Source organism: Bacillus cereus group sp. BcHK124 (genome assembly GCF_027712065.1).
GTDB lineage: Bacteria > Bacillota > Bacilli > Bacillales > Bacillaceae_G > Bacillus_A > Bacillus_A pacificus.
Genome location: NZ_JAQFPJ010000001.1, coordinates 517,181 through 747,866, shown reverse-complemented (window position 1 = coordinate 747,866; position 230,686 = coordinate 517,181). Strand labels below are relative to the sequence as shown.

Below are 230,686 nucleotides of genomic sequence, written 5' to 3'. Positions count from 1 at the left end.
CTCTTTAAAAGGTTCAAAAATTGGCGCTGCAACAGGAAGTTTTCCGTTCGGGAGTACATCAAGTGTTTTCCCGTTCTCTAATAACGGTTGTAATTTCCCATCTTTGTTTATATAACCAATCGTTAAATATTCTTCAATATGAACGTCAATTTTATTTGGAAAACGCTTCTTTACATTTACTGCTTTAATTTCTTTTCGTTTCGTTAAGTTTTCTTCTGCTTTATGTGCTGTCACTCGGAAATAACTTGTATCATATGTCACACCTGATTCCTTCATCACTTGTTCATCTGTCATATAATGATTTCCAAACACGCTTATCTTTTTTATATTGCTAAGCGGAGACCGAAAATAAATTAAAAAGAGCACTAATAAAAATAAAATTGATATGTATAGAATCAACCGATGATTAACATTTTTCTTGTTTTTTTTCTGTTGATTTTTTAACTTTGGTACACGATCCTGTAGTTTAATCACTTTACTATTTTTCATGTACGATCCCCCTACGTAACATAAAGAACGGCATGTTCCTCATGCCGTTCTTATCTTCTTATTATAACATAAATGATAATGAGCGGAACGAATAACCGTTATCTTCCAATGATTTCTACTTCTGTATGCATTTCTACGCTAAATTTATCCTTGATTGTTTGTTTTACTAATGCTATTAAAGATAATACATCTTGCGCGCTAGCTCCACCAGTGTTAATAATGAAGTTCCCATGCATTTCAGAAATTTGAGCTCCACCTATTTGATAACCACGAAGTCCCGCCTTCTCTATTAAATCTCCTGCAAAGTATGGAATTGGATTCCGAAACACACTTCCTGCACAAGGGTGATTCCATGGCTGTGTTTCACGGCGGTAATCTTTATTCTTTTGCATGACACTTACAATTCCCTCACGCTCTCCTATCTGTAATTGAAACTCAGCTTCCAAAACAATACCAGGGCGTTTCGTTTGCAATACAGATGTACGATAGGAAAACTCCATTTCTTCATGCGTTAACCAGTCAATTGTTCCATCTTCAAACAAAATAAGAGCTTTTGATAATATGTTTGATATATCCGATTTATGTGCTCCTGCATTCATATACACTGCACCACCAACACTTCCTGGAATACCACTTGCGAACTCCAGACCCGCTAACCCTTGACGACTAAGTAAAGTTGATAATTTAATCAGGGGATACCCACCACCAACTCTTACCCTATGTTTTTCGACTTCTAAGTGGTCTAATCCTTCTCCTAAACGAATAACGACACCTTCTATACCCAGATCAGATACAAGAAGGTTCGAACCGCGACCAATTACAGTCCACTTTGTTTTATATTTCTTTACTAACTGCAACGTTTTTTCAATACCGGCAACATGCTTTGGCACAATTAAAATATCAGCTGGTCCACCTATTTTCATAGTTGTATAACGTGCTAACGGTTCATCCACTAACACACGACCAACATTTGCTTCTATAAGCTCATTTACTAATTGCTCCATAAACCAATCTCCCCCATACTAAGCATCCTTATTACAGTAGTATGCAGGGCGTTCACCTAACGTTATTTTTTTACAAGCTTATTCATTACTTCATACAACTTATTTGCTGCATCTGGAATACCTAATTGCCCAGCAGCAAGCTTCATATTTTGTAATGTTTGTGCATCTAATAAAATCTCGTCAATATCACGAATAAGTGTTTCAGCTGTTAAATCTTTTTCAAGCAACATTTTTGCTGCTCCTTTATCGACAACAGAACGTGCATTTTTTTCCTGATGGTTATTTGTTACATAAGGACTCGGAATTAACACACTTGGCTTACCTAACGCTGTTAATTCTGCAAGTGTTGTTGCTCCAGCCCTTGAGACAACCAGGTCTACACCGGTAAGTACTTCTGGCATATTATGAATGAAAGGTTTAATAATAACATTATTCGGATTCCCTTTTTGCTTCACTGCATCCATCACTTTGTCGTAATGAACTTCACCTGTTACATATAATATTTCGTAACTTTTATTTCCAAACTGTTCAATTGCCTCTACGAAAGCATCGTTAATTGGTCTAGCCCCACGGCTGCCACCAAAAATAAGCACGGATTTTTTAGGAAGAGATAAACCTACTGAACGTTTTCCCTTCATTCCATTTTGATCCATTACTTCTGACGCTCTTGGGTTTCCTGTCATGACCACTTTTGACTGCGGAAAATGTTCTGCAGCCGCTTCAAAACAAACTGCAACTTTATCAACATAGCGGCTTAAAAATTTATTCGTTACACCAGGTACACTATTTTGTTCATGTACAATAGTTGGAATACCTAATTTTGCCGCAGCATATACAACAGGTCCACATACATATCCACCTGTTCCAATTACAATATCTGGATTAAAACGACGAATATATCGTTTACTATCTTGTACACCTTTTAGGAAACGCATCACCGTTTTCACGTTATCTAACGATATTTTACGCTTAAATCCACTTATAACAATAGATTGAAACGGTATACCTGCTTTGGGCACGATTGTGCTCTCTAATCCATTCTCCGTACCAATATATAAAAACCTTGCTTCCGGATTTAATTTTTTTATTTCTCTTATTAAAGCAAGAGCCGGATAAATATGACCTCCAGTGCCCCCACCACTTACTAATACACGCACTACTAACTCCTCCGCTTCTCTTTTTCTTATTACAGTATTTATTTCTATATACATATTGTTTCTTCGTACACATACGAAAAACCCTGTCTTATAAAACAGGGTTTAGTAGCGAGAATGGCGACTTATATTTAATAATACACCTACTGCCATTAACATTAATGTCAAACTTGATCCACCATAACTTAAAAACGGCAAAGTAATACCCGTAACAGGCATCAATCCTGTTACAACACCAACATTAATCATTACTTGAATCGCAATCATCGCCACAATACCTACTGCTAAAAACGTACCATATAAATCTGGCGCTCCTAAAGCTATACGAATCCCACGCCATAATAATAGACTAAATAATAATAACACAAATGAACCACCAATAAAACCTAATTCCTCGGATAAGATTGCAAATATAAAGTCTGTTTGCGGTTCAGGTAAATAAAGAAACTTTTGTCTACTTTGTCCAAGTCCAAGCCCGAATAATCCACCTGGTCCAATTGCGAGTAACGATTGAATAATTTGAAATCCACTTCCAAGCGGATCTGACCACGGGTCTAAATATGATGTAATACGTTTCATCCGATACGGTGCTGATGCAATTAGCCCTACAAATCCTGCTACACCAAGCAAACCAAACATTGCAAAGTGAAAGACCCTTGCTCCTGAGATAAATATCATAATGATACATGTCCCAACCATTACCGTTCCTGTGCCAAGGTCCGGCTGTAACATAATCATTCCGAAAGCAAGAAATACAAAACCTAGAGCTGGTAGTAAACCACGTTTAAAAGAGGTAATTAATTTTTGTCGTTCCGCTAAAAATTTCGCTAAGAAAATAATCATCGCAAACTTCATAAATTCGGACGGTTGAATGGAAAATGCCCCGATTCCAATCCAACTTCGCGCTCCTCCTCGAACAAGACCTACTCCAGGAATAAGAACGAGAATAAGAAGAATGAAGCAAACTAGCAAAATTACTTTTGAATACGTACGCCACACCCAATAATCAATTTTCATAATAAAAAACATAGCCACTACACCAAGACCTGCGAATAGCAATTGCCTTTTTGCAAAAAAGAATGAGTCCCCCATTTTATAAGAGGCCCAAACCGCACTCGCACTATAAACCATAATCATTCCGATTGTTAACAACGCAAGTGTAACGATGATGAGAATAAAATCAGGCGTTTTCTTCATTACCCATAAACACCACCTCTTTAGGCAGAAACTTTTGCCCTATGTAACAAAACATCAGTAGGTGTTAGCCTACTGATGTTTTGATTTACTTTATATAAGTTTATGCACAGCTTGTATAAAAATGTCTCCTCTTTCTTCAAATGTTTTAAATTGATCCCAGCTTGCACATGCTGGAGAAAGAAGAATTACATCGCCATCTGTAGAATGAGCATATGCTTTCACTACAGCTTCATCTAAAGTATCGACACTTTCAATTGTATCTAATCCCGCTTTTTCTGCAGCTCTTACTAATTTTGGAGCTGTTTGTCCAAATGTTACAATCGCTTTAACATTTTTGAAATACGGAATTAAATCATCGAATTCATTTCCACGATCCAGCCCACCTGCTAATAACACAGTCGGTTGTGTAAACGCAGATAAAGCTTTCTCTGTCGCTAACATATTCGTTGCTTTTGAGTCATTATAAAACTTACGGTTGTTTATAGTTGTTACATATTCTAAACGATGTTTTACACCTGTAAAACGTTTTAAAACTGCCGTAATCGCTTCATTAGAAACACCCAATAATTTTGCGATACTCATCGCTGCTAAAATATTTTCTAAATTATGTTGACCAGGTAAAACGATATCACCTACTTCAACAACTTTTTCACCTTTAAAATAAAGAGCATTATCTTTTATGCACGCACCATCTTCAATTTCTTTCGTTGTTGAGAACAGTACTTTTTGACCTTTACTATAAGCAGATAAAGCCATCACATCTGCATCATCTGCATTTATTACACTATAATCATTTTCTGTTTGGTTTTTAAAAATATTTGCTTTTGCTAAGCCATATTCTTTTTTCGTCCCATGATAATCTAAATGGGCCTCAAATAAATTTAAAAACGCAGCAATTTTAGGTTGGAACAATTCTACTCCCATCAATTGGAACGATGAAAGCTCTGTAACTACAACTTCATTTTCTTTTGCATCCTGTGCTACTTCACACGCAACAGTTCCAATGTTCCCTGCAATTACGGGATGCTTTTGTCCTTCTTTTAGCATTTCAAATGTAAGCATTGTCGTCGTCGTTTTACCGTTAGACCCCGTAATCCCAACAAATGGTGCTTCTGAAATACGATATGCTAATTCAACTTCCGTAACAATTGGAATTTGCTTTTCTTTCGCAGCAACTAATATTGGATTAGAATACGGGATTCCTGGATTTTTTACTACAAGAGAAATATTTCTCTCTAATAATTCTAAAGGATGACCACCGCATACAACATCCATTCCTTTTGCTTGTAATTCTGCAGCAAGTACATTCTCTGCTAAAGGCTTTCCGTCATTTACAATAACATTTGCCCCTAACTTTTGTAACAATGTAGCTGCTGCATAACCACTTTTTGCAATGCCTAATACAAGAATATTCTTATTTTGAAATTCAGTTACAGTTTTCAATTACATCCACACCCCGATATAAATTCCTAACACAGCTAATAAAAATCCTACAGACCAAAACGTCACAACAACACGCCATTCTGACCAACCACATAATTCATAATGATGGTGTAATGGACTCATTTTAAAGACACGTTTTCCTGTTGTTTTAAACGAAATAACCTGAATAATAACCGATAAAGTTTCCATTACGAATACTCCGCCAATGATTACAAGTAGCAATTCTTGTTTTAATAAAATTGCTACAGCTGCAATGGCTCCACCTAAAGCTAATGAACCTGTATCTCCCATAAACACTTTTGCTGGATTCGCATTGAATACTAAAAATCCAAGTACAGCTCCTACAACTGCCATACAGAATATCGCTACTCCAAATTGCTCTTGTGCCACAGCAATAATACTAAATGCTCCAAATGCAATAGCAGCTGTTCCTGATAATAAACCATCTAAACCGTCAGTTAAGTTAACTGCATTCGATCCACCAATAAGCATAAATAGTACAAGTACAAAATACGCCCAACCTAATTCAAACTTAACATCCGTTCCCGGAATCATGATGTATGTGTGGAACGCTTGCCCTTTTCCAATTAAAAAGAACGCAATAGCAATAACAAGCTGACCTACTAATTTTTGTTTTGATGTTAAACCAAGATTTCTCTTCTTAACTACCTTTATGTAGTCATCTAAAAATCCAATCAATCCGTAACCAAATGTCACTAATAGTAATAACGATACCTCTGCACCTAAATGATTAAACTTAATCGCCATAATAAGTGAAGTTACCATCATAGATACGTATATGACGATACCACCCATTGTCGGTGTCCCTGATTTTTTTTGATGTGATTTTGGTCCCTCATCACGAATACTCTGTCCGAACTTTAATTTTCTTAAAAATGGAATAAACAATGGCGAAAGGGCAACAGAAATTAAGAATGCTACCCCAGCCGTTACTAATAAACCTTGCTCAAGCACATGTAGTCCTCCTCTCACGTTGTTACTCTTCGTTGTTTAAACGCTCTGTAATTGCTTCTTTAGCGATTTCACGATCGTCAAAATGATGAACATCTTTACCAATAATTTGATATGTTTCATGACCCTTACCAGCAATAATGATGATATCTTCAGCTTTTGCGTTAGCAATTGCATGGTATATCGCTTCTTTTCTATCAATAATTACTTCATAATTATTTCCATTTGCACCATGTACCATATCATCTAAAATAGCTCCTGGCTCTTCACTTCTTGGATTATCTGAAGTGTAAATAGCGTGAGTTGCATATCGTGTTGCAACACTTGCCATGATTGGTCTCTTCGTTCTATCTCTATCACCGCCACAACCGACGATGCAATATACGTCACCTTTTGCAAACTGTTTTGCTGTTTTCAATACATTTTCTAAGCTATCTGGTGTATGTGCATAATCAACAATAACTGTATAATTTTGTCCACCATCAACCACTTCAAAACGTCCTGGAACTCCAGCTAGTTCCTTTATTACATCAATGATTGTTTCTAAACTTACACCAGAAACAAGTCCTGCCGCTGTCGCAGCTAGTACGTTATATACATTAAATTTCCCAATTAATTTCATCGTAACATTTACACTCTCATACGGTGTTACAAGCGTAAATGTAGTTCCACCACTTGTCATAACGATATCTTTGGCCATAACATCACTTGTTGTATCAATTCCATACGTTACAACAGTTGCTGCAGTACTTCTCATATATTCCGCTGTTACAGCATCATCGTTATTCAATACCGCGTATTTTTCACGATTATGATTATAACTATTGCCAAGTTGCGCAAATAGCAACCCTTTTGCATGTTTATATTCTTCCATCGTTTTATGATAGTCTAAATGATCTTGTGTTAAATTTGTAAACACTGCTACATCGTAATCACATCCGTGTACACGGCCAAGATCTAAAGCATGTGACGAAACTTCCATTACTGTGCTATCCACACCGTGTTCAACCATTTTTGCAAACGTCTGTTGAAGTGTTAGTGCATCTGGTGTTGTATTTTTCACCTCAAATGTTTCATCACCGATTTTCATATTAATCGTTCCAATTAGCCCCGTTTTATGACCATGTGCGCGCATAATCTCATCCATAATATGCGATGTTGTTGTCTTTCCATTTGTACCTGTAATACCGATTAAATGTAACTTGTGTGTTGGTTGACCATAAAAATAATCAGCTAAAACCGCTAACGAACGAAAAGTATTTTTCACAAGTACAACTGGAACGTCAACATCAATTGGTCTTTCCGCAACAATAGCAGCCGCTCCTTGTGCCGCTGCTTGCTTAGCAAAATCATGGCTATCAACCGTATATCCTTTCATACATACAAATAAGCTTCCTTCTTTCACTTTACGTGAATCAGCTTCTATAGATGTGATTTCTGGATTTTCTTTTGGAACAACTGGAAAATCATGCAAACATGATACAAGTGTATGCAACTTCATTTCACTAAACCCTCTCTACATTGTGTATTTATCTCTTTTATTAATAAGCAACACGTTACCTCCTAATTATGTAAAATAGGAGGTAAGTGCTACTCTGTCTAATAAATAGACCTATTTATAACCGAGACTCTTGCGGTCTCAAATTAAGTAACTCTTCTATAAAGAACTCACTTCCACCAATTGTACCATAAAACGTACTAGGTTACCTTTAATTCCCGAAGTAAATTCTAATTTTTGAGCCTTCTTTCACTTTAGCTCCTGCTTCTGGGGACTGTTTAATGACTTTCTCTCCATCTCCGCTTATATCAAGCTTCAAATCAACGAGTTGCGTCTGTAAGTCTTTCTTTTTCATACCAATTAAATTCGGAACTTCCACAGTTGGTGTATCGCCCCATTTATATTCTCTCTCAACTTGTTCTTTTCTCGGTTTCACTCCCATAACAGGAAGTGCATCCCGCAGAATATTCCCAACAATTGGAGCTGCTACTACTCCACCAAATTGCGTGACACCTTTCGGATTATCAACAGCAACATATACAACAATTTCCGGATCATCTGCTGGAGCAAAACCGATAAAAGATACAATATAATTATTCTCTAAATATTTACCATCTTTCACTTTTTGAGCCGTACCTGTTTTTCCACCTACACGATACCCATCAATGAAAGCACCTTTACCAGATCCCTTTGCTACAACATTCTCTAATGCATACCGAACTTTTTCTGAAGTTTCCTTGGAAATAACTTTTCTTTTTGCTACAGGTGTCTTTTTACTTACAACTTGATTGTTTTTCGGATCAATAAATTCTTTAGCTATATACGGTTGATACAATGTCCCACCATTTACAGCCGCTGCTACTGCCGCTACTTGTTGGATTGGCGTAACAGAAACACCTTGACCGAATGAAGTTGTTGCTTGCTCAACTGGACCGACTTTGTCTAAATTAAATAAAATCCCACTACCTTCACCTTGCAGGTCAATTCCGGTTTTTTGTCCAAAGCCAAAATTACGAATGTATTTAAATAATCGGTCTTTACCAAGGCGATCACCCAGTTCAATAAATCCTGGGTTACAAGAGTTTTGAACTACTTCTAAAAACGTTTGGCTACCATGGCCTCCTGCTTTCCAGCATTTCAATCTAGCTCCACCAACTTCAGCTGCTCCATCATCATAAAACGTATCTTTCTCTAAGTCTACTAAATTTTCATTCAAAGCTGCGGCTAACGTAATAATCTTAAATGTTGAACCAGGCTCATACGTACTCCATACTGGTAAATTTCTATTGTACACTTCTGGAGAAACACTTTGAAAATCTGCTGGATCAAAGCTCGGCCGACTCGACATACCTAAAATTTCACCATTTTTCGGATTCATCGCAATCGCAATCATACCATCTGGATTATATGTCGACTCTGCAATATTCATTTCTCTTTCCATAATTCTATTAATACGTGCATCAATTGTTAAGCCTAAATTCAAACCAGCTTCTGGTTTTTTGAAATCATCGCCAACATTAGGCATCCTTTGCCCTTTTGCATCTGCAAAAAAGCGCACATGACCTTCATCACCATTTAGTTCTTTATCATAATATTTTTCTAGTCCCATAAGACCTTGGTTATCACTACCTGCAAACCCTAATACGTGTGATAAAAAGTTACCAAATGGATAGTACCGGATAGAGTCCTCTGCGATATAAACACCTTTCAAACTTAATCCTCTTACCTCTTTCGCTTTATCATGTGATATTTTCCTTCCGCCTTTATCTAACCTTACAATTGATTCTTTTTTTGTAATTCTCTTATAAATCTCATCTTTTTCCACACCTAATACTGCAGCTAACTTCTCTGCAGTCTCTGCTGGTTTTTCAATTTGCCTCGGTACAACAAAGACAGTTGGAGCACTTTTATTCGTAGCAAGTTCCACACCATTTCGGTCTAAAATCTTCCCACGTTCAGGTTCAAAAGTAATATTACGACTCCATGAATCTTTCGCACGATCCGTTAACATATTCCCAAGAAAAAATTGCACATATCCAAGACGAATATCGATGATAGTGAAAATAAGTATACCTGATATGAGTATAAAAATAAGTCGTTTTCTAACTGTTACATTTGATACACGCATATTGGAACAAGCCTCCCTTACGCCTAGCTTGTTCCAATATATGCTTGTACTTATTTAATTAGAACTTCTTCTCTTTTACCATTACGGCTTTTCTGCTTCTTGTTGTGGTTCAAGTGGCGGTACAAGTGTTACACCTAACTCTGTACCAGGTTGCAACAATGTTCCTTCTGGTACACTTTGTTCGGTTACATATCCGGTACCAGTAGGTTTTAGGTTAAGCTTTAATGTTTTTGCTAAATTCATAACATCACGAAGTGCCCAGCCTTGTATATTCGGCATTGTAGGTTGATCTCCCACTAAGAACACTCGATCACCCTTCAATGTTTGTTCGGTTGCTTTCGGTACTTGTTGCTGCACTTTCCCTTCACCTAATACGATTGGACGAAGTTTTGCTTTATCAATGGCTTTTTTCGCTTCTTCCATCGTTTTTCCCGTTACATCTGGAACAGCAGTTTGCTGCTCTTTCACATATTTCTTCGGATCTTTCACTTCATTAGGCTTAATCTTTAAATACTCTAAACTATTCTTCGTTACATATTTAAAAATATCAGCTAAAGGTTGTGCACCACTCTCATCATCTTTCAATTTTGGCTGTTTAACAGCTACATACACAACAAGTTGCGGATCATCCATAGGTGCCATACCTAAGAACGAGAATATATAATTCTCTCTTCCCGTCATATAGCCTCCTTTTCCATCCGGAATTTGCGCTGTTCCTGTTTTACCACCAACTGAATAGCCATCAACTTTATAAGCAGTTCCTGTTCCTTTCGGCGATGTAACAACGCGTTCTAATAACTGTCTTACTTGCGCTGCTGTCTCTTTTGTCACCGGTTTGCCCACTTCTTCTGGCTTATGTTCTAATTTTACTTCCCCTGTTATCGGATCTACAATTTTATCAATTGTATAAGGTTTCATCATTTTTCCATCGTTCGCAATAGCAGTTGCAGCTTGTACAAGCTGAATTGGTGTTACAGTGGAGCCTTGTCCAAAAGCTGTCGTTACTTGCTGTATTTGCTGATCGAATAAAATGGTATTTGAACCTTCACCAGGTAAATCAATATTCGTTTTTTCATCTAATCCGAAAGCATGGATATACTTTCTGAAACGGTCTGGACCAAGTTTTTGATCACCTAAAATAGCAAACGCTACGTTGGAAGAGCGCTCTACCCCTTCATCAAATGTGATAGATCCCCATCCAGCGCCGCCATTATGATCTTTTATTTTGCGGTTCCCGACTTGATATGTACCAGACTGGTAATAATCTTGTCCCTTATACACACCTTCATTAATAGCTGCTGCTAGCGTGAAAATTTTCATGGTTGATCCAGGTTCAAATGCATTTGCAATTGCGTCATTGAAGAAATATTGAATTTGACGATCATTCGGATCATAACTAGGTTTACTAGACATCGCTAATATTTTCCCTGTTTTTGGATCTGCAACAATCCCTATTAAACTTTCTGGGTCATAATGTTTACTTGCAGATTTCATCGCATCTTCTAAATAACTTTGAACACGTTGATCTATCGTTAAATACGTGTTATCTCCGTTTTTAGGTGCCTTTACATTCACTGTTCCACCGTCAAGAGACACACCTTTACGGTCACCTGTATAAGCTACTTTTCCGTTAGAAGCACTTAAATACTTATCTAAACTTTTTTCTAAACCAAATTGTCCCACCGAAGTTCCCTCTTCATTCGGTTTAGCATGACCTATAACGTAAGATGCAAAATCACCGTTCGGATACACTCTTGCATTTTCAGTAATAAAAGATATACCTGGCAATTTCAATGCTTCAATTTGTTCCTTCTGTTCTTTCGTCAAATCTTTACCTAGCGTTCCAAATTCGACTTGACTTTTATCTTTTTTATTTAATGTAGCTAAAATCTTCTCTTCATCTTTTCCGAGTACGCCCGCAATTTTCTTTGCAGTATCCTCTTTATTCTCAACCGGCTTTGCACCTTTTAATTCGGCTACAAGCTTATAAGAGTTTGCATCTTGCGCTAACACATGACCGTTTTGATCATAAATCGTCCCGCGATTTGCTTCGAGAACTCCTGTTTTACTATGTTTTTGCTTAGCAAGTTTATCCAAATCCTGATTATGCACTGTTCCTGTCGCTTGTATGTAAAAAAATCGGGCTAATAACAGCAAAAAGAGCAGGAGGAATAAAATCATAAAATACCCTGCTCCCTTATTGGTATGAAATTTAGTCATATCTCTCTTCATTTTCCCTTCACACCTATTGCCTTATTTGAGGCCTTTCACATTATTCGCATTAATTTCTAGCCCGTGTTTTTTTGCAACTTCAGCGATTCGTTCATAACGACTTAACTTCTCTACTTCAGCCTGTAATTCTTGATTTTCTTTTTGCTGCTGTACAATTTTTTGTTCTATTGTCGCAGCTTCTACATTAACTTGATAAAGGCCTGCTTTATTTCCAATAAACGCTACACAGGCATACAATAAAAAGCCAATAAACGCTACATACAACAGTTTTTCGATTCTTGTAATCTTCGCTTTAGCTTTTGGCTGAACCATCTGCTGTGGGGGCGTTTGAATCTGAACCTCTTCTTGCGCTTGTTGCTTGTACTTTACAGCTAAGTTACTCATACCTCTCTCCCCTTTTTATCGTTTTTCAGCGATTCTCAATTTCGCAGAACGCGCTCGATTATTTTCTTCTAACTCTATATCAGAAGGTAAAATCGGTTTTCTTGTAATAAGCTTTAATTTCGGCTTAAACTCATCAGGAATAATTGGTAATCCTGGTGGCAATTGTGGCGTTGTACTATTTCGCTTAAACGTCGTTTTACAAATACGGTCTTCTAAAGAATGGAATGTTATAACACTAACTCTTCCGCCTGGCTTGACCATCTCAATTGCAGATTCCAACGCTTCTTCAAATACTTTCAATTCATCATTTACCGCAATACGGATCGCTTGGAACACTCGCTTCGCAGGATGTCCTCCCGTTCTACGAGCAGGAGCTGGAATACCCTCTTTAATTAGTTCTACTAATTCCCCTGTCGTTTCAATAGCTTTATTCTCACGATACGCTTCAATTTTTCTTGCTATTTGTTTTGAAAATTTCTCTTCGCCATACTGGAAGAAAATTCTTACAAGTTGTTCATATGACCAACTATTTACAACATCATAGGCTGTTAATGGGGCATCTTGATCCATTCGCATATCTAACGGTGCATCATGATGGTAACTAAAGCCACGCTCTGGTGTATCTAATTGCGGGGATGAAACACCTAAATCAAATAAAATACCGTCTACTTCTGTTATACCTAATTCCTGTAATTTTTCAGATAGGTAACGGAAATTACTCTTTACTGTTATGAACTGCTCACCGTATGAAGAGAATTTTTCTTTCGCATTTTGAATTGCTATCTCATCTTGATCAAACGCGATTAATCTTCCGCCTTCAGTTAATTGGGATAATAAATAAGAACTATGTCCTCCTCCCCCCAGTGTACAATCTACATATGTACCACCTGGCTTTATATCTAAGCCATCTACTGTTTCCTTCAAAAGCACTGTTACGTGATTAAACATTGTTGCACCTACTCTTTTTCCAATTAATTATGTTGAATGTATCTCCTCCTCTAAACGTATATCTCACGACTAGAGAACGAAATACTATGAAAGAACGACTCATTTAACTTGCCTACAAAGGCAGCATACTATACAAATCGCTATTTTCTTTTATTATATACTAAATTTTATCATCTTTTGCGGGAATTTAAATAAAAAACTGTCGAAAAAGATAATAATACGTTTACATTTTGTGCTATTTTGTCATATATTTAAGTATCCTGCATAATTACGATATTAGCTTTTTAAAAATTAATAATTCAGAAAAAATTCACTTCACAGTAAATTCAACGGGATAAAAATAAAATCCTGCTCCTAAGAGCAAGATTCTATAGTTTTATAACGTGATGTTTTCCATTCCAAGAAAACGGGTTTTCCATTACACGATCAACGAAATCCAAACCGAACTGATTTAAATAGTAACATACGTTCCACACACGCTCTTGTGGCGCTCCCAATGGACGGATTGCAAATTGTATACGACGGAATTTATTTAGTTCCACTTCATGTTTTTTCTCAACATTTCTTTTCAACATTCTTTCCAACAGTTCAATTTGTTCATTAATTTTGAACTCATTTTTCCCTGCAAACGAACTTAATCCAGGATCTATTTTCTTCACAAACTGCTGTAATGACTTATGAATATCAATTATTTCTTTTTTCGCCTCTACAAATCGTTCATCTATCGGTTCCTCTATTTGATTAGATAACCAGTTTTCACGCAACTTATCTACGTTATTTAAAAACGGGTCACTCTCTTGCAATTGCAAATCGTGTAAATCTGTCGCTATATCCCTCTCAATATAAGTGATTGTAATACGAGGAACGACAGGCGGCATCCGGAAACCGATAGTATGGAAGACTTGTTGTAATTCACTCCAGTAAGCTAATTCCCCTGGACCTCCAATAAACGCCAATGTAGGAAATACATACTCTTGCATAAGAGGGCGCGTTACAACATTATTACTAAAGCGCTCTGGGCTTCTTTCCATCTCTTCAATCAATTCCTCATATGAAAAGGAATACGCCCCATCCTTCCCAACAAACTTCCCTTGATTATCTTCAAGCAACACTCGCTCATTATCAATTTCCATGAATATATGTACTGCATTAGACTTTGTTTCAATAATTGGCTTATACCCTAATTCTTTAATTACTTCCTGTTGGTTATGAAGCCCCTCTTGCACTTCTTTATACTTACTTATAATTTGTTTAAAAAACGGCACTTCTAATTTTCTTAATTCAGGATGATGCGAATCGACAAGAATTAAACCAGAATTTATGAACATTTTCATAATAAGGTGACCAAAGAAATCTACATACGTATTCGATTCCCCTAAAGAATCATCAATAAATTGCAGTACATCCTTTGTAAAATTCGTTTCAGGGTATGTTTTAAAAATTTCTTCAATCCACTTTCTACAGTCTTCCAAAGAAAGCTCAGACTCTGAAGCACTCGCCTTTTTCGGATTACGATCATGAAAAATGGTCTTTTTTATTTTTTTATTCTTCGTTACAAAAGTATGATTAATTTCATCCATATCATGGTCTTCACCAGCAATCCAGAAAACAGGAACAACTTTAACGCCTAAACTTTCTTCCTTTTCCTTCGCAAGCTGTAAAACTGAAATAATTTTATGAATCGTATAAAGTGGTCCAGTTAATAACCCAGCTTGTTGTCCAGCTATAACAACATATGTATCTTCATCTCCAAGCGCTTTTACATTTTGAATTGTAGCTTCTCCCGCTTGTAATTTTGTATTATATTCTAATAAATGCGCTACTAAATCTTGGCGGAAAAACTCCCTCTCACGCAAATCTTGTACACGCTGTTTAAAAGCATCTTCTGTTAACATATAATCAAAACACGACTGTATCTCTTTTTTACCGTTCATATAGTCCGCTACAACACCTTGTTGCGGAACAGAGATTTCTTTTATCTCCATATAATTCTTCCTTTCGTATCCTGTTCTCTCACCAATCCACATTGTAGTCAATGTTTCACGTAAAAGCAAAGAATTACACTTATACTTTTACTTCTAACCCTTTTATTGCATCGAACAAAAATTGAAGTGTCGGAACGGATCGTTGCTGTTTCTTCGCTTCTTCTAATACATATCCAACAATCGCACCAATCTCTGTTTGTCTATTCGCCCTTACATCTGCCAACATAGATGATGTATTATGAGACGTTCTTTCACATACATGACGTACCATTTCCCATACCATTTCTTTTTCTTCTTTAACGAGAAAAACGACCTCCTGGAATACTTGCTCCATCATCTGATTAAAAAACGGGTTCGTAATCAATTCTCCGTTCTTGACCTGTAATAATGCCGTCAATGGATTGATACATACATTCACTACTAATTTTTTGTGCATAACACCCTTCCAATCATCTTCTATTCGAATTGGAAAATGTGGAAAAGGAAAGCAATTAAATATTTTTTCAAAATGTATAGACCGACCGCGCACGATTCCAAACTTCGTTACACCTATCCCTGTATGATAAACGGTATGTCTTTCTTCTTTTTTTGCACCATGCTCTACAATTCCAACTGCAATATTTTCATTCTCTATTTTCTGCATAGCATGAAGGTGTGACATTCCGTTTTGCAAAAAGACTACTGAGGATTTCCCTCGCACAAAAGGTAGTATGTCAGTTATATGATATTGCTTAACAGCAATAAATATATAATCTAGCTGCTGGTCTAGCATACTTTCTATTGGTAATACTGGCGGGAATACCGTTTCACGTTTCCCCTCCCTAATACAAGTTACACCCGTTATATTTAATTCGTCAGCCTGCTTAGCTGTCCTTGTAAACAACGTAACATCTTGATTACTTTTTTGTAAATAAAATGTATACAATAGACCAATAGCTCCTGGTCCCACAACTCCGATTTTCATTTTCACGTAAGGAACTCATCTGAACACGATACACAAGTCCCTTTTTCCCCTCCCCTTTTATTCCTCAAACACTCGATTCGATTCGTGTGGAATCATAATTAACTAAAGATGAACAAATGCCACCTCTTCTTCCAATATGTATAGACTACTTATTACTATGCTTCTACTCTTAGTTTAGCAAATCCTCAAAAAATAATAAAAGAAATACACTATCATCTTCATAAAAATAAAAAAATGAGTTATAATATTATTATAAATATTTTCACTTTTCTGCATTCAATGAGACAAAAAGGATGTGATGTTATGGGATTCCCAAAAGTTGAGCGCTTGCTCATCAATTATAAAACATTAGACGAGTTTAAAAAATTTAAAGGCTGCGGAGCTCAAGAACTATCCATGTTAGAAGAATTACAAGCAAACATTATTGAAAACAATAGTGAATCTCCATTTTACGGTATTTATTATGGTGGATCACTCATTGCACGTATGAGTCTATACATGAAAAGGAACGGCGGGGAACCATTCGAAATTACAGGTACTTACCTAGAACTTTATAAACTTGAAGTATTACCAACTTTCCAAAAACAAGGATTCGGAGAAATGCTTGTAAATTATGCGAAGGGACTACAGTTCCCAATTAAAACGATCGCACGTATCCATTCAGCTGGTTTTTGGGATAAATTAAATTTCCAACCTGTGTCAGTACCTGATGGTGATTTTTACGTTTGGCACCCAGAAACAAATTTGAATACGGTTACAAACGAAGAGTCTGCATAAGAAATAAAAAAACAGCTACATAGCAGCTGTTTTTTTATTTCTTTAACTTCTCTAATTTCCCATTCGAACGAGCGCTATTTCTTTCCGCTACCATTACACTTCTTTTTTGATCGATATAATCAAGCAATGTTCTATATTCTTCCTCATATACTGATAATCGCTCCAACAGGCTCTCTTTCTCTGTTTGTAACGATTCAATTTGCTGTTGCAACACCACTAAAGAGTTTTCATCTTTATAATTTTGCAAGAAATCAATAACATCATTCAATGTAATTGACGTAGGTTCTAATACCTTCGTCTCTTTCACTTCATAATTTTCCACTTTACGCAGTTGCTTCGCTTCTTCAATACGTTCTTTGTATTGCTTTCTAACGTAAGAATTCCATCTAAAGCCACATGCTGCTGGTGTACGAGATAAATGTCTTCCCACTTCTTTAAAGGCAGATAATTGCGTTCCACCTTCTCGAATATGCCGGAGTACTACTTCTGCCAGAAGCAAATCTTCATCATCAGTCCAAGCATCTTGTCTTGTTGTCGCCATCTCTCTAGTCCTCCCTATGCATTTTTTATTAAACATATGCAGTTACTAGAAAAGATAGAATACAACAAATGAAGAATAAGACAAAAAAATAAACGTAGAAGATATCTTCTACGTTTATTTTCCCGCAATTACTTGCTGATTACTTCTTTACCTTTGTAAGTACCGCATGCTTTACATACACGGTGAGCTAATTTCGCTTCACCACAGCTTGGGCACTCTACCATACCAGGTACTGATAATTTGAAATGCGTACGACGCTTTCTTTTTACTGTTTTAGAAGTTCTTCTAAAAGGTACAGCCATTCTTCCCACCTCCTTAAAAGAAATAGTTATTTTCATATGAAGGCCTGAACCAGTCTTCCGATTATTTGTCAAAAAACTTTGCAAGTCCTGCCAATCTTGGATCAACAGGCTTTTCTTTGTCTTCTTCCGAAATCACTTGCCAGTCTTGACCTTGCGTCGGTGCTCCACCAGAAACATCATCACTGAAAATTTGCATTGGAATCTCCAAAAGTATATTTTCCTTGATTACGGGCAGTAAGTCAAGTACTTCTCCTTCTAAACAATGAATTTCAGCTTCAGTTTCAAATTCTTCTTGTGAAGTTTGGAACACCTCAGTTGTTTTAATGTCAAATGGTAATGTCACATCTACTAAAGAGCGAGAACATGGTAAAACCATGCTTCCAGTTATATGTAGATGGAACGTAAACTTACCGGAGCCAAAATCAACTCTTCCTGTTACGTGAACAGGATTAATTTCACGAATATCTTTCTCGACCTCTTTTAGCTCACTTACATCTACCATCTCATCCAATGTCAATCCTTTATTTCTCAATTTATTCAATTGATGGATGGACCATTTCATATCATATCACCTCAAGGCAACAAACAAAATTATAGCTAGCCATTTTATATTTGTCAATGTTTTTTCTTTACACTATAATGAAGTCATCATAGTAAATAATATATAGAGTATCACGTTTTTCAAAAAGATGCTACATCGAAAGGAGAGATTACCATAAAAGCCAGTGGTATTGTTGTTGAATATAACCCTTTTCATAACGGTCATGCTTATCATGTGCAACAAACAAAAAAGTTAACACACTCTGATATTACAATCGCTGTTATGAGTGGCCCTTTTTTACAACGTGGTGAGCCAGCACTCGTATCCAAATGGTATCGTACCAAAATGGCCTTAGCATGCGGTGTAGACCTCGTTGTAGAGCTTCCTTATGCCTTTTCAACGCAAAAGGCCGAAACCTTTGCAAATGGCGCTATTTCTATTTTAAACGCCCTACACGTTTCTGAAATTTGTTTCGGCAGTGAAGATGGACAAATCGAAAATTTTTATAACACCATCTCTGTGCAGAAAAATGAAGAAGAGACTTTTAATCGTCTTGTAAAGCAATTTATGAACGCAGGTAATAGTTACGCAAAAGCTACATCTGAAGCTTTCCTACACATTTTATCTTCTGAAAAAAATATAGACATGTCACAACCAAATAACATTTTAGGCTTCCAATACATAAAAGCAATTCTAATGCAAAATAGTTCTATGCAAGCACAAACGATAAAAAGGTTCGCATCTCATTATCATGATGAAACATTTAACGACCAACATATTGCAAGCGCAACAAGTATTCGCAAACAACTTTTTAGTGAAAATAGTTCCTTTACAGAAATTGAGCCTTTCATCCCAAAAGCGACTGCTTCTCTTTTAGCAAGTTATAAACAAAACTACGGGACATTACATAATTGGGAACAATACTTTTCATTTTTTAAATACAAACTTATGACAATGTCTCCAGAAGACTTACGACATATATATGAAATTGAGGAAGGGTTAGAGCATCGTATTTTATCAAAAATACAAACCAGTTCCTCCTTCCATTCATTCATGGAAGCGTTAAAAACGAAACGTTATACGTGGACTAGATTACAAAGAGCTTGTACACATATTTTAACAAATACAACAAAAGAAGAAATACATTGCGCAAATATAGAACAACATGCACCATACATTCGTCTATTAGGCATGTCACAAAAAGGACAAACGTACCTTTCAAAAAACAAGAAAAAAATAGAGCTTCCAATCCTTACCCATACAAAAACATTTGACCATCCTACTTTACACATAGATCGAAAAGCCAATTCTGTATATTTCTCCATCATACAAGAACCATTACGAACACAACTACTAAAACAAGATGCAACACATCACCCAATTCGTTACGATGAAACAACTGCAAAATTCCTATAAAAAAATCTCTCTTTTCAGAGAGATTTTTTTATTTCTTGCCCATTTTTTCCAAATACATTAATGCATCATCCAACGTATCAACTGGCACAACTTTCATTTTCGTTTTAATATCTTTCGCAGCCTCAAGTGCATCTTTATAATTCGATTTCTCCGCACCTTTTTCATTTGGTGCAAAGAACACTTCAGCACCAGCATCACTTGCAGCGACTACTTTTTGCTGAATACCGCCAATCGGGCCAATTTCTCCCTTTTCATTAATCGTACCTGTTCCAGCTATTTCATGCCCTCTTGTTAAATCCTCGTCCACCAGCTGATTATATATTTCTAATGTAAACATTAGACCTGCCGATGGTCCTCCTATTTCATGAGAGTCAATTTTCACTTTCGGATCTACCACTAATTCTCTTTCCGTAACGATAGAAACACCTATACCAACACGTCCATTTCCATTCGGAATAGTCTTTACATTTAAATTTTCTTTTAACTGTTTCCCATCCCTCTTGTACTCAATATTTACTGTATCTCCTTCTTTTTTCCCTGTCATATATTCAATAAATTGTTCTGTCTTTTCAAATGTTTTTCCGTCGACGGCAATGATAACATCTCCAAGTTTAAGCTTTCCTTCTGAAGGCATCCCTTTCGCTACACCAGCAACCAACACACCTTTATTTTCAAAAGAAACAGTACGATTTGCACGTTTATAAGCATTATAAATCGCTGCATTTTGCGAATCTTTCATTGCATAATTTTGGCGAAATTGATATTCTTCATCACTTTCACCTTTTTGCAATATTTCTTCCGCTTTTGAAATATGTGTATATTTATTAAACTGTGCCGCTATTAAATTCACTACATTTGCCGGTCCCATTGAAACCGTAACAAGCATAAAATCACCAGATTCTTTTGTTCCTCCCTCAACTTGAACGTAAGGCTCTAATTTTGCAGCCATTCCTGGTTTCGTCACATAATACGGCAGGCGTACGTAAACAAGTAACATTGCCAATATAACCCCTATTAAAATTGCATATATAAACCGAAAACGCTTAAACATTATGTTTCTCCTTCCACTGCTCAATTAATAAATGAATATTTGCAACATGCTTTTCCGCTTCTACCTCTCCAACTCGAATAATGTCTTCAATGTTTGTAAAAGCCCGGGAACTAAATTGTTCTACAGCTGGGCGCATCATTAAATCAGATGCAATTTGCCGATTTATCACAAGCTCATGTTGCATAATTTCAATACTCTGCATAATTACATCATAAATAGACGTAACCTCTCCATTTACTTTAATCGGGGATACATCAACAGCAATGACAATATCGGCACCTAACTCTTTCACAACCGATACTGGGATGCGATCAATCACTCCGCCATCTACCAATAATCGTCCATCTATTTTCTCTGGCACAAACACTCCAGGTACAGAAATACTCGCTCTCACCGCCTCTGCAACTGGACCACTTGTAAAAACAACTTTTTCCCCCTTTAAGATATCAGTAGCCACAACAGCCGTCGGGATATCTAATTCTTCTAAATTTTTATTATATGTAAACATTTTAATCATATCTTTGACACGTTTTCCAGAAATAAATCCCATTTTCGGAACCGTAAAATCTAAATAATATTTCCTCTTAAAAACATTTGCCAGTTTATACAGTCTTTCAACGTTTGAACTAGCGGCATAAAATGTACCTACTAAAGCCCCCATACTACTTCCTGCAATCATATGAATCGGTATATCATTTTCCCTTAAAACCTTTATAACACCAATATGAGCAAAACCTTTTGCGCCCCCAGATCCAAGAGCTAAGCCAATTTTCGGTTCTTTCACTTTTCTCACCCTTTAATTTTTTTCGTTCCTTTTTCATACTTATGGTCTAAATTCACTACGTATCCACGTATACTGAAATGAACGTTTTTTGGGACAAAGGGGGATTTACTTACATGTATGAAAAATGGAAAACGGCTTTCCTTACCATATCAACACTTTTTTTAACCTTTTCTCTTGTACTCCACCCCCAAGCTGCTTTACAAGCTTCCATTCGAGGGTTAAATATATGGTGGGAAGTTGTATTCCCTTCACTTTTACCGTTTTTCATCATTGCCGAACTTCTCATTAGTATTGGTGTTGTAAAATTTATAGGCGTTATATTAGAACCACTTATGCGACCACTTTTCCGCGTTCCAGGAATAGGCGGATTTGTTTGGGCAATGGGAATGGCTTCAGGCTTTCCCGCTGGCGCCAAATTAAGCGCTAGACTGCGCAAAAGCAATCAGCTAACACAAATTGAAGCAGAGCGCCTCGTATCTTTTACAAACTCATCCAATCCACTTTTTATTTTTGGCGCTGTTTCTATCGGTTTTTTCAATAATCCGAAATTAGGAATCGTATTAGCTGCTGCACATTATTTAAGTAATTTTGCTGTCGGGTTACTGATGCGTTTTTACGGCAATAACAACAGTTCCACGCATGATAAACATGTTACTAAAAAACACCCTTTTCAAAACCCTTTTTCAATTCTACACGAGACACGTATGCAAGAAAAAAGACCAATAGGAAAATTACTTGGGGACGCTATCGTTTCTTCTATTCAAACGCTACTTATGATTGGTGGATTTATTATTTTATTCTCTGTTTTAAATAAAATGATTACTGTATTTCATATTACAGCAGCCCTTTCTTTTATTATGCAACATATTTTATCATTCTTCCAACTAACTACTGAATTTAGTATCCCAATATTATCTGGCATGTTTGAAATGACACTTGGAAGCCAAATGATTAGTCAAATAACTGAAACACCCCTCCTGCAGCAAGCTATGGTAACAAGCTTTATTTTAGCATTTAGCGGCCTTTCTATTCAGGCACAAGTCGCTAGCATATTAGCTGAAACAGACATTAGATTTAAGCCCTATTTTTTCGCACGAATTATCCAAAGTATTCTTGCCCCTATTTTTACTTTTATATTTTGGAAACCATTTTATGAAAAAGTAAGCTCTTTTTCACCTATGCAAAAAGATATCCCTGTCTTTTTATCGAATCATTCTTCTATTCTGCATGAAATTTGGACATCTTTTATACACTACGGACCGATATTTACATTATTTTGTTTATATGTATATGTCATCTTATTATTTTTTCGGAGCAACAAAGAAAAACCCCGTTCACTTTAACGGGGTTTGAAACTTTTCTTTTAAAGCACGTTCTACAACAGGAGGTACAAGATCTACTACACTTCCTCCATATCTCGCAACTTCTTTCACAATGCTCGAGCTTAAAAATGAGTATTGATTGTTTGTCATAATAAAAAAGGTTTCAATGTTTTCATCTAATTTTCGATTCATAGAAGTGATTTGCATCTCATATTCAAAATCAGAAACTGCTCGTAATCCACGTAAAATCGCGTTCGCATTACGCATTTTTGCATACTCAACTAGTAGTCCACTATGTGAATCTACTTTGACATTAGGAATATCCTTTGTTGCTTCTCGAATTAAATCTAAACGCTCTTCCACTGAAAAGAACGGTTTTTTTGACGAGTTGTTTAAAACTACTACGTATACCTCGTCAAATACTTTTGCTCCCCTTTTAATAATATCCAGATGCCCAAGGGTAATTGGATCAAAACTTCCCGAAGAAATAGCTATACTTGTCATTCCGTCCCCTCACCTTCATACTTATAAATCGATATCGCTGTAATGCCATAATTTTCAGCTCGCACCTTTACAAGTCTTCCTATAGACTCAGGTAAAACTACATCATTACCATGCTCCGCCATAATTAAACCATCGTTATGTAGCAATCCATGTTGATCCATTACACTAATTAAAGATACAATTTTTTGATCTTTATATGGAGGATCAATTAATATAAGATCAAATGACATTTCACGTTTTATAAGTGCTTTTATCGCACGTTCTGCATCATTCCGATATACTTCAGCTTGTTCCTGTATTCTACAACTTTCTAAATTTTGATGGATTACCTTTATCGCTTTATTGTCTCGATCAACAAAAATCGCTTTATCAATCCCTCTACTTATAGCTTCGATTCCAAGACCACCGCTACCACCAAATAAATCAAGAGCGACACCCCCATCAAAATAAGGGCCTATCATATTAAAAATGGATTCTTTTACTTTATCAGTCGTTGGACGTGTTGTATTACCTGGCACCGCTTTAAGTGGGTGTCCTTTACATTTTCCTGAAACTACTCTCATCTGTTGTCACTACCTTTATTTCAATCTATCGAGCAATTATAGAAAGCCCTTCTCCATTCGGTAACCGCTACCAAACTTTACGATTCCATTCATCTTCCAACGAAGACTAGAAGAACTTAGCTTAAAATAACCGCTCTGCATTTTTATGTATTCATCTCACCATTCGCTAACACGAACTATTCGTTTCACTTTATCTTTTTTATCCTATCATAAAATAAAAAAAAGAAAAATAAAAAGCCCAACATAAAATTTAATTTCATCATGTATATCTTCATTTAGATTGGACATAAATAACTATAACAACATCACCTTCGATGTTGTTGCCAACCGCGGAGAAGACTTACGTTTCCCCATAAGTTCTTCCTCCGGTTTCTCCTCTCCCTTTGCCTTCTTACTAGTACATGCTAGTATAAGAAGGGCCCTGCTTTGCAGGGTTTTTTTTCTTTGTCTACTTTTCATTTAAAAAGTGAGATGGTACAGTAAAAGAAAGAGGAGGAAAAGATATGATTCAACGCTTTATAGAACTCGGAGAGGGCTACTCTGATTTATATGAATTACTTGAAATTGCCAAAGCAAATCAAGAACGTATAACACATATGTTACAATTTGAAACAATTAAAAATGAAAAAAAAGTGTGCTCACTTGTTGTAATATTAAAACCAACTACTACTGGTGATTTCCAACCATTATACATATGTCGTGAAGGCATTCCTGTACTTGAAAATAAAAAAAGTAAACGCGTCATTTTATTTGAAGAAACGGCAGAACAACTTGGAAAAAAAGTGACTACCTTTACGGTAAAACCATCCACAACTTTCCCAGAAAAAGAACTGTTTTTCAATCATTTAATTGGTATTTTACGAATGAATAATTTTATTCCTCCAATGAAATAATGTGTTATTTCAAATAAAAAATCCCCTGTTAAAATTAGCAGGGGATTTTTTCTATTAGCTATAATCGTATTCTTTTGCCCGATCAGGACGTGAATTTTCAAATTCCGTTTTTAAATACGGGCGGTACGACTGTTCTATCTTTTTCACAAAAGGAAGTTTGTTCAACTTTTGCATCATATGCTCAATTTGTTCCATATCACAATATACTACTGCATATTTTAAACGTTTTGATATGTAATGTATGTTACCATATTTTCTTAAAATCTTGGCATGTTTCAATGAATGTAAATAAACAATCATACTTTGTCGTTGCCCGAACATAATCTTCTCCATCTTCTCCTTTTAAAAACATATATTTTATATTTTATGAAAACCAATCAGAAATTTATGACATTACAGGACAAACTCTGTATACGTTTTCTTCTATCTTCTAAAAAACGGGGTGATTTACCCCGTTTTTTTACAACCGCAACCTCCGCCGGTACCACAACCGCCACCACAGCCACCAGCATCAAAAAATGGATTTCCTGTTGGAACTTTGATGGAAGAGGACACCTCAGAACCGATTGCTACACTCACTTCATCTAACAACTTTTGTAAAGCCGTTTCTACTCGTTTAAAAGCTGCAATCTTATCATGTAAATCTACAGAACGCTTCAATTCCCTCATTTTCGTCGAAACGAAAGTATAGTCAGGATGATATTTACCGAAACGTTGCACTTCCTCATATCGTTCTTTCATCGCTGTAAATTGCTGAATTAACGTCTGAACTTCCATATCTTCATGCAAGTCTTTATAACATTTACGGTAATCTTCTGCTATATCTGAACAGATGATCGCTTTTGCAAGCTGCTCTGCCTTATCTAATATTAATACGCTTTCTAGCGTCGCTACAATCATGAGAGACACCTCCGAGTATTTATCATACCACATTTAGAATAGAACTACTAATTGAAGTGTCTCACTAAACAGAAAGATATCATTCTAACTATTTTTTAATAATTTCAGTACGCATTTATACATTAATATGTTCCGCAATGTTGTATTTAACAACATCCCACTTCCCACTATTTTCATTCACATAACTAATACATGCGTTTTTTAACGGTGTCTTAAACGAAATATCTTCCGGAGCAATTGCATGTAAAATTGCTTTTATCGCATGAGAATGGGCTACAATAATAATACGTTTGCCAGAATGAGTTTCTGCAACGTCTTTTACCGCAACAAAACAACGAGCTACAATTTCTTCATCTTGCTCCATACCTTCTACTTTACCTTCTGCAATTAATTCCCTAACAGTCGCAACTGGCTTCCCAGAAGCTTCACCAAAATTACGTTCAACAAATCGCTCATCTAATAAAATTGATTGTAATCCAGTTGCCTCTGCAATTTCCTTAGCTGTTTCTTGCGCTCTAATTAATGGGCTACTTATAATTATATCCCATGCCTCCGCTTGCAAAGCAGCTGCACTTTGACTCGCTTGCTTCTTCCCCACTTCATTAAGCGGAATATCTTCACGTCCCTGAATAATCTCTTGAAAATTCCAATCAGTTTGTCCATGTCGTACTAAACAAATTTCCGTCATGCTCATGCTGCAACTCCTTTTTAAATAATCCGCTTCTATTGTATCAAAAGTTCTGCATGACGGACATAGTTTTCCCTTCCAATTATGTTGCATTTTGCTGCTTCATATACTGAAACATATCAATCATAATGGAAGCAACTGCCAATTGATTTTGAAATTTCTCAACTTTATCTGGTATCGTTTTTTTGAAATGTTGCATAGCTGCTAACTCAAATGCCTCTTTTTCTTCAGGGTTTCGCGTTAGTTTTCTATACCAGTACGGTTGCTCCCTAATATAGCGAGATAAATCCTCATCAGCCTTTATAAACTCCATAATTTCTGCTCTCATCCGCTTTCCTCCTAATCCTTCTGAAAGAAAAATGGATTATTTTCGGAAGCACTCTCTTCTTGCTGCGTGCGTTTCCCTTGAAATTGTTGAAAAACTTGTTGCACACTACCAATCGCACTCGTCACATTCGCTAAATGATGTTGCATTTGTTCCACGTCTAACTTTTTAAAGAAAGAAAGCATTTGTCCCATCACATCAGCAGTTTTTTCCTCTTCAGTTCGAGTATCCTTTTCTTTTCCTTTTTCTTTTTTCTTTTCTTTTACCGAAGAAAAAGCAGGCGCTCCATCCGGTCTAAAAGTTGCCCATATTGGATCTTCTTCACCAAGTAAGTACCATTCCTCATAAAACTGTTGCCAAGTTTTATGACCACTTCGAACTTCATGAACCATTTTAGGGTGATGGTTTACAAACTCTTTAAACTGTTGAACCGATGGATGTAACGGTCCTTTTGTTGTCGGCATAATCCTCACCTCTTCATGTATATCTACTATATAATAAGAAAAAAAAGGCGCATGGTTCGCCTATTTTTAGACGATTCATGCACCTTTTTATCCTACTATTTGCATAGGGGAAGATTCCCATCCACAATTTACAGTTTCATTTTATTTCCGAATAAAATTTTGTGTATAAAACTTATCGTATACGCCAACACCTAATCCTGTAAATTGTTCATTCAATAAATTCTTTCGATGTCCCTCACTATTTAACCAACCTTGCAATGCCGCAACCCCATCACTATGTTGCGCCGCTATGTTCTCACCGGCAAGCTGAAATCCTACTTTCCCGCGCTGTAAACGATCTCCTAACGTACCTAATGTAGGTGAATCGTGTGAAAAGTAATTATTATCCTTCATATCTTTACTATGACCGATTGCCACCTCTGCCGTTTGTTGGTCCCACGCTAATAACGGTAAATTATGACGACTTCGAATAATATTTGTTAAATCAAAAATTTGTTGCATATTCCCATTCTCTATTTGTTTCATTTTATCTGGAGTTAATGGTTGTTCTGCTAATAATTCACCCGAATAAACGAGCTGATACGGTCTTTGACGCAATAACGTTTCGTCATCCATATAACGAACACCGACAAGCTCATGCGTAAAATGATCAAAATATAATTGTGCCCAACCATCTTCTACTGGTACTAATGGTTGTTCCATCACTTCAGTATCAGATAACTCAAATTGATAACTATTCTTTCCTCTTTTTAACGAAATCTCATGAGAAAGTGGATTCTTTTTATACACATCTTCATACTTTTCATTTATATAATAAGGTGGCACCTTAACTTGCTCACCAGCGACATACGCCGTTACAATTTTGCGTTCAGCAACCCCAAATTGAACATACTGAGATAAATCTTGATTGTATACCCACCATTCATATCCGTAAGCAGATGGTTCTATTCGAGAAGGTTCGCCCCATTTTGCTAATAAATTTTCAGAGTCCCCACCAATCATATTTAAAACCGTATCGGAAGAGTCTTCATTCACTTGTTTTTTCTTTTTCACAATTTTATTTTCTTGCTTTGATTGAGATGGGGTTAATATATATTGTGAAACGAGTAATTTCCCGTATAAATCAACAGCTAAAATTAAAATTGTAATCATTACGATACGCAATAATTTCTTCAATCGATATACCTCCTGCACAAAACATAAAATTGAGATATACACAAATCCTTTTCTTTCCTTTTTTTGTGTGTACCGTACTCTTTTCACTATATCATATTTTTGCAAAAAAAGTCTGGATTATCCCTTTTCTCTCAATATGAATTGCACTTTCTTATTATTCATACTATTATAAAAATAATGATGTAACATAAAAAAAGGAGGTATTTTATGCAATTTACAAATACAAAATTTAATGGAGCCGTCGTTGATTTAACACTATTAACAGAGATTATGGAAAAGAACCATTTTGTACTTGCTGGACAGTGGGATTATGAACGAGTTACATACGATTATAAATTCGAAATATTAAACGATGTTTATTATTTACGTGTACAAGGTTTAGCTGTTGAAGGTGACATTGGTAGTAGACACGCTGAAATAAAGCTACTTCCTCCCTTATTAGGTAAACACTATTATCCTCACGGCGTTGAATATGGTGATGGTGAAATTTTCCCAACGAATGTACTTCAAAAAAGCGAACAACTCCTACAAAATGTCGAAAAAGAGTTAAAAGAATTCCAAATCATTGAGTAAAATAAAAGTGAGTGCATCATATTGATGCACTCACTTTTATTTCGTTTGTAAATACGGCGGCAATTGTTGTAACTGCTCTTTATCCTTTTCACGCTCTCGACGCGCCCATCGAAAGAAAACATAACCAATAATCGTACCGTACACTATTTCCTGGACAATTTTCATAATGATGCCGCCTGTTTGTTGGTCTTGTAAAACAGGCATCCAGTGTAAAAATTCTGGTCCAGTTATATTTAAATCAGATAAAGTTCCCGCTGGTACACATAATTCCATCGCCTTCATCCAAGCAGCTGGATCCGTATACGTTGCAAACAACGGTGCCGTCGCAAAAATAATTAACGCGCAAGCTGGCGTTAATAATATACCATTAGCAAACATATAACCAAGTTTCTTTATATCACTTAACGTTTGATATTCTGGTAATGGATTTAGCATCGGCCACCACATCATGATTGCCGTAAAGAATAATATAGCGAGACAAATAGGATGAGCAATTTGACTTTGTTTTACTGTATCAAAAACAACTGGTAAATGATAAAAAGAAAACAGGCCATTAAATACAAACAATGCGATAAGTGGCTTAGTAAATATCTTCAATATAATTTGAACGAACTTAAAAGAAGTAATATAACGATATAACCAAACTGGTATACCAAGCAACAATAACGGCGGAACGGCAATATACATAACTGCCATTTCAAACATATGTGCACTAAATATAATATGACCAATTAAATCAATAGGCCCTCCCTTTACAAAATACAAAAGAACAATCCCGGTCGTAAAATAAAAAACTTGCTTCTTACTTACCTTTGTCGCATGTTCAAATCGCATTCTATATGGCCCAATAATTAAAAAATACCCAATGAGGATCGAAAGCATAAATAATAAAAAGATTGGACTCCATAGCGCTTGAAAACCAAATATCCACAAGTTACTCATTGTCACACCTACCTTCTTCAGGTTATCTTTTCACATAATATGAAGAGGGAGCTGTGGCAACACAAGCTCCCTCTTCACTTTTCAAATCCACACGATTGTCATAAAAGCTAAAATTGTAATTAACCCGATTAGCAGACCAGAATAAAGAAAGAAACTCGCTGCTTCATGTCCTTTATGACTCATATGCATAAAATAGTACAATTGAAAAATTACTTGTACCACCGCTAATAGTAAAATAAATGGTACTGAGAAAATCGGACTGAAAGTTTTCGGATATGCTACTGCTACAAATGCAACTAATGTTAAAAATATCATTAATGCAAATGTAATAACTTGATGCTTCATTTCCTCCGCACTTTTCCTCTTCCGGTAAACGAAATCAACTTTAGGATTATTCGTTTGCTTTATCGCCATTGTTTATCCCACCATTCCCATTAAATATACTACAGTGAAAATAAACACCCAAACTACGTCAATAAAATGCCAATAAATTGATGCAACATAAAACTTCGGTGCATTGTATAAATTTAGACCTCTCTTCGCATTTCTAAAGATTAATGTTAAAATCCAACACAATCCAAACAATACGTGGAGTCCATGTGTACCAACAAGAGCATAAAACGCAGAACCAAATGCACTACTTCTCATAGTATGCTTAAATTCATGTGTATAATGGTAAAACTCATAGATCTCAAACCCTAAAAACCCTAATCCTAGCAGCACTGTTACCAGTAGCCAAAGTTGCATTTTCTTAAAATTAAAGTTTTTCATATGATACATCGCATATACGCTCGTTAAGCTACTCGTTAATAAAAGCATCGTCATAATGAAAACGAGTGGCATTTGGAACATCTCTTGAGATGTTGGTCCGCCATTTGTAGAATTCTTTAACGCTAAATATGTGCCAAATAAGGAAGCGAACAATACTGTTTCGCCTCCAAGAAATAACCAAAAACCGACAAACTTATTTTTCCCCTCAAGGGTTGCTTTTTCAGGCTCTGCTGGAAATGTTTCATTCGTTAATTTTTCATCTACATGCATTACGCCTTGCCCCCCTTATCTTCTAAATCTTCTTTATGAATATGATATCCATGATCATCAATTACTGAACGTAGGAACATTGTACCAAACGTAATAATTAAACCGATAATTGCTACTAATAACCAAAACTTATCTTTTCCACCCTGCATATACATTGCACCGAATGCCGCTATAAACAATCCTAAAGAAATGATAAATGGTGAAAATGATGGATTTGGCATATGAATATCACCCACTGGTTCCGCCGCTGTCATCTCTTTATTCCCTTCACGTTTTTCAATCCAAAACGGATCTAACCCGCGAACAAATGGTAATTGTTTAAAGTTATATTCTGGTGTAGGTGCTGGCATTGTCCATTCTAATGTACGTCCATCCCACGGATCACGACCAGCCTTTTCTTTTGATACTGTTGTTTTAATTACATTGAATAGAAGAACAATCGTTCCAAGAGCCATAAATACCGCTCCAATAGAACTAATCATATTGCCCATTTCCAACCCTTGACCTTCAAGATATGTGTAGTAACGACGTGGCATACCAATTAAGCCAAGGAAATGCTGAATGAAGAACGTTAAATGGAAACCGATAAAGAATAACCAAAATGTTATCTTTCCTAACGTTTCATTCAATACTTTATTAAACATCAGTGGCCAATAATAATGGGCTCCTGCAAGTAAACCAAATACAACACCACCGACAATTACATAATGAAAGTGAGCTACTACGAAATAGTTATCATGAAATTGATAATCAGCTGGTGCAGATGCTAGCATAACACCTGTAACTCCTCCCATTACGAATGATGGAATGAAGGCTACTGCCCACATCATCGGTGTCGTAAAACGAATACTTCCGCCCCACATTGTAAAGAGCCAGTTGAATATTTTAATACCGGTCGGAACCGCAATCGCCATTGTTGCAACTGAGAAAATAGCATTTGCAACTGGACCAAGCCCAACAGTAAACATATGATGCGCCCATACCATAAACCCTAAAAATCCAATTAATACTGTCGCAAACACCATCGACGAATAACCAAATAATCGTTTTTTCGAAAACGTCGCGAAGATTTCTGAGAATATTCCGAAAGCTGGGAGTATAAGAATGTATACTTCTGGATGACCGAAAATCCAGAATAAGTGCTCCCATATAATTGTATTCCCGCCCAGTGCTGGATTAAAGAAACTTGTTCCAAATAAGCGGTCTAACATTAAAAGTCCTAATCCTACAGTTAACGGCGGAAAAGCAAATAATATTAATGAAGATGTTACAAATGTCGTCCATGTAAACATCGGCATACGCATATACGTCATCCCTGGCGCACGCATATTAATAATGGTTACAAGGAAGTTAATACCTCCAATTAATGTACCTATACCGGAGATTTGCAAGCCAAGCACATAAAAATCAACACCATGGCCTTTAGAGGCTAAAGCTAAAGATGCATAAGATGTCCATCCTGCATCAGGTGCTCCACCTAAAAACCAACTTAAATTTAAAAATACTCCACCAAAGAAAAATAACCAAAATCCGAGTGAATTTAAAAACGGGAACGCTACATCACGTGCACCAATTTGAAGTGGTACAGCGGCGTTCATAAATGCAAACACGAGTGGCATAGCTGCGAGGAAAATCATTGTTGTACCGTGCATAGTTAATACTTGATTATAAGCATCCCCAACAAGAAAAGCGTTGTTAGGAATCGCTAATTGAAGGCGAATAAATAGAGCTTCTATTCCGCCTATTATAAAAAACAATCCACCTGCAATTAAATAGAGAATGGCAATCTTTTTATGGTCTACTGTCGTTAAATAATCCCATATGACAGCACCCATCCCCTGTTTTTTTGCTACAGAACTCACGTTTTCAACCTCCCCTTCGCGAATAATCCCTCTTTACTTTTCAACTTTTAACGTTTGTAAATATGCATTTAATGCATCAATTTGATCGTCTGTTAAGTTGCCATATTTACCAGTCATTTTATTTCCTGGTTTCATATTTTCAGGATCTTTCAGCCATTTTTTTAAGTTTTCTTCATTGTTTTCAGCAATGCCGGCAACTGTATCGCGATCCGCAAAGTTTGCTAAGTTTGGTGCGATACGAGCGGAAGGTGGTCTACTATCATTAGATCCAACTGCGTGACAACCAATACAGCTTTTATTAAATATTTCTTGGCCTTCTTGCGCCTTTGTTGAAGCTACTTCTTTCTTCCCATCAATTTTCTTCATATCAGCAAGCCACTTTTTGTACTCGCTTTCATCTAAAGCTTTCACTTTGAATTGCATTAAAGAATGTGATGGGCCGCAAAATTCTGTACAAAAACCATTATAAGTGCCCGATTTATCTGCCTTTAACCACATTTTGTTTACATTATCTGTATTTGTATCCATTTTCCCAGCTAAAGATGGAACCCAAAACGAATGTTTAATATCGGCACCCTTCAAATTCAAATACACTTTCTTACCTGTGGGGATGACTAAATCTTGAGAAGTTACTATCTTTTCTGATTTATAAGAAAATTCCCACCAATAAAGATTCGCTGTTACATCAACAACGATAGTATCTTTATCAATATTCTTTTTCTCCATCGCACTTACATCAGCAAGTTTGAATGTATATGTAACCGTCGGAACAGCTAAGATTAGCAAAAGAATAATCGGAATAACTGTCCATATAATTTCTAGTTTGTGATTCCCTTCAACTTGCTCCGGAATATAATCTTCCTGACCTTTCTTTTGTCGGAAACGCACAATTACATATAAGAAAATAATAGTAACTACTAGTACTACTCCTACCATGATTGCACTTGCTAGTAAGAGCAGATCGTATTGCATTTTTGCTACCTCTCCTTGCGGAATTAAAGTAGATTGAAAGGCTTTACCGCATCCCCCTAACAGTAAAGCCAGCAGTGAAACGAACGAAAGCAGTCGCCACTGTTTCTTCATACAAACAACCCCCACTTTCCTTGTGAATTAGATTGTACTTTATAGTTAAGTAAAGTAAATCTCAACGTAAAGAAATCCAATTATGTCGTTGTCTTAGAAGAATGTAACTACAATCATTGATACAAATAAGATTGTTAAATAATTTAGGGAATAAACAAACATTTGCACGGACCATTTGATGTCATCTTTCTTACGGAAGCCATAAAAACCTAAAACGATCCATCCGATGTTAAGCAGTGTTGCAATTACCATAAATGTTATCCCTAGTCCACTCATATAAAATGGTAGTGGTAATAAACATACTGTCCAAATCATAATTTGGCGTTTCGTAATTTCAAATCCATGAACTACAGGAAGCATTGGAATTCCTGCGTTTCGATATTCATCAACACGTTTCATTGCTAATGCAAGGAAATGTGGGATTTGCCAAATAAACATAATTAAAAATAACATCCAAGCAATTGGATGGCCTAAAGATGGATCGATTGCTGCCCATCCAATTAAAGGTGGAACTGCACCAGATATACTACCTACAACAGTATTTAGTGTATACTTTCTCTTTGTCCATAAACTATATAGAACAACATATGTGAAAGCACCAATAAATCCCATTAAGACTGCCATTGGTGTTGTTAATAATAAAAATACAAAACCAAGAAGTAATATAACTAGTCCAAATGTAAGTGCAAATCCTGGTTTATACTTTCCAGTAACCGTTGGACGGGTCTTTGTTCTTTCCATTAATGGATCGATGTCTCGATCAATGTAGTTGTTTAAACAACATACCCCTGCCATAACTAATCCAGAACCAACGATTGTAAAGAATAACTTATCCAGATTGTCCATTACACTTAATCCATTAAAGTGTAATGCCAACCAAAATCCTGTAAATACAGTAAGTGTATTTGAGTTTACAATCCCCATTTTAACGAGCGCTTTTAAATCTTGTAACCGAGTTGTTTCCGGTACGCTTGTAACAGCAGACTCATCATGCAGCTCACTTGTTGCATGGTTCATCACTTTAACCCCCTCTTAAAACTTTCATCTTTCTTTTTGCGCCTATTTCAAATTGAAATATTTCGCTTCTATATAGCAATATTATTACAGTAGAAACATTGTTAACCCATTCTACTACTAATCTACGCCCATACTCCAATATATTAAATCATATTTCCCGAACATTTTGTGAAGAAAACATGAACTTTTTGTGTCGAACATAAAAAACTTAATTGTTACTTATCCATATCATAACATGATGTTACCTTCTATAATAAACTTTTTTGTCATATTTAACACGTATTCTCCCCATTTCTTTTCAAAATAGCCTATTTTTCACCTAAAAATTTCCTTATAAACCTTATTTCCACACCCGTTTTCTCTTCCCTGTCTTCCCCCTCCATTTCTTTGCTATTTTATTATTTTTTATATATCATAGGAACTAGCGCGTTTTATTCTATACATAATGGAATGAAAATATTTCGCAATAACTTCATAGCAGAAAGATGGTGAAAGAGATTGCAACGCTTTATTAAATGGTTAGCAGTCATTACGAGTCTTGATTTATTAATAGTTTTATTAGGAGGCGCCTTAGTTACAAAAACAGGCTCTGGCCAAGGATGCGGTAAATCATGGCCACTTTGTAACGGTGAATTTGTTCCATCTAATTTATCAATGGAAACTATTATTGAACTAAGTCATCGCCTTACATCAGGATCAGCAGGAATTCTTGTCACTCTCCTTTGTATTTTGTCCTGGAAATATTATAAACATGTGCGCGAAACAAAAACGTTAGCAATTTTATCCTTCGTATTTTTAGTTGCACAAGCATTAATGGGAGCCGCAGCGGTTGTTTGGGGGCAAATGCCAGCTGTACTTGCTATCCATTTCGGTATTTCCTTAATTTCATTTGCTTCTGTCATTTTATTAACGTGTCTTATCTTTGAAATCGACCAAAAATTTGATGCACGTTCACTTATTATGGACAAAAAAATGAAATTTCATATTTATGGTGTAACAATTTACAGTTATATTGTCGTCTACACAGGGGCTTTAGTACGTCACGAACGAGCTAGCTTAGCCTGTCCAGACTTTCCTTTATGTAGCAAAAATAGACCTATGCCAACTCAATTACATGAATGGGTTCAAATGGGACATAGGGTTGCAGCGATGTTAATTTTCGCTTGGATACTATACGCGATGATTCTCGCTATCCGCCATTACAAACAGCAGCCTGTCGTATACTGGGGATGGATCATCTCATTTATCCTTGTTACACTTCAAGCTATCGTAGGAATTTTAGTCGTATTTACAAATGCTAGTTTATCAATGGCATTATTACATTCACTATTCATTTCTTGCTTGTTTGCTGTACTATGCTATTTAGTTATGTTAGGTACAAGAAGTAAAGTGAATGCAAAAGAAGCTGCATCAACTTCTAAACAAACAAAATAAATGAAAATACCTTGCCCGAATTGGCAAGGTATTTTTTCGTAATAAAAAAGAGCTGTGTTTCCACAACCCTTTTTTATTTTAGTGATCTAATTCAATGAGTAAGTCACCCGTTTGAATTGCATCTCCATCGTTAACATATACTTTTTTCACTTTACCATTAAACGGCGCTTGAACTGTCGTTTCCATTTTCATCGCTTCTGTAATTGCCATAGAATCGCCTTTTTTCACTTCATCGCCTTCTTTTACAACTACTTTAATAACCGTTCCTGGCATTGTTGCGCTAATGTGGTTTGGATTTTCACGGTTTCCTTTCACACGTTGTGCAACTGTCGCTTTCACACTTTCGTCTTTCACAACAATCTCACGTGGTTGACCGTTAAACTCCAAGTAAAGAACACGATTTCCATCTGGCTGAGGCTCTCCAATTGATACTAGTTTAACCATCAATGTTTTACCTTGTTCAATTTCCACATCGATTTCTTCACCAAGTCTCATACCATAGAAGAATGTCGGTGTATCAAGCACAGATACATTTCCATAAATCTCAGCAACTTTTTCGTAATCCATAAATACTTTTGGATATAATGCATATGCAACTACATCAAACATCGTCACTTCGCGTCCAAGTTTATGGAATAGCTCTTCTTTTAACGCGTCGAAATCTACTGGTTCTAATAATTCACCTGGTCTTACTGTTAATGGTTCTTTCCCTTTTAAAATAATTTCTTGTAACTTTTTCGGGAAACCACCATATGGTTGTCCTAAATCTCCAGAGAACATTTCAACAACAGATCCTGGGAAGTCCATAGAATGTCCACGCTCTAAAACATCTTGTTCTGTTAAGTGATTTTGAACCATGAATAATGCCATATCACCGACAACTTTAGATGATGGCGTTACTTTAACAATATCACCAAACATGTCATTCACACGGCGGTACATTACTTTCACTTCATCGAAACGATCGCCTAAGCCAACCGCTTTCGCTTGTTGTTGTAAATTACTATACTGTCCGCCTGGCATTTCGTGCATATATACCTCTGTATGAGGAGCATTCATACCACTTTCAAACGGTGCGTAGTATTTACGTACATCTTCCCAGTAATGAGATAATTTTTCTAATGAATCTATATTAACATCTGGCTGTCTTTCGTTTCCACCTAACGCATAGTATAGCGTGTTCGCACTTGGTTGTGACGTTTGACCAGCCATAGAACTTACTGCTACATCGACAATGTCAACACCTGCTTCAATTGCTTTCGTATACGTTAATATACCATTTCCACTCGTATCGTGTGTGTGCAGGTGAATCGGAATCGATACCGTCTCTTTTAATGCTGAAACTAAATCATATGCTGCATTTGGTTTTAGTAAGCCCGCCATATCTTTAATACCTAAAATGTGAGCTCCTGATGCTTCTAATTCTTTTGCTAAATTTTTATAGTAATTTAAATCATATTTACTACGTAACGGATCATGAATATCCCCTGTGTAACACATAGTTGCTTCTGCAATTTTACCAGTATCTCGTACAGCATCAATCGCAACTCTCATACCTTCTACCCAGTTTAAGCTATCAAAAATACGGAACACATCAATTCCAGCTTGAGCAGAACACTCCACAAACTTTTGAATTAAATTATCCGGATAGTTTTTGTAACCAACCGCGTTTGAAGAACGAAGTAACATTTGGAATAAAACATTTGGCATTTTTTCACGAAGATCTAGTAATCGTTCCCACGGATCTTCTTTTAAGAAACGATATGCAACATCAAACGTCGCACCGCCCCACATTTCTGCTGAGAATAAGTTCGGTAACATTCTCGCTGTCGGCTCTGCAATTTGGTGTAAATCTTTTGTACGAATACGCGTTGCAAGTAATGACTGATGCGCATCACGGAATGTTGTATCCGTTAAAAGTACACGTTTTTGATCTTGTACCCATTTTACTAATCCGTCTGCTCCACGCTCATCCAAAATTTGTTTCGTTCCATTTTGGATTGGCTCTGAGTGTAATACATTCGGTATACGAGCATCTGGGAAAATTGGTTTCTCTTTTTTCCCTACTCCTGGGAAGCCATTTACTGTTACTGTCCCGATGTAATTTAACATTTTCGTTCCTCGGTCTTTACGTTTCGAGAACAAGAATAGTTCAGGTGACGCATCAATAAATGAAGTGTCATATTCCCCTGATAAGAAGTTTTTATGTTTTACTACATTCTCTAGGAATGGAATATTCGTTTTAATACCACGAATACGGAATTCTTTTAAGTTACGTTCCATTTTTGCAGCAGCTTGTTCAAAAGTAAGCGCCCATGTTGTAACTTTTACAAGTAAAGAATCATAGTACGGTGTAATAACAGCACCTTGGAAACTATTACCTGTATCAAGACGAACTCCAAAGCCACCACCTGATCGATATGCCATAATTTTTCCTGTATCCGGCATGAAATTATTTAGTGGATCCTCAGTCGTTACTCGAGATTGTATTGCAAATCCATGTACAACAACTTCCTCTTGCTTTGGAACACCCACCAATTTGCTATGTAATGCATGTCCATCAGCTATTAAAATTTGTGATTGAACGATATCGACTCCTGTAATCATTTCTGTAATTGTATGTTCTACTTGAACACGCGGATTTACTTCAATGAAATAGAAATTATCATCTTTTACAAGAAATTCAACTGTTCCTGCGTTTAAATAATTTACATTTTTCGTTAATTTCACAGCAGCATCACAAATACGCTGACGCAAATCATCTGAAAGCGACACACTAGGTGCAATTTCTACTACTTTTTGATGACGACGTTGTACAGAACAGTCTCGCTCGTATAAATGAACAACATTGCCCTCTTCATCTGCTAAAATTTGAACTTCTATATGTTTAGGTTTTTCAACGAATTTTTCTACGTATACTTCATCATTACCAAAGGCTGCTTTCGCTTCTGACTTTGCTCGATTATACGATTCTCTTAATTCTTCACTAGTACGTACAATACGCATACCACGACCGCCACCGCCAAGGGAAGCTTTAATAATAATCGGGTAATCATACTTTTCAGCAAATTCTTCGACTTCTTCTAATGAATCTACTGGCCCATCACTACCAGGAATAACTGGAATTTGTGCTAGCTGCGCTTGTGTTCTTGCTTTTACTTTATCTCCAAACATATCTAAATGCTTACTTTTTGGACCGATAAAGATAATCCCTTCTTCTTCACAACGTTTTGCGAATTGAATATTTTCTGACAAGAAACCATATCCAGGGTGGATTGCATCTACATGATTACTTTTCGCAATCTCAATAATGCCCTCAATATCTAGATAAGCATCAATTGGCTTTTTTCCTTCCCCAACTAAATAGGATTCATCGGCTTTATAACGATGATAAGAACCACTATCCTCTTTAGAATAGATTGCAACTGTTTTTAATCCCAGTTCCGAACAAGCTCGAAACACACGAATTGCAATCTCTCCACGGTTAGCTACCAATACTTTTTGAATACGTTGCAGCTTTGTCATGATTTTCCCCCTCTACTTTCCTACCACTCTAGAGATAAAATATATACACACCATAAAGAGCGTGAAGTTCTTCACTTTCTACATTATATTATACTTAGAAAGCTTCACTTTATTTTTATCCATCATACCTTATTTTTTAACAAATGATAAGTTTTCTGAGCAATTTGTCTCACAAAAATAGTATAGCATACCTCTTCCTTATGTAACAACTTAATTGTATATCACATTAAAATAAATGTGATATACCCTTTAATGTTAAAGCTAATTATTACATCACATTTGACTTTTCTTAAAAATAAAAAACACATCGCGCTCTAAAGCACAATGTGTTTTTTATTTTACAACAACAAGACGTGGTCCATCTTGTTCTCTTTCTTTCATTTCCTCATTTTGCTGTTTCTCTTGTCGTTTCACATGACTAGCAATATTTAATAATATACCCATCGAGATCAGATTAGCCAACAAGGAACTACCGCCATAACTAATAAACGGTAAAGGTACTCCTGTAAGCGGTATTAATCCTGACATACCACCAACATTAACAAAAGTTTGTATGCCAATTAAACTTGCAATTCCGATTGCAATTAAACTTCCAAATGGATCTTTACATTTTTGTGCTACTCTAAACGAACGAATAATAATAAGTAATAAACAGATTAAAATGATAGCTACACCTATAAAACCTAGTTCTTCAGATATAATTGCCATAATGAAATCCGTTTGCGGCTCTGGTAAGTAGCCATACTTTTGTATACTATTCCCTAATCCTCTACCATTTAACCCACCTGAGGCAATTCCAATAAACGAATTAACTAATTGGAATCCATCATTTTGAGGATCGTTAAATGGATCAAGAAAAACTGAAAATCGAGCTTTTTGGTAAGCTTTCAATTTATAACTCCCAATAAAATACAATGCTGGAATCCATATGATAGAAGTTAAAAAGAATCTTTTTATCCACAAGTTAACATTAACTCCTGAGCAGAAGAACATAATTAACACTGTTCCACCTATTAATAGGTCAGTCCCTAAGTCCTTTTGTAATAAAATTAATACCATCGATCCACCGACAACAGCTATAGGGGGGATAATCCCTTGTAAAAAAGGAGTTTGCCTCTCTTGTTTCTTAGCAAAAAAACTTGCTAGCGTAATAATAACAGCTATTTTAGCAAACTCGGCAGGTTGTATACCTAGTATCCATCCTTTTGCACCATTGATTTCCTTACCGAAAAGATAGGCTGCTGCTAGTAAGACAAGACTCCCTAGCCCCATCGCAGCTAGAACCATTCCTTTCCTCCAAAATTTGTAAGGAATTATAACGACAATCACTAGTATTACCGTCCCAATAGCAAGGGCCAATAATTGTTTTTTAAAAAAGTAATCTGCTGGCCAGTTATATCTTGACGAAATCGCAACAATGGAACTAGAACTATATACCATTATAACTCCCAACACACATAAGATAACAAGAGGAAGTAATAATGAATAATCCATTGATTTCCATACTCTTTTCATTTCATTTCCTCTCTCTGTTTCAATTTAATTATTGTTGTATTCCATATGTACATTGATTCTTCCTGCTTTATTATACAAATAAAAAGCTCAAACTTTTTCAGTTTGAGCCCCCTTATTTGAACCCGTTATTGTTGTTTGTTTGTAAATGCTTCATGAAGTGCAGATAACTCACGTTCAAGCTCTCCTAACATTGCTTTCCCTTGTTCTTCTGAAATAAGACCAAGGCGAACTGCAAAATCGACTTCGCGGGATAGTCCAAACATTTGTGTGTCTAACACTTCTTCATATAATGGACATTGCGGCATTGTAAGATGGTCCATTTGCACCTTAATAAGTCTTAAAATCTTCTCCGCATCCGCTTGTAGAAGGGCTAGTGCCTTTTCCTGATGATTTGATACTGTCTCAGACGCCAAATTGATTCCCTCCGTTTCCGTCCTACTCTCTCCTATCTATTAATATTAGCGATAGTTTTAATAAATTGCAATAGAAACATTTTTTGTGACAATAGTGTCTAATACTATTATACTGAAAAGTGGGAGTATAACACAAATGGGGGAACAACAATGAGCGAAATTTTATTTATTAATGGAAAAGTTCGTTTTCCAATCACTATCGATCCAACCGTTTGGATCTTTGATGATCGAAAAGTAGATTTGACAACTTACTTTGATGAAACGAGAGAAAACACTTCAGAACTAGAAGCTTATTTAAAAAACACTTCGGAACATTGGGATCGCGAAATCCGTGATGGTGCTGCTTTCCCGCCGATACAACAAAGTGTAAAGAAATTTAAAAAAGAACAGCTAATTACTGGAACGTTCGGTATACCATTTCAACCTTTTCTTGCTAACGCCGAAATTTCAGATGACGCTACGCAAGTCGAGATCGAAACAGTAGATGATACAATAACGCTTCCATTAGAAACTGTCAAACATGCTATTCTTGGTTTTTCAAAAGAAGGAAAACCATTAAAAGAAGATGGACCTGTTCATTTATATTACAATGATGGATCTAATAGACAAAATCCAATCCGTAACATCCGCAAATTTACAATTATTTAAAGAAAAGGAGTGAGCTTCAGCTCACTCCTTTTTATAATAAATCTGCTGCTAGTTGAGCTAAATTAGATCGCTCCCCTTTTACAAATTTCACATGACCACTAATACGTTGCTCTTTAAATTTCTCTACAACATATGTTAAACCGTTATTATACTCATCCAAATACGGATGATCAATTTGCTGAGGATCTCCCATTAATACGATTTTACTTTTTTCTCCTACCCTCGTTAGTATCGTTTTCACTTCATGCTTCGTTAAATTTTGTGCTTCGTCAATTATAATGAATTGATCTGGAATACTTCTCCCGCGTATATACGTAAGAGCTTCTACTTCTATCGAACCCATTCCAGCTAAAATAGCATCTAACTCTCCTGGTTTTTTCGTATTAAATAAATACTCTAGATTATCAAAAATCGGTTGCATCCACGGTCTTAACTTTTCTTCTTTTTCTCCCGGTAAATAACCGATATCTTTCCCAACTGGAACAATTGGCCGTGCAACGAGTAGTTTTTTGTATAACCCTAAATCTTCCGTTTGCATGAGCCCCGAAGCTAAAGCTAGTAATGTCTTTCCTGTACCAGCTTTCCCTGTTAGCGTGACTAGCGGAATATCTTCACGAAGCAACAATTCTAATCCCATAATTTGCTGCACATTTCGTGGTCGTATTCCCCATACTTGTTCATTATGAAAAATAAGTTTCTTTACCTTCTTACCTAAATGATCCACAATACCTAGTGCTGAACTAGATCCACCTAACGCATCTTTCATTACTACAAACTGATTTGGATAAAAAGGATGATTTGCAATTTCGGATAAAGGCAATTCGCCTTTTTCATAAAAATAATCCAATTGTTCTTTTGATATATATCCTTCTAAAAATCCTGAATATATATTTTCCACTTCAATAACCCGATCACTTAAATAATCTTCCGCCTTTAAACCTATTGCATCTGCTTTTACCCTTACGAGCACGTCTTTACTTACTAAAATAACAGACTTCCCGTCCTCTTTTTCTTGTTCTTCTAAAGATAGATTTTTTGCTACAGCTAAAATTCGATTATCATTTGTTTTTTCTACAAAAATATCTTGTAGTTGGACAAACGAACGATGATTTAATTCAATACGAAATGTACCGCCGTTTTCTAGCGGAATACTTTCATGCAGTTTTCCTATTTCACGAAATTTGTCTATTAACTTAGATACATAACGAGCGTTTCGTCCTACTTCATCCATATAACGTTTTTTCGAATCAACCTCTTCTAATACAACTGCTGGAATCACTACTTCATTGGTTTCAAATGAAAAAATAGATAAAGGATCCTGCAAAAGTACATTCGTATCTAACACATAAATTTTATCCAACCTGTTACCCCCTGACTCCACTTTTAAATTTGTAGAACAAGGGTTTCATCCATAAAATATGGACGAACCATTGTTATAATTATATGTACCGTATAAACGAGGTAGAATCGAAATTTATAGCCATTAAACCTTTTATTTATTTTTTATTCATTTCTATTCAATATATTACTTTTAATTATAATTATTAACATAAAATCACAATAAGTAATTACAAAAGTTAATAACTGACTTTCTTATTTATCACATTTATAATTCTTTCATTCCTGCTAACACCTGGTTATCGAGCTTTTTAGCTGCACGAAGATCATACGTTTTTTCATATGTTGGTTCAATTGCAAGTTTTGCACCATAAAACATAACATCACGTACTTCTTGTACATTTACTTCTATTACAGTCAATTTTAAAGGAATGCCTTCCATTCTATCAGTCAAAATTTCACCTGCACCACTTATGGAAAATACGGATTCATTCGCCATTATAGTCAATACCACTCCAGTACTATGTCTTATATTTTCCACAATACGTGAACGTTGATCTACTGCAAATCGAATACTAGTTTTACTCACTGCATACACCCAAGAAATAGCACTTACGTTAGGAACTTGTTTTTCAAAATCTGTTGTTGCTACCATAACAATACACTCTTTACGTAACGTTTGTACTAAATCATCCGTTAATGTGGGCTCTACTACATTCGCCATATTTCCACCTCCAAATATACTTCATATATCCTTATCATAACCTATTTTTTGAATTGCGAAAATATTATTTTTTCCCGCTATTATTCAAAAACATTACACTTCCATGATATACTTATACTGATAGAATTCGTATTGAGGTGACGAAATGAGAGTCAAATGTATGATTTGTGATAAAAAAGATATGTTAGATGATGAAAATCCTATGGCAAAAAAACTGCGTAATCGCCCTATTCATACATATATGTGCATGGAATGTTCGGAACGAATTGCTGAACGTACGATGGAACGTCATGCAAGTGGTAATTTTCGATTATATCGTGATAAAAAAGTCGAAGACGATTGGTAAAATATAAATAAGTCCTTTATCAATATGATAAAGGACTTATTTATATTTTTCAGGTTCGCGATTCATTTGATCCAAAAAACAATCAATAGCTTCTAATGGAAACCTTGCAGATTTTCTTTCTCCATTTATTTCATATGTAACTACATACATTTCCTCGTTCTTCTTAACTTCCACATTTCTCAATTTATGTTCTTCATATATCATATTTTGAAATAACAAATACGTTTCTTTTGCAGCACTATCATCCGGACGTGCTTCGGCAACTGTTTTAATTGTTAACCAATTATATAACGCATCTTGTACGGAACGCATAAAGCTTCCCCCCTCATCCTGCTTTTTGTTGTCTTGCTTGACGTAATCTCAACCTATAAATCCCAAGTACAATTGCTGCTACAACAAGCCCCTCTCCAACAGGTAAAAAAACTGCAAAGAAAGTTAACACTGTACACCCAATCGCTAACGATATATATATCACTATATTTTTTATTATAGATAGCTTTCTTGCAAAACCTAAATTATACACAAGTGCACTTAATATAATAATGACGCCATACAGTAACCACATCCCTAGTTCTGGATTTTCATCAACTTTACATAACTTCGCAAAAAACGACATTCTTTCTAACACTATTTATCCCCCTTCCTCATAAATCAAACCATTTTTCTTTATGTACTTAATACAAGAGTAACCTGTGAAAAAAATACTGTCCACAAAAAGAGTAAATATTCTAAAAAAATAAACATAAAAAAAAACAGCTACCTTAATTAAAGGTAGCTGTTTTACTATTTTACGCTTCTACAGATTTCTTTTTCTTAGCAGCTCTTTCACGTTCGCTCTTATCAAGAATCTTTTTACGTAAACGAATGGATTCTGGAGTTACTTCACAGAACTCGTCATCGTTTAAGTACTCTAATGATTCTTCTAAAGTCATTAAGCGTGGTTTTTTCATTGTTGAAGTTTGATCTTTCGTCGCAGAACGAATGTTAGTTTGTTGTTTCATTTTCACAACGTTAACTGTTAAGTCATTCTCACGAGTGTGTTCTCCGACAATCATACCAGCATATACTTCTGTACCTGGTTCAACGAAGATTACACCACGATCTTCAACTTGCATAATACCGTATTGTGATGCTTTTCCTGTTTCAAGTGAAACTAGAACACCTTGACGACGTCCACCAACTTGTCCAGCGTGTACTGGTTGGTAGCAATCGAATGTATGGTTTAAAATACCATAACCACGAGTTAATGTTAAGAATTCTGTTGTGTAACCAATTAAACCACGTGCTGGAACCATGAAAGTAAGGCGAACTTGACCGTTTCCGTTATTCACCATATCTAACATTTCACCTTTACGTGCACCCATAGATTCCATAATAGAACCAGTGTATTCTTCAGGTACATCGATTTGTACACGCTCTACAGGCTCACATCTTACGCCATCAACTTCTTTAATAATTACTTCTGGCTTAGATACTTGTAGTTCATAACCTTCACGACGCATGTTTTCAATTAAGATAGATAAATGTAGTTCCCCACGTCCAGATACAATCCATGCATCAGGAGACTCTGTATTATCTACACGTAAACTTACATCTGTTTCTAATTGTGAACGAAGACGCTCTTCAATTTTACGAGATGTAATGTATTTACCTTCACGACCTGCAAATGGACTGTTATTTACAAGGAACGTCATTTGTAGTGTTGGCTCATCAATACGTAATAATGGTAACGCATCTTGATGTTCAACTGGACATACTGTTTCACCAACGTTAATGTCTTCCATACCAGAAACAGCTACTAAGTCTCCAGCTTTTGCTTCTTCAATTTCTTGACGTTTTAATCCCATGTAACCAAATAATTTTGTTACGCGGAATTGTTTTACGCTTCCGTCTACTTTCATTAAAGCAACTTGTTGTCCAACCTTCATTGTACCGCGGAATACGCGTCCAACTCCAATACGTCCAACATAGTCGTTGTAATCAAGAAGTGCTACTTGGAATTGAAGTGGCTCTTCGCTGTTATCAATTGGTGCAGGAATATGTTCAATAATTGTATCAAATAATGATTTCATATTCTCTTCTTGATTTGCTGGGTTTGAATCTAAGCTTGCTGTTCCGTTCATTGCTGATGCAAATACAACTGGGAACTCTAATTGATCTTCGTTTGCACCAAGTTCGATGAATAAGTCGATTACTTCATCAACTACTTCATCAGGGCGAGCGAAGTCACGGTCAATTTTATTTACAACTACGATTGGAGTTAAGTTTTGCTCAAGAGCTTTCTTTAAAACAAATCGTGTTTGTGGCATACAACCTTCATATGCATCAACAACAAGTAAAACACCATCAACCATTTTCATAATACGTTCTACTTCTCCACCGAAGTCAGCGTGACCTGGTGTATCTAAAATGTTAATTCTTTTATCTTCATAGTGAATCGCAGTATTTTTCGCTAAAATTGTAATACCGCGCTCTCTTTCTAGATCATTTGAATCCATTGCGCGCTCTTCAACGTGTTCGTTCGCACGGAAAGTCCCCGCTTGACGTAATAACTGGTCAACAAGTGTTGTTTTACCATGGTCAACGTGGGCAATAATTGCTATATTACGTAAATCTTGTCGTTTTTTCAACATGTCCAACTCCTAATGTCTTTTTAATCCTTCTCTATTATAAGAGCGAAGGGGATACAATAGCAATTAAAATAAAATCAAGAATGAAAATATAGTTGTATTCTTACTTTTGTGAAAGTAAAATGAGATTGGAGGGTGAAGAAATGGAACACATTCAATATCGCTTTTTATTAACTGCAATTATCGGTGTTATTTTCTTAATCGGTATCGGCATTATGATTGCTGAAAATAGTCCAATCGGTATTATTATTTGCATTATCGGCACATTTGTTACAGTTGGATACGGTTTTGTAACAAAAAGAAAAATGCGTAAATCGCAATAACGTCAAAAAGTAAGAAGCCTGTATACAGCCTCTTACTTTTTTTGTTACTTGGATATAAACGATAACACTTCTTCATACACCCCTGGCTTCGCAACTAATACGCTACTCTTCTCTACGATAGAAAGTGGCGCTCCGGAGAATGTTGTTACCTTGCCTCCAACTTCCTCTACAATTATCTGTCCCCCACCAAAGTCCCATGGTGATAATCTAGGCGTTACATATGCATCGATTCTTCCAGTTGCAACGTATACCATCTCTAATGCTGCACAGCCATATGATCTCGTGCCTCTTGCTTTCTTAACAAGTGCCATCATACTTTCCATATTAAGCAATGGATTGTCGGTAAGCCATATCGCATTTAAAGCTACAATACCTTGCTCTACAGTACCTTTTTGTAATAAAGGTATTGGTACTTCATTACAAAATGCTCCAGCCCCTTTTAACGCATGATATAATTCATCATGAACTGGATCATAAATAAGTCCAATCTTTCCGATACCGTTCTCATAAATTCCAATTGAAATTGCAAAATTTCTTTTTTGGTGAACAAAGTTCATCGTGCCGTCAATTGGATCAATTAACCAAACAACCCCGTCAGAAGAAGTTACCTCGTCTCCATAGCCCTCTTCACCTAAAATATGATGATGTGGGAATGTTTCTTTAATTTTCCCAATTAAAAACTGCTCTATTTCTCGGTCCATATTTGTTACTAAATCAGCTGCATTTGATTTTGTTTCTATAATAAGTGCTTTTTTCATTGATGCCATTAAACGCTCTCCCGCATCCCGAATCCACTGTTTGGCGTGTGCATCGATGTCTTTCCATACTTCTTGCATGTTTAAACACTCCGATCTATACTGTTCACAGAAAAAACGAACCCTTTATAAGGTTCGCACCAACTAATTTTTTATACATATACTATTATTACGCTTCTAAACGAATCATTTCAAGTCTTAACACTTCTAACTTTTGTACACACTCTTCTTTTTTCTGTTTATCATTTTCCATCATCGCATCATATAAAGTCGCTAATTCATAATCTAGCTCCAAACGTAGCACCGGTATTCTCTTTTCAGCATCTGTTCTCTTTAACGCATTAATCACCTGTCTCATATTATTTGCCTCCTCCCAATATTCGTCTGCCCTCGGACTAGAATTGATTCAATTTTCTGATTTTTTGTTTTATACTATACTATGTTGGATAAATCATCTATGCAACAAAATTATATTTTTTTATTTAAATTTTTTTGTGCTGTTTTTTTTATGAATAGTACAAGCTATGCTAAAATAAAAGCAAAATAGGAGTTGGAGGAACAATCATGACACTACAAACATTCAAATCAACTGATTTTGAGGTCTTTACAGTTGATGGTCTCGAAGAACGAATGAGTGCAATTAAAACGAACATTCATCCTAAGCTAGAAGCTTTAGGGGAACAGTTTGCAGCGTATTTATCCAAACAAACTGATGAGAACTTTTTTTATCATGTAGCAAAACACGCACGTCGCAAAGTCAATCCACCAAACGATACTTGGGTTGCTTTTTCAACAAATAAACGCGGATATAAAATGCTACCACATTTCCAAATTGGATTATGGGGTACTCATGCCTTCATATACTTTGGTTTAATCTATGAGTGTCCACAAAAAGTGGAGACGGCTCACGCCTTCTTAGAACATATAAATGATTTAAAAACAAATATTCCAAATGACTTCGTTTGGTCCATTGACCATACTAAACCAAGTGTAAAATTACATAAAACACTTGAAACAAATGATTTACAAAAGATGATTGAACGTCTAGCTACTGTGAAAAAAGCAGAATTATTAGTTGGTATTCATATATCACCAGAGGAGTTTTCAGCAATGACCAACGAACAATTCCTTGCTAAGATTGAATCTACGATGCAATCACTCCTTCCTTTATATGCACTTTGTAATCGATAGTAGAAAACGGACAATTTATATTGTCCGTTTTTAGTTGTTATCACATTATATCACTTCAGTTTTTATTTTTCAAAATATTTTTTACATTTTCACAAGCTTTTCTTCTTCAATTTCTTTAGCCTTCTGAATCGCACGGTATATAGAATATCCACTTACTTCTTGAAACTCTTTATCAATTTTCTTTTCTTCTGCTTTCGATGGAACAATCTCTTTAAAACGACGATATAAACCCATTAATTCTTCTCTTACAATTCCTTTTTCATATGCTTTCTCAATCGCTTCATAAAACTTCACAATTGTAACCATTTCCTCATTTGACCAATCATAATCTAACGGATATTGATATTCCATTTCGCACCTCATTTATCATTTCTTCTTATTTCAATACGCTATCTTAAAGTGATTTTTTCTACTTCACTATAGCCACTTTGCATTATACACTATTTATTCATTTTAATGGAATTGCCTTCCACTAGAAGTTAGTAGGAAGCTACTATTTAACATACTCACCGTAAAAATATTTTTTGCTATACATCTATAATTATTGGTGATATAATGCTTTTGTTTTATAGAAAATAAAGTGAAGCTCCCATCTCAAAAAAGCTTTTGTGAATGGCAGAAAAACAAGTCTCATTCTAAAAAAGAACGTAACTTTTTTAGAACAAGATTATATAAAACAAACTCTAATAAATATTAAAAAAAGAAGGGGTGTATAGATTGTCCCAATACGAAACACCATTGTTTACCGCTTTAGTTGAGCACAGTAAGCGAAATCCAATTCAATTCCATATTCCAGGGCATAAAAAAGGACAGGGCATGGATCCTGAATTTCGCGAATTTATTGGGCATAATGCATTAGCAATTGATTTAATTAATATTGCGCCGCTCGATGATTTACATCATCCAAAAGGTATGATTAAAGAAGCACAGGATTTAGCAGCCGCTGCATTTGGTGCGGATCATACTTTCTTTTCTATTCAAGGTACAAGTGGCGCAATTATGACAATGGTGATGAGCGTTTGCGGTCCTGGTGACAAAATACTAGTACCACGAAACGTGCATAAATCAGTAATGTCAGCTATTATTTTCTCAGGTGCAAAACCTATTTTCATGCATCCTGAAATTGATCCAAAACTTGGTATTTCACATGGAATCACAATTCAATCTGTCAAAAAGGCACTTGAAGAGCACTCAGATGCGAAAGGCCTACTTGTTATTAACCCAACATACTTTGGCTTTGCTGCGGACTTAGAACAGATTGTACAATTAGCACATTCTTACGATATCCCTGTACTCGTTGATGAGGCTCATGGTGTTCATATTCATTTTCACGATGAACTGCCGATGTCAGCGATGCAAGCCGGTGCAGATATGGCAGCAACAAGTGTTCACAAATTAGGTGGATCTTTAACGCAAAGTTCTATTCTTAATGTAAAAGAAGGCCTTGTGAACGTAAAACATGTTCAATCTATTATTAGCATGCTTACGACTACATCAACGTCTTACATCTTGTTAGCCTCCCTAGATGTTGCTAGAAAACGTCTTGCTACAGAAGGAACGGCACTCATAGAACAAACAATACAATTAGCGGAACAAGTTCGTGATGCTATAAATGATATCGAACATCTTTACTGTCCAGGGAAAGAAATGCTAGGTACGGATGCTACTTTTAACTATGATCCTACAAAGATAATTGTATCTGTAAAAGATTTAGGTATTACAGGCCATCAGGCTGAAGTATGGCTTAGAGAGCAATATAACATTGAAGTAGAGCTCTCAGATTTATACAACATACTATGTCTTGTCACTTTTGGGGATACAGAAAGTGAGACAAATACACTTATTGCAGCATTACAAGATTTATCAGCAACATTTAAAAATAAAGCTGATAAAGGTGTTCAAGTGCAAGTAGAAATTCCAGAAATACCTGTTTTAGCACTTTCTCCTCGAGATGCTTTTTATTCGGAAACAGAAGTCATCCCATTTGAAAATGCAGCAGGTCGTATTATAGCTGATTTCGTTATGGTTTATCCGCCAGGGATTCCAATCTTTACTCCGGGGGAAATTATTACACAAGATAACTTAGAGTATATTCGTAAAAACTTAGAAGCAGGTTTACCTGTACAAGGTCCTGAAGATATGACATTACAAACATTACGCGTGATTAAAGAGTACAAGCCTATCAGTTGATAGGCTTTTCTTTCACCCTTTTGGCCTTTTCTCATACGATATTATGTAATGTAACTTATAGGTGGGGATACTATTATGATTGTAATAGGCCGTTCTATTGTACATCCTTATATCACAAATGAATATGAGCCATTTGCAAATGAGAAACAACAAATTTTATCTATAATGGCAGGAAATCAAGAAATCTATTCCTTCCGAACATCTGGTGAACTCAGCTTTGATCTAAATTTGCGTGTTCATATTATTACTTCTGCATTAGAACTTTTTCAAAGTGGTTTTCAGTTTCGCACATTTCAACAATCTTTTTGTAACCCTCAGTATTGGAAAAGAACATCTCTTGGAGGATTCGAGCTCCTTCCAAACATACCCCCTTCCATTGCCATACAAGATATTTTCAAAAACGGAAAACTATATGGAACTGAATGTGCCACCGCTATGATCATTATTTTTTACAAAGCTTTACTAGCATTATATGAGGAAGAAACCTTCAACCGTCTCTTTGCAAACCTTTTACTTTATACGTGGGACTACGATCAAGATTTAAAGCTCATAACAAAGACGGGTGGCGATCTTGTCCCAGGTGATCTCGTTTACTTTAAAAATCCACAAGTGAACCCAGCTACAATCGAGTGGCAAGGAGAAAATACAATCTATCTAGGAAATTTCTTTTTTTATGGGCATGGCGTAGGTGTAAAAACAAAAGAAGAAATTATATACGCGTTAAATGAGCGACGAGTCCCTTACGCTTTTATTTCCGCTTTCTTAACCGATACTATTACCCGTATCGATAGCCGTCTTATGAGCTACCACGCTTCTCCTAACACACCACAGACATCCATAGGATTTATTCCGATTAGAGATGATGCAATTGTTGCAACAGTTGGCAACACAACTACAGTTTATTAAAAAAAGCACCTACATATGTAGGCGCTTTTTTTATTTAAGCTTTTGAATGTTCTTTATGGTCACAGTCGCAATGAGATCCACATTTCCCGTATAGTACTGTTGATTTTTCATCTTCAAAATGTCCGATTGTTCCTTCACATACTTGGCATACGATTGTTCCCATTTTTCTTTTCCCCCTGAGTTTTAATAGTAATCTATTTATTTATCATTAAGCTTTCGCATTATCTCTACTAGCACAGTCACAATTTGTTCCGCATTTTCCGTAAAGCACTGTCGTTTTTTCATCTTCAAAATGTCCGATTGTTCCTTCACATACTTGGCATACGATTGTTCCCATTTTTCATTTCCCCCTAAGTTTATGGTCCTAAAAACTTTCAGCTGTCCATTTCCTATCAATTATTGGGCTTTTGTATGCTCTGTGTGATCACATCCGCAAGATCCACATTTCCCGTAAAGTACCGTTACTTTCTCATCCTCGAAGTGTGCAATTGTACCTTCACAATCTTGACATACGATTGTTCCCATTTTTCATTTCCCCCTAAGTTTATAATCCCAAAAACTTTTTTGTAACCGCTTAACTTTCTGTCTTTATTTTAATATGTTATACTTTTTACGTCAATAGGTTTTTAGTATAACACATTAAATATTTTTACTTTAAATTAGTATGCGATATTCAAACAAAAAAACAGCCGTATTTATACGTACGACTGTTTTACATTATTTATTCTTCGTATTCCGCATGCAAAGATGTAGATGGAACTAAAAATGAGAAAAACTGAGCTAACTCAGCTGCTTCCTCTTCTGAACCTAATTTGAACACTTCCTGCAAATGTTGAACATTCTCTACATCATCTCGTCCAAGTAAAGTAGACCTTCCTGTTTGCATGCAAACAATAAGTGGCTTTCCAAAAAACATATTTGTATAAATAACGCCAAAATCATAACGAGTATCATGTGTCATAAACCCCAAAAATCGTACCTTCACACTTTCATGCTCATCATACAATTTTTCAAACATCGGTTTCCACCTTTCTACATCACCTTTCATTAGTATATTAAACAAAAAAAAGGAATACTCCTTTTAATTGTCAAAAAATTCAGTAGGATGTAGAATGAGAGTATTCTACTAAGTTAGGGGGAACTTATATGCAACATGCCTTTATTACGCTTGTACCTAAATCCAATCAACAATCTGTTTCAATAGATGATATAAAACAACTTTTTCATTATTATAAAACAGTTACTTCCAAAACTGGTGTTCAAATTAATTACGCTTATACAAATACCGCTTTTCCGTATGAAATTTTAGATACATCAGCAACAACATTCAAACTACAATCTACGCACGATCGATATGACTCCATTTATGTTGGTGTCGGTATAGAAAAGGAACAAACTTATATTCAAGTTTCTTTACCACCTAATGCAACATTTGGTGATAAAGGAAAAGCAAATGAATTTTGCCGTTTTCTAGCGAAGAAATTAGAAGGAGAGTTGAAATTATTTAATGGAAGAACAATGTATTTCTATAAACGTTAATTTAAAAAATAGAAAATATAATTAAGAAAAGTATGCAATTTGAACACGTAAGGAATAATGCCTGCTTTCTAATTTGCAATACAAAATATGCGATCACATATGCTAAATAAAGAAATACAAAAAATAGAATGACTTTATAATGCAACTTATCACCATTTGACAATGATAATACAACAGAAAAACCACTCCATAATAAAAAATGATAAAATATAACATGTAATATTTTCATGGAACCTTCTCCTTTGACATGCTCTATTTTATTAATATATGGTATTAAGTTTGAATCAATTACATATTACACGAAAGCATATATACGGCTTTTGGATTTATATATGTTTTAACAATTCAATTAAATTATTATATATTCATTCGACAAGTACGTATAAAGACCTTGCAAGCCACTTTTATTATAAAATAAAAAATAGCCCATCTCTTTAAATAAGAGATGGGCTATTTTCATTACTTAAATTATTTTACAATGTGAATTGGCATTCCAAGAGCAACTTCAGCTGCTTCCATTGTGATTTCACCTAATGTTGGGTGAGCGTGGATTGTTTGAGCGATATCTTCTGCTGTCATTCCAGCTTCGATAGCTAAACCAATCTCAGAAATAATATCAGAAGCGCCTGCACCTGCAACTTGAGCACCTACAAGAAGACCATCTTCTTTACGTGTTACAAGTTGTAAGAAACCGTCAGTGCTGTTTAATGATAATGCACGACCGTTAGCAGCGAATGGGAACTTAGATACAGTTACAGTCATTCCAGCTTCTTCAGCTTGTTTCTTAGTGTAACCAACAGATGCTAATTCTGGATCAGTGAAGCATACTGCAGGAATTCCGATGTAATCGATAGCTGACGCATGGCCACTAATTGCTTCTACAGCTACTTTACCTTCGTAAGAAGCTTTGTGAGCTAATGGTGGTCCAGGAACGATATCACCGATTGCATAGATGTTTGGTACATTTGTACGACATTGCTCATCGATTTCGATGATGCCGCGGTCAGTCATTTTAACTCCAACTTGCTCAAGACCGATTTCTTGAGTGTTTGGACGACGACCTACAGTTACTAATACGTAATCTGCTTCTACAGTTTGGATTTCACCTTTAACTTCGAAGCTAACTTTTACGCCAGTTTCTGTTTCTTCAACGCCTTTAGCCATAGCTTTTGTATGGATTGTTACGTTACCTTTTTTCTGTAGAGCACGTTTAACAACAGAGCTCATAGCTTTTTCGAAACCAGCTAAGATTTCGTCGCCAGCTTCTACTACAGTAACTTCTGTACCGAAGTTAGCATATGCAGTACCTAATTCCATACCGATGTAACCGCCGCCGATTACAACAAGTTTTTTAGGAATTTCAGGTAAGCTTAAAGCACCTGTAGAGTTGATAACACGTTTAGAGTATTTGAATCCTGGAATTTCGATTGGTGTAGAACCAGTTGCAAGAACAGCATTTTTAAACGTATAAGTTTGAGCTGCATCTTCAGTCATTACGCGTAATGTGTTAGCATCTACGAAGTAAGCTTCACCGCGAATGATTTCAACTTTGTTACCTTTAAGAAGGCCTTCAACACCGCCAGTTAATTTCTTAACTACGCCGTTTTTCCATTCTTGAACTTTTGTAAAGTCAACTTTTACATTCTCTGCAGTGATACCCATGTCATCAGAATGCATTGCATTCTCATAACGATGACCTGCATTGATTAACGCTTTTGAAGGAATACATCCAACGTTTAAGCATACGCCACCAAGGTTAGCTTTTTCAATGATTGCTACCTTTTGACCTAATTGTGCTGCACGAATTGCCGCAACGTATCCACCAGGACCTGCACCAACAACGACTGTATCTAATTCAATTGGGAAATCTCCTACTACCATTGTTATTACGCCTCCATTACTAATAATTGTGGGTCATTCAATAGACGTTTAATTTGGTTTAATGCTTTTTGAGCAGTTGCACCGTCAATTAAACGATGGTCAAAGCTTAGAGATAATGCTAATACTGGAGCTGCAACGATCTCACCGTTTTTCACAACTGGTTTCTCAGCGATACGGCCGATACCAAGGATTGCTACTTCTGGGTGGTTGATAACTGGAGTGAACCATTGTCCACCTGCAGAACCAATGTTTGTAATTGTGCAAGAAGCGCCTTTCATTTCAGCAGGAGCTAAACGACCTTCACGTGCTTTACCAGCAAGATCATTGATCTCGTTAGAAATTGTGAAGATAGACTTGCGATCTGTATCTTTAACAACTGGTACTAATAGACCTTTGTCTGTATCAGCTGCGATACCGATGTTGAAGTAATGTTTATGAACTACTTCTTGAGAAGCATCATCTAAAGAAGTGTTTAACATTGGATATTCACGTAATGCAGATGTTAAAGCTTTAACAACGTATGGAAGGTAAGTTAATTTAATACCTTTGTCAGCTGCAACAGCTTTGAACTTCTTACGGTGAGCAACAAGTTCAGTTACATCTACTTCATCCATTAATGTTACGTGAGGAGCTGTATGTTTAGAGTTAACCATTGCTTTCGCAATTGCTTTACGGATACCACTCATTTTCTCACGAGTTTCTGGATATTCACCAGCTGGGATTGGTTGTGCTTTTGGTGCTTCTTCTTTCGCTGCTGCTGGAGTAGCTTCTACTGCTGCTGGAGCCTCAGTTGCTGCTACCGCTTGTCCACCATTTGCAAATGCATCGATGTCAGCTTTTACGATACGACCGTTCTTACCAGAACCAGCTACTTTATGAATGTCTACGCCGTTTTCACGAGCATATTTACGAACAGATGGCATAGCGATTACGCGCTCATTTACTACTTCTGCAGTTGCTGCTGGAGTAGCTTCAGCTTTAGGAGCTTCTTCTTTTGCTTCTTCAGCTTTAGGAGCTTCGTCATGATCGTCGCCTTTAAATTTAAGGTTTTCGTATCCAGGAGCATCAAATTTAATTAATGTATCTCCAACTACTGCAACCGTACCTTCTTCTACAAGTACTTCAAGTACTTTACCTTTAACAGGAGAAGGAATTTCTACTACTGCTTTATCATTTTGTACTTCAAGAAGTACGTCGTCTTCGTTTACTTCGTCGCCTGGTTTAATAAACCATTTTACGATTTCACCTTCGTGGATACCTTCACCGATATCTGGTAGTTTAAATTCAAATGCCACGGAATTCAGCCCCCTGATTCATTTCTTTATTATGGAATATGGCAAAAGAAATCAGCATGTGCTGATTTCTTTTGCACATGAATAAGTAAAAATTAGAAGTTCATTACTTTGTTAACAGCTTCAACAATATCTTTGTGGTTTGGTAACCATACGCTCTCAGCTTGAGAGAATGGGAATACTGTATCAGCAGCTGCAACACGTACAACTGGAGCTTCTAAGTTTAAGATTGCACGGTCGTTAATTTCCGCTACAACGTTAGCTGCAATACCAGCTTGTTTTTGAGCTTCTTGAACTACAACTACGCGGCCTGTTTTTTCAACAGAAGCGATGATTGTTTCGATATCTAATGGTTGAACTGTACGTAAGTCAACAACTTCTAAAGAGATACCTTCTTTTTCAAGTTCTTCAGCAGCTTTTAATGCAGCGTGAACCATAGCACCGTAAGCGATAACAGATACATCTGTACCTTCACGTTTGATGTCAGCTTTGCCTAAATCAATTGTGTATTCGCCTTCTGGTACATCTTGACGGAATGAACGGTATAATTTCATATGCTCTAAGTAGATAACTGGATCGTTGTCACGAATCGCAGAGATTAAAAGACCTTTTGCATCGTATGGAGTAGATGGAATAACAACTTTTAGACCAGGTTGTTGAGCCACTAAACCTTCTAAGCTATCAGCATGTAGTTCAGGAGTATGAACACCACCACCGAATGGAGAACGAACTGTTACTGGAGCAGTCCAACGTCCACCAGAACGGTAACGCATACGAGCTAATTGACCAGAAATTGAATCCATTACTTCATAAACGAAACCGAAGAATTGGATTTCTGGAACTGGACGGAATCCTTCAAGTGCAAGTCCAACTGCAAGTCCACCAATACCAGACTCTGCAAGTGGAGTATCCATTACACGGTCTTCACCGAATTCAGCTTGTAAACCTTCAGTAGCACGGAATACACCGCCGTTTACACCAACGTCTTCACCAAACACAAGTACGTTAGGGTCATTTTTCATTTCAACGCGTAAAGCATCAGTGATTGCTTGAATCATTGTCATTTGAGCCATGGCTTACTTCGACTCCTTTTCTTTGTAAATTTCATATTGTTCAGCTAAGTTGTAAGGCATTTTTTCGTACATGATTTCCATTAAATCAGTAACTTTTTGTTTTGGAGCTTGGTCAGCCTTAGCAATTGCTTGTTTGATATCTTCTTTTGCTTCTTCGATTACTTTCTCTTCAACTTCTTGAGACCATAGGCCTTTGTTTTCTAAGAATGCACGGAAGCGTACGATTGGATCTTTTTGTTCCCATTCGTTCTCGATATCTTTTGTACGGTAACGAGTTGGGTCATCACCAGCCATTGTATGTGGACCGTAACGGAATGTTAAAGTCTCGATTAAAGTAGGACCTTCGCCATTTACTGCACGCTCACGAGCGAAAGCAGTTGCTGCGTATACAGCTAATGGATCCATACCGTCTACTTGAATTCCGTAAATACCTGCTGCTACTGCTTTTTGTGCTACAGTTTTAGCTGCAGATTGCTTTTCTACTGGAGTAGAGATTGCATAACGGTTGTTTTGTACAACGAAGATTGCTGGAGCTTTGAATGCGCCCGCAAAGTTCATACCTTCGTAGAAGTCACCTTGTGAAGCACCACCGTCACCAGTGTAAGTAATTGCAACAGATTTTTTACCACGTAATTTCATACCTAACGCAACACCAGCAGTTTGGATGATTTGCGCACCGATGATGATTTGTGGAGCAAGTGCATTTACGTTCTCAGGCATTTGGTTACCCATGAAATGTCCACGAGAGAATAAGAATGCTTGGTATAATGGTAAACCGTGCCATACTAATTGTGGCACATCACGATATCCTGGTAAGATGAAATCTTCTGCTTCAAGTGCGAAATGACTTGCTAATTGAGAAGCCTCTTGTCCAGCTGTTGGTGCGTAGAAACCTAAACGTCCTTGACGGTTTAAAGAAATAGAACGTTGATCTAGTACGCGAGTATACACCATACGGCGCATTAATTCTTTTAATTGATCATCAGATAATTCAGGCATAGCTGCTTCATTCACAACTTCGCCTTTTTCATTTAAAATTTGTAATGTTTCAAATTGAGCTGCGATAGCTTTCATTTGCTCATCAACATTAAATAGGGTCTTTTTTGTTTTAGTACCCATTCCGTTCACCTCTTCCTCTCTTGAACCATATTCTGAAACGCTTTCACTATCTATTAGCTAGATGGAAACCGCAACAATGTAAACCAACAAATTTATTTGTCGGTTGAGAATAATTTTGTGTACCTAACAATCTGTACTAATGTTTTTTCAGAAACATATTAATACAATCTTGATCACGTTTTTTAGTTTACAACTATTCTAATTACGATGTCAATTACTTTGAATACGTTTTTTTATAAATAATCTGCAGGTTTCTCCTACACAAACGTGTTTTTATTTTTCACATCTGTATTAGTAAGCATTAACCTACTGTTATATTATTCCCTTTTTAACTTGTTTTTTCTCTTAGAATAATATGTAAACGATTTAATTCCCTTTAGTTTTTCTCTCTTCTTAGCAAAAATATACAAACTCTTCTTCCTTTTATAGGTAATTACCCATACATTTCTACTCTTCCCTCCATACATTATAGTAACCGCAGTATTAGCGGGAAATGATAAAGGAGGTCATCTCATGTACGGATATTCATATTGCTATCCAACTTGTTCATATCCTTCCTACGGTTATGGCGGTTCTTGTGGTGGGTCTGGACGCGGCTTCGCCTTAATCGTTGTGTTGTTTATTCTTTTAATTATCGTTGGTGCTGCTTGCATTCGCTAATGTAAAATGAAACAACTATGGAAAGAAAGAGACGGCTCTGCCGTCTCTTTCTTTTTATTCCTACATAACCGATCTATCTTCCCCTTACTTGCCGATGACTTTTTCCATCTCCTTTGGTAGACTAAAAGGGAAAGGAGAGATTACATATGCTTACAATGAAAGATGTAATTCGCGAAGGAGATCCTATTTTGCGAAACGTTGCAGAAGAGGTAGTACTACCAGCGAGCGAAGAAGATACAAATACTCTTAAAGAAATGATTGAATTTGTAATAAATAGCCAAGATCCTGAAATGGCTGAAAAATATAGTTTACGCCCTGGAATCGGATTAGCGGCTCCGCAAATCGGTATTTCAAAAAGAATGATTGCGGTTCATGTAACAGATACGGACGGTACGTTATATAGTCATGCATTATTCAATCCAAAAATCATTAGCCATTCTGTTGAACGTACATATTTACAAAGTGGTGAAGGCTGTCTATCAGTAGACCGTGAAGTACCTGGTTATGTCCCTCGTTATACAAGAATTACAGTGAAAGCAACTTCTATTAACGGCGAAGAAGTAAAATTACGTTTAAAAGGGTTACCAGCAATTGTATTTCAACATGAAATTGACCATTTAAATGGTGTTATGTTCTATGACCACATTAATAAAGAAAATCCATTTGCCGCTCCTGACGATTCAAAACCTCTGGAGCGATAGTAAAAAAGGCGGAATACACTCTTCCGCCTTTTTACTATATGAAATAGATTCCATATTCACTTATAGCAATCCAGCCCATTTTAAACCGTGATATATACCGTCTTCACTAACATCCTTTGTCACATGATTCGCAAGTTTTTTCAAGTCTTCATGACCATTCCCCATCACAATACCTGTCCCAACTGCTTCAATCATTTCTAAATCATTTAAGCCATCCCCAAATGCATACACTTGTTCACGGTTAAATCCTAATTTTTCAATAAATTTCTCAATCCCTTTTGCCTTAGAACCACCATTTGGAATAATATCCATTGAATACGCATGCCAGCGAATAAAATGAAAGTCTGGGTATTGATTTATAAACTTTTCTTCTTCATTTACTTCACAGAAAAGAAGTGTTTGATAAATATTACGCTTCTCATAAAAATCAGGTTCATATGCCGGATGCTCAAAATGTAAACTGCCAAACCCTTCTTTCACATAATCATGATATTCCACTGATGCTCTCATTTCTTGATGATCAAGATATACAAGCGGATATCCTTCTTGTTTTGCAAACTGAGTAAACTTATGTAGAGCAGCTGGATGTAATGGGTTATTAAATACTACCTCATCTTCAAATACAACGTACTGTCCATTAAAGCTAACATAATTGTGGATATTCAGTTCCTTACGAATATCTTCAAACATAAATGGTGCACGTCCTGTCGCAATTGCTACATGCACGCCTTTTTCTTGTAACTGTCTTACTGCATCTCGTGTAGATTGCGGAATCTTCTTATCATGATCTAATAATGTTCCATCAATATCAAAAAAGACAATTTTATCATTCATTTGTCAAAATCCTTTCTGTTACTCTATATTCCTATTTTGATTATCGCTTTTCAAATGCTAAAAAAAAGTATAACATATTAAACATCTGTGAAGAAAGCGTTCACTTTCTGACCTTATTTATAAAACCTGCATATATATATTAGTAAAAAATGTGGATACTTGTTCGTATGAATTTTCTTTTCTATTCTTTCTCATACTATATCTATAACTAACGGCTACTAATCGTTACTATAGAATAACTTTCTCTGTATGAGAAAAGACAAGATTCAACATTCACTTTTGTCCTCTTTCTTATATCAGAGACGGCGTTTTCACTAGTAATATGCATGTTTAAAATAAGGAAAGGAAGGAGTAATCATGCTGAAGAAGCTGAAGAAAAAGCTGAAGCGTTATTTAAAAGATCTAGTCCGTAAAAAGACGATCGCTTAAATTGTGCCCATTTCGGGCTTTTTCTTCATTCTCATTCGAAAAAACATGAAAATCGTGACTGTTTGCTTTATAATAAGTAACAGATAATGCAAAACATAGACAAGGAGAGGTTTTCCAAATGATTTTTAAAGTATTTTATCAAGAAAAAATGACTGAGGTTCCAGTACGTGAAAATACAAAAGTTTTATATTTAGAGGCTACGTCTGAAAAGGATGTTCGTACAAAATTAAATAAGTTCGCATATAATATCGAATTCGTTCAGTCTGTGACTGGCAATCATCTTGAATATGAAAAAGAAAACGCTGATTTAACATTAGCGGAAATCGTATAGTCATATGAAATTTCTAAAGAATGATCAAGCAGCCGTTTTTGCTTTAGGTGGTCTTGGTGAAATCGGTAAAAATACATATGCTGTTCAATTTCAAGATGAAATTATTATAATTGACGCTGGAATTAAGTTTCCAGAAGACGAACTCCTCGGAATCGATTATGTAATACCAGATTACACTTATTTTGTGCGAAACGAAGATAAAATTAAAGGGTTATTCATTACACATGGTCACGAAGATCATATCGGTGGAATTCCTTACTTATTACGTCAAGTGAACATTCCGATTTATGGCGGAAAATTAGCAATTGCACTAATCAAAAACAAATTAGAAGAGCACGGATTACTTCGTAAAGCAAAGCTTTATGAAATTCAAGAAGATGATGTTATTAAATTTAAAAAGACATCTGTTTCCTTCTTCCGTACAACTCACAGTATCCCAGATTCATACGGAGTTGTTGTGAAAACACCTCAAGGACAAGTGGTTCATACTGGAGATTTCAAATTTGACTTCACACCGGTTGGTGAACCAGCGGACTTAACAAAAATGGCTGAAATCGGAAAAGACGGTGTACTTTGTCTCTTATCTGACAGTACAAACAGTGAAGTTCCAAACTTTACAATGTCTGAGCGCCGTGTTGGTGATAGTATTCAAGATATTTTCCGCAAAGTAGAAGGTCGTATTATCTTCGCAACCTTTGCATCAAATATCCATCGCTTGCAACAAGTCGTTGAAGCGGCTGTTGAAAACAATCGTAAAGTGGCTGTATTTGGCCGAAGTATGGAGGCAGCGATTGAAATCGGACAAAACCTCGGTTATATTCGCTGTCCGAAAGATACATTCATAGATGCATCTCAATTAAATCGTCTACCGGCTAATAAAGTTGTTATTTTATGTACAGGTAGTCAAGGGGAGCCAATGGCAGCACTTTCACGTATTGCTAATGGTACCCATCGTCAAATTCAAATTATTCCTGGCGACACAGTTGTGTTCTCTTCTTCACCAATCCCTGGTAATACAGTTAGTGTAAGCCGTACAATTAATATGTTGTACCGTGCTGGTGCTGATGTAATCCACGGAAAACTGTCAAACATTCATACGAGTGGACACGGTGGACAAGAAGAACAAAAACTAATGCTTCGTCTAATTAAACCGAAGTATTTCATGCCAATTCATGGTGAATATCGTATGCAACGTATGCATATGAAATTAGCAAATGATTGTGGTATTCCAGAAGAAAACTGTTTCATTATGGATAATGGTGATGTTCTTGCCTTACGTTCAGATGAAGCAAGTGTAGCTGGTAAAATACCATCTGGATCTGTTTATATTGACGGAAATGGTATTGGAGATATCGGTAATATCGTATTACGCGATCGTCGTATCCTTTCTGAAGAAGGACTTGTTATTGTCGTCGTAAGCATTGATATGAAAGAATTTAAAGTTGCAGCAGGGCCTGATATTATCTCACGTGGTTTCGTTTATATGCGCGAAAGTAGTGATTTAATTAATGATGCTCAAACATTAATTACAACTCATTTAGAAAAAGTAATGGAACGTAAAACAACGCAATGGTCTGAAATTAAAAATGAAATTACAGATACATTAGCACCATTCCTATATGAGAAAACGAAACGTCGCCCAATGATTTTACCAATCATTATGGAGATATAAGAAAAAAGGACAATACCTTTATGGTATTGTCCTTTTCTCTTATCTTAAAAAGTGCTTGAAACGATCTACTTCATCGTCATGACCAATTACAATTAATATATCTCCCGCTTGAATATTTTCCGTAGCTCGAGGGGATACAATAACTTCTTTACCACGTTTAATCGCTACAATATTCAATCCAAACTTCGCACGAATATCTAATTCGATTAAAGAATGACCATCAATTTTTTTATTTGCAATAATCTCTACAATGCTATGCTCATCTGAAAGCTCAAGATAGTCTAGCACATTACTTGATGCAATATTATTAGCAATCCTTTTTCCCATATCACGCTCTGGGTGCACAATGTGATCTGCTCCTATTTTACTTAATACTTTTTCATGGTAATCATTTTGAGCTTTTACAGTAATATTTTTTACACCTAACTCTTTCAGAATTAATGTTGTTAAAATACTTGAATTTAAATTGTCTCCAATCGCAACGACTACATGATCAAAATTACGAATACCAAGACTTTTTAATACCATCTCATCTGTTGAATCTGCAATTACAGCATGTGAAGCTATATTTGCAAACTCATTAATTTTATCCTCATCTGAGTCAATTGCCATTACTTCCATACCTAATTGAGCAAGTTCCCGACAAATACTTCCACCAAAACGCCCAAGCCCAATGACAGCAAATTCTTTCTCTTTTTCACCCACAGAAATTCCTCCAATAACATCGAATACTATGTATTTTTATTGTAACATACTTTAGATTTGCTACAAAAACCTGTATATCATTCTTTATTTTTGTTTTTGCATATAAAAATACTGTTGTAAATAAAATGCGATACTGAAAATTAACATACCAAATACAAATATGTTTCCAAATGAACTAAACGTTTCAAAAACGAATAATAACGTTTCTTGTCCGAAGAAAGCAAATAATAGTTGTGTGAATGCGAATAGCAATGCCAATATATAATGGTGTTGATGGAATAAATAGTGCGTTGCACCTAAAAAAGCGATAAACGAAAGAATGAAAATCCACCAATTTTCTAAAAACAGTTGCCAATTCGTAAATTGATACCCATTTACTAATATCGCAATAATTGCTATAACCGCCATCGTTGGCACACTCCATAACAATGCACGCCCTCTAAAGAAATGCGTACCTTTTACATCTCCCTTTTCATTTGCAATGTATGTTAGCACGACAGTACTTATATACAACACAGAGAGAATTGTTAAAACAATTATGAGCCAAAAATGCAACTGATAATATTCATGTTCTATATTCGTCACGATAGCAGCTAGCATACACGGTATTAGCATTCCCGTCCAACCATCTACTTTTCTCTCATTCCAAAATACCGTATTACCAATACGAATTCCTAATAGCATAAAAATAATGATACCTAGTACAAATAATGTAGTCTTATTTCCTACTAAGCTCGTTGAAAAAGCAATTAATCCAATAAATAAAAAAAGAACAAACCCATTCATAATTTCTAGTACAGGTGATAAATACCTTTTCACCCAGTTGTATGTCTCTTCATATTCATGATTATTCGCTAAACGGTAGGCATAAAAACTTATCCCAAAATAAACCGCCGCAATAATAACATATGTATATAAAACAAAACATAAAATCGCACTGCTAATCTGCACGTAATTCCCCACCCTTTTTTCTACGTTTCACCTTGATTTTACACACTCTCCACACGAATTGTAAACATATATAAGCTAGTTAACTAATCATCTTCTCAATAAGTGATAATGAATAATGAGCAGCGGCTCAAAACCACTGCTCATTATTTTATCCATTTGTATGCCGATGTGTATCCAAAACAGATATAAAAGATGTTTTCACCTTGGAACTAACGAATACCCACTTTAAATTGTTACAAAGTTGGCGAGCAAATTTACTTTCTAGTTCCCTTCCACTTTACATATTGATCTAAAAATACGATAGCTTTCTCAATAGCCTCTTCATCTGGCTTTAATTTTGCATGATGTAAACCATATTCTGAATTTACTCCAAGCCAAAACATAAATCCAGGAATCTCTTGAAGCATATAACCAAAATCTTCACCTGTCATTGCCTCAGTGCATGTAATTACTTTCATATCAGTTTGTTCACTTACAAATTGCATAAACTCTCTCGTTAATGCTTCATGGTTGTATACTTGGTGATACATCGCTCCGTAGTCAATAACCGCTTCACATTGGAAGGAAGCTTCTATACCTGCAACAATTGCCTCAATCCTACTTTTAACACGACTCATTGATTCCACTGATAACGTTCGAATCGTTCCTTCTAATCGAGACTTTTCTGCTATGATATTTTGAACTGTACCGCCTGTTATTTTTCCGATTGTAATTACTGCACTATCAAGTGGGTTTACATTACGACTAATAACAGACTGAAGCTGTGTAACAAGGTGACTAGCTGCGACAATCATATCATTTGCAGTATGAGGATAAGCTGCATGTCCACCTTTCCCCTTTAAATCAACATATAACTCTGATGTATTTGCAAATAATAGCCCCTCTTTTGTAGCAATTGTTCCTACAGGGTATTCAGGTGCAATATGAAGGCCGAGAATAATATTCGGCTTCCATTCTTTTAACTCTTCACTCTCTAACATAGGAAGAGCCCCTCCAGGCCCTTCTTCAGCTGGTTGGAATAGAAATACAAGGTCATCATCTATTCTTTCTGTTACAGCTGCTGTTAGGAGGCCTAAACCGATTGTCGTATGTAAGTCATGTCCACATGCATGCATCATTCCTTCATGAACAGAAGCGAACTCATATCCAGTTTCCTCTGTAATTGGTAAACCGTCTATATCTGCGCGATAACCTATAACTTTTTCTGGATTTCTTCCCTTTACTTTAACAATGACACCTGTTCTCCATACTTTCACTTCCACATGTTCATTCGAAAGCGTTCCTATGTAATCTAAAATATACTGTTGTGTTTTCCACTCTTTAAATCCAATTTCCGGTATTTTGTGTAAGTCTCTACGAATTTGAACGAATTTGCTTACTACCATTTTTGCACCTCTATCTATAAAAAGCGTAAGAGCCTGTTTATGCTCTTACGCTTTTTTGTTTTTATTTCTCTGGGTTTAATTGACGAAGCTCTTGTTTAATTTCAGTTTTTGCTTTTGTCTTCTCATCAATCTCTTTAATTACACGTGCTGGAGTACCTGCTACAACTGTATATGGAGGTACATCTTCTGTTACAACAGCTCCTGCTGCTACAACTGCACCTTTACCTACTGTAACTCCCTCTAACACAACTACGTTAGCACCAATAACAACATCGTCTTCAACGATAACTGGTTTTGCTGAAGGTGGCTCAATAACACCTGCAAGTACTGCGCCTGCACCTACGTGACAGTTCTTACCAACAGTTGCACGTCCACCAAGTACCGCGTTCATGTCGATCATAGACCCTTCACCAATTACAGCACCGATATTAATTGTTGCATTCATCATAATAACAGCGTTGTCGCCGATTTCAACGTGGTCACGAATAATCGCACCTGGCTCAATACGAGCTTTAATACCTTTTAAATCAAGCATTGGAATTGCAGAATTACGACGGTCATTTTCAACAACGTAATCAACAATGTACTTGCTATTTTCATCTAGAATTGTCTTAATTTCAGACCATTCTCCAAATAATACACCAGACTTTTTATTTACAAATGCTTGTACCGTTTCAGGGAATGTTACTTCTTTTAAATCCCCTTTTATGTATACCTTTACAGGAGTTTTCTTTTCACTTTTTTGAATAAACGAAATAATTTCGTTAGCGTCCATCATTTTCATTCTTGTTGCCTCCTAAATCCATTTATAATGTTACTCTACCAAACGATAGGGCGAGTAGCAAGATAATAATCCTATTTTTCCATTTGAATTTCTTCTATAATTTCTAAAAATGCTTGTACTTGCTTCAATTGTCTAGCTGATTCACTCGTCAATAACCATGTTTCTCTCGTTAATTGGACAGGTGTTTTATACATATTTTCCTGTACTTCTTTTAAAACAGTAGAAGGTAAAAGAGCATAACCTATACCATTTAAAACGAGTTGTTTGCAAGTCTCAATTTGATCAACGACAATTGTTCTCTTAGGTGGATTAGAAAATAAACCATACCACCAATTTTGTATTTGTCCATAATAAGTCGAATCACTTTTAAATTGAATAAATGGTCTATTTGTTTCTTTTAACATCGAAATATCTTTTATTTCTTTATCCACTAAATAAAGTTCATCTTCAAATAATTGTTGCTTCTGGCCTTTATATTCTTGTGTTCCTCTCAATATAGCAACATGAACGTCTCCTTCATAAAATTGCTTTTGCACTTCACTACTCCAGCCAGTAAACAGCGATATTTTTACAGAAGGATATTTATGTACAAACTTCTTCAAAACAGGAGGAAGCCAATATTGACCAATAACTGATGCGACAGCTATTTTTAACGTCCCATGAGTTTCTGTTCTAAAAACAGCTAGCTCACTTTTAATATCCTCTTCCCTTTGTAGCATTTCTTTTGCGTAATTTGCGACTTTTTCCCCTTCAGGTGTAATTGTCAATCCTTTTTGCGAGCGAATAAAAAACTTCATTCCCCATTGTTTCTCCATAGATTGTAATCGTTGACTAAGCGCAGGTTGTGAAACAAATAAACGTTCCGCCGCTTTTCTCATATTTGATTCCTGTGCTAACACAACCATCATTTGAAAATCATCAATTTGCAACTTTCTCCCTCTTTCCTTAGCTTCCATACACCTTATCTCAATAAGCTTTTCATCCTTAATTTAACTACATACGCTTATATTTTTTATCTTTTTAAATATAATACATACACAACTGATATGCACGAAAAAAAAGTGACTTCTTCGGTTCTATGAAGTCACTTTTCTCACATTATCGATTATGTTGCCTTACTTTTTTATTCAACAATTTTAAAATCGCTCGACGTGTTAAAATCCCCTCAAAATACCCATCTTCATTGACAGCGCAAATAAATGGATGATCAATAGTCATTTCTAATGCTTTTGCAAATGAATCTTCTAACTTAAGAACCGGAATATCTTTCTTCATTACTTGCTCTACTTTCATTTCGTCAAGTCTTTCAAACTCAATGCGTTCTAGCCCTAACATACCGTCTAAAATCATAGCAGTACTAATTAACCCATGCAATTTGTACATCGGGTCCAAAACAGGTATCGCCGAATATCCAGATTTCACAAGTACGAGTAAAGCATGCTCTAAACCATTCCCTATTTGGACGTGTGCTACTTTTTCTGATGAAATCATTAAATCTTTTACAAAAATTTGTTGAAACTCGTCTTTTGGAATACTAATCATATTACATCCCCCATTTTCCCTTTTTCCTGCTTATAATTACCGGCTCTATTCACATTTTATGACAGCGTTTTCACATTATTATTTTGTCCTTACATTCTTTCAGTAAAAAACAAAATTACACAGCTATTTTAGCATATAACACAAAAAAAAGACTACCATTCCGGTAGCGCTTAATACCCTTTATTTTTTAATCTGTAAAATAACCTTGTGATTTTTTTATATTGCATCACGTCTGTCTTTTTTAAACCATTCTCGATATCTGTAAGTTCCACAGCTAAAATTTCACTCGCATAATTTTGCTGAAATAAAATATCTAGTAACAAACTTTCCTCTTCTTCCGTTAAAACAAATTCCCTTTTCATATACCCCTCTCCTTATACTCGCATCGTTACCATTATTATATAAAATTTTCAGCCTATTTAATAGATGTAATATTCAGTTTTTAGTGAAAGAAATATATAAATTGTTTTTATTTCGTATATCGATTTGCATAACTAAACGCCGCATAAGCATCTGGCTTAATTTTTGCAGTTAATCCCATCGCTTGAATTTTCGCTGTCATATCTAGAATAAATTCTTTTGTTAAACCATCATTTCCGATATCTAAGTGAATCTCCATTATAAAACCAGCACCATCTTGAGCATATGGATGCAATAAATCCCATATTGTTTGTATATGATTTGGAGTAAATAGGCATGCAATTTCTTGACTAAACTGTGTCTCTAAATATATTTTCTCACGTAAAGTTTCTGGCTTATCTTTTACTGATTGATGGTGTAAACACCCCCAGGCTCCTTTTCCAACGCGATGAATATGAATTGCCGTAATAAACCTCGTATCCTTTTGATGTGCTTGTGAGTCTGTCCCAATGGATAAACGATATAAATTTCGCGGATCCTTTTCAATGAAATTACAAATACGGGTAAAGACCATACCAAAATTTAAATGTCTCTCTGAAACATTATAAAATTTATGTTCACCGGCCACATAGTCACGTCCTTTCAATTAGACAGACTTTTCGTATTCTCATTGTATGGGACAAAAACCAAAATTATAACTCCCTACCCTTTATTCGTTTCAATATTCCGAATTACATATTGGCAAACTTGGCACGTATAAATTACGTTTTGATTCGATTGAGCCGTTAGTACATGAATAATCTCAGCAGAATTGTGACAATTAGGACAAATCACAACTGGTAAACGTTCCATATAACACACCTCCTCACTATTTTCATCCCGCTATTTACTATCCGTCCTCAATTGGTGATGGATAATAAGCTGTATAGGACGAAGAAACCCTACTAATTACACTTTCACTTTATTACCATTGTAGGAAAAATGAAAAATCCTTATACATATATACTAAAAGTAATAGAACTAAAAAAGGTGTTGCCCTATGGCAACACCTTTTTTATATGTATCAAGAAATGATATCGTAAATCTCAATTGCAACCATGTCGATATTATCGAATTGATACACTTGAGGTTTTTCACCTTGTTGATACACTTCTAACTCATACATTTCACTTTTATCGAAAAATTTCACGCTACATTTGCGCTCACCGTTCACTTCAAAATAGCGTTGTGCTACTTCACCGCTTTCAGCTTGTTCTTGTAGACTAACAAGTCGAGTTAAAATTCCTTGGAGTAGAGACATGAAATCTCTCCTTTCTCTGATCTTCCTACCAATAGGTTTTACAGCTATACTCATTCTATCCGTCATAACAGAAAAAATGTTCCACACTCTAGGATAAAGGTTATTGGCCAGAAACTCAACTAAAAATTTGTCGAAATACGAAGGAAAAAACAGAAAGAACATCTTTTCCCTTCTTTATTGCGATTTTTATACTGGAAGAATATAATAAAAAACAGTAAAAAGGAGGAATTGCAATGAAAAAAATTGAGGTTTACACACAACCTGATTGTCCGCCATGTGTTATTGTGAAAGAATTTTTAAAGCATAATAACGTTGTATACGAAGAATTTGACGTAAAAAAAGACGCCGCTGCTCGCAATCGTCTTTTATATGACTATGATTCTTATTCAACTCCGACGGTTGTAATTGATGGAGAAGTTGTTGCTGGTTTTCAAATTGAAAAATTACAACAACTTCTTAATATAGAATAGGAATAGGTAAAGACCTATTCCTATTTTTATCCCGCTATATTTTGGAAGTATGCATCTGATTGTGGCAAGTTCATATTAAACAGGATATGCCCTGATTAAAGTTTCACTTTATAATTGTTGTAACCTTTTTATTTCAGTTAAAAGTTCTTGGCTTTCATGATATCCGGCCAATTTCCATTTCCCTTGATCTCTTTGCAATGTTACAATTTGATATTGTCCACTTTTCGCCCGCTCATAAACATATAAAATTTTATGCTCTTCATCATATGACATTTTCGTTTCTGAATTAAAAGAAAATGGCGCTTCTTTTGCTGGAAGTAAATATTCACCACTTTGTTTATCACTTCTACTATTTTCATCTGTAAATACTTGAAGGAAATTCTCTGTAAAATATGGTGATAACGTTTCTATCATCTTATTCATCGGCAAACGCTTCCCACGAATTGAAAATTGGCTTTCATAGCCTTTTTGTATCGTTACAAACACTTCTTTCCGATCGACTTTCACTTCCTCTTTTCCTAAAACAGTTGTAACACTATAACCAACTAGAAAGGCAACACATACAAATAGAACTAACCATATTCCATATTTCCTCATTTTTTCACCTTCCTTTTTAGAAAACTTGTCTTTGTAGTATTCATTGTAACAATGATTATGCAAAGAAAGGGCTGGTTTCGTTCGTAAAATCTTTACAACGATAGACAGCATTTTCGGCACCATTTTCACTATTACCAATTTATGATAAAAACAAACAAAAAATGCACGAATCTCTTCGTGCATTAAAATAAAACATCTTCTTCATATAAATATTCATACGATAAATCTATAAATAAAAAGTTTTCATCATCAATCGGGAAAGAAAATGTTCGTACCATCTCACCGGTTTCAATATCAGCATATAAATCTGAAAGTCTTGCCTTATTCTCAAAACGCATTTTCATAATATTCTCTAGAAAATACGGGCGCCAACTCCAGTTCTTCATGTAATACTCAGGCATCACAATCCATTCCCCATCTTTTTTCATAACGTTTCCTGATTGTTGGAAACCATCTTCGTTACAAATAAATATACGAAAACTACATTGTGATACACTTTGGCTAAATTGTAATAACCAATCATTTATATCTTCATTCTTTTTCTGTTTGGCTAAAACATCGCCAATTCGATCACGTAACATTTCTGTTAAATTATAAATCTTTTGTAGTTTTTTCTTCTCATGTTGAATAAATTGATGACACTCATTACCAAGTCGTTCTTTCAAAACGTTCGTTTCAATAAAATCAGGTAAGCATTCTTTCAAATAATTCCCTTGATAGTACCTACCACCGTTTTTCCATGCATATTGTAATTGATAAAAAGCATCTATTTCTTCATATAACAATGTCGCACCAATTCTTCTAGCAAGTAATGATAAAGAATATAAAATATCTTGATAAGATTGTAAAAGTGCAGTTTGCCTTAAATTTGTTAAATCTACTTTTAAAATATCAGGTGCTAACACGCTAATACGTTCTAAATTACTTGTACCTGTTCCGACTTTATTAATCGAAATTTGAATACCATATGTACGATAATACATAAGCAAATGATTAAATTGCTCTATATCTTCTTTACATTCATGTTCTGTAATTTCTAAAACAATGTTTTTCAAATTTAAACCTTGTTTTTCATACATCAATAAAAGTTGAAGCAAACTTTCATCATCATCGTTCATCAATACGTTAGCATTCCGATGTATAAATAATAATAGTTTTTGATCACTTTCTAAATAACGATTTAAAGCTTTTTCTACTATAATGTTATCCGCTTCTAGTTGAAACTCACTTGGAATAGAGTCATCATGAAAGAAAGAAGCTAAACTTTGTATGCCCTCTTCTGTTTGAATACGCCCTACTACTTCATATCCAATTACAGTATGTTCATCAGCACTAAAAATTGCTTGATAATAAGGAAGGACTTTATCCAAGTTACTCATTACATCTAATGCATCTATCAACGTGCTTCCCTCCCTTTACTTTTCAAAAATTATAACATGATATTTACGGAAAAATAATAAAAAATCCCTTCAGTTTTCCTGAAGGGATTAGAGGGGTAAAATGCTAAGGGGAATTAGCAATTCTACTATGAAGAAAAAAGAGGTCTTAAATATAACGTATATATGACCTCTTGTAAACACTTTTCTTTCATATGTCACAATTCCGTCACATTTTCCTTATCCCTTTTAAAATGGATATTGATGTAAATGTTGTCCTCCATCCATTGTCATACAAGTTCCATTTATGTACGCAGCTTCATCTGAACATAAATAATAAGCTAGACCTGCAATTTCTTCTGGCGTACCCAGTCTTCCAAGCGGAACACTTTGTATCGTACGCTTAGCCATTTCTTCTGAAATCCATAATTTATCAGCACCGCCCGTACGTTCAATTGGTCCTGGCGCAATAGCGTTAACTCGGATTCCATATTTACGTCCCCACTCAACAGCGAGTGTCTTCGTCATTGCTAATACTCCAGCCTTCGCTGCAGCCGAATGAATAACTCCCGGACCTGCATCCCACGCATATGTTGCTACCATGTTAATGATATTTCCTTTTATACCTTTTTCAATCCAATATTTTCCGACAGCCTGGCTACAGTAAAATGTACCGTTTAACACAATATTAATAACCGAATTCCAGCCGTTCACAGATAAATCTTCTGCTGGACAAATAAAGTTTCCAGCTGCATTATTGATTAAAATATCAATTCGTCCAAACTTCTCATCAATCTGTTCAATCATTTTCTGAATATCATCCGTATTTCTTACATCCATTTGTACCGGTAATATTTGTCCTGGAAATTGTTCAATTTCCAATTTTGTTTCCTCTAGTTTTTCCTTTGTACGTCCTGTAATAACAACTCGTGCCCCTTCTTTTGCAAAGCGAGTCGCCATTCCTTTTCCCATTCCGCTCGATCCACCTGTTACAATAACTACTTTTTCTTTCATATATATCCCCCTCCAAAAAATGAATACACATTCATTTTATCATTTTATTTAATAGAAATCTTTATATTTTTAAACTTTTCTGATATTTTAACGTAAAGAGATTTCTTTTTATTCACTTTTTCGTTATCTATACTACTTTTACATGATTTAAAATATATTTAAAAAAACGAAAGGAGATTTGAGTAACCTGTAAATGTAACGAACACATGTAATATAAGACAAATAGGTATACTCATATTTTTATGAAGAAAATTACAAGAAGAGATTTTTTAAAAACTGGAATGCGTACTTGCCTATATTCATTTATAACGACTAGTATCGGATACTATTACGCTAAATATATTGAGCCTCATCTGCTCTCTTTTACAGAACATACATTGAAATCACAACTCATACCAAAAAGCTTTCACGGTATGAAGATTCTTCAATTTAGTGATTTACATCTCGGATACTATTTCTCTCTCCAACATTTATCTCAAATCGTTTCTAAAATTAATGCTGTAAAACCCGACATTGTTCTCTTTACTGGTGATCTCATTGATAATTATCAAACATATACTGACACTCCTTTCGTTGCATCTATTTTAAAAAATATACAAGCACCCTTCGGTAAATTTTCTATTTATGGTAACCATGATCACGGCGGATATGGAACGGAATACTACGAACACATCATGCGTGAATCTGGATTTGAACTGTTACTAAACAGTGAAAAGAGAATCCGTCTACTGGATAATAGTGAAATTTCAATTTTCGGTCTTGATGATATACTATTAGGCAAACCAAAAATAAAGGAGACGCTACAGCGCGCTCGGAAAAACATTTATAACATTGTTCTTGTTCACGAACCAGATATTGCACCGCAAATTGCTACATATCCGGTTAACTTACAACTTTCTGGTCATAGCCATGGCGGACAAGTACAAATCCCTTTTTTAGGGGCTATTATTACCCCAGCACTTGCTAAAAACTATGTAGAAGGTTTCTATACGATCCAAGATTTAGCTCTCTATGTCAATCGCGGCCTTGGCAGAACACGTGTCCCATTCCGATTTATGGCAAAACCTGAGATAACAATTTTTACACTCCAACATTCGTAATCATTCGCCTATTTTCTTACATATCCTTTCTTGTACGCGCTCATCCATGTTTCATTTACCATATGATAAAAGTGAGTCCAATAAAGGAGGTTTGTTCATGTATCCATATTATCAACCAATCCCAGTCCGTTCAGCACCTATTGGTCCAGTAGGCGACTCACGCTTCTTTCCGTTTTTTGGCGTCCCATTTCTAGCTGGTATTGCTGGTGGACTGCTTGGCGGAGCATTAGCTTTCGGTCCTAGACCGTATTACCCACCATATCCACCACCTTTCCCACCGCCGACACCTTATCCTTGTTATGGCGGACCTTGTCAACAACCATTCTATTATTAATGTACCGCAACAATTCTACTAATGTTATTTCCTTTCTTAACCGATTCATAATCCATTAACATGCTTATAATAAAAAGTATTCTCTCTACGCATCCTTTATAATAAGTAGAGAACAAAGTAAAAAACCTCTTAAAAAAGAGGTTTTTTACTTTGTTCTCATTATTCAGCATCTGTGTTTTGATACGCCATCTTAAATAACTTCACTTGGCTATCAATCTCTTCTGCCCCATTATTAATAACATAATAATATTCACCGTCTTTATTTTGTTCACGTGTTTTCACATTATCAGCTAAAGTAAGCTGTAAAATCGCCTTAATTCGTGCCTTCATTTCAATATCTAATATCGGGAAAGATATTTCTACACGTTTCTCCATATTTCTTGTCATCCAGTCAGCTGAAGATAAATATATTTTCTCTTCTCCATTATGATGGAAATAATAAATACGGCTATGTTCTAAATATCTCCCGACAACACTAACTACCCGAATATTTTCACTTACATTTGGAATACCAGGTCGTAGGCAGCATGTTCCTCGAACGATGAGCTCTACCTTTACTCCAGCTTGTGATGCTTCATACATTTTTTTAATAAGTGGTTTATCAGTTAATGAATTCATTTTAGCAATGATATATCCATTTCCATATTGCCTATGATAACGAATTTCTTCATCTATTAAATCGATAAATTGCTCTCTTATATCAAATGGTGCAACCGATAAATGATGAAAATGCGGCTTTGTTGTATAACCACTCAAATAATTAAAGAAATTTGTTGCATCGACCCCAAAGTCTTTTCGTGATGTAATATAGCCAAAATCAGTATATAGCTTTGCGGTTGCATCATTGTAATTTCCGGTTCCAAGATGTACGAACCTTTCAATTTTTCCGTTTTTTCTTCTTACAACTAGCGTAATTTTACTATGTGTTTTCAAATGACTTACACCGTAAATCACATGACAACCCGCCTGTTCTAATTCTTTAGCCCAATGCACATTATTTTCTTCATCAAACCTTGCCTTTAACTCAACTAATACCGTCACTTGTTTCCCTTTTTCAGCCGCTACCTTTAGCGCCTGAATAATTGGAGAATCACCACTTACTCGATATAATGTTTGTTTGATCGCAAGTACATTCGGGTCGTCTGCTGCATCACGAACAAAATCAACTACTGGCTGAAACGATTCAAACGGATGATGTAATAAAATATCATGCTCAATTGCTTTTTCAAATACATCTTCCGCATCCCCTAAATCTTGAGGTCGTTGCGGAATAAGAGCCGGATATACTAAATGTTCATATAAAGGCGCTAGTTTTTTATATAAAGAAAATAGACATGTTAAATCTAACGGTCCATCCATTATATACACATCTTCATCTTTTACTTCCAACACTTCATATAATAACGCTAATACTCTTTCATCAATGTGTTCTTTGCCAACTTCTAAACGTACAGCAGCTCCCCACTTACGCTTTTTTAATTCTTTTTCAATTACTTTTAATAAATCTCTCGCACCTTCTTCATGAATCGTTAAATCCGCATTGCGTGTAATACGGAAACGAGTAACAGATGATACTTTATATCCAGTGAATAATTTATGAGTAAAACCACTAATTACATCTTCTAATAAAATAAATTTATGCTTTTGCCCTTCACTCGGTAAAAATATGAAACGTTCAAGTAATGAAGGAACTTGTACAATTCCTAACTTCGTGCGGTTTTCTTCCTCCACTTGTTTCTCATCATATAAAAGAGTAGCTAAATTCAAACTTTTATTTAATAACATAGGAAATGGACGATACGCATCGATAGCTACAGGTGTTAAGACTGGGAAAATTTGCTCATCAAAATACTCTTCTATAAATTCTCTTTGTTCTTTCGTCAAATCATGGAATGTTAAACGCTCAATCCCCTCTAACTCCAACGCTGGCAACACATAATTTTTAAACGTATCATATTGTACAGTCATTAATTCATGGGCCTTTATCGCAATTTTATTTAATTGCTTTTTTGGTGTTAAGCCAGCCTTATTTTCTGGTTGGTTAAACCCAGCGCTCACTTGATCCTTCAATCCTGCTACACGTACCATAAAGAATTCATCTAAATTGGAGCTAAAAATGCTAATAAACTTTAATCTTTCTAAAAGCGGATTCATCTCATCCTGTGCTTCTTGTAGTACACGTTCATTAAATGCTAACCAACTTAGTTCTCTATTGTTGTAATAAGCTGTATCATTTAAATTGACTATATTCCCCTTCAACATTTCCATCCTCTTCACACTTCCCTTGAAACTTTTTTACTATAATTTAGTTACTTTCATTTTAACAAATTACAATATTCCAAAGTGTTAATTTTTTGTAAAGACATCCGTACAACTTAGTGTTTTGATTCGAAGAATAAGTTAATATTCGTTTTCAATACTCTTTCCAGCTGCTTTTTTTGCTTTTCAGCTTGCACTTTTTCCGCTAATGCCGATTGCTCACATACAATTTTAAATGTTAATCCTTCTTTACTTTCTGTTATAGATATCGATTCAACAAGCGATCTTTGTCTTATATTTAGAGCTGCTGAAAATTGTAAAACAGCCCCTAATAGGCGAATTTTTTTTTGTTCGTTTTTATCAAACCATCCTTCAAACGGAGACAGATGTTGTTTGAATAACATTTTTGATTTATAAGACGCAATCAGCGCTAATCTAACTCGCTCTTTATGCATCATACCATCAATTGTTTTATTTGCTAATAAATAAAACGTATGTAAGCGGCTCGCTTCTTCGTCTATATATTTGCCTATATTAAATACTTTCGCTGCTTGATGGAACACTTCCCAGTCTTTTACTGACATAGAAATCAGCCCTGTTTCTTCAAGCTGTTGACAAATTAATCTTCCATGTTTAATAAGCTGCATTACAAATTCCATGTCCATTTCATATCCATGTGATAATAAATACAAACTTTCTTCGACCACGTTCGGATAATATGAAATCCCCAAATCTTTTGTCAACTCTTCATAGAAAACACCTTCTCTTAATCCTTTTCTACTTAATACAAATGCTGGTGCCTCTATAACATTAACAAGCGTATGAAATACTTCGACTGCGGGAACAATTGTATCCGCTCGATCTTTTGCCAATCCTTCCAATTTTTGAAGTTCTATGAACGACAAGCCTTCCAATTCTTCTTTCACATTTTTAATATCTTCTTCTTTCATCTTGTATAAATGTACTCCTGCTATAGGATAACAAATTAAATTTTGATGAATTTTCACTAAGTTCCTCGCACTACCACCAATTGCAATAAGGGGTAATTTCTTATCAATTAACCATGGTAATGTTCGAAATTGATATTCTAGGTACGTTTGAAGCTTGTCCAACTCTTCTTCAGTAGGTATATCCTCTTTAATAAATTGTTGCTTTAAAGAAAGTGCCCCAAAAGGAAAGCTATGATACTCTAAAATCTCTCTATTTCGAAAGTATGTAACTTCCGTACTTCCTCCACCAATATCTACTGTAATCCCTTCCGAGAACGAAGTTGAATTCATAACCGCTAAATAGCCGTAACGTGCTTCTTCATATTCTGATAATACTCTAAGAGTAAAGTCTGTTTGTCCTTCAACAAGTTTTTTAATTTCCTCTTGATTCTCAGCCTGCCTAATTGTTGCTGTTGCAACACAAAGTACATGGCGCAACTGATGGAATCGTGTACTTTCTTGAAATTGAAATAATGTTTGTAACAATACCTCTATTCCTTCTTCAATCAACACACCATCGACTAAGTAATTCCTTAACCTTGCAACCACTTTCGTATTTTCAATCTCTTTATAAAAACCCCCGTTTTGCTTTTCATAAATAACTAAACGCATTGTATTAGATCCAATATCTATAATGGCATATTGCTGTTTTAATATTTCTTTCAAACTTCTCACTCTTTCATTATCAAATTTCTAAAACACATTCTATTACTATTATACAAAATAGTTGTTTTTTGTAACAATATTGCTTTAATATTGAAAATATATACAATCACTTTTTGCATATAATAAAAATCACTTTTACTTATGGTATAATAATGAAAAATTGAAAGGAGATTTAATATGAAACCTTCACAACCACAATCTCAATTACAAAACCAACATTCTATTAATCGACTAGCTCAATCTATTTTCGTTGTGAATCGTCATGCTAAAGCTGCAACTAATCCGAAGTATTTATACTGGTTAAAAAAGACAGCTTTAGAACGCTTAATTACTGAAAAAAAAGCTATTAAAGAAGGATTACATTTCTCTAGAAATCCACGTTTTAGCCAACAACAATCTGATGTTCTTATACGTTTAGGTGATTACTTTTTCCATATTCCTCCTACAAAAGAAGATTTTCGAATCCTACCACATCTCGGTCATCTTGAATCCTCCTATCGAAATCCGAAAACAACCTTATCTTTAACAGTAGCAAAAAAAACACTTCAAGATTATATTGGTCCTGAAGCGCTAAAACAAGAAAAAAAATTAAGTGAACCTGTCCCATGGTATAGTCGTACCTATACAAAAAAATAAAACAGTTTGGCCAATTGTAGGCCAAACTGTTTTATTTTTTCTCTTCTTTAATTTTAATATTTGCTTGTTTATAAAAAGCTATTTTTTCTGTATTATAAGATTTCGTAAATTCATTAAACTTGTCTTTTTCTGATTCAATATCTTTATAAGACTGATTTACTACTTTTACTTTTTCACTAATATCTTTTAATTTTGTACCTTTATCTTGTAGCATTGTATATAATTCTTTTTCTTGTTTTAACGATTTATTATAGCTGTCATACATTTTGTTAAATGAATCATGTCGTTTCTCATATGTGCTTTTCACTTTATCTGCTTGATCTTTCAATTTCTTATCTTCAATTTTCTTCACATATTTATCTACCGATTTCACTTCTTCTTGTGCCTTATTTAAAGATTCTTTTTCTTTTTTAAGCACTTTTTCTCGTTCATCTGTATTTTTCACTGCTTGGTTTAGTTTTTCCTTAACAGTTTGATTATTATCTTTTCCTTCTTGAACAATCTGGTTATATAATTCTTGTCCCTCTTTCTCTAAAGTTTCAAGTTTTTTTGCATCTTCAAACATTGTTTTTTCTTGCTTTGCAGCATTTTCAAATGCAACATATAATTCCTCTTCTGGTTTCGGCCCAAAACACCCCGCTAGTAAAGTCATTGATAATGCAGTTACAATTGCTAATTTACTATATTTCAACATCTTTTTCCTCCTACTTATATACGATCATCGTGTAAAAAGCTATGAAATTATATAACCTTCTATAAACTCCACACTCGCACCTTTTTCACGAAAATCATTCATATTGTTTATAATGCTTGTACAAATTGTATTACTTGAAATTACATTTTCCATTTTTGAACTAAATAGCAGTTTCATATCCATCTTTTACTTGGCACTTTTTAAAACCTATTCATACTATGTATTACATAAAAGTACAACGGAATTCATCACAACCATACTAATTTGAAGAACAACAGTAATCATTCACCTGATAAAAGATGTTCGTTGTTCTCTCACGTCTATCATTCCCTTTCCCGCTTTCTATCAAATAATCTCTTTGTTCATTTTACACAGTATAAATGCTATCTTGCAACTATTCCCTAAAAAGGAAAAGTGTAGAGTATGCTTTCCTCTACACTTTTAAAGTGAAACACATTGTGCAAAATGCATTGACACATCCATCATAATTATATGCCTATTTCATATATTTTTAAAGACTTTTATTACAAAAAAAGTCCTTTTTGTAATAAAAGTCAAAAAAATGTTACAATCAAAACTTCTTCATATCATATTTCTTTACATCAAAGTTTTACTTATTTTTTTACGAATTTCTATGCTGGTACAATTGATTTTGTGCCTTTCTTAACAATTCTTCAAACGTTTTTCCTTCTATTGGATAACTAGCAGCCCCAAATAATAGAGTCATACTTAACAAGCCATTTTCTATTTCACTTTCAATATTTTTCATTAATCGGTTTGTTATTGTCGATTTTTCATGTCCGTTATCGATCGCCACAATAACATACTTATTTTCATCCCACTTCGTAACGACATCGCCTTTACGAATTGTCTTTACAATCGTACTCTCCAACTTTTGTACTAACACCTCCAATTTTTTTTCTTGCACTGTTTCTTTTAGTCCTTTCCATTCTTTCACAGAAAGAATGTACACTGTAATATTATGAGAATCTCGTTCTGATAAAGCAGCTACTTTCTCAAAAAAATCAACTACAAAATCATTACTTGCCATTCCTCCTACTTCCGTATCCATACGCCCACTCGCTCTATTATCATACCAATGTCCAAAATAATAGCTGAGTATCATTTGCAATATATAAATAATAAAGACGGTATAAAATGATCGCGAATCCAGTTTTGTAATTACATCCTGAAGCGCAATCCATTCTGTAACTGCCACTGTATTCCCAAGTAATAATCCACTAATTTTCCCTTTATGTTTCATACTTCGCCTCCCTTCTATACCAATATATGTTTCTATAACAATTATGTTTTTCTACAAAATAAAAAATGTACATATTGAGTGTACATTTCCGCTTAAGCTTGTCTACCATTTCTATTCTATTTCATATATACCATACATCATTTTAGAAATATGGTGACCTACATGCTACAAAAGAAAAATCTATCAGATATTATACGTTTACTATCGTGGTTTCTGTTGTCGCTAAAATTACTATTTAATTCTTTCGGAGTAAACTTCATTACATATAATCAAATTGACGCTATTGTAAATATGGATCGAACAAAAAAGGGACTAAAAAAGGAACCTTTCATACAGGTTCCTTTTTATCATTGCCGTACAACAACTTCATTTGTTTGCAGCGGACCATATGATACTCCGTTATATTGAAATGTATATGTAGCCTGAAATAGTGTGTTTTTGAGTTCTTTATCTTTATTTGCTTTTATTTTACAAATTAATTCTACCTTCTCATTTGGTAATAAATTATCGATTCTCCACCTTACAAGCTGGAACAGAAACTCGCTCATTCCCTTATCAGCCTTTAATGAATTTGGAATATATGCAAAATAATCTCGAATCATATGACTTACTACAACTCGTGAAATCATTTTCATTCCTTTATTTTCAACTTCAATTCGAATAATAAGTATGTCGTTTACATCACAGGTCAGTTCATATGAAAATTTTTCTTTATACATACTACGGATTTGTAATGTAACTGCTACGTTAGGACATTCGTTTTCCTTTTTTGAGCCATCAATCCATAATACCGGTTGTAGCGGTATTGAACGCCTTCCTTGATCCGGAATTCGTTTCCATATTTTCATAATAATATTCACCCCATTTCAGATGCATCATATCCATACGACCTTATTCTGCCTCTCTACACAATATTAATAAAGCTCGTTACAAACGATATATAGTTATTACTCTTCCTTTTATCCTATTCGACAAAGTCAAGAAAAAACCATTTTTCATCTGTTAACAGCAGGTATTCTTACTGAAATATTTTTTTACAATTTCCTTCATTGACTTTTTACCACTACTAAGTATTACTCACTCTTTTGCTGTCCATACAACAGAATATTTTGACGGAAGAAAAAGTTTGCCTTTTAGTCAAATTTGACTATAATATTCTTTATGGCTTTGTCAGTGCACTTGTGTAAATTGATTTTAAAAAATATATTTATAATTTTTATGCGCTGCACTCAAAACTTAATATAGTTTACTTATTATTAAAGGAGGGTTATCTTTGGAATCTCAATTATCAAAAAAAGACTCCAGCAAGACAAAATTTGTTGTTGCGGGTTTACTACTTGGTATTTTAATGGCTGCAATGGATAATACAATCGTTGCAACAGCAATGGCAACAATCGTTGGAGACCTAGGAGGATTTGACAAGTTCGTTTGGGTCACGTCTGCATATATGGTAGCAACAATGGCAGGGATGCCTATCTTCGGAAAACTTTCTGATATGTATGGACGGAAACGCTTTTATATTGGTGGCCTTATTCTTTTCTTGTTCGGTTCTGCACTTTGTGGAACAGCATCTAGTATTGAGCAATTAAGTATTTATAGAGCAATTCAAGGAATTGGTGGCGGCGCTCTTATGCCTATCGCCTTCACTATTATGTACGACATATTCCCACCAGAAAAGCGCGGAAAAATGACAGGGCTATTCGGTGCTGTTTTCGGAACATCTAGTGTATTCGGCCCTTTATTAGGTGCTTATATTACAGACTATATAAGTTGGCACTGGGTCTTCTATATTAATATTCCATTAGGACTTATTTCCTTCTTCTTCATTACGAAATATTATAGTGAATCTCTAGAATTTAGAAAACAAAAAATTGATTGGGCTGGCGCTATTACACTTGTTATTAGTATCGTTTGCTTAATGTTCGCATTAGAACTTGGTGGTAAAGAATACGCATGGAATTCCACTGTGATTATCGGCTTATTTACAACAGTTGTTATTATGCTTATTATTTTCTTCTTCGTAGAACGAAAAGCAACCGAGCCTATCATTTCTTTCCATCTATTTAAAAAACCTTTATTCGCAGCTAGCCAAGGTGTTGCCTTTTTCTATGGTGCCGCTTTTATCATCTGTACAGTTTATATCCCAATCTTCGTTCAAGGTGTTCTCGGTGGTTCAGCCTCAAATGCTGGGTTAATTTTAACACCTATGATGATTGGCTCTGTAATTGGAAGTCAAACGGGTGGACAGTTAGCTTCTCGAACAAGTTATCGTAACATTATGATGGCATCTGGAGTTTTCTTCGTTCTTGGCATTTATTTACTAAGCACTTTAACAATGGATACACCTCGCCTACTCGTAACACTATTTATGGTTCTCGCTGGACTTGGTGTTGGTTTCTCATTCTCAGTTTTAAGTATGTCTTCGATTCACAAATTAGAAATGAGAGACCGTGGTTCTGCTACATCAACAAACTCATTTTTCCGTTCACTCGGTATGACTCTTGGTGTAACAATTTTCGGTACAATTCAAAATCATATTTTTACAGATAAACTAAACACTCTCTTCCCACCTGAACTAGCAAAATTAGCTCCAAAGGGTGGAGACACAAGTTTCTTATTATCACCAGGTGCTACCGATAAAATACCAGCTGAAATATTAACTGGTATTAAAGAAGCTCTAGCTACATCTATTGCCAGTACATTCTTCTGGGCACTGATCCCGGCTGTACTAAGTATTATTTGCATTTTACTTATGGGAAATGAGCGTCTTTTTACAGGACCAAAAACGAAACAAAAACAAAAGCAAGTAAGCTAATATAACGGCATATCCCTTTATGAAAACGGATATGCCGTTTATAATATGTATAAAGTTTATATATATAGGGGTTGAGACAGCATGAGCATGAAATTAGTCATTCTCGGCTTGCTACTCGAAGGGGATAAACATCCATATGAAGTGCAGCACATAATGAAAGAACGACAAATGGACTGTTATATTAAATATGCAAAAGGATCACTTTACTATGCCTTTGAGCAATTAGAAAAACAAGGGGCAATTCGTGTTACAACTATTGTTCGAGATACAAATAGACCAGATAAAACAATTTTTCATATAACAAACGAAGGTAAACGTTTATTTCACACATTACTATTAAAACAATTCGAGGCAAAAAATCAAATATATAAACCAATTTATTCGGCACTCTCTTTCGCTCATTTTGGTGATGATCAAGAGTTAATTCCTATTTTAGAAAAAAAGAAAAATGATACCGTTCAATATTTACATAACATGCAAACTATTTATGACTGTAGCAAAGGAAAAATCCCACGCGCACAACTATATATTTTGCAAAGCGTTATTGAACATATTACAGTTGAATTGCAATGGTTAAACACCCTTCTTGCAGATGCTGTTGCCGGGCGACTTTCAGAAATTGATATAGATGCGGATTAAACTTTCAAAATAGAAACTGTAAAATGACAATATAGTTATTTTATTTCAAATTCTAAAACAAATATAACTCCATTCTAATTTAGGATGGGGTTATGCTTGTTTAATTTTCTATATAAGATAAACCAATTATTTAATAACATAACTGGCATCTTATGTATGTATAGGTACCCATTTCTTTATAAATTTAATCGCACTTTATTTCAATTCTCCTCATGTTTCTCCACTCTAAAAAATCAGAAAAATACAAATAATTAAAATACAAAACTTTAGAATTTTCTTATTTCAAAACAGTAGACAAAATTCCAAAAATTGTGTTAGAATTTGTTTCAATATCATATCGCTTGTTAAATTCCTTTCAAAAGGAAAATGGGTACACGAACAGTTTGTTTCGTGTTTAAAAGGGAAGCTTGGTGAAACTCCAACACGGTCCCGCCACTGTAAATGCTGAGATTTCTTTTTAATGCCACTGTGAAAACGGGAAGGCGAAAGAAATCATATGAAGCATAAGTCAGGAGACCTGCCTGTTTTAACAACACTGATAGATTCACGGATGATGATGAGGTGTTAAAACAAAAAGGAAGGCTTATTTTCTATGCCTTTATGCTTTTTGTTATAGGTATTTCCTAGTAAACGGAAATGCTTACTTTCAATTGGGGAGGAATTTGAAATGGCAATTCAAACAAGTAACTTAGGTTATCCACGTATCGGACTACAACGAGAGTGGAAAAAAACATTGGAAGCTTTTTGGTCTAATAAAATTGATGAAGAACAATTTTTAACAACAATGAAAGAAATTCGTCTTCAACACGTTAAAGCACAGCAAGAAAAAGGGATTGAACTTATTCCAATTGGCGACTTTACATATTACGATCACGTTTTGGATACTGCTTATATGCTAGGATTTATCCCATCACGTTTTTCTGAGTTTACATCTTACCTTGATGTATATTTCGCAATGGCGCGTGGCTCTAAAGATCACGTAGCTTCCGAAATGACAAAATGGTTTAACACAAACTATCATTATATCGTTCCAGAATATGAAGAGGGATTACAAATCTCTTTAAAAGATAATCGTCCACTTCGCTTATACGAAGAGGCAAAACAAGAATTAGGAATAGATGGAAAACCTGTTATTTTAGGACCATATACTTTCTTGAAATTAGCTAAAGGCTATACACAAGAACAATTTGCTACTATTTTAAAACAGTTAGTTGCACCCTACGTACAACTGCTTTCAGAACTACATGCAGCTGGTGCACAAATCATTCAAGTTGATGAACCGATTTTCGCTTCTTTAACGAAAGAAGAAGTTCAACAAGCAAAAGAAATTTATGAAGCTATTCGTAAAGAAGTTCCAAATGCGAATCTTCTTTTACAAACATATTTTGATAGTGTAGAAGAAAACTATGAAGAAATTATTACATTCCCAGTATCAAGTATTGGATTAGATTTCGTTCATGGTAAAGAAGGTAATCTACATGCTATTTCAAAATATGGATTCCCAGCTGATAAAACTTTAGCTGTTGGTTGTATAGATGGCCGTAACATTTGGAGAGCCGATCTTGATGAAGTTCTTACGTTATTTACAACGTTACAAAAACAAGTCCAAACGAAAGATTTCATCGTTCAGCCTTCTTGTAGCTTATTGCATACGCCAATCGATAAAACAGAAGAAACTCACTTATCGACTGAGCTATTTGATGCGTTGGCATTTGCAAATCAAAAATTAGAAGAGTTAGTTCTTATTCATTCCGCTCTAACTCAAGGTACAGAAAGCATTCATAATGAGCTGGAAACATATCGAAATGTACATCATACAATTCGTTCATCTGCTGCACGTAACCGAGAAGATGTCAAAGCAGCACGAACAGCATTAAAAGAAGAAGATTTTTCACGTCCTCTTCCATTTGAAAAACGATATGAATTACAACAAGTTGCCCTGAAGTTACCGTTGTTACCAACAACAACTATCGGTAGCTTCCCGCAAACAACTGAAGTTCGCCAAACGCGAAAAGAATGGCGTAACGGTGCTATTTCAAATGAACAATATGAACAATTTATTGAAAAAGAGACAGAAAAATGGATTCGTTACCAAGAAGAAATTGGTCTTGATGTTCTTGTACATGGTGAATTTGAAAGAACTGACATGGTCGAATATTTTGGTGAACGCCTTGCTGGTTTCTCATTCACTAAAAACGGTTGGGTGCAATCATACGGTTCCCGCTGCGTAAAACCACCTGTTATTTATGGTGATGTAGCCTTTATTAACGGAATGACTATTAAGGAAACTGTGTATGCACAAAGCTTAACAGAGAAAGTTGTAAAAGGAATGTTAACTGGACCTGTTACGATTTTAAATTGGTCCTTCGTTCGAAATGACATTCCAAGAAAAGAAGTTTCATATCAAATTGCATTAGCTCTTCGTCATGAAATTGAACTACTTGAATCTTCCGGAATTCGAGTAATTCAAGTCGATGAGCCAGCACTTCGTGAAGGAATGCCACTAAAAGAAAAAGATTGGGACGCTTATATTACATGGGCAGTACAATCCTTCCTTTTAGCAACTTCATCTGTAGCAAATGAAACACAAATTCATACTCATATGTGTTACAGTAACTTCGAAGATATCGTTGATGCGATTCGCGCATTAGATGCAGATGTGATTTCTATCGAAACATCAAGAAGTCACGGTGAATTTATTGATACATTAAAACATACAACATATGAAAAAGGCATCGGTCTAGGTGTATATGATATTCATAGCCCACGTGTACCAAGTAAAGATGAAATGTATAAAATCGTAGAACAATCTTTAAAAGTATGCGATCCTAAATATTTCTGGATTAATCCTGATTGTGGTTTGAAAACGAGAAGAACAGAAGAAGTTATTCCAGCTTTAGAGCACATGGTGCAAGCGGCAAAAGACGCTCGTTCCTTGCTAAAAACAAACGCATAATAAAAATGAGGTATCCTTTTTGAGGATACCCCATTTTTTATTCTTTACTTTCAAAAAAGAATTCATATTGTATTTTATATAATTCATCATCCGTTGGTTCTTCAAGAGGTGTTGCTTGTAATACAACCGTATACTCACCATTTGGAATAGGAATTTGAAATTTATTTGAAAGAATACTTGCTACAACGATACATTCATTTTCAACTGTAAAAGGAACTGTAACCGTTCTAATTACTTCTTCTTTCTCAATATGTTTCCCTAGGGTCACTTTTACTTCACAAGTATAATCAGAAAGTGCTTCAAAAATAACAGTTCCATCTGCCTTCGCATAACCTCTTTCAAAATCTTCATCCGTCCAGTCAACGTAAGGTTGATCACCGTCATAGTTCATCAACATTAATTGCGAATACGAAATTGTTAACTCCATCGTTCCCTTCTCCTTCATTATGAAATATGCAACTACTACTTTACGTCAAATTTCACACGCGTACCATCTGGGTATTTATCTAACTTATTTCCTACCCAAGAGCCTGCTCCGCGGTTATCGGCTGGACTTATATATTCAATATGCGCTCCTTTTCCGCCTTCTTTACACATCGCCATTGGCCATTCATCACGATCATACCCTTTTTTTGATGGGTATGGAGCTAACGATAATTTTCTTCTATCCGCAGCACCACCACGGTCGATTGTACAAACTTCTGAATGTCCTTCTTTTATAGCATCCGTAATATGTTTCCCTGTCTCTGGATATCGATCTTTCGGAAATTCTAGAACTTGATCATACGCATTTGTTTTTTTAATACTTGTTTCCTCTGGAACAAGCACTTCATACATCGCTACTACAATAGAAAGAATTGCAATAATTGAAATGATAATACCTTTTAATTGTTTCATGTATACCTCCGTGATTCTACCTGTTTCTTTTCCTCAGTTATCACGCATTAACGAGCAGTAAGACCCCCACCTCAAAATTCAGCGAAAGCAAAGAAGTTAGGTGGGGGATTAACTGTCCGTAAAAGCCCGATTGGTGAGGGCTGATAATCAGTGGTGGATGAACAAAACCCCCACTGATTAAAGTTTCACTTTATTATAACAAACTTATCCTGTATATGTTTTCAGACATTATTTTAGCTCTTCTTCGCCATTCCGCCAAAAACTCTCATTTTTTTTCATCTTTTCACTAATGCTGTAGAAAACTAATAGCCTTCCGACATTCTTTTTCAAAGGAAGTCCTCATAAAAGATTGAAATGATATATACGATACTTTTTGGGGAGGAAATATCATGGAAGCTACCTATAAAACGAAAGATGTGACGAATAAAACAGGCATCCCAAAACATATAGTCCGCAAATATAGTCAACTGTTAGAGGAACATGGTTATATAATTTCCAAAACAGCTGATGCTCGTATTTATAAACTTGATGATTTAAAACTATTGAAATCTATACATGAAAGAGCTGCTACATTGCAGGAAGATATTTCAGAAACGATACCAATTATTTTAAAAGAAAAAGAGGCCCCACCTGTACCAGTTATACAAGATACGCAAGAAATACAACCGAAAGAAAAAGAAGATGGGCGTAACTTCGAGGAGTTCATGTTAAAACTTGAAATGCTCGCTCAACTAAATGAAGCCATTATTCATCAAAATTCTACCCTTATTACCCAAAATCGTTTAAAAGATGAAAAGCTAGATGAGTTGATGCAACAAGTTTATGTAAAAGAAGGATCTCAAGAAAAAATGCTACAAGAGTTAGTGGATCATGCCGCTCAAACAGATGCTCTGCAAAAAGAAAAGATGGACTTATTAATGAATCATATGTATAAACGAGAATCTAAACAAGAAGAAAAAATGAATAAACTCGTAAATCAAATTTATAATAAAGATAGCAACCGTGATGCACAACTTATGCAAGTAATTCGCGAAATTCAAGAAACAAAAAGATTAGTCGCCGCCTCAAAAGAACAAAGCTTTTTCCAATCATTTAGAAGTTTATTTAGCCGAACAAAACAAGAAAAAACAACTGAATAGCATAATATATTTTTTCTAATATAAAATAAAAAGTTACCTTCTATCGGTAACTTTTATTCCTTATTTCTTACAGCTGGCAATATAATAATTGCTTCAGTCCCTTTCCCACTTTCGCTTTTATATTCCAGCGTACCATTATGCGCTTGTAAAATACTAAATGTTACCATTAGTCCTAATCCTGTCCCTTTTTCTTTTAAAGAATAATACGGTTGTCCGAGCCTTGCTAATTGTTCTTTCGTCATCCCAACACCACTGTCTTTAACTCTTATTACAATCGTTTCATCTTTTTGCATAGCCGTTACTTTTAAATATCCTTTATTTCCTTGAATTGCTTCAATACCATTTTTAACAACATTCATAATAGCTTGCTTCAATTTCGTTTTATCACCGATCGTATAAAGACTTTCAGAAATCTCAACTTGCAAATATACACCTTGCATCGCTGCAAATGATGACATAAGAGTTGTCATTTCTATTAATTGAGCGGATAAGCAAATATGTTCTTTTTTCTCAATTTGTGGTCTTGCTAAATTTAAATAATCTGAAATAATTTGTTCTGCCCGGTCCAATTCAGCTAATACGAGACGCATATAATCCTTATTCTTCACATCTTCCGTACTTTCTAGCAATTGAATAAAACCACGAACAACAGTGAGTGGATTTCGAACCTCATGTGCAACACTTGCTGCTAATTCACTTACAATATTAAGTTTCTCTGACTTTTGCATCTCTGTACGTAGTATTGCATTTTCATTTAAATATTCTGTTAAGTACACCTGAAATACCATTGTCATAACCATAATAAGCGAAGCAAATATATATCCGCTATATAAGTGCGAAACATATGGTGTAAATCCCGTTTCTAACAGAACGTTAATCATACCAATCACTAAAGAAACAAGTACGTACAATGATGAAATCATAAATGCTAAAATTAGCTTCTTATCCCTTGAAAATAGAGACCATTTCTTTGATAAAAATAATGGAACTATCAATAGAAATATTACTTCTATGACTGGAAGAAGGTTTATGCCCTTTAGCACCCATTCATAGACAACAAAAATAACGGCCGGGATTAAACCAACAATCCCACCATATAAAAAACCACTAACAATTGGGATTGGGTGAAAGTTATACCCGCAAACGTCCCCAAAACAAATAGAGTATGTCATAGAGAGAACGAGTGTAATGCTAGATAAAAACATAATAAAGTAGCGGTTCGGCTTCGGAGGCATTTCTTGATAACGATTTAAACGAATCGCTTCGTATAAAAATAGTGGCAAAATAATGATGGCAATTTGGATCATTAAATCACGGATAAGCTCCATAGCCTCTCATCCCCTATATGTATTTTGATATGATTATATCATTTTACAGGTTTGTTTGTTTTAAAATTTTGATTTTTCTTAACATATTTGTTAATTCTTTGTTAACAACACATAATAATTGTTACAGATTTTCGAAATGAATGTAAACCCTGTACCAAATTTCTGCCCGGCAGTATACAATGAATACGGATTACAAAGAAAATAAAAAATACTTCATAAGACGGACAACTATAGCAAAATACAGCATATAATCCATACTATCTATGTTTACAAATAAGTGATCATTATTTTAGTAGGAGGAAGATAAATATGGCGGGTACTACGCTTGTTTTAAAAGAAGAAAATTTGGTCGTTCTAGAAAACGTTGAAAAATCAGTGTATGAAGAGTTACAGCATAAAACAGGAGAAGAAAATTGCACATGCGCTGTGAATGAATCAGTTGTTCACCTTGGCAAAGTATCCTCTGTACTTTGGAATGAAGATGAAATAGATTGGGAATACGGATATTAAAAAGTCGCTTACAGCGGCTTTTTTTCTATTATCCCTCTCTTTCTACATACCATATACGCAAGCGAAATGATAGAAAATATGTTAAAATGAACTTAATTTTCAAACGGAAGAAAGGGAGATACAATGGAACAATTCATTAACCCTAGAGTAAAGGACATCCAAATTTCTGGAATCCGTCAATTCTCTAACATGATTCAAAACTATGATAATCTTATCTCTTTAACAATTGGACAACCTGATTTTCCTACACCTTCTCTCGTAAAAGAAGCGGCAAAACGGGCTATTACAGAAAATTATACAAGCTATACACATAACGCTGGTTTACTAGAATTACGCAAGGCAGCTTGTAACTTTGTAAAAGATAACTACGATTTACATTATTTACCTGAAAACGAAACCATCGTTACAATCGGTGCTAGTGAAGCAATTGATGTTGCATTTCGAACGATTTTAGAGCCAGGAACAGAAGTCATCTTACCTGCCCCTATTTATCCAGGGTACGAGCCGATTATTCGATTATGCGGTGCAACCCCTGTATTTATAGATGTTCGTGAAACTGGCTTCCGTTTAACAGCCGATGCACTAAAAAATGCCATTACAGAAAAAACAAGATGCGTCGTACTGCCGTATCCTTCTAATCCAACTGGTGTAACTTTATCAAAAGAAGAACTACAGGATATTGTAGATGTTTTAAAAGATAAAAATATTTTCGTCCTTTCTGATGAAATTTATAGCGAACTTGTATATGAACAAACACATACATCGATCGCTCATTTCCCAGAAATGCGCGAAAAGACTATCGTCATTAACGGTTTATCAAAATCACATTCTATGACTGGCTGGCGTATCGGTCTATTATTCGCACCAAACTATTTAGCTGGGCATATATTAAAAGTTCATCAATACAACGTAACGTGCGCTACTTCAATCGCTCAATATGCTGCAATTGAAGCATTAACAGCTGCTAAAGATGCACCAAAAATGATGCGTCATCAATACAAAAAACGCCGTGATTACGTATATAATAGACTCACTCAAATGGGCTTAACAGTTGAAAAACCAACAGGTGCATTTTACTTATTCCCATATGTTGGTCATTTAACATCTTCATCATTTGATTTTGCACTTGATCTTGTGAAAGAAGCTGGACTTGCCGTCGTTCCCGGAACAGCATTCTCTGAATATGGGGAAGGCTACCTTCGCTTGTCCTATGCGTATAGTATTGAAACTTTAAAAGAAGGCTGTGACCGTTTAGAAGCCTTTCTACAAAAAAAAGCTAAGAGTTAAACTCTTAGCTTTTTTTTGCATAATGATCGCAAGTTTGACGCTTCAATAATTTATGCGGAATAATGATACACTTTGCAGTAGACTCCGCATTCTCAACTTTATCAACTAAAGCTTTTGCTGCCTCATATCCTAGCTGGTATATATTCACATCAACTGTCGAAAGTGGCGGACTCGCAATTTCTGATAATAAAGCATTATTAAAGCTTACAATTGAAACATCCTTCGGTACAACGAATCCTTTTTTAGAAAGTGCACTTAGCACACCAAGTCCAATCAAGTCATCCGTTGCCATAATTGCTGTCGGTGGTTGCTTTAGCGCCATTAATTCCTCCACAGCTTGTTGACCACTCTCTCTTGAGAAATCAAAATGTAAAATATACTCTTTTGGTAATACAATATCTGCTAATTTTAAAGCATCACTCATACCAGCCAAACGATCTCTCGTTACAAGTAAATCTGATCCACCGCCGATGAACGCGATTTGTTTATGACCTAATGAAATCAAATATTCTGCTACTTCTCTTGCAGCTGTATAATTGTCATTATCTACATATGTAATTTCTTCTTTACGATCATATGGTTTCCCGATTAATACGAACGGGAAATTTTGTTTATGTAAATATTGAATAATCCGATCATTCTCTCTTGAATATAAAAGAATAATACCACCAATTTGGCGCCCCTGCACCATCTTTACAACACCATTAAAAATTTCATCTTCCGTTTCACCTGTCGACATATAAAGTGCATACCCTTCCACATGTGCAAACGAACTAATCCCTCTTATAACTTCTGGGAAAAACGGATTTTGAAAAGCTTTACTTGCAGAACTTGGCATAACAAGGCCAAGTGTTTTTGTTGTTTGGTTAGCTAGGTTTCTTGCGTTTAAATTAGGATGATACCCTAGTTCACTCATTACTTTCCGAACACGACGCTTTGTTTTTTCACTTATACTTGGATTATCAGCAATTACACGAGAAACGGTAGATGGTGCTACATTCGCTTTCTTCGCCACATCTTTAATTGTAACTGTCATAAAAATCCCCCTCCTTTCACTTCTCTGCCATTTTATATATTTTCATCTTGCACCCGTTGCAAGTAATAGGGGAAGTCATAAACTTTCATTGATTCTATCTTGTAAAACCTATCATATTCTCCCTCTTCATGTATTGTAAGGGATAGAGCTCTTTTTTCCTATACTATAATATACTATTTATTTCACTTCTTTTCATATGGGATGTCAAATCTCTTTTCATCTCCCTATAAAATGTTTTATAGGAAGATGAAAAGAAAAATGGGACATAATGTCCCATTTTTCATCCTTTCGTACCTCCAGCAGTTAAACCAGAGATAAAGTATTTTTGTAGTGATAGGAATAAAATTGAAATTGGGATTGCAATCAATACGGAACCCGCTGCGAACGTTGTAAATTCATTCCCAAATTTCTTCGCCACCATTTCATATAATCCAACTGCTAACGTATAATTTTCTGGTGTGCGCAAAATAATACTCGCTAAAATAAAATCTGTAAATGGGCCGATGAAAGTAAATAACGCTACAACCGCTACGATTGGCTTTGCAAGTGGCATAATGATTTGCCAAAAAATACGGAAATGTCCTGCTCCATCCATACGAGCTGACTCATCCAATTCTTTCGGGATCGTATCAAAATACCCTTTCATAAGCCATGTATTCATTGGAATTGCCCCGCCTACATAAATTAAAATTAACGCAAGGTGCGTATCAATTAATCCTGTTAACTGTGCTAATACGTATAAAGCGATTAACGCTGCAAAGTTTGGAATCATTTGCAAAATTAAAAATGTTAACAAACCATTTTTTCTTCCAACAAAACGGTATCTCGAAAATGCATAAGCAGTAAAACTAATTGCTAACACTGAAAAAATCATCGTTAAAACACTTACTTTTAATGTGTTTTTATACCATAGTAAATAATTACTATTCTCTAAATCTAATAACTTACGATAATGATCTAGCGTTGCATTTTGCGGAATAATACTTGATCCAGATAAACTATCACCCGGATTAAACGATGAGCCAATAATCCATAATAATGGATAGAAAATGATGGCACACATTACGAAAATAACGAGATAACTTAATGAGAGACGTAACATCTTTTGTCTTTTAATATTCATTTACATCATATCCTCTTCTTGGAATGATTTTGTTCTCTTAAATTGCCATAACGCAACTGTAATAACGATTAACGATAAGATCATTGTAAGAGCTGCTGCTTTTCCGTACTGCGCGGAAGTCATCGTTAACTTATAAATCCATGAAATTAAAATATCTGTTCCACCTGCGTCTTGTCCAGCTACAGCAGGACCTCCGCCGTTAAATAGATAGATGATACTAAAGTTATTAAAGTTAAACGTATATTGCGTAATTAATATTGGTGCTGTTGCATATAGAACAAGTGGCAATGTAATTTTACGAAACTGTTGCCAAGCTGTAGCTCCATCTACTGTAGCCGCTTCGTATAATTCTCCTGGAATCGATTGCAGTATACCTGTTGTCATTGCAAAGACGAACGGGAATCCAAGCCACGTTTGAATCATAATTAAAGCAATCTTCGCCCAAAATGGATCTGTCATCCAAGCAATCTTTTCAATTCCGAATAAAGCTAATACTTGATTGTTAATTGCTCCAAATGTTTCATTAAACATACCAGAGAAAACAAGAATAGATACGAATGCTGGGACCGCCCACGGTAAAATGAAGATTGTTCGAATAATCGCCTTCCCTTTAATACCAGGCTGATTTACGATAATCGCTAAGAAAATACCAAGCGCAACTTGTAATGTCGTTGCAACGAATGTCCAGATGACAGTCCAAGAAAATACACTTAAAAACGTTTCTCTCCACATCGGTAATGTAAAGATATCAATAAAGTTTTTAAACCCTACCCAATCTACTAATTTAGCTGGAGGAGAATGATATAAATCATAGTTCGTAAATCCAATTAAAATTACGAAAATGATTGGAAATACAACGACAAAGATAAGTAATAAAAACCCTGGTGAAACCATTAAATACGGAAAACCTTGGTCTAGTAAATTACGGTATTGCTCTTTTACAGAGTTTAACGGTGTTCCTATATCCCGTTTCTTTCCGTTTTGGTATGCATCATATAAATTAAATGCATATATTCCGAGTCCAAACACGATGACAATGAGTGCCAAGATTCCTTCTACTAATAGAAAGACAGAATGGTCACGTGGAACTTCTGTACCAAGCGTTACAATTCCCCATAATCCCATATTTAATAAATCCGCAAAGGCTACAATAAATGAACCTGTTAATACTAGAAAAATAAGACCTTTTACAAATTGTTTATTATACATTTGGCCCACGCCTGGAATGATTGATAACATGGTTGCCATTTTCCTATGTTTTGAACCGTTTAAGCCGTTTGCTGGTTCCATAGATGTTTGCATGTTCCTTCCCCCTTTTTTCTTGGGAGAGAATTCGTGCCCCTCATATTAGAGACACGAATTTCACCTTATTTTTTCTTACTATGATTTGCCTCAATATTACCTTTAATTTGCTTCACTGCATTATCAAGTGCTGCCTTTGGTGCCTCTTTATCCGTAACAACTAATTGAAGCGCATCTCCAGCTGGTTTCCACACTTCTTGCATTTCTGGAATGTTTGGCATTGGAATTCCATTTTCAGATTGTGTTGCAACTGCTTTTGCAGCTTCGTTATCTTTAATAATTGGATCTTCCATTACTGCTTTTACTGGAGGAATTTCTTTCGTCTTCTCAAATCGAATTTTTGCGTTTTCTTCATTCGTTACCCATTCAGTGAACTTTGTAGCTAAATCATTTTGTTTAGAGAAACTTGTTACATGCCATCCTTTAACCCCAACAAACGTTTTCATTGGTTGACCATTTGGTAATTTCGGCATTGGAGCAACGCCATAATCAATTCCGTTCTTTTCCATTGCTTGGAACGCCCAAGGTCCGTTCATGATAGATGCTGCTTTTCCTTCATTAAATAGCCCATCAGCAGCAGGTCCACCAGATTCACCGATAATACCTTTCGGGAATAACTTTTCTTTGTACCATTTTTGAAGATACTCAGCACCTTGTACTGCTCCGCTATTATTTAATCCAACATCACTTGCATTTGGCTTTCCATCTTTTTCACCAAACACATAACCACCCATACCTGCCATGAATGCATTAGCAAAGTAGAAGTTATCTCCTAATGCTAAAAATCCGTACTTGCCATCTTTCGTAAATTCTTTTGAGAAGTTAAACAGCTCGTCCATCGTTTCTGGTGCTTTTGGCATTAGTTTTTTATTGTAAATAAAGACTGGTGTCTCAATTGCTTTTGGTAAACCATATAATTTTCCGTTATATGTCTGTGCTTCTATTGATGAATCAGTAAATTTACTCTTTACAGCATCATCAGCTTTCACTTCAGAAAGTAAACCTTCTGTTACTGCATTTCCGATTTGATCATGTGGCAATGTTACAACATCTGGTCCCGTCCCCGCTGGTCCATCAAGGCGTAACTTCTTCACTTGATCTGTCATTTGCATTTCAACAACTTTTACTTTTACTTTATATTTTTCCTCAAAGCTTTTCACTGCTGGTTCTAAACCAACACCTTTTTTCTCATCTTCCCAAACGAGAAGATCGTAATCTTTCTTCGCTTTACTTTCTTCTTTTTTCCCTGAATCTTTCGGTCCACATGCAGATAACATACCAATTGATAATGCTGAAACCGTTAATAATGATAATGCTTTCTTCATCCCAAAAACCTCCCTGAATTGTATATGTACCTTACTGATTGAAAACGTTTGCATTTAATATTTTAATAGAAGCGCAAACAATATCTCAATCTATGAAAACGTTTGCGCTATTTGTCTATCATTATACATTCTTTTATTCATTTTGCAAATATTAATTTTAAAATATTATTACTACACTCTTTATACATTGACTTTATACGAAATGAATACTACTCTTATAAGCAATATTAAAGCTATGCAAAAAGCAATCGTTTGCAACATATGCTTTATTATTATACTTAAGGGAACAATATGCATAGAGATAGTAAAGGGGGATTTTTTATATGCTTAAAGACGCCATCTATCATAGGCCAAAAGATAATTACGCATACGCTTACGATGAAAAAACGATTCACATCCGAATACGTACGAAAAGAGACGATGTTCAAAGTACCACTCTTATTTATGGTGATCCTTATGAATGGACAGACGGGAAGTGGATTTCTTCAAGTGCACCGATGAAAAAAACCGGTTCTACTGCATTATTTGATTATTGGTCCATTTCCATCGAGCCAAAATTTAAGCGCTTACGTTACGGATTTGAATTAAAAGCGGAGACAGAAACGCTTATTTATGCAGAACGTGGATTTTTTTCCAGCATTCCAAATGATGACGTTGGTAACTTTTTCTGTTTTCCATTTATTCATGCAAATGATGTATTCAAAGCACCTTCCTGGATTAAAGATACTGTTTGGTATCAAATTTTCCCAGAACGGTTCGCTAATGGCGATCGTACGCTGAATCCAGAAAACACCCTTCCTTGGGGCAGCGCTGAACCAACTCCAACTAATTTTTTCGGCGGAGATTTTGCTGGTATTATTCAAAACCTCGATTACCTTGTTAAGCTTGGAGTTTCGGGAATATATTTCACACCTATTTTCAAAGCACATTCAAATCATAAATATGACACAATTGACTACATGGAAATCGATCCGCAATTTGGCACAAAAGAAACATTCAAAGAACTCGTTCAAGCATGTCATACACATGGTATAAAAGTAATGCTCGATGCCGTATTCAATCACAGTGGATACTTTTTCGATAAATTTCAAGATGTACTAGAAAATGGTGAACAGTCAGCATATAAAGAATGGTTTCATATTCATGAGTTCCCAATTAAAACTGAGCCACTTCCGAACTATGATACTTTTGCGTTTACACCGTATATGCCGAAATTAAACACTGCACACCCGGATGTAAAAGAATACTTACTTGAAGTAGGGCGTTATTGGGTAAAAGAATTCAATATAGACGGGTGGCGCCTTGATGTAGCAAATGAAGTCGACCATAACTTTTGGAGAGAATTCCGAAGGGAGATAAAAGCATTAAATTCTGAAGTATATATTTTAGGAGAAATTTGGCACGATGCACTTCCTTGGCTACAAGGAGATCAATTTGATGCTGTAATGAGCTATCCGGTTACAAACGCTCTACTGTCTTACTTTGCTAACGATTCCATTAAGGCAAATGAATTCATGAAACAAATTATAGAATCTCTACATTCCTACTCTATGAATGTAAATGAAGCAGCATTTCATTTATTAGACAGCCATGATACACCAAGAATATTGACAACATGTAACGGAGATAAAAATAAATTAAAGTTACTTTATGTATTCCACCTTTCTTTCATCGGCTCTCCTTGTATTTATTATGGAGACGAAATTGGTATGGATGGCGGTATGGACCCTGATTGTCGCAAATGTATGGTTTGGGATACGAAAGAACAAGATCATCTATTATTTACACATGTACAAACATTAATTTCGTTACGAAAGCAATATAAAGCATTTGGAGGACATGGTACTTTCCAATTCATTGAAGCAAATGATGAACATAATTATATTTCTTATACAAAAACATATAAAGATGAAACTATCTTTTTCGTTTTAAATCCGACTAATAGTGATATTACAGCTTCACTGCCTCTCCATGTTACTGGAAAGAAAATCATTAATATTTATACAAACGAAGAATTTTCAGCGGAAGCAAGTGTATTACAAGTTACACTTCCTCCATATGGATTCTCCATATTAAAATGGTAATCAAAAAAATCCTTATACCAAAGTGGTATAAGGATTTTTCTTATTTCAATTTGAACACCATTGCTTCATACGGACGTAATGGTATGTTTTCTATCGGTCCATTCTCTACGTCGTAATTGTGTATAAATAACTCTGCTTCACTATAAGTAATGTCCTCAGGCAATTCAAATACACATTCTTCTGCAGTAAAGTTTGCAATAACAAGAAGTTTTTCTTCCCCATACGTTCTTACATATGCAAAAATAGATGGATTATTCTCCAATATTAAATCATATGATCCATACACAACTATTTCATTATTTTTACGTAACTCAATTAATTTTTTATAATAATAAAAAATTGAATCTTTATTTTGGATCGCTTGTTTCACATTAATTTCTTTGTAGTTAGGGTTTACTGTAATCCAAGGTTCACCTGTTGTAAATCCAGCGTGATCTTTGTCATCCCACTGCATCGGAGTTCTAGCATTATCACGACCCTTTATATAAATAGATTCCATTATTTTTTCTATATCTTCACCACGGTCTATCACTTTTTCTTTATACATATTTAACGTTTCAATATCTCGATATTCATCAATCGACTCAAATCGGACGTTTGTCATTCCAATTTCTTCTCCTTGATAAATATACGGTGTTCCTTTCATCATATGAAGCACCGTCGCTAACATTTTCGCAGATTCAATGCGATACATTCCATCATTACCAAAACGAGATACAACGCGAGGCTGATCATGGTTATTCCAATACAGGCTATTCCAGCCTGTATGTTCTAATGCTTTTTGCCACTTCGTTAAATTCTCTTTTAAAGTAAGGAGTGAACATGGTTTTACATCCCATTTTCCGCCTTCTCCTGAGTCTAAATCCATATGTTCAAATTGGAATACCATCTGCAGTTCTTTTCGTTCTTCCCCGGTATACAATTTCGCTTCTTCTGTCGTTACACCAGGCATTTCACCAACCGTCATAATATCATAATGAGACAATACTTCTTCATTCATTTCATGTAAATATTTATGAATGTTTGGACCGTTCATAAAATGCTTATGACCTGAAACATACCCCTCTTCTTCTGTTTCAACAGCTGGTAATCCCTCTTCTTTAGAAATAAAATTAATAACATCCATACGGAAGCCATCAATTCCTTTTTCTAACCAAAACTTCATCATTTCATAAACATCTTGCCTTACCTTTTCATTATCCCAATTTAAATCTGGCTGTTTTTTAGAAAACAGATGTAAATAATATTCATCTGTCATTTCATCATACTGCCATGCTGATCCACTAAACGCTGCTCCCCAGTTATTCGGCTCTTTTCCTTCTTTTCCAGGGCGCCATATATAGTAATCTCTATATTTATTATCTTTTGATTTACGTGATTCAATAAACCAATTATGTTCATCAGAAGTATGATTCACAACTAAGTCCATCATAAGTTTCATATTACGTTCATGCATTTCATGTAATAGCTCATCCCAATCTTCCATTGTTCCGAACTCATTCATAATTTTACAATAATCACTTATATCATAACCATTATCATCATTTGGAGATTCATAGACTGGTGATAACCAAATTACATCAATCCCTAATTCTTTTAAGTAATCTAACTTTGAAATAATACCGCGAAGATCCCCGATACCATCACCGTTGCTATCCATAAAGCTACGAGGATAAATTTGATATACTACACTTTCTTTCCACCACTGTTTTTCCATTATGCTACCCCATTTCATTCATAATTCGATTTTCTCTTTTTAAGGCGCAAACGTTTTCATTAATGAATGATAACAGATTCTATCTTAATTTAAAATAGCGCTTACAACTTTTATTCTTATTTTTCTAAGAAAACATACGAAATTTACTAATATTCTTCCAATTTATGAAAACGTTTTATTTTTTTGTTTATTTTTTGAATCTATTCGTTTATAATGAACTCAAAGAAAACGTTTGCATAATTATTTCTAGGGGGAAATACCATGGCAGAACTGAAATTAGAAAACATTTATAAAATATATGATAATAACGTAACAGCTGTAACAGACTTCAATTTACACATTCAAGATAAAGAATTTATCGTATTTGTCGGTCCTTCTGGATGCGGAAAATCTACAACATTGCGAATGGTGGCTGGACTTGAAGACATTTCAAAAGGAGAGTTTTCAATTGATGGTAAGCTAATGAATGATGTCCCTCCAAAAGATCGCGATATCGCAATGGTCTTCCAAAACTATGCTCTATATCCACATATGAGTGTATATGATAATATGGCATTTGGATTAAAACTTAGAAAAATACCAAAAGATGAAATTGATCGTCGTGTGAAAGATGCAGCAAAAATTTTAGGACTGGAACAATATTTAGATAGAAAACCGAAAGCATTATCTGGTGGACAACGTCAACGTGTTGCGTTAGGGAGAGCAATCGTTCGAGACGCGAAAGTGTTCTTAATGGATGAGCCATTATCTAACTTAGACGCTAAATTACGTGTTGCAATGCGCTCAGAAATTTCTAAGTTACACCACCGCCTTGGAACAACAACAATTTATGTAACGCATGATCAAACTGAAGCGATGACAATGGCTTCTCGTCTTGTTGTTATGAAAGACGGAAAAATTCAACAAATCGGTACTCCAAAAGAAGTATATGAAACACCTGAAAACATTTTTGTTGGTGGATTTATCGGCTCTCCAGCGATGAATTTCTTCCGTGGTAAATTAACTGAAACCGATTTCGTTATAGACAATGCTGCAAAAATTAAAGTAACTGAAGGAAAAATGAAGATATTACGTGAACAAGGCTATGTAAATAAAGACATTGTTTTAGGTATTCGTCCTGAGGACATTCATGATGAACTATTATTTTTAGAAGCTTCACAATCTACTGCCTTCACAACAAAAATTGAAGTTGCTGAGTTATTAGGTGCTGAATCTATTTTATATATGAAACTTGGAAATCAAGATTTTGCAGCACGTGTTGATGCAAGACATACATTTTCACCTGGTGACCAAATTAAACTAGCATTTGATATGAATAAAGCGCATTTCTTTGATAGTCAAACCGAACAACGCATTCGTTAAAAAATAATTTTCATACAAAAAAACCGTCCACATATATTGAGGGCGGTTTTCACTATTATACGAGGGCTTCTACTGTATGAAATGATTGTCCTTTCGTGCTAATAATACCGAAAATCGGTAAGTCACTTAGCACCACTTCTTCTTGCTGTTTCATAAAAGATGACGTTAATTGTTTTATCTCTATCCATACGTCATTAATACAAAGTACATTGGAATCGTTCTCTTGTTGGCGTGAAAATATAGAATCTATTTTATATAAACCAGCATTTTGAAAAAGCATATCAATGCGACTGAATGCATTCAAAGTAATGCTGATTACGCGTTGCCAATCTCCTTGTTTTTCCATATCATAGGATACAAAAAGTGCTTCTCCGCCTAGATTCGTAATTTCCTCCACTGTTGCTTGTCCACTTTCTTGATCGATGTCCGTCACAATTACTTTTGCGCCTTGTTTAGCCAACAAAAGAGCTGTATTACGTCCAATACCGATGCCACCGCCAGTTACGATAGCAACTTTTCCTGCAAGCTTCATTTTCATTACCCCTTCTATAAGTCTTACCGTCATTCAGTATACTCCTTTATGAGATTAGTCTGCAAGCAAGAAAAGTTGCTCATTCATTTGTAAGCGGTTACTTTTTTACTCCTTCTTTTTTCTTACTATTACGCTGATCGAAAACTAAACCGATGAAAATTAAAATCCCCCAAAAGATTACGCTACCTCCAGTCATTTCAATTTCCCCCTTATTATATAAACATATTATTTTAATCACTATAACATTTTCTTAATTTTCAATCTATTAAATCCGAAAATGATATAGATTAACTTATTCCCTATTATATATCCATTAAAATATATTTGTATAACAAAAAGAGACCTTTTTATATAAAAAGGTCTCTTTTTGTTATACAAGACTTATCACTTTCGTTTTTGTAATTAAATCCTGAAAACCACAATTATCTTTGCGGAATAACATCATATATACGTTACATAATATCGGAATTCCAAGTAGTAATATGTTCGGTAATAACAATACAAAAAATCGAATCGTTAATGTTTGTAATGTTAACTTTTCACTCTTCAATGAAATTAATTTTATTCTCGTTACCTTTTTACCAAGTGTTACACCGTTCCAAATAAAGGGTAGCAAAATAAAATATATCGCCATTAATATAAAAACTACTGCAAGATCATATCTATAATCGCCAAAACTAATATTAAAGCGATTAAAAATAGCACTATAATTTCCAGTCATAACAGCTACTACTGCACCATACATAACCGAGATTAAAAACATGTCAATTAGGGAAGCACCTATGCGATTCATTACAAGCGCTGGACGATGCATCTTTAACTTCATTTTTATGTCGACTCCTTCATATCCTTCTTTACCCGTCTCATCGTACCACTTCTAAAAAACATTGTAAACTAGCGTTTCTCCTACTTTTCTTGTACAATGTGTTACAACAGCATTGTAAAGGAGGTTCCCATATTGAAAAAATGGATAATCCTATTCGTCGCATTCCTATTAGCCGGTTGTGCTGGAAATACAAATCATATAACATATACGATTAACGATGAATACGAACTCATACGTACTTCTGGAAATGCATTTGAACTTTTCCCCACGCAAGATGCTGTATACGCCACACAATACATTCCTGCAAAAATTACAGACATAGCCTGGGATGATAAATACATTATTGCAAAACAAACTGAGGAAAAGTCAGATCCGAATAATCCTGACGCAGCAATTGCAAATAAAAAAAGCGAGCATTATTGGATTATTGACGTAAAGCATAATAAACGTTTTGGCCCCTATAATGAAAAGCAATTTCATGAGCAAAAAGATGCGTTTAAAATTAAGGTGCCTTTTCAAAGTGTAGATTCATACATAAAAGAACAGAAAAAACAGTCAGCATAATAGTTTGAGCGCTGACTGTTTTTTCTTGCATATATTTAAAAACAACTTACTCAGAAAGTGAGATGTTAAAAGTTTGTGGCTCTTTTACAACATCTTGCGTTTCTGTATCTGCTGCGATTACATTATCTGTTGTAAATTTAATATCCTTTACCTTTTCTTTTCCATCATCAAGTATTAGGCCGATAATACCATCTCTTGTTTCACCAGGCTTATAGTCTTCCCTTGATACATTTTTTGTACCAACGAGCGTATCTTCATCATATAAAAAGTTTTGCGTTGCTACTTTAAAATGTTGTTTATCATTAATCGCAACATCATTCATAGAGAAAAATTGTATATTTTTATTCCCGCTATTTTCCACCTTATATGTAATTTCAACGTAACGAATCGTATCACTAATCTCTGTACCACTTAGCGATGCATATAACTCCGCATCTTCTTGACTGACTTTATCTCCTAATCTACGCTTTACTTCTTCAGGAGTTAATGCCGTATATACTTTTAATGTATTTTTTGCATCTTTACTCATCTGCGATAAAGAGATTACTTTCACATCTTGTACGTGAATTTTCATTGGTGCTACTTCAAATGTTTGATTCACAGAATGAATTTGTTCTAATTTAAAAGTACCCCATCCTGTTTCTTTCACTTTTTGTCCTACTTTTTTCAGCTCACGCCCACCATATTCTTTTGTTTCAGGAATAGATTCTTTCTTCTTCGGTTCAGCTTTCTTTTCTTCTTGATGGAAGCAACCACTTAACATAAGAAGAAAACTACATAAAACAAAAATACTTTTCCATGCTTTCATCATATAATTTCTCCTAACACTATCATTCATTAATATTAATTAGTCTTTTGCTTTGTAAACTATAGAAACAATGAGAAGTCCACAAAACGAACTTGTCAGTCCAGATACTATTATACCCCCTATTTGGAAAATATGAAAATAGGGATCTACGAAAGCGTGAACGACAAATATAAGAACTGCCACAATGATTGCCGAAATCCAATACTTTCTTTTTTCTGAAGCTATCATCATATCTTTTCCTGTTTCATCTTTATACTTCCATAGTACGTACAATAGCAATAATAAACCGACACATGTACTCCCGTGTTGCATATATTTATACACTGGAATACCATGTAATTCTCTTTGTAAAAATGGTATTTTCATAACGAAGTAGCCTGTATGATGAGTAAACGCATCCCAAACGACATGCGTGAGCATACCAAATAAAGCGGAATAGCAAAATACAAAGAAATCTTTCCATGTATGAAGCCCCCACCTCTCCTCTACTACATAAATATAGTAGCCAGCAAATGGCTTAGGTAAATGCGTTATAAACGGCTTTTTTAAAATGTAATGATACATATATGCGAGCAGAAATACAAGTGGTAAATTTAAATATAAGAACCCAGGCCATGTATGGCCAATAATACCATACGGTCTAAAGTGTAAAAAATATTCAAAATCAGGCGCCATACTCCCTAATATAAGAGCCGTTACTGAAATATGTTTAGAATGCTTTTTCGCAAAAGGAAGAACTGCTGCTGGATGTGCAAATGTAAACGGCATGTTTTAGCTCCTTTTCAGAATTACAATAGATTACATACTATCATAACGACATGAATAATCTCCATGCAATATTTATTTTCACATTGGAATATGATAGTTTAAATGATATAATCCACATGAAATATTCAGAAAATAAGGAGGGGTTCATGTGTCATTAACACTTGTCTTTTTTCTTGTTCTCTTTACCTTGTTTTTAAGTACATACATTGGATTTTTTCTATGGAATCATTTAAAAATTATAAAATACACGCCGCTTTCGTTGGCTTTATGAGCGTTCTTTTCATTTTTATATGGAAGAGGATGACTTTCGGTTGGGAAGGTCTCGGTTTTGGCGCACTTCAGTATACAATTTTCACCACAAGCTGTCTTACACTTGTATTTGCTGCCTTTTTAGAATCAAAATCTGTTATGAATTGAGGTTTATATATTGATTGACGTACCCTTTTTAAAAAATGTCACATTAAAAAAAGAAAATATCCCTAGTTTTTCCGTATATCCTTACTGTCTACCCGCTATCCGAACATTACAATCACTAGCTTTCCATCCAAATGTAACATTCATTATTGGAGAAAACGGAACGGGTAAGTCAACATTACTCGAAGCGATTGCAATTGCTTTAGGATTTAATGCCGAAGGTGGAACGAAAAATTTCCGATTTAGTACAAACGATTCACATTCGTCTTTACATGAATACCTTCGAATTTCCAAAAGTTTCAATACACCAAACGACGGTTTCTTTCTTCGTGCTGAATCATTTTATAACGTTGCTTCTTATATTGATGAAATAGATGCTATAAAATCTTATGGCGGTGTTTCACTTCATGAACAATCCCATGGTGAATCATTCTTCTCCTTATTTATGAATCGTTTTTCAGGACAAGGTTTATACATTTTAGATGAGCCCGAGGCCGCCCTATCACCAATGAGACAACTTTCTATGCTCATTCGAATGCACGAACTAGCGGAACAAGGTTCACAATTTGTTATTGCGACGCATTCTCCTATTTTAATGGCTTATCCTGAATCCACTATATACTCTTTAACACAAGAAGGAATTCACGAATCCGCCTTAGAAGACACCGAGCATTACCAAACGACGAAGCTTTTCTTTGAAAATCGTGATCGATTATTTCATCATTTATTTGATTCTTAAAAAAAGAAGCAGCGATTGCTGCTTCTTTTTATAGTGCTTCTATAAATAATGCTACTCCAATACCGCCGCCGACGCATAGAGAGGCAATTCCTTTCTCTAATCCGCGTCTCTTTAATTCATGAATTAAACTTACTGTAATACGAGCTCCTGTACAACCGATTGGATGTCCAAGTCCTACACCACTACCGTTTACATTCACTTTTTCACGATCCAAACCTAATTCTTTCTCTACAGCTAAGTATTGCGCAGCGAAAGCTTCATTAATTTCCAGTAAATCTGCATCTTCTAATGACCAATCTACTTTTTCTAATCCTTTACGAATTGCTGGTGCTGGTCCAATACCCATAATTTTCGGATCTACTCCAGCTACTGAATACCCAACAATTCTAGCTAACGGTTGTAAGCCTTTTTCTTTCGCTTTTTCTTCGCTCATTAATACTAAAACCGCGCTTCCGTCATTCAGGCCAGATGCATTCCCTGCAGTTACTGAACCGTCTTTACGGAAAGCTGGTTTTAATCCAGCTAATTTTTCTGCTGTAATATCAGCACGTGGATGTTCATCTTTTGAAAATACTACTTCTTTTCTACGTTCTTTTATCGTAATAGGAACAATTTGATCGTCAAAGTATCCAGACTCAATTGCCTTTAGCGCCAATGTATGACTGCGAAGCGCAACTTCATCTTGTTCCTCTCTTGTAATTTCATATTGTTCAACTAAATTTTCCGCTGTTTCCCCCATCATAATATGATGAATCGGATCTTCTAACACTTCCCACACCGTATCACGAATTTCTCCGTGTTGTAGACGTTGTCCCCAGCGGTGTTGTTTCAATGCATAAGGGCTTGAACTCATTGCTTCTACTCCACCTGCAACGACAACTTCACTTACACCTAATTGAATTTGCATTGCAGCCGACATAATTGCTTGCATACCTGAAGAACATTGGCGTTGGATTGTATAGCCCGTAACTGTGTCAGGAAATCCTGCCGCTAATGCAGCCGTTCTCGCCGTATTTGCTTCATCAGTTCTTTGAATACAATGACCTAAAATCACTTCATCAACTTCGTGTGGTTCTACCCCGCCTCGTTTTACAGCTTCCTGAAGTACAGGAACAGCTAATTCTACTGGCGTTACATTTTTTAGCGCTCCCCCAAAAGTTCCAATTGGCGAACGAACTGCAGCTGTAATAACAACATTATGCATTTTGCACTTGCCCCTCTCTTATGTACCCTAGTCAGTTTTTAGGTGAAATTCCATAAGATGTATGTCTACACCTATCATACTATAAACATACTAAAAAATCAAAATATTTAATATAATAAAAATAGAAGGAATTAACCTTCTATTCTGTTAATGCATATAGAAATTTTTGTAAAATCTTCTCTGTTGTTTTATTCAAATTCGGTAACTTATCTACCGGAAAATATTGAAGCTGTAATCCTTCATGGTCAAGCCTTAATTCCCCGCTCACATGATGCCCCTGATACAGATGTATGACATTAAAAATTTCATCTCCATTTGGATATTGGAAGTACACTTCTTTTCCCGAAAGAACCCCGATAAATTGCATAATTTTCGCATTTAGTCCCGTCTCTTCAAACAGTTCTCTGCGAGCAGTTTCTTCTGTCGTTTCTCCTAGCTCCATCGCCCCGCCAGGTACCCCCCAATCATATGTATCTGAACGATATTGAAGCAATACTTCTTGATTATCATTTAAGATAATAATTGCTGACCCTACTAGAATAAGCGGCCTTGTACCAACGACTTTACGTAACTCTTCAATATACCCCAATATGTAAACTCTCCTTTCCTCACCCTTCCTTATCATAACAAAATTTTTCTCCTTTTGTTGATGTAATTTTAAAGAAAAAAAGGAAGCTTTCGCTCCCTTTTTTCACCTTTATTTCTTAAAACTTTCATATTTTACAGCTTCAAAAGCTTCTTCTATTTCATCATTACGATAATGGACATATGTAAAACGCCCTAATTCTACTAATCTTGCTATTTCTTGCAACGCTTTATGTTGCTCATATGTTTCCTCAAGCTTAATATGTACATAAAATTTCATTAAAGGATGTTCATATAAAGGTTCTCCCACCTCTACATATACATCTTCCACCCCTTGTACAACTCTTACATAACTTGCAAATTGATAAAGAGCTTCTCTGTCTGAAACGATTTTTAATGTATACATATATTCTCCCCCTTTTCTTTACTATATCAAAAAGATGATCACACTACGTTATAGAACTATGAAATTTTTTCGACTTGTAATAAACAAGGCGGTTATCCATACATAGAGTCTTTTCCCAACATATATTATAGGAAGAATTTTTCAGTTGAGGTGTTCCTTATGGATCCATACGTCAATATATGTATTTGCATTACGCCAGGCGCCGATATTTCTAATGATCGTATCGCAAAAGATTTAGCAGTTGCAGAGTCAATTTGGCACCCGATTACATTTCAAATTAAAGAAGTAATTATTTTAAATGAACTTTTTCGTTTTTCTGACCGCGAAATTAGTTATAAAAATTCTATTCAAAGTCAGGAAAAATTAGCATCCTTTTTCCAAACATGTGTAAATGAAGCTCCTGAATGCGACCTTTATATTTGTTATATTGGCAGTGATTATTTCAAAGAAACAGCAGTCATTGCCTGTGCTTACTCTTTAGCGAAACAACAGCAACTTACTGGTTATATCGTTTTAACAAATTCAGCTGCCCCCATGAAAAATATATATACGCTCGCTCACGAAATCGGTCATATTTTATTTACAAGACGTGTTCACGGAAAACTTACTCACGCTGATCCTCATTCCCCAACTGGCTCGGAGCACCATCCTTCTCCAACAAATCTTATGTACCCTATCGTACCTCGTCCTGAAAATGTCCATATTCAATCCCTATTAACGAACGAACAAAAAGCACTCTCTTTACAAAGTGCTTTATTGCAAAGAAAAAAACAGTAACGCTCTTGTTACTGTTTAAAACAATATATTCCAATCAACAAACCAAATTCCGGCTGCAACGGATGCAAATATACAACTAAACATAAATACAATTACTCTAAAAATCTCTATATAATATTTCTTTGGAAATATTTTTTTGCATATCCAGAGCAGCCCTTTACCTATTAAACCGAAGAACAAAACATAACCTGATGTGTCATCTAATAAAGTATCGAAATAGTCATCGTGTAACTTTTTCGAAAAGGTAGTATATAGCCCAAAAATCGTTAAACCTAAAAATGTAATAGACAATATACCTAGAAATATACTTTGCATATTTGTTCTCCTCTTAATAAAAAATTCAGTTCGTTCGCTATTAATATAAAGCTAGCTTACAGTTTTTTTCTCCTCAATTTTCAAAGACCATCTCATTAATACATATAAACTTCCGTACAGAAGTAACGGCTCTAGCATTCCCCAATATGGGTTGTTCTTCCCTAATTCTTTAAATACAAACATAATGAATAGCGGGACAATAACAGTTAATATCCCAATCCAGCCAAGTATGTATGCTTCCCCAATTAACAGTACTAACAAGATAACTCCAGCTAGTATATAACTTTGTATAGTCGTTAATTGTAATACAGGTGTCCCATACCATTTATTCATAAACATCAATAATATTAGTAATAAAATCGGTAGCAATGCTGCTACATAAATAATGCTAAATTCTTTTATTTTACTCTTAAATGATGACATTTTAAAAGCAAATATAATTCCTACAATCGTAATCATTAAAACAATTGGGTATCCAATTAATTGTACATTCGTTAATGTAAATTCATGATTTGGGCTTTCAAATAAAATATTTGTAAGTAACCAATATCCCCCTATTCCAATTATCATTCCTAAAATAGTCTTTATACTCCCGCCTTTATCCCTCTCCATCTCTTTCGCTAATTCTTCTGCATACTCTTTTGGCGAATCACCAAATATATCACTTACCGTCTTTCCCTCCTTCTCACCTTCTATTAAATGAAGTTCTGCATCTTCTAGAAAAGCATCCACATCTTCTTCTTTCATTCCTTTTGTTATTAAATATACTTTCGTATCAATTAAAAACTTTTCCCCTTCTTTAGAAATCTTCATAATAATCCCTCCTTTATTAAACCGTTTCTCTTCTATTCGTCTTCATCATAATTTCAAGGAAGATTAAAATAAACAAACTTCCGTATAAACATATAATTTGAAATAAAATTGGAACAAGGTCTTCTGATATAAATGTTTTAAACAATAACATAATCGAAAGTGGAATAATTAAATATAAGTTTTTAAACCATCCATTAAAATATATATTTATTGCTACTGTAATGATGAAAATACCACCGGCTAATATATAACTTTGCATTTGGGTGAATATAAACATTTTTGTAGGATAAATCACATCTAATATCGTTACAGCCCCTATTAGAAACATTGGTGCGATTATGACTAAAGACCACATAACAAACCATGTTTTTGTAAAACTTGTTACGAAGGTCATTTTGCGAAGTAGAAAATTAGGACCTATCACAACTAAAATCAATGACAAACTATATCCAACGCACTGAATAAGTGACATCTGTAATAATCCGTTATTCACTATTAGAATAGAAGCCATAATCCAAAACGATACGATATTCATTACTGTAAAACCAATTTGCTTCCACGTTTCCTGTCTATCCCTTTCCATCACTTTTACAAGTTCATTTGCATATTCTTTCGGTGAGCTTCCGAAAATTTCTTCTACACTTTTCCCATCACTCTCACCTTCTATTAAATGAAGTTCTGCGTCTTCGATAAAGCTTTCAATATCGCTTTCTTTCACACTCTTTGCAGTCAAAAACAATCTCATATCTAATAAAAATTTTCGCGCTTCATTTGATAGCATTATTTTCTTCTCCCCTTCCCTTCAAGTAGACGTTCCACACTACTTTGCATCGCTTCCCAGCGATCCATAAATTCATCCAGTGCATCTTCGCCATTTTCTGTTAACGTGTAATACTTCCGTTTTGGACCAGTTGGGGATTCTTTCATTACACTTGTTATAAGTCCTTCCTTTTGCATTCGTATTAATAACGGATAAATACTTCCTTCACTCGCCATTGTAAAGCCATACTTTGCTAGCTTCTCACTCATTTCATAACCGTATATTTCACCTTCAGAAATAATAGCAAGTAAGCATCCTTCTAAAATCCCTTTCAGCATTTGACTTGTCGACATAATTCAAATCCTCCCACTATCTTGTTTTACAAGATAGATAAGCGTAAGTATCTTGCTTTACAAAATAGTATAGCAGAGACTATTTTGCAAAACAAGATAGCTAACGATATTTTTCCAAATCTTTGCAGGATTTTTATTATCCACTCTCTAAATAGAGCAATATAAGAACTTTATTACGAAGGGATGTTTTTCATCATGGTTACAAATCGAGTTGTTTTTTTAACAGGTGCTGCAAGTGGTATTGGTTATGAAATGGGAAAAGCTTTTGCAAAAGAAGGTGCAAAAGTTGTTATTACCGATCGTCTTGAAGAACGTGCAAAAGAAGCTGCTGAACAACTACAAAAAGAGGGCTTTCAAGCTATCGGCTTAAAATGTGATGTTACATCCGAAGAAGAAATAGAAGCATCCATTTCCCAAACTGTTAATCATTTCGGTTCATTAGACATATTAATTAATAACGCAGGCATGCAACACGTTTCACCAATTGAAGATTTTCCAACCGAAAAGTTTGAGCTACTAATTAAAATTATGCAAATCGCTCCTTTTATCGCCATTAAACATGCCTTTCCGATTATGAAAAAGCAAAAGTATGGCCGAATTATTAATGTCGCTTCCATTAATGGCCTCGTTGGATTTGCAGGGAAATCCGCCTACAATAGCGCGAAACATGGTGTAATTGGATTAACAAAAGTTGCTGCTTTAGAAGGCGCTACGCATGGTATTACTGTAAATGCACTGTGTCCTGGTTATGTCGATACCCCTCTTGTACGTAATCAACTACAAGACTTAGCTACTACACGAAATGTACCACTTGAAAATGTTTTGGAGGAAGTCATTTATCCACTTGTACCGCAAAAACGCTTATTACAAGTACAAGAAATCGCTGATTATGCAATCTTTTTAGCGAGCGAAAAAGCGAAAGGTATAACCGGGCAAGCTGTCGTTATCGATGGTGGTTATACTGCTCAATAAAAAATAAAGTTTGCTCACGAAGAGCAAACTTTATTTTTTATCGCGAGGATCGTCATACTGTAGTAATTGCCGCGGCAACTTTTCTATTGCAACAATTACCCCATCTAATTTGCTTTCAATTCGATGGAGTAAATATAATGTTACAACAATCGGAAACCCTACATTACCTACCATCCTGATCCACTCTTCCATTCTTTTCGCCTCCTTTCATTATATAAATAAGAGAAAAGAATACATTTAGGCATAAAAAAACAAGCTATTATATATTAGCTTGTCTTTCAAATAATAATGCAATTTCTCGTTTATAATCCCCGCGTATAATACCTCGCTCAGTAATAATGCCTGTAATTAATTCGTTTGGCGTTACATCAAATGCTGGATTATAAACAGTAGTTCCAACTGGCGTTACTTGTTTCCCAAAAATTTTCGTAACTTCTGTTTCATCCCTTTCTTCAATAACAATTCCAGCGCCTGTTTGTTTCGTAATATCAAATGTAGATAACGGAGCTGCAACGTAGAACGGGATATCGAAATACTTTGCTAATATAGCTAAATTCATCGTTCCGATTTTATTTGCTGTATCCCCATTTGCGACAATTCGGTCCGCTCCTACAATAATTGCGTTGATTTCTTTCGTTTGAATAGCATGAGCTGCCGTATTATCTGTAATAAGCGTTACATCAATACCTGCCTGTTTTAATTCCCAAGTCGTTAAACGCCCGCCTTGTAAAACTGGTCTCGTTTCACATGCATATGCATGTAAATGTACACCTTTTTCTTTCCCAATATAAAACGGTGCTAGTGCAGTACCATATTTAGCAGTTGCAATACTGCCAGCGTTACAAATTGTTAAAATGTTATCACCGTCTTTAAAGCATGATAATGCATGTTCTCCAATACTCCTGCATACTGCTTCATCTTCTTGCTGAATGAGAAGCGCTTCTTCTTCTAATATTTTTTGTGCTTCTTTTATTGTAGTAATTTCTTGAATAGATTCTCTCATACGATCGATTGCCCAAAATAAATTGACTGCTGTCGGGCGTGACGTTCCCAAATAATTACAATCTCTATTAAACTTCTTTTGAAATTCTTCAATATGTAAAGTAGTATATTTTTTTGCTGCAAGCGCCAAGCCAAATGCAGCTACAATTCCAATTGCCGGTGCTCCTCGTACTTCTAGCATGACAATACTTTTCCATACCTCTTCAATCGTCGTTAATGTTTTATATTCTGTGCTATGCGGCAACTTTGTTTGATTTAATACTGCAATAGCATCCCCTTTCCAACTGACAGACCTCGGAATCGTAACAATTGTACTCATGCTTTTACCCCTCCAGAAACTGTCTGTTGAAATAATGTTCGGAACAGTTGAATATCAGCGTTTTTAGATTCATATTTTATTAGTTCTTTACCTAAGGATAAAGCTTGTTTCTTGGCTTGAATTCTCTTTTCTTTATTTGCTATTTCATCTAAATCAGCTACATGTGCTAAGCCAATTGTTCTTCGGATAAGCTCACATCCAGCAAATCCGACCACATCCGTAAAAATATTTTGCAAAATAATCGGCAACCATTGTTTTTCTTTCGTATATGCTTCTACACCTTCTCCAATCCATAACTTTGTAAAAGTGTCTACGAAATAGCTCCATGTTTTCTCAATATGGAAAAATAGCACACTTCTCTGTTCTTCCTCTCTAGATAGAGCATTTAATAATAGATTTGCAATAAATTGACCAAGATCAAATCCAAATGGGCCATAAGTTGCAAACTCCGGATCAATCACTTTCGTTTCAGAAGGTGATGAAAAAATACTACCAGTATGTAAATCACCATGAATAAGTGCTTCTTTTCTCGTTAAAAACTTATATTTATATTGTGCTACTTTTAATTTTAAAGTTTTATCACTCCACAATTCATCAACCGCTAGTTGTAATTCCGGCTCATAATCATTCGTATCGTAATGGCCAAACGGATCTGTAAACACTAAATCTTCTGTAATCTTGCAGAGATCTGGGTTTACAAATGTACCTTCTAGTCCCCTTTTCTCTTCTGACTGTAAACCGAAATCTGAAGTATAAAATAAAACATTTGCTAGAAAACGACCGATATGTTGGGATAAAAGTGGATATTCTTCTCCATCTATTAATCCTTTTCTTGTAATTGTTAGTCTTGATAAGTCTTCTATTACTGTTACTGCTAACTCTTCATCATGACTGTGCACTACCGGAACATAATCCGGTACATACTTCGCAAAAATTTTCAGTGCCTTGCTTTCAATTGTCGCTCTTTTTATAGATAACGGCCAGCTTTCACCAACTACTTTCGCATATGGCAGTGCCTGTTTTATTATAATAGACTTCTCTCCATCATCTAATTTGAACACGTAATTTAAATTTCCATCTCCAATTTCATGACAAAATACATTTGCTTTCTTTTCAAAATAACCGTGTTCTTTCGCATATTGTATAGCTGTTGTTTCAGTTAATGCATAATATCCCATCGTCTTCTCCCCCTTTTTTATATTCAGAGGTTTTTCTGACGTAGAAAAACCTCTTTCCACTAAGAAAGAGGTTTGAAGTTTATCTTCTCCCCTCTTATCTGCCAGAAAGTTTTACTTTCTGCTGGAATTAGCACCGTGCCTTTTGGCGTAAATAAACGCCCCATTTCACAATGGTATTACGGTCGGTTGCTGGGCTTCATCGGGCCAAATCCCTCCACCTGCTCTTGATAAGAGTTGTATAATTTTTTAGAATTTTTAACTTTATGTTGAAGACTATACCAAGAATAAAAATCACTTGTCAACATTTTATTTGTATAATTCTGGACGTCGATCCGCAAAAACTGGAATTCCTTTGCGTACTTCTTTAATTTTCTCGAATGTAAGCTCTCCAAATAGAATTGCTTCTTCTTCATTTGCTTCTACAACAACTTCGCCCCAAGGATCGACAATTAAAGAATGGCCAGCAAACTCATTATTTGGATCCTTCCCTGCCCTATTACATGCTACAACATAACACTGGTTTTCAACTGCTCTTGCTTGTAATAGCAAACGCCAATGTGCTAAACGAACTAATGGCCATTCAGCTACAACAAATAAAACTTTTGCACCTTTAGCAGTATGAACGCGCATCCACTCCGGAAAACGAATATCATAGCAAATTGTGCCAGCGCACTCTACATCATCTAACTTAAATTCACCAGTACGATTTCCAGCGATTAAATATTTATGTTCATCCATAAGCTGAAATAAATGCACTTTACTATATTCATGGACTAGTTCTCCTTTATTCGTTACAACATACATTGTATTTGTAACACCTTGCTCCGTTTGCTTTGCTATAGAACCACCAACAATATGTACACCATATTGTTTCGACCATTCTATCAACTTTTCTTTCGTTTCCAATCCATCCCTATCTGCAATTTCAGAGAGTCTCGTTAAATCATAACCTGTTGTCCATAGTTCTGGTAAGACGATAACATCTGGTCTTTCCTTCATCGCTTCGCTTATTTTATTTTTAGCATTCTCAATATTTTTTTCTACATCTCCAAAGACAATATCCATCTGAATACATGCGACTTTCATTTTTTCAGCCCCATTCTCATTTTTTTCTTTACAAAATACTGGAAAGATTATATCATTTGTCACTAGAATTGTAACAACTTTCAAAAGAGGTGGAAAGTATGAAATCATTTCAACCTTCTGAGATAGTAACATCATTGCCAACACAATTTTTCGCTTCACTTGTTGCAAAAGTTAACAAAGTCGTTGCAGCTGGTCACGATGTTATTAATCTAGGTCAAGGTAATCCAGATCAACCAACACCGCAGCATATCGTAAAAGCTTTGCAAGATGCTGCTGAAAAGACCATTCATCATAAATATCCGCCATTTCGCGGACACGAAAGCTTAAAAGAAGCTGTAGCAACATTCTATCAACGTGAATACGGCGTAGAATTAAATTCGAAAACTGAAATTGCTATTTTGTTTGGTGGAAAGGCTGGATTAGTAGAATTACCAGTTTGCTTTACAAACCCTGGTGATACGATTCTCGTTCCCGATCCAGGTTATCCAGATTATTTATCAGGTGTCGCTTTAGCAAAAGCAAAATTTGAAACAATGCCACTTATTGCAGAAAATAACTTTTTACCAGATTATGCAAAAATTGATGATTCTATTGCCGAGCGTGCAAAATTAATGTTTTTAAACTATCCAAATAATCCTACAGGTGCTACTGCATCAAAAGATTTTTTTGATGAAACAATTCATTTTGCCAATAAACACAATATATTAGTTGTTCATGATTTTGCTTATGGTGCTATAGGATTCGACGGTCAAAAGCCAGTTAGTTTCTTACAAGCAGACGGTGCCAAAGATACAGGAATCGAAATTTACACATTATCGAAAACTTTTAATATGGCTGGCTGGCGCATCGCTTTTGCTGTAGGGAATGAAAGTGTCATTGAAACCATTAACTTATTACAAGATCATATGTATGTTAGCATCTTCGGTGCAGTTCAAGATGCCGCCCGCGAAGCACTATTAAGTTCACAGTCTTGCGTAATAGACCTTGTAAATAGTTACGAAGCTCGACGAAACGCTCTTATTTCAGCTTGTCACTCAATTGGTTGGAATGTAAACATTCCAACAGGATCATTCTTTGCATGGCTTCCTGTTCCAAAAGGATATACTTCTGAGCAATTTTCTAATATTTTACTAGAAAAAGCACATGTCGCAGTTGCTCCTGGTGTTGGATTTGGTGAGCATGGCGAAGGGTATGTCCGTGTTGGTCTCTTACATACAGAAGATAGGTTAAGAGAAGCCATTCATCGAATTGATAAATTAAATTTTTTCAAAAAGTAATTGACAACATGAAAAATATCTGACAAAATTCAGTTATCTTAAAAATTTAAACATTTCTAAATACTTCTTATCAAGAGCAGGTGGAGGGACGAGCCCGACGAAACCCGGCAACCGATCTACAATTGTAGACACGGTGCTAATTCTCGCAGCATTACGCTGACAGATAAGGAGCTGGTTGTAAAAAAACCTCTCCTTAGCTGAGAGGTTTTTTTATTTAACTAGGAGGTTATAACAATGAGCGGAATTATAGCGACATATTTAATCCATGATGATTCACATAACTTAGAAAAAAAAGCTGAGCAAATTGCACTCGGTTTAACAATTGGCTCTTGGACTCATTTGCCACATTTATTGCAAGAACAATTAAAGCAGCATAAAGGCAACGTCATTCATGTTGAGGAATTAGCTGCACATGAACATACCAATTCGTATTTACGTAAAAAAGTGAAACGCGGAATTATTAAAATCGAATATCCGTTATTAAATTTCAGTCCAGATTTACCAGCAATTTTAACGACTACATTTGGAAAGCTATCACTTGATGGCGAAGTAAAATTAATTGACTTAACTTTTTCAGACGAATTAAAAAAACAGTTTCCTGGTCCAAAATTCGGGATAGATGGTATTCGAAATCTTTTACAAGTACATGATCGTCCCCTTTTAATGAGTATTTTTAAAGGAATGATTGGACGAAATATTGGGTATTTAAAAACGCAATTACGCGATCAAGCAATTGGTGGTGTAGATATCGTAAAAGATGATGAGATATTATTCGAAAATGCATTAACACCACTTACGAAACGCATCGTATCTGGAAAAGAAGTTTTACAATCCGTATATGAAACGTACGGACATAAAACGTTATATGCCGTAAATTTAACAGGACGAACTTTTGATTTAAAAGAAAATGCGAAACGTGCAGTGCAAGCTGGAGCTGATATTCTATTATTTAACGTATTCTCTTACGGACTAGATGTACTACAATCACTTGCAGAAGATGATGAAATCCCGCTTCCTATTATGGCACACCCTGCTGTAAGTGGTGCTTATTCCGCATCCAAGTTATATGGAGTTTCATCTCCATTATTACTCGGAAAGCTACTCCGTTATGCTGGGGCTGACTTTTCATTATTCCCATCTCCATACGGAAGTGTTGCGCTAGAAAAAGAGGAAGCTCTTGCTATCTCAAAATATTTAACTGAAGGCGATTCATTTTTCAAGAAGAGCTTTTCTGTTCCGTCTGCTGGTATTCACCCTGGTTTCGTTCCCTTTATTGTACGAGATTTCGGTAAAGATGTTGTTATTAATGCTGGTGGCGGAATACATGGACATCCAAATGGGGCGCAGGGCGGCGGTAAAGCTTTCCGTGCTGCAATTGATGCTACTTTGCAAAATAAACCACTCCATGAAGTAGATGACATAAATTTGCATAGCGCACTACAAATATGGGGAAATCCCTCTCATGAGGTGAAATTATGAGTATTCAAGTATTTTGTGATTTCGATGGCACGATTACAAATAATGATAACATTATGTCCATTATGGAAAAATTTGCACCACCAGAAGCTGAAGAAGTAAAGAATAGAATTTTATCACAAGAGCTATCTATTCAAGAAGGTGTTTCTCAATTATTTCAATTCATACCTACTAATCTGCACGATGAAATTATTCAATTTTTAATAGAGACTGCTGAAATCCGTAATGGTTTTCATGAATTTATACAATTTGTAAATAAAAATAATATTTCCTTTTATGTTATATCAGGTGGAATGGATTTCTTCGTCTATCCACTCTTACAAGGACTCATTCCGAAAGAGCAAATTTACTGTAATGAAACAGATTTTTCAAATGAATACATTACGGTGAATTGGCCTCATCCTTGTGATCATCATTGTCAAAATCATTGCGGATTATGTAAATCATCACTCATCCGTAAATTAAGTAATACAAATGACTTCCATATTGTAATCGGAGATTCAATTACTGATTTACAAGCTGCGAAACAAGCGGATAAAGTGTTCGCTCGTGACTTCCTTATTACAAAATGTGAAGAAAATCATATTTCTTATACACCATTTGAATCGTTTCACGATATTCAAAACGAATTAAAACATTTGTTGGAGGTGAAATTATGAAACAACTTTTTCGTCAATGGTATGACTTAAGTGAGATAAAAAAAGAATTAACAACACGAAATTGGTTTCCAGCAACGAGTGGTAATATTTCTATAAAGGTTAGTCATGAACCACTCACTTTTCTCATTACAGCAAGTGGTAAAGATAAAACAAAAACGACTCCAGATGATTTTCTATTAGTAGATCATCTAGGGGTTCCCGTATTAGAAACTGAATTACGTCCTTCAGCAGAAACAATCTTGCATACACATATTTATAATAATACGAATGCTGGATGCGTCCTTCATGTTCATACAACCGATAACAATGTTATCACAAATTTATATAGTGATGCAGTCACACTTCAAAATCAAGAAATTATTAAAGCTCTCGATATTTGGGAAGAAGGTGCAACAATAAACATTCCTATTATCGAAAACCATGCCCATATCCCAACGCTTGGAGAAAACTTCCGCAAGCATATACAAGGAGATTCGGGGGCAGTATTAATCCGTAACCATGGTATTACCGTATGGGGCCGAGATAGCTTTGATGCAAAGAAAAGATTAGAAGCTTATGAGTTTTTATTCCAATTTCATATAAAACTATTATCAATTCAAGGAGGCGTTTCTAATGGCGCAAATTCGTATTCATGAAATAAATACTCGCATTGAAAATGAAGTGGAAGTATCAAAATTTCTACAAGAGGAAGGCGTTTTATATGAGAAATGGAATATTTCCAAACTTCCTACTCATTTAAAAGAAAATTACTCATTAACAGATGAAAACAAAGCTGAAATATTAGCTGTGTTTTCAAAAGAAATTGCTGATGTTTCATCACGCCGAGGTTATAAAGCACATGATGTAATTTCACTTTCAAATAGCACACCTAACCTTGACGAACTATTAATTAATTTCCAAAAAGAACACCATCATACTGATGATGAAGTTCGCTTTATTGTTAGTGGTCATGGCATCTTTGCCATTGAAGGAAAAGATGGGACATTCTTTGACGTTGAACTTGAGCCAGGCGATCTCATATCTGTTCCTGAAAATGCAAGACATTATTTTACCTTGCAAGATGATCGTCAAGTTGTAGCTATTCGTATTTTTGTTACAACTGAAGGCTGGGTTCCAATCTATTAAGGTAGTTAGTTGAATAAAAGGCCTTGGACCCCCTTTTCCAACCTTTTATTCACTCTACATATATACATCCTCCTATGGAACAGGCTTATTTCATTTTGAAATAAGCCTGATTTTTTATGGTTCTAACCGTATTATTACTTCTTTTCAGTACAATCTCTCCCTTCAATTTTTCAAGTATATTTATTAAGACTTTTTGAACATTTATTGAACTTTTTTTGAACTTTTTCTGAAAATTCTGTTTTATGTATGATATACTACAATTAACTAAGAAGGAAAAGAAAATCGCAAACAGAGGGGGAGAATCATGAGTTTACTTATCGCACTTATACTAGGGGTTACGTGTGGAGCACTTCCTATTATTCTAGGAGCTATTATGGAAGAGTTAGAAGTTGGTGTTTTAGGTTTTGTTGCATCTTGTGTAAGCGCTTTACTTTTTGGTTTATTCGGTGCTATTCCTGTTTCAATTCTCTGTGCATTTTATATAGTACGCCATGCTCGTACAAAACAATTTGGTCCTAATCACATCGCGCAAGTGATTCCATTCCCAATCGAACGATGCCGCCGGGCTTCTAGCTTATAATTACAAAATTAAAAATAAAAGTCCTCAAATGAGGACTTTTATTTATTTTCTTCTAGAAATTGAAACAATTCTTGTAGATGCAAAGCGTCTTCACTATAGCTAACAGATACATGATATATACCATCAATCTCCGCTTCCATGTAAAGGTCAACTCCATCTCGATCATATTTCAATGCCAAATAAAATTCCATTTCTTCTAGCATCTTTTTTGAAGTTCGAATAACGTAATGCCCTTTCTCATCTCTTCCATATTCGAAATTCGGTTCAAAATCATATTTTTGTTTAAAAGCTTCTTTTTGTTTTTCATTAATTTGTATACATGTTGCTCTTTGTACAGTATCAATCATCTCATCAAATTTTTGAAGATCCATCTCATTTACCCCCTTACGTATTTTTTGTATAACACTTGTGTTCCGCTATTTTCTTCCCCATCTTTTATTAGCTCTTCATACAATTCCTTCGCCAAACTTAAACCTGGTACTTGTAATTGTAATCTTTCAGCCTCATCTAACGCGATCTTCATATCTTTCATAAAATGCTTTACATAAAAACCTGGTTCAAAATCTCCCTTTAACATTCGAGGAGCTAAATTACTTAATGACCAGCTACCTGCTGCTCCCGTTGAAATACTCTCCAATACTTTATCAGGATCTAATCCAGCCTTTTTCGCATAAGCAACAGCTTCACATACTCCAATCATGTTGGAAGCAATCGCAATTTGATTGCACATTTTTGTATGTTGTCCACTTCCAGCAGGCCCTTGCAACTGAATATTTGTTCCTAGTTTTTCAAATAACGGTAAACATCTATCATATATTTCTTTCTCTCCACCGACCATAATTGCGAGTCTTGCTTCTTTCGCACCAACGTCTCCTCCAGATACAGGTGCATCTAACGTATATACATTCTTACTTTTTCCAGTTTCATTAATACGTTTTGCCAATGTTGGTGTAGATGTCGTGAAATCAATTGCGATTGTGCCTTCATTTGCATTCTCCAAAATTCCATCTATCCCAAAGTACACTTCTTCTACATCATGTGGATACCCAACCATAGTCATTACAACATCAACTTGCTTTACTAACTCTTTCGGTGTATCACACCAATTTGCACCATCTTGCACTAAAGAGTCTGTTTTCGATTTTGTTCTATTATATACATATACTGTATGACCGTCTTGCATTAAATGACGCACCATACTTTTTCCCATTACACCAATACCAATGAAACCAATTGATACATTTTTATGTTTCATTTTCTCATCCCCTTTGTTCTAATAAATCACTTACCATCTTTCGGAAATCTTTATTAAAGTCATCATCCATACTATTTTTCACGTTTGAAAATAAAATAACAAAAGTCCCTTTTTCTTTATTAAAATTATTGAAAGTATTCCACCCAGATAGTACACCATGGTTATGAAAATAATCCGGATATATGTAAAAACTAAATGCATATTTTCGTTCTGTTGAAGGTGAAAACATCGCTTGTATACTTTGTTCAGAAAGAAGTTTCCCATTTATAATTGCTTCGTCTAATTTCTTCATATCTCCAACTGTCGTATACATCTCACCACAACCATATAGCCAATCCATGCCTACCTTCTGCGCTGGTACAAGCTCTTGATTTTTTTTCACATAACCCTTTGTGAAATTTTTATCTCCAGGTACCATATTTCCCATACCAGATTCATGCATATCTGCTTTTATAAATATATTTTCTTTTATGTAATCTCCTAAAGGTTTTTTCGATATATGTTCTATTATATAGGCAAGCACCATATAATTATAATCTGTATATCTCCAACCTGTTCCTGCAGGAAATTCTAAATTTTGACGTCCAATCCAATTCATTAACTGTAAACGGGAGGCAGCATTAACATTGCCTTTTGCGTGTTCAGGTAAACCAGAGGTATGCGTTAATAAATGATATAACGTAATATTTTTATTCTCCGGAAATGAAGGAATATATTTATTTACATTATCTTGAATATTTAGCTTCCCTTGATCCTGCAGTTGTAAAATAGATGTAGCCACAACTGTTTTCGTAATAGAACCGATACGATATTTTGTGTGAGGCGTATTTTCTATTTTATTTTGAACATCAGCATACCCATATCCTTTATTCAATATAACATGCTCTTTATCTGTTACCAAAACTGTTCCATTGAATTGCTTTCCGACTAAATATTGATCTAATTTTTGAGATATGCTAGCATAATCAATTTGCTTTTCTTTTTTTTCTTCTTCTATATTCTCTTGTACTTCTGATTCAACAGCAGGATTCACCTTAGTTGTTAATTCTTTACTTTCCTTTATATTAGGATTATAGAGAAAATAGTATACTCCTCCACAAACTACAGCACATATTGAAACTATCATCATTATTTTTTTCATCATATTGTTCCTCCATAATTCCTTCGTTCAAAATCCCCCCTACACTCTATTATCAAGTAATAAAAAAAAATCGCAACAATTTGTTGCGAAAAATCACTTTTTTTCTTTTCTATATACACACACTTGATTTTTCCCATTTTTTTTCGCTTCATATAATGCAATATCCGCTCGTTGCATTAATTCTTCTCTTGTAATCCCTTTTTCATATAATGCAACTCCAAAGCTCGCTGTTAATTTCGAAATTCCTGAGAATTGCTTTGTTTCAATGAAAAATCGTAATGATTCCGCAACTTGAAATGCTTCTTTTTCTACCGTATTCGTTACTAAAATAATAAATTCTTCTCCTCCCCACCTAGCAAATACATGTTGCTGCTCCACTTTAGATTTCATGAGCTCTGCAAGCTCAATTAATGCTAAGTCACCAAAATCATGGCCATACGTGTCATTTACTGCTTTAAAATTATCTATATCAAATAAAATAAGTGCTATATTTTCATTATTACGCATCGCATTATCCCATTCTGCCTCGAGTATTTGTTGGAATTTCAAACGATTATAAATCTCTGTTAACGAATCTATCATAGCAAGTCTTTCTTGTTCTTGATAGATTTCATCTAATTCGGTAATCTCTGTACACTTCACAATAAATCTTGATAAATCTTCTGGCAATGGTGTCGCACGCAATAAAAAAGTTGACACTTCCCCTTCATAGTTGGACATCTTAATTCTTCTATCATATGATAATGTATCATCTAACCATGTTATATCATGAGTTGTTGAATAGTATCCATTTTCTCTAATAAGATGTTCAGCAAATACTAAATGTTGCTCACGATACGCAAACAAATTTTCATATCCGAAAAACTCTAAAAAATTTGTATTACAATCAACAATCTCATCGTCTTCTACTATAAATAATAGATCATTTCGAAAATCAAACATCGTTTGAAGTAGTTCTTGTTGCAAACTTACTTGTCGCACTAAAGAAAGCTGATATAAACTTTTATTTACTTCCTCTAACACCATTTGTGGAGTCACAGGGGCTATCACAATATTACGTATTCCTAACGTAAGCACCTCTGCAAACTCGCTTGTTATTTGTTGATCCCAAATGACAATAAATGTACTCTGTGGATTATACATATTCTTTATATATTTTATTTGAGAAAAATCTGTTACATACATAATTACAATATGTGGTTTAGTCCTCTGAAATAATACTTCGCCTTCTTCAAAACTATTTGCTATAAACATACATTTTGGATGGATATTTTCTATCGTTTGTTGATGCGTGCATCCATTTTCTATATAAAGGACATTTAACTGAAGATCTTGTAATACATTTTGGAAAACCGTATTTTCTAATAAAAAATGTAGTATGTTCATCACTAGTCTTCACTCACTTCATATATCTTGTTCTACAGAATTCCTCACAAACATTTTATAAAAAACTGTTCTCTAAAAACTTTAATGAGTGAGGGATACATGTTAACAAGCTAATTGAGAATGTTCTCTTCATTTTTCACTCTATAAATTCCTTTTTTAGTGTATGATTATAGGAATTGTATCGTTTGTATGAATGCCCTAGCTTCCGCTTTAAAACTTGACAATTAAAATAAAGATATTATATTCTTAAATTCGATAACTTACAAAATGTAAGTAGAATATATTACATTTGTTTTTTTCATAATTTGATATGTAATTTGGAGGATATATAATGACAAACGAAAACTTTTTTAATGTTCTATATGAACGCACATCTACACGTGCATTCAACCCAGAGAAAGAAATTTCATCTACAGAGTTACACGAGATTTTAAAGGGAGCTGCTCAAGCACCTTCTGCTTGGAACTTACAGCACTGGAAATTCCTCGTATTCCAAGGTGAAGATGTACAGAAACGATTACATCCAATTGCTTATAACCAACAACAAATTCTTGATGCTTCTGCTGTAGTCGCTATTTTAGGTGATTTAGAAGCTTATAAAAATGTTGAACAAGTTTATGGTCCAATTGTAGAACAAGGATTTATGAAAGAAGAAGCAAAAGAGCGCTTAGCTAAAAATATTGAGTCTGCATATGCACGTGAGCAATTCCCAAGAGATGCAGCCTTTTCAAATGCATCTTTAGCAGCAATGCAACTTATGCTTGCAGCTAAAGCAACTGGCTGGGATACTTGTGCGATTGGTGGTTTCAACCCACAAGCACTTACAGAAGAATTCAATGTTTCATCTCGCTACGTACCAATTATGCTTATTACAATTGGTGAATCAACTTTAAAAGGCCACCCTGCACCACGAATGAGCGTAGAACAAGTGAGTGAATGGGCAAAATAATAAAGTGAAACTTGAATCAATGTGAGGGTCTTATTGCCCTTTCATACGAATAAAAAAGAAACGAAGGTAATTTCATTACCTTCGTTTCTTTTTTATTCTGTCACACATCCGTAATACTAAAATGTATGATTCGACATCCGCACATAAAAACAGTAAATTTCATGCTATTCGCATACACATAAATGACGTTTTGTGTCGAATTTTGTTAAAGTATCGAAATATAACCGTGTGTTTTTGTTACAATTATGATACAATGATAACAAATAGATAACAAGAGAGGGATTTTCATTGAGTTCATACGGAAGCTTTATTGCACTTTTATGTTACATAGTAACTGTACTGCTTCTATATTTTATTGGCGATGCTGCAAACATTTCAGTTTTACAATTCCCAAAAGAAGAAGCATTCCACTTAGAATCAGAAAAACATACTGCACGATCCATTGTACCGCTACTGTTAGCTCTTCCTGTATATATCATCGTTTTATATAAAAGCAAAAAAGTGTAAAGGCTACCTATTTCATTCATTTCGGTGGTCTTTGCACTTTTTTGTGATATCTATCCTATTTTAAACATCATTCCGTAATAAACACCCAGCTAGTCTTTTAAAATGAGAAATTCCCCTAGAAAAAATTCCACTCTCTGTCCAGTCACTCACTACCGAACTTACATAGATTATAAGTGTGAAGGGGGTGATGAGGATTATGTTTGGATCATTTGGATGCTGTGATAACTTTAGAGACTGTCATCATCATGAAAGAGAGTGCAGACATCATGAGAAAGAGAAAGAGAGAGAAGTAGTTAGACCACAACAACCAGCTGTATGTAACGTACTTGCTAATATTTCAGTTGGAACAGAGCTTTCTCTTTTAAGCATTAGAGGTAATGGCACTTTCAACAATGTAATTTTTGAAGGTTTCGCTAACGGTGTTGCTCTTTTCTCTGCTTTAGCTCGTAATAACAAAGACAACAAAGATAACAATAAAGACGATAAGAACAATCAAAACCGTAATACTTTTACTGGTATTTTACGTGTATGCCCAACTGATATCGTTGCTATCGCTATCTAATTCTGTTCCTTATCCTCTATAGTAAAAAAATAAGATTTACTTTTCTCATAGAAAAAACCTGAGACCGATTTCAAATCGACTCAGGTTTTTTTATTGATTATATGCTTTTAACGAGTTCAACAACTTCTTCAGCAGTTGACATCATTAATGCTTTTTCTGCTAATGTTTCCATTTCTGCTTTTGACAACTTGCTTAGTTGTGTTCTTGCAGGAAGAATAGATGTTGCACTCATACTGAACTCATCTAAACCTAATCCTAATAATAATGGGATAGCAAGTGAATCGCCCGCCATCTCACCACACATACCAGCCCATTTGCCTTCTTTATGAGCAGCATCGATAACCATTTTTACAAGACGTAAAATAGATGGGTTATATGGTTGGTATAAGTAAGATACTTGTTCGTTCATACGGTCTGCAGCCATTGTGTATTGAATTAAGTCGTTTGTTCCGATAGAGAAGAAATCAACTTCTTTTGCGAATTGATCTGCTAATACTGCTGAAGCTGGAATTTCAACCATCATACCAACTTCAATAGAATCAGAAACAGTTGTACCCGCTTCTACAAGTTTTGCTTTTTCTTCTAATAAGATTGCTTTCGCTTGACGGAACTCATCAAGTGTTGCAATCATTGGGAACATAATTTTTAAGTTACCATATACGCTAGCACGAAGTAATGCACGAAGTTGTGTACGGAACACATCTTGCTCATCAAGACATAAGCGAATTGCACGGTATCCTAAGAATGGGTTCATTTCTTTTGGTAAATGTAAGTATGGAAGCTCTTTATCTCCACCGATGTCAAGTGTACGAACAACAACAGGTTGACCTTCTTTTACACCTTCAAGAACTGCTTTATATGCTTCGAACTGCTCTTCTTCTGTTGGAAGATTGTCACGGCCCATGTATAAGAATTCTGTACGGTATAAACCAACGCCTTCTCCGCCATTATCGATAATACCTTGTACATCATTTGGTGTTCCGATATTTGCAACAAGCTCAACGTGATGTCCATCACTTGTTACAGTAGCTTGGTCTTTTAATTTTGCCCATTCAGCTTTTTGCTCTTCAAATTTCGCTTTCTTTTCTTCAAACGAGCGAAGAGTTTCTTCTGATGGATTAACAATTACTTCTCCATCTAAACCATCGATGATTACGATATCGCCATTTTGGATTTTCTCCATAACAACTTTCGTACCAACAACAGCTGGAATTTCCATAGAGCGAGCCATAATCGCAGAGTGAGATGTACGTCCACCGATATCAGTTGTAAAACCTTTTGCATACTTACGGTTTAACTGAGCCGTATCAGATGGTGTTAAATCTTCAGCAATAATGATTACTTCTTCAGAAATTGTACCAGGATTTGAGAAGTTAATGCCTAGTAAATGTGCAAGAACACGTTTTGTTACGTCACGAATGTCCGCAGCACGTTCTTTCATATATTCGTTATCCATGTTTTCAAACATAGAAATAAACATTGATGCAACTTCATCCATTGCAAATTCAGCATTTACTTTTTCACTATTTACTTTATCTTTTACTGGGTTTACTAGTTCTGGATCATTTAACACTAATAAATGTGCTTCAAAGATCGCAGCTTTGTCAGCACCTAGCTCAGCAAAAGCGTGGTCCTTAATAGCTTCTAATTCAGTTTTTGCTTTCTCAAGCGCAGCTTCTAAGCGTGCAATTTCTGCAGCTTCGTTTGTAATTGATTTCTTTTCGATGTTAAATTCAGGATTTTCAAGTCTGAAAGCCTTTGCAATAGCAATCCCACTTGATGCAGCGATCCCTTGAATGTTAAGAGTCATTATTCTCCTAATCCTTCGTTTTTCATAGTTTCTTCGATAGCTGCTAGTGCTTGAGCTGCATCATCACCATTTGCAGTGATTTTAATTTCCGCGCCTTGTTGAATACCTAAAGACATAACGCCCATGATTGATTTTAAGTTAACGTTCTTTCCGTTATACTCTAAGTTAATGTCAGAACCAAATTTGCTTGCAGTGTTTACAAGTAGAGTTGCTGGACGAGCATGAATTCCTGAGTCGCTAGTTACTTTAAAGATTTTTTCCATGATAATTTATCTCCTTTAAATTACAGTATTTTTTAGTTGTATAGACGTGAGTACTACATCATCTATTGTATATAATAGGCGATGTTCGGTCAACCACATCGCCTATTATAATTATAAACATTTTGCGTCAAATTCCTACTGAATGTCAATAATAGCGTTTTCGCCCTTCTTAACATTTCCATCTTTTTTCAATTCGACTTGTTGCCCTTGTTGTAAATTCGTAAATACAATTGGTGTAATGATAGATGGTGCATTTTCTTTTACAAATGCAAGATCTACTTTTAATAATGGTTGTCCTTGTTTCACTTTGTCACCTTGTGCTACAAGTGCTTCAAAACCTTCACCATTTAATTTTACAGTATCAATACCGAAGTGGATTAAAATTTCTTTTCCACCTTCAGATTGAATACCAATTGCATGCTTTGTAGGGAATACGTTGACAATTTCACCGTTAACTGGAGAAACTACTGTTCCTTCTGTTGGCTCAATTGCAAATCCATCTCCCATCATTTTTCCTGAAAATACTTGATCTGGCACTTCTGTAATTGGTAGGATTTTCCCTTCAATTGGTGAAACGATTGTTTCGTTTTCATCAACTTTTTGAGGAGCTTCTTCTACTTTTACAGGCTCTTCTTTTTCAACATGAGGTGTACGACCTGACATAATATCATGAATTTGTGATTTTAATGTGTCAGATTTCGGTCCAAAAATAGCTTGAATGTTATTTCCAACTTCAAGTACACCAGCTGCTCCAAGTTCTTTCAAGCGATCTTTATTTACATTCTTTTGTTCGTTAACCTGTACACGTAAACGAGTAATACAAGCGTCTAAAGAAGCAATGTTTTCTTTACCACCAAGTGCTACTAATACTTCACGAGGAAGTTCACCAGCTTCTGCTTTTCCTGCACCTTCATTCGCATTTGCAACTTCACGACCAGGTGTTTTTAAATCCCATTTACGGATTGCAAATCGGAATCCGAAGTAGTAAATAACCGCTAGTACAAGACCAACAATAATTACCCACCACCATGCCGTACGGCCTGGTAGTACACCGAATAATAGGAAGTCGATTAAACCACCAGAGAATGTCATACCAATTTTAACACCTAAAATTTGCATTGTCATAAATGATAGACCAGCGAATACTGCGTGAATTCCAAATAATACTGGTGCTACGAATAAGAATGAAAATTCAAGTGGCTCTGTAATACCTGTTAAGAAAGATGTTAATGCAGCAGAACCTAAAATACCAGCTGCTAATTTTTTGTTTTCTGGACGTGCTTCATGGTACATTGCTAAAGCTGCTGCTGGAAGACCGAACATCATGAACGGATACTTACCAGTTGTAAATGTACCTGCTGTTAATTCTACACCGTCTTTTAACTGTGCCATAAAGATTTTTTGGTCACCACGAATTAATTCGCCAGCCGCATTTGTATACTGACCGAATTCGAACCAGAACGGTGAATAGAAAATGTGATGTAATCCAAATGGAATTAATGAACGTTCAATTAAACCGAAAATAAATGCTGCTAACGTTCTATTTGCATCAATCATTTGATGTGAGAACGTGTTTAAGCCACCTTGAATGTATGGCCAAACGAAGCACATGATAATACCTACTATTAAAGAGAATGTTGCAGTTGCAATCGGTACGAAACGCTTACCTGCAAAGAAACCTAAGTATGATGGTAATTCAATGTTGAAGTATTTATTATAGCAATATGCCGCTACTATCCCGACGATAATACCACCAAACACTCCAGTTTGTAGCGTTGGAATTCCTAATACGTTTGCATACGCTGGATCTGCAAATCCAATTTTTACTGGGTCTGCTCCAGAACTTGTTACTTTCACTAGCTTATCTACTTCTAAGAACACACTCATCGTTTTGTTCATAATTAAGTAGCCAACGAATGCTGCTAAACCAGCTACTCCGTCTCCACCAGCTAAGCCAATTGCTACCCCAACTGCGAATAGTAATGCAAGGTTAGCGAAAATAATATCACCAGATTGTTCCATAATTTTTGCTACCATTACGAACCAATCTGCTTTTAAAGCAGGAATAACATTTGTTAACTGTGGATTTTGAAATGCATTACCAAATCCAAGTAAAATACCTGCTGCCGGTAAAATCGCTACTGGAAGCATAAGCGCTTTTCCGACTTTTTGAAGAACACCAAAGATCTTCTTAAACATGGAAACCCTTCCTCTCTTATCTATATTGATACCTTCCGACAAACGCCAAAAAGGCATGAGGAAAAAAAGATAGAACGATAGCTATACAAAGGGTAGTATATCCCTTTCTCTAGCTTACATTCCTTACTTTTCTCCACTCATGCCTGATCGAATCAGTAACACGTGTCAAAAATAGGTTTACGTATAAGTTCACTATAATTAAGGCAAACGTTTTCGTTTTATACCTTAATGTGTTTGTCGAAATTTGTATAACTTTGCAATAGTTATTATACATAACTATTGTAAGCGATTCAATGATTTTTTTTAACGTTTTCATTTTCGACAAAAATATATGTCTTTTTACACATGCTCTGCCTTCACTAAGCGCTGCAAGTGCATCGTTAAATATATACTCTCTGCTTCATAAACAGGAAGTTGCAATTCTTTTTGCATAACCTTAACTAGCTTCCAAGCTAAATTATAACAGACAGGATATTCCGCCTTTAATAAATCAGCAAAACTTTGCGATTCCTCTACTTTTTCTCCTTTTTTCACCCTCTCAATAGCATATTGAAGATGACGAATAAGGCGTAAATAGTGAATACTTTCTTGGTCTAATGTAATTTGTAAATTCGTCTCAATTAAAGATACAAGCTGTGCAATGAGACGGGAGTTTTGATTAACTGAAGATAAATCTGAATTTGTAAGTGAACTGTAAATATGGAGTGCAATAAACCCAATTTCTCCTTCCGGCAATGTAATTTGCAAACGAGAATTTAAAAGGTTTACAACACCTTCAGCAATTTTATATTCCTCTGGATAGAGCATTTTCGTTTCAACTAAAAAAGGATTATCAATTGTAAACCCTTGTTTTAAACGCTTAATCGCAAAAGAAATATGATCTGTTAAAGCGATATGAATATGTTCATTCAATGGCGATTTTGCTTTTTCTTGAATATAGAACATAATATCATTCATTAATTCAATTAATTTTTCACTCACATGTGGAACTAGCAGTTTGTATTGTTCACGATCACGTTCATTTTTTAGAACAAACATTTTTTCAATTTGTTCTTGCTCCAATACATCTTTCGCTTTTTTCCCAAATCCAATTCCTTTACCAATCACTACTACTTCCTCATGTTCAGGATGGCTAGCAATGATGACATTATTATTTAAAACTTTTTTAATTTCTAGATAATTACTCATATAACACCACCCTCGTACTTAAATAGCCTGCTTTTATGTTACAGAACATTCTTCTTTGTCGTCAATGTAAAACATCTACCATTTCATAAAAATTCATTTTTTAGACATGTTTATATATGATGCGTATAATGTAAGAGCAACTGTACATAGAAAGGAGATAGCAACATGATTAAAATGTTTGTAAGTGATATCGACGGTACAATGATGCAACACGGAGGTTTAATTGACGAACAGGATATTGTAGCACTTCGTAGTCTTGCTGAACAAAATGTGATTCTTTGTTTCGCTTCTGGCCGACTTGATAATGAAATTGCAGACTTAATGAAAGCTGTAAATACAAATTTCCACCGCATCAGTGTTAATGGTGTTTTTGTATATACAAATGAAAATAAGCAGCTATTATCTGCAACTTTTGATTCCAGCATTCTTCCTGAGTTGTTACACATGACGAATGAAGATCCTTATTTCCGTTATGTTAGTGATGAACATCATTACTACATTGAAGAAAAAACACCGTTTATTCATGAACTTGAGCAACAAGTAACGATGACTTCTGTCGAAGAACCAAATTTATTACAGAAAATAGATGATACAATTTTCCCGAATAAAATTTCTGTCGGTGGAACAAAGGAGAGCTTACAACTTCTTCAGAAAAAAATTGATGAAAAATTTCATGGAAAAGTTAGTACGTTCATTTCAGCAGAACAATGCTTAGATGTAATGCCACCTAATATTAGTAAAGGTTCTGCTATTTCTGTTTTATTAAAGGAGTTTCAATTACAACCAGAGGAAGTTGCTTGCATAGGGGATTCTTATAATGATATTCCAATGTTTGCTTTAACTCCTCACAGTTTTGCTATGGCTCAAGCAGATGACGCAGTAAAAGAACACGCTCACTATGTAGTAAATACAGTTAAAGATGCTGTTAACCACGTAATTGCTCATAATAAAAATACGACTCACTCCTTGTAAGGATGAGTCGTATTTTTTCTTTACATGTTAAACAATTTGACATTTACTGTACTTCACAAACTGAAATATATTATTTGTTACGTGCGATGTTTGTAATAAACTTATAACGATCTCCACGATAAATACATTTCACATACTCTAACGGTACTTCACCTTCTGAATATGACCATTGACGCATGACAAGCACTGGCGCCTTTTTAGGAATATGCAGATGTTCCGCTTCATTATCCGTTGCAATTGAAGCTTCAATTGATTGAGTAGCGCTAACAAGTTTGAAGCCCAGTTTTTTCTCTAAATGTTCATATAAAGATTGTTGCAATATTTCTTCGTTAATATCTTTTACAAGAGCTGGCGACAAATATGTCGTCTCAAAAGCAATCGGTTCATCGTCAGCTAAGCGAATACGCCTCACTTCATAAACCGACTCTCCCTCCTGTATTCTCAGCCGGTCTGCTATTTTCGCAGTAGCTGGAACGAGGCGGAAACTTAATAATTGACTACTTGGGTTCATCCCACGAGAAATCATATCTTCTGTGAATCCTGTCATTCCTTGCAATTTTTGTTCCACTTTCGGAAGTTGGACAAACGTACCGATTCCACGTTTCCGATATAAATAACCTTGTTCCACTAAATTATTAATCGCCTGTCTGATTGTCATACGACTCACTTCGAACTTATCGCAAAGTTCATTCTCAGATGGGATTTTATCTCCCGGCTTCCATTCGCCGTCCTCAATTAGCTGTTTCACCCACTCTTGAATCTGATAATAGATCGGAAATGGTGAATACTTGTCGATGTTCATCAGCAATCGCCTCACTGCATAAAGATAGAGCTTCTTGATCAGCGATTACGGTTACATTCGGATGACGTTGTAAAACTGTAGCAGGACACGCTTCACTATATGCACCTTGCAATAATTCTTTAACAGCTTCTGCCTTTTTAGAACCCATAGCAACAAGTAGAATTTGTTTCGCTTTCATAATGCTTCCAATTCCCATTGTAATTGCATGAGTTGGCACATCTTCTTCTTTTTCGAAGAAGCGAAGGTTTGCTTGGCGTGTAGATTCTGTTAATTCAACAATGTTTGTTGGAGAATTAAACGGTGTTCCTGGTTCGTTAAATCCGATGTGACCGTTTTCACCGATTCCAAGAATCTGTAGGTCAACTGGGTTAGCAGCTAGAATGCCCTCGTAACGTTTGCACTCTTCCTCTAAATCACTTGCCATCCCATTTGGTACATAAGTTTGTTTAAATGGAAGATGATCAAACAACTGTTCTTGCATGAAATAGTGATAGCTGTTTTTATCTTCATGTGGTAAATTTACGTACTCATCTAAGTTTACAGTGGTTACACGGCTTGTATCAAGTTTATTTTTTCGCATTTCTGCATAAATACCTAATGGAGAGCTTCCTGTAGCCATTCCTAATGTTGGATTTTCTTTTGTTTTTACAACTTCTTCAATTAATTTATAACCTGCTTCTGCTAGTTCTTCTGGAGTTTTTACAACAAGAATATTCATTTCATTACTTCCCTTCCTTCATATGAATTCCTAAACGAACCGTATCATATACATGTAAATCTTCATTCATCACAACAAAGTCTGCATCTTTTCCTACCGCTAATGCACCTTTATTATTTAATCCAAACTCTTCTGCTTGGTTCACTGATGTCATTAGTACTGCATCTTCGATTGAACAACCTGTAAATTCAATTACATTTCGGAAAGCTTGATCCATTTTTAGAATACTACCAGCTAACGTTCCATCTTCTAATCGAGCACTACCATCTTTTACATGTACTGGCTGTCCGCCAAGCTCATATAATCCATCTTCAAGACCTTTTGCACGCATTGCATCAGTAATAACACTTACTTTTTTCGGTCCTTTTAATTTATATGCTAATTTCACCATATCCGGGTGAATGTGAATACCATCTGTAATTACTTCAACCATTACATCTGGATTTAATAACACATGACCAACAACTCCTGGTTCACGGTGATGTAATCCACGCATTTGATTGTATAAATGCGTTGCATGTGTAATGTTTCTATTTTTTAGTTGCGCATCAATTGCATCGGTATGTCCCATTGTGCCAACAACACCAGTTTCAGCAAGATATTGCTCAAACTCTAACGCACCTTCTTCTTCAGGTGCATATGTTACTAATTTAATTAAATTTCCGCTTGCTTCCTGCCATTGTTTAAATTGTTCAATATTCGCAGGAACAATATGTTCAAGTGGTTGTGCACCTGCACGTTTCTTTGAAACATACGGTCCTTCTAAGTGAATATATTCGAAATGTGCTCCTTTTTCTTTCGCTTCCTTCGCAGCATGTAGTGCTGCTTCGATTGCTTCTGGAGCTTGTGTCATTGTTGTTGGAAAGTAAGTTGTAACTCCTTCTTTTAACATTTCTTTACCTAGAGTTACTAACCCATCGCTATTTGCATCCATCGCATCAATATCGTATCCACCATGAATATGAACATCAATCATACCTGGAATCACAATTTTCCCTGCCGCATCTAAAACCGCTTCATTTTCTTGTGATACATATTGAGCCATCAAACCAATTTCTTTAATTGTTTCTGTGTAACGAATAAATCCGTTTTCCACTACTTCTTGACCTGTATAAATTTTGGCATTGATGACAACTTGCGTTTTCATTTTCATCGATCCTTTCCCATGAAATACCTACTTGTTATTATTACCTTATTCGCCTAATTCCATCTTAATATATGCACGAGTAGTTGTCTATACATTCTAATGAAATTTCCTCTTTGTTTAACAAAAAGGAAGCTTAGTACGTCTCTCGCAATTATAATATATGTTATTCATTTTTTCCAAAAAGGAACAATATCATCTATCGTATGAATCACTTAAGTAATGGCATTAATCCGCTAGACCCAATTGTAATATGTTCGCCGTCTGTTTCCATTTCTACTTTACGCTTATTTGTTCCATACATCATTATACCACGCTGTTTTAATCGTCTCACTACACTTTGATGCGGATGTCCATACGGATTTCTGCTACCATAAGAAAGAATCGCGAACTGTGGTTCTACCTTCTTTATAAACCTTTCACTTGTTGAAGTATATGAGCCATGATGTCCCACCTTTAACACATCTGCATGTACATCAAATTGCTTTAATATTTCAGTTTCCGTTCGCACATCAGCATCACCCATTAGTAAAAAATCTGCCTTACCATACCGAATCTTTAATACAATTGAAGATTCATTATTTTCATCTTTGGACTTCCCGTTGTTTAATACTTGTATGGAAACATGCGGATCTAGCGGTATGTATTGTCCCTCTTTTACTGAAATGAAAGGGATTCCCCTTTTCTTTATATGATTTCGATACGTATGATAAGTAAGAGAACTATATGTTTTTCCACTATCTAATATAAGTGATACCGGCATCTGCTCTACAATCGGAATGAGTCCTCCAATGTGATCCATATCTGGATGAGTACTGACGATAGCATCTAAATGGTTAATTCCTTTTTCAATTAGTTTTTGGATAACAACCTCACCAGCTTCATAAGGTCCTCCATCAATTAACATCGTTTGTCCATTTGGCAATATAATAAGTGTTGCATCACCTTGTCCAACTTTTAAGAAACTCACTTTCATTTTACCAAAATGTTGCCGCTGCATATGTAAAGGAGACGCGGTATGAATAGACATCATATACCTTTTGGCAGATGCACTATTTAAAGAAAAGCATAACAAAACAGAAACTAATAATAAAACACTTCGTATACCTCTCATAACTCGTCTCCTTTTTTCAATTAGTATGGCACGGTATATAATTGATATACAAAAAAGCTTAGCAAAATGCTAAGCTTTTATTTCGATATCTCTTGTAAAGAACCGAAGAATAAATCCGCTTCATTCATTTGTTCGTTTTCTTCAGAAAGCGGAGGTAAATCATCTAATGTTTTTAATCCAAATGTGTCTAAAAATTCTTTCGTCGTTCCATATAAAATCGGACGCCCAGGTCCTTCTGCTCTTCCCATTTCTTTTATAAGTAAGTGTGATACTAACGTTTGTAACGCCTTATCGGTTTTTACCCCTCTAATCTCTTCCATTTCAGTTCTTGTAATGGGTTGACGATATGCAACAATTGCTAACGTTTCTAGCGCAGCCTGAGAGAGTGAAGCAGCTGTTGGGATATCTATTAGTTTTTGATAGTACGACGCATGTTCTTTCTTTGTAGCAAAACGATATACTTTTGCATACTGTACAATTTGCAAACCTCGGTGTGCACCTTCACATTCTTTTTGCATTTCTTCTAAAATATCGATTACTTCGTTTCCTTCAATTTCAAGGACTTTTGCTATTTGTTCAGGAGAAATCCCTTCATCACCAGAAACAAATAAAAGCCCTTCAATGATTGATTTCTGTTCTGTTCTATCCATCTTACGAGCTCCTTCCTCCTATTTTCTCCATAAAAATACACATCAAAAAACCGAATCACAATCAATGCGTTCGGTTCAATATTTTTTCTCTTGTTCCAAACGATACATTCAAACCTAGCATGAGATATACTATTTCTATCCCATTTTCCATACTAACTCTATGCAGATTTAGTATAGCTTGATACGAAAATTTCATCAAAATTATGTTCTTGTTCAATTACGATTTGTTGATTTTTCATAAGCTCAAGAACCGCTAAAAATGTTACAACCATTATTTCCCGTTCATCATCAACAAACAAATCATAAAAACTTTGACGACCACCTTGTATTTCTAACTGCTTTAAAATATCCGTCATACGCTGTTCAATTGGTATTTCTTGACGAGTAATACGTGTTGTCACAGGTTTCTTTGCTTTTTTACGACGCATTAATTTTTGAAATGCCGCTAGCATATCATATAACGTAACATCAAGAGGAAAGCTTGTCTCCTCTTCTTGTTGCAATGATGTAAAATCAATTGGCGGACGTGTATATAGCTGTGCTCTTTCTTGTTCTCTTTCTTTTAGTTCAGTAGCAACTTGCTTATATTTCTTATATTCAATTAACCTCTCCATCAATTCTTGACGAGGATCATCTATAAAGTCATCACCGTTATCAAGTACATCTTCTTCATGTTTCGGCAACAACATTTTACTTTTAATTTGTAATAACGTTGCAGCCATTACTAAATACTCACTTGCAACATCTAATTGTAGTTCTTTCATCGTATGAACATAAGATAAATATTGCTCTGTAATTTCCGCTACAGGAATATTATATATATCAATTTCATAACGATGTATTAAATGTAACAATAAATCTAAAGGCCCTTCAAAAGCCTCTACTTTAAAATTATACTGCACAAAGCATCCCACCACATTTTTTCTATAACAACATAAGTATAGAGCATACTCATGTTCTATCCAACCTTTTTAAGAAATTTAATTAAAAATAGACCTATGCCTATGGCATCATGCCCACCACTTCATATGATAACAGTGTAGTAAGAACAATGTAGGAGGTCAAAAAACTATGGGTCACGTTGATTGTGGTTTTAGCGGTGGGTTCGCATTACTTGTTGTATTGTTTATTTTGCTAATTATTGTAGGGGCAGCTTGCTTCTGCTAATATGAACAATAAACGACTAGGGAGAAATTCCCTAGTCGTTTATTGTTCATATTTCTATGATAAACTTATACTTATAACCGTTAGATAGGGGCGAAGAAAATGTATCCTACCGAATACATACAGTTTTTAATTCATTTTCACGGAGATTATGATTATTTTGAATGCCACGAAATACTGGAAGAGTATTGGAAAACAAAACCGAGAGGAAATCGGGATCATTATTTAGTCGGCCTCATTCAAATTGCAGTTTCTTTATACCATCACAGACGCTCTAACTGGAATGGCGCAGAGAAGATGATGAAAAGCGCCATAACGATTTTAGAAAAAAACAGTGCACATTTACTTCGTTTAGGAATAAATGAGGCACAACTCCTGTTCTTACTCAAAGATAAATTGCAATCTATCCAGAAAGAAGAAAGTTTTACACCGTTATTTTTACCATTGTCGGATACAACATTAGAAAAGTACTGCATAGAATTATGTCAGAAACAAAACCTTCCTTGGAAAGACGTGAATGCTACTTCTAATGAATTTATAATACATAAGCACACATTACGTGATCGAACAGAAGTCATCGCTGAACGAAACGAACAATTACAAAAAAGAAAGCAGAGATAATAAACTACTTATCTCTGCTTTCACGAATGTATATTTTGTTCAAGCCCTTTACATTTTTTGCAAAAACTTGCTGTTTGCTCATTTCCGCAAATTGTAAATTCAAGAAATTTACTCTTTAACTCTTGAACCATCTTCGTCCCAATACCCATATGACGGTGAGATGGGTTCACACTCAAATGCTGAATTTCCAAAACTTGATTCTCTTTTTTTACAATCCCCATTATCCCAACAAAATCTTCGTTTTGTTTCCACAAATACAATTGCCAATCATCCTTTGCTTCATAATCTTTCATAGTCAATTGTAATGTTTTCACATCTTTTTCAGTTGGCATAAATGAAAGAAGCCCCATTGCAATCTTTTCATAACTTTTTTTAAAACGAATTAACATAACCCTTATCCCTTCTTACAAAAGTTACAAACTATTAAATCCCCTCAATCACTCTTTTCATATCACATTCATTTTACAATATTTTCAACAGAGTGAGAAGAGCTTAAAACAACTTGATAATCATACAAAGCGAAAAGAAGAAAGTCAAATATACGTTTCATTACTTTCTAAGTAGATAAAAGAAGAAACGCTGTTATATGAAAGTGAAAAGAAACATCCACCGCTCATTATCACTTCACTATTCATCACCTTAGAGCAGATGAATTCTAGCAAAATGAATGTAATAAACAACTTTTATTGAAATGTGTAATCTAATAATGTAGTCTATGTGATTTGTTAAAATTTTGTTCTCATAAGCGACATATTCTCACTACAATCACATTACTACTTGTATCATGTACCGTAAACGAAATCCCCATTCCTATTAAAAATAAAAAAGAGAGCAATAGCTCTCTTTTCTCATTCACTTACTCTTCCCAAACTTTAACTTCTTTCATTACATCACCTTGACGCATGTTTAATACTGTTTCAATACCGCTTGTTACTTTACCGAATACAGTATGTACACCATCTAAGTGTGGCTGTGGCTCATGAACGATAAAGAATTGGCTACCGCCTGTGTTACGGCCAGCATGAGCCATAGAAAGTGATCCTACAAGGTGTCTATGAGGATTTCCATCAGTTTCACATGGGATAGAGTAACCTGGGCCACCCGCACCTGTTCCTGTTGGATCTCCACCTTGGCTTACGAAGCCAGGAATAACGCGGTGGAATGTCACACCATCATAAAATCCTTGCTCTGCTAGTTTTTTAAAGTTTTCTACTGTTTTCGGTGCCTCTTCTGGGAAAAATTCTAAATCGATTTTTTCACCATTTTCCATTACTATGTATCCTAAAGTTTTCATACGTATATGTCTCCTTTCAACTATCTCAGCACTATATTACCACATTCATCACTAGAAACAAAAAGAATCCGACAATCTACATACTTCTTTTTTGAAATGTGGAAAAAGCTAGGTGACAAATAAGAAATATATACTATAATAACTGTGTTGCCCGAAAATTTTAGAAAGAGAAAGGGAGCGATTTTTCGTGAAAACGAAATTACTAGCTCTGCTATTAGCTGTAGCAGTATTTATTATGCCAACAGCTTCGTTTGCAGACATCATCGAAGGAGAATCAATTGTTACACTAGGAGAAAACTTGTCTGAACAACAAAAACAAGATCTGTTAAAAGAAATGAAAGCACCAAAAGATGCTACAATTATTACTGTGTCTAATGCGGAAGAACATAAATTTCTAGAAGGGATTGTTCCAAAAGCTCAAATTGGTACGAGAGCAATTTCCTCTTCTATGATCACATACACAAAGCCAGGTTCTGGTCTCATTGTACGTTCAAAAAACATTAATTCAATAACAGATGCAATGTACACAAACGCACTTATTACAGCAGGTGTGAAAGATGCTGAAATTCAAATTACTGCACCATTTAAAGTTTCTGGAACTGCTGCTTTAACTGGCTTAATGAAAGCCTATGAAACGACATCAAACAAAGCAATTCCTGAGGAAGTAAAAAAAGTAGCCAATGAAGAAATGGTGCAAACATCCCAGCTCGGCGATAAAATTGGTGAAGAAAAAGCAGTTCAACTTGTTGCGAAAATTAAAGAAGAAATTGCCAAAGAACAACCAAAAACAACTGAAGATTTACGTTCATTAATTAAAAAAATTGCGGATCAACTTGGTATTACATTAACGGATGAACAGTTAGATAACTTAGTTGCGCTATTTGATAAAATGAAAAATCTTAATATCGATTGGAATCAAGTTGGCAGTCAGTTAAATAAAGCAAAAGAACACGTTTCTGCCTTTTTAGGATCTGAAGAAGGGCAAAGTTTCCTAGATAAAGTGAAAGATTTCTTCTCAAGTATCATTGATTTTGTTAAATCTTTATTCAAGTAAAAAGAAGCTCGCTAGTAGCGAGCTTCTTTTTTTATACAAGTAACGGCAATTTCATAATAGCTTCTTCAACCGAACGAACTATATGATTTGCCTTCTCCTTCACATATGGATGAGCATGATGCAGAGTGAATGAATGCGGGGTTACTTCAAACATAGAAATATCATTGAAAGAATCTCCAATGCATGCAACTTCATTTGCTTCAATTTGCAAATGTTCCATTAGTCGTCTTAAAGCACTCCCTTTACTTACTCCTCTTGGCATAATGTCAACATAGCGTTTACCAGACATAAAAACTTCCGCTTCATTCTGAAAGGTATCTCGTAATTCTTGATCTAATGCTTCAATTGTCTCTTCTTCTCCAAAAACAAACAATTTCGCAGGATGTACAGTTTTACCAAATTCCTCTTCTAATGCTTCTATTTCAGCGATATGCACGCCCATATACGTTTCAAAATTATGATGATGTTCATTTTTTCTTTTTGTATACCGTTGCTCATTTGCACAAACAATATCTGCTAGTCCCTTTTTATGGATATATCGATATATTTCCTGGGCAATCCCATCTTCAAAACTTGATTCATGAAATATTTTCCCATCCGGTAGTAACATCGTCGCTCCATTTAAACTCGTTGTGTAATACGGGAATGTAAACCTATTTACAACTTCATCAATTCGATGAGTAAAGCGGCCTGAGGCAAAACAAATATTTGTCCCTTTTTCAGCTAACCAACAAATTGCACGTTCATCTTCTTTTTGCATATCATTCACATTGTAAACGAGCGTGTCATCTAAATCACTTACAAATAATTTAATCATGTCCTCTTCCCCTTCCATACACAATATCTACTCTAAGTGTACACAAAAAATGTTTGATTTTTGTTAAAAAACAATAAATTTTTGCTAAAAAAAAATAAACGGGTGTATAATCCCGTTTATTTTTGTCTTTTTACATTTTGAGGTCTTACAATACTTGGTCGTACTTTTAAACTAGACATCGTCGGACGGAGTAGAATTTTTGTTAATGCGCCCCAATCAAATGGTAAAAACGGCCATAAATAAGGTGTTTGCAAACTTTTTATAGACGTTAAAAATAAAATCAATATCGTCATACCAATTACAAAGCCCATCTCATGGAAGAGACCTGTTAAAATAATAACAAATAATTTTCCAACCTTATTCCCTAGCCCTAATTCATAACTCGGTGTTGCATAAGCACCGATCATAGAAACTGCTACATACAAAATAACTTCTGGTACAAACAAACCTACATCGATTGCTATTTGACCAATTAATATAGCGGAAATTAATCCTGCTGCAGACGATAACGGCGTTGGAGTATGAATGGCAGCCATCCTTAAAAACTCAAGCCCGACCTCTGCCATTAATACTTGTAATAAAATTGGTAAATGTGTCATCTTAGTCGGTCCAATAAAAGCAAGATTTTCTGGTAAAAGAGTTGGATCAAATACAAACACTAACCAAAATGGTAGTAAAAACAAGGAGAATAAAACACCTAAAAAACGTACCCAACGTAAAAATGTACCGACAGCTGGATTTTGTCTAAACTCTTCTGCATGCTGTAAATGATGGAAATATGTTGTTGGCGTAATCATAGCACTCGGTGATGTATCAACAAGTACTAAAACATGTCCTTCTAATAAATGATTGGCTGCTACATCCGGTCTTTCTGTATATCGAATAAGCGGGAATGGATTATAGCTTTGCTTTACAACAAATTCTTCCACTGTTTTATCCGCCATCGTAATGCCATCAACATCAATGTTATTCAATTCTTGTTTTATAATCTTTACTAAATCTTGATTTGCAACATCTTGTACATATGTAATACAAATATCCGTTTGCGATCTATCCCCTACTCGAATAATTTCGTTTCGAAGACGTGGATCTCGAATTCTTCTACGAATTAACGCTGTATTTACAACGATATTTTCAACAAATCCATCTCTCGCACCGCGTACTACTTTTTCGGTATCCGGCTCTGTCGGTGTTCTTCCTGGATAGCTTCGAACATCTATCGCGAACGCTTCTGTTTCGCCTTCCACAAATATAATAATAAGCCCTGATAACGCTTGAACCATTACTTCATCCATCGTTTTCACTTTACTTACTTGCTGATGAATTAAACGATTCTCTAAAAGCTTTACTGTATCTTCTTCAACATCCCTTATTTCATTCGTATCCACAGCTTCTTCTAAAATAGGAATAATATAATTCGTATCACAAAGTCCATTTACGAATAACACAGCAATTTCTTTATTCAAAATTTGAAATTTACGAATACCAACATCAAATGTAACGCCTAATCCAACCGTTTGTTTTAAATAATTTTCATTGTCACTTATGAAAGTTGAAATAGGGATATCTATTTTTTTAGGCTTCGTCATAAAACCCACTCCTTTCCAAAATTAACTGAATTGCTTTTTTAGTAATTGGTGAGCCTCTCTCCCATTCATCATTTCCACACATCTTACCAATATCACCAATTCCAACAATGACAGGAACATTCAGATCATCTAGACAATAAATTGTATCTCCGCTAATTCTGCCAATTTCACCATCTGGGAGTCCAAACTTATCAACGCCATATTCCGTTAAATTCCCGTTTCGATCCACGCTTACATCTACACGTGCCCATTCCCAATGATGTGTATTAGACGCTACCGCCAAAATCCCAAGTACATCAATTTGTTTATGCGTGGCTACATATTTTAAAGCTTTTTCACCAGATCCTTCTCCAATAAATCCACTGTCATCAAACATGACAAATACAGGGTCATATGGCGTTTGCATAATAAGCTCAACAACTTTCTTCCCTGTCAATTTGGTTGGATTGCTTTGTGATGCTGAAATACACCTTCCCCCAAATTCCTTCGTTAAAAGCTCAATTGTTCGCTTTGCATATTCATCTCCATCTGTGACCAAAACAACCCTTCGTCTCATTTGATTTATCCTTTCGGTTTACATATAAGTGCTATAAAAAATGAAAATAATATCGCTGCAGAAATGCCTGCAGACGTTAAACTAAACATACCCATACCAATCCCTATATATCCGTGTTTCTCTGCCGCATGCATTGCCCCGTGTAATAAGGAATGTCCAAAACTTGTAATAGGAACTGTTGCCCCAGCACCAGCAAACTTTATAAGCTTATCGTACAATCCAAATCCATCTAAAACTGCTCCTATCACTACAAAGGTAGCCATTAAATGAGCTGGTGTTAACTTTGCAAAATCTAACAATACTTGTCCAACTAGACAAATAGCGCCTCCTACAAGAAATGCATATATAAAATCCACAATTCACTCTCCCTTCACTCTCTCAAATACGACACCATGTGCAATTGTTGGAATTGTTTCTTTCTGCTGCATCATCATCGGGCTTAATAACGCGCCAGTAGCAACGACAAAAATTCGTTGTAAATTCCCTTTTTGCATCTCGCTTAATAAATGACCATATGTGACAACAGCTGAACAAGCACAACCACTACCACCTGCAAATACTTCTTCTTGACCCGAATCATAAATCATTAATCCGCAATCATTATATATATGCCCAATATCATAACCTTCTTCCAGTAACAGTTGTTTCGCGATCGGTGTCCCAATAGCAGATAAATCACCGGTAACAATCACATCATAATCATTAGCACTTCTCTTCAAATCTTCAAAATGCTGCTGAATTGTATGAGCCGCAGCCGGCGCCATCGCCGATCCCATATCTAAAGGGTTCGCAATTCCTAAATCTTGTACTTTTCCAATCGTAGCCGACGTAATTTTAATGGCACTTTTTTCTTTACTAATTAATATGGATCCCGCACCTGTAACAGTGGAATTTGCTGTTCCTGGTTTTTGTCCCCCATACTCTGTTGGATAACGAAACTGTCTTTCAGCTGTTGCATTATGACTACTTACCGTCGCTAAAACACGATTTGCGAATCCACCATCTATAAAGGCTGATCCGACCGCTAAAGTCTCCATCGAGGTCGCACAAGCACTAAACATGCCTAAAAAGGGAATTCCCCACTTACGCGCAACGTAATTTGCTGTTACTGTTTGATTTAATAAGTCACCCGCTAAAAAGAAATCAATTTGTGATGTTTCTACATTTGCTTTTTGCATGACTTGTTGAATAGAATCTGACATTAATCTTCGTTCCGCAAGCTCCCAGTTTTCCTCTCCGCAATGTAAATCATCATATGAAATATCAAATTCCTTTCCAAGAGGGCCTTCAGCTTCTTTTGGACCGACGGCAGTACCGGTTGCATTCACATAAATATCATTTTGAAATACCCACGTTTGTTTTCCTGTCAACCTCATACTAGCCCCTCCTTTAAGACATAAAAATTTTAAAAGTATATCTTATTAACCCAATAATGTACGCCCCGACAACACCAAAAACGATTACACTTCCCGCTAGCTTAAACATGTTTGTAGCAACCCCAAGTACAATTCCTTCACTCTTATGCTCTAGCGCAGCACTTGCCATAGAATTCGCAAATCCCGTAACAGGTACGGCCGAACCTGCTCCAGCAAATTGACCGATTTTATCATATACACCACAACCTGTTAAAATCGCCGATAATAGTACAAGAGTTGCGACTGTTGGATTTCCTGCCTCTTGTTCACTAAAATGAAAATAATGTATATAAAATTTCATCAATACTTCTCCGATTGTACAAATGAGTCCACCTACAAAAAATGCCTTAACACAATTTATAAAATAATTTGGCTTCGGATGGTATTCCTTCACTTTATTTACGTAATCGTCCTTTAGTTTTCGCCCTGTCATTTATATATTGCCTCCTACTTTACGAAATAAATCCAGTGAAACAACGAGCCTATTACTTTTCCAAGTACAAGAGCAACGAGTAAAACAACAATCTTCCCCTCTACCCCTACTCGCTTCGCTAAAATAGGTAGAACATTTAACACTTCCGTTAATGCGGCAGCGAGCATTCCAATGAATGTGCCACAAAATATCCCTAATATAACAAGCCAATATTGCGATGTTTGAAATGTAATGTTTTTCAAACTACACCAAGCTCCTGTTAATGTACCTGCAATAACTGCCCACTCAAAATATTGAATGTGCTTTCCACTTCTCGTTAATTGAGCTAGACGAGGGATTATACCAAGTACAGCTAAAAACGCAACATATCCGCTACCTACAGCAATTCCTCCTGCTAAAGCAATTAAAATAACGAATCCAGACTCAATCATCGGTAAGTTGTTTCATATTATCCTTGTTTTCATGAACAATTACATATTGGTCAAGTGATTGCTGGTATTGGAACATCTCCACTTCTAACGGACTCGGCTCTTCATTAATACGCTTTTGAAATACATGATTAAAAAATAAAACCATGCCTAGCCCAAGACCTAATGAATAAGGAATTTGAAATAAAAGTGGTTGCGCCTTAAATTCTCCCGTAATCATGTAATATAACCGTTGGTGCACTTGTTGCATGCTTACATCTTCATGAAAATATATGATGGCAAGAGCTGCTCCAATGAAAAGTAACAACCATACAAGTCCGAAAAAAATCGGATGTACTTTCTTTTTTTCATATATAATTTCAACAAGAGTTTGTCCAGAACCGAGTAAATTAATTTGTATATGAGCGGTTTTTCGCCTAATAATCTCAATTATTTTCATAACATCAATTACAACATGCGTTTTATCACGCGCTGTAATTTTATAAATTACCTCATCCTGTAATGACTGAACTACTGCAGCATCTCCGGCAAGTTGAGCAACATCTCCCAGCTTTACTTCATACGTAGGAGAAACTTTTAATCGATTACGCATTTTAATATAAATTGTTTGTTCCAATTTCCATTCACCTCTTCACTCTTCCTCGTAGTTGTAGTATGGTTATTCAATTTTTTTCTAATACAATTTTTTCATAAAAAAACATCTGTACCATTTCGGTACAGATGTTTTTTAGTTTATGCTTTTTTCTTAAATAAATTTGCAATGCTTAATGCGAGCCCTCCCCAAATGACTACTATTCCAATAACCATCATCATAATCGCTGATCCACTCATTATGAAACACCTCGATCTTTCCATTCTTTTTCAAGCTTAGCAGAATCTGAATGTATTTGTGCATTCCATTTCTTTAAACTAATGATTAGCGCAATGATAAGGAACGCTGCTGCAATTGACCAACCATATGTTACGACAAACTCCGTTGAGTAACCTCCATAGTTCTTTTTAATATTTTGGATTGTACCATCAATTAACATGTACCCTAACATAAGCGGAGTAATAACGAGTAAACTCACCCTCCAAAACGTCCCTAACTTAATATCAGATACGAAGTTTGCGTGGTTTTGATAAACTGGTAAACGACGTAAAATGAGTCCTATCGTAACTACTTCCGCTAGAGCAATTGTAATTAATCCGAAGTTATTAGCGAAGTAATCGACAACATCTAGGAACATAAGCCCGCCACGTGTCGCAAAAACGAGAGAAACAAGTACGAGAAGCGTCCCCATAATTCCAATTGTTTTCTGGCGGCTTAAGCTAAACTTTTCAGATACGGCAGCAAAACATACTTCCGCAAGCGAGATGAGGGATGTAATTCCGGCAACCGTTAATGATAAGAAAAATAATACGCCAAATAAAGGTGACATCGGTAATTCATTAATAATTTGCGGGAATACTACGAAAGCAAGCCCTACACCAGCACTTGCTACTTTATCAACTGGTACTCCCATATTATTTGCCATAAATCCAAGAGCCGCAAAGACCCCAATCCCTGCTAATAATTCAAATCCTGAGTTTGCAAAGCCCGTGATAAAGGCGTTATTTGTTGTATCTGAGTTTTTCGGCAAATAACTTGAATACGTAATCATAATTCCAAATGCTAAAGATAAACTAAAGAAAATTTGACCGTAAGCAGCAAGCCATACTTTTCCGTCAAAAATACGACTCCAATCTGGCTTAAAGAATGCATCTAATCCTTGCATCGCACCTTCCATCGTCACTGCACGAACTACGATAATAAGGAACATAACAACTAGTAAAGGGATGAAAATACGGTTCACAACTTCGATTCCTTTTTTTACTCCTTTAAATGCAACACCAAGCACAATAATCCAAACGAGAGCTAGCGGAATTAATACTTCGGGTACGAGCCCTCCAAACTGCCCAGGCTTATCTGCAACATGCAAATACTCTTTAAATAAAAATGATTGCGTGTCTTTCCCCCACGCCCCAGTAATTGCAAAATACGTATACGAAATAGACCAAGCAATAATTACTGCATAATATGTTGAAACGATAAATGTTACGCACATTTGCCACCATCCGATGAATTCAGCACGCGGATGAATACGGAAGAACGTAAGTGGCGCGGAACCACGGTGACGATGCCCAAGAGCAAATTCAAACGCTAATAATGAAATACCAGTCGTTAATAATGCGAATAAGTACGGTAAAAAGAATGCGCCTCCCCCATTTTCATACGCTGTATAAGGAAAACGCCATATGTTTCCTAATCCAACGGCAGAGCCGACTGCTGCGAAAATGAATCCAGCCCTCGTTCCCCATTGTTGCCTCGTTTCCATATTTCCTTCCCCCTTTGTGACAAGTTCATACTTGGATTATATTTTAAATTTACTAAATTATCAATAAATTCTGTTAATTTTTACGAAAGTTTACAATCTCCTCCTAATTAAAGGCATAAAAAAAGATCGAATAGCTATTCATCTATTCGATCTTTCATCTGTTTTAAAATTTTCTTTTCAAGTCTTGAAACTTGTACTTGCGAAATGCCTATTCGCTCCGCTACTTCCGATTGGGTTTGGTCTTTATAGTAGCGTAAATATACGATTAAACGCTCTCGCTCATCTAATTCTCTAATTGCCTCTTTTAAAGCAATTTTATCAAACCATTTCGTTTCAGATTGATCTGCAATTTGATCTAAAATAGTGATTGGATCCCCATCGTTTTCATACACCGTTTCATGTATAGATGAAGGAGCACGACTCGCTTCTTGCGCCAGAACAACTTCTTCTGGCGTTAGTTCTAACGCCTCGGCTACTTCATTAATCGTTGGAGCTCTTCCGAATTCTTTCGAAAGCTCGTCTCTCATCTTCCGAATTTTGTTTCCTGTTTCTTTTAATGACCTACTTACTTTCACTGATCCATCATCACGTAAAAATCGCTGTATTTCGCCAATAATCATTGGAACTGCATATGTTGAAAATTTCACGTCGAAAGATAAATCAAATTTATCTACCGATTTTAAGAGCCCAATACATCCAATTTGAAATAAATCGTCTGGTTCGTATCCGCGATTAAGAAAACGTTGCACAACCGACCATACGAGACGCATATTACTTTGAACAATTGTATCTCTCGCTTGTTGATCTCCATCTTGACTTTTTTGAATTAACGCTTTTAGCTCGTGGTCCTTTAACTGAGGTTTCTTCTTCTCATTTTTGACCTCTATGTCCATAGGCTATTCTCCTTAATTGCATAGAGCGTTACTATTTGATAAGTATTTTGTCAAATGGATTGTTGTCCCGAAAGATTCGTTTGAAATAACTTCTACTTCATCCATAAAATTTTCCATGATAGTAAATCCCATTCCGGAACGCTCTAATTCAGGTTTAGTTGTAAAAAGGGGTTGTCTCGCTTCATCTAAATCAAAGATGCCAATCCCTTCATCTCGAATCGTGAGTTTCACCATTGCTTCTTCCAAAATTACAGAAATATAAACAACACCTTCTGCATTTCCTTCGTACCCATGAATAATTGCATTCGTAACCGCTTCTGACACAACTGTTTTAATCTCTGTAAGTTCTTCCATCGTAGGATCTAGTTGCGCAATGAAAGCAGCTACTGTAACGCGAGCGAACGATTCATTTTGACTTAATGCTGAAAATTGAAGGTTCATTTCATTTCTCATTTATGCCACCCCCAACGTCGCGAGCGCGTGCGCTTCACTTTCTTCTAAGCGAACAATTTTGAATAAGCCCGACATTTCAAACAAACGCTTAACAGGCGGTGAAATTGCACAAACAACCATTTCTCCACCTAATCCCTTTACATGCTTATATCGGCCTAATATAACACCTAAACCAGAACTATCCATAAACGATAAGTTCTCTAGGCTCAAAACAATATGATGAACACCATGTGTCTCAATCATATCTGTTACTTTCGTTCGCAACTCTTCAGCAGTATGATGATCTAATTCACCCGCTAGCCTCACACATAGGACGTCACGTTTTACTTCTAATTGCATGGAAAGACTCACACGATTTCCTCCTTATGCTCAAACTTTACTCATTTACATACATAAAGATTTTCGTGATACAACATAAGAATCCTTCCTACTGACAAAAGAAGAACTATTTCGCCATAAAGTGAAACCATTCAGCAATTATTTACTTACATACGAATAGAAAAGCGGCAAAATGTTTGCCGCTATTTTGATGTTGAAAACATCCCAAAACTTCTTTTAAATAACTCCCACCAGCTCGCTGCAGCAACATCTTCTTTTGCTACAATTGTTTGTTTTAATAAAACATCTTTATCTTTTTTAATAACAAGTGTACCAAGTGCATCGCCCTTTTTAATCGGCGCTTTCACTTTCTTTTCAGCAATTACTTCTTGCTTTACCTTGTCCATATTTTCGCCCTTCTTCATAAGAAGAGATACATTATCTGACGCAACTAAATCTACTTTTTCTTTCTTCCCTTTTCCTACTTGGACAGTCTTAATTTTTTCGCCTCGTGTATACAATTTCTTTGTCCTATATTGACCAAATGCGTAGTCAAGAAGCTTCGTTACTTGATTGTTCCGTTCTTTTGATGTAGGTGCTCCCATAACAACTGAAATAACACGCATCCCATTCTTTTCAGCCGATGCTGTTAAACAATATTTTGCTTCTGTCGTAAAGCCCGTTTTTACACCATCTACTCCAGGATAAAAACGCACTAACTTATTCGTATTAACGAGCCAAAACTTCTTATCCGTATCTTCACGTAAATAGTCTTCGTATTTTCCTGTGTATTTGCGAATAAGTGGGTACTTCATCAATTCTTTCGCCATTATAGCCATATCATTTGCTGTGGAATAATGATCTTTAGCCGGAAGACCTGTCGGATTTTGAAAATGAGTATTTTTCAGTCCTAAATCTTTCGCTTTTTTGTTCATCATATTTACAAAACCTTCTTCTGAACCAGCGATATGCTCCGCTACTGCAACAGACGCATCATTTCCAGATGCAATTGCAATACCCTTTAGCATTTCATTTACGGTCATCTCTTCTCCAGGCTCTAAAAAGATTTGTGATCCACCCATTGAAGCTGCATGCTCACTTGCTCTCACTTTATCGGTCAGTTTTAGTTTTCCTTTTTCAACTTGTTCCATAATTAATAGCATTGTCATAATCTTCGTCATACTAGCAGGTGGTAACTTCTCATTTGGATTTTTATCAAACAAAACTTTACCTGTATCTTGTTCAATTACAATTGCTGATGACGCTTGTTCCGCTAACTTCGGTGTTGTTTCTTCTGTTTTCTCCTGCTTCGTCTTCTCAGATTGTGCGAAACTAACTGAAGTACCAGAAAGCAATAACATGAAACAAACAAGTATTCCAAAAACTCGCTTCATGACTAACCCTCCATTCTATATCAAACCTATTTTTTCCAATTCACTGTTTTTTAATACCATATTTTTCTAACATTTTCAGTTGACAAACACATTCATCACCTTTATTGTATTAAGTGTATTACGCACAGTAGTACACTTAATACAAGTCAGAAAGGAGACATTGCTCTTGCATATTCAACTTGATCCAAGAAGCAACACTCCGATATGGGAACAAATTGTTCAAAATATAAAAGAACTCGTATTAAAGAACATGTTAGCTCCAAGTGACAAACTACCTTCTGTACGGGAACTCGCTTCTTTACTCGTTATAAATCCAAATACAGTGAGTAAAGCGTATCAAGAGTTAGAGCGACAAGGGATTATTGAAACATTACGAGGAAAAGGAACATTTGTATCCCAATCGATTACCCCAACATTAGACGAAAGGAAAATCGCTATGGTTGAAAAGCAATTTCATCAATTACTATTAGAAGCCTCTTATCTTGGTGTTACGAAAGATAAAATTCATGATTGGATAGATTCATACTATAAAGAGATTGGAGGAAATGCGGATGCTGAAAGTGACAAACTTGAAGAAGGCAATTGATAATCAAACAATTTTAGACGATGTTTCTTTCACATTGCAAAGAGGAAATATCATCGGATTACTCGGAAGAAACGGTGCGGGGAAAACAACTTTATTACGAACGATGGTCGGCATTTTAGACCCTGATGAAGGATGTGTTACATATGAGGATACCGACATTCATAAGAATCCTGAAACGAAACAAAAAATCGTATATGTTCCGGATTCTACTAACATACTGAACGGCTATACGGTAAAAGAAATTGTAAAGTTTTATAAATCAGTTTATGCCGCATTTGATGAAGCATATTTCTATGAACTGTTAGAACGTTTTAACTTACCAAACAAACGAATTCGTAGTTATTCAAAAGGAATGAAAGCACTGCTTGCTATCATTTTAGCCGTTTCTACAAAGGCAGAATATATCATTTTAGATGAACCGACAAATGGACTTGATCCTATCGTGAAAAGGCAGATTTTACAGTTTCTCGTTGGAGAAGTTGCAGAAAAAGAAATTACCATTTTCATCTCAACTCACCATCTAGATGAAGTGGAACAAATTGCAGATACAATTATTATATTAAAAGGCCATACTATAGCTTCTATTACATCACTAGACGATGCAAAATCACGATTTGCTAAAATCCAAGTAGCTTACGAACGCTCATTACCTCAAAAACTAGAAAACTTAAGCAATATTAAAATATTAAATCAAACAGGAAAAGTATATACAATCTTAATTGAGGGAAATGTGGCTACAACACTGGAAAAGTTTTATAAAGAACAACCACTGCTCATTGAAGAATTAACAATGTCGCTTGAAGATGTCTTCGTTACGACACTGGAGGAGGATGGGTATGTTTCATAAAGCGTTATGGATGTGGAATTGGAAGCGCGGGAAATATGCTGTGTTACTATTCTTCTTTAGTTCGCTTTACTTGTTACCTTTTGGCTACTATAGAAGTGCTCAGCAACAACTTGATGCGTATTATGAATTACAAGAAAAGGGGAAACAGTATTATTATTTTTATGCCTTTTCGCCAGGGGAAGGTAATAGTTTTTGGTTAACTGTTCTTGTCATTGCTTTAGCCTGCTTATTGATAGGATGGGAACGTAGCAACCAATCGAATACACTACTTATGATGATGCCTTTTAAAAGAAAAGATGTCTTCTTATCTAAATGGGCTTTTGGTTCCTTTTGTATTTTGAGCTCGTTACTTATAAATTGGATTCTTATGTATGTTATTTATAGAACAACTATTCATTTTGAGTATCAATCATTTAGTCCATTTCATCGATACTTTCTTTATGCGATTGTTTCTTATGCAGCAGTATATACAGCTGCACTATGCATCGGTACTTTTACTGGAAGCGTTGTTTCGCAGGTTGTTTTTTGTATTCCTTGGTTACTAATGGGGCTTACATTTATTCCACTAGTGTACACTTTTACGATAAATCACTTAGAAGCTACCGATCCTAAAAATTATAAGTTATATGAACAACTTTACGAAATTAATCAAAAAACAAATATAGTTGCACCAATATATAATTTCACGATTTATTACCATTATGATCCTGAATCACGTAAAAAAGAAAAGGACTCAACTACTTTAAGAGATCCAGCATCTTATCACTATTATTCAGCTAAATCGATGTTAGTCCCTATTTTTTATACAATAGTTTACTTACTACTTGGAACATATTTATATACACGATCACCAAATGAAAACAGTCAAAAGATATTTATTTTCCAAAAACATTTACGAATATGTATATGGGGGACAACCATTTACTTTGCATTACTAGGTGGCTATAAACTAAATCAATTTCATTTCTTACTTAACTACTATATTTGTTTGTTTCTCGCTGGAATCATTACTTATGTTATATTATCACGCCTAACAAATTATAAAGTTTTTTAAAGGAGAGATCCTATGTTTCAAAAAGCACTATGGCTAAGAACGTATCAACAAAGTAAATATGTTGTATGGTTATTTTGGCTCGTCAGCTTCTATACTTTGTCATATTACTACTATATGACTTCTATTCAACAACAACAATTTCTAAATGACAATAAAAAATGGAACTATGTATATCATTACAATTTTGATTTAACACTCATAAATCCCGTCATACTGTTAGGTAGTGTGCTTATCTTGCTAGCTTGTACATTAATTGGATGGGAAAGACAAAATAACGCTAGCGACTTGTTATGGTCTATGCCCTTTAAACGTTCGCACCTCTATATAACAAAGTGGTTGTTTGGAATCTGTAATATCGCCGCTGTTGTCGTTCTAAACTGGGGACTATTTGCTATTATGAAAAAGTTGACTTTTCATAATAAATATCAAGTATTCTCCCCCTTTCATCGTTACTTTATATACATGTTAATTGTATTAATTGCTATTTATACACTTGCCTTATGTATAGGAACAATCGCTGGAAATGTGATATCGCAAGGATTTCTTACTGCAGCTATATTAATCTTCCCAGCGTTACTTCCATCTCTAATATCAGGAGTCATTGCTGTTCACTCGAATGCCGACTTTCATGAGAACAATGGCATAATACATGATGTTATGGAAAACATACGTATTTCTAGTCCAGCAGAAGATTTTCGTATTCACTTTAATTATGATCCACAAAGCGCTTATACTGATCAAAATGGAGTACGTCATAACGAACCAAACTTTACAAAAATTCCCCCAGCAAAAACATTGCTTGGCCCTATCGCACATATCATTATTTTATTACCACTCGGTATATATTTATATGCCCGTTCAGTCAATGAGCGAAATGGTAACTACTTATTATATCCAAAACTACAAAAAGTAGTTTTAGCTTGTGCGATTTTCTTTGGTGGGATCGTTGGAGGTTTAATACTAAGTCGCGCGCAGTCATTGCCTAGCTTTTACATCGGATTTTTAGTGACTAGTTTCATTACGTATTTCTTCCTACCTAAAATATTAAAATGGAAAGTCTCTTGGAATTTCAAATAAAATAACCTCCTCTTGATGAGGAGGTTATTTTACATTCTCTCTTCTTTTCCCATATTCTTTTTCTTGCTTCGTTCCAAACCCATCACCATTTGCCACGATTTGATCTGTTGGAGCAACTATACTTTCAGCAATTCTCCATTCTCCCCCTTGTTGAATAAACACTTGCATAAAATAATTCATACCATTTAACTGATATGGATTTTCTTTTTTCACTTCGTAACGCGCTGCAACATAATACACTTGTACATTCTCAGCCTCAAACTTAGAAATATATTGCGATAATCTCGGGATATACTGTGACGCTTTCTGAAGTGGCAGTTGTTTTACTTTTACAAGAGAAGACTTTGTTACATTGCTTATCGTATCTTCATGCCGAATGTTATCACTATGATGAAATAAAATAGCATTCTGCATTGAGCGAATCCATAGTTTTGAATATAAAACAGGTTGCTTATTTGAAATATGTTGTAATTCTTTCTGAACGACTTGTAGAGGCGTTGCGGCATCCGCGAATTGATGAAAGCAGAATAAACTTCCAATCATAATGAAAAGCATAGAAATACGTTTCATAATTTTTCACTCCGATTCTTTTTAATTAAAGTATTGGAGTTTCAAAATGTTTTTATTCAAAAGAAAAAGGATAGGAAAGCTGTCGCTCCCTATCCTCATTTATTATAATACGCGGCCAAATAGCTCTAACACCATTTCTATTTCTTGGTCGCTCCAACCTTTAAATCTCTCTTTATAATATTCTTTTCGTACAGCTTCAAGTTTTTCAGTTACTTCTCTTCCGTGCTCTGTAATTTCTAAGTACACGATACGACGATCTGAATTAGAACGTTTTCTTTCTACTAATCCTTTTCGTACAAGACGATCTGTAACAGCTGTAATATGACTGGAGGTTACGTTTACTTCACTCGCAATTTGCGAAGCCATCTGTGGACTGTTTAAAAATAACGCGCGTAATACAGAAAATTCATTATATGGCATATGTTCTGCAAAACGTGTATTAATATCATTTTGTAATAAACGTATCATCTTTCTAAATGATCCGGATAACTCTAAAATCAATGTTTCTCTTTTTTCGTTCACTAGCCTCGTCCCTTTTTTATCATATTTACACATATTATAATCTATAAATACCCTCGTTGTATATGCTTTCTTTCTTTAACATTCCCATTTATGTAACTTTTTCATACAAATTTCTTTTTTGTTCACACATATACATATAAAAAGGATGGTGATGGAAGATGCAAGGTGGAATGAACCCTTATTTACACAACGTACGTACAGCAAATACTGGTAAAGAAGCTACCATTACGGTGCAAGGTGAAGGCGTTGTGAAAGCAAAACCAAATGTCGTTATATTAACAATCGGTATTCGTACAGATCATAAAAATGTAAAACAGGCACAAGAAGAAAATGCAGTGCAATCAAAACAATTATTAGATGCACTTAAACAGCTTGGTATCGCTGATAAAGATATAGAAACGATTTCTTATACGATCACTCCTCAATACGAGTATGTAAATGATAAAGCATTACTACAAGGATATCGTGTGGAACATTTGTATGAAATTACCGTTTTAAATGTACAAAAAGCAGGGGAAGTATATGATATAGCCGTTTCAAATGGAGCAAACGTAGCAAAAGGATTACGTTTTCGAATATCTCACCCAAATAAATATTATGAGCAAGCTCTCATTCAAGCTCTGCAACAAGCGGTAGAAAAAGCTCGTGCTATTGCGAGTACATACAATTTAAACATTAATCCTGTTCCACTCTCATTCGTTGAAGAATCTGCTCAATTACCACGGGAAGTTGCGTCCTATGCTACTTTACATGCACAAGCAGCTCCTCCCATTCAATCGGGAGAACTAGAAATCATTTCTACAATAAGGGCGATCTTTACGTATTTATAAATAATTTCATTTATAAGTAAACGTTATCATTTTCCTTGTTGTAAAAACATGATGTTCTGATATAATAAAGGACGGTGAGCTCTTACGAAAGAGATATCACGGGTGGGAGAGGGATATGAAAAAGAAGGTTTAACATGAAAGGAATACTTGAAAGAACATTTAAATTAGGTTTACACGAAACATCACCAAAACAAGAAGTTTTAGCTGGAGTTACGTCATTTTTTACGATCGTATATATTATGATTGTAAATGCATCCATTTTATCCGATGCTGGCATTCCTCTTGAAGCTGGAATTTTAGCAACTGTTTTCAGTTCATTTGTCGGATGTCTGCTCATGGCATTTTGGGCAAATGCACCTGCTATTCTTGTCCCTGGTATGGGTGTAAATGCATTCTTCACGTACACTGCTGTGCATACGCTCGGATTAACTTGGCAGGAAGCATTAGCAGCTGTCTTCATCTCTGGTATTATTTTTGCAATTGCTGCGTTTACACCAATCGCTCGCGTGCTTTCAGTATCGATTCCAAAGTCACTAAAGGAAGCTATCACTGTCGGCATCGGATTATTTTTAGCATTTATCGGATTGCAAAAAGGTGGTTTAGTCGTTTCGAATCCAAATACTGCTGTTGCAATGGGTAAATTAAGTAGCCCTGTCGTTCTTGCGACCGTGCTTACTCTTATCGTTGCACTCGTATTATTTATTCGTAACGTACGTGGAAACTTTTTATGGACGATTGCAATAGGAACTGGTATTGCATGGCTGTTTGGCCTTGTTGATACAAGTCAAATCGGAAATAGTTCATTCTCATTCGCGAGTTACGGCGATGTGTTTGGGGCTATGTCATTTGGCAAACTTTCTTCCTTACCATTTTGGATTGCAACATTCTCCTTAAGCATGGTGCTTATTTTTGAGAACATGGGACTTCTGCACGGTTTATTAGAAGATGACCGTAAATTCCCACGTGCTTACCAAGCCAATGCAATTTCAGCAATGACATGTGGTCTATTTGGCACAAGCCCTACCGTATCAACAGTAGAGAGTGCCGCAGGTATTACTGCAGGCGGAAAGACAGGTCTGACGTCTATCGTTACAGGGTTGTTATTCTTTGCCTCATTGTTTGCACTTCCGTTTGTCAAACTAATTCCTGATAGTGCCATTGCACCAATCTTAATTATTATTGGCGGCCTGATGATTACAAGCATTCAACAAATTCCTCTGAACGATTTTTCAGAAGGATTTCCAGCGTTCTTAATTATCGTCATGATCCCGCTCACATATAGTATCGCTGATGGCATTGCGTTCGGATTTATTGCTTATCCTATCTTAAAAGTTGCTCTTGGAAAGCGTAAAGAAGTCGCACCGTCTATGTATATCATTACATGCTTATTCTTAGCCATGTTCGTATTACATGCTATTGGTTAAGTAAAAACACCGAGGAATTTTCCCTCGGTGTTTTTTATTTAAACCATCCTTTTTTATAAAACCAAGCCATCATGCCGCCGCCAATTAGTGCCATAATAAGTAAACAAATAAAATAACTATATTGTCCACCGAGCTCTGGCATATGCGTAAAGTTCATTCCATATACTCCCGCAATAAATGTTAATGGCATGAAAATAGTCGAGAATACAGTTAATGTTTTCATAATGTTATTCATATGATGCGAGTTTAATGAAAAATAGCTATCTCGAATATCTGCTGTTAACTCCCGGCTTGCTTCAATCATTTCGGTCAGTTTAAGCAAATGATCATGTATATCTTTAAAATAAATTTCATGATCACTTATACCGTAAAAACGAGTCGAATTTAAAATGCGATACAATAAATCACGCATCGGAATAATTGTACGTCTTAACTTCGATAAATCTGCACGTATATCAAATACCTCTTCTAGTACACTTCCTGCCGTTTCACCCGTTAAATTATCATCAATTGCATTTAAATGATCCTCAATGTAATATACAGGCGCAAAATAGTCATCTACAATTTGATCGATAATTGTATGCGCTACGTGCAGGGGACTATTTTTAATACGCTTCTTTTCTCCAAGCGTTTTCCATACTCTTTCAATTGCATTGTTATGAGAAAAGTGGAAAGAAACAATATAACGATCACTAATAAATAAATCAATCTCGTGCGGTTCTAATCCATCCTCACCAAATGCATGAAGAACTAAAAAGTTATATCCATCATAAAAATCAACTTTTGGCCTCTGTACATATTCTATGCAGTCTTCAATTGCAAGGGGATGGAACTTAAAATGATCTTGCAAAATGTATGTATACTCTTCTTTCGTTGGCTTATATAAATCTAGCCAATACCATACAATATGGTCTTTCTTTGTTTCCTCTAGCGAAACATCATATAATACTTCATCTGTTTTTGTTATTGCACAAATTCTAATCATATTTTCACCCATTATTATTATAAACAAAAAATAGTAAAAAAAGCCAAGGAGAAATACTCCCTGGCCCTTCTTTATTATTCAGTAACGATGCCATGCACTAATGTTGGTGCATCTACATGCTCTTTAGAGATCTTCATGTTCTCATAAATTTTTGCTTTTACGTCTTCTACATTTTCACGGTTTGCGTAAATGGTAACAAGGGATTCACCTTTTTTCACGCTGTCCCCTACTTTTTTACGAAGCATTAAGCCAACAGCTAAATCAATTTCAGATTCCTTCGTCGCACGTCCTGCTCCTAAAAGCATTGCTGCTGTTCCGATTTCATCTGCAACGATTTCTGATACATAACCGTCTTCCTTCGCTTCCACTTCAATTTTAAATTGTGCTTGTGGTAATTTAGAAGGATCATCAACAACAGATGCATCGCCGCCTTGCGCTGATAAGAACGTTTTAAATGATTCTAGCGCCTTACCGTTGTTCATTACTTCAATTAATTTCTCACGTGCATCTTCTAGAGATGAAGCTTGTCCAGCAAGGTATACCATTTGACTTCCAAGCGTTAAACATAACTCTTCTAAATCTTTCGGTCCTTTACCTTGTAACGTATCAATTGCTTCTTGTACTTCAAGTGCGTTACCAATAGCCTCACCAAGTGGTTGACTCATATCAGAAATAACAGCCATCGTATTACGACCAACGTTATTACCAATGCGTACCATTGCTTCTGCTAAACGTTTTGCATCTTCATCTGTTTTCATAAATGCACCTGCTCCAGTTTTTACATCAAGAACAATTGCATCTGCACCAGCAGCAATTTTTTTACTCATAATTGAGCTTGCAATAAGCGGAATTGAGTTTACTGTTGCCGTTACATCACGAAGTGCATACAATTTTTTATCCGCAGGTGTTAAGTTTCCACTTTGACCAATAACTGCGATTTTATTTTCATTTACAAGACGCATGAATTCATCATTTTCGATTTCAACATGGAATCCTGGAACTGCTTCTAATTTATCAATTGTACCACCAGTATGTCCTAGACCACGTCCAGACATTTTTGCAACCGGTACACCTAAAGCGGCTACTAATGGACCTAATACAAGTGTTGTTGTATCACCAACGCCACCTGTCGAGTGCTTATCTACTTTTACTCCTTCAATAGCTGATAAGTCGATTGTATCACCGCTATTTACCATTGCCATCGTTAAATCTGCACGTTCTTGATCGTTCATATCTTGGAAGAAAATTGCCATTGCAAGTGAACTTACTTGATAATCAGGAATATCACCATTTGTATATCCTTCAACAATAAAGTTAATTTCTTCTGTCGTTAATGCATGTCCGTCACGTTTTTTTGCAATTAGGTCCACCATTCTCATTGTGAGGTCACCCCTTCATTTGTTTTACGATTGCTTTTACTAATGCTAAGAAGTTAGCTTTAACACGTTCTGTCGTTTCGATTACTTCATCGTGGTGAAGTGGCTGATCTAAAATACCAGCTGCCATATTTGAAATACAAGAAATACCAAGTACTTTCATACCAGCATGACGCGCTACAATTACTTCAGGTACTGTTGACATACCAACTGCATCTCCGCCAAGTGTACGAAGCATACGAATTTCAGCAGGTGTTTCATATACAGGACCTGTCATTCCAACGTATACACCTTCTTGTACTTTAATATTTAAGTCTGCTGCAACTTGTTTCGCCATTTCGCGAAGCTCTACTGTATATGATGTAGACATATCAGGGAAACGTACACCCATTTCAGAATCATTTGGTCCGATTAATGGATTTGTACCCATGAAGTTAATGTGATCTGAAATTAACATAAGATCGCCTGGTTCGAATGATGTATTTACACCACCAGCTGCATTTGTTACAACAACTGTTTCTACCCCTAGTTCTTTCATAACACGAACTGGGAATGTTACTTTTTGCATATCGTATCCTTCATAGAAGTGGAAACGTCCTTGCATTGCTACTACCGTTACACCTTGAAGTGTACCGAATACTAGTTGACCTGCATGGCCTTCTACAGTTGAAACTGGGAATTCAGGGATTTCACTGTAAGGTACTGTTACTGCGTTCTCGATTTCATCTGCTAATACACCTAGTCCAGATCCAAGGATTAGTCCTACTTGTGGTGTCTCTTGAAATTTTTCTTTTAAGTATGAAGCTGATTTTGTAATAAGTTCACGATTCATTTGTTTATCCCCCTATTTCTTTAGCTCGTTTAAGAAGCTTGTTCCGTATTCTGGCATTTTCACACCGAAGTTTTCTGCTACAGTTGCACCAATATCAGCAAATGTTTGACGAAGTGGTAACTCTTTTCCGCCTTCTTTCATGCTTGGGCTATATGCTAATAACGGTACATATTCACGTGTATGATCAGTACCATGATGCACTGGGTCATTACCGTGGTCTGCTGTAATTAATAATAGATCATCTTCTTTTAGTTTTTCGAATACTTCTGGAAGACGTGCATCATATTCTTGCAGAGCTTCTCCGTATCCTTGTGGATCACGACGGTGACCGAATAATGCATCAAAGTCAACTAAGTTTAAGAAGCTAAGACCTGTAAAGTCCATATTTAATGTATCTACAAGCTTATCCATTCCATCCATGTTAGACTTCGTACGAAGTGATTCAGTTACCCCTTCACCATCATAGATGTCAGAGATTTTACCGATAGCAATCACATCATAATCACTATCTTTTAATTCATTCATTACTGTACGGCCGAATGGTTTTAATGCATAGTCATGACGGTTCGGTGTACGTGTAAAGTTTCCAGGCTCACCAACGAATGGACGAGCGATAACACGGCCTACCATGTACTTCTCATCTAACGTTAATTCACGTGCAATTTTACAAATTTTATATAACTCATCAAGCGGCACTACTTCTTCGTGTGCTGCGATTTGTAGTACGCTATCAGCAGAAGTGTAAACAATTAAAGAGCCTGTTTCCATTTGTTCTTGACCAAGTTCATCAAGAATTTCAGTTCCAGAAGCTGGTTTATTACCGATGATTTTACGGCCTGTTTTTTCTTCTAATTCATCAAGTAATTCTTTTGGGAATCCTTCTGGGAACACTTGGAATGGTGTATCAATGTAAAGACCCATAATTTCCCAATGACCTGTCATTGTATCTTTACCAGTAGATTTTTCTTGCATTTTTGTATAATATCCAAGTGGTTTTTCTACTTTAGAGATGCCTTTCATTTCACGAATGTTACCAAGACCTAATTTCACCATGTTAGGCATTTGTAACCCATTCATATGTTCAGCAATGTGACCAATTGTGTCAGATCCTAAATCACCAAATTGTTCAGCATCTGGTGCTTCACCGATTCCAACAGAGTCCATTACGACTAGGAATATACGTTTATATTTATTCATAACTGCGACCTCCTATAAGTTCAGTTCTACTTCTTGTAGTATGTTCAAAACGCTATAAAGTGAAACTGTTCTCCATAAGAATTATCTTTCGTTCTCATTATCAAACAGTACTTCTTTAAATCATTCTCTAACCTATTTCGTTTACCTTGAAACGACGCAAAAACATTTCTAGTTTTTTCTAAGTCAGATGTCAGACATCTGATACTGATATCATAACATGTTTACGCTTTCTTTTTAATACATTTTCGTAGAATTTCTCATTTTCTTCACACTTCTATTGTAATCCATTATGCAAAGAAGTGCTAATTATTTTATGATTTATTTCTTCATATAAAATAAAATTTTAATCAGTTGGCGGTTTTGTTCTTTCCCACTGATCATTTTTCGGGATAAAAATAAAAAAATAGCTCTAAAGAGCTACTTTTTTATTTTACTTCTACTATTTCTTCTTTATGTTCATGCAATTCGCCTTTTTTAACATGAACTTTCACTTTATAAGAACCGTTTTCTTTGAAAGTATGTTTCGTTTCATACTCCCCTTTATTTCCTTCTTTCGCTGGAATGAATTCGTGTTTTTCCACACCATCTTTCCAAATCTCAAGTTGTACTTCAGCACCAGTTAACGCTTCTTCTTTTTGTTTTAAGTGAACTTTCATTGTTGATTCAGCATTTGCTTTTATATCACCAGCCATAAGGTGGATCATTGTATCGCTTTTATGATCGCCATGTCCTGCACCATGATCACTATTTTCTTTTTTCGCATCTTCTACCTTCGCATTTCCTACAGCCACTTTTACTTCTGGCATAACATGCATTTCACGTGCATTTGTGTGAGCAATAATGTGGTATACTCCATCCGTTTCGAACGTTTTCTCGACAGCATAAACACCTTTTCCTTTATGCTTACCTTCTAGCATCTCGTGCTTTTCGTCGCCAGCTTTCCAAATTTCAAACTTTACATCATCAGCATCTGTTACCTTTTCTTTTCCTTGTGTAACAAGTGCTTGTACTTCTGTTTTTTCACCAGGTTTAATTTCTTTCGGATTTGTTTGAACTGCTACTTTTACAGCTTCTAGTTTCTGTTCTTTTTTCGGTTCTTCTTTGTTTGTATTACAGCCAGCCAATGCTAGCATCGCGATAAATAAAGTCATAATAAGTTTTTTCATCATCATTTCCTCCTTCATACTTTATTTAGTATAGAGGAAAAACATTGTAATATTCTAGTCTTCTGCTGAAAACAATGTACGAAATGTTTGTGAAGTTTCTGTGAAGTGCTATAGCCTTTTGAATCTATGAAAAAAGAGCATAGTATCTATGCTCTCGGATGAAACTGTTTATATACATCTTTTAATCTAGTTTTTGAAACATGCGTATAGATTTGTGTTGTTGAAATATCTGCATGTCCAAGCATTTCTTGCACAGCACGTAAGTCTGCACCATTTTCTAATAAATGCGTAGCAAAAGAATGACGCAACGTATGAGGTGTAAGCTCTTTTTCAATATTTGCTTCTTTCGCTAATCGTTTTAAAATTTTCCAAAATCCTTGTCTTGATAATCGATTGCCATGATGGTTTAAAAAGAGTGCATCTACTACTTTTTTTCCCATCAATTCTCTTCTTCCCTTTTCAATATACTTTTGAATCGCTTCCGTCGCTAAACTTCCTAGTGGAATAATTCTTTCTTTATTCCCTTTCCCTATGCATCGAACAAATCCCATCGTTAAATGTACATCTTCTAAATTTAATGCAATTAATTCTGAAACACGAAGTCCTGTTGCATATAATAACTCTAGCATCGCTTTATCACGAACCCCAAAAGCGCTCGTCATTTTTGGTGTCTGAAGTAACGCCTCTACTTCATCAACTGACAATACTTTCGGTAATTTCCGTTCACCTTGCGGTGTTTCAATATGTACGGATGGATCGTGCTCTACTGCTCGTTCACGAAGTAAAAATTGGTGAAACGAACGAATCGATGCAATATGACGTGCTAATGTTTTCGAAGATTTTCCGTTTTCTTTTAAGTGCTGCAGAAAATTAACAATGTGCAAGCGTGTCACTTCATGAAAGCTCTTCGCTTGTTCTACATTTTGCAAATACTTTACATAACTTTTTAAATCACGTTCATAAGATACTACTGTATTTTTCGCTAGCCCTTTTTCAACAACCATATAATGAATAAAATCTTTTAATTGATCTTCCAATCTACACTACTCCCCATTTTCATAGAAAAACATCATTCTATTTACGAAAGCATCCTTTGCCGGCTCTTCATTCCCTGATACTTTTTCTACAGTCTCTTCTTTTGGCTTTTCATAACGATGATAGCTTTCATATTCTTCATTTATCCATAGTATAGCGAAATAAAACAAAATCGTACAACTTGTAAATAATAAAAATACTTTTATCCCATCAAAAGTTAATTTTAAAGCTCGGCGCATTGTAAATTCCTCCAAAATATAAGTTATTACAACATATGCCAAGCTTTCACCAATTTATACCTTATTCAAATAAAAAACCTCTTCCTAGTTAAATAGGAAAAGGTTATTTTTCATCCGTTTCATTTTCTTGACAATTTTTACAAATCCCATGGAATGTTAAACGATGATCCTTCACCTTAAAGCTCCAGTCATGTTCTACTTTCCTTTCCACTTCACCAAGTAAATCTTCTTGTATTTCTTGTACAGCACCACATTGTGTACAAATCAAATGATGGTGGAAACGCTGCGCACCTTCTTGGCGTAAGTCATAGCGTGAAACACCGTCTCCGAAGTTAATCTTATCGACAACTTTTAACTCAGATAATAGTTCTAAAGTTCGATAGACGGTTGCTAATCCGATCTCTGGCGACTTTTCTTTTACAAGGAGGTAAACATCTTCTGCGCTTAAATGATCTTCTTCATTTTCTAGCAGCACACGAACTGTTGCTTCACGTTGCGGTGTTAATTTGTAGCTCGCTGCATGTAATTGCTTCTTAATTCGTTCAATTCTTTCTTCCATTCGGTACTACTCCCTCCTCGCCACTCTTACACCATTATATCAGAAGAAGGGCTTCTGTCAAAAGAAAAACAATAAAAACAAATTGATAATTATTCTCATAAAGTATTTATTGTTTATTAATAGCCTCAACGACTTCTTTCATTAAAACTGGTGATGCATAAGCCTCTACACTAGAAGCAAGAGCTAACACCGCTCCAATTACAAGAAAGAAGCATGTATAACGGATCAATAATGGTAATAGTGGCTCAGTTATTTTTCGGATAAATTGATGCCTAATCATGCGTAAGGAAAAACTTGCGGCAATTGTTGTCATAACGAGAAATACTGGGATGATAATGAGATTTTGTGGCAATACAGAAACGAATGCTAATAATAATCCATTCCATCCATGCTGACTTACTAAGAAACCTACTGTAAATCCGACAACTACTCCTTTTGCAAATAATAAAATAAAAATGAGTGGCAATCCAATAATTGAAATCCCTAAAATCCAAATAAATCCAATGTATTTTAATTGTGAAAAGTAACTTTCTCGAAACATTTCGCCTGCAATAGCAAATTCTCCTTTAGAAACTTGTCCAAAAAAACGTTGCAAATAAAATGATAAATCTTGTTTTTGATTTAATTGTAAACTATTTACAAGAATCGCTCCAAATATTACTCCCATCAATAACAAAACAGCGTTAAATATATATAATGAAGAGTTTTCCTGTATGTGAGACATTACACGGTCTTGCCAAGTTTTTCTCCACATTTTTCTTCCCTCCGTTCACACTCTTACTAAAAATGTATGAAAGAAAGAAAAAAGTATGACGAATTAACATTGAAATTCCGCTCTACTTTGCTAAACTAAAAAGTAGAGAATAGGAGGGATTTCTCTTGAAACCATTATTATTAGATTTTCCAACATTATTTCAAACTGAACGCTTACAGGTTCGTAAGCCATTTCCAGGTGATGGTGCAGAAGTGTATGAAGCAATACAAGCTTCTCTAGAAGACTTAGTACCGTGGATGCCAATTAACGCTGAAACAGAAGAAAGTGCTGAAGAAATCGTTCGTAACGCTCACGGACAGTTTTTACTTCGTGAAACACTTGATTTTCACTTATACGATAAAGTATCTGGTACATTCATCGGAGCTATAACGCTCAAGCCTGAAAACTGGGATATTCCAAAGTTTTCACTTCACTTCTGGCTACATAGCGCTTATACAAAACAAGGCTATATGACCGAAGCTGTGAAAGGTGCCATTCAATTTGCCTTTGATAAGCTAAGCGCTCGAAGAATTGAAATTCGTATTGATGCAACAAATACAAATGCATGTAACTTAGCAGAACGTTTAGAATTTATTCTAGAAGGTACAATGGAAAATGATTTCATAGCACCAGATGGTAGCTTACGTGATGCACGCGTATATGCAAAAATTAATTAAAAACACTCGCCTTTGGCGAGTGTTTATTTTTGTAGTTGTAAATATTGTACTGCAAACATCGTCTTCGCATCGTGAATACGAAGATCTTTCATAAGAGTAGTTGCTTCTTCTAATGATACTTCCATTAATTCCACAAACTCATCTTCATCTAACGCAGCTTTATTTTCTTTTTTCGTCAAACCTGTCGCTTTATATACATATAAAATTTCATCTGCAAATCCTGGAGATGTATAGAAAGAAGTAATAAGCTCCATATTTTCACATACATAACCTGTTTCCTCTTCTAATTCACGAACTGCTGTCACCTCAGGTTTTTCACCTGGTTCTAACTTGCCAGCCGGAATTTCTATAATCGCCTTTTCAAGCGCTTTACGATACTGCTCAACAAGCACAATTTTCCCCTCATCAGTAATAGCAATAATAGCAACTGCACCAGGGTGATTTACAATTTCACGTTTACTCATTGCTCCATTTGGTAATACTACATCATCAACACGAACTTTTATAACTCTACCATCAAAAATCGGCTCAGTTTTTACTGTTCTCTCTGCAAGATTACTCATACTACTTCATCTCCCTGTTCTATTTCCTATTCTTTCCTCATACATTTTACCACATTGAAAGGAGCGTGATAGAAATGAAAGTTTATATTTTACCAAATCGCGTCACTTTAGTCGGAAAAGCATGGCAAATTCGCCATAAGCTAAAACAATATGGCAAAGAGTATACAACTGTACAAGAGTGGATTACAGCAACTAAAAAGTAAACGTTTGTCAACCTCTTTTCCCTTGCGTACAATAAGAATAAGGAGAAGGAGGTTGAACTATGAAAAAACGTCAATTAGGAAACTCAGATTTATTTGTGACAGAAATGGGGCTTGGCTGTATGTCCCTCGGTACATCTGAAAAAGAAGCCCTGCGTATTATTCATGAAGCAATCGATTTAGGAATCAATTTTTTTGATACAGCGGATTTATATGATTATGGATTAAACGAAGAATTTGTTGGAAAAGCCTTAAAAGGAAAACGAGACCAAATTATCCTTACAACGAAGGTTGGGAATCGATGGACAGAAGAAAAAAACGGCTGGTCTTGGGATCCTTCTAAAAATTACATAAAGGCTGAAGTGAAAGAAAGTTTACGTAGACTTCAAACTGATTATATTGATCTTTATCAACTTCACGGCGGGACGATTGAAGATCCTATAGATGAAGTAATTGAAGCCTTTGAAGAATTGAAAAAAGAAGGTATCATTCGCCATTACGGTATTTCTTCTATACGTCCAAATGTCATCCGTGAGTATGCACAGCGATCAAATATCGTTAGTGTTCTAATGGAATATAGCCTTTTGAATCGTCGCCCTGAAGAATGGTTCCAGCTTCTTAATAAACATCAAATTAGCGTTATTGCTCGCGGACCACTTGCGAAAGGAATATTAACTGATAACAATACAAGAAAGATAGAAAGAGTAAAAGAAAAAGATTACCTTTCTTATTCTTACGATGAATTATATGCGACGCTTGCGAATGTAAAAGAAATACTTGGAGAAAACTCCTTAACTGGAACAGCTATTCAATATTGCTTACATAACGAAACTGTTGCAGCTGTTATACCTGGTGCAAGCTCTATTGGGCAATTGCAAGAAAATGTACAAGCTAGTAAACAAACACAGTTAACAACAGAAGAATATATCCAGCTTCAGCAAATCGTGAAATGTGATACGTACGCATTACACCGATAAAAAGACGCTACCATACTGGTAGCGTCTTTTTATAACGTATCATATTTATCAGGATTCGTTCCTACATGTAAATTACGATTTAACGTATTAATTTGAGTCATCTCTTCTTCTGTTAATGAAAAGTCAAAGATAGAAAAATTCTCCTGAATGCGAGATGGTGTAACAGACTTAGGAATCGTCACAATCCCGCTTTGAATATCCCACCTTAATATAACTTGCGCAGGTGTTTTTTCATATTTAGTAGCAATGGCCTGAATAATCGGGTGCTGAAATACTTCTCCACCCCTCATTAATGGACTCCATGCTTCCATTTGAATTTGCTCACCTTGACAGAAATCACGCAATTCAAATTGTGTTAACATTGGATGAAGTTCCACTTGGTTTACCATCGGCTTTATTTTGCAATTTGGTAATAGCAGTTCTAAATGATGTTTATGGAAGTTAGAAACACCAATCGCGCGCACTTTACCTTCTTCATACAATTTTTCTAATGCTCGGTACGTATCAACATACTTCCCTCTTATTGGCCAATGTATTAAATATAAATCTACATAGTCCATTTGTAATTTTTTTAAGCTTTTCTCAAACGCCTCAAGTGTTTCCTCGTATCCTTGATCATCGTTCCAAACTTTTGTTGTAATAAAGATGTCTTCTCTCGGAATCCCTGATTCACGAACTGCTTCTCCGACACCGCTTTCATTTTCATATACAGCTGCTGTATCAATCGAACGGTATCCAACTTCTAGCGCTGTTTTTACTGCTTGTTTTACTTCGTCGCCTTCTTTCGCTTTATAAACGCCTAAACCAATCATCGGCATTTTTACGCCATTATGAAGTGTAGTTGTTGGAATGTGCACAGTCGTCTCCCTTTCATCATTACATTTTTTTATAAGCCACCACTTTATTTGAACAAGATTCAACCAAAAAGTCAAAACATATGTACAGTTTACATAATAAACTTATATACTTTCTAAAATAATGCGAACTCATTCATTCGCATTATTTTCCATCCATTTCTTTGCTTTTTCATCAACATTACGTACAAACTCAGTTTTCCCTTCCGAATATAACGCACCTTCATATGTATACTTTTCAGCTAATTCTTTCTTTAAAGTTGCATATGCCTCAGCTTCTTCACAATGAGCCATCATATAATCACGAAATGCTAAATGCCTTACTATCTCAGGGTTTCCTTTTTCAAACACGTGTAAGTGATACGAGCGTTTTTCCTCCGTTCCATGAATAAAATAACGGCGTCTTGAAATACCATTCTCCCCTTTTACGATATAGCCAAGCTCTTCAAAACGTTCATTCCACCTATCTACTCTGTCGATACTCTCTACTTCCATGATCATATCTATAATTGGTTTCGCTGCCAGTCCTGGCACCGACGTACTTCCAATATGATGGACCTTCACCTTTTCTGGCATCGCCGCTTTTAATCTTTCAGCCTCCATTTGAAATTTTTTACCCCAATGATTTTCATGCGGAACAACTACAATTTTTCTCATTCTAACTCCCCTTTTCTTACAAGCTCGTCAAAAAAATGATCAGCGTTATTCACTGATCATTTTCGTTATTATTTAAAGTCTTTCCAAGTAAGGTTACTTTCACTTAACAGTTCTTCAAATGATTTATTCTTTTCACGTTCTTTTTGTTCTTGGCGCTTTCTTTCCTGTTCAGCTGCCACTTTTTCCTCTTCTCTCACTTGCAACTCTTTCTTCTTATTCTTTAATTGCTGCATGAGTGAATCATTTAATTGATCACCTAATGTAAGCGACTCTTTCTTTTGTTGATTCACTTGCGCTTGTCTTTGCATTTGTCTTTGTTTCTTTTTCTTCATACTACTCACCTTTTACTTTTTTCTCCATTATAGTAGATACACAATGAACTCGACAATAAAAAAGGTCCTTTACTCTATTATTCACTTTTTGTAAATATGTTAATTTTTCGAAAAGACTAAATTTTTATGTAGCTATAATCCTATGAATCTATTAAAATTATGTCGTATGATGTCAGATTATAAAAAAAAGGAGAATTAGATTATGTGGAAGAAAATTATTCCTGCCATTGCTGTTTTAAGCACCATTACTTTTTCAAGCGTATTTGCTGCTCCCCCATCTCAGACTCCAGCTGAACAAAACCGCTACATAGACGTACAAATGCTTGGTATTAATGATTTCCATGGACAACTAGATACTGTTAAAAAAATTAATAACAAAGAAGCTGGTGGCGCTGATTACTTAGCTACTTATTTAAAAGAACGTAAAAAGCAAAACCCGAATACACTTCTCGTACACGCTGGCGATATTGTCGGAGCTAGTCCACCAGTTTCAGCATTGTTACAAGACGAACCAACGATTGAATTTTTAAATGACTTAAAATTTGATGTTGGTACAATCGGAAACCACGAATTTGATGAAGGTATTGATGAAATGAAACGTCTCATTTACGGTGGCTATCACGAAAAAACAGGGAATTTCAAAGGTGCAAATTTCCCTTATGTCGCTGCAAACTTCTATAATAAATCCACTGGCCGCTTATTTTTACCGCCATTTACTGTAAAAATGGTAAATGGTGTGCCTGTAGGATTCATTGGCGTAGTTACAACTGATACACCAAATGTCGTGATGCCTACTATGCTTAAAAATGTAGAAATCACTGACGAAGTAGAAGCAATTAATAAATCAACGCAGCAATTAAAGCGTCTTGGCGTTAAATCCATTGTCGTCCTTGCTCATGTCGGTGGAACAACAGATGAGTCTGGTGTGACAAATGGAGACCTTACTCGAATTGCAAATGAAACAGATCCGGAAGTTGATGTTATTTTTGGTGGGCATAGTCACACGTATGTAAATGGTACTGTAAATAATAAACTAATCGTCCAAGCGAACTCTTACGGAATGGCTTTCTCAGATGTAGATGTAACAATTGATCGTAAAACAAAAGATATTGTAAAGAAAAAAGCTGAAGTTGTTACAACATACCATGAAGGTGTAGAACCTGATAAACAAGTAAAGAAAAAACTAGATCAATATAAAGAAAAAATTGCAACGCTTGTAAATGAAGTTGTCGGAAAATCTACAGCACCTATCGACCGTAAACAAAATGATGCTGGTGAGTCCACTCTTGGAAATTTAGTTGCCGATGCCCAGCGCCAAACGATGCAAACTCAAATCGCACTTATGAATCCGGGCGGCATTCGTAATGACTTAGATGCTGGCGATATTACATGGGGCGAATTATACGGCATTCAGCCTTTTGGAAACCAATTAATTAAAGTAGATTTAACAGGTCAAGATATTCGCGACATTTTAAATCAACAATGGCAAAAAGGAACGACGAGAATGCTTCAAATTTCAGGTATTCAATATACGTGGGATGCAAATAAACCAAACGGTGAAAAAGTTACAAATATACGTTTAACAAACGGTGAAGAATTATCTCCATCTAAAACGTATAGCGTAGTGGCAAATGCCTTTTTAGCTTCTGGCGGTGATGGATTTGTATCATTTAAAAATGGTAAAAATGCAGAAACTGGTCCAAACGACTTTGAAGCGCTAGTCGATTACGTAAAACAATTAAAAGAACCTATTCAGCCAATTATCGATGGTAGAATTCAAAAAACAAATTAAGTACACTCATAATAAACAATCTTAATTTTTCATCGTAAAAGATACACATAAACCTTTTATCCGTCATATATGTGAAACCTAAAAAGGATACTCGTTCTTACAATGAACATAGTATCCTTTTCTTTATTTATCAATATGTGATGTGTTGTTAAAATCATATTGTTGTAAAAATTGTTGTAACGCCTCTTCTACAAGTTTAGATTTTTGAATTCCTTTCGATTCTGATATAACGTCTAGTTTTGCTAATATTTCTTTATTAATAGAAAAGGTACGTTTCTTTTTTTCTGTACTTATATTCATCATGGGCGCAATTACTTCTTCTTTCTTTCTTAATAACTCATAAATACTTTGTAATTGTTCATAAATTAATAGTTGATAATCCGTCTTCGCATATTGAAGGGCTGTCGCTTCTTGGAGTTGTAAGTGACGCGGTTCTTCTCCATCTCCTACAAAAATACGCTTTTTCTGTTCTCCATCATATTCGTATCCAATCAATCTTAATTTCTTCGATAATGTATACGGGCTTATTTCAAGACGTTTTGCTATAATAGCGATGGATTCACGCCTATTTAAACAATCGATAATTTCTCCAATCGTCACAATTTCCCTCCTCCCATATTGAAATGACACTAGTATGGTATGTTACAATGATTTTCTAACAGTATATGCAAAACGAATAGCCTGTGCGATTCATACGATTTTAGAAAAGGAGGTTTTCAATATGCTTTTTCGTAGCAATACCCCGCAGTTCTATAATGAAAATAAAAAACTCATTCCTAATAGTATCGCTACGATGGAAAGCGTTATGATTAACAACCGAAAACAAGCTCTCCTTATGCGCGGGCAAAACGTAGAGCAGCCTATTTTATTATGCTGTCACGGTGGACCAGGCATGGCACAAATCGGATTTATTCGTCATTTTCAAAAAGAATTGGAGAAACACTTCATCGTAATTAATTGGGATCAGCGCGGGGCAGGTAAATCCTTTTCAATGAAAGATTTCGGAGCAAATTTTACAATCGAACAATTCATTTCCGATGCAAAAGAAGTGATTCAATATGTACTTAAAAAGTTCAATAAACAGAAACTATTTCTCGCTGGTCATTCTTGGGGAAGTATTATCGGGCTTAACATAGCACACTATTATCCACAATATATCGAGGCTTATATCGGTATTGGGCAAATTGTACATATGAAACAAAACGAGGAATTACTATATCAGCATTTAATTCGTTCTGCAAAAAAATATAATCATAAAAAAGCATTAGCGTCCCTTTTAAAATTAGGAAAACCGCCATTTTTAGATACGAGACGCCTTATTATTCAAAGAAAATGGCTTGGCACATTCGGAGGTGCAATCCAAAACGGATCTTCCTTTTCTTTCATACGAAAAGGCTTCTTTTCTCCCGAATATACACTATTAGATTGGTTCAAGTTTCTCGCAGGAAATTTAAAATCTGGCGTTTTATGGGAAGAAATGTTGACAATCGATTTCTTTTCTTCTATTACGAGTTTATCTATTCCAGTTTATTTTTGTTCTGGTCGCTATGATTATCAAACTCCTTATGCACTCGTTCAGGAATATTGTGATGTAATAGAAGCACCGATAAAAAAGATGATTTGGTTCCCAAATTCAGCACATTCTCCCGATTTAGAAGAGCCAGAATTATTCGCTCGTTCTTTACAATCCATTAAACAAGAGCTAGCTTTTCAACATTAGTAACAAAAGGCTCTTTTACATTTCATAAAAAACAATTTATAATAATATGTCGCAACTATGTATAAATCTAGCAAGGTGATTCATATTTCCTTGCCTTAACACAATAAAATTTTGGGGAGATTACATTTATTATGAATGCTGTACTCATTGCAGTAGCAGTTATGCTATTGCTTAGTTTATTACGTGTCCAGGTCATTGTCGCCATCATTGTTGGAGCTTTAACAGGCGGACTTATCGGTGGACTCGGTATTTCAGAAACGATTAACACTTTTACAACTGGTCTTGGAAACAGTGCTCCAATCGCTTTAAGTTATGCAATGCTCGGTGGTTTCGCTATTTCTCTTTCCAAAACCGGACTTCCAGATGCTATGATTCAAACTGCATTAAAGTGGATTGGCAATGAACAAGACACGAAAAAACAAGTTTACTCTAAAATACTTATTCTATTTATCATTTTAACGATGGCTTGTTTCTCACAAAATGTGATTCCTGTTCACATCGCTTTCATCCCCATCTTAATTCCAGCACTTTTAAAAGTATTAAATGAGCTGAAAGTGGATCGCAGACTTGTTACATGTATTATTACATTCGGATTGATTACTCCTTATATGTGGATTCCAGCAGGATTCGGAAAAATTTATCATGACGTATTACAAACAAATGCTGCGCAAAGCGGTCTTACATTTGATGTCGCACTTATTCCAAAAGCAATGACCATTCCAGCAATCGGTATGATTATCGGATTATGTGTGGCAGTATTTATTACATACCGAAAACCTCGTACGTATGAAACAGAACAAATTCATACTACTGAAAATGAAATCGTTCCCTATACAAAACGAAGCATTACTTTCGGGCTAGTATCTATCTTAGCTACATTAACTGTTCAATTAGCAACAGAATCAATGATTTTCGGCGCTCTAGCGGGGATTATCGTTTTATCAGTTAGTGGTAGTCTACCTCTTAAAGAAGCTGATGCAATTTTAACAAGCGGAATGCGTATGATGTCCTTTATCGGATTTGTTATGATTTCTGCCGCTGGGTTCGGAGCTGTTCTTCGAAAAACAGGACATGTTGAATCTCTTGTACAAACGAGTGCACATATAATTGGGAATAACAAACCACTCGCTGCATTTCTTATGCTTGTAATTGGACTGCTCGTTACGATGGGGATTGGATCATCTTTTTCAACCATCCCTATTTTAACAACCATTTTTGTACCTCTTTGTATTCAGCTTGGATTTAGTCCAATGGCCACCATTGCAATTATCGGTACAGCCGGAGCGCTAGGAGACGCAGGATCTCCAGCATCAGATAGTACACTTGGACCAACATCCGGTTTAAATGCTGATGGTCAACACCATCATATATGGGATACGTGTGTACCAACTTTTTTACATTACAATATACCGTTACTTATATTCGGCTTTATTGCCGCAATTACATTATAAAAGGTGCGTTTTATACGCACCTTTTACTTTTTTATTTTTCCCTTTAATTGTTGCAATGCTATTTTCCCATTTTCTTCGATACAACTTTCCATTTGCATAAATGACGGACCTGCCCACTCACTGCCTATACTCCCGTTCAGTCCAATAATTTTCAATTTATCCGGTATACGGATATTTAATTTTTTTGCTGCTCGAATTAACTCAAAGGTAATCTTATCACTTGAAGTTACAATTCCATCTATATACGGATAAGTTTGCAATAATGTAACAAACTGTTTATTCGTATACCCTTGTACACATTCTTCTCGATAAGAGATTCCTTCCTCCCAAACAGCGTCTAAAAATCCTGATATGTACTCTTCCATTTCTTCACTATCTTCGCCCTCACCGAAATAAGCAAGAAAGTGACAACCTTTTTCTTTTAATAAAGAGACCGCTCTTTGGCCACTTTCATAATAATTTGCATGAGATTTTTTTTCATCAATCACAACAAACGGAAATGGGATTTCTCCTATACTTTTAAAAACGGATCTTGTCAAAATAACACCTGCAACGTTATTTTCCTTCAACATATGTATGTATCTATCTTTATTCTCTATATTACAAACAATAATTTGATATCCTTCTTTATACGCTATTTCCTCAATACAATGTAGCAAAGTGATGTTTGATGGGTCATATAGATTATCTACAAGTAATGCAATTATCGTTGAATTCTCTTTAAATAGTGGCTTTGCTGCACTATTTGGCCTATAACGTAATTCCTCAATTGCTTCCTTTACTTGTTTTACTGTGTCCTCATGAACGTATCCTTTTTCATTTATAACTCGTGAAACGGTTGCGACTGAAACACCTGCCAATTTTGCAACATCACGTATAGTTGCCACATCGTCACCCCTTAATATGGTAATAGATTACAATTTTACGGTAACCTAAATTACAATATTCGTCAAGGTTAATAATTTATATTTCTGAAAATTGTTACATCATTACACTAAACTATATTCTAATTGAATTTCATGTAAAATCGGGATATTATCATACCCAATGCGCGGAATTTCTTTCTTTATTTTTCGTGCCTCTTCCACCGCATTTACATATAAATTCGTCATCAAAAAATTACGTTTTTGGTAAAAACGTAACGCATTCATATTATCATTTGTTGTTATAAGCCAAACCTTCCTGCACCGTTCTTCTTCTGCAACTCGTAATACACAATCCACAAGTTGTGTCCCTATTCCTTTTCTTTCTTCAAAGCTATCTAACGATACAATTTCGCACATATTTCCGATCAATTCATACGTTACAATTCCGATTATTCTGTCTTCTGAGAGCGCAACAAATCCTGGCAACTCTTCTAACTGATGTCCCTTACCACGTGAAACCATCAATGAACTCCCCCAGTTCTCACACATGAACATTCGAATTGTTTCTTTCATCGCTGGCGTAATTTTTTGTATATGCACCATTTCCTATTTCTCCCCTTTTCTATCCTTGTGATACAATATAAGTGTATCACATGTAACGGTATTTGGAGGATGAGGTAAAGTATGAAACGTTTTTTTGCAGCATTGTTTACTATACTAGGTGCGATAACTGCCCTTGGGATTTTCTTTACAAATAAGGTGATGTACTTAAAGAAAAAAACAGAGGAAGAAATACTCGAAAGAGAAACGAAAAAACATTTTCGTATAGAGGATTTTGAAGCTCTTCATAAAGAAGAAATTCATATTCCTTCGCAATTCGGATATGATCTTCACGGATATTACATTCCTGCTGGTCATTCCAATAAGTTTATGATTTTCTGTCACGGCGTAACTGTAAATAAAATGAACTCTGTAAAATATGCAAGGTTATTTTTAAACAGAGGATATAATGTCGTTATTTATGATCATCGTCGTCATGGTAAAACTGGCGGAAAAACGACAAGCTATGGATACTATGAAAAGCATGATTTAAAATCTGTAGTTGACTGGCTAAAAGGTCGTTTTGGAACAAATATAACACTCGGTATTCATGGTGAATCGATGGGCGCTGCAACACTTCTTCAGTACGCAGGACTTGTAGAAGATGGTGCTGACTTCTATATTGCAGATTGTCCTTTCTCTGATTTCTACGGACAATTACAGCACCGTTTAAAGGTTGAATTCCATTTACCAAAATGGCCTTTATTACCTTTAGCAAATGCTTTCTTAAAAGTGCGTGACGGTTATACGATTCGTGAAGTTTCACCAATCGATTGTATAAAAAACATTAACAATCCCGTCCTCTTTATTCATAGTAAAGATGATGATTATATTTTAGCTGATATGACGAAAGCACTCTATGAAGCGAAGGAAAACAATAAACAACTTTATATTGCAGAAAACGGCGCACACGCTTGCTCTTATAACGAAAATAAAGAAGATTATGAAGCAGCCATTGATCAATTTTTAAACTCATATGTAAAAGAAACAAAAAACAGGCTTGCATAAGCCTGTTTTTTTATTGCGCTAAAACGTCTGTAACTTGTTCCATATTTTCAGAAATCCACTTTATTGCATCATCTAACGTTGGAAATTCTGTCGTTTGAAATGTTACCTCATCTTGCAGTAACCAAACATCCTTTGACTCTTGTCCTACACCAGCAATGGACCAGTGCAACAAACTATATGGATGATTATCATTCAAAAATGATGCCCACGTGCGCTCATTTGCAATATTTCGTAATGTACGTAATTGTTTATCCATCTTTCGTCACCTTACTCTAGTCAGTTATAAAAAACATTATAACACTCTCTTCTCTTCCAAAGAAAGTGCTCTTTTCATATTGTCAAGTACTTCTCTTGATTATATGATGAAATTAAGCGTTTGGGAAGGAGGGATAGCGTTGGCTAAAGTACAAATTAAAGTAAATGATAATGGCTCTTTTCGCGTTACAGGGGACGTGGAATTAGTTGATTCACAAGGGAATGTATTCCCAGCAAAACCGGCATTTTCTTTATGCCGTTGTGGTTTATCAAAAAATATGCCTTATTGCGATGCTTCGCATAAAGGAAAATTTGAATCTGTTGTTAGAGCACCAGAGGCAGAATAATTTCACATGTGACATGCACATTTTTTTGTGCATGTTTTTTCTTTTTAGCAACTCCGTTATATCCCTTCTCCTTACAACATTTCTAATACTTTTGTCTCCATCTCAGCCTACATATATTTTCACACAATTCTTCACATTCGAATACTTTTTACTAGCCTTTTATTTTTTTTATGCTATAATTTGAGCAAACAACATCCTTCGGGGTCGGGTGAAATTCCCAACCGGCGGTGATGAAGTGCAAACTTCTAAGTCCGTGACCCGTTTTCAACTCGAAAACGGTGGATCTAGTGAAACTCTAGGGCCGACAGTATAGTCTGGATGGGAGAAGGATATGTTTTCTAGTAATTTTATATAGCGAATACACTTTTATTTCAGTATGCATATTTTTAAGTTTCATTTTGAATCTTTATATATGTTTTATTTTGTATACTTATGTTTCTATACTGGAATAAAAAGATACGACTAGCGTTTGAAAAATTCGATATTTTGCTAGGTTTTTTCCTTATGCCAAAATATCAATCATCGTTAGGTTTCTTTCCTATACTTTCGTATTCGAACTATATTTCTAGAAATCACGTCTCCCAAACCCCAAGGATATTAAAATCCTTGGGGTTTTTTGATTTTTTTAGGAGAGGTGAAGAAAATGACAGATCAAGAATATATGAGGATTGCTCTGCAATTAGCAGAAGGAACATCTGGGCAAACAAGTCCAAATCCTATGGTTGGTGCTGTTGTTGTAAAAGACGGAAACATCGTCGGTATGGGGGCTCATTTACGCGCTGGTGAAGAACACGCAGAAGTTCATGCTCTTCATATGGCTGGTGACAAAGCAAAAGGAGCCACCGTGTATGTAACACTTGAACCGTGTAGCCATTTTGGAAAAACACCACCTTGCTGTGAATTGCTCATCAAAAAAGAAGTCAAACGGGTTGTAATTGCTACTCTTGATTGCAATCCTCTCGTTTCTGGTAATGGAAAAAAAAGATTAGAGGAAGCTGGCATCGAAGTAACTACCGGTGTTCTGGAAGCAGAAGCAGTTTTATTAAATCGCTACTTTTTTCACTACATGAAAACGAAACGTCCATTTGTAACAATAAAAACAGCGATGAGCTTAGACGGAAAAACAGCAACCGTAACCGGTGAAAGTAAGTGGATTACAAGTGAAGATGCACGAGCTGATGTTCATCAATATCGTCATACACACGATGCAATTCTTGTTGGAGTGAATACAGTTATAGCTGATAATCCGCATTTAACAACAAGAATTCCTAACGGGGGGCAAAATCCTATACGCGTTATTTTAGATACCCATTTACGAACGCCACCATCTTCTCATGTCATAACAGATAGTTTAGCACCGACATGGATTATAGTTGGTAAGGATGTAAATACAGAGAAAATAGCTTCTTATGAATCTGAAAATATAGCTATATTCCAAATGAAAACGAAACAGATTGAAATACAGGATGTTTTACACCTACTCGGCGAAAAACAAATTCTTTCTCTTTTCGTCGAAGGTGGTCAAACTGTTCATGCAAGTTTCTTACAAACAAAGTATTTCAATGAAATTGTAACTTATATAAGTCCAAAATTAATTGGTGGAAAAAATGCCCCTACTTTATTTGGCGGCAATGGTTTTTCAACATTACAAGATGCACTTTCCTTGGAAATTCAAGAGATGAAACAAGTTGGCGATGATATAAAAATTGTTGCGCATGCCCGAAGTGAGGTGATGGAATGTTTACAGGAATTGTAGAAGAATTAGGAACGATTGCAAACATGCAACAAAGCGGCGAAGCGATGAAGTTAACGATTCATGCCAATAAAATTTTATCAGATGTTCACTTAGGTGATAGCATCGCGGTTAACGGTATTTGCTTGACTGTAACGAGTTTCACAACAACTTCATTCACAGTAGACGCAATGCCTGAAACGATGCAATCAACATCACTTCGCATGCTTAAACCGCAATGCAAAGTAAATTTAGAACGTGCAATGGCTGCAAACGGACGATTCGGTGGACATTTCGTTTCAGGACATATCGATGGCATCGGAACGATATTAAACAAAAAACAACACTATAATGCCGTCTATTACAAAATAGCTATTTCTGATGAATTGCTACGCTATTGTTTGCATAAAGGGTCCGTTGCTGTTGATGGAACGAGTTTAACAATATTTGATATAGACGAATCTTCCATTACCATTTCACTCATCCCGCACACAGTAAGTGAATCTGTTATCGGAGAAAAGAATGCCGGTGACATCGTAAACATTGAGTGTGACATGATTGGTAAATATATCGAACGCTTTATTTCTAAACCAGTAAAACGAACAGGTTCAATGACCGAAAGCTTTTTACAAGAAAACGGATTTCTATAAGGGGGAAGCATTATGTTTCATCGTATTGAAGAAGCTCTAGAAGATTTAAAACAAGGAAAAGTCGTGATCGTATGTGATGATGAAAACCGTGAAAATGAAGGCGATTTTATCGCTTTAGCAGAGTATATTACGCCAGAAACAATTAACTTTATGATTACACATGGACGTGGTCTCGTTTGTGTACCAATTACAGAAGGGTACGCAGAACGTCTACAATTAGAACCAATGGTAGCTCATAATACAGATTCGCATCATACTGCATTTACAGTGAGCATTGATCATGTTTCTACAACAACTGGGATTAGTGCCCACGAACGTGCAACTACGATACGAGAAATGTTAAATCCTGCATCAAAAGGTGCTGATTTCAATCGTCCCGGACATATCTTTCCATTAATTGCGAAAGAAGGTGGTGTCTTGCGCCGGGCTGGTCATACAGAAGCTGCTGTCGATTTAGCACAGCTTTGCGGAGCAGAACCAGCTGGCGTCATTTGTGAAATTATTAATGAGGACGGTACGATGGCACGGGTACCTGATTTAATACAGTGTGCAAAACAATTTGATATAAAAATGATTACAATAGAAGATTTAATTGCTTATCGCCGCCACAATGAAACATTAGTGACGCGAGAAGTGGAAATTACATTACCTACAGATTTCGGTACTTTCCATGCAATTGGCTATTCTAATTCATTAGATACGAAAGAACATATCGCACTCGTAAAAGGTGATATTTCAACAGGAGAGCCTGTCCTTGTACGCGTTCATTCAGAGTGCTTAACAGGAGATGTATTTGGCTCGTGCCGCTGCGATTGCGGACCACAACTCCATGCTGCACTTGCTCAAATTGAGCGTGAAGGAAAGGGCGTTCTTCTTTATATGAGACAAGAAGGACGAGGCATTGGGCTTCTTAATAAGCTTCGCGCTTATAAGTTACAAGAAGAAGGCTTCGATACTGTAGAAGCAAACGAAAAGCTTGGCTTCCCTGCTGATCTGCGTGATTACGGTATTGGCGCTCAAATATTAAAAGATTTAGGTTTACAACATTTACGATTATTAACGAATAACCCAAGAAAAATTGCTGGCTTACAAGGTTACGATTTAGAAGTAATCGAGCGTGTACCGTTACAAATGCCAGCAAAAGAAGAGAATAAAACGTATTTACAAACGAAAGTAAACAAATTAGGACATTTACTAAACTTATAATTAAAGGAGAGATTTATTATGGTATTCGAAGGTCATTTAGTTGGTACAGGATTAAAAGTTGGGGTTGTTGTTGGACGTTTTAATGAATTTATTACAAGTAAATTACTTGGCGGCGCTTTAGACGGATTAAAGCGTCACGGTGTAGAAGAAGCTGATATCGATGTTGCTTGGGTTCCTGGTGCATTTGAAATTCCTTTAATCGCTAAAAAGATGGCGAATAGCGGGAAATATGATGCTGTTATTACGTTAGGCACTGTCATTCGTGGTGCTACAACACATTACGATTACGTTTGTAATGAAGTAGCAAAAGGTGTTGCATCTTTATCACTACAAACAGACATCCCCGTTATTTTCGGTGTATTGACGACTGAAACGATCGAGCAAGCGATTGAACGCGCGGGCACGAAAGCTGGTAATAAAGGCTATGAATCCGCCGTCGCTGCAATTGAAATGGCTCACTTATCAAAACAATGGGCATAAAAAAAGAGGCTGCGGCCTCTTTTTTTATTTCTTCACTTTTCTCCGTACATCTTTTATTAATTCATCCATTGTCTTTCCTTCTGTTTGTATACGAAGCGTCTGTGCTGTTTTCCATACATTCTCTCTTTTCTTCGCTTCTTCTATAATAGTAATTTCTTTTCGTACTTCCTTTAAATCTTTCCCTTCTGTTTTCAATCCAAAATGTTCAGCTTTCGTTCGAAAATGTTGTTCAATTCGTTGTTGCATCTCTTTTTGTTCAGGATTTTCGGCGGCCTTAACTGGATCAGCGCTTATCGCTTTTAGTAAAATGAGACAAGTCATAATCGCTAATATATATTTGTGCATGTAAAATCCTCCAACCCAATATAAATTACATATTTACTATGTACAATTGGGGCTTGGAAAATTCGTCCACCAAAATTCTTTTTTTCGCTCAAAAGCCAATAGTATCAAGCGTTCACAATTATTTATTACATTTTATTTACAAAAAAAGCAAACTCTTTTATAAGTTTGCTTTTTTCTATCTTATAATGCACATTCCTCAATCTCAAATCCTAAATCTTCAATCATACCCCAGTCTGCAGTCGGTTCTTGTCCAGCTGTCGTTAAGTAGTCCCCAACAAAAATAGAGTTTGCTGCAAATAAACCGATTGGCTGTACAGAACGTAAATTAATTTCACGCCCTCCTGAAATGCGAATTTCCTTCGTTGGGTTTACAAACCGCATCATCGCCAGCACTTTTAAACATTCTACTGGTGTTAACTCCTTTTGTCCTTCAAGCGGTGTACCCTTCACAGCAACAAGGAAATTACATGGAATGGAATCGGCATCTATACGTTGTAATTCGAATGCAATTTCAGCACGCTCTTCTATTGTCTCCCCCATTCCAAAGATCGCTCCTGAACATGGTGAAATACCCGCTTGTTTCGCTTTTTGAACTGTATCAACACGATCGTCATACGTATGAGTGGAGCAAATACTTTCGTAATTATTCGCATGTGTATTTAAGTTGTGGTTATAACGGTGTACACCCGCTTCCGCTAAACGTCCTGCTTGATCTTCGTTTAAGAAACCTAAACAACAACAAATCTTTAAATCTGTCGTTTCACGAATCTCTTTAACTGCTCCAATTACGTGATTTACCTCTTTATCAGTCGGACGACGACCAGATGCCACAATACAATACGTACCCGCTTTACGGCGAATTGCTTCGTGTGCTCCTTCTACAATCTTTTCCTGCGTTAGCCATGCATATTTATCAATCGGTGCTTCTGAAATAATAGACTGTGAACAATATCCGCAATCTTCAGGGCATAATCCAGACTTCGTATTAATAATCATATTTAATTTTACTTTTTTACCAAAGTGATGGTGGCGAATGATATACGCAGCATTCATAATTTCTAAAATCTCTGTATCGTCAGCCTCTAATATCGCTATTGCATCTTCTTTCGTAATCACTTTCTCTTCTACGACGTCGTATGCAAGTTTTTTCCAATCCCTTTTTGTTTGTACTTGTTTCATTTCATCTCTTCCCCTCTTTTGTTATATGCACAAATAAAGCATGATACGTTGCCATTATCCCTTCATTTCCCGTGAAGTCTCTTTCGTATATGCGAAGCATCGCACGAAAGAGTGAGGGACTTTGACAATATGATTCTTCATTACTATTGGTCGCTCCTACTTTACGAATAGAATGTAGAAACTCCCTAACTTCTGTAAATCTCTCTATGTAACACGTTTCAGAAACATGTACATCCCCTGTTTCTATCTCACATATATGGCGCAACTGATTTTTCGAATAAAAACGTTGCCCAATCGATGTTTCATTTTGTATATTTTTTTCTTCTTTCGCCCGCTGGAACGAAGCATGCAATTCTTGAAATGTTTCCTGTCCAAATGTTGAAAAGAGTAATGTCCCCTCTATAGATAAATGACGAAATAAATTTCTTATCACTTGTTTTAAATCATTTAGCCATTGAAATGTGGCATTTGAAATAATGACATCATACGTTTCTTCTAGTCGTAATCTTTCGATATCCTCACAATAAAATGTTACATTGTTTACATTTTGTCTAGTTCTCGCAACTGCAATCATACTTTCGGCAAAATCAATAGCTGTAATTTGTGCTTTCGGAAATAAGTTTGATAATTGCTCTGTAACATATCCTGTCCCGCATCCAAGTTCTAAAATACGTATCGATGAATTTGCACTATATCGCCGATTCAATGTAGAAAGTAATGAATGCGCCATCTTTTTTTGTACATTTGCATATTGATCGTAGGATACAGCTGCCACGTTAAATCGTTTTTGTAGTAACGTTTTGTTGATCATGTCGTATCCCCTCTACAAATTGAATGATTTCATTTGCGCAATATTCGAAATTCGTTACGCATAATGCATGTCCAGCCTCACTTACTACTTTTAACTTAGCATTCGCATTCTCTGTCATACTATGAGCTGCAGATAATGGACATATCACATCCTGTTCTCCATGAAGAAGTAACAGCGGGACTTTGACATCTATTAATTCGTTTCTCATATCTGTTTCTATTAAATAATCTAAGCCTAATTGTAATGACTGAATCGAGTCTCCTTTAAAATTCAGCGCAATCTCTTCAAAACTCGTATTCTCTTTCAGTTCATCTTTTGTAAACATATTTTCATAAAACCGCTTGAGCGTATCTTCTTTCTTTCTCGCCACATTCTTTTTCAGCCGCTCTACATGTAAAGCATTCCATCCACTCATATAGTCGCTCGAATTTGTAAATTTGGCAGTACCACCAATTAGTACAATACCTTTTGTCTGAATCTTTTTATGTGCTTGAACTGCTGCTAACGCCCCTAATGACCATCCAACTAAAATGACATTTTCATCCTTTGCTACATCTATTACTCGACCTGCAAACTCACTTTGTTCTTTCACATTACGCCAATTGATACATTGAACAGAATATTCTTTAAAATACGAAAGAACTAAAGTCCAAACACCTTCTTCCATTCCCCACCCAGGAATAAAAATAATCTTTAGCTCTTTCATACGAAAAACCCCTCTTCTTTACCAATACGTATAATATGGTGAATAGCCCATTGCAAATCAGCTATTGTATGTTGGGACGTAACTGCAAAACGGACTCGTGAACTATTAACTGGAACCGTTGGTGGACGAATTGCAATTGCAGCAATCCCTACCTGTTGCAACCTTTTACTAAACCGTAAAGCTGTTTCATTTGAACCGACTACAATCGGTACAATATGAGTTGAGCTATTTCCAATATCAAAACCAGCTTCTCGTAAATGGTTTCTGAAATATGCCCCATTCTCTATAAGTCTCTCTCTTCTTTCATTATCTTCTTTCACAATTTCAATTGCTTTTTGTACTGCTCCTAACGTACTTGGTGGTAAAGCTGTAGTAAAAATAAAGCTTCTCATCATGTTTTGTAAATACTCTATATAAATTGCATCACCTGTCAAATACGCACCATAACACCCTAAAGCCTTACTAAACGTCCCCATATGTATATCAATTTTTTGAGAAAGATCTTTTTCTATATGGGACAACCCTGCTCCATCAATTCCATATATTCCACTCGCATGCGCTTCATCCACTATAATAATTGCCCCATATTTCTCTTTCAGCTGCACTAACTCCCTTACATACGCAGTATCACCATCCATACTAAAAACCGTATCTGTTACGATTAATTTCCGCTTTTCAGGTGACACTGTTTTCAATAACTTCTCTAAATGATCCAAATCATTATGACGATACCTTTTATGCTCTGCCCCACTTAATATAATTCCATCAACAATGCTTGCGTGATTTAATTTGTCACTAAACACAATATCGTGACGACTCACTAATGAAGAGATCACTCCAATATTTGCGGTATATCCACTATTCACAACTAAGGCTTTTTCAGTACCTTTCCAATCGCATATACTTCTCTCAACCTCTTCATACAGTGAATAGTTTCCTACCACGAGCCTTGATGCTGTCGCCCCAGTCCCATATTTTCTTGTACATGCGATAGCAGCTTCTTTTAACCTTTCATCTCCAGCTAACCCTAAATAATTATTTGACGCTAAATTTAGCATCCTTTTCTCATCTCGAATAAGCCATGTCTCTTCGGCTTGTTCTGTTACATGCAAATTACGATACTGCCCTCGCTCATGTAATTGTTGCAATTTAGATTGAAGATGTGTGCGCCACGTTTGATTCATTTCGGATAAGCTCCTCTAATTTTGAAATCATTATATATTCTTTAGCAGATTCCAAGACTTCTTCTTTTGTAAACTCACCTGCAAAGAATGGTAATAAACCTAAAACCGGTACCCCACTTAGCTCTTCAATCATTTCTTTATTTTCTTGCACTCTTTCCATTTCGCATTCTTTGCAGCCAGATAAAATGACACCTGCTACTGTTAAACCATATGCCTTTGCATAAGCGATCGTTAAAACTGTATGATTTACTGTTCCTAATGTAGGGCGTGCTACTACAATAAGTGGAAGTTGTAATTCTTTTGCGAAATCAATTACTAAAGCGTCCTCTGTATATGGAACAGCTAATCCACCTGCTCCTTCTACAAGTAGACTATTAAAATCTTTCAATCGTTCATTATAGTGATGAATAATGTCTTTTAACGTTACTGTCCTTCCAGCTCTTTTCATGGCAAGTCTCGGGGCAAGCGGCTCTTCAATAGAGTAAGGGCAAATTTCCTCTTCTTTTGTCGGTACACCTGATAATGCTTTTAGCCTTGCTGCATCTCCCTCTGGATTTGATGCAACATGTCCACTTTGCAATGGTTTATATACCCCTACGTTATATCCTAATTCTCTAAATACACCTGCTAATGCACCTGCAACTACAGTTTTTCCCACTTCTGTATCCGTTGCTGTTATAAAAAAACCGCTCATTATTCTCCCTCCGTAACATCCGAGATTGCTTGATATAAAATACGTAACATATCGTCAATCTCATCAATTGTAGAAGCAAGAGGAGGCATAAATACAATCGTATTACCGAGCGGGCGCAAAATCATACCCAGCTCTCTTGAACGTTTACATACTTGAACACCGACTCTCTCTGTCCATTCAAACGCTTCTTTCGTTTCCTTATTCTTCACAAGTTCAATTCCAACCATTAACCCGCATTGACGAATGTCCCCTACATGTTTATATGCAAAGAGGTCTTCTAATTGCGTCGCCACATATTCTGTTTTACGTGCCACCTCTTCTATTAAATTTGTTTTCTCGTATAGTTCTAGATTTGCAATTGCTACCGCACACCCTAACGGATTCCCTGTATAACTATGTCCGTGGAAAAATGTTTTTTGTTCTTCATAGCCTCCTAAAAAGGCATTATAAATTTCATCTGTCGTTACAGTAATTGCAACTGGTAAATATCCGCCTGTTAAACCTTTTCCGGCTGTCAAAATATCCGGTGTTACATTTTCATGTTCACATGCAAACATTTTTCCAGTACGCCCAAATCCAGTCGCTACCTCGTCTGTAATAAATAGAACATTATATTTTGTACATAAATTACGTAGCCCTTTTAAGTATCCTTTTGGCATTGTAATCATACCGCCAGCACCTTGCATTAAAGGTTCTACAATAATCGCTGCAATCTCTTCATGTTTATCTTTCAGCAGCTCTTCCATTTCTTCTAAATGTTTTTTTACAATTTCGGCCTTATCATTTCCATAAGGAGAACGATATGTATATGGATAAGGCATTTTAATTGCTTCAAATAAAAGCGAACTATACACTTGGTGAAACAAGTCTATTGCTCCCACTGAAACAGCTCCAATTGTGTCACCATGATACGCTTCTTTTAATGTAACAAATCTTTGTTTCTTCGGTTTTCCTTTATGCTGCCAATATTGAAAGGCCATCTTAATTGCAATTTCAACAGCGCTAGAACCGGAGTCTGAATAAAACACTTTCTTCAAACCTTCTGGTACAACTTCAATTATTTTTTCGGCTAATAAAATAGATGGAACGTTAGCAAGCCCTAACATAGTAGAATGGGAAATTTTATTTAATTGCTCACGAATTGCCTCATCTAGTTCTGGCACTTGATGTCCATGAACATTTAACCAAATAGACGAAACACCGTCCCAATATTCATTTCCATTTACATCGTATAGTTTTCTTCCCTCTCCCCGTTCAATAATGACAGGATCTTCTTCTAAATAATCCTTCATTTGTGTAAATGGATGCCATACATAGGCTTTATTTTTCTCCGATAACTCTTCATATGTATATGATGGTTTGTCAGTCGTACTCTTACTAAAAGTCACAATTGTCACCCCTAATGTTAACTAGTTTATAAATATAGTTAACATTAAATCTAAATGACTGTCAATTATTTTTAAATCAAGTAGTTCTTAAAAAAGAACAACCTATCATACGATAAGTTGCTCTACTTTCCATGTTGTATCTTTCCGATTTCTAAAATAATCTCTTCATCCTTTTTTCCTTCTGTATCAATTCCAAGTTGCTTCGCATGCTCAATTAATAAATCATGATGCTGCTCAAATCTAGCCTTATTTACTTCTTTCGCAACCTCTTCTTTTGTTTTTCCTTCCGTAGAAATCCCTAGTTTATCAGCTGCTTTTTCCATCGACTTCTTCTCTTCAGCTTCTTTCGCTTTCTTCACTTCTAACTGCTGTATTTGCTTTTGCTTCGCCTGCTCTGATTCAGCTGCAAAAGCTGTGTAAATGCCAGCACTTCCGCCAATGACTAGTAAAGTGGTAAAAAGAATTATTTTTTTCTTCACTCTTTCCTCCCCTTTCAAATTCATTATAACGCACAATTTCATAGGATTAAAATCGTTCTCCTTTATTTCCCTAAAAAATCATTGAATATTTTTATTGACATGTGAGACGAATATATGATAAAAATTTAACTAACATCATATGAATCGGCATTGATAGGATTTAGTAGTATTTCGATTTCTGCTTTCAGAGAGCTGGTGGTCGGTGCGAACCAGTACAGAGCGAATTATGAATTACCCCCTGGAGCTTCTTTTACGAAACGTAAGGAGTAGTGAAAGACGGTTATAGACCGTTATATCTAAAGAGTGGTGAAACGACACTGTTTCACAATTTAGGGTGGTACCGCGAACTTTTCGTCCCTGCATATGTTGCAGGGGCGTTTTTATTTTATTAGCGCATATCATACGACCCTTTATTTTGTGATACATTCATTTCACAAGCTAGGGTGGTACCGCGATTTCTTCGTCCCTGCATAATTATATGCAGGGACGTTTTTTTATCCATTCATTTCCGTATCATATTAAAGAAACAACAATTACCGGTAATTTGTCACAAAATTCTAAAATTTAGAAGGAAATAAACAATATTGGCGAATTTTATATAAAAAAGAGCTATTTTAGATTACTTAGGAGGGGAAAACAATGGTTTCAAAAATTGAATCTGTTCTTTTAACAGTATTTATCTTTTTCTGCATTGGCTTTAGTGTTATTCAATTAGAAGTTTCACCACACATCCCAATTTTATTTGGTATCGTTTTTTTATTAGCATTTGGATTTATGAAAAAAATTGATTGGTCTACGATGGAAAAAGGAATGATAAGTAGTATTTCAGCTGGTATTCCATCTATTTTTATATTCTTACTTGTAGGCGTATTAATTAGTGTTTGGATCGCTGCTGGAACAATTCCAACTTTAATGGTATACGGCTTCCAGCTTGTATCCCCAAAAATTTTCATTCCAACTGTTTTTGTAGTTTGTGCAATTGTTGGAACAAGTATCGGTAGTGCCTTTACAACTGCCGCAACTGTAGGACTTGCCTTTATGGGCATGGGTAGTGCTCTCGGATACGATCCTGCCCTAATCGCTGGTGCAATTATTTCTGGTGCATTCTTTGGAGATAAAATGTCTCCTTTATCTGATACAACAAATTTAGCGCCAGCTGTAACGGGTGTAGATTTATTTGAGCATATTCGTAACATGCTTTGGACAACAGTTCCAGCTTTCATTATTGCTTTTATCGCATTTTTCATTTTAGGAAGCGGTACTAGTGGAGACGTTGACTTCACAAACTTCATTAGCACATTAGAGAAAAATGCAACGATTTCTATCGTTACACTTATTCCTATTTTATTACTGTTCCTATTCGCATTTAAAAAAGTTCCAGCAGTTCCAACATTACTTGCTGGAATTATAGTAGGGATCATTATCCTCTTTATATTTAAACCTAGTACTTCTTTAACTGATTTAATGAAAATTATGCAAGACGGTTACGTTTCTAAAACTGGTATGAAAGATATTGATAGCTTATTATCTCGCGGTGGCCTGCAAAGTATGATGATGTCAATCGCTCTTATTTTCCTAGCTCTTTGTATGGGAGGATTATTACAAGGAATGGGTATTATTACGCAGCTAATGAATATCATCTCTAGCTTCGTAAAAACTAGCACACGCTTAATTATTTCTACTGCTTCAACTGCAATCGGTGTGAACTTCTTACTTGGTGAGCAGTACTTATCTATCGTTTTAACAGGACAAGCATTCGCTAATAAATATGATGAAGTCGGTTTAGAACGTCGTAATTTATCACGTGTATTAGAAGATGCAGGTACAGTTATTAACCCGCTCGTACCATGGGGAGTAAGTGGCGTGTTCTTATCGAACGTCCTTGGCGTTCCAACTTTTGATTACGTTCCATTCGCAATCTTCTGCTTAGCTTGTCCAGTTGTAACAATCATCGTCGGCTTTACTGGATTTGGCCTTTCATGGAAGAAGGAAAAAGCTGTAACACTTTCATAATATATTAAAAAGGATTACCTGAATCGGTAATCCTTTTTATATTTCTCCACTATCTATTTGCTTTCTTTCTTCTAAATAACAGAAGGAATCCTGCTCCAACAAACGCCAAACCTGCTCCAATTGTAGAAACAACACTTGTACCTGTTTTCGGTAAATCACGTTCTTCTTTCTTTTCACTTACAGTTGTTGTTTCTTTTGCGTTTTGATTATCCGTTGTAGTTTGTCCAGATCCTGTATTATTACCTTCATCTGTTGGTGGTGTCGTTGGATTTTCTCCATTATTTCCTTCACCTGTTGGTGGTGTTGTTGGATTTTCTCCATTATTTCCTTCACTTGTTGGTGGTGTCGTTGGATTTTCTCCATTATTTCCTTCACCTGTTGGCGGTGTTGTTGGATTCTCTCCACCAGTTTCTTTATCATCATCGTTCTTCTTCGTTATATCAATTGCATATTTAGCAAATTCATTTTCAGATGGTCCAACATATGATATTTTTCCATCTTTCTTTATATACTTTTGTGCATTTGGTGAAGAATCGAATGTTGTATGTAATTTATCGGCAACAATCGGTTTAAACGTCCAATTTTTATCTGCTGCTGGATCAATAACTGGCGTTTCTTGCATATACTTCACAATGATTTGACGCGTTTCATCTTGTGATTGGTATACAACCTCCCCTTTGCTTACACCTGGGAACGTTTGGCTGCTTCCGCGATAGTTATTTGTAGCGACGATGAATTCTTGATTGTCAGCTACTGGCTTCCCTTCATATGTCATATTTACAATACGATTCGTATTTGCATTTACAACTTTTCCATCTTTATCGTATTTCGCCGGTTGTGTTACATCAATTTCGTATTTTAAGCCATCTAAAATATCGAAGTTATATGTAGGATAACCTATATTTACTAACGGCTGTTCTTCTGTTTTCTTTGGATCAATTTGATTAAACTGACCTGCAGACATTTCAAGCCATTCTTTTACTTGTGCCCCATTTACTTTTACAGCATATAACGTATTTGGATATACATATAAATCTGCCACGTTTTTAATTGCTAACGTTCCAGCTGGAATATCGGTATAATATGTAGCACCGTTTCGGCCACCTGCTTTAAATGGTGCTCCTGCAGATAAAACTGGAATTCCTTTATATTTGCTGTACTGCCCATTTTCAGCAAATAACTTTTCTACATACCATTTTTGTGCATTTGTCACAAGTTGTACAGAAGGATCATCTTGTACTAATGAGAAATAACTATTAATTGGCGCTGTCGTTTTTCCTACAGCAGTATTCACATAATCAATTGTCGCTTGGTGATCATCTTTAATTTCATTAACTAAATGTTGATCAGATTGTACGAGTGGGTTTCCTTTACTATCAGCAATCGGACGAAGTTGCGGCTTCGATTGCTCTTTTTGTACTTCCCATTTTCCATTTACTTTTTTCAATTGCATATCTATAATACCTAAGTTACTTCCAAAGACACCAGGCATTACAACTGGAACACCATTAAATACGTCCTTCACTTCAGTATGTGAATGTCCCATTAATACCGCATCTACACCAGGAACTTCTGTTAAATAATACGATGCGTTTTCCATGCCAACGTTGTATCCACTCTTATCAACACCTGAATGCGCTAGTGCAACGATAACATCGGCACCTTCTGCTTTCATTTTTGGCACCATTTTTTTCGCTGTTTCAACTATATCTTTTGCTTTCACTTTTCCTTCTAGATTTGCTTTATCCCAGTTCATAACTTGAGGTGGAACAAATCCCATTACGCCAATTTTCACTTTTTGTTTTTGACCTGATTCATCTTCTACTTCTTTTTCAAAAACATGATATGGTTTAAAGTAATTTTGATCATTCTCTTCATTATTATCTTTATCATCTTTATAGACGTTCGAGTTAATAACCGGGAATTCTGTTTTACTAATTACTTTGTTTAAATAATCTAAACCGTAGTTAAATTCATGATTCCCAAGAGAGATGACGTCATACTTCATTAAATTCATTAAACGATATAATGGGTGCGTATAACTAGGATCCACAGGCTTCTTCGGATCATTTATTTTATTCGCTACATAATCTCCAAGCGGTGTCCCTTGTAATGCATCCCCATCATCAAACAGGACAGAGTTCTTCGCTTCTTCACGCGCTTTATTCACAAGTGTTGCAGTTTGCACGAGACCTACTTTATTATCGGTTTTCGTTTGATAATAATCGTAATTCATTAAGTTAACGTGAATATCTGATGTTTCTAGAATTCGTAAGTTAACCGTACTCTCCCCAGTTTGCTCATCCGCATGAGCTGTTGCTGGCAATACTTGCGGCGCTATAACACCAATAGCAAGAGTTGCTCCAGCTAGCATTTTTTTTGACTTTTTCACAAAAAATCCCCCTTATACAATTACCAAAAATAATGAAATGAATCCGTCTCTAATTACATACCTTTTTTCTTCTATTGGAGATAAGATTTTCATTTCATCCTGCGCTAATGAGTAGTCCTCTTAAACGCTCGATTGGTGAGATTTTACTCATCGGGAAATAAAGCCCTACTAATTAAAATTTCACCTTATCTGACATTATCATATATAATGTACTTTCATATCGTCAATATTTTTTGACATACTTCTACAAATTTTCTGTAAAGTTATTGTAAACTTTTCATAAACATATAATATGCCCTTACATTGTTAATACTGCTGAATATGATACAATTACCAATTACAAGGAGGATGAATTTATGAAAAAAGTCATCTTAACAATTGTTTGTCTCCTCCTTCTAATCATTTCTTATTCTTATTTTGAAAAGAACGATGAGACAAAACAAAATGAACCCGAAGAAAAAACAGAAAAAACATCTACTCCAAGTTGGATTGATAAGCAAACAAACGATTCCTTCTATCATCTCGTACTAGGTGATTCGCTCGCCAAAGGATATGGATCGACACAAGGTGGATTTGCTGAATTAGCCTCTAAACAAATAGAAGCACAAATTCATAAACCAATTACTGTAGAAAACCTTGGGATAAACGGTCTTACAACCGATCGTCTCGCTAAAAAGGTTGACTCAGAAGATGTAAAGCAAAAAATTAGAGCAGCCAATATTATTACAATTAACATTGGGGGAAATAATTTGTTTCGCTTAAATCGTGATGTCGGTGTTATAGACGGTATTAAAATGTTAAATAAAGAAAAAGCTCATTTTGAAGCGGATGTAAAAAATATTGTAAAGACAGTCCGAGATCAAAATCCGGATGCTTTACTCATTCTTTCTGAACTTTATAACCCGTTACAACTCGATGACTCCATCGCAAGTTATGCAGATATGTTTTTAGATGGCTGGAATGAATCCGTTTATTCCATTGCAAAAGCGAATCAACCATCTATCGTTTTGCCAATTCGTAAATTAATATCGAATGATAAAAAAGAATTGCTCTTTGACCAAGTACACCCAAATGATAAAGGCTATACGATTATTGCCGATTCCTTTACAAAAAAAGTGTTGGCCTACAAATATTAAAATTCCCATGAAACAATTCTATTTTTATAACATGTCTTTTTTGTTACAATGAGAGTGGAAGGGGGCCTTTATATGGAATCACGCGAGTGGGAACGTATTGTTGATCATCTTCTTTCGCTAGTGCCTCTTTTTTATCGCAAATTTATGCTTCCTGGAGAATTTTCTTCTCAAAGACATATGCCGCCATCACATACACAAGTATTACTGCTTCTGCATGAAAATGGCACATTAGCAGTTTCCGAAATCGGCAAGCGGCTAGCGATTTCACGGCCTAACATGACACCTCTATTAAACAAACTGATTCAAGAAGAACTAATAGAGCGTCATTATAGCGAAAAAGATCGACGGGTCATTTTAATTTCCCTAACAGCTGAAGGGAAATTGTTAGTAAATCAGTATCAGCAATTCATTTTAGACAAATTAAAAGAAAATTTTCAAACGTTATCTGAGGAAGAACGTGAAAAGCTCATTCACTCTCTTCAAACCATTCAAAATTTAATTTTGAAAACAAACGCATAAAGCTGCTTCTAAATAGAAGCAGCTTTATGATTCGTAATAATTACCATAATATACATTTGAATATGGCCATGTCGTTAAATATGGTTTTTGATCTTGCGTAGGTTGTTGCGATGGTATTTGCGGTAATTGTTGTTGTCGATATAATTCGTATTGCCTACTCGTATCATAAACCGGATAATAATTTACATATGGATATACTTGAGGTACGTAATAATAATACATTCATTCTCTCCTCCTTTTTCTTAAACATATTCAAAGGAGAAAATGAGTGTTACACTCTTTATATTTGCATGAGTGGTTCTCTCACTCTTTTCTTTCTGTTCTTTAAACGTAACTTACGGTTCTTTTCATATAAATAATGCACCACGAAATATGAAACTACACCAAACACAACCCCTAAAATCGTCATTCCAATTAATACATACACTTCACTCTGTAATAAGCTCTTTAATATCGTAAAAATGTGACTTGAAAACAAGTCCGATATCGTAAAGGGTTCATGATGTATTTTTTGTACATGAAATGGATAAATCATTTTCCCTAGCGCATACGCAAGCGGAAATAAAACTACTGGGAGAAACGATATTTTTCCAATAATATTGCCAATAACCGCAGCAGGAAAAGATCCCTTTGCTAACCTGACGATTGGATAAAATATTAAATAGACGAGCGATGCTGTATATATAACCAACATCTCTAAACCAAAACCAATCGCAAAACCTAACGATACTTTCTTCGCTCCTTCTGGTGATCGAAGCAACTTATAATATTGAAACTTTAATATTCTCCACATCCGCTGAAAAAACGAATATGTTTTCTTAGTTGTTTTCAAATTCATCATCTCTTTAACTATATTTTTTTATCTAGTATGTCCTTACATGATATGAAAAACAAATTTAGTTTACTCTTTTTATTATAAATGATATAAAGATGGTTAACCAAATATACATACGACATTTCAATATAAAAAAGCACACCTCCAGTTATTTACATCTAACAACTGAAGGTGTACATCCTTTAGGAAAGCTCTTCTACATTTTTAAATAAACTTACTAATAATGCTTTTTGCGCATGCAATCGATTACCGGCTTGCTCAAATACGATAGATTTTGGTCCATCTATAATTTCGCCTGTTACTTCTTCTTCACGATGGGCAGGTAAACAGTGTAAGAAACGATACGTTTGCTTCGCATGCTTAACAAGTTCTTTATTAATTTGGTATGGTTGAAATAAAGTATATTTCTCTTCTTCTCCCTCTTGCCCCATGCTCATCCAAACGTCAGTATAAATGAAATCTGCTTCACTCACCGCTAATTCAGGATTATGTAAAATTTCAATTTTCGCTCCTGTTTCTTCAGCAATCGCTAACGCTTTTTTTACAATCTTCTCATTCGGTTCATATCCTATAGGCGTTGCAACAGTCATATGCATTCCGACTTTTGCACTCGCTAACAACAATGAATGACATACATTATTTCCGTCACCGACGTAAGCCAATTTTATTCCTTTAAATGTATTTTTTTCTTCGTATATTGTCATTAAGTCTGCCAATGCTTGACAAGGATGATGATCGTCCGTTAAACCGTTAATTACAGGTATGCTCGATTCTTTCGCAAGCTCTTCTACATCCGCATGTGAGAATGTACGTATCATAATCCCGTCAATATACTGCGATAATACTTTCGCAGTATCTGGAACGGTTTCTCCTCTTCCCATTTGCATCTCTTTTCCACTTAAAAACATACCATGTCCCCCGAGCTGTACCATTCCTGCTTCAAAAGATACACGAGTACGAGTTGAATGCTTATCAAAGATAAGACCTAATATTTTGCCTTGCAGTAAAGGCTCTTGCTTATTCTTTTTTAAATATATTGCGAACTCAATTAAAGAAATAATTTCTTCTTTCGTTAATTCTTCTAGTGTTAAAAGATCTTTCGTATTTAATTTCGGTACTTGTACAGTTGACATGAAACTTCCCCCTTTATATAATTGATACGTTTTTTGTACAAACTACTTTTTTTATCATATATACTGCCTGTTCTAATTCTTCATTCGTCACAATAAGTGGTGGTAATAGTCTTATAACATTAGGCCCTGCTTGTAATACGAGAAGTCCCTCTTTTTCTAGTTGTTCTATAAAACTTGCAACTTCATGCGTACATTCAATTCCAACCATAAGCCCCTTACCACGTATATTTTGAATACATTCGACATGTTGTAATTCCTCTTGCAACTTCTGTAATACGTACTCGCCCTTTTCCTTTACTTCTTTTAAAAACGATGGTTTCTTAGTTATTTGCAATACTTCTTTCGCCGCAGCCATTGCAATATAATTCCCGCCAAACGTTGAACCATGTGATCCTGCAGTAAACGATGTTCCAAGTTCTTTCCTACCAATCATTGCTCCGACAGGAATCCCGTTTCCAAGTGCCTTTGCGACGGTAACGATATCAGGTTTTATTCCCATTTGTTCGTAAGCAAATAATGTCCCTGTTCTTCCGATCCCTGTTTGGACTTCGTCTATAATAAATAAGGACCCGAACTTCTTACATAATGCTTCAATCGCTTTCAAAAAAGATAGATCAGCAAGTATGACTCCTCCCTCTCCTTGAACAACTTCTATCATTACTGCCGCAACTTCTTCATTCATTACTTCCTCTAATGCCTTTATATCGTTAAAAGGCGTATGTAAAAAAGATGGAAGGAGCGGACCAAATCCTTCTTTCACTTTATTTTGCCCCGTCGCACTCATCGTTCCGAATGTTCTACCGTGAAAAGACTGCTTGCATGTTACGACGAGAGATTTTCCAGTATGCTTACGGGCTAACTTCAAAGCTGCTTCATTCGCCTCTGCCCCGCTATTACAGAAGAACACATAATCTAATGCTATGTTTTCTGTTAATAATGACGCGACTTCTTCTTGTAAGCTGTTTGTAAACAGGTTAGATATATGCCATATTTCATGCAGTTGCTCTTGTACAGCTTTCATAACAGTAGGGTGACAATGCCCTAAATTACATACGCCAATTCCCGATGTAAAATCTAAATATTGCTTACCGTTATGATCAATAACTTTCGTTCCTTTTCCCTTTACAAACTCACTCTTTCTTCTTCCATACGTTTGAAAAAGATGACTTGTCATGCAATACTCACACCCCTCGTTACCGTCGTTCCGATACACTCACCTGTAACCTCGGTAAAATCCTTCGTCCCATTTACGATACTAACCTTTTGCACTCCCATTTTTAATGATGCTAGTGCTGCCTGTACTTTCGGAATCATCCCACCGGTAATAACTCCTTTTTCTATTAAATTCACAATTTCAAATTCATCCGTTTTCTTTAGTAACTTTCCTTCATGTAATACCCCATCTACATCTGTAATAAAAATGAGCTCTTTTGCAGATAATGCAGCCGCAATTCCAGCTGCGGCGGTATCCGCATTTATGTTATAAATCTCATTATCATTTATGCCGACCGGAGCAATAACAGGAATATAATTCATATTTATTAATCCTTTTAGTAAGGCCGTTTCGACATAACTTACTTCTCCCACATATCCTATCTCCTCACTGACAGGTTGAACTTGAAGTAACTTGCCATCACACCCTGAGCAACCTACCGCACGTAAATTATGCTTTTGTAAATTCATTACAAGTTTTTTATTCGTACTTCCGCATAGCACCATTTGAACAATATCCATAACTTCTTTTGGTGTTACCCGTAATCCATCTTTTTTTTCTACGTTGATGTTACAATCTTTTAATTTGGCATCAATTTCTGGGCCACCGCCATGGACAATCACTACTTTATACTTCTGTTGCAATTTCTTTATACAATCAAAAAACACATCATGTAATTGATCCAACATACTACCGCCGCATTTCACTACAATATAATCGCTCATCTTCCCTCTCCTTATGTACGATAACAAGCGTTTATTTTCACATATTCATAGCTTAAGTCACAGCCCCAAGCTGATCCGGTCTCTTCTCCTAAATGTAAATACACATCAATCATAATTTCATGTTCTTGTAACCTCATTTCCATTTCCTCTTCAGAAAACATTTGAGGTTCACTATTTTTCAGCACTGCAATAGATTGAAGAGTAATATCAATTGTATTTGGGTTAATCGCGACTTCACTTTGTCCAATGCTACTAATAATTCGCCCCCAGTTTGGATCTTCACCATGTATTGCTGTTTTCACAAGACTCGAACCGACTATTTGCTTTGCAATTTTCTTTGCCTCTTCATTCGTTCGAGCTCCTAACACATTTACTTCTATTAACTTCGTAGCGCCCTCACCATCTTGTGCGATTTTTTTCGCTAAATCTTCACATACCTTCTGTAAAGCAAATACGAAAGTTTCCCAATCTGCATGTTCCATATTGATTGGTTTCGTTTCTGATAATCCACTTGCCATAACGATGACCATATCATTCGTAGAAGTATCTCCATCTACCGTAATTTGATTGAATGTATGATTCGTGATTTGTGATAATGCTGTTTGTAATACGTCATGCTCTATATGAGCGTCTGTCGTAATAAAACTTAGCATCGTTGCCATATTTGGATGAATCATCCCTGAACCTTTCGCAACACCAGCAATCAGCACCTTCTTCCCATCAATCACCATTTCATAGCAAGTTTCTTTCGTTATAAGATCCGTCGTTAAGATCGCTTCAGAAAAAGAATGAGCTTCCCTTTCTTCCTTCGCTGGGATAAGAGTAGCAATCCCATTTCGGATTATATCCATCGGCAGCGGAACACCAATTACACCTGTTGAAGCTACTGCAACATAATTTTCTTTCAATCCAAAATGTTCTGCTCCTAATGCACGCATCTCGTAAGCATCTTGTAATCCTTTCATTCCTGTACAAGCATTTGCATTTCCACTATTAACGATAATAGCTTGTAATTTCCCCTCAGTCGCTATACTATCCTTCGTTACTTGCAAGGGAGCTGCTTGTATTTGATTTGTTGTATAAACAACGGCACATGATGCTGGTGTATCACAAACGATTGCCCCTAAATCCTTTTTCTCTTTTTTCAAACCAATTGCATTGCCAATGGCCGAGAAACCTTTTGGAGTTACAATCGAACCATTTTCTACTTTTGTAATAGACGCTACTTTAATCATCATGTCCCCCCTTATAGATAAAGCGGCATATGTTGTAAACCTGTTGTTTCTTCTAGTCCCGCTATTATGTTTGCATTTTGAATTGCTTGCCCAGCCGCACCTTTCATCATATTGTCTATAACAGAAACGACTGTCACTCTTCCTGTTCTTTCATCGTAAGCTATCCCCATATCACAATAATTTGAGCCCCTCACTTCTTTCGGACTTGGAAACTCTCCTTGCATACGAATTCGAACAAAAGCCGATTGTTCATACGTTTCTTCATATAATTTTTGAAGTTGTTCTATTTCCATTTCTCGCTTTACTTTCGCATATAGTGTAACCATAATCCCACGTGATATCGGTATTAAATGTGTACTAAACGTGATTGGCTTCGTTTCTCTATTCCATTCCGCGAGCATTTGCTCAATCTCAGGAACGTGTTGATGCTCATTTACTTTATAAATACGCAAGTTATCGTATAACTCAGGAAAGTGAGTCATCGTTGTTGGCGTTTTTCCTGCTCCAGATACTCCTGATTTCGCATCAATAATAATCGAATCTTCTTCAATTATGCCGCTACGAACTAATGGCAATGTCGCTAATAATGCAGCTGTAGCAAAACATCCCGGATTTGCAATTAAATTTGCATTTTGAACCTCGGACCTTTTCCATTCACTTAGCCCATATACAGCTTTACTAAGAATTTCTTCTTTTGCAGCTGCCCTTTTGTACCACTGTTCATATATGAAAGGATCTTTCATACGAAAGTCTCCAGATAGGTCAATTACTTTTAAACCTACTGCTAATAATTTTGGAGTTAACTCTGCTGATACTCCTGCCGGGGTTGCCAAAAATACAATTTCTGCTTCTTTCACTATTTCCTCCGCATCAATTTCTTGTAACGTATGAACAAGAACATTTTGAAAATGCGGATATACATTTGTTATACACTCGCCAACTTGTGAAAAAGAATGGAGAGATGCTATCGAAAAATATGGATGTTGTTCTAATAACCGAATTAACTCAATACCTCCATACCCAGTTGCTCCAATAATCGCGACTTTCATATGCTCCTCCTCATATCGATTCTTTAAATTAAGTATGATTATAATATTGTATATTTATAGAGTCAATTAAATATTTATAAATTTCATAAACTTAAAAAACTTAATTTTACTAGAAAAACAATATACACAACAGAATTTTTATACACAAATAGTGCATAGTAGTTTTTTTAGTTCACTTCAAGTACAATAAAACAATACATACGTACATACAGGCGGGGAAAACATGAATGAAAAATTAATTGAGAAAATGATTATAAAAAGTTTTCAGCAATATCAATGTAATCCTATGTCAAATGAGGATCAGGAAATGCTTATTAAACATATTCAAACGATTATTCATTCAAATACTGAAATTGATGTATACGAGGCAGTTGAGGATATCGTTTACGATTATGTGACTGGAAAATAAAGTGAAACTTTAATCAGTGGGGGTTTTCTTCATCCCCCACTGATTATCAGCCCTCACCAATCGGACTTTTATGGGCAGTTGATCCCCCACCTAACTTCTTTGCTTTCGCTGAATTTTGAGGTGGGGGTCTTACTGCCCATTAAAGCGGGATAAAAAAATAGGAGATTTCCATATGGAAATCTCCTATTTTTTACTTAATGATTTGCCTGCTACGCGCTCAAATAAACCTGGGAATAAAGCATACAGTTTTGGACCAATGCCCATCCATTTCGGTAAGTTTACTTCACGCTTTTTCGTTTGCATCGCTTTTACAATTTGCTCTGCTACATATGTTGGTTTTAACATGTATCGTCCCATATTTTTCACATATGTACCGGATTGATCAGCTATTTCAAAAAAGTTTGTATCTATCGGACCTGGATTAATCGCTGTTACGAAAATATTTGTACTAGATAACTCCATGCGTAAACTATTCGTAAAGCCTAGTACTGCATGTTTCGTCGCTGCATACGCACTCGATTTCGGAGTTGCAATTTTCCCAGCAAGTGAAGCAACATTAATAATATGTCCTTCGTTTCTTTTCACCATATAAGGTAGTACCGCTTTCGTACAAGCTACTAATCCAAATACATTTACTTGGAACATATCTTTCACTTCATCCATTGACGCATCTTCAAACGTTTTAAAAATACCAAATCCTGCATTGTTTACTAATATATCAATACATCCTACCTCTTGTAATACTTTTGAAAAAACAGATTGTACTTCCGTCTCTTCACTTACATCTAATACATAATAATAGCAAGGCGTATTATAAGTTTCTTTAATTTTGTCTGCTAGCGCTTTTAATTTCTCTTCTGTTCTAGCTATTAATACTGGAGTCGCCCCCTGCTCTGCAACTTGCATTGCAACTTGCTCTCCAATTCCACTAGAAGCACCTGTAATGACGATTACTTTATTTTGTAAACGTCCCGTCATTGCTGTCACCTACTTTGCATAATAAATCAATTGTTGCGACGATTCATCAATCATCACTTGTTGATTATATGCTAAAAAGTCTAATTGTCCAACCGTTTCTGAAATAGTAAGTGGCAATTGTTCCTTATACAATACCGGAAATAGTTTTACACATACTTCAAATGCTGTCATTGGTTTTTCCTTTAATAACTCAAGCACTTTAAATGCACGTGTTTCTTGCTTTTGTAATCTCGTTTCAATAAGTTGTTTCACATTTAGAACATCTTCTCCATGTCCTGATAAAATGCGTGAAATATTCATTTCACTTAAACGCTTTAACGTTTGATTATATTGTAATAACGGGCGCGCCCTTTCTGTTTGTCCTTCATATGGTGGTTCTAATATTGGATTCGAAGAAATATGACTAATGAGAGCATCCCCTCCAATTAGTATTCCATCAGATTCTCTATATAATGAAATATGAGTGGAAGCATGACCCGGTGTTTCAATTACTGTAAAACCAGGCATTGAATCAATACGATCTCCCTCTCTCACAGTATGCGTTAGCGATCTATTACAAGAATATTTCAGTGTCCTTGTCGTCAATAACGCCTCGTCTTTCAAAAATGCTGCTGGAACACCAAATTGTAAAGCCGTCTCTCTAAAAAACTCATGATATCGCTTTAAAAATTCTGGATTTTGCGTGATCCACGGCTCATTCCAAGGGTGTCCAATAATGTTCGTCTTCTCAGAAAATATATTTAAAAGCCCACAATGATCCGCATGATGATGCGTAATAACTACTGTTTTAATATCTTCTATCGTATATCCTAATGTACATAACTGACTTTCTAACGCATTTCTTGCCTCTTCTGTATTCGTCCCTGTATCAATTAATGTTAATGTCTCCCCCTCAACTAAAAACACATTCACAGTTTCAACTGCAAATGGCACAGGAATCTCCATTCGGTGAATCGCCGTCATGCTTAGCCCCCCTGTCTCTTTCCGGTTCAAAAATGAATACTTCTTCAGTTTACAACTTCCTTATATATTTGTCATTATTTTCAGATAAAAAGAGGTGTTTCCTAGAAAAAAACGAATGTATGTACATTTATAAGAATTTCTAACCAAAATTAAAGGAGGAACATCATGTCTATTCAAAACATTTCCTTTCTCGGTGCAGGCTCTATTGCTGAAGCGATTATTGGTGGCTTGTTACATGCAAATGTTGTGAAAGGCGAACAAATTACTGTAAGTAATCGTTCTAATGAGACAAGGTTACAGGAGCTACATAACAAATACGGTGTCAAAGGTACACATAATAAAAAAGAACTACTTACTAATACAAATATTCTTTTTCTAGCAATGAAGCCAAAAGATGTTGCAGAAGCGCTTACCCCTTTTCAAGAAGACATACATAATAACCTGCTTATTATTTCGTTATTAGCAGGTGTTTCTACTCATTCAATTAGAAATCTACTTCAAAAAGACGTTCCGATTATTCGTGCCATGCCAAATACATCTGCAGCTATTTTAAAATCAGCTACTGCTATCTCACCTTCAAAACATGCAACAAAGGAACATATTCAAACTGCCATAGCTTTATTTGAAACGATCGGTCTCGTCTCTGTTGTAGAGGAAGAAGATATGCATGCTGTCACTGCATTATCCGGAAGCGGGCCTGCTTATATTTATTACGTAGTAGAAGCGATGGAAGAAGCTGCAAAAAAAATCGGTTTAAAAGAAGATGTTGCAAAGTCACTTATTCTCCAAACGATGATTGGTGCTGCTGAAATGCTAAAAGCAAGTGAAAAACACCCGTCTATTTTGCGAAAGGAAATTACCTCTCCTGGTGGAACGACCGAAGCGGGCATTGAAGTATTACAAGAACACCAATTTCAACAAGCGCTTATTTCTTGTATTACACAGGCAGCGCAACGATCACATAATCTTGGGAAAACGTTAGAACAGTTAACAAAAGAAAAATAAATAATGGAGCTCAATCTTACTTGAGCTCCATTTTTTATAAACATATATTTTTAGTTATTCGTCTTCCCAAAAATCTCTTCTTGCAGACGGCGACCAGTCGGTGTTGCTGCAAGTCCACCTTCAGCTGTTTCACGAAGTGCTACTGGCATCGTTTGTCCGATTCTAAACATCGCCTCAATTACTTCATCACATGGAATAGTACTCGTTACACCAGCTAATGCTAAATCAGCTGAAATCATCGCATTTGCAGCTCCTGCTGCATTACGTTTTACGCAAGGTACTTCTACAAGTCCTGCAACAGGATCGCATACTAAACCAAGCATGTTCTTTAATGAAATTGCCATCGCTGTAGCTGCTTGCTCTTGTGTTCCACCAGCCATTTCAACTGCAGCTGCAGCTGCCATTCCACTTGCTGAACCAACTTCAGCTTGGCATCCTCCCGCTGCACCAGAAATACAAGCGTTATTCGCAACAACCATACCGAAAGCTCCTGCTGTAAATAAGAATTCAATCATTTCTTCACGTGTAGGCTGCAATTTTTCTCTTAGTGCAAATAGTACACCTGGCACTGTTCCAGCAGACCCTGCTGTTGGTGTTGCACAAATAATTCCCATCGCTGCGTTTACTTCATTTGTTGCAACAGCTTTACTCACTGCGTCCAAAATCGTATCTCCAGATAAGCCTTTTCCACTCTTCATATACGCCTGAACTTTTACAGCATCTCCACCAGTTAAACCAGTTGGTGATTTCACTCCGCGAATACCACGTTCTACTGCTTGCTCCATCACGACTAAGTTCTTTTCCATACCAGCAATTACTTCTTCACGTGAAATACTTCTTGTTTCCATTTCACATTGAATCATAATTTCTGCGATTTTTACATTTTGTTCTTTAGCTTGCGCCACTAGTTCCGCTGCGTTCCGAAACATGGTGTGTCCCCCCTGCAATTATTCCATAATAGTTACTTGACAAATATTTTGTTGCGCTTTTATTTCTTCAATCACTTCATCTGCTAATATTTCATCTGTTTCGATGACCATAAGCGCTCTTCTTCCTTTTTCTTTACGAGAAACACTCATTGTACTAATGTTAATCTCGTGTTTCGCAAGGATTGAAGCTACTGCTGCAATAGCACCGAAGCGATCGTTATTTACAATAAGTAGTGCTGGACTCGTGCCTGATAATTGAAGATCGAATCCGTTTAATTCTACAACTTCAATTTTACCGCCACCAATTGAGCAAGCAACAACTTCAATTTCTTCTTCACCTTTATACAAACGAATTCTTGCTGTATTTGGGTGAGGTGCATTGGCATCCTCTTCAATGAATTCCACTTCAATTTCGCGCTCTTTTGCTATCTCTAGCGCCTCTGGAATACGTAAGTCATCTGTTTCAAACCCTAATATCCCACCTATTAGCGCTACATCTGTACCATGCCCACGATACGTCTTTGCAAATGATCCATATAATGAAATGCTTACTCTTTCTGGTTCATGACGAAACAGCTGGCGAGCAACTTGCCCCATTCGTGCTGCGCCTGCTGTATGTGAACTTGATGGACCAATCATAACTGGACCGATAATATCAAATACTGAGCGATACTTCATCATAACTCCCCCTAAACCTCTATGAAAAAATTTTTTACTATTCTATTAAGCTACCAAATCGGTTGCTTTTCCAGTTGTACTACGAATTTGTTCCGCTATACGAATTGGATCGTTTTTGAATAACAGTGAAGCGATATATCCTGAAATAATACCAGTTATAATATGAAATAAGAAACTTAGCATTACCTTCATTTACACATAATATAAGATAATCTACAGTAAAGTCTTGTAGCAATCCAAAGTTTAACACAGAACCCCTTACAAGCATAGCATAAACAAGTGAAACGCCCATTGCTTTCATACCTTTTGATGCCTTAAAGCTAAAAAGTGAAAAAGGCTTCATACAAATAATAGTAATGTCCTTCCTATTATAATTTCCATGTTGCCCTCTCACAATTTATTCAACTTCACTTGTTATGATAAACGTCTCAAACACATGTAGCCTACAGTAAATTATAATCTGTCCTCATTATAGCTTGTTTTTAATAAAACGCTTACTTTTAATGAATTTTAAAAGTTCTGAATAACAATCCATTTTTGCTATTTGTACTACTTGTATGTCGTCCGACTTATATAACAGTTTTTCTAAACAATCGATACTATGTTGTTTCATCTTATATCTTTACATCATTAAAACTTTCTGTTTCATCCTATATAAGCATAAAATGATAACAGTTTTATTTTTATTTTTTTTTAGAAATAAAAAAATGGCAACCTTTCGTCACCATTTTTTCACAACATTATTATCTGTCCACTGGAAATGATTTTAAATCTGTAGCTATTTCTGTATTAGAAAATAGCTCTCTTGCCTCTTTCAATAATTCCTTATATGTATCCCCTTGATAACGAGAACTAATATGAGTTAATATTAATCGTTTTGCATTTGCCTGAAGTGCAATACTCGCAGCTTGCTTAGATGTGGAATGAAAATAATCATAAGCTTGTTGTTCATCTTCTGCTGCAAAAGTTGCTTCATGAACAAGTACGTCAGCGTCTTGTGCTAGCTCTCTACTCGCTTCACAATATCTCGTATCACCTAAAATGGTAATAATTCTTCCCTTTTGAGGTGGGCCGATAAAATCTTTTCCGTTTAGTATCGTACCATTTTCCAATTCAACCACTTCTCCATCTTTTAAACGTTTAAAGAGTGGACCTGGTTTCACGCCCATCTCCAGCAATTTATCGACTAAAAGGGCGCCTTGTATATCTTTCTCTATAATACGATACCCAAAACATTCAATACCGTGTGACAATCTTTTCGTTTCCACATGAAATTCATTATCTTCAAACACAGTACCTTCTTCTGTTATCTCAACAATTTCAAGCGGGTATTTTACATGTGTCGTACTTACTGATAATGCGACTTCAATAAATTGTTTAATTCCTTTTGGTCCATACACTGTTAGAGGTGTAGTCCCTCCTTGGAACGAACGGCTTCCTAATAAACCAGGCAATCCAAAAATATGATCACCATGTAAATGCGTAATAAATATTTTTTCAATGCGGCGTGGACGTACTGATGTATGTAATATTTGATGTTGCGTCGCCTCGCCACAATCAAATAACCAAGTCTGTCCTCGTTCTTCTAACAATTGCAAAGCAATTGCTGAAACGTTCCTTCCTTTCGAAGGAACACCTGCACCAGTTCCTAAAAATACAAATTCCACTTTCTTTCCTCCAGCTCTTTATATAATCTACCTTTCATCTTACGGAATGTTATTTCAAATGGCAAATCGAATTTACATAACCAATCATCTAGACAACTATATATCACGAACATTATACTCAAAAAACTTATCAATCGTTCGTTTTTTATGTTAAAATGATTATACTACATTTTAAGGGAGCGTTTTATTATGAAAGAAGCATTTCGTTTACAAACTGATTTTTCATCTTCATTTGATCGCTGGGTAAGTTCTTTCGTGTCTGATCACCCAGCACAATTAGAATGGACGACTTTGAAAGAATTAATCCATGAATATACAACAACACATACAAATGATTCGTTACCAACATATATTTCTTCAGCTTTAACATATTATGCACAACGCGTTTCAACTGCAAACAGTTCAGAGATTGTTATTTTTGAAAATGTTACAATCTCATAATCTATAACAAAAAGCACTGTGATCAGTGCTTTTTATTTATGTTCATTACAATATTTATTTTCCAACTTTTAAAACGATTAGCACGAAGAAATGTGTCTACAAGTAGTAAATTATTAGAAAAAGAAATTATACAACGTTTACCAGAACGAACCGTATTGGATATACTTTGTAATGTCTCGGTCATTTGCATCACAGAACCAACACATATCATTTGCAGAGCAACCTTTGTTAACTACTGGTTCACCAAACTTAGTTACATTATTAAATGCTTTTAACATATTTCTCCCCCCAATCTTGTAGATTTCTTTGTGAAACTAGCTTCGAGATAATTATATACCAAAAAACAACAAATGGACGATTTAAAAATTAACTTTTCTGATATTTCAGAAAAAATGGTGTATTTCACTTTTATTTGGTAAGTTATTAGTAGAAATTCACAAATACTGCGAGGAGGAAAACTATGAAATATATACTAGAAACATCTAAATTAGTAAAAATATACGAATCAAATACCGTAGTTGATTCCATCTCATTGCATATAGAAAAAGGTAAAATTTATGGATTATTAGGTGAAAATGGTGCTGGAAAAACAACAACAATTAGAATGATTATGGGGCTATTACAGCCAACAAGTGGAGATGTATATATATTTGGAAATAAGTTAGATATTAATAATCGTTCCTTTTTGGGGAATATCGGAGCTATTATAGAATATCCAGGTTTTTATGGGAATTTAAGTGCTACTGATAATTTGAAAATTAGTAGTAATTACATGGGAGTTAAGGATTCTAAGGCCATCGACCGTGTTTTAAATATTGTTAATTTGCAAAACGTTCAGCATCAAAAAGTAAAGAATTTCTCTTTAGGAATGAAACAGCGATTAGGTATTGCTCGTTCGTTATTACATAATCCTGATTTATTATTATTAGATGAACCAACAAATGGCTTAGATCCAGCTGGAATTAAAGAGATAAGAGAACTACTCATTGAATTAGCTAAAGAGCATCAAAAGACAATTTTAGTATCAAGTCATATACTTGGTGAAGTACAGCAAGTAGCAGATAATATTGGAATTATACACGAGGGGAGACTCTTAGAAGAAAGTTCTATGAATAAATTAGATGATAAATTTGGAAAATATATAAGAATTAAGGTTAACAATATTAATAAATGTATTGAGATTTTAAAAGAAAATGTAAAACATTTAGATTATCGATTTTCTAATACAGATATTCTGATAAATCATTTTGAAGGAAATACTGCAGAATTAAATAAATTATTAAATTTTGCAGGAATCGATGTTTATGAAATTGTAACTGTAAAACAAACATTAGAGGATTATTTCATGCAAATAACTGGAGGTGGAGGGATTAATCGGTGCAATCTATAATAAAATCAGAACTTATTAAATTTAAGGGTTCTAAATTAATATATATTACTACTGTTCTGCAATTGATTCCCATATTACTTGTATTTTTGATTTACGCCGTTAATCCTAAATATTCTATTACTGAAACAGGTTGGAGCGAATACTATAAGACAGTTTATATGTTTTTTAACATTATGACAGGTACTGCTACTTTTTATATTTTTGGAGGATATATATTTGCTAGAGAATATCAAGAAGGAACAAATATTATTTTATTTACAAGTCCTATTCCTAAATTAAAATTTTATTGCGGTAAATTGTTAATTATATTTAGCTTTATTATTTTTACAATGGTTATACTGCTCATTCTTCCCTTCTTTTTAGGTATGTTAATTACTAATCTTCCTTTTACATATGGTTTATTTATTCAACAACTTAAAATAGTTTCATTAATGGCAATTATGCATTTCTGTTTAATACCTATAGCATCTTTTTTTGCAATTAAGTGGAAAAGCTTTCTTTCAGTAGTCTTGTTAATGTGTATAGTTTTATTTTTGAATTTAATTTTAGTTAATGTACCTGGAAACGTTTTGTATCCCTGGATAGTACCATTATTATTCAGTCCTCATGAAGGAATCGGAAGAACTTTTATTAATTATCCTATTGGTATTTGTAGTATTTCCTTTATTTTCGTAGTAGGTTTAATATTATCAATTTATGAATATAAAAAAGTCAATTGAATTCTTTAAATGGTTTCTGTGAAATTAGTGTGAGAGTCCTAAATTAATAGGACTCTTTTTTTAGGTAGAAGGATGGAACCGTCAAGAAGAATTGGTTTAGCAGTCACAAACGCTTTTGGGATTATGTAATTGATTTACAAAAAAAACCTCACACTATAGAAAAAACAATCCCTCTATAAGCTCAACAGGTCATAGTTGGAAATAAAAGTAAGGCTATGACCTGTTTTTACACGTATCTCGGCTGTACCCCACTATATAGCCAAGATAAATATATTTGAGTTTTCAAAAAATATGTTGACACTACAAAATTTCAGTGCTAACATTCAACATGTAATTGAATATGGTCTCTGTTAGGTGAGGCTCCTGTATAGAGAAACGCTGCTGCCCAAAAATGTCGAGAGACGCCAATGGGTCAACAAGAAAGGTCGGAATGAAGGCCTTTTTTAACGTAGCTGGTTTCAGTACCTATGCTATACAGTGCTAAAACTCAACGAGGGAGAGGTGCATGTATTTTGTCATACACAAAAACTGTTTTGATTTATGCTTACTAACAGTCTTTGTTGTGGACTCTTTTAACTGCGAATTCAGACCTTTACTCGTTTTGAGTAAAGGTCTTTTTACGTATATATGCACCTTACTATGAAACAAACATAGCATATTCAGAAACTACTAAATTGTACGGAGGTGAGGAACAGTTGGCAATTGATGATTCGGCCCAGATACCCATATGTTTTACGTTAATATTTCATCATGTAGGTAGGAAAGAAACTGTTCCTCCTAATTTTAAATAGTCGAGTAACAGCTTGTTTCCTCCTTCATGAAAAAGGAGGAACTACCGATGTTAAATTTACAAAGACAAGAAACGAAACATTCATACGATCAAGATTGTATGAAAACAAATCACAAATTATTAGTGGAAGTCGCAACGCAGGATGCAAACAAAGCGTTACGACTTTTAGAAACAACAGAAAATGGACTCTCTAAAGAAGAAGCGTCTCGTAGACTTTCTTTATATGGCCTTAATGAAATAGCTCATAATAAAACATCACCGTGGTACATTCAATTTCTGCTGGCATTTAAAAATCCATTTATTTTTGTTTTATTAGCCCTCGGCGCACTTTCTTTTTTCACAGATGACATACAAGGAACGATTGTCGTATCTGTAATGGTAATGCTAAGTGCAACGATTCGCTTTTTACAAGAATTTCGTTCTCAAAAAGCTGCAGAGCAGTTAAAGGCTATGGTTCGAACAACAGCGAGTGTCTTTAGAATAGATGGATTTGTACACGAAACAAAAAATGTAAAAATTTTAAAGCAAACTGATACAACGGAAATTCCAATTGAGGAACTTGTACCTGGCGATATTATTTCACTTTCAGCCGGAGACATTGTTCCAGCTGATGTGCGTATTTTATCGGCTAAAGATTTATTTGTGAACCAATCTTCTTTAACAGGAGAAGCACTTCCTGTAGAAAAATACGAAAACTGCTACCATACAGAAAATAAACATCTATTACCGAAAAGCACGAAAAAAAATTACAATCCACTCGATATGGAAAATCTTTGCTTCATGGGGACAAATATTGTAAGTGGTAGCGCAAGAGCGGTTGTCATCTCCACAAGTACCGATACGTATTTTGGCTCTTTAGCAAATAAAGTAATCGGTAAGCGCGTAGAAACAAGCTTTGATAAAGGTGTAAACAAAGTAAGCTGGCTTTTAATTACATTCATGCTTATTATGGCACCTATCGTTCTTCTCATTAACGGATTCACAAAAGGGGATTGGCAAGAAGCTTTCTTCTTCGCTATTGCAATCGCAGTTGGTCTAACACCTGAAATGTTACCAATGATTGTGACTGCTAATTTAGCTAAAGGTGCCGTTAACATGTCTAAACAGAAAGTAATTGTAAAACAGCTAAATTCTATTCAAAATTTAGGTGCTATGAACATTCTTTGTACCGATAAAACAGGAACTTTAACAGAAGATAAAGTTGTACTTGTTCGGCACTTAGATCCTAATGGTAATACATGTAATCGTGTATTACACTTTGCCTATTTAAATAGCTTCTATCAAACAGGATTGAAAAATTTAATAGATAAAGCTGTTATAAAACATACAGAAGAAAATCAAAAATTTGATCCATCCGTTTTTCAAAAACTAGATGAAATTCCATTTGACTTTGCTCGTCGGCGTATGTCCGTCATTGTAAAAAACAATTCAGGTGAACATACAATGGTCTGTAAAGGGGCTGTAGAAGAAATTTTATCTATTTGCAACTACACTGAAATAGATGGCAAAATTGCTTCTCTTACCGATGACATGCGCTTACATGTAAAACAACTAAGTGAGACTTTGAATAGTGAAGGTATGCGCGTTATTTCTGTAGCTTATAAAAAAAATAGACCAACAAATAATAAAGAGTACGCCGTACAAGATGAAAATGATATGATTCTCGCTGGATATATTGGCTTTTTAGATCCACCGAAACCATCTGCCGCTACTGCCATTCAAGCATTACAAAAACATGGTGTACAAGTAAAAATTTTAACTGGTGATAACGAAATCGTGACAAAAAAGGTATGTAAAGAAGTTGGATTAAATATTGGCGAGCCTATCCTTGGTTACGAAATCGATGCTTTACCTGATAAAGCATTAGCAAAGCTAGCCGAAGAAACAACTGTTTTTGCTAAACTAAATCCAATGCAAAAATCTCGCATTATACGAGTATTACAAGGAAACAGACACACTGTAGGTTATATGGGAGATGGCATTAACGACGCCGTAGCGTTACGGGAAGCTGACGTTGGCATATCTGTTGATACTGCAACTGATATTGCAAAAGAGTCTTCCGATATTATTCTACTTGAAAAAAACTTAATGATATTAGAAGCAGGTATTTTAGAAGGACGCACTACATTCGGTAATATTTTGAAATACATTAAAATGACAGCGAGCTCTAACTTCGGAAATGTATTTAGTGTGTTAGTAGCAAGTGCCTTCATTCCTTTCTTGCCGATGCTTGCCATTCACCTTTTAATTCAAAACTTACTTTATGATATTTCACAACTGTCTATCCCATGGGACAAAATGGATAAAGAATTTTTAGAAAAACCAAGAAAATGGGATACTGCAAATTTACGGAACTTCATTATTTGCATCGGTCCCATTAGTTCCATATTTGATATCATCACCTATGTGGTCATGTGGAACGTCTTCGGTGCAAATACAGCTAGCGAACAATCATTATTCCAATCTGGTTGGTTTGTCGTTGGATTGCTAACACAAACTTTAATTGTTCACATGATAAGAACACAGAAGATTCCGTTTATTCAAAGTACTGCATCAGTACCGGTTCTTTTATTAACCGCTTGTATTATGGTAATCGGAATTTATATTCCATTCTCGCCACTTGGAGCAGCCGTTGGATTACAAGCATTACCACTTAGCTATTTCCCTTGGTTAATAGGAATACTATTAGGCTATGCTTTCTTAACACAGTTCCTAAAAAAAATTTATATTAAAAAGTTTCATAGCTGGTTATAAAAATGAGAATGAGCGGGTGCTTCCCGCTCATTCTCAAAAACATAACTTGGACTTATATGTATGGAGGTGACCATGATGGTATGGTATGACATTGTACTAAGATTATTTATTGCAATTATTGTAGGTGCTTGCATCGGAATGGAACGACAATGGAGACATAGGATGGCTGGGCTACGGACAAATGCTCTCGTATCACTTGGTGCCTGTATATTTGTTTTATTATCCGTCATGATTGATCACGATGCTAGCCCTTCACGTATTGCCGCTCAAGTCGTCAGTGGGATTGGTTTTTTAGGAGGCGGCGTTATTATCCGCGATGGTTTTAGTATTAGGGGGCTTAATACTGCGGCTACCTTATGGTGCGCAGCTGCTGTTGGTACTCTTACAGGCGCTGGTTTCCTCATTGCAGCTATATTAGGTGCAGCTGGTGTTTTACTAGCAAACATACTACTTCGCCCAATCGCTCTCTTTATGAATCAAAAATCAAAAGAAGAATCACCTGAACAAACGAACTACTTACTTTCTCTCACTTGTTCAGAAGAACATGAAGCCCATATTCGTTTTTTACTTATGCATATGGTAAGTTCTGAAGGCATTGGTTTAAAAGAATTGTATAGTGAAGACGTAGATTCTAATCAAAAAGTATGTATACAAGCGACATTACACTGCAACACAAATACAGCAGTCTTAATTGAAAAAATAGTGAGCAGAATGCTATTAGAATCTGGCGTTACTGCAGCTGGTTGGAAAACTTCATTAGATTTAGAAGCAAGTTGAACATAAAAGGTGTCATGATATTTACAGCTTCATGACACCTTCTACATAAACTTATTTTCTAATTTTTGCTGAAAAGACTTTTCTTGCTTACGTAATAATTGACTACCTCGTTGTAAAAGCGGCATTCCATACTTATCATTAATTTGATCAATGACAGCAAGTAGCGGCTCTTCTTTCGCATCTTCTTCAAATGAAAACAAATCTAATTGCTTCACCGATTCAGTCTTCCACTCTATTTCAGTAGCTGTAACACCTAATAAACGAACGGAATCGCCGTCCCAATGTTGCTTCCATAAACGAGAGGCCGCTTGAAAAATATCTCGTTCTTCCCAAATGGCATTTTTCAATTGCTTACTCCTCGTTACTGTCCGCCTATCATGATACTTAATCATAATCTGAATATTATAGCTGACAAGAGTTCGCTTTTGTAATCTTTTACTCACTGATTTTGATAGCCTTTCTAACATATCAAGTAATTCTTTTTCTTCATCCATATCCTTTGAAAAAGTCATCGAATTACCAACGCTTTTATGTTGTCCCATTTGACTCGGATCAACTTCTCTATCATCCACACCTTTTGCCCTTCTTTGTAAATCAACACCATGCTTTCCAATTTTAGCGCGAATGATATGTTCATTTCCTTTTGCTAACTGTTCAATTGTTTGTATATGAATATCTTTTAATTTCTCAGCTGTTTTTTCTCCAATTCCATGCATCGCTCCAACCGGAAGTGGCCAAATCATTTCTGGAATATCTCGTTTTCGGAGCACGGTAATACCGAGAGGCTTTTTCATATCAGAAGCTGTTTTTGCTAGGAAAAGGTTTGGAGCAATTCCGATGCTACACGGCAACTGTAACTCTGTTAATAACGCTTGCTGAATCATCTTTGCTATTTCAAGAGGCGAACCGAGTGCGTAACAATCTGTAATATCTAAATATCCCTCATCTATTGATACTGGTTGTATTTTTTCCGTAAAACGGGAAAGGATTTGAAACATTTGAAATGAAGCTTCACGATATAATGTAAAATTAGGGCGCCTTACAACTAATTGTGGACATAACCTTTTCGCTTCCCAAAGTGGCATCGTTGTACGTATTCCATATTCTCTCGCCTCATAACTACATGTTATGATAATTCCTTTTCTTTCTTTTTCATTTCCAGCAACTGCTAACGGCTTCCCCTGTAATGATGGGTCATGAGCAATTTCAACAGATGCGAAAAAACAATTCATATCTACATGTAAAATAACACGACCTTTTTTGGGATACATTTCTCGCATAGTACTCACCCCCTAATCAGAACGTTCGTTCTTTTATTATATCAAATTTCGCACAATAATTATAATCATTACTTGTTCTTTTCTATCATATTTATTGCTATAATTTAAACAAAGTGGATATATTTGTAATCAGGGGTGATTATTATGAAATCGACTGATAAACTCAATTATACGTTTCTCGTAATTATACTAATCGTCGCAATCAATTATTTACTTCTTCCTATTTTTGATATGAACATAGCTGGTTTTCTCCCTCGCCTAGTCCATGTAGTAACAACTTACATACTGCCATGGATTTTCTTGTATTGGCTTATCCGCCTTGTAAAAGCAATCGAATCAAAATAAAAAGCGTGTAAATCAGTTGTGATTTACACGCTTTTTCTATTACATTACTTCGCTACTTCTTCAATAATTGCAACAACTAATTCTGCTGTTTTTGCTAATTCTTCAACAGGAATCTTCTCGTTTGTTGTATGAATTTCTTCATAGCCAACTGCTAAGTTAACTGTTGGAATACCGTGTCCTGCAATTACGTTTGCATCACTTCCGCCACCACTTTGGTGAAGAGAAGGTGTACGACCAATTTTTTCAGCTGCACGTTTTGCAACTTCTACAACGTGATCGCCATCAGCAAATTTAAATCCTGGATACATAACGTTTACTTCAACGTCTGCTTGACCGCCCATTTCTTTTGCAGTTGTTTCAAATGCTTCTTTCATTTTCGCAACTTGTGCTTCCATTTTTTCATTGATTAAAGAACGCGCTTCTGCAAAGATTTGCACATGATCGCAAACGATATTCGTTTGTGTACCACCTTCAAAACGTCCAATATTTGCAGTTGTTTCAGAATCAATACGTCCAAGTGGCATCTTCGCAATTGCTTTCGCTGCGATAGTAATTGCAGATACACCTTTTTCTGGTGCTACACCAGCGTGAGCTGTTTTTCCGCGAATAATTGCATTCACTTTCGCTTGTGTTGGAGCTGCAACAACGATTTCACCAACTTTTCCATCGCTATCTAATGCATAACCGTATTTCGCTGTAATGCGCTCACGATCTAATGCTTTTGCACCAACAAGACCAGATTCTTCTCCAACTGTAATAATAAATTCAATTGTACCATGAGGGATATTTTTCTCTTTTAAAACACGGATTGCTTCGAACATTGATGCTAATCCTGCTTTATCATCCGCACCTAAAATTGTAGTACCATCTGATACGATATATCCATCTTTAATAGAAGGCTTAATTCCATTACCAGGAACTACTGTATCCATATGAGAAGTAAAGTAAATTGTATCAACACCATCTTTTGTTGCTGGTAATGTACAAATTAAGTTACCTGCACCATGCCCAGTAACAGCCATTGTGTCATCTTCAAATACTTCTACACCTAAATCTGTAAATTTCTTTGTTAATACTTTGCAAATTTCTGCTTCAAATTTCGTTTCAGAATCTACTTGTACTAATTCCATAAATTCATTTACTAAACGTTCTTGATTAATCATAAGACTGCGCCTCCTGCACTACCATTATGTATGTAACACTGTTAATTATAACAGAATTTCGCAAAAGTTTCGAAATACAAGACAAAAAACAGACGGTTTATATGTCTAGATAACCATCTGCTTTCTATTACTCATTTAACAATACCCAGCGCATATGATCTTCCCACACTCCATTAACCATTAACATCTTCCTAGACACGCCCTCATACTGAAAACCTATCTTCGTCACTACTTGTATAGATGCTAAATTTCGTGGCATAATCGGTGCTTCTATACGATGTAATTGAAATTCCTCAAAAGCAACTTGAATCGCTTTTCTAAGCGCTTCTGTCGTATAACCTTTGTTTAACTCTTCCTTATCTAATTTATAGCCGAGTACACAAGATTGGTAAATTCCACGAACAATTAAATTAAATGAAATACATCCAATTATTTTCGTATCATCACCTTTTTTAAAAATCCAAAGCCTGATGATTTTACCTTCTGCGATCTCTTTTCTATCCTTTTGTAACTTTTTCTTTTGATAATCTAACGTAAAAAAATCATCCGGTCTATACTCTTCCCAGGCTTTTAAAAATTCACGATTTCTGTCGTAATATTGAAGAACTTTTTCAGCATACGACTCATCAATTTCCCTTAAATGTAAACGATTTGTTTCATATATTTTCATCATCGTATCTCCATTCTTCAGCTTGCATAACAAAAAACTTATACCCTATCATTCTTATATATTCTCTACGTACATACAAATTTCCTGTTATACTTTACACACACTTCTCGAATTTTGTCATTTCTCTCCCCCTTGTCCACAATATCATTTCTCGTTACAATGATATTGTACTGATTTGCAAGGAGGTTTAACGATGCATAAAAAAGCTCAAAAAGTTATGATTTATGTAATGCTAATTTCTATGCTTGTAACAACATTACTTGCTGGCGCAAGTATGTTTTGGTAAAAAGGACGTTCTGTTCGTCCTTTTTTTGCTTTTTACACATAATAAAATAAACCATCTCGAAATCGAGATGGTTTATTTTATGTAAAGCACAATCGCTACAATACTAAAGGAAAATGACATTACAAGTGCTATCACAAAACTTGTATATTGTTTCTGCTGAAATGCCCCAATAACAAAAGTAAGATTAAGTAATGCCATACATACAATCGCTACAAGATAAGAACATATATTAAAAGTTGCCAATATGAATGTAATAATAAATAGAAATCCCATAAAAAACTGCATATACGAAAGTTTTGGATTCAAGTACATATGAGCAACTCCTTTATCTAATTTGATCTTTCTATACTCTCATTAACGCATGGTTATGTACACATGTCAAGACAACTTATTACAATAGAAAAAACCAACTTTTTCGTTGGCTTTTTCATATGCAATGGCTCCTTTTTCTTTTGCCAATTGCTGAAATGACTTTTTCGATTTTACAATCCACACTTTCGTTCCAATTGGAGTACGATCAAATAAATACTCCACATCATTTTTCTTCATTCTTATACACCCTTGTGAAATATACTTTCCAATTGAACTCGGTTGGTTTGTTCCATGTATTCCATATTTACTCCCATCAGTTCCTCGTGCATTAAATCCCATCCACCTAGATCCAAGTGGATTTTTCGGTGATCCCCCTGGAATATCCTTTGCAATATAATACGGATCCTTTGCTTTCATTACAATATCAAAAGTTCCCTCTGGGGTTAATTCATTTGTTTTTCCTGTCGCGACTGGAAAAACCTTTTGAATCTTCCCATCGTCAATATAAGCTAGTTTATTCGTCGCTTTATTTACAATAATAAAAGGATCACCGGCACGTGGATTATCACCAAGGGGCCAAATAGGCGATAAAGAAAGACATAATAGGAAAGAGAGAAGATACGGCATAAATAATTCCTACCTTCTATATAAGTTCTTTTATATTATCCTTTCCCTTAAAACGACTTTTAATGAGTAAATATTGTTCCATTTCGTATACAAGTTGAACAAGTTTCGCACGTATCTCAAATTCTTCACGTGTAGCCGGCAATGGCATCTCTCTAAATAATTCTCTCATTTCTTGAAGCTGTCTTAAAGAAATAACCCCGGTACTCTGAGGGCTAATAGCATTACTAATGTTTTCAACCACATCGGCAATCATGTCAGCTTGTTCATATGTCCACGATAAAGAAGCTGCTAACGGAATCATTCGCTCTAAAATTTCGAATTGTTGCATGCGCATATTAAAATAACGATAGTAATAGTCATCTTCTCGCATAAATGCATTCTCAAGTTTCTTAAACGATAAATCTCTAGCTTCATTTAGCATCTGTTCAGTTTCAATAAGTTCTGCCCCGCTCCAACTACTTTCTCGATTTCGTAAATACACAACCATTTCAAACAAAATCGTTTTAAAATTACTTTCTATTTTATCTTGATACTCTTTTAGTTTATTTTCACTACTTGGCATATACATATTCACTAAGAGAGCCACGCTAATCCCTATCGTTAATATCGCAATTTCATTTCCAACAATAAGCCATGTAATTTGTTTCAATGAATATAGATGCATCACAATAACTGAACTCGTGACAATACCTTCTTGAATTTTAAGCATAACTGCAGTCGGAATAAATGTAAGTAATAATACGCTAATTGCTAGTGGTGTATATCCAATTGTCTCAAAAATACAAAATGCGAACACCATTGATAATACACAAGCTAAAAAACGATGTAACGATACTTGAAGTGATTTACGTTTCGTATTTTGTACACATAATATAACTAAAATACCCGCTGAACTATAAAATTCTAATCCTAATAACTGAGCAATAAAAACGGCTGCGCCTGTCCCTATTGCTGTTTTTACTGTACGGTATCCAATTTTGAACATAGCATTGCTCCTATATGTATAAACGTATTTACAGTTAGTATAAAAAAAGGATGACACAATGTCATCCTTTTCTACTTATTATTCACGTATCCTTTACATATTACAATATTTTTTGTAAAAATTGTTGTGCACGCTCACTTTTCGGTGCTGCAAAAAATTCTGCTGGCGCACTATCTTCTACAAGTTTTCCACCATCTAAAAAGAGAACACGATCTGCTACTTCTTTTGCAAATCCCATTTCATGTGTAACAATTGCCATTGTCATTCCTGTCGTAACTAATGATTTCATAACTTCTAGCACTTCTTTTACCATCTCTGGATCTAGTGCTGATGTCGGTTCATCAAATAACATTACTTCTGGTTCCATTGCTAACGCTCTTGCAATTGCTACACGTTGCTTTTGTCCGCCAGAAAGACGATTCGGATACGTATCTTTTTTATCTAATAAGCCGACCTTTTCTAAAAGTTTTTCGGCTTTCTTTTCAGCTTCTTGTTTCGTTACTCCTTTTACATTGATAGGAGCATACGTAATATTTTCTAATACAGTCATATGAGGAAATAGGTGGAAATGCTGAAATACCATTCCGACATTTTCACGGACGTGCATAATATTCGTTTTCGGATTCGTTACTTCTTCCGTTCCAATCCAAATGTGACCATTTGTCGGTGCTTCTAACACATTCATACAACGTAAAAATGTTGATTTCCCTGATCCAGACGGTCCAATAATCGCTACTACTTCCCCTTTTCCAATCGTTGTTGTAATTCCTTTTAATACTTCGTTTTTTCCAAATGATTTATGAAGGTTTTCAATTTTAATCACTTTTCTTCATTCTCCCTTCAATTGCCTTCCCGACTAATGTAAGAATAATGACTAGCATATAATAAATGAGTCCAACAAAAAGTAATGGTTCAAGATATTTAAATGTCTCCCCGCCTACGATGTAAGCACGGCGCATTAAATCCGTTGCGCCTATTACTGTTACTACAGCCGATTCTTTCGTAAGTGTCGCAAACTCGTTTACAAGTGCCGGTAATATATTTTTTAAAGCTTGAGGAAAAATGATATTTCGCATCATTTTTCCGTATGGAATTCCTAAAGCCATCGCCGCTTCTGTTTGTCCTTTATCAACCGCTTGAATGCCGGCACGGATTACTTCTGACATATATGCACCTGAATTTAAGCTAAATGCAAGTACAGCTGCTAAGAATGCCGGTATTTCATAACCAATTATTTGCGGGACACCGAAATAAATAATCATTAATTGCAATACAAGTGGTGTACCACGGAAAATTGATGTATAAAGGTCTGCCGCTATATTTAACGCTCGTATTCTAGCAATTTTGCAAAGTGCTAATAACGTCCCTAAAAGAAACCCTGCTAAAGCTGATACTGCTACAATTTTCAAAGTAACTTCTAGACCTTTTAATATATACGGTATCGAAGGCGTAATCGCCGAAAAATCTAAGTTCATTCTTTTCATTCCCCTCACAGAAAAGTGAAAGGCAGCTTATTTTTCGCTGCCAAACCATTTCTTCACTAATTTATCCATTTCTCCATTTTCTTGCATTTTTTTAATTACTTTATTAAATTCAGCTGTTTTGTCACTGTTTTTCGGAAGGGCAATTGCTGCTCCTACTTCTTCTGGTGCTTCTTTAATTTCAATTCCTTGTAATTCTTTCATTTTTTCTAAATAATTTTTAGCAACTGTATCTTCTATAATTGCAGCGTCAAAACGACCAGCTTTAATTTCTTGTACGATTTCTGGTATACGGTCACGTCCCTCAACTTTGAAATCTACTTGTTTTTTAAATTCTGCTGCTTTCTCTTCTTGAATTGATCCTGTTTGTACCCCTACTTTTTTCCCTTTTAAATCCTCTACAGATTGAATGTTAGAATCCTTTTTAGAAACAATCATGTTTTTCGCAACAAAGTAAATATCTGTGAAATCAACATTATTTTTACGCTCTGCAGTTGGCGTCATACCTGCCATTACGAAATCAACTTTTCCTGAGCTAAGAGATGCTAATAAACCACCAAAATCCATATCTTTCACTTTCACTTCATAACCAAGTTCTTTTCCGATATATTTAGCAACATCAACATCAAAGCCGATAATTTCATCACTTTTTGAAGCTTCTACGTATTCATACGGTTTATAATCTGCTGAAGTCCCCATAACCAGTACTTTTTTATTTTTTCCAGTAGCCTTTTCTTCCCCATTACTACAAGCACTAAACATACTTACAATCAAAATAAGTGCAAACGATATTGATAATAACTTCTTCATCTTTCTTCCCCCTAATAATGTATATTTAAAAGTTTAATAGAATATTTATTCGATGTTTGTATTGTATCAGCACTTTTATTTTTATGCAATATATAAAATAAAAATAAATATAAAACAAGTTAAAATACAGTTATACATGTATAAAAAGATGCATAAAATAACAAAACCATGCATATCCCACAAATTTTAATACGAAATAAAAAAAGGCGGTACATCCACTTGAGTGTGGACGTACCGCCTTTTCATTTATTTTTATAAGGACTTATAATCAGTTGGGATGAACCACCTCTACTGATTATAGTTCTTCACAATTCTCTTCGAAATATGATTGTAGTTTTGCAATAACTTGCATCGGTTCATGACCTTCAATTTCATGACGCTCTACCATCGTTACAATTTTTCCATCTTTTAATAAAGCAAATGATGGAGAAGATGGTGGGTACCCTTCGAAATATTCACGAGCTCTTGCTGTCGCTTCTTTATCTTGACCTGCAAACACCGTTACAAGGTGGTTAGGACGTTTATCATAATGTACAGAATGCGCAGCAGCAGGACGAGCAATACCACCTGCACAACCACATACAGAGTTGACCATTACAAGTGTTGTTCCATTTCTTTTAAACGCTTCGTCTACTGCTTCTGGCGTCGTCAATTCTGTATATCCAGCAGAGACAATCTCTTCACGCGCTTGGCGGACAACATCATTCATAAAAAAGTTAAAATTAATCAATCTTTTCCCTCCTCTAAAACTACCTATTTGTATCTTACCAGTTAATGTTTATGAAATACAAGTAAGTTTACTTGTATTTCAGCATAGAAAAGGTGTTAGAGCTCTTGCTCTAACACCTTTTCTTAATGACCACGATGTTTTTGCTTTGCTTTTTGTACTTTGATTAAACGTCTTCTTTGTTTTTCAGCCTCTCGCTTCTCCTTAGATTGCACTTTCTTTTCTTGTTTATGCAGTTCATAAGATAAGCTAATTGCTTCTTGCGCCTTAGTAAAGCGGTTTACATTTACTTCTTTTGCTGCTTGTCGTATGATCCGCTTTATATTTTTGGGACGCTGTTTTTCTTTCACTTCCACGCCACATTTTGCAAAGTGCTGAAAATACGCTAACATTGAACCGTTCACAAATATAAGCACTTCTTCGTCTGAAGGTTCCGTTCCAAAAATATACCTCGTTCCATACAACTTCCCTTTTTCTTTACATGTAATGATTCCAACAAAAAATTGGCCATCGTGATATACTGTCAAATCCATTGACAGCCCCCCCTAAAAAAATTAGAAATACGGGACATCCCGGAGGGGAAGGTTACTGACATGAAATCATGCGTCTGGACTACCAACCAGAACTGTGTTTTTGTATTTCTTTCACTATTATTATATCTTTTTTTCCATAATCTTCATATATTCACTAATCATTTTTTTATGCGACCCAACAATATAGTCAGGTAGTTCTGTTAGTGGGAAGAATTTAAGCTGAACCGCTTCTTCTTTGTTCATAACAAAATCTCCGTCGTATTCATCTGTATAATAAGCAGTCGTTACAGATTGAAATTCATCACCGTTTGCTAATTTTGTAAAATAGTTCGCTCCAGAAAACACATTGATTAATCGTAGGTTCTTCACCTTTATTCCTGTTTCTTCGTATACTTCACGAAAAGCAGTTTCTTCTGGTGATTCACTAAGCTCCATTAATCCGCCAGGCAGTCCCCATTTTCCGTAAGGCTCTGTTCTTTGTTGTAATAATACATATCTATTTTCATTTATAACAAGTACAACAGCACCAACTAAAATTAAAGGGCGATGACCAACTATTTTCCGTAATTCTTCTACATATCCCATCGTATCCCTCCTTTTTCGTTGTCCACACTATTGTATCATATGTATGAAACGACAAAATGCGTATATTTTTCATTTTTTTAACAAAATATTTATTTTATGTGCTTCATCTACTGTAGCTAACAAAATGGATTCAACTTCTGCGTTTTTCTCTAGAAATTCTCTCGCCCATTCTTCTGTTTTCCCTAATAAAGCAAGAACATCTTGCTGAATGCTCCCATCCTTTACTAATACAAAAGAAACTGGAGATTTTTTTCCCGCCACTTTTAGATCAAGTCGGGACACTGCCTCATATTCTGGATACCGAAATATAGAAACGACACCGTTCGCTTCCCATAATGCTAATTTGATCGTTTGAATATCGCTCACATTTCGCATACGAAGTTCTGAAAATAAATATTCCACGGTAATTCTCGCTTTTTTCAAATTGCTAAAATCAATGGAGCCGTTGTGTATAAGAATGATAGGTGCTGGCTCTAAAAAGCGTCTCCATCTATCCCATTTCAACATTAAAACTGAACTTATAATATGAAGTACAACGAGTATAAACGTTGTAATCATCGAGCCCATTAATCCTACTTTTTCATCAGACAATGCGTTAGAAATATTCCCGCCAAGCAATAACACCAATACAACATCTAAAAAGCGAAGTTGTGCGATGGACCTTTGCCCCATTGCTTTCGCAACTAATATTAAAAATATGTATGCTATAATAGCCCGAATAACCCATTCACTATTAGAAAGATGCCGTGCTCCCTCAAAAATATGCATATGCATCACTTTGCACTCCTTACATCCCAAACTGCTAGTCTGTTTTAGTTTGCAACGTTTATGCGTATATATGTAAAAAAGCTGGTTCGTTTAAAAACGAACCAGCTTTTTTTACTTAACGGAAAACATATACTTTTTATACGTTTTTCGTACCGATAATATGAGACCCATCATAATCATATTCGAGAACAAGGAACTTCCCCCATACGATAAGAAAGGTAATGCAATCCCTTTTACAGGCATTAATCCAACAATCATACCGATATTTTGGAATATTTGAACCGTTAATATCCCAATTGATCCAGCACATAATAATGTACCGAATAAATTATCAGCAGAATAACCGATAATAATTGTTCTATATAGTAGTAATAGGAACAAGAATACAACTAACGCTGCTACGATAAATCCACCTTCTTCAGCAATTGTAGCGAAAATAAAGTCAGTGTGTTTCTCTGGAATATAGACGCTTCCTTCCCGGAACCCTTTACCTTCCATGCCTCCACTACCTACAGCTAAAATCGATTGCTGTGTTTGATAACCTTGATCTGTATGTTCGAATGGATCTAACCAACCTAAAATACGTGATTGTTGGT

258 protein-coding genes, 1 pseudogene, 5 riboswitches and 1 other annotated feature (2 of these 265 cut by a window edge) are annotated in these 230,686 nt (G+C 35.5%); of the genes and pseudogenes, 78 read left to right on the top strand and 181 right to left on the bottom strand.

Annotation, left to right across the window (positions count from 1 at the left end; all coding sequences use genetic code 11):
- The 13 genes from divIB to panE form a co-directional block, all read right to left on the bottom strand.
- A protein-coding gene (gene divIB / locus PDK19_RS04130; protein WP_000798232.1) for a cell division protein DivIB crosses the window boundary here: on the bottom strand, positions 1-489 show its 5' portion. Its footprint begins 282 nt before the window's first position; only the first 489 of its 771 coding nucleotides appear in the window; the start codon lies at positions 487-489; its stop codon lies off the left edge, out of view.
- A gap of 98 nt (positions 490-587) precedes the next feature.
- Positions 588-1,493: a UDP-N-acetylmuramate dehydrogenase gene (murB, locus tag PDK19_RS04125; RefSeq protein WP_000437037.1), complete on the bottom strand. Its 906-nt coding sequence runs from the start codon at positions 1,491-1,493 to the stop codon at positions 588-590.
- 62 nt (positions 1,494-1,555) lie between these two features.
- Positions 1,556-2,650 (bottom strand): undecaprenyldiphospho-muramoylpentapeptide beta-N-acetylglucosaminyltransferase, encoded by a 1,095-nt coding sequence (murG, locus tag PDK19_RS04120; protein WP_001265415.1) that lies wholly within the window; start codon positions 2,648-2,650, stop codon positions 1,556-1,558.
- 102 nt (positions 2,651-2,752) lie between these two features.
- A complete protein-coding gene (gene spoVE / locus PDK19_RS04115) occupies positions 2,753-3,844 on the bottom strand; it encodes a stage V sporulation protein E (protein WP_000753510.1) in 1,092 nt (363 codons plus the stop codon).
- Between the two features lie 90 nt (positions 3,845-3,934).
- The gene (murD, locus tag PDK19_RS04110; protein ID WP_000860122.1) at positions 3,935-5,287 is read right to left on the bottom strand and encodes a UDP-N-acetylmuramoyl-L-alanine--D-glutamate ligase; all 1,353 of its coding nucleotides are present in this window, start codon (positions 5,285-5,287) and stop codon (positions 3,935-3,937) included.
- Positions 5,288-6,262: a phospho-N-acetylmuramoyl-pentapeptide-transferase gene (gene mraY / locus PDK19_RS04105; protein ID WP_000893058.1), complete on the bottom strand. Its 975-nt coding sequence runs from the start codon at positions 6,260-6,262 to the stop codon at positions 5,288-5,290.
- A gap of 22 nt (positions 6,263-6,284) precedes the next feature.
- The gene (gene murE, locus PDK19_RS04100) at positions 6,285-7,760 is read right to left on the bottom strand and encodes a UDP-N-acetylmuramoyl-L-alanyl-D-glutamate--2,6-diaminopimelate ligase (protein ID WP_000766300.1); all 1,476 of its coding nucleotides are present in this window, start codon (positions 7,758-7,760) and stop codon (positions 6,285-6,287) included.
- A 208-nt stretch (positions 7,761-7,968) separates the two neighbouring features.
- Positions 7,969-9,885, bottom strand: coding sequence for a stage V sporulation protein D (locus PDK19_RS04095; RefSeq protein ID WP_001266225.1), 1,917 nt, complete (start codon positions 9,883-9,885; stop codon positions 7,969-7,971).
- A gap of 81 nt (positions 9,886-9,966) precedes the next feature.
- Positions 9,967-12,117: a penicillin-binding protein gene (locus PDK19_RS04090; protein WP_011040611.1), complete on the bottom strand. Its 2,151-nt coding sequence runs from the start codon at positions 12,115-12,117 to the stop codon at positions 9,967-9,969.
- A 21-nt stretch (positions 12,118-12,138) separates the two neighbouring features.
- Positions 12,139-12,501 carry a cell division protein FtsL gene (gene ftsL / locus PDK19_RS04085; protein ID WP_000067081.1) on the bottom strand — a complete coding sequence of 121 codons (363 nt, stop codon included), beginning with the start codon at positions 12,499-12,501 and terminating at the stop codon, positions 12,139-12,141.
- Between the two features lie 15 nt (positions 12,502-12,516).
- A complete protein-coding gene (gene rsmH, locus PDK19_RS04080; RefSeq protein ID WP_000481789.1) occupies positions 12,517-13,449 on the bottom strand; it encodes a 16S rRNA (cytosine(1402)-N(4))-methyltransferase RsmH in 933 nt (310 codons plus the stop codon).
- 368 nt (positions 13,450-13,817) lie between these two features.
- Positions 13,818-15,434 carry a bacillithiol biosynthesis cysteine-adding enzyme BshC gene (gene bshC / locus PDK19_RS04075; RefSeq protein ID WP_074614876.1) on the bottom strand — a complete coding sequence of 539 codons (1,617 nt, stop codon included), beginning with the start codon at positions 15,432-15,434 and terminating at the stop codon, positions 13,818-13,820.
- A gap of 79 nt (positions 15,435-15,513) precedes the next feature.
- Complete coding sequence (panE, locus tag PDK19_RS04070; RefSeq protein ID WP_000782390.1) at positions 15,514-16,404, bottom strand: 2-dehydropantoate 2-reductase; 891 nt, start codon at positions 16,402-16,404, stop codon at positions 15,514-15,516.
- A 297-nt stretch (positions 16,405-16,701) separates the two neighbouring features.
- Here panE and PDK19_RS04065 point away from each other — a divergent pair, with 297 nt between their 5' ends.
- On the top strand, positions 16,702-17,175 hold the full coding sequence (locus PDK19_RS04065; RefSeq protein ID WP_000506708.1) for an N-acetyltransferase: 474 nt from the start codon (positions 16,702-16,704) through the stop codon (positions 17,173-17,175).
- 34 nt (positions 17,176-17,209) lie between these two features.
- Here the strand turns inward: PDK19_RS04065 and PDK19_RS04060 are convergent, their stop codons facing one another.
- From PDK19_RS04060 to PDK19_RS04050, 3 genes are all read right to left on the bottom strand, one after another.
- The gene (locus tag PDK19_RS04060; RefSeq protein ID WP_000246478.1) at positions 17,210-17,716 is read right to left on the bottom strand and encodes an RsfA family transcriptional regulator; all 507 of its coding nucleotides are present in this window, start codon (positions 17,714-17,716) and stop codon (positions 17,210-17,212) included.
- Positions 17,717-17,844: 128 nt separating this feature from the next.
- Positions 17,845-18,018 (bottom strand): 50S ribosomal protein L32, encoded by a 174-nt coding sequence (gene rpmF, locus PDK19_RS04055; RefSeq protein ID WP_001984764.1) that lies wholly within the window; start codon positions 18,016-18,018, stop codon positions 17,845-17,847.
- A gap of 61 nt (positions 18,019-18,079) precedes the next feature.
- Complete coding sequence (locus PDK19_RS04050; RefSeq protein WP_000872145.1) at positions 18,080-18,580, bottom strand: YceD family protein; 501 nt, start codon at positions 18,578-18,580, stop codon at positions 18,080-18,082.
- A gap of 213 nt (positions 18,581-18,793) precedes the next feature.
- Here PDK19_RS04050 and PDK19_RS04045 point away from each other — a divergent pair, with 213 nt between their 5' ends.
- Positions 18,794-19,975, top strand: coding sequence for a nucleotidyltransferase (locus PDK19_RS04045; RefSeq protein ID WP_001187903.1), 1,182 nt, complete (start codon positions 18,794-18,796; stop codon positions 19,973-19,975).
- 28 nt (positions 19,976-20,003) lie between these two features.
- Here PDK19_RS04045 and PDK19_RS04040 read toward each other — a convergent pair whose 3' ends face one another.
- Both PDK19_RS04040 and PDK19_RS04035 read right to left on the bottom strand, forming a co-directional pair.
- Positions 20,004-21,026 (bottom strand): SepM family pheromone-processing serine protease, encoded by a 1,023-nt coding sequence (locus tag PDK19_RS04040; RefSeq protein ID WP_000476300.1) that lies wholly within the window; start codon positions 21,024-21,026, stop codon positions 20,004-20,006.
- Positions 21,019-21,810, bottom strand: a complete 792-nt coding sequence (locus tag PDK19_RS04035) for a patatin-like phospholipase family protein (RefSeq protein WP_000662598.1) — start codon at positions 21,808-21,810, stop codon at positions 21,019-21,021. The genes PDK19_RS04040 and PDK19_RS04035 overlap by 8 nt, the downstream gene beginning before the upstream one ends.
- 113 nt (positions 21,811-21,923) lie before the next feature.
- Between PDK19_RS04035 and ylbJ the strand changes: the two genes are divergently transcribed.
- Positions 21,924-23,153: a sporulation integral membrane protein YlbJ gene (gene ylbJ, locus PDK19_RS04030; protein WP_016718385.1), complete on the top strand. Its 1,230-nt coding sequence runs from the start codon at positions 21,924-21,926 to the stop codon at positions 23,151-23,153.
- On the opposite strand, the gene coaD is transcribed toward ylbJ, so the two are convergent.
- Both coaD and rsmD read right to left on the bottom strand, forming a co-directional pair.
- Positions 23,145-23,636 carry a pantetheine-phosphate adenylyltransferase gene (coaD, locus tag PDK19_RS04025; RefSeq protein WP_000200598.1) on the bottom strand — a complete coding sequence of 164 codons (492 nt, stop codon included), beginning with the start codon at positions 23,634-23,636 and terminating at the stop codon, positions 23,145-23,147. The two genes, ylbJ and coaD, sit on opposite strands and share 9 nt — an antisense overlap.
- Positions 23,633-24,199 carry a 16S rRNA (guanine(966)-N(2))-methyltransferase RsmD gene (rsmD, locus tag PDK19_RS04020; protein WP_001266989.1) on the bottom strand — a complete coding sequence of 189 codons (567 nt, stop codon included), beginning with the start codon at positions 24,197-24,199 and terminating at the stop codon, positions 23,633-23,635. Before rsmD ends, coaD begins: the two co-directional genes overlap by 4 nt.
- A gap of 503 nt (positions 24,200-24,702) precedes the next feature.
- On the opposite strand from rsmD, the gene PDK19_RS04015 reads away from it, so the two are divergent.
- A complete protein-coding gene (locus tag PDK19_RS04015; RefSeq protein ID WP_000616011.1) occupies positions 24,703-25,092 on the top strand; it encodes a DUF7147 family protein in 390 nt (129 codons plus the stop codon).
- 54 nt (positions 25,093-25,146) lie between these two features.
- Here the strand turns inward: PDK19_RS04015 and PDK19_RS04010 are convergent, their stop codons facing one another.
- The 6 genes from PDK19_RS04010 to PDK19_RS03985 form a co-directional block, all read right to left on the bottom strand.
- Positions 25,147-25,413 carry a YlbG family protein gene (locus tag PDK19_RS04010; protein ID WP_002080814.1) on the bottom strand — a complete coding sequence of 89 codons (267 nt, stop codon included), beginning with the start codon at positions 25,411-25,413 and terminating at the stop codon, positions 25,147-25,149.
- Positions 25,414-25,539: 126 nt separating this feature from the next.
- The gene (locus PDK19_RS04005) at positions 25,540-25,992 is read right to left on the bottom strand and encodes a YlbF family regulator (RefSeq protein WP_000634351.1); all 453 of its coding nucleotides are present in this window, start codon (positions 25,990-25,992) and stop codon (positions 25,540-25,542) included.
- Between the two features lie 115 nt (positions 25,993-26,107).
- Entirely contained in the window at positions 26,108-26,680 is a 573-nt protein-coding gene (locus PDK19_RS04000) for a histidine phosphatase family protein (RefSeq protein ID WP_270706687.1), read from the bottom strand.
- An 82-nt stretch (positions 26,681-26,762) separates the two neighbouring features.
- The gene (locus tag PDK19_RS03995) at positions 26,763-27,008 is read right to left on the bottom strand and encodes a YlbE-like family protein (protein WP_001200990.1); all 246 of its coding nucleotides are present in this window, start codon (positions 27,006-27,008) and stop codon (positions 26,763-26,765) included.
- An 11-nt stretch (positions 27,009-27,019) separates the two neighbouring features.
- The gene (locus PDK19_RS03990) at positions 27,020-27,469 is read right to left on the bottom strand and encodes a YlbD family protein (RefSeq protein ID WP_242296035.1); all 450 of its coding nucleotides are present in this window, start codon (positions 27,467-27,469) and stop codon (positions 27,020-27,022) included.
- Between the two features lie 141 nt (positions 27,470-27,610).
- Entirely contained in the window at positions 27,611-28,645 is a 1,035-nt protein-coding gene (locus PDK19_RS03985; RefSeq protein WP_000735396.1) for a CAP domain-containing protein, read from the bottom strand.
- Positions 28,646-28,852: 207 nt separating this feature from the next.
- Here PDK19_RS03985 and PDK19_RS03980 point away from each other — a divergent pair, with 207 nt between their 5' ends.
- Positions 28,853-29,218 (top strand): YugN family protein, encoded by a 366-nt coding sequence (locus PDK19_RS03980; RefSeq protein WP_001160939.1) that lies wholly within the window; start codon positions 28,853-28,855, stop codon positions 29,216-29,218.
- 36 nt (positions 29,219-29,254) lie between these two features.
- Here PDK19_RS03980 and ctaG read toward each other — a convergent pair whose 3' ends face one another.
- The 6 genes from ctaG to ctaB form a co-directional block, all read right to left on the bottom strand.
- A complete protein-coding gene (gene ctaG, locus PDK19_RS03975; protein WP_000069015.1) occupies positions 29,255-30,160 on the bottom strand; it encodes a cytochrome c oxidase assembly factor CtaG in 906 nt (301 codons plus the stop codon).
- An 81-nt stretch (positions 30,161-30,241) separates the two neighbouring features.
- On the bottom strand, positions 30,242-30,574 hold the full coding sequence (gene ctaF, locus PDK19_RS03970; RefSeq protein WP_270706621.1) for a cytochrome c oxidase subunit IVB: 333 nt from the start codon (positions 30,572-30,574) through the stop codon (positions 30,242-30,244).
- Between the two features lie 3 nt (positions 30,575-30,577).
- The gene (gene ctaE / locus PDK19_RS03965) at positions 30,578-31,201 is read right to left on the bottom strand and encodes a cytochrome c oxidase subunit III (RefSeq protein WP_000557861.1); all 624 of its coding nucleotides are present in this window, start codon (positions 31,199-31,201) and stop codon (positions 30,578-30,580) included.
- Positions 31,201-33,036: a cytochrome c oxidase subunit I gene (gene ctaD / locus PDK19_RS03960; protein WP_011040617.1), complete on the bottom strand. Its 1,836-nt coding sequence runs from the start codon at positions 33,034-33,036 to the stop codon at positions 31,201-31,203. The genes ctaE and ctaD overlap by 1 nt, the downstream gene beginning before the upstream one ends.
- Positions 33,037-33,096: 60 nt before the next feature.
- Entirely contained in the window at positions 33,097-34,146 is a 1,050-nt protein-coding gene (coxB, locus tag PDK19_RS03955; protein WP_000745271.1) for a cytochrome c oxidase subunit II, read from the bottom strand.
- Between the two features lie 93 nt (positions 34,147-34,239).
- Positions 34,240-35,163, bottom strand: a complete 924-nt coding sequence (gene ctaB, locus PDK19_RS03950) for a protoheme IX farnesyltransferase (protein ID WP_001015058.1) — start codon at positions 35,161-35,163, stop codon at positions 34,240-34,242.
- 498 nt (positions 35,164-35,661) lie between these two features.
- Between ctaB and ctaA the strand changes: the two genes are divergently transcribed.
- Positions 35,662-36,597 carry a heme A synthase gene (gene ctaA, locus PDK19_RS03945; RefSeq protein WP_001188737.1) on the top strand — a complete coding sequence of 312 codons (936 nt, stop codon included), beginning with the start codon at positions 35,662-35,664 and terminating at the stop codon, positions 36,595-36,597.
- A 78-nt stretch (positions 36,598-36,675) separates the two neighbouring features.
- On the opposite strand, the gene pyc is transcribed toward ctaA, so the two are convergent.
- From pyc to PDK19_RS03930, 3 genes are all read right to left on the bottom strand, one after another.
- Positions 36,676-40,122: a pyruvate carboxylase gene (gene pyc, locus PDK19_RS03940; protein ID WP_000164051.1), complete on the bottom strand. Its 3,447-nt coding sequence runs from the start codon at positions 40,120-40,122 to the stop codon at positions 36,676-36,678.
- A gap of 333 nt (positions 40,123-40,455) precedes the next feature.
- Positions 40,456-41,637 carry a putative lipid II flippase FtsW gene (gene ftsW / locus PDK19_RS03935; RefSeq protein WP_000832785.1) on the bottom strand — a complete coding sequence of 394 codons (1,182 nt, stop codon included), beginning with the start codon at positions 41,635-41,637 and terminating at the stop codon, positions 40,456-40,458.
- Between the two features lie 125 nt (positions 41,638-41,762).
- Entirely contained in the window at positions 41,763-42,050 is a 288-nt protein-coding gene (locus PDK19_RS03930; RefSeq protein WP_000135697.1) for a YlaN family protein, read from the bottom strand.
- Positions 42,051-42,200: 150 nt separating this feature from the next.
- On the opposite strand from PDK19_RS03930, the gene PDK19_RS03925 reads away from it, so the two are divergent.
- Positions 42,201-42,698 carry a hypothetical protein gene (locus PDK19_RS03925; protein ID WP_001289788.1) on the top strand — a complete coding sequence of 166 codons (498 nt, stop codon included), beginning with the start codon at positions 42,201-42,203 and terminating at the stop codon, positions 42,696-42,698.
- Between the two features lie 31 nt (positions 42,699-42,729).
- Here the strand turns inward: PDK19_RS03925 and PDK19_RS03920 are convergent, their stop codons facing one another.
- A complete protein-coding gene (locus tag PDK19_RS03920; protein WP_000358083.1) occupies positions 42,730-44,058 on the bottom strand; it encodes a PhoH family protein in 1,329 nt (442 codons plus the stop codon).
- Positions 44,059-44,304: 246 nt separating this feature from the next.
- Positions 44,305-44,760: a pyridoxamine 5'-phosphate oxidase family protein gene (locus tag PDK19_RS03915; protein WP_000024588.1), complete on the bottom strand. Its 456-nt coding sequence runs from the start codon at positions 44,758-44,760 to the stop codon at positions 44,305-44,307.
- 145 nt (positions 44,761-44,905) lie between these two features.
- Between PDK19_RS03915 and PDK19_RS03910 the strand changes: the two genes are divergently transcribed.
- Positions 44,906-45,106 carry a YlaI family protein gene (locus PDK19_RS03910; RefSeq protein ID WP_001995040.1) on the top strand — a complete coding sequence of 67 codons (201 nt, stop codon included), beginning with the start codon at positions 44,906-44,908 and terminating at the stop codon, positions 45,104-45,106.
- A gap of 36 nt (positions 45,107-45,142) precedes the next feature.
- Here the strand turns inward: PDK19_RS03910 and PDK19_RS03905 are convergent, their stop codons facing one another.
- From PDK19_RS03905 to typA, 3 genes are all read right to left on the bottom strand, one after another.
- Positions 45,143-45,418 (bottom strand): hypothetical protein, encoded by a 276-nt coding sequence (locus tag PDK19_RS03905; RefSeq protein ID WP_001258149.1) that lies wholly within the window; start codon positions 45,416-45,418, stop codon positions 45,143-45,145.
- Positions 45,419-45,431: 13 nt separating this feature from the next.
- Positions 45,432-45,734 (bottom strand): YlaH-like family protein, encoded by a 303-nt coding sequence (locus PDK19_RS03900; RefSeq protein WP_000893666.1) that lies wholly within the window; start codon positions 45,732-45,734, stop codon positions 45,432-45,434.
- A gap of 160 nt (positions 45,735-45,894) precedes the next feature.
- A complete protein-coding gene (gene typA / locus PDK19_RS03895; RefSeq protein ID WP_000914763.1) occupies positions 45,895-47,739 on the bottom strand; it encodes a translational GTPase TypA in 1,845 nt (614 codons plus the stop codon).
- A gap of 140 nt (positions 47,740-47,879) precedes the next feature.
- Here typA and PDK19_RS03890 point away from each other — a divergent pair, with 140 nt between their 5' ends.
- A complete protein-coding gene (locus PDK19_RS03890; protein WP_000400127.1) occupies positions 47,880-48,059 on the top strand; it encodes a DUF5325 family protein in 180 nt (59 codons plus the stop codon).
- 44 nt (positions 48,060-48,103) lie between these two features.
- Here the strand turns inward: PDK19_RS03890 and PDK19_RS03885 are convergent, their stop codons facing one another.
- Both PDK19_RS03885 and PDK19_RS03880 read right to left on the bottom strand, forming a co-directional pair.
- The gene (locus PDK19_RS03885) at positions 48,104-48,895 is read right to left on the bottom strand and encodes an inositol monophosphatase family protein (protein ID WP_001158698.1); all 792 of its coding nucleotides are present in this window, start codon (positions 48,893-48,895) and stop codon (positions 48,104-48,106) included.
- A gap of 88 nt (positions 48,896-48,983) precedes the next feature.
- Positions 48,984-49,172, bottom strand: coding sequence for a hypothetical protein (locus PDK19_RS03880; RefSeq protein WP_001250168.1), 189 nt, complete (start codon positions 49,170-49,172; stop codon positions 48,984-48,986).
- Positions 49,173-49,378: 206 nt separating this feature from the next.
- On the opposite strand from PDK19_RS03880, the gene PDK19_RS03875 reads away from it, so the two are divergent.
- Positions 49,379-50,005 carry a YktB family protein gene (locus PDK19_RS03875; RefSeq protein ID WP_000175082.1) on the top strand — a complete coding sequence of 209 codons (627 nt, stop codon included), beginning with the start codon at positions 49,379-49,381 and terminating at the stop codon, positions 50,003-50,005.
- Positions 50,006-50,086: 81 nt separating this feature from the next.
- Here PDK19_RS03875 and PDK19_RS03870 read toward each other — a convergent pair whose 3' ends face one another.
- Complete coding sequence (locus PDK19_RS03870; RefSeq protein WP_000456556.1) at positions 50,087-50,356, bottom strand: UPF0223 family protein; 270 nt, start codon at positions 50,354-50,356, stop codon at positions 50,087-50,089.
- Between the two features lie 366 nt (positions 50,357-50,722).
- Between PDK19_RS03870 and speA the strand changes: the two genes are divergently transcribed.
- Both speA and PDK19_RS03860 read left to right on the top strand, forming a co-directional pair.
- Positions 50,723-52,195 carry an arginine decarboxylase gene (speA, locus tag PDK19_RS03865; protein WP_000084887.1) on the top strand — a complete coding sequence of 491 codons (1,473 nt, stop codon included), beginning with the start codon at positions 50,723-50,725 and terminating at the stop codon, positions 52,193-52,195.
- A gap of 75 nt (positions 52,196-52,270) precedes the next feature.
- Positions 52,271-53,101, top strand: coding sequence for a protein-glutamine gamma-glutamyltransferase (locus PDK19_RS03860; protein ID WP_000635350.1), 831 nt, complete (start codon positions 52,271-52,273; stop codon positions 53,099-53,101).
- A 34-nt stretch (positions 53,102-53,135) separates the two neighbouring features.
- Here the strand turns inward: PDK19_RS03860 and PDK19_RS03855 are convergent, their stop codons facing one another.
- The 4 genes from PDK19_RS03855 to PDK19_RS03840 form a co-directional block, all read right to left on the bottom strand.
- Positions 53,136-53,264: a GapA-binding peptide SR1P gene (locus PDK19_RS03855; protein ID WP_000536793.1), complete on the bottom strand. Its 129-nt coding sequence runs from the start codon at positions 53,262-53,264 to the stop codon at positions 53,136-53,138.
- Between the two features lie 45 nt (positions 53,265-53,309).
- On the bottom strand, positions 53,310-53,438 hold the full coding sequence (locus PDK19_RS03850; RefSeq protein WP_000536805.1) for a GapA-binding peptide SR1P: 129 nt from the start codon (positions 53,436-53,438) through the stop codon (positions 53,310-53,312).
- Between the two features lie 59 nt (positions 53,439-53,497).
- Entirely contained in the window at positions 53,498-53,626 is a 129-nt protein-coding gene (locus tag PDK19_RS03845) for a GapA-binding peptide SR1P (protein ID WP_000536778.1), read from the bottom strand.
- A gap of 196 nt (positions 53,627-53,822) precedes the next feature.
- A complete protein-coding gene (locus PDK19_RS03840; RefSeq protein WP_011040622.1) occupies positions 53,823-54,119 on the bottom strand; it encodes a DUF3055 domain-containing protein in 297 nt (98 codons plus the stop codon).
- A gap of 128 nt (positions 54,120-54,247) precedes the next feature.
- Here PDK19_RS03840 and PDK19_RS03835 point away from each other — a divergent pair, with 128 nt between their 5' ends.
- Positions 54,248-54,640, top strand: a complete 393-nt coding sequence (locus PDK19_RS03835) for a DUF1885 family protein (protein ID WP_001163309.1) — start codon at positions 54,248-54,250, stop codon at positions 54,638-54,640.
- Between the two features lies 1 nt (position 54,641).
- On the opposite strand, the gene PDK19_RS03830 is transcribed toward PDK19_RS03835, so the two are convergent.
- The 5 genes from PDK19_RS03830 to pdhA all read right to left on the bottom strand — a co-directional run bounded on the left by PDK19_RS03830 (position 54,642) and on the right by pdhA (position 60,005).
- Positions 54,642-54,869 carry a hypothetical protein gene (locus tag PDK19_RS03830; RefSeq protein ID WP_000697468.1) on the bottom strand — a complete coding sequence of 76 codons (228 nt, stop codon included), beginning with the start codon at positions 54,867-54,869 and terminating at the stop codon, positions 54,642-54,644.
- Between the two features lie 239 nt (positions 54,870-55,108).
- Positions 55,109-56,521, bottom strand: coding sequence for a dihydrolipoyl dehydrogenase (gene lpdA / locus PDK19_RS03825; protein WP_000260111.1), 1,413 nt, complete (start codon positions 56,519-56,521; stop codon positions 55,109-55,111).
- Between the two features lie 5 nt (positions 56,522-56,526).
- Positions 56,527-57,816 carry a pyruvate dehydrogenase complex dihydrolipoyllysine-residue acetyltransferase gene (gene pdhC / locus PDK19_RS03820; RefSeq protein ID WP_000863427.1) on the bottom strand — a complete coding sequence of 430 codons (1,290 nt, stop codon included), beginning with the start codon at positions 57,814-57,816 and terminating at the stop codon, positions 56,527-56,529.
- Positions 57,817-57,908: 92 nt separating this feature from the next.
- A complete protein-coding gene (pdhB, locus tag PDK19_RS03815; RefSeq protein ID WP_000068166.1) occupies positions 57,909-58,886 on the bottom strand; it encodes a pyruvate dehydrogenase complex E1 component subunit beta in 978 nt (325 codons plus the stop codon).
- Between the two features lie 3 nt (positions 58,887-58,889).
- The gene (pdhA, locus tag PDK19_RS03810) at positions 58,890-60,005 is read right to left on the bottom strand and encodes a pyruvate dehydrogenase E1 component subunit alpha (protein WP_000536893.1); all 1,116 of its coding nucleotides are present in this window, start codon (positions 60,003-60,005) and stop codon (positions 58,890-58,892) included.
- Between the two features lie 513 nt (positions 60,006-60,518).
- Here pdhA and PDK19_RS03805 point away from each other — a divergent pair.
- Together PDK19_RS03805 and def are read left to right on the top strand one after the other, a co-directional pair.
- The gene (locus tag PDK19_RS03805; protein ID WP_000274562.1) at positions 60,519-60,665 is read left to right on the top strand and encodes a YjcZ family sporulation protein; all 147 of its coding nucleotides are present in this window, start codon (positions 60,519-60,521) and stop codon (positions 60,663-60,665) included.
- Positions 60,666-60,811: 146 nt separating this feature from the next.
- On the top strand, positions 60,812-61,366 hold the full coding sequence (gene def, locus PDK19_RS03800; protein WP_000957059.1) for a peptide deformylase: 555 nt from the start codon (positions 60,812-60,814) through the stop codon (positions 61,364-61,366).
- 60 nt (positions 61,367-61,426) lie between these two features.
- Here def and PDK19_RS03795 read toward each other — a convergent pair whose 3' ends face one another.
- Complete coding sequence (locus PDK19_RS03795; protein WP_000998288.1) at positions 61,427-62,200, bottom strand: Cof-type HAD-IIB family hydrolase; 774 nt, start codon at positions 62,198-62,200, stop codon at positions 61,427-61,429.
- A 547-nt stretch (positions 62,201-62,747) separates the two neighbouring features.
- Here PDK19_RS03795 and PDK19_RS03790 point away from each other — a divergent pair.
- Together PDK19_RS03790 and rnjA are read left to right on the top strand one after the other, a co-directional pair.
- Positions 62,748-62,960, top strand: a complete 213-nt coding sequence (locus PDK19_RS03790) for a DNA-dependent RNA polymerase subunit epsilon (protein WP_000576444.1) — start codon at positions 62,748-62,750, stop codon at positions 62,958-62,960.
- A gap of 4 nt (positions 62,961-62,964) precedes the next feature.
- Positions 62,965-64,632 (top strand): ribonuclease J1, encoded by a 1,668-nt coding sequence (gene rnjA, locus PDK19_RS03785; protein ID WP_000670369.1) that lies wholly within the window; start codon positions 62,965-62,967, stop codon positions 64,630-64,632.
- A 39-nt stretch (positions 64,633-64,671) separates the two neighbouring features.
- Here the strand turns inward: rnjA and PDK19_RS03780 are convergent, their stop codons facing one another.
- The 10 genes from PDK19_RS03780 to PDK19_RS03735 all read right to left on the bottom strand — a co-directional run bounded on the left by PDK19_RS03780 (position 64,672) and on the right by PDK19_RS03735 (position 71,659).
- Complete coding sequence (locus PDK19_RS03780) at positions 64,672-65,337, bottom strand: potassium channel family protein (RefSeq protein ID WP_000504032.1); 666 nt, start codon at positions 65,335-65,337, stop codon at positions 64,672-64,674.
- An 84-nt stretch (positions 65,338-65,421) separates the two neighbouring features.
- Entirely contained in the window at positions 65,422-66,288 is an 867-nt protein-coding gene (locus PDK19_RS03775) for a hypothetical protein (RefSeq protein WP_001167328.1), read from the bottom strand.
- A gap of 254 nt (positions 66,289-66,542) precedes the next feature.
- Positions 66,543-67,673 carry an N-acetyldiaminopimelate deacetylase gene (locus tag PDK19_RS03770; RefSeq protein WP_000261645.1) on the bottom strand — a complete coding sequence of 377 codons (1,131 nt, stop codon included), beginning with the start codon at positions 67,671-67,673 and terminating at the stop codon, positions 66,543-66,545.
- Positions 67,674-67,734: 61 nt separating this feature from the next.
- The gene (dapD, locus tag PDK19_RS03765; protein WP_000783248.1) at positions 67,735-68,457 is read right to left on the bottom strand and encodes a 2,3,4,5-tetrahydropyridine-2,6-dicarboxylate N-acetyltransferase; all 723 of its coding nucleotides are present in this window, start codon (positions 68,455-68,457) and stop codon (positions 67,735-67,737) included.
- Positions 68,458-68,528: 71 nt separating this feature from the next.
- Positions 68,529-69,413 carry a LysR family transcriptional regulator gene (locus PDK19_RS03760; RefSeq protein ID WP_001984809.1) on the bottom strand — a complete coding sequence of 295 codons (885 nt, stop codon included), beginning with the start codon at positions 69,411-69,413 and terminating at the stop codon, positions 68,529-68,531.
- Positions 69,414-69,555: 142 nt separating this feature from the next.
- A complete protein-coding gene (gene cbpB, locus PDK19_RS03755) occupies positions 69,556-69,999 on the bottom strand; it encodes a cyclic-di-AMP-binding protein CbpB (protein WP_000623566.1) in 444 nt (147 codons plus the stop codon).
- A gap of 170 nt (positions 70,000-70,169) precedes the next feature.
- Positions 70,170-70,361: an antirepressor AbbA gene (abbA, locus tag PDK19_RS03750; protein WP_000817794.1), complete on the bottom strand. Its 192-nt coding sequence runs from the start codon at positions 70,359-70,361 to the stop codon at positions 70,170-70,172.
- Between the two features lie 107 nt (positions 70,362-70,468).
- The gene (locus tag PDK19_RS03745; RefSeq protein WP_270706619.1) at positions 70,469-70,987 is read right to left on the bottom strand and encodes a ribonuclease H-like YkuK family protein; all 519 of its coding nucleotides are present in this window, start codon (positions 70,985-70,987) and stop codon (positions 70,469-70,471) included.
- Positions 70,988-71,061: 74 nt separating this feature from the next.
- Positions 71,062-71,211 carry a hypothetical protein gene (locus PDK19_RS03740; protein ID WP_000440538.1) on the bottom strand — a complete coding sequence of 50 codons (150 nt, stop codon included), beginning with the start codon at positions 71,209-71,211 and terminating at the stop codon, positions 71,062-71,064.
- A 211-nt stretch (positions 71,212-71,422) separates the two neighbouring features.
- Positions 71,423-71,659, bottom strand: coding sequence for a YkuJ family protein (locus PDK19_RS03735; RefSeq protein WP_000055151.1), 237 nt, complete (start codon positions 71,657-71,659; stop codon positions 71,423-71,425).
- Between the two features lie 233 nt (positions 71,660-71,892).
- Between PDK19_RS03735 and PDK19_RS03730 the strand changes: the two genes are divergently transcribed.
- Positions 71,893-72,129, top strand: coding sequence for a glutaredoxin family protein (locus PDK19_RS03730; protein ID WP_000717880.1), 237 nt, complete (start codon positions 71,893-71,895; stop codon positions 72,127-72,129).
- Positions 72,130-72,237: 108 nt separating this feature from the next.
- Here PDK19_RS03730 and PDK19_RS03725 read toward each other — a convergent pair whose 3' ends face one another.
- From PDK19_RS03725 to fadH, 3 genes are all read right to left on the bottom strand, one after another.
- The gene (locus tag PDK19_RS03725; protein WP_001233820.1) at positions 72,238-72,726 is read right to left on the bottom strand and encodes a DUF3993 domain-containing protein; all 489 of its coding nucleotides are present in this window, start codon (positions 72,724-72,726) and stop codon (positions 72,238-72,240) included.
- 182 nt (positions 72,727-72,908) lie between these two features.
- The gene (locus PDK19_RS03720; protein WP_000564304.1) at positions 72,909-74,126 is read right to left on the bottom strand and encodes an EAL domain-containing protein; all 1,218 of its coding nucleotides are present in this window, start codon (positions 74,124-74,126) and stop codon (positions 72,909-72,911) included.
- A gap of 225 nt (positions 74,127-74,351) precedes the next feature.
- Positions 74,352-75,116 carry a 2,4-dienoyl-CoA reductase gene (gene fadH / locus PDK19_RS03715; protein WP_000660918.1) on the bottom strand — a complete coding sequence of 255 codons (765 nt, stop codon included), beginning with the start codon at positions 75,114-75,116 and terminating at the stop codon, positions 74,352-74,354.
- A 242-nt stretch (positions 75,117-75,358) separates the two neighbouring features.
- Here fadH and PDK19_RS03710 point away from each other — a divergent pair, with 242 nt between their 5' ends.
- A complete protein-coding gene (locus PDK19_RS03710; RefSeq protein WP_000724516.1) occupies positions 75,359-76,216 on the top strand; it encodes a metallophosphoesterase in 858 nt (285 codons plus the stop codon).
- A 97-nt stretch (positions 76,217-76,313) separates the two neighbouring features.
- Complete coding sequence (locus PDK19_RS03705; protein WP_000283744.1) at positions 76,314-76,550, top strand: hypothetical protein; 237 nt, start codon at positions 76,314-76,316, stop codon at positions 76,548-76,550.
- Between the two features lie 159 nt (positions 76,551-76,709).
- Here the strand turns inward: PDK19_RS03705 and PDK19_RS03700 are convergent, their stop codons facing one another.
- Together PDK19_RS03700 and ppx are read right to left on the bottom strand one after the other, a co-directional pair.
- Positions 76,710-78,818 carry a polyphosphate kinase gene (locus PDK19_RS03700; RefSeq protein WP_014893533.1) on the bottom strand — a complete coding sequence of 703 codons (2,109 nt, stop codon included), beginning with the start codon at positions 78,816-78,818 and terminating at the stop codon, positions 76,710-76,712.
- 107 nt (positions 78,819-78,925) lie between these two features.
- A complete protein-coding gene (gene ppx / locus PDK19_RS03695; RefSeq protein ID WP_049111274.1) occupies positions 78,926-80,464 on the bottom strand; it encodes an exopolyphosphatase in 1,539 nt (512 codons plus the stop codon).
- Between the two features lie 177 nt (positions 80,465-80,641).
- On the opposite strand from ppx, the gene PDK19_RS03690 reads away from it, so the two are divergent.
- The gene (locus PDK19_RS03690; RefSeq protein WP_000804868.1) at positions 80,642-81,100 is read left to right on the top strand and encodes a YkyB family protein; all 459 of its coding nucleotides are present in this window, start codon (positions 80,642-80,644) and stop codon (positions 81,098-81,100) included.
- 31 nt (positions 81,101-81,131) lie between these two features.
- Here PDK19_RS03690 and PDK19_RS03685 read toward each other — a convergent pair whose 3' ends face one another.
- Positions 81,132-81,794: a YkyA family protein gene (locus tag PDK19_RS03685; protein WP_000922494.1), complete on the bottom strand. Its 663-nt coding sequence runs from the start codon at positions 81,792-81,794 to the stop codon at positions 81,132-81,134.
- Positions 81,795-82,416: 622 nt separating this feature from the next.
- Entirely contained in the window at positions 82,417-83,058 is a 642-nt protein-coding gene (locus tag PDK19_RS03680; protein WP_270706616.1) for a diguanylate cyclase domain-containing protein, read from the bottom strand.
- A 162-nt stretch (positions 83,059-83,220) separates the two neighbouring features.
- On the opposite strand from PDK19_RS03680, the gene PDK19_RS03675 reads away from it, so the two are divergent.
- Entirely contained in the window at positions 83,221-83,466 is a 246-nt protein-coding gene (locus PDK19_RS03675) for a hypothetical protein (protein WP_041184500.1), read from the top strand.
- On the opposite strand, the gene PDK19_RS03670 is transcribed toward PDK19_RS03675, so the two are convergent.
- Positions 83,406-83,906, bottom strand: coding sequence for a hypothetical protein (locus PDK19_RS03670; RefSeq protein ID WP_000708167.1), 501 nt, complete (start codon positions 83,904-83,906; stop codon positions 83,406-83,408). The genes PDK19_RS03675 and PDK19_RS03670 overlap by 61 nt on opposite strands.
- Before the next feature lie 425 nt (positions 83,907-84,331).
- Between PDK19_RS03670 and PDK19_RS03665 the strand changes: the two genes are divergently transcribed.
- The 3 genes from PDK19_RS03665 to metE all read left to right on the top strand — a co-directional run bounded on the left by PDK19_RS03665 (position 84,332) and on the right by metE (position 89,468).
- Entirely contained in the window at positions 84,332-85,873 is a 1,542-nt protein-coding gene (locus tag PDK19_RS03665) for an MDR family MFS transporter (protein ID WP_000445752.1), read from the top strand.
- A gap of 81 nt (positions 85,874-85,954) precedes the next feature.
- Positions 85,955-86,512 (top strand): PadR family transcriptional regulator, encoded by a 558-nt coding sequence (locus PDK19_RS03660; protein ID WP_000062077.1) that lies wholly within the window; start codon positions 85,955-85,957, stop codon positions 86,510-86,512.
- A gap of 351 nt (positions 86,513-86,863) precedes the next feature.
- Positions 86,864-87,051: riboswitch (cobalamin riboswitch) on the top strand.
- 128 nt (positions 87,052-87,179) lie between these two features.
- Complete coding sequence (metE, locus tag PDK19_RS03655; RefSeq protein ID WP_001007593.1) at positions 87,180-89,468, top strand: 5-methyltetrahydropteroyltriglutamate--homocysteine S-methyltransferase; 2,289 nt, start codon at positions 87,180-87,182, stop codon at positions 89,466-89,468.
- Positions 89,469-89,505: 37 nt separating this feature from the next.
- Here the strand turns inward: metE and comJ are convergent, their stop codons facing one another.
- Both comJ and nucA read right to left on the bottom strand, forming a co-directional pair.
- Positions 89,506-89,895 (bottom strand): competence protein ComJ, encoded by a 390-nt coding sequence (comJ, locus tag PDK19_RS03650; protein ID WP_000424014.1) that lies wholly within the window; start codon positions 89,893-89,895, stop codon positions 89,506-89,508.
- Between the two features lie 35 nt (positions 89,896-89,930).
- Entirely contained in the window at positions 89,931-90,365 is a 435-nt protein-coding gene (nucA, locus tag PDK19_RS03645) for a DNA-entry nuclease (protein ID WP_049111162.1), read from the bottom strand.
- Positions 90,366-90,754: 389 nt separating this feature from the next.
- Here nucA and PDK19_RS03640 point away from each other — a divergent pair, with 389 nt between their 5' ends.
- Positions 90,755-91,504: a DUF3967 domain-containing protein gene (locus PDK19_RS03640; RefSeq protein ID WP_000388461.1), complete on the top strand. Its 750-nt coding sequence runs from the start codon at positions 90,755-90,757 to the stop codon at positions 91,502-91,504.
- A 53-nt stretch (positions 91,505-91,557) separates the two neighbouring features.
- Here PDK19_RS03640 and kinB read toward each other — a convergent pair whose 3' ends face one another.
- Positions 91,558-92,832, bottom strand: coding sequence for a sporulation sensor histidine kinase KinB (gene kinB / locus PDK19_RS03635; protein WP_000420388.1), 1,275 nt, complete (start codon positions 92,830-92,832; stop codon positions 91,558-91,560).
- 309 nt (positions 92,833-93,141) lie between these two features.
- Here kinB and PDK19_RS03630 point away from each other — a divergent pair, with 309 nt between their 5' ends.
- Positions 93,142-93,342, top strand: coding sequence for a hypothetical protein (locus tag PDK19_RS03630; protein WP_000929285.1), 201 nt, complete (start codon positions 93,142-93,144; stop codon positions 93,340-93,342).
- A gap of 123 nt (positions 93,343-93,465) precedes the next feature.
- Entirely contained in the window at positions 93,466-94,629 is a 1,164-nt protein-coding gene (locus tag PDK19_RS03625) for an aminotransferase A (protein WP_049113003.1), read from the top strand.
- Positions 94,630-94,633: 4 nt separating this feature from the next.
- On the opposite strand, the gene malR is transcribed toward PDK19_RS03625, so the two are convergent.
- The 4 genes from malR to PDK19_RS03605 all read right to left on the bottom strand — a co-directional run bounded on the left by malR (position 94,634) and on the right by PDK19_RS03605 (position 99,415).
- A complete protein-coding gene (malR, locus tag PDK19_RS03620) occupies positions 94,634-95,665 on the bottom strand; it encodes a maltose operon transcriptional repressor MalR (protein ID WP_000219039.1) in 1,032 nt (343 codons plus the stop codon).
- A gap of 280 nt (positions 95,666-95,945) precedes the next feature.
- Positions 95,946-96,788 (bottom strand): maltosaccharide ABC transporter permease MalD, encoded by an 843-nt coding sequence (malD, locus tag PDK19_RS03615; RefSeq protein ID WP_001022608.1) that lies wholly within the window; start codon positions 96,786-96,788, stop codon positions 95,946-95,948.
- Positions 96,789-98,090: a maltosaccharide ABC transporter permease MalC gene (malC, locus tag PDK19_RS03610; protein ID WP_001194989.1), complete on the bottom strand. Its 1,302-nt coding sequence runs from the start codon at positions 98,088-98,090 to the stop codon at positions 96,789-96,791.
- Positions 98,091-98,155: 65 nt separating this feature from the next.
- A complete protein-coding gene (locus tag PDK19_RS03605; protein WP_000709930.1) occupies positions 98,156-99,415 on the bottom strand; it encodes an extracellular solute-binding protein in 1,260 nt (419 codons plus the stop codon).
- Between the two features lie 323 nt (positions 99,416-99,738).
- Between PDK19_RS03605 and PDK19_RS03600 the strand changes: the two genes are divergently transcribed.
- The gene (locus tag PDK19_RS03600) at positions 99,739-101,499 is read left to right on the top strand and encodes an alpha-glycosidase (protein ID WP_074567408.1); all 1,761 of its coding nucleotides are present in this window, start codon (positions 99,739-99,741) and stop codon (positions 101,497-101,499) included.
- Between the two features lie 40 nt (positions 101,500-101,539).
- Here PDK19_RS03600 and malL read toward each other — a convergent pair whose 3' ends face one another.
- Positions 101,540-103,216 carry an oligo-1,6-glucosidase gene (gene malL / locus PDK19_RS03595; protein WP_000415190.1) on the bottom strand — a complete coding sequence of 559 codons (1,677 nt, stop codon included), beginning with the start codon at positions 103,214-103,216 and terminating at the stop codon, positions 101,540-101,542.
- 261 nt (positions 103,217-103,477) lie between these two features.
- Here malL and PDK19_RS03590 point away from each other — a divergent pair, with 261 nt between their 5' ends.
- The gene (locus tag PDK19_RS03590; RefSeq protein WP_000818924.1) at positions 103,478-104,578 is read left to right on the top strand and encodes an ABC transporter ATP-binding protein; all 1,101 of its coding nucleotides are present in this window, start codon (positions 103,478-103,480) and stop codon (positions 104,576-104,578) included.
- Between the two features lie 55 nt (positions 104,579-104,633).
- Here the strand turns inward: PDK19_RS03590 and PDK19_RS03585 are convergent, their stop codons facing one another.
- The 3 genes from PDK19_RS03585 to PDK19_RS03575 all read right to left on the bottom strand — a co-directional run bounded on the left by PDK19_RS03585 (position 104,634) and on the right by PDK19_RS03575 (position 105,936).
- Positions 104,634-105,143 (bottom strand): SDR family NAD(P)-dependent oxidoreductase, encoded by a 510-nt coding sequence (locus PDK19_RS03585; protein ID WP_000218418.1) that lies wholly within the window; start codon positions 105,141-105,143, stop codon positions 104,634-104,636.
- Positions 105,144-105,207: 64 nt separating this feature from the next.
- Positions 105,208-105,306, bottom strand: coding sequence for a hypothetical protein (locus tag PDK19_RS03580; protein WP_000145657.1), 99 nt, complete (start codon positions 105,304-105,306; stop codon positions 105,208-105,210).
- A gap of 174 nt (positions 105,307-105,480) precedes the next feature.
- Positions 105,481-105,936, bottom strand: coding sequence for an RDD family protein (locus PDK19_RS03575; protein ID WP_000769088.1), 456 nt, complete (start codon positions 105,934-105,936; stop codon positions 105,481-105,483).
- Positions 105,937-106,068: 132 nt separating this feature from the next.
- Between PDK19_RS03575 and PDK19_RS03570 the strand changes: the two genes are divergently transcribed.
- Entirely contained in the window at positions 106,069-106,500 is a 432-nt protein-coding gene (locus PDK19_RS03570; RefSeq protein ID WP_014893531.1) for a DUF3997 domain-containing protein, read from the top strand.
- 46 nt (positions 106,501-106,546) lie between these two features.
- On the opposite strand, the gene PDK19_RS03565 is transcribed toward PDK19_RS03570, so the two are convergent.
- Entirely contained in the window at positions 106,547-107,311 is a 765-nt protein-coding gene (locus PDK19_RS03565) for a hypothetical protein (protein WP_000973891.1), read from the bottom strand.
- 36 nt (positions 107,312-107,347) lie between these two features.
- A complete protein-coding gene (locus tag PDK19_RS03560) occupies positions 107,348-108,076 on the bottom strand; it encodes a DUF4184 family protein (protein ID WP_001116846.1) in 729 nt (242 codons plus the stop codon).
- Between the two features lie 148 nt (positions 108,077-108,224).
- On the opposite strand from PDK19_RS03560, the pseudogene PDK19_RS03555 reads away from it, so the two are divergent.
- Positions 108,225-108,493 (top strand): annotated as a pseudogene (locus PDK19_RS03555) (hypothetical protein).
- 10 nt (positions 108,494-108,503) lie between these two features.
- Positions 108,504-109,229 (top strand): AAA family ATPase, encoded by a 726-nt coding sequence (locus PDK19_RS03550; protein WP_000567987.1) that lies wholly within the window; start codon positions 108,504-108,506, stop codon positions 109,227-109,229.
- Positions 109,230-109,257: 28 nt separating this feature from the next.
- Here the strand turns inward: PDK19_RS03550 and PDK19_RS03545 are convergent, their stop codons facing one another.
- The 3 genes from PDK19_RS03545 to PDK19_RS03535 form a co-directional block, all read right to left on the bottom strand.
- Positions 109,258-110,433, bottom strand: a complete 1,176-nt coding sequence (locus tag PDK19_RS03545) for an acetyl-CoA C-acetyltransferase (RefSeq protein WP_000552083.1) — start codon at positions 110,431-110,433, stop codon at positions 109,258-109,260.
- A gap of 139 nt (positions 110,434-110,572) precedes the next feature.
- The gene (locus tag PDK19_RS03540) at positions 110,573-111,022 is read right to left on the bottom strand and encodes an NUDIX hydrolase (protein WP_000540524.1); all 450 of its coding nucleotides are present in this window, start codon (positions 111,020-111,022) and stop codon (positions 110,573-110,575) included.
- A gap of 108 nt (positions 111,023-111,130) precedes the next feature.
- Positions 111,131-111,424, bottom strand: coding sequence for a DUF3928 family protein (locus PDK19_RS03535; protein ID WP_000288327.1), 294 nt, complete (start codon positions 111,422-111,424; stop codon positions 111,131-111,133).
- A 159-nt stretch (positions 111,425-111,583) separates the two neighbouring features.
- Here PDK19_RS03535 and PDK19_RS03530 point away from each other — a divergent pair, with 159 nt between their 5' ends.
- The gene (locus PDK19_RS03530; protein WP_000371624.1) at positions 111,584-112,201 is read left to right on the top strand and encodes an ImmA/IrrE family metallo-endopeptidase; all 618 of its coding nucleotides are present in this window, start codon (positions 111,584-111,586) and stop codon (positions 112,199-112,201) included.
- A gap of 15 nt (positions 112,202-112,216) precedes the next feature.
- Here PDK19_RS03530 and PDK19_RS03525 read toward each other — a convergent pair whose 3' ends face one another.
- The 4 genes from PDK19_RS03525 to PDK19_RS03510 are packed head-to-tail and all read right to left on the bottom strand — an operon-like array spanning position 112,217 to position 114,442.
- A complete protein-coding gene (locus PDK19_RS03525) occupies positions 112,217-112,516 on the bottom strand; it encodes a DNA-binding protein (protein WP_074615480.1) in 300 nt (99 codons plus the stop codon).
- A gap of 51 nt (positions 112,517-112,567) precedes the next feature.
- Complete coding sequence (locus PDK19_RS03520; protein WP_074567410.1) at positions 112,568-113,329, bottom strand: DUF1129 domain-containing protein; 762 nt, start codon at positions 113,327-113,329, stop codon at positions 112,568-112,570.
- A 16-nt stretch (positions 113,330-113,345) separates the two neighbouring features.
- Positions 113,346-114,110 (bottom strand): DUF1129 domain-containing protein, encoded by a 765-nt coding sequence (locus tag PDK19_RS03515; RefSeq protein WP_000950444.1) that lies wholly within the window; start codon positions 114,108-114,110, stop codon positions 113,346-113,348.
- Complete coding sequence (locus PDK19_RS03510) at positions 114,110-114,442, bottom strand: PadR family transcriptional regulator (RefSeq protein WP_000107994.1); 333 nt, start codon at positions 114,440-114,442, stop codon at positions 114,110-114,112. Before PDK19_RS03510 ends, PDK19_RS03515 begins: the two co-directional genes overlap by 1 nt.
- 195 nt (positions 114,443-114,637) lie before the next feature.
- Here PDK19_RS03510 and PDK19_RS03505 point away from each other — a divergent pair, with 195 nt between their 5' ends.
- On the top strand, positions 114,638-115,414 hold the full coding sequence (locus PDK19_RS03505) for a 3-hydroxybutyrate dehydrogenase (protein ID WP_074567411.1): 777 nt from the start codon (positions 114,638-114,640) through the stop codon (positions 115,412-115,414).
- A gap of 30 nt (positions 115,415-115,444) precedes the next feature.
- Here PDK19_RS03505 and PDK19_RS03500 read toward each other — a convergent pair whose 3' ends face one another.
- The 4 genes from PDK19_RS03500 to PDK19_RS03485 all read right to left on the bottom strand — a co-directional run bounded on the left by PDK19_RS03500 (position 115,445) and on the right by PDK19_RS03485 (position 119,083).
- Complete coding sequence (locus PDK19_RS03500; protein ID WP_000393346.1) at positions 115,445-115,606, bottom strand: YvrJ family protein; 162 nt, start codon at positions 115,604-115,606, stop codon at positions 115,445-115,447.
- Positions 115,607-115,673: 67 nt separating this feature from the next.
- Positions 115,674-116,735, bottom strand: coding sequence for an S-methyl-5-thioribose-1-phosphate isomerase (gene mtnA, locus PDK19_RS03495; protein ID WP_000104586.1), 1,062 nt, complete (start codon positions 116,733-116,735; stop codon positions 115,674-115,676).
- Positions 116,732-117,913: an S-methyl-5-thioribose kinase gene (gene mtnK / locus PDK19_RS03490; RefSeq protein WP_000542619.1), complete on the bottom strand. Its 1,182-nt coding sequence runs from the start codon at positions 117,911-117,913 to the stop codon at positions 116,732-116,734. The genes mtnA and mtnK overlap by 4 nt, the downstream gene beginning before the upstream one ends.
- 91 nt (positions 117,914-118,004) lie before the next feature.
- Positions 118,005-118,147, bottom strand: a riboswitch (SAM riboswitch).
- A 72-nt stretch (positions 118,148-118,219) separates the two neighbouring features.
- A complete protein-coding gene (locus tag PDK19_RS03485; protein ID WP_029141189.1) occupies positions 118,220-119,083 on the bottom strand; it encodes a carbon-nitrogen family hydrolase in 864 nt (287 codons plus the stop codon).
- A 14-nt stretch (positions 119,084-119,097) separates the two neighbouring features.
- On the opposite strand from PDK19_RS03485, the gene PDK19_RS03480 reads away from it, so the two are divergent.
- The 6 genes from PDK19_RS03480 to PDK19_RS03455 all read left to right on the top strand — a co-directional run bounded on the left by PDK19_RS03480 (position 119,098) and on the right by PDK19_RS03455 (position 124,116).
- A complete protein-coding gene (locus tag PDK19_RS03480; protein WP_000834739.1) occupies positions 119,098-120,276 on the top strand; it encodes a pyridoxal phosphate-dependent aminotransferase in 1,179 nt (392 codons plus the stop codon).
- 64 nt (positions 120,277-120,340) lie between these two features.
- A riboswitch (SAM riboswitch) is annotated at positions 120,341-120,446 on the top strand.
- Positions 120,447-120,510: 64 nt separating this feature from the next.
- A complete protein-coding gene (gene mtnW / locus PDK19_RS03475; protein ID WP_000014177.1) occupies positions 120,511-121,755 on the top strand; it encodes a 2,3-diketo-5-methylthiopentyl-1-phosphate enolase in 1,245 nt (414 codons plus the stop codon).
- Positions 121,752-122,411 (top strand): 2-hydroxy-3-keto-5-methylthiopentenyl-1-phosphate phosphatase, encoded by a 660-nt coding sequence (mtnX, locus tag PDK19_RS03470; RefSeq protein ID WP_000027469.1) that lies wholly within the window; start codon positions 121,752-121,754, stop codon positions 122,409-122,411. The genes mtnW and mtnX overlap by 4 nt, the downstream gene beginning before the upstream one ends.
- Positions 122,408-123,046, top strand: a complete 639-nt coding sequence (locus PDK19_RS03465; protein ID WP_000811331.1) for a methylthioribulose 1-phosphate dehydratase — start codon at positions 122,408-122,410, stop codon at positions 123,044-123,046. Before mtnX ends, PDK19_RS03465 begins: the two co-directional genes overlap by 4 nt.
- Positions 123,024-123,536, top strand: a complete 513-nt coding sequence (locus PDK19_RS03460; protein WP_000057307.1) for a 1,2-dihydroxy-3-keto-5-methylthiopentene dioxygenase — start codon at positions 123,024-123,026, stop codon at positions 123,534-123,536. Before PDK19_RS03465 ends, PDK19_RS03460 begins: the two co-directional genes overlap by 23 nt.
- 304 nt (positions 123,537-123,840) lie before the next feature.
- Entirely contained in the window at positions 123,841-124,116 is a 276-nt protein-coding gene (locus PDK19_RS03455; protein WP_000054670.1) for a hypothetical protein, read from the top strand.
- Positions 124,117-124,154: 38 nt separating this feature from the next.
- Here PDK19_RS03455 and PDK19_RS03450 read toward each other — a convergent pair whose 3' ends face one another.
- The 4 genes from PDK19_RS03450 to PDK19_RS03435 all read right to left on the bottom strand — a co-directional run bounded on the left by PDK19_RS03450 (position 124,155) and on the right by PDK19_RS03435 (position 127,898).
- Positions 124,155-124,487, bottom strand: a complete 333-nt coding sequence (locus tag PDK19_RS03450; protein ID WP_000365614.1) for a DUF3909 family protein — start codon at positions 124,485-124,487, stop codon at positions 124,155-124,157.
- 5 nt (positions 124,488-124,492) lie between these two features.
- Positions 124,493-125,371, bottom strand: a complete 879-nt coding sequence (locus tag PDK19_RS03445) for an NAD(P)-dependent oxidoreductase (RefSeq protein ID WP_000681096.1) — start codon at positions 125,369-125,371, stop codon at positions 124,493-124,495.
- 4 nt (positions 125,372-125,375) lie between these two features.
- Complete coding sequence (locus tag PDK19_RS03440; RefSeq protein ID WP_000976136.1) at positions 125,376-126,515, bottom strand: serine hydrolase domain-containing protein; 1,140 nt, start codon at positions 126,513-126,515, stop codon at positions 125,376-125,378.
- A gap of 90 nt (positions 126,516-126,605) precedes the next feature.
- The gene (locus PDK19_RS03435; protein ID WP_001023204.1) at positions 126,606-127,898 is read right to left on the bottom strand and encodes a GGDEF domain-containing protein; all 1,293 of its coding nucleotides are present in this window, start codon (positions 127,896-127,898) and stop codon (positions 126,606-126,608) included.
- A gap of 331 nt (positions 127,899-128,229) precedes the next feature.
- Here PDK19_RS03435 and PDK19_RS03430 point away from each other — a divergent pair, with 331 nt between their 5' ends.
- From PDK19_RS03430 to PDK19_RS03420, 3 genes are all read left to right on the top strand, one after another.
- Positions 128,230-128,847, top strand: coding sequence for a nitroreductase family protein (locus PDK19_RS03430; RefSeq protein ID WP_000180605.1), 618 nt, complete (start codon positions 128,230-128,232; stop codon positions 128,845-128,847).
- A gap of 288 nt (positions 128,848-129,135) precedes the next feature.
- Positions 129,136-129,354 carry a hypothetical protein gene (locus tag PDK19_RS03425; protein ID WP_000100486.1) on the top strand — a complete coding sequence of 73 codons (219 nt, stop codon included), beginning with the start codon at positions 129,136-129,138 and terminating at the stop codon, positions 129,352-129,354.
- Positions 129,355-129,550: 196 nt separating this feature from the next.
- Complete coding sequence (locus tag PDK19_RS03420) at positions 129,551-129,916, top strand: DUF3915 domain-containing protein (protein WP_000468015.1); 366 nt, start codon at positions 129,551-129,553, stop codon at positions 129,914-129,916.
- Positions 129,917-130,013: 97 nt separating this feature from the next.
- Here the strand turns inward: PDK19_RS03420 and ptsP are convergent, their stop codons facing one another.
- The 4 genes from ptsP to glcT form a co-directional block, all read right to left on the bottom strand.
- Complete coding sequence (ptsP, locus tag PDK19_RS03415) at positions 130,014-131,726, bottom strand: phosphoenolpyruvate--protein phosphotransferase (protein WP_000174221.1); 1,713 nt, start codon at positions 131,724-131,726, stop codon at positions 130,014-130,016.
- Positions 131,726-131,989 (bottom strand): phosphocarrier protein HPr, encoded by a 264-nt coding sequence (gene ptsH, locus PDK19_RS03410; protein ID WP_000411079.1) that lies wholly within the window; start codon positions 131,987-131,989, stop codon positions 131,726-131,728. Before ptsH ends, ptsP begins: the two co-directional genes overlap by 1 nt.
- A gap of 135 nt (positions 131,990-132,124) precedes the next feature.
- A complete protein-coding gene (gene ptsG / locus PDK19_RS03405) occupies positions 132,125-134,188 on the bottom strand; it encodes a PTS glucose transporter subunit IIABC (protein ID WP_000473182.1) in 2,064 nt (687 codons plus the stop codon).
- A 339-nt stretch (positions 134,189-134,527) separates the two neighbouring features.
- Positions 134,528-135,376: a glucose PTS transporter transcription antiterminator GlcT gene (gene glcT, locus PDK19_RS03400; protein WP_000073863.1), complete on the bottom strand. Its 849-nt coding sequence runs from the start codon at positions 135,374-135,376 to the stop codon at positions 134,528-134,530.
- Between the two features lie 165 nt (positions 135,377-135,541).
- Between glcT and PDK19_RS03395 the strand changes: the two genes are divergently transcribed.
- Positions 135,542-136,348, top strand: a complete 807-nt coding sequence (locus tag PDK19_RS03395) for a Cof-type HAD-IIB family hydrolase (protein WP_000594234.1) — start codon at positions 135,542-135,544, stop codon at positions 136,346-136,348.
- 70 nt (positions 136,349-136,418) lie between these two features.
- On the opposite strand, the gene phnF is transcribed toward PDK19_RS03395, so the two are convergent.
- From phnF to scpA, 6 genes are all read right to left on the bottom strand, one after another.
- On the bottom strand, positions 136,419-137,150 hold the full coding sequence (gene phnF, locus PDK19_RS03390) for a phosphonate metabolism transcriptional regulator PhnF (protein ID WP_002194085.1): 732 nt from the start codon (positions 137,148-137,150) through the stop codon (positions 136,419-136,421).
- Positions 137,080-137,868, bottom strand: a complete 789-nt coding sequence (gene nagB, locus PDK19_RS03385) for a glucosamine-6-phosphate deaminase (protein WP_001024206.1) — start codon at positions 137,866-137,868, stop codon at positions 137,080-137,082. The genes phnF and nagB overlap by 71 nt, the downstream gene beginning before the upstream one ends.
- Positions 137,869-137,872: 4 nt before the next feature.
- Positions 137,873-139,015, bottom strand: a complete 1,143-nt coding sequence (gene nagA, locus PDK19_RS03380) for an N-acetylglucosamine-6-phosphate deacetylase (protein ID WP_014893528.1) — start codon at positions 139,013-139,015, stop codon at positions 137,873-137,875.
- 208 nt (positions 139,016-139,223) lie between these two features.
- Entirely contained in the window at positions 139,224-140,126 is a 903-nt protein-coding gene (locus PDK19_RS03375; RefSeq protein ID WP_270706607.1) for a ComEC/Rec2 family competence protein, read from the bottom strand.
- A gap of 77 nt (positions 140,127-140,203) precedes the next feature.
- Positions 140,204-140,776 carry a segregation/condensation protein ScpB gene (scpB, locus tag PDK19_RS03370; RefSeq protein ID WP_000376222.1) on the bottom strand — a complete coding sequence of 191 codons (573 nt, stop codon included), beginning with the start codon at positions 140,774-140,776 and terminating at the stop codon, positions 140,204-140,206.
- Positions 140,777-140,934: 158 nt separating this feature from the next.
- Positions 140,935-141,678 (bottom strand): segregation/condensation protein A, encoded by a 744-nt coding sequence (gene scpA, locus PDK19_RS03365; RefSeq protein ID WP_270706605.1) that lies wholly within the window; start codon positions 141,676-141,678, stop codon positions 140,935-140,937.
- Between the two features lie 169 nt (positions 141,679-141,847).
- On the opposite strand from scpA, the gene PDK19_RS03360 reads away from it, so the two are divergent.
- Together PDK19_RS03360 and PDK19_RS03355 are read left to right on the top strand one after the other, a co-directional pair.
- Positions 141,848-141,943, top strand: coding sequence for a YjcZ family sporulation protein (locus tag PDK19_RS03360; RefSeq protein ID WP_000510194.1), 96 nt, complete (start codon positions 141,848-141,850; stop codon positions 141,941-141,943).
- 99 nt (positions 141,944-142,042) lie between these two features.
- Positions 142,043-142,561: a DUF309 domain-containing protein gene (locus tag PDK19_RS03355; protein WP_000283585.1), complete on the top strand. Its 519-nt coding sequence runs from the start codon at positions 142,043-142,045 to the stop codon at positions 142,559-142,561.
- Positions 142,562-142,581: 20 nt separating this feature from the next.
- On the opposite strand, the gene ribT is transcribed toward PDK19_RS03355, so the two are convergent.
- Both ribT and PDK19_RS03345 read right to left on the bottom strand, forming a co-directional pair.
- On the bottom strand, positions 142,582-142,950 hold the full coding sequence (ribT, locus tag PDK19_RS03350) for a GNAT family N-acetyltransferase RibT (protein WP_000908397.1): 369 nt from the start codon (positions 142,948-142,950) through the stop codon (positions 142,582-142,584).
- Positions 142,951-143,417: 467 nt separating this feature from the next.
- Positions 143,418-143,855, bottom strand: coding sequence for a peptidylprolyl isomerase (locus PDK19_RS03345; RefSeq protein ID WP_000853792.1), 438 nt, complete (start codon positions 143,853-143,855; stop codon positions 143,418-143,420).
- A 187-nt stretch (positions 143,856-144,042) separates the two neighbouring features.
- Here PDK19_RS03345 and PDK19_RS03340 point away from each other — a divergent pair, with 187 nt between their 5' ends.
- Positions 144,043-144,909 carry a DUF1002 domain-containing protein gene (locus tag PDK19_RS03340; protein WP_000850502.1) on the top strand — a complete coding sequence of 289 codons (867 nt, stop codon included), beginning with the start codon at positions 144,043-144,045 and terminating at the stop codon, positions 144,907-144,909.
- 31 nt (positions 144,910-144,940) lie between these two features.
- Here the strand turns inward: PDK19_RS03340 and PDK19_RS03335 are convergent, their stop codons facing one another.
- The 14 genes from PDK19_RS03335 to dacF form a co-directional block, all read right to left on the bottom strand.
- On the bottom strand, positions 144,941-145,744 hold the full coding sequence (locus tag PDK19_RS03335; protein WP_041184497.1) for a Cof-type HAD-IIB family hydrolase: 804 nt from the start codon (positions 145,742-145,744) through the stop codon (positions 144,941-144,943).
- Between the two features lie 98 nt (positions 145,745-145,842).
- Positions 145,843-147,315 carry a spore germination protein SpoVAF gene (gene spoVAF / locus PDK19_RS03330; RefSeq protein WP_000165588.1) on the bottom strand — a complete coding sequence of 491 codons (1,473 nt, stop codon included), beginning with the start codon at positions 147,313-147,315 and terminating at the stop codon, positions 145,843-145,845.
- Positions 147,302-147,871 carry a stage V sporulation protein AE gene (locus PDK19_RS03325; RefSeq protein WP_001254414.1) on the bottom strand — a complete coding sequence of 190 codons (570 nt, stop codon included), beginning with the start codon at positions 147,869-147,871 and terminating at the stop codon, positions 147,302-147,304. Before PDK19_RS03325 ends, spoVAF begins: the two co-directional genes overlap by 14 nt.
- 5 nt (positions 147,872-147,876) lie before the next feature.
- The gene (gene spoVAE, locus PDK19_RS03320; RefSeq protein ID WP_000345905.1) at positions 147,877-148,227 is read right to left on the bottom strand and encodes a stage V sporulation protein AE; all 351 of its coding nucleotides are present in this window, start codon (positions 148,225-148,227) and stop codon (positions 147,877-147,879) included.
- 3 nt (positions 148,228-148,230) lie between these two features.
- Positions 148,231-149,247, bottom strand: coding sequence for a stage V sporulation protein AD (spoVAD, locus tag PDK19_RS03315; protein ID WP_001241152.1), 1,017 nt, complete (start codon positions 149,245-149,247; stop codon positions 148,231-148,233).
- Between the two features lie 13 nt (positions 149,248-149,260).
- A complete protein-coding gene (gene spoVAC, locus PDK19_RS03310; RefSeq protein WP_000147736.1) occupies positions 149,261-149,719 on the bottom strand; it encodes a stage V sporulation protein AC in 459 nt (152 codons plus the stop codon).
- Positions 149,720-149,733: 14 nt separating this feature from the next.
- Positions 149,734-150,150 carry a stage V sporulation protein SpoVAB gene (gene spoVAB, locus PDK19_RS03305; protein WP_000572932.1) on the bottom strand — a complete coding sequence of 139 codons (417 nt, stop codon included), beginning with the start codon at positions 150,148-150,150 and terminating at the stop codon, positions 149,734-149,736.
- A complete protein-coding gene (spoVAA, locus tag PDK19_RS03300; protein WP_000438355.1) occupies positions 150,143-150,763 on the bottom strand; it encodes a stage V sporulation protein SpoVAA in 621 nt (206 codons plus the stop codon). Before spoVAA ends, spoVAB begins: the two co-directional genes overlap by 8 nt.
- Before the next feature lie 116 nt (positions 150,764-150,879).
- Positions 150,880-150,978 (bottom strand): methionine/alanine import family NSS transporter small subunit, encoded by a 99-nt coding sequence (locus PDK19_RS03295; protein ID WP_000016826.1) that lies wholly within the window; start codon positions 150,976-150,978, stop codon positions 150,880-150,882.
- Positions 150,978-152,504, bottom strand: a complete 1,527-nt coding sequence (locus PDK19_RS03290) for a sodium-dependent transporter (RefSeq protein WP_000450077.1) — start codon at positions 152,502-152,504, stop codon at positions 150,978-150,980. The genes PDK19_RS03295 and PDK19_RS03290 overlap by 1 nt, the downstream gene beginning before the upstream one ends.
- 134 nt (positions 152,505-152,638) lie before the next feature.
- Entirely contained in the window at positions 152,639-153,397 is a 759-nt protein-coding gene (gene sigF / locus PDK19_RS03285; RefSeq protein ID WP_000350729.1) for an RNA polymerase sporulation sigma factor SigF, read from the bottom strand.
- Positions 153,398-153,409: 12 nt separating this feature from the next.
- Positions 153,410-153,850, bottom strand: coding sequence for an anti-sigma F factor (spoIIAB, locus tag PDK19_RS03280; protein WP_001243399.1), 441 nt, complete (start codon positions 153,848-153,850; stop codon positions 153,410-153,412).
- A complete protein-coding gene (spoIIAA, locus tag PDK19_RS03275; protein ID WP_000059133.1) occupies positions 153,851-154,201 on the bottom strand; it encodes an anti-sigma F factor antagonist in 351 nt (116 codons plus the stop codon).
- A gap of 170 nt (positions 154,202-154,371) precedes the next feature.
- A complete protein-coding gene (dacF, locus tag PDK19_RS03270; RefSeq protein WP_049113426.1) occupies positions 154,372-155,562 on the bottom strand; it encodes a serine-type D-Ala-D-Ala carboxypeptidase DacF in 1,191 nt (396 codons plus the stop codon).
- 166 nt (positions 155,563-155,728) lie between these two features.
- Here dacF and PDK19_RS03265 point away from each other — a divergent pair, with 166 nt between their 5' ends.
- From PDK19_RS03265 to PDK19_RS03250, 4 genes are read left to right on the top strand one after another with little or no spacing between them, the layout of a single operon-like run.
- The gene (locus PDK19_RS03265; protein WP_000548031.1) at positions 155,729-156,148 is read left to right on the top strand and encodes a GntR family transcriptional regulator; all 420 of its coding nucleotides are present in this window, start codon (positions 155,729-155,731) and stop codon (positions 156,146-156,148) included.
- A complete protein-coding gene (locus PDK19_RS03260; RefSeq protein WP_049113427.1) occupies positions 156,114-156,995 on the top strand; it encodes an ABC transporter ATP-binding protein in 882 nt (293 codons plus the stop codon). Before PDK19_RS03265 ends, PDK19_RS03260 begins: the two co-directional genes overlap by 35 nt.
- Positions 156,985-158,049 carry an ABC transporter permease subunit gene (locus PDK19_RS03255; protein WP_049113429.1) on the top strand — a complete coding sequence of 355 codons (1,065 nt, stop codon included), beginning with the start codon at positions 156,985-156,987 and terminating at the stop codon, positions 158,047-158,049. Before PDK19_RS03260 ends, PDK19_RS03255 begins: the two co-directional genes overlap by 11 nt.
- Before the next feature lie 12 nt (positions 158,050-158,061).
- A complete protein-coding gene (locus PDK19_RS03250; protein ID WP_049113430.1) occupies positions 158,062-159,126 on the top strand; it encodes an ABC transporter permease subunit in 1,065 nt (354 codons plus the stop codon).
- Positions 159,127-159,150: 24 nt separating this feature from the next.
- Here PDK19_RS03250 and PDK19_RS03245 read toward each other — a convergent pair whose 3' ends face one another.
- Both PDK19_RS03245 and PDK19_RS03240 read right to left on the bottom strand, forming a co-directional pair.
- Positions 159,151-159,696, bottom strand: a complete 546-nt coding sequence (locus PDK19_RS03245; RefSeq protein ID WP_073543118.1) for a hypothetical protein — start codon at positions 159,694-159,696, stop codon at positions 159,151-159,153.
- 102 nt (positions 159,697-159,798) lie between these two features.
- Positions 159,799-160,218, bottom strand: a complete 420-nt coding sequence (locus tag PDK19_RS03240; protein ID WP_001003315.1) for a MarR family winged helix-turn-helix transcriptional regulator — start codon at positions 160,216-160,218, stop codon at positions 159,799-159,801.
- Between the two features lie 158 nt (positions 160,219-160,376).
- Here PDK19_RS03240 and PDK19_RS03235 point away from each other — a divergent pair, with 158 nt between their 5' ends.
- A complete protein-coding gene (locus tag PDK19_RS03235; protein ID WP_270706592.1) occupies positions 160,377-161,048 on the top strand; it encodes an SIMPL domain-containing protein in 672 nt (223 codons plus the stop codon).
- A 134-nt stretch (positions 161,049-161,182) separates the two neighbouring features.
- Positions 161,183-162,472 carry an NCS2 family permease gene (locus PDK19_RS03230; protein WP_000676254.1) on the top strand — a complete coding sequence of 430 codons (1,290 nt, stop codon included), beginning with the start codon at positions 161,183-161,185 and terminating at the stop codon, positions 162,470-162,472.
- A 34-nt stretch (positions 162,473-162,506) separates the two neighbouring features.
- Here PDK19_RS03230 and corA read toward each other — a convergent pair whose 3' ends face one another.
- From corA to spoIIM, 9 genes are all read right to left on the bottom strand, one after another.
- Positions 162,507-163,469, bottom strand: coding sequence for a magnesium/cobalt transporter CorA (gene corA / locus PDK19_RS03225; protein WP_001998197.1), 963 nt, complete (start codon positions 163,467-163,469; stop codon positions 162,507-162,509).
- 62 nt (positions 163,470-163,531) lie between these two features.
- Positions 163,532-164,836 (bottom strand): pyrimidine-nucleoside phosphorylase, encoded by a 1,305-nt coding sequence (locus PDK19_RS03220; protein ID WP_001243079.1) that lies wholly within the window; start codon positions 164,834-164,836, stop codon positions 163,532-163,534.
- Between the two features lie 7 nt (positions 164,837-164,843).
- Positions 164,844-165,665, bottom strand: coding sequence for a purine-nucleoside phosphorylase (locus PDK19_RS03215; RefSeq protein ID WP_001078446.1), 822 nt, complete (start codon positions 165,663-165,665; stop codon positions 164,844-164,846).
- 12 nt (positions 165,666-165,677) lie between these two features.
- Positions 165,678-166,862 carry a phosphopentomutase gene (gene deoB, locus PDK19_RS03210; protein ID WP_001046082.1) on the bottom strand — a complete coding sequence of 395 codons (1,185 nt, stop codon included), beginning with the start codon at positions 166,860-166,862 and terminating at the stop codon, positions 165,678-165,680.
- Positions 166,863-167,287: 425 nt separating this feature from the next.
- On the bottom strand, positions 167,288-168,031 hold the full coding sequence (locus PDK19_RS03205) for a FixH family protein (RefSeq protein ID WP_270706591.1): 744 nt from the start codon (positions 168,029-168,031) through the stop codon (positions 167,288-167,290).
- 143 nt (positions 168,032-168,174) lie between these two features.
- Positions 168,175-169,065, bottom strand: coding sequence for a site-specific tyrosine recombinase XerD (gene xerD / locus PDK19_RS03200; RefSeq protein ID WP_000390084.1), 891 nt, complete (start codon positions 169,063-169,065; stop codon positions 168,175-168,177).
- 6 nt (positions 169,066-169,071) lie between these two features.
- Complete coding sequence (locus PDK19_RS03195; RefSeq protein ID WP_001250432.1) at positions 169,072-169,302, bottom strand: YqzK family protein; 231 nt, start codon at positions 169,300-169,302, stop codon at positions 169,072-169,074.
- Positions 169,303-169,405: 103 nt separating this feature from the next.
- Positions 169,406-169,861, bottom strand: coding sequence for a ferric iron uptake transcriptional regulator (gene fur, locus PDK19_RS03190; protein WP_000392655.1), 456 nt, complete (start codon positions 169,859-169,861; stop codon positions 169,406-169,408).
- 106 nt (positions 169,862-169,967) lie between these two features.
- Positions 169,968-170,585: a stage II sporulation protein M gene (gene spoIIM, locus PDK19_RS03185; RefSeq protein ID WP_223290733.1), complete on the bottom strand. Its 618-nt coding sequence runs from the start codon at positions 170,583-170,585 to the stop codon at positions 169,968-169,970.
- 155 nt (positions 170,586-170,740) lie between these two features.
- Between spoIIM and PDK19_RS03180 the strand changes: the two genes are divergently transcribed.
- Positions 170,741-171,292, top strand: coding sequence for a GNAT family N-acetyltransferase (locus PDK19_RS03180; RefSeq protein ID WP_000803491.1), 552 nt, complete (start codon positions 170,741-170,743; stop codon positions 171,290-171,292).
- 23 nt (positions 171,293-171,315) lie between these two features.
- On the opposite strand, the gene PDK19_RS03175 is transcribed toward PDK19_RS03180, so the two are convergent.
- Positions 171,316-171,855, bottom strand: coding sequence for an NUDIX hydrolase (locus tag PDK19_RS03175; protein WP_000067038.1), 540 nt, complete (start codon positions 171,853-171,855; stop codon positions 171,316-171,318).
- 74 nt (positions 171,856-171,929) lie between these two features.
- Here PDK19_RS03175 and mciZ point away from each other — a divergent pair, with 74 nt between their 5' ends.
- Together mciZ and PDK19_RS03165 are read left to right on the top strand one after the other, a co-directional pair.
- Positions 171,930-172,058 carry a Z-ring formation inhibitor MciZ gene (mciZ, locus tag PDK19_RS03170; protein WP_000870299.1) on the top strand — a complete coding sequence of 43 codons (129 nt, stop codon included), beginning with the start codon at positions 171,930-171,932 and terminating at the stop codon, positions 172,056-172,058.
- Positions 172,059-172,117: 59 nt separating this feature from the next.
- Positions 172,118-173,032: an aldo/keto reductase gene (locus PDK19_RS03165; protein ID WP_270706589.1), complete on the top strand. Its 915-nt coding sequence runs from the start codon at positions 172,118-172,120 to the stop codon at positions 173,030-173,032.
- Positions 173,033-173,061: 29 nt separating this feature from the next.
- Here PDK19_RS03165 and PDK19_RS03160 read toward each other — a convergent pair whose 3' ends face one another.
- The 3 genes from PDK19_RS03160 to PDK19_RS03150 form a co-directional block, all read right to left on the bottom strand.
- The gene (locus PDK19_RS03160) at positions 173,062-173,889 is read right to left on the bottom strand and encodes an aldo/keto reductase (RefSeq protein WP_000547981.1); all 828 of its coding nucleotides are present in this window, start codon (positions 173,887-173,889) and stop codon (positions 173,062-173,064) included.
- 129 nt (positions 173,890-174,018) lie between these two features.
- Complete coding sequence (locus tag PDK19_RS03155; protein ID WP_001227175.1) at positions 174,019-174,543, bottom strand: GrpB family protein; 525 nt, start codon at positions 174,541-174,543, stop codon at positions 174,019-174,021.
- Between the two features lie 68 nt (positions 174,544-174,611).
- Positions 174,612-174,875 carry a YqkE family protein gene (locus PDK19_RS03150; RefSeq protein ID WP_000727549.1) on the bottom strand — a complete coding sequence of 88 codons (264 nt, stop codon included), beginning with the start codon at positions 174,873-174,875 and terminating at the stop codon, positions 174,612-174,614.
- Between the two features lie 202 nt (positions 174,876-175,077).
- Between PDK19_RS03150 and PDK19_RS03145 the strand changes: the two genes are divergently transcribed.
- A complete protein-coding gene (locus PDK19_RS03145) occupies positions 175,078-176,667 on the top strand; it encodes a bifunctional metallophosphatase/5'-nucleotidase (RefSeq protein ID WP_270706586.1) in 1,590 nt (529 codons plus the stop codon).
- A gap of 123 nt (positions 176,668-176,790) precedes the next feature.
- Here PDK19_RS03145 and PDK19_RS03140 read toward each other — a convergent pair whose 3' ends face one another.
- A complete protein-coding gene (locus PDK19_RS03140) occupies positions 176,791-177,267 on the bottom strand; it encodes a ribbon-helix-helix domain-containing protein (protein ID WP_000151910.1) in 477 nt (158 codons plus the stop codon).
- 121 nt (positions 177,268-177,388) lie between these two features.
- Between PDK19_RS03140 and PDK19_RS03135 the strand changes: the two genes are divergently transcribed.
- Together PDK19_RS03135 and PDK19_RS03130 are read left to right on the top strand one after the other, a co-directional pair.
- Entirely contained in the window at positions 177,389-178,387 is a 999-nt protein-coding gene (locus tag PDK19_RS03135; protein WP_000898951.1) for an alpha/beta fold hydrolase, read from the top strand.
- Between the two features lie 131 nt (positions 178,388-178,518).
- Complete coding sequence (locus PDK19_RS03130; protein WP_000994774.1) at positions 178,519-179,838, top strand: Na+/H+ antiporter family protein; 1,320 nt, start codon at positions 178,519-178,521, stop codon at positions 179,836-179,838.
- Between the two features lie 23 nt (positions 179,839-179,861).
- Here the strand turns inward: PDK19_RS03130 and PDK19_RS03125 are convergent, their stop codons facing one another.
- Positions 179,862-180,725, bottom strand: coding sequence for a LacI family DNA-binding transcriptional regulator (locus PDK19_RS03125; protein WP_049113751.1), 864 nt, complete (start codon positions 180,723-180,725; stop codon positions 179,862-179,864).
- Positions 180,726-180,827: 102 nt separating this feature from the next.
- Positions 180,828-181,307, bottom strand: a complete 480-nt coding sequence (locus PDK19_RS03120; RefSeq protein ID WP_270706583.1) for a GNAT family N-acetyltransferase — start codon at positions 181,305-181,307, stop codon at positions 180,828-180,830.
- A gap of 81 nt (positions 181,308-181,388) precedes the next feature.
- On the opposite strand from PDK19_RS03120, the gene PDK19_RS03115 reads away from it, so the two are divergent.
- Positions 181,389-182,312, top strand: coding sequence for an alpha/beta hydrolase (locus tag PDK19_RS03115; protein WP_014893526.1), 924 nt, complete (start codon positions 181,389-181,391; stop codon positions 182,310-182,312).
- Positions 182,313-182,322: 10 nt separating this feature from the next.
- On the opposite strand, the gene PDK19_RS03110 is transcribed toward PDK19_RS03115, so the two are convergent.
- Entirely contained in the window at positions 182,323-182,568 is a 246-nt protein-coding gene (locus PDK19_RS03110; RefSeq protein WP_000360809.1) for a YqkC family protein, read from the bottom strand.
- Between the two features lie 139 nt (positions 182,569-182,707).
- Here PDK19_RS03110 and PDK19_RS03105 point away from each other — a divergent pair, with 139 nt between their 5' ends.
- From PDK19_RS03105 to ribH, 5 genes are all read left to right on the top strand, one after another.
- On the top strand, positions 182,708-182,914 hold the full coding sequence (locus PDK19_RS03105; RefSeq protein WP_001151582.1) for a CDGSH iron-sulfur domain-containing protein: 207 nt from the start codon (positions 182,708-182,710) through the stop codon (positions 182,912-182,914).
- Between the two features lie 190 nt (positions 182,915-183,104).
- Positions 183,105-183,248: riboswitch (FMN riboswitch) on the top strand.
- A 309-nt stretch (positions 183,249-183,557) separates the two neighbouring features.
- Positions 183,558-184,670 (top strand): bifunctional diaminohydroxyphosphoribosylaminopyrimidine deaminase/5-amino-6-(5-phosphoribosylamino)uracil reductase RibD, encoded by a 1,113-nt coding sequence (ribD, locus tag PDK19_RS03100; RefSeq protein WP_000131973.1) that lies wholly within the window; start codon positions 183,558-183,560, stop codon positions 184,668-184,670.
- A complete protein-coding gene (gene ribE, locus PDK19_RS03095; RefSeq protein ID WP_000493918.1) occupies positions 184,652-185,296 on the top strand; it encodes a riboflavin synthase subunit alpha in 645 nt (214 codons plus the stop codon). The genes ribD and ribE overlap by 19 nt, the downstream gene beginning before the upstream one ends.
- 12 nt (positions 185,297-185,308) lie before the next feature.
- Positions 185,309-186,502, top strand: a complete 1,194-nt coding sequence (gene ribBA, locus PDK19_RS03090; protein WP_000468995.1) for a bifunctional 3,4-dihydroxy-2-butanone 4-phosphate synthase/GTP cyclohydrolase II — start codon at positions 185,309-185,311, stop codon at positions 186,500-186,502.
- 18 nt (positions 186,503-186,520) lie between these two features.
- Positions 186,521-186,982, top strand: coding sequence for a 6,7-dimethyl-8-ribityllumazine synthase (ribH, locus tag PDK19_RS03085; RefSeq protein WP_000230889.1), 462 nt, complete (start codon positions 186,521-186,523; stop codon positions 186,980-186,982).
- 24 nt (positions 186,983-187,006) lie between these two features.
- Here ribH and PDK19_RS03080 read toward each other — a convergent pair whose 3' ends face one another.
- From PDK19_RS03080 to PDK19_RS03045, 8 genes are all read right to left on the bottom strand, one after another.
- On the bottom strand, positions 187,007-187,327 hold the full coding sequence (locus PDK19_RS03080; protein ID WP_000549777.1) for a hypothetical protein: 321 nt from the start codon (positions 187,325-187,327) through the stop codon (positions 187,007-187,009).
- Between the two features lie 180 nt (positions 187,328-187,507).
- Entirely contained in the window at positions 187,508-188,506 is a 999-nt protein-coding gene (gene bioB, locus PDK19_RS03075) for a biotin synthase (RefSeq protein WP_000815866.1), read from the bottom strand.
- A 1-nt stretch (position 188,507) separates the two neighbouring features.
- On the bottom strand, positions 188,508-189,317 hold the full coding sequence (bioC, locus tag PDK19_RS03070; protein WP_074567422.1) for a malonyl-ACP O-methyltransferase BioC: 810 nt from the start codon (positions 189,315-189,317) through the stop codon (positions 188,508-188,510).
- A complete protein-coding gene (locus PDK19_RS03065) occupies positions 189,283-190,023 on the bottom strand; it encodes an alpha/beta fold hydrolase (RefSeq protein WP_049113761.1) in 741 nt (246 codons plus the stop codon). Before PDK19_RS03065 ends, bioC begins: the two co-directional genes overlap by 35 nt.
- Positions 190,020-191,207 (bottom strand): 8-amino-7-oxononanoate synthase, encoded by a 1,188-nt coding sequence (bioF, locus tag PDK19_RS03060; RefSeq protein WP_074567424.1) that lies wholly within the window; start codon positions 191,205-191,207, stop codon positions 190,020-190,022. Before bioF ends, PDK19_RS03065 begins: the two co-directional genes overlap by 4 nt.
- Complete coding sequence (gene bioD, locus PDK19_RS03055; protein WP_049113765.1) at positions 191,173-191,901, bottom strand: ATP-dependent dethiobiotin synthetase BioD; 729 nt, start codon at positions 191,899-191,901, stop codon at positions 191,173-191,175. Before bioD ends, bioF begins: the two co-directional genes overlap by 35 nt.
- The gene (bioA, locus tag PDK19_RS03050) at positions 191,901-193,289 is read right to left on the bottom strand and encodes an adenosylmethionine--8-amino-7-oxononanoate transaminase (protein WP_000144317.1); all 1,389 of its coding nucleotides are present in this window, start codon (positions 193,287-193,289) and stop codon (positions 191,901-191,903) included. The genes bioD and bioA overlap by 1 nt, the downstream gene beginning before the upstream one ends.
- Before the next feature lie 122 nt (positions 193,290-193,411).
- On the bottom strand, positions 193,412-193,768 hold the full coding sequence (locus PDK19_RS03045) for a hypothetical protein (RefSeq protein ID WP_270706572.1): 357 nt from the start codon (positions 193,766-193,768) through the stop codon (positions 193,412-193,414).
- A 141-nt stretch (positions 193,769-193,909) separates the two neighbouring features.
- Positions 193,910-194,130: a binding site (T-box leader), on the top strand.
- A gap of 277 nt (positions 194,131-194,407) precedes the next feature.
- Between PDK19_RS03045 and nhaC the strand changes: the two genes are divergently transcribed.
- A complete protein-coding gene (nhaC, locus tag PDK19_RS03040; protein WP_000253749.1) occupies positions 194,408-195,781 on the top strand; it encodes a Na+/H+ antiporter NhaC in 1,374 nt (457 codons plus the stop codon).
- Between the two features lie 49 nt (positions 195,782-195,830).
- On the opposite strand, the gene cpdB is transcribed toward nhaC, so the two are convergent.
- Positions 195,831-198,173, bottom strand: a complete 2,343-nt coding sequence (gene cpdB / locus PDK19_RS03035; protein WP_000748611.1) for a bifunctional 2',3'-cyclic-nucleotide 2'-phosphodiesterase/3'-nucleotidase — start codon at positions 198,171-198,173, stop codon at positions 195,831-195,833.
- 356 nt (positions 198,174-198,529) lie between these two features.
- On the opposite strand from cpdB, the gene PDK19_RS03030 reads away from it, so the two are divergent.
- Complete coding sequence (locus tag PDK19_RS03030) at positions 198,530-199,309, top strand: GDSL-type esterase/lipase family protein (protein WP_000755835.1); 780 nt, start codon at positions 198,530-198,532, stop codon at positions 199,307-199,309.
- Positions 199,310-199,381: 72 nt separating this feature from the next.
- Positions 199,382-199,828 (top strand): MarR family winged helix-turn-helix transcriptional regulator, encoded by a 447-nt coding sequence (locus tag PDK19_RS03025; RefSeq protein ID WP_000445817.1) that lies wholly within the window; start codon positions 199,382-199,384, stop codon positions 199,826-199,828.
- Positions 199,829-199,852: 24 nt separating this feature from the next.
- On the opposite strand, the gene PDK19_RS03020 is transcribed toward PDK19_RS03025, so the two are convergent.
- The 7 genes from PDK19_RS03020 to argC all read right to left on the bottom strand — a co-directional run bounded on the left by PDK19_RS03020 (position 199,853) and on the right by argC (position 206,018).
- Positions 199,853-200,050 carry a hypothetical protein gene (locus PDK19_RS03020; protein WP_000291952.1) on the bottom strand — a complete coding sequence of 66 codons (198 nt, stop codon included), beginning with the start codon at positions 200,048-200,050 and terminating at the stop codon, positions 199,853-199,855.
- A 58-nt stretch (positions 200,051-200,108) separates the two neighbouring features.
- On the bottom strand, positions 200,109-200,669 hold the full coding sequence (locus tag PDK19_RS03015) for a DUF2062 domain-containing protein (protein WP_014893525.1): 561 nt from the start codon (positions 200,667-200,669) through the stop codon (positions 200,109-200,111).
- A 176-nt stretch (positions 200,670-200,845) separates the two neighbouring features.
- Positions 200,846-201,796, bottom strand: a complete 951-nt coding sequence (gene argF / locus PDK19_RS03010; RefSeq protein WP_000108855.1) for an ornithine carbamoyltransferase — start codon at positions 201,794-201,796, stop codon at positions 200,846-200,848.
- A 13-nt stretch (positions 201,797-201,809) separates the two neighbouring features.
- Entirely contained in the window at positions 201,810-202,970 is a 1,161-nt protein-coding gene (gene argD, locus PDK19_RS03005) for an acetylornithine transaminase (RefSeq protein ID WP_000200519.1), read from the bottom strand.
- Positions 202,967-203,734, bottom strand: a complete 768-nt coding sequence (gene argB / locus PDK19_RS03000) for an acetylglutamate kinase (protein WP_001286774.1) — start codon at positions 203,732-203,734, stop codon at positions 202,967-202,969. The genes argD and argB overlap by 4 nt, the downstream gene beginning before the upstream one ends.
- An 11-nt stretch (positions 203,735-203,745) precedes the next feature.
- Entirely contained in the window at positions 203,746-204,969 is a 1,224-nt protein-coding gene (argJ, locus tag PDK19_RS02995; RefSeq protein ID WP_270706566.1) for a bifunctional glutamate N-acetyltransferase/amino-acid acetyltransferase ArgJ, read from the bottom strand.
- A gap of 11 nt (positions 204,970-204,980) precedes the next feature.
- The gene (argC, locus tag PDK19_RS02990) at positions 204,981-206,018 is read right to left on the bottom strand and encodes an N-acetyl-gamma-glutamyl-phosphate reductase (RefSeq protein ID WP_000861216.1); all 1,038 of its coding nucleotides are present in this window, start codon (positions 206,016-206,018) and stop codon (positions 204,981-204,983) included.
- 223 nt (positions 206,019-206,241) lie between these two features.
- Here argC and PDK19_RS02985 point away from each other — a divergent pair, with 223 nt between their 5' ends.
- Positions 206,242-206,427, top strand: coding sequence for a YqzH family protein (locus PDK19_RS02985; protein ID WP_001003210.1), 186 nt, complete (start codon positions 206,242-206,244; stop codon positions 206,425-206,427).
- A gap of 183 nt (positions 206,428-206,610) precedes the next feature.
- Here PDK19_RS02985 and PDK19_RS02980 read toward each other — a convergent pair whose 3' ends face one another.
- Positions 206,611-207,405, bottom strand: coding sequence for an SDR family oxidoreductase (locus PDK19_RS02980; RefSeq protein WP_049112521.1), 795 nt, complete (start codon positions 207,403-207,405; stop codon positions 206,611-206,613).
- A 9-nt stretch (positions 207,406-207,414) separates the two neighbouring features.
- Positions 207,415-208,368 carry an MBL fold metallo-hydrolase gene (locus PDK19_RS02975; RefSeq protein WP_049112518.1) on the bottom strand — a complete coding sequence of 318 codons (954 nt, stop codon included), beginning with the start codon at positions 208,366-208,368 and terminating at the stop codon, positions 207,415-207,417.
- 165 nt (positions 208,369-208,533) lie between these two features.
- On the opposite strand from PDK19_RS02975, the gene proI reads away from it, so the two are divergent.
- Positions 208,534-209,373: a pyrroline-5-carboxylate reductase ProI gene (proI, locus tag PDK19_RS02970; protein WP_000027269.1), complete on the top strand. Its 840-nt coding sequence runs from the start codon at positions 208,534-208,536 to the stop codon at positions 209,371-209,373.
- Positions 209,374-209,423: 50 nt separating this feature from the next.
- On the opposite strand, the gene sdaAA is transcribed toward proI, so the two are convergent.
- From sdaAA to rnz, 4 genes are all read right to left on the bottom strand, one after another.
- Positions 209,424-210,302 carry an L-serine ammonia-lyase, iron-sulfur-dependent, subunit alpha gene (sdaAA, locus tag PDK19_RS02965; RefSeq protein ID WP_000489463.1) on the bottom strand — a complete coding sequence of 293 codons (879 nt, stop codon included), beginning with the start codon at positions 210,300-210,302 and terminating at the stop codon, positions 209,424-209,426.
- 18 nt (positions 210,303-210,320) lie between these two features.
- A complete protein-coding gene (sdaAB, locus tag PDK19_RS02960; RefSeq protein WP_000877446.1) occupies positions 210,321-210,980 on the bottom strand; it encodes an L-serine ammonia-lyase, iron-sulfur-dependent subunit beta in 660 nt (219 codons plus the stop codon).
- A gap of 45 nt (positions 210,981-211,025) precedes the next feature.
- Positions 211,026-211,172, bottom strand: a complete 147-nt coding sequence (locus tag PDK19_RS02955; RefSeq protein WP_001998205.1) for a hypothetical protein — start codon at positions 211,170-211,172, stop codon at positions 211,026-211,028.
- Positions 211,173-211,723: 551 nt separating this feature from the next.
- A complete protein-coding gene (rnz, locus tag PDK19_RS02950; protein WP_000397443.1) occupies positions 211,724-212,647 on the bottom strand; it encodes a ribonuclease Z in 924 nt (307 codons plus the stop codon).
- A 189-nt stretch (positions 212,648-212,836) separates the two neighbouring features.
- Between rnz and PDK19_RS02945 the strand changes: the two genes are divergently transcribed.
- Positions 212,837-213,088, top strand: a complete 252-nt coding sequence (locus tag PDK19_RS02945) for a DUF3932 family protein (protein WP_014893524.1) — start codon at positions 212,837-212,839, stop codon at positions 213,086-213,088.
- Positions 213,089-213,225: 137 nt separating this feature from the next.
- On the opposite strand, the gene PDK19_RS02940 is transcribed toward PDK19_RS02945, so the two are convergent.
- Positions 213,226-213,366 carry a hypothetical protein gene (locus PDK19_RS02940; RefSeq protein WP_154214284.1) on the bottom strand — a complete coding sequence of 47 codons (141 nt, stop codon included), beginning with the start codon at positions 213,364-213,366 and terminating at the stop codon, positions 213,226-213,228.
- Positions 213,367-213,548: 182 nt separating this feature from the next.
- Here PDK19_RS02940 and PDK19_RS02935 point away from each other — a divergent pair, with 182 nt between their 5' ends.
- The 4 genes from PDK19_RS02935 to PDK19_RS02920 all read left to right on the top strand — a co-directional run bounded on the left by PDK19_RS02935 (position 213,549) and on the right by PDK19_RS02920 (position 219,518).
- Positions 213,549-214,478 carry an ATP-binding cassette domain-containing protein gene (locus PDK19_RS02935; RefSeq protein WP_000875127.1) on the top strand — a complete coding sequence of 310 codons (930 nt, stop codon included), beginning with the start codon at positions 213,549-213,551 and terminating at the stop codon, positions 214,476-214,478.
- A complete protein-coding gene (locus tag PDK19_RS02930) occupies positions 214,466-215,197 on the top strand; it encodes an ABC transporter permease (protein WP_014893523.1) in 732 nt (243 codons plus the stop codon). The genes PDK19_RS02935 and PDK19_RS02930 overlap by 13 nt, the downstream gene beginning before the upstream one ends.
- 339 nt (positions 215,198-215,536) lie before the next feature.
- A riboswitch (M-box (ykoK) riboswitch) is annotated at positions 215,537-215,704 on the top strand.
- A gap of 331 nt (positions 215,705-216,035) precedes the next feature.
- Positions 216,036-218,741, top strand: coding sequence for a magnesium-translocating P-type ATPase (gene mgtA / locus PDK19_RS02925; RefSeq protein WP_270706559.1), 2,706 nt, complete (start codon positions 216,036-216,038; stop codon positions 218,739-218,741).
- 75 nt (positions 218,742-218,816) lie between these two features.
- A complete protein-coding gene (locus tag PDK19_RS02920; protein ID WP_000262355.1) occupies positions 218,817-219,518 on the top strand; it encodes an MgtC/SapB family protein in 702 nt (233 codons plus the stop codon).
- Positions 219,519-219,559: 41 nt separating this feature from the next.
- Here PDK19_RS02920 and PDK19_RS02915 read toward each other — a convergent pair whose 3' ends face one another.
- On the bottom strand, positions 219,560-220,798 hold the full coding sequence (locus PDK19_RS02915) for a DNA polymerase IV (RefSeq protein ID WP_001208836.1): 1,239 nt from the start codon (positions 220,796-220,798) through the stop codon (positions 219,560-219,562).
- A gap of 144 nt (positions 220,799-220,942) precedes the next feature.
- On the opposite strand from PDK19_RS02915, the gene PDK19_RS02910 reads away from it, so the two are divergent.
- A complete protein-coding gene (locus PDK19_RS02910) occupies positions 220,943-221,143 on the top strand; it encodes a hypothetical protein (protein ID WP_000842873.1) in 201 nt (66 codons plus the stop codon).
- Between the two features lie 44 nt (positions 221,144-221,187).
- Here the strand turns inward: PDK19_RS02910 and PDK19_RS02905 are convergent, their stop codons facing one another.
- Positions 221,188-222,306 carry a tripeptidase T gene (locus tag PDK19_RS02905; RefSeq protein ID WP_000609810.1) on the bottom strand — a complete coding sequence of 373 codons (1,119 nt, stop codon included), beginning with the start codon at positions 222,304-222,306 and terminating at the stop codon, positions 221,188-221,190.
- Positions 222,307-222,433: 127 nt separating this feature from the next.
- Positions 222,434-222,979, bottom strand: a complete 546-nt coding sequence (locus PDK19_RS02900; protein WP_001993297.1) for a GNAT family N-acetyltransferase — start codon at positions 222,977-222,979, stop codon at positions 222,434-222,436.
- Between the two features lie 190 nt (positions 222,980-223,169).
- Between PDK19_RS02900 and prli42 the strand changes: the two genes are divergently transcribed.
- A complete protein-coding gene (prli42, locus tag PDK19_RS02895; protein ID WP_000549038.1) occupies positions 223,170-223,262 on the top strand; it encodes a stressosome-associated protein Prli42 in 93 nt (30 codons plus the stop codon).
- A gap of 72 nt (positions 223,263-223,334) precedes the next feature.
- Here prli42 and PDK19_RS02890 read toward each other — a convergent pair whose 3' ends face one another.
- From PDK19_RS02890 to PDK19_RS02840, 11 genes are all read right to left on the bottom strand, one after another.
- Entirely contained in the window at positions 223,335-223,574 is a 240-nt protein-coding gene (locus PDK19_RS02890; protein ID WP_000281165.1) for a DUF3894 domain-containing protein, read from the bottom strand.
- A gap of 66 nt (positions 223,575-223,640) precedes the next feature.
- Entirely contained in the window at positions 223,641-224,201 is a 561-nt protein-coding gene (locus PDK19_RS02885) for a L,D-transpeptidase (RefSeq protein ID WP_001146557.1), read from the bottom strand.
- Positions 224,202-224,217: 16 nt separating this feature from the next.
- Complete coding sequence (locus PDK19_RS02880; RefSeq protein WP_000472684.1) at positions 224,218-225,186, bottom strand: aromatic acid exporter family protein; 969 nt, start codon at positions 225,184-225,186, stop codon at positions 224,218-224,220.
- 100 nt (positions 225,187-225,286) lie between these two features.
- Positions 225,287-226,009, bottom strand: a complete 723-nt coding sequence (locus PDK19_RS02875; protein ID WP_000590225.1) for an amino acid ABC transporter ATP-binding protein — start codon at positions 226,007-226,009, stop codon at positions 225,287-225,289.
- Positions 226,002-226,661 carry an amino acid ABC transporter permease gene (locus PDK19_RS02870; RefSeq protein WP_001046921.1) on the bottom strand — a complete coding sequence of 220 codons (660 nt, stop codon included), beginning with the start codon at positions 226,659-226,661 and terminating at the stop codon, positions 226,002-226,004. Before PDK19_RS02870 ends, PDK19_RS02875 begins: the two co-directional genes overlap by 8 nt.
- A gap of 36 nt (positions 226,662-226,697) precedes the next feature.
- Positions 226,698-227,477, bottom strand: a complete 780-nt coding sequence (locus tag PDK19_RS02865) for a transporter substrate-binding domain-containing protein (protein ID WP_016718454.1) — start codon at positions 227,475-227,477, stop codon at positions 226,698-226,700.
- 295 nt (positions 227,478-227,772) lie between these two features.
- On the bottom strand, positions 227,773-228,186 hold the full coding sequence (locus PDK19_RS02860) for a BrxA/BrxB family bacilliredoxin (RefSeq protein ID WP_001998211.1): 414 nt from the start codon (positions 228,184-228,186) through the stop codon (positions 227,773-227,775).
- A gap of 143 nt (positions 228,187-228,329) precedes the next feature.
- Entirely contained in the window at positions 228,330-228,737 is a 408-nt protein-coding gene (locus PDK19_RS02855) for a YjdF family protein (RefSeq protein ID WP_014893521.1), read from the bottom strand.
- 120 nt (positions 228,738-228,857) lie between these two features.
- Positions 228,858-229,322, bottom strand: coding sequence for an NUDIX hydrolase (locus tag PDK19_RS02850; protein ID WP_014481752.1), 465 nt, complete (start codon positions 229,320-229,322; stop codon positions 228,858-228,860).
- 69 nt (positions 229,323-229,391) lie between these two features.
- Positions 229,392-230,096, bottom strand: a complete 705-nt coding sequence (locus PDK19_RS02845; RefSeq protein ID WP_000550967.1) for a DUF421 domain-containing protein — start codon at positions 230,094-230,096, stop codon at positions 229,392-229,394.
- 105 nt (positions 230,097-230,201) lie between these two features.
- On the bottom strand, positions 230,202-230,686 hold the 3' portion of the coding sequence (locus tag PDK19_RS02840; RefSeq protein WP_000831185.1) for an FtsW/RodA/SpoVE family cell cycle protein. Its footprint extends 694 nt past the window's final position; the window shows 485 of its 1,179 coding nt (coding positions 695-1,179); its start codon lies beyond the right edge, outside the window; it ends in the stop codon at positions 230,202-230,204.

What these genes read in the sequence shown, in the direction of transcription:
- spoVAC (WP_000147736.1), bottom strand. Translation starts at nt 149,719, where the DNA reads ATGACAGGGCGAAAACTAAAGGACGATTACGTAAATAAAGTGAAGGAA.
- argJ (WP_270706566.1), bottom strand. Translation starts at nt 204,969, where the DNA reads ATGATTAAAGTAGCGTCTATTACAAAAGTAGAAAATGGTTCGATTGTA.
- ftsW (WP_000832785.1), bottom strand. Translation starts at nt 41,637, where the DNA reads ATGAAAAGAGTATGGAAATCAATGGATTATTCATTATTACTTCCTCTT.
- PDK19_RS03220 (WP_001243079.1), bottom strand. Translation starts at nt 164,836, where the DNA reads ATGAGAATGGTGGACCTAATTGCAAAAAAACGTGACGGACATGCATTA.
- PDK19_RS04015 (WP_000616011.1), top strand. Translation starts at nt 24,703, where the DNA reads ATGATTCAACGCTTTATAGAACTCGGAGAGGGCTACTCTGATTTATAT.
- mciZ (WP_000870299.1), top strand. Translation starts at nt 171,930, where the DNA reads ATGAAAGTTTATATTTTACCAAATCGCGTCACTTTAGTCGGAAAAGCA.
- pyc (WP_000164051.1), bottom strand. Translation starts at nt 40,122, where the DNA reads ATGACAAAGCTGCAACGTATTCAAAAAGTATTGGTAGCTAACCGTGGA.
- coxB (WP_000745271.1), bottom strand. Translation starts at nt 34,146, where the DNA reads ATGAAGAAACAGTGGCGACTGCTTTCGTTCGTTTCACTGCTGGCTTTA.
- PDK19_RS03725 (WP_001233820.1), bottom strand. Translation starts at nt 72,726, where the DNA reads ATGAGGAAATATGGAATATGGTTAGTTCTATTTGTATGTGTTGCCTTT.
- sigF (WP_000350729.1), bottom strand. Translation starts at nt 153,397, where the DNA reads ATGGACATAGAGGTCAAAAATGAGAAGAAGAAACCTCAGTTAAAGGAC.
- PDK19_RS04090 (WP_011040611.1), bottom strand. Translation starts at nt 12,117, where the DNA reads ATGAAGAGAGATATGACTAAATTTCATACCAATAAGGGAGCAGGGTAT.
- PDK19_RS03605 (WP_000709930.1), bottom strand. Translation starts at nt 99,415, where the DNA reads ATGAAGAAAGCATTATCATTATTAACGGTTTCAGCATTATCAATTGGT.
- argF (WP_000108855.1), bottom strand. Translation starts at nt 201,796, where the DNA reads ATGTCAACTGTACAAGTACCGAAATTAAATACGAAAGATCTTTTAACA.
- PDK19_RS03030 (WP_000755835.1), top strand. Translation starts at nt 198,530, where the DNA reads ATGAAAAAAGTCATCTTAACAATTGTTTGTCTCCTCCTTCTAATCATT.
- argD (WP_000200519.1), bottom strand. Translation starts at nt 202,970, where the DNA reads ATGACAAGTCATCTTTTTCAAACGTATGGAAGAAGAAAGAGTGAGTTT.
- PDK19_RS02905 (WP_000609810.1), bottom strand. Translation starts at nt 222,306, where the DNA reads ATGATTAATCAAGAACGTTTAGTAAATGAATTTATGGAATTAGTACAA.
- bioB (WP_000815866.1), bottom strand. Translation starts at nt 188,506, where the DNA reads ATGAAACAAGTACAAACAAAAAGGGATTGGAAAAAACTTGCATACGAC.
- PDK19_RS03735 (WP_000055151.1), bottom strand. Translation starts at nt 71,659, where the DNA reads ATGTCTCTACTCCAAGGAATTTTAACTCGACTTGTTAGTCTACAAGAA.
- PDK19_RS03840 (WP_011040622.1), bottom strand. Translation starts at nt 54,119, where the DNA reads ATGTTTGAAAAATTGTATGATGAGCATGAAAGTGTGAAGGTACGATTT.
- coaD (WP_000200598.1), bottom strand. Translation starts at nt 23,636, where the DNA reads ATGACAAGTATAGCTATTTCTTCGGGAAGTTTTGATCCAATTACCCTT.
- sdaAB (WP_000877446.1), bottom strand. Translation starts at nt 210,980, where the DNA reads ATGAAGTATCGCTCAGTATTTGATATTATCGGTCCAGTTATGATTGGT.
- PDK19_RS03880 (WP_001250168.1), bottom strand. Translation starts at nt 49,172, where the DNA reads ATGAGACAGGTGATTAATGCGTTAAAGAGAACAGATGCTGAAAAGAGA.
- PDK19_RS04095 (WP_001266225.1), bottom strand. Translation starts at nt 9,885, where the DNA reads ATGCGTGTATCAAATGTAACAGTTAGAAAACGACTTATTTTTATACTC.
- PDK19_RS02940 (WP_154214284.1), bottom strand. Translation starts at nt 213,366, where the DNA reads ATGTTAAAAGCATTTAATAATGTAACTAAGTTTGGTGAACCAGTAGTT.
- PDK19_RS03790 (WP_000576444.1), top strand. Translation starts at nt 62,748, where the DNA reads ATGATTTTTAAAGTATTTTATCAAGAAAAAATGACTGAGGTTCCAGTA.
- ctaF (WP_270706621.1), bottom strand. Translation starts at nt 30,574, where the DNA reads ATGGCGATAAAGCAAACGAATAATCCTAAAGTTGATTTCGTTTACCGG.
- murB (WP_000437037.1), bottom strand. Translation starts at nt 1,493, where the DNA reads ATGGAGCAATTAGTAAATGAGCTTATAGAAGCAAATGTTGGTCGTGTG.
- PDK19_RS03435 (WP_001023204.1), bottom strand. Translation starts at nt 127,898, where the DNA reads ATGAACATACTACATTTTTTATTAGAAAATACGGTTTTCCAAAATGTA.
- PDK19_RS03600 (WP_074567408.1), top strand. Translation starts at nt 99,739, where the DNA reads ATGCTTAAAGACGCCATCTATCATAGGCCAAAAGATAATTACGCATAC.
- malR (WP_000219039.1), bottom strand. Translation starts at nt 95,665, where the DNA reads ATGACAGTTACAATTAAAGATGTGGCGAAGAAAGCGAATGTAGCACCA.
- PDK19_RS03205 (WP_270706591.1), bottom strand. Translation starts at nt 168,031, where the DNA reads ATGATGAAAAAACTTATTATGACTTTATTTATCGCGATGCTAGCATTG.
- PDK19_RS03145 (WP_270706586.1), top strand. Translation starts at nt 175,078, where the DNA reads ATGTGGAAGAAAATTATTCCTGCCATTGCTGTTTTAAGCACCATTACT.
- PDK19_RS02935 (WP_000875127.1), top strand. Translation starts at nt 213,549, where the DNA reads ATGAAATATATACTAGAAACATCTAAATTAGTAAAAATATACGAATCA.
- PDK19_RS03235 (WP_270706592.1), top strand. Translation starts at nt 160,377, where the DNA reads ATGCAAGGTGGAATGAACCCTTATTTACACAACGTACGTACAGCAAAT.
- abbA (WP_000817794.1), bottom strand. Translation starts at nt 70,361, where the DNA reads ATGAAAAGGGAATTTGTTTTAACGGAAGAAGAGGAAAGTTTGTTACTA.
- ribE (WP_000493918.1), top strand. Translation starts at nt 184,652, where the DNA reads ATGTTTACAGGAATTGTAGAAGAATTAGGAACGATTGCAAACATGCAA.
- PDK19_RS04065 (WP_000506708.1), top strand. Translation starts at nt 16,702, where the DNA reads ATGGGATTCCCAAAAGTTGAGCGCTTGCTCATCAATTATAAAACATTA.
- PDK19_RS03980 (WP_001160939.1), top strand. Translation starts at nt 28,853, where the DNA reads ATGCAATTTACAAATACAAAATTTAATGGAGCCGTCGTTGATTTAACA.
- ftsL (WP_000067081.1), bottom strand. Translation starts at nt 12,501, where the DNA reads ATGAGTAACTTAGCTGTAAAGTACAAGCAACAAGCGCAAGAAGAGGTT.
- PDK19_RS03875 (WP_000175082.1), top strand. Translation starts at nt 49,379, where the DNA reads ATGACACTACAAACATTCAAATCAACTGATTTTGAGGTCTTTACAGTT.
- argB (WP_001286774.1), bottom strand. Translation starts at nt 203,734, where the DNA reads ATGAGCGATTATATTGTAGTGAAATGCGGCGGTAGTATGTTGGATCAA.
- kinB (WP_000420388.1), bottom strand. Translation starts at nt 92,832, where the DNA reads ATGGAGCTTATCCGTGATTTAATGATCCAAATTGCCATCATTATTTTG.
- PDK19_RS03770 (WP_000261645.1), bottom strand. Translation starts at nt 67,673, where the DNA reads ATGGTAGTAAGCAAATTCGTTCAAATTCGTAGAGACTTACACAAAATA.
- nucA (WP_049111162.1), bottom strand. Translation starts at nt 90,365, where the DNA reads ATGAAACAATTAAAAGGTATTATCATTTCAATTATTGCAATTCTTTCT.
- PDK19_RS03860 (WP_000635350.1), top strand. Translation starts at nt 52,271, where the DNA reads ATGATTGTAATAGGCCGTTCTATTGTACATCCTTATATCACAAATGAA.
- argC (WP_000861216.1), bottom strand. Translation starts at nt 206,018, where the DNA reads ATGAAAGTCGCGATTATTGGAGCAACTGGGTATGGAGGTATTGAGTTA.
- PDK19_RS03890 (WP_000400127.1), top strand. Translation starts at nt 47,880, where the DNA reads ATGGAACACATTCAATATCGCTTTTTATTAACTGCAATTATCGGTGTT.
- PDK19_RS02860 (WP_001998211.1), bottom strand. Translation starts at nt 228,186, where the DNA reads ATGAATGATGTTGTCCGCCAAGCGCGTGAAGAGATTGTCTCTGCTGGA.
- PDK19_RS03580 (WP_000145657.1), bottom strand. Translation starts at nt 105,306, where the DNA reads ATGACTGGAGGTAGCGTAATCTTTTGGGGGATTTTAATTTTCATCGGT.
- pdhB (WP_000068166.1), bottom strand. Translation starts at nt 58,886, where the DNA reads ATGGCTCAAATGACAATGATTCAAGCAATCACTGATGCTTTACGCGTT.
- typA (WP_000914763.1), bottom strand. Translation starts at nt 47,739, where the DNA reads ATGTTGAAAAAACGACAAGATTTACGTAATATAGCAATTATTGCCCAC.
- ylbJ (WP_016718385.1), top strand. Translation starts at nt 21,924, where the DNA reads ATGTATGAAAAATGGAAAACGGCTTTCCTTACCATATCAACACTTTTT.
- PDK19_RS03700 (WP_014893533.1), bottom strand. Translation starts at nt 78,818, where the DNA reads ATGGAAATGTTGAAGGGGAATATAGTCAATTTAAATGATACAGCTTAT.
- PDK19_RS03020 (WP_000291952.1), bottom strand. Translation starts at nt 200,050, where the DNA reads ATGTATTATTATTACGTACCTCAAGTATATCCATATGTAAATTATTAT.
- murE (WP_000766300.1), bottom strand. Translation starts at nt 7,760, where the DNA reads ATGAAGTTGCATACACTTGTATCATGTTTGCATGATTTTCCAGTTGTT.
- prli42 (WP_000549038.1), top strand. Translation starts at nt 223,170, where the DNA reads ATGCATAAAAAAGCTCAAAAAGTTATGATTTATGTAATGCTAATTTCT.
- PDK19_RS03885 (WP_001158698.1), bottom strand. Translation starts at nt 48,895, where the DNA reads ATGCAAGAAGTATGGAAAGACATCGATGCACACGCCAAACAGTGGATT.
- PDK19_RS03130 (WP_000994774.1), top strand. Translation starts at nt 178,519, where the DNA reads ATGAATGCTGTACTCATTGCAGTAGCAGTTATGCTATTGCTTAGTTTA.
- mtnX (WP_000027469.1), top strand. Translation starts at nt 121,752, where the DNA reads ATGAGTATTCAAGTATTTTGTGATTTCGATGGCACGATTACAAATAAT.
- PDK19_RS03855 (WP_000536793.1), bottom strand. Translation starts at nt 53,264, where the DNA reads ATGGGAACAATCGTATGCCAAGTATGTGAAGGAACAATCGGACATTTT.
- PDK19_RS03990 (WP_242296035.1), bottom strand. Translation starts at nt 27,469, where the DNA reads ATGCCGACAACAAAAGGACCGTTACATCCATCGGTTCAACAGTTTAAA.
- PDK19_RS03535 (WP_000288327.1), bottom strand. Translation starts at nt 111,424, where the DNA reads ATGTATACATTAAAAATCGTTTCAGACAGAGAAGCTCTTTATCAATTT.
- fadH (WP_000660918.1), bottom strand. Translation starts at nt 75,116, where the DNA reads ATGAAAGAAAAAGTAGTTATTGTAACAGGTGGATCGAGCGGAATGGGA.
- PDK19_RS03460 (WP_000057307.1), top strand. Translation starts at nt 123,024, where the DNA reads ATGGCGCAAATTCGTATTCATGAAATAAATACTCGCATTGAAAATGAA.
- PDK19_RS02985 (WP_001003210.1), top strand. Translation starts at nt 206,242, where the DNA reads ATGAATGAAAAATTAATTGAGAAAATGATTATAAAAAGTTTTCAGCAA.
- sdaAA (WP_000489463.1), bottom strand. Translation starts at nt 210,302, where the DNA reads ATGTTTCGGAACGCAGCGGAACTAGTGGCGCAAGCTAAAGAACAAAAT.
- ribT (WP_000908397.1), bottom strand. Translation starts at nt 142,950, where the DNA reads ATGTTAATTCGTTTTAAAAAAAGTTATGAAAAGATTGCAATGGGGCTT.
- PDK19_RS03290 (WP_000450077.1), bottom strand. Translation starts at nt 152,504, where the DNA reads ATGGAAACGAGGCAACAATGGGGAACGAGGGCTGGATTCATTTTCGCA.
- PDK19_RS03660 (WP_000062077.1), top strand. Translation starts at nt 85,955, where the DNA reads ATGAGCATGAAATTAGTCATTCTCGGCTTGCTACTCGAAGGGGATAAA.
- PDK19_RS03870 (WP_000456556.1), bottom strand. Translation starts at nt 50,356, where the DNA reads ATGGAATATCAATATCCGTTAGATTATGATTGGTCAAATGAGGAAATG.
- PDK19_RS03590 (WP_000818924.1), top strand. Translation starts at nt 103,478, where the DNA reads ATGGCAGAACTGAAATTAGAAAACATTTATAAAATATATGATAATAAC.
- ribD (WP_000131973.1), top strand. Translation starts at nt 183,558, where the DNA reads ATGACAGATCAAGAATATATGAGGATTGCTCTGCAATTAGCAGAAGGA.
- PDK19_RS02855 (WP_014893521.1), bottom strand. Translation starts at nt 228,737, where the DNA reads ATGGATTTGACAGTATATCACGATGGCCAATTTTTTGTTGGAATCATT.
- PDK19_RS03255 (WP_049113429.1), top strand. Translation starts at nt 156,985, where the DNA reads ATGTTTCATAAAGCGTTATGGATGTGGAATTGGAAGCGCGGGAAATAT.
- ptsH (WP_000411079.1), bottom strand. Translation starts at nt 131,989, where the DNA reads ATGGAAAAAATCTTTAAAGTAACTAGCGACTCAGGAATTCATGCTCGT.
- PDK19_RS03335 (WP_041184497.1), bottom strand. Translation starts at nt 145,744, where the DNA reads ATGGAAGGGGAAGAGGACATGATTAAATTATTTGTAAGTGATTTAGAT.
- PDK19_RS03260 (WP_049113427.1), top strand. Translation starts at nt 156,114, where the DNA reads ATGCTGAAAGTGACAAACTTGAAGAAGGCAATTGATAATCAAACAATT.
- PDK19_RS02845 (WP_000550967.1), bottom strand. Translation starts at nt 230,096, where the DNA reads ATGCATATGCATATTTTTGAGGGAGCACGGCATCTTTCTAATAGTGAA.
- spoVAD (WP_001241152.1), bottom strand. Translation starts at nt 149,247, where the DNA reads ATGAGGTTGACAGGAAAACAAACGTGGGTATTTCAAAATGATATTTAT.
- PDK19_RS03115 (WP_014893526.1), top strand. Translation starts at nt 181,389, where the DNA reads ATGAAACGTTTTTTTGCAGCATTGTTTACTATACTAGGTGCGATAACT.
- PDK19_RS03575 (WP_000769088.1), bottom strand. Translation starts at nt 105,936, where the DNA reads ATGAAGTTAAAGATGCATCGTCCAGCGCTTGTAATGAATCGCATAGGT.
- rnjA (WP_000670369.1), top strand. Translation starts at nt 62,965, where the DNA reads ATGAAATTTCTAAAGAATGATCAAGCAGCCGTTTTTGCTTTAGGTGGT.
- PDK19_RS02890 (WP_000281165.1), bottom strand. Translation starts at nt 223,574, where the DNA reads ATGTACTTGAATCCAAAACTTTCGTATATGCAGTTTTTTATGGGATTT.
- PDK19_RS03530 (WP_000371624.1), top strand. Translation starts at nt 111,584, where the DNA reads ATGGATCCATACGTCAATATATGTATTTGCATTACGCCAGGCGCCGAT.
- PDK19_RS03625 (WP_049113003.1), top strand. Translation starts at nt 93,466, where the DNA reads ATGGAACAATTCATTAACCCTAGAGTAAAGGACATCCAAATTTCTGGA.
- comJ (WP_000424014.1), bottom strand. Translation starts at nt 89,895, where the DNA reads ATGGAGTTAACAATTTCGTATTCGCAATTAATGTTGATGAACTATGAC.
- PDK19_RS03545 (WP_000552083.1), bottom strand. Translation starts at nt 110,433, where the DNA reads ATGCATAATGTTGTTATTACAGCTGCAGTTCGTTCGCCAATTGGAACT.
- PDK19_RS03120 (WP_270706583.1), bottom strand. Translation starts at nt 181,307, where the DNA reads ATGGTGCATATACAAAAAATTACGCCAGCGATGAAAGAAACAATTCGA.
- ctaB (WP_001015058.1), bottom strand. Translation starts at nt 35,163, where the DNA reads ATGAACCATGCAACAAGTGAGCTGCATGATGAGTCTGCTGTTACAAGC.
- PDK19_RS03925 (WP_001289788.1), top strand. Translation starts at nt 42,201, where the DNA reads ATGAGCGAAATTTTATTTATTAATGGAAAAGTTCGTTTTCCAATCACT.
- PDK19_RS03795 (WP_000998288.1), bottom strand. Translation starts at nt 62,200, where the DNA reads ATGAATGATAAAATTGTCTTTTTTGATATTGATGGAACATTATTAGAT.
- PDK19_RS04050 (WP_000872145.1), bottom strand. Translation starts at nt 18,580, where the DNA reads ATGAAATGGTCCATCCATCAATTGAATAAATTGAGAAATAAAGGATTG.
- bioF (WP_074567424.1), bottom strand. Translation starts at nt 191,207, where the DNA reads ATGAATCAAACGTGGCGCACACATCTTCAATCTAAATTGCAACAATTA.
- PDK19_RS03135 (WP_000898951.1), top strand. Translation starts at nt 177,389, where the DNA reads ATGCTTTTTCGTAGCAATACCCCGCAGTTCTATAATGAAAATAAAAAA.
- mtnK (WP_000542619.1), bottom strand. Translation starts at nt 117,913, where the DNA reads ATGGGATATTATGCATTAACTGAAACAACAGCTATACAATATGCGAAA.
- PDK19_RS03760 (WP_001984809.1), bottom strand. Translation starts at nt 69,413, where the DNA reads ATGGAAGCTAAGGAAAGAGGGAGAAAGTTGCAAATTGATGATTTTCAA.
- PDK19_RS03150 (WP_000727549.1), bottom strand. Translation starts at nt 174,875, where the DNA reads ATGAAGAAAAAGAAACAAAGACAAATGCAAAGACAAGCGCAAGTGAAT.
- PDK19_RS03670 (WP_000708167.1), bottom strand. Translation starts at nt 83,906, where the DNA reads ATGAAAATATGGAAACGAATTCCGGATCAAGGAAGGCGTTCAATACCG.
- PDK19_RS04040 (WP_000476300.1), bottom strand. Translation starts at nt 21,026, where the DNA reads ATGTTTAAGCGTTTTCGGTTTATATATGCAATTTTAATAGGGGTTATA.
- PDK19_RS03510 (WP_000107994.1), bottom strand. Translation starts at nt 114,442, where the DNA reads ATGTCGACAAGTCAAATGCTGAAAGGGATTTTAGAAGGATGCTTACTT.
- PDK19_RS03355 (WP_000283585.1), top strand. Translation starts at nt 142,043, where the DNA reads ATGTATCCTACCGAATACATACAGTTTTTAATTCATTTTCACGGAGAT.
- malD (WP_001022608.1), bottom strand. Translation starts at nt 96,788, where the DNA reads ATGAATATTAAAAGACAAAAGATGTTACGTCTCTCATTAAGTTATCTC.
- PDK19_RS03515 (WP_000950444.1), bottom strand. Translation starts at nt 114,110, where the DNA reads ATGCTATCAAATGAAGCGCGAAAATTTTTATTAGATATGAGATTGTTT.
- spoVAB (WP_000572932.1), bottom strand. Translation starts at nt 150,150, where the DNA reads ATGATTGAGTCTGGATTCGTTATTTTAATTGCTTTAGCAGGAGGAATT.
- PDK19_RS04000 (WP_270706687.1), bottom strand. Translation starts at nt 26,680, where the DNA reads ATGACGGAAATTTGTTTAGTACGACATGGACAAACTGATTGGAATTTT.
- PDK19_RS03835 (WP_001163309.1), top strand. Translation starts at nt 54,248, where the DNA reads ATGCAACATGCCTTTATTACGCTTGTACCTAAATCCAATCAACAATCT.
- PDK19_RS03080 (WP_000549777.1), bottom strand. Translation starts at nt 187,327, where the DNA reads ATGCACAAATATATATTAGCGATTATGACTTGTCTCATTTTACTAAAA.
- PDK19_RS03850 (WP_000536805.1), bottom strand. Translation starts at nt 53,438, where the DNA reads ATGGGAACAATCGTATGCCAAGTATGTGAAGGAACAATCGGACATTTT.
- PDK19_RS03690 (WP_000804868.1), top strand. Translation starts at nt 80,642, where the DNA reads ATGAAACCTTCACAACCACAATCTCAATTACAAAACCAACATTCTATT.
- PDK19_RS03155 (WP_001227175.1), bottom strand. Translation starts at nt 174,543, where the DNA reads ATGAGAAAAATTGTAGTTGTTCCGCATGAAAATCATTGGGGTAAAAAA.
- ptsG (WP_000473182.1), bottom strand. Translation starts at nt 134,188, where the DNA reads ATGTTTAAGAAGATCTTTGGTGTTCTTCAAAAAGTCGGAAAAGCGCTT.
- dapD (WP_000783248.1), bottom strand. Translation starts at nt 68,457, where the DNA reads ATGAAAATGATGGACGCTAACGAAATTATTTCGTTTATTCAAAAAAGT.
- PDK19_RS02975 (WP_049112518.1), bottom strand. Translation starts at nt 208,368, where the DNA reads ATGACGGCGATTCACCGAATGGAGATTCCTGTGCCATTTGCAGTTGAA.
- spoIIAB (WP_001243399.1), bottom strand. Translation starts at nt 153,850, where the DNA reads ATGAGAAATGAAATGAACCTTCAATTTTCAGCATTAAGTCAAAATGAA.
- PDK19_RS03565 (WP_000973891.1), bottom strand. Translation starts at nt 107,311, where the DNA reads ATGATGAAAGCATGGAAAAGTATTTTTGTTTTATGTAGTTTTCTTCTT.
- PDK19_RS03325 (WP_001254414.1), bottom strand. Translation starts at nt 147,871, where the DNA reads ATGAGACGAAGGGTTGTTTTGGTCACAGATGGAGATGAATATGCAAAG.
- PDK19_RS03520 (WP_074567410.1), bottom strand. Translation starts at nt 113,329, where the DNA reads ATGAAGATTTCTAAAGAAGGGGAAAAGTTTTTAATTGATACGAAAGTA.
- malL (WP_000415190.1), bottom strand. Translation starts at nt 103,216, where the DNA reads ATGGAAAAACAGTGGTGGAAAGAAAGTGTAGTATATCAAATTTATCCT.
- mgtA (WP_270706559.1), top strand. Translation starts at nt 216,036, where the DNA reads ATGTTAAATTTACAAAGACAAGAAACGAAACATTCATACGATCAAGAT.
- PDK19_RS03250 (WP_049113430.1), top strand. Translation starts at nt 158,062, where the DNA reads ATGTTTCAAAAAGCACTATGGCTAAGAACGTATCAACAAAGTAAATAT.
- pdhA (WP_000536893.1), bottom strand. Translation starts at nt 60,005, where the DNA reads ATGGGTACTAAAACAAAAAAGACCCTATTTAATGTTGATGAGCAAATG.
- PDK19_RS03710 (WP_000724516.1), top strand. Translation starts at nt 75,359, where the DNA reads ATGAAGAAAATTACAAGAAGAGATTTTTTAAAAACTGGAATGCGTACT.
- PDK19_RS04005 (WP_000634351.1), bottom strand. Translation starts at nt 25,992, where the DNA reads ATGATTGTAGCGACGCTAGAAAGCGTATTAATATTAGATAAGGCAGAG.
- metE (WP_001007593.1), top strand. Translation starts at nt 87,180, where the DNA reads ATGGCAATTCAAACAAGTAACTTAGGTTATCCACGTATCGGACTACAA.
- PDK19_RS03705 (WP_000283744.1), top strand. Translation starts at nt 76,314, where the DNA reads ATGTATCCATATTATCAACCAATCCCAGTCCGTTCAGCACCTATTGGT.
- PDK19_RS02870 (WP_001046921.1), bottom strand. Translation starts at nt 226,661, where the DNA reads ATGAACTTAGATTTTTCGGCGATTACGCCTTCGATACCGTATATATTA.
- PDK19_RS03420 (WP_000468015.1), top strand. Translation starts at nt 129,551, where the DNA reads ATGTTTGGATCATTTGGATGCTGTGATAACTTTAGAGACTGTCATCAT.
- PDK19_RS03230 (WP_000676254.1), top strand. Translation starts at nt 161,183, where the DNA reads ATGAAAGGAATACTTGAAAGAACATTTAAATTAGGTTTACACGAAACA.
- PDK19_RS03295 (WP_000016826.1), bottom strand. Translation starts at nt 150,978, where the DNA reads ATGAGTGGATCAGCGATTATGATGATGGTTATTGGAATAGTAGTCATT.
- PDK19_RS02850 (WP_014481752.1), bottom strand. Translation starts at nt 229,322, where the DNA reads ATGGGATATGTAGAAGAATTACGGAAAATAGTTGGTCATCGCCCTTTA.
- PDK19_RS02885 (WP_001146557.1), bottom strand. Translation starts at nt 224,201, where the DNA reads ATGCCGTATCTTCTCTCTTTCCTATTATGTCTTTCTTTATCGCCTATT.
- PDK19_RS03560 (WP_001116846.1), bottom strand. Translation starts at nt 108,076, where the DNA reads ATGCCGTTTACATTTGCACATCCAGCAGCAGTTCTTCCTTTTGCGAAA.
- PDK19_RS03345 (WP_000853792.1), bottom strand. Translation starts at nt 143,855, where the DNA reads ATGAAAACTTTAGGATACATAGTAATGGAAAATGGTGAAAAAATCGAT.
- PDK19_RS03440 (WP_000976136.1), bottom strand. Translation starts at nt 126,515, where the DNA reads ATGATGAAAAAAATAATGATGATAGTTTCAATATGTGCTGTAGTTTGT.
- PDK19_RS03175 (WP_000067038.1), bottom strand. Translation starts at nt 171,855, where the DNA reads ATGAGTAATCTTGCAGAGAGAACAGTAAAAACTGAGCCGATTTTTGAT.
- PDK19_RS02955 (WP_001998205.1), bottom strand. Translation starts at nt 211,172, where the DNA reads ATGAAGGTAATGCTAAGTTTCTTATTTCATATTATAACTGGTATTATT.
- PDK19_RS03375 (WP_270706607.1), bottom strand. Translation starts at nt 140,126, where the DNA reads ATGAGAGGTATACGAAGTGTTTTATTATTAGTTTCTGTTTTGTTATGC.
- PDK19_RS03025 (WP_000445817.1), top strand. Translation starts at nt 199,382, where the DNA reads ATGGAATCACGCGAGTGGGAACGTATTGTTGATCATCTTCTTTCGCTA.
- PDK19_RS03505 (WP_074567411.1), top strand. Translation starts at nt 114,638, where the DNA reads ATGGTTACAAATCGAGTTGTTTTTTTAACAGGTGCTGCAAGTGGTATT.
- PDK19_RS03740 (WP_000440538.1), bottom strand. Translation starts at nt 71,211, where the DNA reads ATGGAACGTTTACCAGTTGTGATTTGTCCTAATTGTCACAATTCTGCT.
- PDK19_RS03680 (WP_270706616.1), bottom strand. Translation starts at nt 83,058, where the DNA reads ATGAAACATAAAGGGAAAATTAGTGGATTATTACTTGGGAATACAGTG.
- PDK19_RS03195 (WP_001250432.1), bottom strand. Translation starts at nt 169,302, where the DNA reads ATGCGCCGAGCTTTAAAATTAACTTTTGATGGGATAAAAGTATTTTTA.
- phnF (WP_002194085.1), bottom strand. Translation starts at nt 137,150, where the DNA reads ATGAACATCGACAAGTATTCACCATTTCCGATCTATTATCAGATTCAA.
- PDK19_RS03805 (WP_000274562.1), top strand. Translation starts at nt 60,519, where the DNA reads ATGTACGGATATTCATATTGCTATCCAACTTGTTCATATCCTTCCTAC.
- corA (WP_001998197.1), bottom strand. Translation starts at nt 163,469, where the DNA reads ATGGGTGAAAATATGATTAGAATTTGTGCAATAACAAAAACAGATGAA.
- spoVE (WP_000753510.1), bottom strand. Translation starts at nt 3,844, where the DNA reads ATGAAGAAAACGCCTGATTTTATTCTCATCATCGTTACACTTGCGTTG.
- PDK19_RS03465 (WP_000811331.1), top strand. Translation starts at nt 122,408, where the DNA reads ATGAAACAACTTTTTCGTCAATGGTATGACTTAAGTGAGATAAAAAAA.
- PDK19_RS03630 (WP_000929285.1), top strand. Translation starts at nt 93,142, where the DNA reads ATGGCGGGTACTACGCTTGTTTTAAAAGAAGAAAATTTGGTCGTTCTA.
- PDK19_RS03675 (WP_041184500.1), top strand. Translation starts at nt 83,221, where the DNA reads ATGCTACAAAAGAAAAATCTATCAGATATTATACGTTTACTATCGTGG.
- PDK19_RS03480 (WP_000834739.1), top strand. Translation starts at nt 119,098, where the DNA reads ATGAAATCATTTCAACCTTCTGAGATAGTAACATCATTGCCAACACAA.
- ctaG (WP_000069015.1), bottom strand. Translation starts at nt 30,160, where the DNA reads ATGAGTAACTTGTGGATATTTGGTTTTCAAGCGCTATGGAGTCCAATC.
- PDK19_RS02880 (WP_000472684.1), bottom strand. Translation starts at nt 225,186, where the DNA reads ATGTTCAAAATTGGATACCGTACAGTAAAAACAGCAATAGGGACAGGC.
- PDK19_RS03450 (WP_000365614.1), bottom strand. Translation starts at nt 124,487, where the DNA reads ATGGATCTTCAAAAATTTGATGAGATGATTGATACTGTACAAAGAGCA.
- PDK19_RS03430 (WP_000180605.1), top strand. Translation starts at nt 128,230, where the DNA reads ATGACAAACGAAAACTTTTTTAATGTTCTATATGAACGCACATCTACA.
- PDK19_RS03215 (WP_001078446.1), bottom strand. Translation starts at nt 165,665, where the DNA reads ATGAATCGTGAACTTATTACAAAATCAGCTTCATACTTAAAAGAAAAA.
- PDK19_RS02915 (WP_001208836.1), bottom strand. Translation starts at nt 220,798, where the DNA reads ATGCGAGAAATGTATCCCAAAAAAGGTCGTGTTATTTTACATGTAGAT.
- lpdA (WP_000260111.1), bottom strand. Translation starts at nt 56,521, where the DNA reads ATGGTAGTAGGAGATTTCCCAATTGAATTAGATACAGTCGTTGTTGGT.
- PDK19_RS03500 (WP_000393346.1), bottom strand. Translation starts at nt 115,606, where the DNA reads ATGGAAGAGTGGATCAGGATGGTAGGTAATGTAGGGTTTCCGATTGTT.
- PDK19_RS02920 (WP_000262355.1), top strand. Translation starts at nt 218,817, where the DNA reads ATGGTATGGTATGACATTGTACTAAGATTATTTATTGCAATTATTGTA.
- rpmF (WP_001984764.1), bottom strand. Translation starts at nt 18,018, where the DNA reads ATGGCTGTACCTTTTAGAAGAACTTCTAAAACAGTAAAAAGAAAGCGT.
- PDK19_RS03245 (WP_073543118.1), bottom strand. Translation starts at nt 159,696, where the DNA reads ATGAAACGTATTTCTATGCTTTTCATTATGATTGGAAGTTTATTCTGC.
- fur (WP_000392655.1), bottom strand. Translation starts at nt 169,861, where the DNA reads ATGGAAGAAAGAATTGAACGAATTAAGAAGCAATTACATGCAGCGAGC.
- PDK19_RS03910 (WP_001995040.1), top strand. Translation starts at nt 44,906, where the DNA reads ATGAGAGTCAAATGTATGATTTGTGATAAAAAAGATATGTTAGATGAT.
- ctaE (WP_000557861.1), bottom strand. Translation starts at nt 31,201, where the DNA reads ATGCATGTAGATGAAAAATTAACGAATGAAACATTTCCAGCAGAGCCT.
- PDK19_RS04010 (WP_002080814.1), bottom strand. Translation starts at nt 25,413, where the DNA reads ATGTTCGGGCAACGACAAAGTATGATTGTTTATTTACATTCATTGAAA.
- malC (WP_001194989.1), bottom strand. Translation starts at nt 98,090, where the DNA reads ATGCAAACATCTATGGAACCAGCAAACGGCTTAAACGGTTCAAAACAT.
- glcT (WP_000073863.1), bottom strand. Translation starts at nt 135,376, where the DNA reads ATGAGTAATTATCTAGAAATTAAAAAAGTTTTAAATAATAATGTCATC.
- PDK19_RS03585 (WP_000218418.1), bottom strand. Translation starts at nt 105,143, where the DNA reads ATGACGGTAAGACTTATAGAAGGGGTAATGAAAATGAAGCTTGCAGGA.
- nagA (WP_014893528.1), bottom strand. Translation starts at nt 139,015, where the DNA reads ATGAAAACGCAAGTTGTCATCAATGCCAAAATTTATACAGGTCAAGAA.
- mtnW (WP_000014177.1), top strand. Translation starts at nt 120,511, where the DNA reads ATGAGCGGAATTATAGCGACATATTTAATCCATGATGATTCACATAAC.
- PDK19_RS03445 (WP_000681096.1), bottom strand. Translation starts at nt 125,371, where the DNA reads ATGAAACATAAAAATGTATCAATTGGTTTCATTGGTATTGGTGTAATG.
- bioC (WP_074567422.1), bottom strand. Translation starts at nt 189,317, where the DNA reads ATGATCAACAAAACGTTACTACAAAAACGATTTAACGTGGCAGCTGTA.
- PDK19_RS03995 (WP_001200990.1), bottom strand. Translation starts at nt 27,008, where the DNA reads ATGAGAGCAGAAATTATGGAGTTTATAAAGGCTGATGAGGATTTATCT.
- PDK19_RS04060 (WP_000246478.1), bottom strand. Translation starts at nt 17,716, where the DNA reads ATGGCGACAACAAGACAAGATGCTTGGACTGATGATGAAGATTTGCTT.
- PDK19_RS03525 (WP_074615480.1), bottom strand. Translation starts at nt 112,516, where the DNA reads ATGCAAAGTATATTTCTAGGTATATTGTCTATTACATTTTTAGGTTTA.
- ctaD (WP_011040617.1), bottom strand. Translation starts at nt 33,036, where the DNA reads ATGGGTGCTGTCATATGGGATTATTTAACGACAGTAGACCATAAAAAG.
- PDK19_RS03845 (WP_000536778.1), bottom strand. Translation starts at nt 53,626, where the DNA reads ATGGGAACAATCGTATGTCAAGATTGTGAAGGTACAATTGCACACTTC.
- rsmH (WP_000481789.1), bottom strand. Translation starts at nt 13,449, where the DNA reads ATGTTTAATCACGTAACAGTGCTTTTGAAGGAAACAGTAGATGGCTTA.
- PDK19_RS03455 (WP_000054670.1), top strand. Translation starts at nt 123,841, where the DNA reads ATGAGTTTACTTATCGCACTTATACTAGGGGTTACGTGTGGAGCACTT.
- deoB (WP_001046082.1), bottom strand. Translation starts at nt 166,862, where the DNA reads ATGAATAAATATAAACGTATATTCCTAGTCGTAATGGACTCTGTTGGA.
- PDK19_RS03830 (WP_000697468.1), bottom strand. Translation starts at nt 54,869, where the DNA reads ATGAAAATATTACATGTTATATTTTATCATTTTTTATTATGGAGTGGT.
- PDK19_RS03110 (WP_000360809.1), bottom strand. Translation starts at nt 182,568, where the DNA reads ATGGATAAACAATTACGTACATTACGAAATATTGCAAATGAGCGCACG.
- rsmD (WP_001266989.1), bottom strand. Translation starts at nt 24,199, where the DNA reads ATGAGAGTAGTTTCAGGAAAATGTAAAGGACACCCACTTAAAGCGGTG.
- proI (WP_000027269.1), top strand. Translation starts at nt 208,534, where the DNA reads ATGTCTATTCAAAACATTTCCTTTCTCGGTGCAGGCTCTATTGCTGAA.
- ribBA (WP_000468995.1), top strand. Translation starts at nt 185,309, where the DNA reads ATGTTTCATCGTATTGAAGAAGCTCTAGAAGATTTAAAACAAGGAAAA.
- PDK19_RS03730 (WP_000717880.1), top strand. Translation starts at nt 71,893, where the DNA reads ATGAAAAAAATTGAGGTTTACACACAACCTGATTGTCCGCCATGTGTT.
- PDK19_RS03685 (WP_000922494.1), bottom strand. Translation starts at nt 81,794, where the DNA reads ATGTTGAAATATAGTAAATTAGCAATTGTAACTGCATTATCAATGACT.
- nagB (WP_001024206.1), bottom strand. Translation starts at nt 137,868, where the DNA reads ATGAATATTCTTGTTGTAAAAACTCCAGAAGAACTAGCAGAAGCAGGT.
- def (WP_000957059.1), top strand. Translation starts at nt 60,812, where the DNA reads ATGCTTACAATGAAAGATGTAATTCGCGAAGGAGATCCTATTTTGCGA.
- PDK19_RS03015 (WP_014893525.1), bottom strand. Translation starts at nt 200,669, where the DNA reads ATGATGAATTTGAAAACAACTAAGAAAACATATTCGTTTTTTCAGCGG.
- PDK19_RS02945 (WP_014893524.1), top strand. Translation starts at nt 212,837, where the DNA reads ATGAAAGAAGCATTTCGTTTACAAACTGATTTTTCATCTTCATTTGAT.
- PDK19_RS02910 (WP_000842873.1), top strand. Translation starts at nt 220,943, where the DNA reads ATGAAATCGACTGATAAACTCAATTATACGTTTCTCGTAATTATACTA.
- nhaC (WP_000253749.1), top strand. Translation starts at nt 194,408, where the DNA reads ATGGTTTCAAAAATTGAATCTGTTCTTTTAACAGTATTTATCTTTTTC.
- bioD (WP_049113765.1), bottom strand. Translation starts at nt 191,901, where the DNA reads ATGAGCGGTTTTTTTATAACAGCAACGGATACAGAAGTGGGAAAAACT.
- ptsP (WP_000174221.1), bottom strand. Translation starts at nt 131,726, where the DNA reads ATGACTCTTAACATTCAAGGGATCGCTGCATCAAGTGGGATTGCTATT.
- PDK19_RS03915 (WP_000024588.1), bottom strand. Translation starts at nt 44,760, where the DNA reads ATGGCGAATGTAGTAGAGCCCACATTAACGGATGATTTAGTACAAACG.
- PDK19_RS03065 (WP_049113761.1), bottom strand. Translation starts at nt 190,023, where the DNA reads ATGAAAGAGCTAAAGATTATTTTTATTCCTGGGTGGGGAATGGAAGAA.
- spoVAF (WP_000165588.1), bottom strand. Translation starts at nt 147,315, where the DNA reads ATGACGAAGCCTAAAAAAATAGATATCCCTATTTCAACTTTCATAAGT.
- PDK19_RS02980 (WP_049112521.1), bottom strand. Translation starts at nt 207,405, where the DNA reads ATGACGGGACGTTTACAAAATAAAGTAATCGTCATTACAGGTGCTTCT.
- PDK19_RS02865 (WP_016718454.1), bottom strand. Translation starts at nt 227,477, where the DNA reads ATGAAGAAGTTATTATCAATATCGTTTGCACTTATTTTGATTGTAAGT.
- PDK19_RS03905 (WP_001258149.1), bottom strand. Translation starts at nt 45,418, where the DNA reads ATGCGTTCCGTACAAGATGCGTTATATAATTGGTTAACAATTAAAACA.
- PDK19_RS02900 (WP_001993297.1), bottom strand. Translation starts at nt 222,979, where the DNA reads ATGATGAAAATATATGAAACAAATCGTTTACATTTAAGGGAAATTGAT.
- PDK19_RS03395 (WP_000594234.1), top strand. Translation starts at nt 135,542, where the DNA reads ATGATTAAAATGTTTGTAAGTGATATCGACGGTACAATGATGCAACAC.
- scpB (WP_000376222.1), bottom strand. Translation starts at nt 140,776, where the DNA reads ATGGATAGAACAGAACAGAAATCAATCATTGAAGGGCTTTTATTTGTT.
- spoIIM (WP_223290733.1), bottom strand. Translation starts at nt 170,585, where the DNA reads ATGTCTCACATACAGGAAAACTCTTCATTATATATATTTAACGCTGTT.
- ribH (WP_000230889.1), top strand. Translation starts at nt 186,521, where the DNA reads ATGGTATTCGAAGGTCATTTAGTTGGTACAGGATTAAAAGTTGGGGTT.
- PDK19_RS03165 (WP_270706589.1), top strand. Translation starts at nt 172,118, where the DNA reads ATGAAAAAACGTCAATTAGGAAACTCAGATTTATTTGTGACAGAAATG.
- dacF (WP_049113426.1), bottom strand. Translation starts at nt 155,562, where the DNA reads ATGAAGCGAGTTTTTGGAATACTTGTTTGTTTCATGTTATTGCTTTCT.
- bshC (WP_074614876.1), bottom strand. Translation starts at nt 15,434, where the DNA reads ATGGAGATAAAAGAAATCTCTGTTCCGCAACAAGGTGTTGTAGCGGAC.
- mtnA (WP_000104586.1), bottom strand. Translation starts at nt 116,735, where the DNA reads ATGAGTACAATTGTTACGATTCCGAGGTCTGTCAGTTGGAAAGGGGAT.
- cbpB (WP_000623566.1), bottom strand. Translation starts at nt 69,999, where the DNA reads ATGATTAGTATTCCAAAAGACGAGTTTCAACAAATTTTTGTAAAAGAT.
- PDK19_RS03640 (WP_000388461.1), top strand. Translation starts at nt 90,755, where the DNA reads ATGGAAGCTACCTATAAAACGAAAGATGTGACGAATAAAACAGGCATC.
- PDK19_RS03360 (WP_000510194.1), top strand. Translation starts at nt 141,848, where the DNA reads ATGGGTCACGTTGATTGTGGTTTTAGCGGTGGGTTCGCATTACTTGTT.